Consider the following 230,686-nt stretch of genomic DNA (forward strand, 5'->3'; position numbering starts at 1 on the left):
GCGTTAATTGCCAATCAATGCTCAGGGCCGCGTCATTGGCAGCCCATAGAAATTGATTTGTTACAGCAGATGTCAGAACAGCTAGCGATCGCGATTCAACAAAGTCAGATATGCCAAAAGCTAGCAGAACTCAACACTAATTTAGAATACCAAGTCCAAGAACGGACAGCACAGTTGCAGCAGAAAATGCAAGAAGTTGAAAATTTACATCGTGTCAAAGATGTAGTTTTGCACACAGTTGCCCACGATTTACGAACTTCCGTGATGGGTAACTTGATGGTGTTAAAGAATTTGTTAAATCAAGGGCAGGGGAGCAGGGGGCAGGGAGACAAGGGGACAAAGGGACAAGGAGGACAAGGGGACAATGAAAATAACCTTGCCCAATGCCCAATGCCCAATTCCCAATCCCCAATCCCAATATCTCGCTCAATCATCGAGCGAATGATTCAGGGCAACGATCGCCAACTAACAATGATTAACTCATTGCTAGAAATTAATTCCTGTGAAAAACAGGGTATTGAGATCAAACTCGAACCAGTGCAATTTAGCACCTTACTGGGAAGTACATTTGCCCAGTTGGAACCCATGCTGACACAAAATCAAGCGACTCTGAAGAACTTGGTTCGGGCAGACTTACCGTTAGTCATGGCAGATGAGATTCGATTGCAGAAAGTTGTGGTAAATTTGATCGCACATAGCTTACAAAATAATCCGCCAGGATTAAATTTTACCCTGAGCGCCACCGTTGAAGGGGGAATGATTCGCACTCAGATTCAAGATGACGGTGTGGGAATGAGTAAAGTAGAATGCGATCGCCTCTTCGATCTCCATGTCCGCGATCCTCAAGACTGTTGCTCTACAAGCATTGGCTTAAAAATGTATCTTTGTCGGAAAGTTATTAAGGCGCATGGCGGCGAAATCGGGGTTATAAATAACCGCAAGCGTGGGTTAACTTTCTGGTTTACACTACCTTTGGCAACTTCATCCGCAACAAATCGCCCATAAATCACCAAAAAATGAGAGGGTGTTATTTATGGCAATGTTGAGTAAAGGAAACACCCTCAAGATATGGGCAAAGTTGCTCGGATGCTATTGGCTACTCCATTGACAACAGTGCAAAGGTGGTGGAGAAAAACCTTTTTTGCACCAACAACTGATGAAATCGTTACTCTTTACAGAGTTTGGCGTAACCGTTTTTTGTGGCAAAGATTACGTTTATGGTTATGGCTGGCGCTGATTTGTCTGTTGTCTTTTACTTTGCGAGATATTTACGGCCTGTTTTTTCCATTTGCAGAGTTGCAGCCGTTGCCAGAAGTACTTAGAACTCAACGCCTGGTAATTAATGTTGTAATGCTTGCAAGTATAATTATTTGCTTTGCTTTACATAAAACTAAATTAGGTCGTCATCGTCCAGATTTATTATTTTTGGGGTCTTCTTGGTCACTTAGTTTAGCGTCGCAGTTATTCGCAACCATCAGAGGTTTTGCACTACCCGATACCATCGGCTGGTCGCTGTTGTTCTTGAGCCAAGCTGTGTTGATGCCTGTTTGCTGGATTCTTCACTTGCTGACTCAAGTGAGTGTGCTGATTTACTATTTTGGTGTGAATACAGTACTTGGGCTAAAAACACCAATCCCCGACCACCCAGAAATATATAATGTAACGTTCATTTTATATATCTTCTGGTTTTGTACTATATGTGACTTCGGTGTTTATCTGTACGATCGCCTGCAACGTTCGGAATTTTTCGCCCGCCAAGAACTAGAATCTGCCTACCAAAAACTCAAGGTTGCCGAAGCTAAATATCGCAGTATTTTTGAAAACGCTGTTGAAGGGATTTTTCAAAGCAGTCCCGATGGACGTTACATTACGGCAAATCCGGCTTTAGCGAAGATTTATGGCTACTCTTTAGTAGACGACGTGACAGCAAATTTTACTGATATTGAACAATTGTACGTTGACCCAAACCGCCGAGCAGAATTTGTGCGCCTGATGGAAAAGTATGGCAGCGTTTCCGATTTTGAGTCCCAAATTTATCGTCAAGACGGGAGTATTGTCTGGATTTCCGAAAAAGCCTATACAGTCCGTGACGAACAAGGAAAACTGCTTTACTACGAAGGTTTGATTGAAGACATTACCCAGCGCAAGCAAACTGAAGAAGAACTACGAGTGTTTTTCCATGCAGTTTCCCACGACTTACGCAACCCAGTACTAGGTACTTTAATGGTACTGAAGAATTTGCTGGCCCGTTCAGAGGAAAATATTACGATTTCCCGCTCAATTTTAGAGCGGATGATTCAAAGTTGCGATCGCCAACTGAAATTAATTAATTCGTTGATGGAAACTCATATCAGTGAGGTGCAAGGTGTTGTTTTACAACGTCAAGCCGTACAATTACTGGCAGTTGTCGAAGCTGCGATCGCAGATTTAGAGCCATTGCTAGAGCAAAATCAAGCCCAGCTGACAAATCTGGTGTCCGCAGATTTGCCATTAGTGAATGCCGACCCTACGCAACTATGGCGAGTTTTTTCTAACTTAATTGTCAATGCTTTGAAACATAATCCCCCTGAATTGCTTTTGACAATCAATGCTACCCGTCAGGATGACATGATTTATTGTACTGTTAGTGATAATGGCGTGGGCATTAGTCAACAACAAAGCGATCGGCTTTTTGACCTTTACTTTCGGGGTACAAGTATCGGCAATTCTGTAAGTTTGGGATTAGGGTTGTATCTATGTAAGCAAATTATCCATGCTCACGGTGGCGAAATTGGTGTGAACAGTGCATTGAATGCAGGGGCAACATTTTGGTTTACCTTACCAATTAGTAGCTCACAGGATGAAGTTGCTAATTAAACCTTTTTGTTACCAAAAATATTTTTTTAAATTTGTTATTATTCAGGAAAAAAGAAACGAATAGAACAACAAAATCCGGGTAAAAGTGGCGATGTCATTTCATCATCGCCTAATAAAGTAGCAACTAAAACCAACTGTGCTTTTTCTCGTCGATAAACTTCGACTTGTTTAGTGAAGCGATCGACAATCCAATACTCACGCCCGCCTTGAACTGAATAAAGTTTCAGTTTTGCTTCCTTGTCTCGAAGTTCGTTTTGTTTACCTGGGGATAAAACCTCTATTACTAACTCTGGTGCGCCTGTCAAATGCCCTGCTTCATCTTCAATTTGCGCCAGTCGTTCTCGACTTACCCAAACTACATCCGGTATAATGCTATCTGCTTGCGAAAAAATCACGCCTGGAGCCACAATTGTTTCCCCTAAACCACTCAAATCTGACCAAACATCGAGTTGTCGAGCAATTTTTACACAAACTTGTTGATGACGGCGGTGAGGAGTACGAGTCACAAAGAGTTCTCCATTAATAATTTCATAGCGCGTCCACTCATTTTCTGGTAGAACCTCTAAATTGTGAATTGTCCAGCGTACTCTCTCAACGGCATGGTTCATGATTGTCCCCATTTGGCTCGTTACCTTTGTTTGTTTAATTTTATCTAATTAAAAGGTGTTTATGTCGATGGCTTACAACTGGGAACCAATTTGTTTTATGTAGTCGTGTTCAGAACTTAATTTATTCGCAATTACTGTGTAGGTGTGTCCTAACCAACTTTCCTAAAAGGCTACAGATTGCACATCATTGAGATTTTGCCCATATTGCGTAGAGCATAAAAATGTATTAATGAATTTTAAGTTTTAATGATAATATTACGCAAAATTTATAATTAATTTCAATGAATACTCGCTTTTTCTCACCAACAGGGCAATCAGGAGTAGGTTATTAATATAGTTAAACAACAGGCTTAATTCTTTAGCTGTGAATATAAAAAAAGTAACTTATATTTTTTTAATTAAAAAATAATCACAAAGTTTAGAATCTAGTTATAAGACAAAAACAAGTTGAGGTTTAAATATGAAAAAAATTATCTGGTTTTTGTCAGTGCTGGCAGTTTTAGCAACATGGACACTAAGTTCCGATGCTGTCTGGAAATATCTTTTCTTCCTGCGCCTGCCTATTTTGATGGGTTTATTCCTTCTGCTTCTTCCTAAACTTGCCAAGGATTGGCTACCAACCATGTTGAGGAACCTATTTGTACTTCGCACCAAGTGGCAACTAGCAGTCATAATTATGAGCGCAGTTGGAGCAGGAACGTCAGTAATTTCAGTTACAGCTATCATTTTGGATAACGCACCAGATCGCTTTGATGTACCACGAATAATAGAAATTTCTGAATTTTGGCAATATGCAATAGCTATTGCCTTAAGTTTATACATTTGCATTACTGTAAGAGACCTGTCCAAAGAGAAGCTGGAGGATGAAGACATACAGTGGGGAACATTTGTAGGTGCCGGATTCGGCATTGTCCAACTATTTTTTGTTAGTTTTATCAGCCAATGGTTAAGCTCAAATGTTTTTTTAAAAAAAATGCTTTTTGATATCTTTTCTTTCATAACCAAACATCATACATTTGGCTATATTAACCCTCAAACTGGTGAATTGAGTGCGGGGCATCTGATAGCGATCGCTTATTTGATAATTGCAGTAGTTATCTACATTACGGTTGGTTTGCTTTTTAAGCCAGAATCAAAAACAGAGCGACCTGAAGCACCTGCACTCCTGTATGTGCTACTGATTATATCGATAGTGACACTTTTCTATGGAGGTGCAACATTCTATTTTGATTACTTCCGTATTCCTGTACTAGTTATCTTTATTAGTTTCTCAGTAGTTAGTTATGTTGTATTTGATGTAAATCACTTTTATCAAGTCAAGAATTTTGAGGATAGTGAAGACAATAAAAAAGTTGATAGCGATTCAAATAACTTCCAAAAAATCTTAGAAAAGCGTCTCCAACATCAAGATGGAAAACGAACTTTAGTAATTATTTGTGCTAGTGGTGGCGGAATTCAAGCATCAGGATGGACAGTGCAAGTGTTAAGTGGTTTCCAGGAATTATTAGGAAACTCATTTACCAAAGCAATTGGCTTGATTAGTGCTGTCTCAGGCGGTTCAGTAGGGACAATGTACTATCTAGATCACTTTAATAAAGATGGTTTTTTAGAAGAGAGCAAAAAAGAAATATCAAAGAAAACCAAAACCAAAGTAACAGCTAGTTTTTATGCTGCTACTAAAGATAGTTTAGATGCCGTTGGTTGGGGTCTGGTTTATTTGGACTTATGGCGATTCATAGGATTTCCATTTCTTGTTCGTCGAAAGTTTGATCGTGGTACAGCAGTTGAGACAGACTGGCAGGGGGAAATGAAGAAAATGAAGGATACGAAGAAAATAAAAACCTTTGGAACCTGGCGAAAACAGATTTTTGATGGCGAAATTCCTATTCCTGTATTCAATGCCACTTTAGTCGAAAATGGCTGGCGGTTTCTGATGACTCCAATAACATTTGGGAACACTCCTGAGAAAAAGTATAAAGACTTTAATACTCTTTATGGAGCCTATGATGTGAATGTTGTGACGGCTGCAAGACTATCAGCAACTTTTCCCTATGTCTCTCCTATCTGTCGCAGCAGTGTAAACATCCCAAAGCATAATTATCACGTTGCTGATGGGGGCTATTTCGATAACTCTGGCTTTGTAACGGCAGCCGAATGGCTGGATGAACATCTTAATGAATGGTCAGATGAAAATAATTTAAATATAAAAAGAGTCCTGATATTGCAAATCAATCCTTTTCCAGAATCTGATTCAACGGAAAACGTGGAGGGGAATGGAGGCTGGTTTATGGCGACTTTAGGGCCATTACTGGCAATGTTCAAGGTACGCGATCCGGTTTTAGCATCTCGAAATGCAAAGGAAGCAGATTTGCTGGTCAAAAAATGGGAGAACAAGGTAGATATCCAATACTTTCCCATTTTCTTCCCCTCAGAATCTGAAAATGCAGTATCTAAATTTTATAAAGATGGTCGGTATCGTCCGCCTTTATCCTGGAGGTTAACTGATAGAGAGAAGGAAGCTATTAAAGAAGGTTGGGAGGCAATAAAAACAAAAGAGAACATTAAAAAAATTAAACAACTGTGGCATAAATGGAATACGTCAGATTCCACAGACCGTACACCAAAAAATTAACGACTTGCTTCTCCTGTAGATAGTTAAGAGTAGGAGTACGAGCATCACTCAAAGGGTTACAGGTGATAGGGAATAGGAAGGTACTAATTGGTGTTCACACTAGAATCATAATAGACATCTCCAAAAAGGAATGTAGAGACGTAGCATTGCTACGTCTCTATAAAGGTTCTGGATAATGCATATTTAATTAATTTCTGGAGATGTCTAATGAAAAGCGGAAGTTCAGGCGAAACTCTTATACTGACATTTACCCAACTTAAACCACCTAATCGCGATACCGCAGTCACTTTTACTCTGGCGCTGACAGCAGAAGAACGTACCCGCAGTCGTCATCGTTTTGAAACGGAAGATGGTAAGGTTGTGTTTTTACATTTACCCAGAGGAACTGTCTTACACGATGGCGACATTCTGCAAGAAGAAACCGATAGCAGTTTAATCAGAATTACTGCCAAACCAGAACTAGTGCTGACTGCTTTTGCCCAAACACCACTTTTATTACTACGGGCGGCATACCATCTGGGAAATCGCCATGTACCTGTAGAAATTACCTCAACTTATTTACGCTTGTCTTCAGATTCTGTTTTACACACGATGTTGGAACAACTGGGGTTAGAAGTTAAAGAGGAAATTTTACCGTTTCAGCCAGAATTAGGAGCTTATGGACAACACCATCATGCTCATTGATAGTCATCTTTTGAGTATTTTGCAGCTGGCTAGCCCCGCTTTACCTGTGGGAGCATATAGCTATTCTGAAGGCTTGGAAATCCTGGTGGAAAATGGTACGATCGCTAACCAGTTACATCTCAAAGATTGGCTAAAAGCAGAGTTACTCTACGGGGCAATTCGGCTAGAAGCGGCGGTGATGGTACGATCGCAGCAAGCTGCAAAAATGGGTGATATTGAATCGCTATACCGTTGGAATCTGTGGTTATCCGCAGCTAGGGAAACAGAAGAATTACGCGCCTCTAGTTGGCAAATGGGGCGATCGCTGATCCAATTACTTGGTAAACTAGAACCGCAGATTATACCTATTGCTAATGCTGTCGGGAATCCTTGCAATTATGCGATCGCTTTTGGCATTGCCATTGCCCATTGGCAAATCAGTATCAAAGCCGGATTACTTGGATATCTGCATAGTTGGGCAAGTAATTTGATTACTGCTGGCGTGAAACTTATCCCCCTTGGACAAACAGCAGGACAGCAGTTATTACTAGATTTGCAACCATTATTTAGCGTTGCGGCGTTAGAAATTCTCGCATTAGAGGACGATCAACTCGCCTGTTGTAGTTGGGGTTTGTCGCTAGCGAGTATGCAGCATGAAACGCAGTATACAAGGTTGTTTAGGAGTTAGGAGAGACGCGAAAAATCTTTGTCTGTACAGGAGTGAGGAGTTATGAATGCATTTAGAGTGGGGGTTGCTGGGCCAGTGGGTTCGGGGAAGACGGCATTAGTTGATGCTTTGTGCAAGGGCTTGCGTGAGCAGTATCAGATTGCGGTGGTGACGAATGATATTTATACTCAGGAGGATGCTCAGTTTTTAGTACGTTCTCAGGCGTTGGCAAGCGATCGCATTTTGGGTGTAGAAACTGGTGGTTGCCCTCACACTGCCATCCGCGAAGATGCTTCGATGAATTTGGCGGCAATTGAACAGTTAGAAGAACGTTTTATCAATTTGGATTTGGTCTTTTTGGAAAGTGGCGGTGATAATTTAGCTGCTACCTTTAGTCCCGAATTGGTGGATTTAACGATTTACGTCATCGATGTTGCGGCTGGTGATAAAATTCCTCGCAAGGGTGGCCCCGGTATTACTAAATCTGATTTGTTGGTGATTAACAAAACTGACCTTGCACCCTATGTTGGTGCAGATTTAAGTGTGATGGAACGAGATGCTAAAAAAATGCGCGGTGATAAACCTTTTATTTTTACTAATTTGAAAACTCAATCTGGACTTGCAGATGTAATTAACTTTGTTTGCACAAATATCTGTTGAAAAAAAATGAGCAGGAGTCATAATTGAGCAAAAATGCTTCGCTTCTCTATTTTTCTAGACCTGGTTTTGCTTGGTATCAACGTAAATACCGCCGTCTTATCGTCAGATGGAAACGTCAAAAACTTAGGACTTACACACTGTACAATTAGATGTATCTATTAGCCCTTTCAAGGTGAACTTTTGTACTATGAAATAAATGGTGTTTTAAGCCATTTTTGGTATTTTGGCATTGCGTAGGCGTAGCCCGCCGTAGGCATCGCTTAATTTCCAGTCCAAAAATTTTGAGTTGAATATATAATCTCTTTGTTCAATTCCAGATGATGCCTGAAATGCCGTAAAAACTTTGATAGTACAGATGCTCACCTTGAAAAGGCTAGATGTATCTATTGAGAGTATTGACTAAGAAGGGTAAATATGTATAATCGCCAACTTTCTTTTTTGCTGAGTCTGGGTGCTATTGCTGTACTTGGAGGTGATTTGTCTGCTCAAGCTCAAAAACCTACTACTTTTCCTAATAAAACAATGCCAATGGCAGAAAATAAAGAAGGTAGAGGAAGTCAAAGGATAAAGTTATATTACGTTCGTAATACAGACGCTTTAAGGCAACTTTTAAATGAAGTGAACAAAAAAGAAAATTGGGATCTCATAATAGATACATCTACTGACAGTACTGATAATGATATCATTCTCTATGGTTCAAAAGAAGCAAGAAACTCTGCGTACCGATTGATTGCTGGAATTGATCTTCCCCGTCCCGGTATCACGATGGAGATGTGGGGAATCCAGATTTCCAGCAATAATCCCAAGGAATTAGCTAAAGTAATGTCGGAAGTACGCCAGGAAATTAATCAAACTCAACAGTTAGTGCGAGAAACGTATGCTCGAGTTGAGGAATACGCAAGAGATCAGATATATGAAAAGGACTTTGATCCTGAGTTCAAAAAACTACTTATTGATAATCTAGGGTATAAATCAGCCTTGAGTAAAAATCGCCCTCTATCTCTGACGGATATAGTCCTACGCTTGGTGGCTGCACAAACTAGAAATAGCGATAATACCAAAACAATAGCTAATAAACTTACGAAGTCTGTTCAAGATGATCCCCGCTATAAATACTATTTAGATGCCTTAAAAGAGCAAGGAAGACAGCCACTCGAAAGGGTTTTTTCTCTTCGTGGTCTGAAGCCAATGTGCAGAGGTCAAAAGAGAGATCAAAAGAGCGATCAAAAGAGAGATCAAAAGGAGACAAAAAATCCCTATTCCTTCCCTAAAGGCTGTTGGGAGACAAATCATTATGACTATTGGAAGACAGATTTTGAAGACGAGTACGCCCAGGTAAGTCGCGCTACAATACTTGATTTTGCGCTACAGTATGCCCATTTTATTAATGAACCAGATCAGTTTAACCCTTACGATCTGCAACAATCAGCCGATGTCTTTAATAATCGCTTACAAGATACTGTTGATGCATTAAACCAAGATATAGAAGATTTTTTTGTTATCCCTACTTTGCACAAAATCCAAGATATTGTGAGTGAATATAAGGACGTGGAATATGCACAGGTGGGAAGAACCAGTGTATCTAGTCTGAGTGGGATAAAAACGGTGGTGAGTTCGGATTCGATTAGTGCCTTCGATGTGACTCCACCGTTGAAGCTTTCAGATTTGCTCACAAAGGCTCAAAATCTCACAGGGCAGGTTGACAATTTTGTTCCAGCAATACCGTCATCAATATCGGCAACTCCCATAAAGCCATCAGTTGGCTCTCTGCCTGTGGCGCAGGTTATTGGCCTAGTTGCTGCCCTCCAAGAGCAAAACGCTGTATTTCGTGAGCTGAAAACTGGGGTTTCATTGACGGTAACTCCTAATGTGTTACGAAATATGAATTCTGCTGAACTCAAAATCGATTTAACTATCGTTGATCCATTAGTTAGTGGTTCGGAACAAAACAGATCACAAGACCCACTATCACGTATCGGTAAACAGGACGTGAAAACCAGTGTTTACACCAAGTCCGTGGATTTTTTCGCTCTTTCAACATTCTCTAACCAAAGTACATTAAATGGGGGACGTGCTTACGTACCTATTATCGGCACGGTGTGGAAGGGGATTTTTGGTGATGTGCCGGTGTTGGGCGATTTGTTTAGTTGGAAAAAAGGTCCTAAAAAGGTTCTTCACGAGAGTCTGCTGTTGACTAACTCCTTCATTACACCGACAGCGATGGGAATGGCTTTGCTCTATCCATCAGACAGGGACAAACCTTTAAATGACAAAGACTTCCCTAATTTAAAGTGTCAGGTTGAATACTATCGAGATCATCCAGATAGAAATAATGGAGTGTTACCAAAAAGCTGTTTGTAACCACAACAATCGGCCAATAAACCTAACACAATAAGGTTCAGATAAGTTTGCAGAAACTAATAATATCAAATCCAGTTGAACAACCACACTAAAAATAAGTTACAACCCATTCTGTTACTTGATTGAAACTATGTGCAATCAGCCGGATTTGATATAATTTGCCTTTGCAAGCAATACAGTTCAGTTAAACTTTTTTCTCTCCCCCTGCTCCCGAAGCCTCCACCGCTCAATAACAGCCTACCGTTAATAGATAAATTGGCTTAGAGGATGTTTGAAAAGTCCTCTTTTCGGTATCAAAAGTTTTAGATCCCTCTAAATCTCCCTTATAAAGGGAGACTTTAATTCCGGTTCCCCCCTTTTTAAGGGGGGTTAGGGGGGATCTAAAAGTGTCCATAATTACAGCGAAACACTTTTCAAACAACCTCTTAACCCAAGCGTATTGCCTTTACAAGCTGGCTTTGTATCGTCGCACCTTTGGGAAACGAAATAGTATTTAAAATGTATTGTTCAAAAGGTCGCACCTTGCAAACCTTTTGAACTAGATGTGTCGTCGAATATTCTAGTCTCTGTTCCAATCACTGTTGGAACGGGGAAATCTCAATAGTAAAGTTTCTTGACAATTAATCGCTGCTATCGTTTCCGAAATACCAGTAGGATGTCCTTGAGCATCAAAAGTCAGGGAATCTACACAAGCCTGTAAAACGGAAGTAAGAGGAGGTAAACATTCCTGTTCTGCTCTGTTTGTTGACATCTGTTGGTTCAAAACTCGAAAACATTGATTTGTATCCTCTAGAGCAAAATTACAGAGCCGTGTTGCCTGTTCCGTTGATGTCACATTCCGCAAATCCTGGAAGCATTGACTGGTATAAGGTGTTGCTATACGGCATAGTTTTTCAGCGTGTTCCAAAGAGGTAGAATTTCTTAATTCCTGAAAGCACTGGCTTGTATAACGGGTTGAGTTACGGCACAATCGTGCAACTCTCTCCGCAGAGATATCTCTTTGTAAATCCTGAAAACATTGAGTTTTGACACTTAAGCTGTGTTTATAATCCTCTTTTTCTGGTAAGTTATACTGTTTTTGGGCGTGTACTGGTATGTTCAGTGCAAACATTACAAATGCCAGAATCAGGGGAGTCTGGACTAAACCAAAATCCACATTGAAAAATTTCATAGTTTTTATTCTATGAGTTGAAAAATAATATTTATATTAAGATGGGAAGGTGATTTATCAAAAAAAGTTCCGGGTAGTAACTCCCCAAGCTTTTGTGTCTAGGGTAGGGGTTTCAACAGCACATCTTGGAGTAGGTGCGATTCGTTATGCAGTGAATCACGGTAGCCAGTCTGTAAATAACTACACCAACCAGCTTTAGTAATATAAACTCTACAAAGCCCGTAGATGACGATTTCGCACCCGTTCAGCACTACCAGTAGGAATCGCAGCAATTAATTTTTGCGTGTATTCCTCTTTAGGTTCTTGGTAGATGCTTTCGGCTGTCCCTTCTTCAACAATTTGACCGCGATTCATGACTAAAATGCGATCGCTCATAAATTTCACTACACTTAAATCGTGAGAAATAAAAATATAGGTAAGCTGAAAGTCTGACTGTAATTCTTTGAGAAGATTTAATACCTGCGCCTGTACTGAAACATCCAGCGCTGAAACTGATTCATCGCAGATGATAAACTTAGGATTTAACGCCAAAGAACGAGCTATGCAAATCCGTTGGCGTTGACCGCCAGAAAACTGATGAGGATAGCGGTTAATCGCATCTGCACTCAACCCCACCCGTTCTAAAAGTTCGACTACTCGCTGGCGTCGTTGTTGTTTTGTCTTCCCAACAGCGTGAATTAACAAAGGTTCCATTACCGCGTCCCCAACCTTCATCCGGGGATCGAGGGAACTAAAAGGATTTTGGAAGACTATTTGCATTTCTCGCCGCAGTTTTTGCAACCGTTCTCCTTTGAGGCTAGTAATATCTTGTTTCTCAAAGATAATCTGACCACTCATCGGTTCAATTAATCGCAGCAAGGTTCTGCCAAGGGTCGTTTTACCGCAACCAGATTCTCCCACCAAACCTAGTGTTTCTCCTGGTTTAACATCAAAAGAAACGCCATTAACTGCCATATTATAACTTTTTATACTACCGAACACCCCACGCACTGGAAAACTAACTTTCAGGTTGCGGATTTGCAGCAGGGGTTCTTTCTCATTAAAGTTTGCCAATCTTGCAGCAATCTCTTCTTTGGTAACTTCTGTGGGTTGTGCGGGTTCTTTCGGCTGAATTACTACTTGTCCCGTTGGCGTCTCTTCTGCACTCATGTAGTCGGAAACAGTGAGTAATTTTTGGGGACGGCGGTTGAGTGTGGGGCGACAAGCTATCAAACCTTTAGTATATGGATGCTTGGGACTGCTGAAAATTTGCCCAGAAGTACCAGATTCGACAACTTTACCTCTATACATCACCGCTACCTGGTCAGCAATTTCTGAAATTAGCCCTAAATCGTGGGTGATGAAAATCATTGCCATGTCACGGCTTTGCTGTAATTCTCGCATTAACTCCAAAATAGTCGCTTGCACCGTCACATCCAAAGCTGTGGTTGGTTCATCGGCGATTAAGATTAATGGGTTGCAAGAAATTGCCATTGCAATCATTACCCGTTGCAACTGACCTCCAGAAAGTTCATGAGGATAGCGTTCCAGCATGGCTTCTTTGTGTTCTTTAACCAACTGTGCCAACTTTGGCCCATCTGGTTTAGATAATTTGGCGTTGGTTTGATGCCAAGTTTCGATATACTGCTGCTGGATCTCCTCATCGCTAGGTAGAAGTTTAACCTCTTGCAGACCTGCGATCGCAATTTGTCGTGCTTGGGCTGCTGACACATTTTGATGCCGCATAATCGCTTCTGTTAGCTGAAACCCAATGTTATAAACCGGATTAAGCGAACTCATCGGTTCTTGAAAAATCATGGCGATGTCGCCACCCCGGTGTAACTGCATTTGCTCAGGAGGCAATGTTACCAAATCGATGGGGTTGCCATTTTCCTGCGGACGAAACCAGATTTCACCGCCACTCACTATGCCAGGAGTTTGCAACAAACCCATCACAGCTAAGGCTGTCACCGATTTACCACTTCCCGATTCTCCTACTATTCCTAGAGTTTCACCTCGATGCAGCGCAAAGGAAATACCATCCAATGCTCTGACAGTGTTGCCATCACCGGGAAATTCAACTTGGAGATTGCGAACCTCTAGGACAGTTTCTCTCATAGGAGTTGGGTAGGAATTCTAACTTAAAATTATCTGGATTTTAGCAAGAGTTTTGATGTATATGTAAGTAAATTATGGTATTTACACTTTTTGGCAGTTTTATCACATACTTCCACAATATACAAGCATTTGTGATATAGAACTGCTTGTGACTTTGGCAAATTGCGATCGGGTCATGGTATCCTCTTTTTTCAGAGTTCCAGTCTTTACATAACAGCATTAACTACAGAAAGTTGCTACCACGAACAAAACAGCAAGGAGAGCAAATCCGTAAATTGGTTAAGGAGCGTTGCCAGTCTGCAATGTTAAGTTATGCTTTTGCAGTGCTTGTTCTCGTTTTCCTGATTTGACATCTCCAGTGAGCATTGCCATAGAACAGGAGTATTTTATAAATCGTCATTACTTTTATCTTGCACCACCATCTTCTTGCCAAAATCAAAGTCTAAAAACATGATTATTGTATAGGGTGGGCAATGCCCACTCTACCTTATCAACAATAGTGCAAAATGTTAGTTATTCGAGCTAATTTTCTGAGTCGGATTTGTTGGTCTTAGTGGAGTCTGAACGCCCACCTAACAAACCGAAAATAGCTCCAGTTCCCATCAGCCAAGTGTTTTGTGTAGTTTCAAACATTCCTTTTTGGGGTTTAGTAGGCGTGGGTTGGCTGGCAAGCCAGAGAGATGTACCACCTGACAGGAGAGTAATACCAACAACTGTTAGAAAGATAAGCTTGAAGCTAGTAGGTTTCATAATTACAATTACTTCGTTAAACTTTGACTATCTTCAGTTTCCTACTCAGATGTCCGTTACTCTGACTGAGGTTGTCCGCGCATCTGTCCGACTTTGCAACTGAGTTCGTATTTCGTGTCTGACTTGTGAAAGATATTTTAGAATGAGCAATGATGACAACAAGAAGCATATAAATATACGGGTAAGTCTAATGAATCGAGGAACACTCAGGGCTTCAGAAGCAGGAATCGACAGGGCAAAAGCAGCATTGAACCGGGAGTGTTTAACCCAGAAGGCACTGGCTGAAGATATTGGTATTGCTAGATCAACTGTTAGCAAATTCTTTAAGGGAGAAACTATTGATCGCTCCAAATTTATTGATGATATTTGCCGCAGACTAGACTTGGACTGGAATGAGATCGTTCAGCGACCAGAAAATATCGATCCCGATAAGACTAAACTACAGCCAGGTTACAACAATCGTGATAAAAATTCTGACATTGATGATTTAGTTACAAAAGTCAGAAGGAAAAGACGAAGTAGCGTCCAAAAGTTGTACGGCACTATGCGCGTGCTGGACATGGATCAACCTATTGGGTTAGAAGAGGTATATACAAATGTTAATATCCTTGAAAGAATTATTAGCCGTCGTCGTCTAGGTCTTTCGGACTTGCAACAGAATTGTAATCAAGTTAATTTTGATCGATTTGGTCTTGGAAGGATATCTTAAAAACGGGTAATTGGCACTAAAGCTGTAGAAAAATATTCAAAATTAGTAGTTTTAGGTAAGCCAGGAGCAGGCAAAACAACTTTTTTGAAATATTTAATAATTCGATGCAATTTAGGTGATTTTCAAGCTGATAAAGTTCCTATTTTTATTACTTTAAAAGATTTTGCTGAAACAGATCAACTATCAGGAAAAATTGGTACTAAAAATTCTAAAGAGTACCCAAGTTTATTGGATTATATTTTGTTACAATTTGCTAAACATAATGTTACCCCTGATCAAGTAGAAAACATATTAACCCAAGGTAGAGGATTGATATTACTTGATGGATTAGATGAAGTTAGAGAGGAAGATTCTAGTAGAATCATCAAACAGATTAAAGATTTTTCTGAGAAATTCAATACTAATTGGTTTGTTATAACTTGTCGTATTGGAGCAAAAGAGTATGTATTTGAACATTTTACAGAAGTAGAAGTTGCAGATTTTGACATCAATCAAATATGTACTTTTGCAAAAAAATGGTTCCAAATTAAAGATGTAATTAAAGTTGATAAGTTTATTCAAAAAGTGAAAGAAAATGAACCAATACAGGAATTAGCAACTAGTCCTCTATTGCTGACATTACTATGTTTAGTTTTTGGGGAAAAAGCAGATTTCCCTTCTAATCGTTCAGAACTTTATAAAGAGGGTTTAGATATTCTTTTGAAAAAATGGGATGCAAAACGTAATATTGAACGGGATAAAATATATGAACAATTATCCTTGCAGCGTAAAGAAGACCTACTCAGCCAAATTGCAAGGCTCACTTTTGAGAGAGGTGACTATTTCTTTAAACAAAAAGAACTAGAACAATATATTGCTGACTATATTCAGAATTTGCCCGAAGCAAAACTTGATCCAGAAGCTCTTAGACTAGATAGCGAAGCAATACTAAAATCCATTGAAGCTCAACATGGATTGTTAACTGAACGCGCACGCGGAATTTACTCGTTTTCCCATTTAACATTTCATGAGTATTTCACCGCACGAGAGATAGTTCTTGGGTTAGAACCTTTAGAAAAAGCTTTAAAGGATTTAAGTAGCCACTTCATCGAACCTCGTTGGCGTGAAGTTTTTTTGTTAACTGTAGGGATGCTTCGTAATGCAGATTATTTGTTGAGTTTAATGAAACGAAATATTGATAGTCTTATAGAGAATGATGAAGATTTACAAAACTTTTTAAACTGGATAAGCCAAAAGTCTCATAAAATAGGCTCTTTCTATAAACCATCAGCTGTTCGAGCCTTTTATCTCGCATTTGATCTTGCGCGTGCATTGTCTCTTGAACGAGTAACTAATCAAATTATAGATTTTGCTAAACAGCTTGCTACAGACTTAATTTTTGAAGAAACAATAACAATTAGCCTTGAAAACATTCGAGAACTTATTGTAGAACTAGATTTTGATTTTGGTTCTACTATTAATCCAGATCGAACACTTGCCTTTGCAATCGATAATGATCTCACTATTAACAGAAATGGGGAACTTGTTCTTCAAGAATTTAATGAAATTAATGATTTGGATACTTTGACTTCTATTGAGGCAGTTGAAGATGAATTGAGTTTACTTCAAGAGATTAATTTAAGTATTTCAGAAATCGAGGCTGAAAATACTGGATATATGGCTGATATAGAAGAACTTGAAGCAAAACGTGCAATCATAAAAAAACAAGTTAAAGACATTGAAAAAGAACAATTAAAAGCCGAAGAAAATGAAATTGATGAAATTAAAGATACATTAGAAGAAATTAATGATGAACTTGAAGAAATAAATGAGGAGATAGATTCTTACAAAGAAGGGATTGAGGAATTAATGGGGCAGTTACAATTTTCACTAGATGAAGCCAATATTGATATAGAACAAGTTGAAGATGAAATAATTTTTGAAAAGATACACTCAGAACTTGGATTGAAGATCCAAACTCTTGAGCAGCGGCTTAGTGAACTCAGAAAACAAGAATCTCAACAGGAGTTCGATTCTAACTTATCTCTTAATAGTTTACTGTCTAACTTATTATTAGAGGTTAAAGCACAATTGCCTGATCCAGGTATTTTTGGAATATCGTTTGAAAACTGGTGGTTGGAGAACGGGACAGATTGGGCTGAAAAATTAAGAAATCGGGTATGTAAATTAATAATTGATTTCCGTAACTTGGGATATGATTGGCAATTCAATAATCAACAAATGAAACTATTAAATCAATATTATGATGGTAATAAGTTATTAGTCGATTGTCTTAATAGCGATTGTTATATGAGTCGCCTAATTCGTGAGAAAATTGAGGGAACCTTACTATTGCCTATTGCTGAAATTGAGCAAAGCCCCTCTTATAAAAAAGTTTAGTTTATAAATGAGAAATGTAAACATAGGAGATTTTAAATGATTTATAATATAGTGATGTTTGATTTTCGACTGAAATCAAATGTACAATCAAAAATCAAAAATTCTCAGTTTAAGCTAACTTAAATAACCTGCTAATACTAAAAATTATTGGCAGTAAATCCTTAACTCAAGCCCCTCTCTTGATAGACATCTCCAAATCCAGCATCATAGTCAATGCCTTAGCTAATAGCGATCGCTAATCGTTGCTTCTGGCCTCCAAAAATATTTGCCGCCGCTGTGCCACATCATATTTTTGCCAAAATTGACAAAATGTAAGAAGCTGAGGCAATGGAAATAGAGATTAAAATAGAATTAGTAAAGGTAGGATTTACTTGATTAGAAGGTTCTATGATGACTTTACAAGAAATTATTAATTCTATTGAAAGTTTGCCCACAGAAGATCGAGAGTATTTATTTGAGTTTCTTCGCCAGCAACGAATTGAGAATCGGCGGGTTGAAATTTTGGCTAATGCTCAGGAAGTAATGCAGGCTTTTAAGGATGGGACAGCTCATAGAGGAAGCGTTGATGATTTGATCGCTGATTTACTCGGAGATGATGATGGAAGTTGTCTGGAGTAGTGGATTTAAGCGCTCTTTTAGGAAGATTACAAAGAAAAACCCGCAATTAAAGAATCAAATTGTTAATGTATTAAGGCTTTTGGCATATGATCCATTTACACCGTCTTTGAAGTCTCATAAATTAACAGGAAATTTAGCGGGTTTGTGGTCTTGTTCTGTTACTTATGATTGTAGAATTATCTTTAATTTCTCTGAGGATGATAAGTTGTTAGAAATGGTTATTTTATTGATTGATCTTGGCAGCCATGATGAAGTTTATTAAATTGTAAACTAGAGGCTGAAGCTTGGGATTTAGAAATTAAAATTCTCTATCCATAACTGCTCGATAACTAAACTAAGCGATGTCTCATAACTAGATGCAAAGCGTCAACGCAAACAAAAAAATAGCACACCCTAAAGGATGGCTATTTGTAGAAATTGTCTAATCGTAATCATTAGTTAGCAAATTGAATACACGCTCAACTACCAACTTTAGAAGGGAATATCATCTGGATCTGGTTCTTCCTCTTTCACTGCTGGATAAGTGGTTCGCTCATAATTTGTCGGTTGGGGTACGGGTTCGTAAGTTTTCGTTTGGGGAGCAACGCCAACAGGATTTGTCGCTGGAGTAGGTGCTGGACGTGGTGACTCGTAACTGGGAACCTCTTTCTGTGCTGGACGAGATGCTGATGGTTGTCGAGGAGCAGTTTCAGTAAATGATGGAGTTACGTTTGTTGAGGGTAATGGATCGGTATTAAAACTACCTCCAACAGATTGAATTTGTTGTACTGTCAATTCAGCGCGTTTTTCTTTAAAACCTTCTTGACGATCGACAGTATTCATAGTTAAACGTCCTACCAAGATGACGCGATCGCCTTGGTGGTAATTTTGCTGAATTTCTGTCGCTAAATTCCCCCAGCCGACAACTTTCAGGGTGGCTGGCGGATCTTCTGGTTTCTGGGAATTGGGAAACTGCACCAGCATTTCCGTGACTCCCAGATTATCTGCTGTATAACGGAGTTGCGGCTCGTTCATAATTTCCGCCATCAAAACGCAGCTGTTCATTAAAATTACTCCTGACTGCAAAAAGTACTGATTGAAAAAGAGGGATTTTTCTATGTAGTGCCAATTAATATCTAAATATGTTTAATTGTTTGCATTTTTTAATAATGCGTGAGTTTTTAGTCCTTTCTAGCATAAAAGCCAAGCGATCGCTTTGAACAGCATTGAGTATACTGTTCGCCACCCTCGCTTGACTAAATTGAGCATTCAATTCTGCATAGAGTAGTATAATTGTACCACTAAGTTAATTAAATAGAAAAATTTCTTGCCAAGAATTAAGCCTTGACGCGAACTGGAAAAACACCCAAGGCGATCAACCTGGCTGGAAGGTCGCGCAAGATGGGTAAGCGCAAAAATCCGGGTGGTACAAAGGTGCGATTTGAGGTGATAACCGGGGCCAATACCCGCTTTTGGATAAAAGTTTGAAACGCCTGAATAATGCGTGTGGACAATTCGCGTTGACGTTGTACTTTTGCTAGGTCGCTAAGTTGTACTTGTCGGTTCTTGAGCGGTTTGCTGAGTACATTCGCTGCAACGACAGCATCTTGAATCGCGTAGTTAATCCCAACTCCACCCACAGGGGACATTATATGAGCTGCATCACCAATGAGTAATAGTCCTGGACGATACCAGCGTTTGACGCGGCTGGACTCTACTGAAAGAAAAGCTACTTGTGACCAGTCATGTAAATTTTGAATGCGTTGCTGGAATTCTGGTACTACTTCCACAACCGATTTTTTTAATTCCTCCAAACCCGCAGCCCTTAGTTGTTGATAGCCTCCCTTGGGGATGACATCGGCAACTTGCCACTCATCACCACGGTCAAGCATGGCAATTAGCTTACCTTGACCAAAGCGCCCCATTCCCCCTTCAGGGTCTTCTGGCTGACGCGGTAGGCGAAACCAGAGGACATCCATTGGCGGCGAAGTTTCGATTGATTCAAACTCACCCAAGTGGCGTAAACGTGAGTGGCGACCGTCTGCACCCACTGTCAGTATTGCGCGAATTTCATGCCAACCACCGCCTCCTCGATAGCGGACACCTTGAATCACTTCATTTTCGGTGATTAATTCCTGTACATTCGCACCCATTACTAGATGGAAACTAGGATATTTTTGTGCTTCTTGGGTGATGAACTCCAAGAATTTTACCTGGGGAAGCATTGTAATGTAGGGATAATGGGTTTTCAGATGGCTAAAATCTGCGAATGTGAGAGTATCTTGAGGAGTTTGAATACTAATTTGGCGCATTTTGGTATGGGGAAGTTCTAACAAGCGATCGCTTAATCCCAATTCCTCCATAATTTCCATCACCGATGGATGAATTGTATCGCCGCGAAAATCGCGATCGAAGTCTTTGTGTGCTTCCAGCAGCATCACAGAAATGCCTTGACGCGCTAACAACAGCCCCAATACTGCTCCTGCTGGTCCCCCACCCACAATGCAACAATCTGTAGTTTGTACGTCTACAATGTCATGGACAGGATTAACGCTTGGGTCTTGAGAAAGATTTTTAGGTACATAGGTAGTCATAACAACACCTCTTAACAGCCCTAAAATTTAGGGTAGTTTGCTTTTGATAGTGTTAGCTGTTTTTTTAACTTTTCGTATTTACCCTGAAGGTGTATTATGATGAGCGCTAAACTGTCATTGGTCATTAGTCATTAGTCCAAATCCAATGCCCAATGCCCAATGCCCCATGCCCCATGCCCAATGCCCAATCCCCAATGACAATAATTAGTTGTGTCCCAAGTTATTTTAGAAAACGTTTATAAAAGTTTTTCCTCGCGTAAAGGGGAAAGTGTTACCTCACAAACCCAATCTCCTCTCACGCCTGGGGAAAAAATCGATGTAGCCCAAGAGCGGGCGGAAAGTTTCAATGTCTTGCGACGGATTAACCTGACGATCGCAGACGGTGAATTTATGGTGCTGGTAGGCCCTTCTGGTTGTGGTAAAAGTACCTTGCTGCGGTTAATCGCCGGGTTAGAAGTGATGACTGGCGGTAATATCTGGATAGGCGATCGCTTGATCAATGACTTACCACCCAAAGAACGCGACATCGCAATGGTGTTTCAAAATTACGCCCTTTATCCTCACATGACGGTGTATGACAACATCGCTTTTGGGTTACGCCGCAGGGAAAGCAGGGGAGCAGCACTTCGGCTACGCTCAGTGACCGAGGAGCAGGGGAGCAGAGGAGATACTTCCTCGTCTCCTTATTTTCGGACGTGGGCGGAAAATCTTTTTGTAGGAGCGACCAGAAAGTTACCTAAAGGATTGCGCTACACTTCTGACAAAGAACGGGCGGTGGATGAACAGGTGCGTAGTGTTGCTCAACTGTTGCAAATCGAAACATTGTTGAATCGCTTACCCAAACAACTATCTGGGGGACAAAGACAACGGGTTGCATTGGGAAGAGCGATCGCACGTGACCCCCAAGTATTCTTAATGGATGAACCGCTTTCTAACTTAGATGCCAAACTACGGGCAGAAACCCGCGCTCAAATTGTCAAATTGCAGCGCCAATTGGGGACAACAACAATTTACGTTACCCACGATCAAACAGAAGCTATGACAATGGGCGATCGTATTGCGATTATGTCTGAGGGTAAAATTCAGCAAGTTGCTTCTCCCTTAGAACTTTACAACCGCCCAGCCAATCTTTTTGTAGCAGAATTCATTGGTTCACCACCGATGAATTTTATTCCTGTAGAATTTCATGCCCCGCAGTTGATTACTCGTTCCCAGTTTCGTTTCACCCTCCCAGAAGTTTGGGGAAAAGCTTTACAAAAATATGATGGGAAAACTCTAATTTTAGGCATCCGTCCAGAACACTTTAACTTGAGTATGCCTGCAACCAAAAATCTACCAGTGCAAGTAGATTTGGTAGAGAATCTCGGCAATGATTCCTTTCTCGCTGTTAAGATTGCCGAACCAGGATCTAAACCTAGTACTACAGCGAATTACCTACAAGTGCGAATACCACCAGACCGATTTGTACAACCTGGTGAGCAACTTTGGTTATCGCTAACCCCAGAGAAAATTCACTTTTTTGATCCAGAAACCGAGTTAGCAATATTTCCCTAATACTATCCGCGCCTAATTGGTAGAATACGCACCCTAGATTGAGCTTGGTCAACAGTGACCAATGCGCCTATTTCTAGTGAAGACTCAAACTGATTCACGGCTGAAATAACTAGATTTTCAATACTATTCGGCAAAACATCCTAGGTACGAACCTGAATAACACTGGGAGTATCGGCACCTGTGGCAGCTAGTAAGGAACCGAAGTCTAAATCGTGAGTAAAGACGATATATTCATTAGTTCTTGCCCACTGCATAATTATTGAATCTTTCTCGCGGGGATCGCCAACTGTAGACCAGTGGACAGCGGAGATATTGTACCTCTCAAAAACCGCAACCCAATCAGGAGAAAGGTTCATATCAATCGAAATTTTCATGCACTTCTAAGAGGGACTTCAATCTCTTCAGCCCGCCATGCAGCGTAGGCAAGTGCCTCATAGATGTCGGCTTCTTCGAGGTAGGGATATGCCTTGAGGATGTCGCTATTACTGTGTCCAGATGCTATTAACCCGACGATGGTACCAACAGTAATACGCATTCCCCGAATACAGGGTTTGCCACCCATCACTTCAGGATTGCGAGTAATTCTAGTGAGATTTTGCATAATTTTTGTAGAGTATTATATTGAGCATTTTAACTTTCACAAGTGCGATCGAATTGGTAAAAAAGTGCTTTCAACTGTAAAGTAGCGATGCCTACGGCGGCAAGCTACGCACCCCATTACACCCCAAATTTCATCGGTGCGTAGCCGTAAGGCTGTCGTCAGACATCGCACCTCAAAGTTACTAATTTATAGAAGTGCTAAAAGATAGTGCAGATGCTTCTAGTAAATGCGGATGGTGACTTTGCCAAAAACTCAAAATTTGTTCGCCAACCTGTTGAGGATAAAAATAGTGAAAAAAATGATACCCTTCTGGGTATTCCCAGAGTTTATCTTCTGGCTTGAACCAATTTAACCAGTCATGCAATACAGTTGAGTTGACTACCGGATCGCTCTTGCTACCACATACCATCATTGGCATAGAAACTCCACTTTTGGGTAAATAAACCAACTTAAATAAAGAGTGTGACGTGGGAGATTGTTCTAAATCTTTATCTAAGGCAGCTACTAACTTTTTAGTGGTATGAGGTGGTTGATTGCCAAATAGACTGCGAACGCTGCTTGCTAGAATTAGTTCACGGCTGATGCTAAAAAGTTGTCGTTGAAAGTAATAGTGAGCCTGCCAATTGTTTGCAGGTTGAGCAGCTACAGCTAGCAGAGTGAGCGATCGCACTTTTTGCGGAAATCGCCGCGCAAAGGTTAAGGCGATCGCACCACCCATAGCATGACCTGCTAAATGCACGGGGCCGCGGCATTCTAAAAATTCATACAGTAAATCTACAGCTTGATCTATGGAACTGGCTTCGTCTTTAGTTTGCTGATATTCCCAATGGGCAACATTTATATAACTAGATAAATATTCAAGTAATGGTTTATCAAAACGCTGCAAAGCTGGACTGGCACTTAACCATAAAACATCAAATGAATCAGACATAAATACCTAGAACTTCTAAATTAAATTATCAGTTTCAACAAAGGCGTACAGTTAGCTGTACGCCCTAAATCTCTACAAACCAAATTCTGTCTTTAACTGAGCAACCCAAGTTTTAATTCGCTCGTCTGTTAAATCAGATTGACTACCTTCATCAAGCGCCAATCCGACAAATTTGCCATTTCTCAAAGCTCTAGAATTCTCAAAGTCATATCCCTCAGTTGGCCAGTAACCAACAGTTTTACCGCCCCGTTGGGAAATCTTTTCTTCCAGAATTCCTATTGCATCTTGGAAGTTATCGGCATAACCATATTGGTCTCCATCACCAAAATAGGCAACTAGCTTTCCACTAAAATCTATTTCATCTAGATCGGAGAAAAAGCCTTCCCAATCGCTCTGAAGTTGACCAATATCCCAAGTAGGAGAGCCAATAATCAGCAAGTCATACTCATCAAAAGTACTACTATCCGCCTCGTAAATGGGATGTAATGTTACAACATCACCACCAAACTCATCCCGAATTTTTTCAGCATCAGATTCAGTGTTACCAGTTTGAGTCCCGTAAAACAAACCAATTTTTTTTGACATATTGACACCTGAAAAATAAATAGTTGTGTGCTCTGCTGAAAAGTCGCCCTGAGAGGTTGGTTAATCTGCCCATCAAGGCATCTACTCCAGTGTTTGAACAGCCACGCAAGTCAAAAGCGTTATCTTTTCAGAAAGTTTGCAAATAGCTGAAATACATGACCCGCTTAATGAGTATTAGTCTCAATAACTCTGAAGATATACTACCAGAATAATTGAGAGTCTTTTTCATTTAGATGGGTAAACTTTTGTTAAGTATTTCAGGAAACAAACCGAAAACTAGACGAGGCAGCAAGAATTCTCATACCTTAATTGGTCAAAAACTTCGCACTGACTCGAATAGGAGTATTGAGATGAACGCCTGAACAAAAGAGTTTAGACTAAAAGCGATACAAGACTCGATCTTGCAGAAGTTATGCGATCTTGTCCTTTGGCTGCTTTAAATACGGTAACTCAATCAAGTTACCGTATTTTTATATTAAGAGTGAATAACGCACTCTGCAAGAAGATAGTTTAAATCAAACGGAAATTGCCCCTTATGCCAAAAGACTGGTTTGAATGGCACGATCTCTACAATAGTGAACACCAACATTGCAGCAGCGACTGCAAATTGTTCGGGAATATATTTCTCATAGCTTGGATGCATCTTTACCGGGAATCATTCGTGTAGTCAGTGTTTGCGCGGGTGATGGGAGGGATTTATTCGGGAACGCTATCAAAGCACTCCTGTGCAAAAGATGTGTACGCACGACTTGTTGAACTTGTCTAGATTACAATTACTGAAAAAAGTAACTGTTCGTTAAGCTATGACAAATTTGGAATTGATCATTTTTGATTGCGATGGTGTGTTGGTAAATAGTGAACCGATAGTGAATCGTATTTTTGCCGAAACATTAACTGAAGGTGGATTGACAATCACCTATGAAGAAGTCACCCAACAATTTATGGGGAAGTCATTGGCAACTTGTTTGGAGATTATTAAGAAAACCTACGGAAAACCAGTTCCTGCTAAATTGCTTGAACGCTGTAAGGAACGAGAAATCGCTGCATTGCAACAAGAACTCCAAGCAACTGAGGGAATTGCTGCCGTTTTAGAACAGATTACATTGCCAAGATGTGTAGCATCGAACAGCAGTCCTCGGCATATTCAATTCGTTTTACAATTAACGGGATTGTTGCATCAATTTGATGGCAAGCTATATAGCTCTCATCATGTTGAACGCCCTAAGCCCTTTCCTGATGTGTATCTGTATGCGGCTAGCCAAATGGGTAAGACTCCAGAAAATTGTTTGGTAATCGAGGACTCGGTAACGGGGGTGCAAGCAGCATCTGCCGCCCGAATGCAGGTATTTGGTTATACTCCACGAAGTAATCAAGGCAATTCTTCGCATCACGATGCTTTGATTGCCGCAGGAGCAAAGCTAGTTTTTGAGGATATGTATCAATTGCCGATTTTATTGAAATTGTGGAAGTGATTTTAAAGTTTTTGTGGGATATCACTTAAGGTTTACTGAACCCAGGACAATCACCTTATTCATTCTTATACTGTCCAATTTTCTGAAAATTTAGGATATATTGTTGACGACTTTTTTAGCTTAGGTAATCGCCTAGAGTCTGATGAGTCACATTTTAAAAATAAGTGTATTTTGTCAATACGCCCAAATGTAGAAATAAACGACCAATACCTGAAAGTATTCAGTTTACTCTAACTAAATTTCTCGAATTTGGATAGTGGACAGTTCAACTTTAGAGGCATTATTTTGTAACGGAAAAACAACGAGGCTCCGACCAATTTTTCTTCCGAACGCCTTCTCAAAATCTTTTGACAACTACCTTACAGCTTTAATTTGTGACGAATGGGCGGGTGGTCAAGATAATTCGTAGTTCGTAATTAAAGAATTCAATTACGAATTACGAACTTGTACTGAGCGTAGCCGAAGTATTACGAATTACACTTCGGCGGGTTGATATTCTTGTTGTCTTTCCACAAAAGTCTGAACACGGGTGCGGTAGTTTCTCACAGTCTCATCTACCCATTCGCGATCGTTGCTATTTGCATACAAATGCACCAGTGGTTCGCTGGCATCTGGTAAAACTAACAGCCAACTGTCATCGTAGGGTTGACAAATTTTCACTCCATCAATTAATTCTAGATTTTGGGCTGGGTGAGTTTCTACCAAGTAACGCATTAAAGCACCCTTAGCTGTCCACGGGCAACGGACTGTATAACTTTTGTGAATTACACGAGGCAATTCTGACCGCGCCGCAGCAAGCGATCGCTCCTGGATAGTCAACATCTCAATTATCTTGGCAATGCAGAACATGGAATCAAATCCCGGATGCAGTTGCGGGAAAATAAAACCAGTCTCTCCACTACCTCCCAATACCACATTTGGATTTTTCTGACAAGCCTCCATTAAAGCTGTAGGGTTGGCTTTAGTGCGAATCACTCTGCCATCATGGCGACGGGCGACTTGTTCAATAGCACTGGAAGCATGAACTGGTACAACTACCGTTCCTCTGGGGTTAGCAGTTAATATCATGTCTACCATCAGTGCTGTTAACATTTCCCCGCGAATTGGGTAGCCTGATTCATCAACTAAAATTAGCTGTTCTCCATTAGCGGATACTTGCACCCCAAAGTTAGCTTTTAATGCCTCCACTACATGACCTAACTGAGTCAGCAATCCTTCGCGATCGGTGATTGACATTGCCGTTTTATTGACACTGGCATTCAATACCACTGCATCAGCGCCAAATTTATCCAACATTTGGGGTAAAACTGCCCCTGATACTGCATAAACATAGTCAATCACCACTTTTGCCCGACTGTTGCGGAGTGTATGAACATGCAATAGTTTCTCAAAAGCAGTGCAGTAGCGCTCCATGACTTGGCTGGGGTAAGATACATCGCCAATTTCATGAATTAGCGCCCGCCGCATATCTTCCTTAAAGTAAGCCCCTTCAATTTTCTTTTCCAGGGCTTTGGTGATATTAATGCCCTTGGCATCCATGAATTCAATCAAAATGTAGTCAGGGCGATCGGGGTGTACCCGGACGTGGATACCACCAGCTACCGACATTGTGGGTATAACTGTACGGGCGATGGGGATAGCTGTAGCATCAAGGTTTTGAATGTCAACACCTACCGACATTAAACCTGCAATCAGCGATCGCGTCACCATCCGAGAGACATTACGCTGGTCGCGGGAAACTGTTACTTTAGAACCAGGTTTCAAAGTAGAACCGTAAGCAGCTCCCAATTTCACGGCAAATTCTGGAGTAATGTCGATATTAGCTAATCCTTGAACACCACGTTGACCGAATAAATTTCGTTGGGCAGTGTTCCCCCAAATTAAGTTAATGTTTAAAACTGCCCCTGACTCAATCTTTTTACTGGGCCAAACGCGCACACCAGGGCTAATTTGGGCTTCTTCTCCCACCGTAGAAAGCGAACCTACAACAGCAGCTTCTAATACATGGGCGCGGCGGTCTACACGAGTGCCACGGGAAATTACACAGGCAGAAAGATGTGCTTCATCGCCAATAAATGCCCCATTCCACACGATGGGACGTTTGAGATTAGCATCAGCGCCAATAGTGACATTATCCCCAATTACGGTTCCTGCCTCAATCTGTACTCTTGCCCCAATACGGCAATTGTCACCAATCACAGCCGGGGTTTCAATCACAGCCGTGCGATCGATGTAAGTATTTTGACCTACCCATAATTCATGAGAAACTTCTTTATAGGCAAAATCCAACTGGACTTTTCGATCTAACGCGTCATACTGAGCTTCACGATAGGCATCTAAGTGACCGACATCACACCAATAACCTTGAGCAATGTAACCATACATTGGCTCATCTTTTGCTAGCAGTAAGGGGAATAAGTCTTTAGAAAAGTCACATTCAACGTTTGCTGGCAAATATTCCAAAACTTCTGGTTCGAGAATATAAGTACCAGTGTTGACGGTATCAGAAAAAATTTCACTACTAGAGGGTTTTTCTAAAAATCGCCGAATCCGGGCTTCCTCATCAGTAATCACCACTCCAAATTCAATCGGGTTGGGAACCCTGGTTAAAATCAAAGTAGCTTTTGACTGTTTTTGTTTGTGATATGCGATCGCCCCCGTCAGGTCAAAATCTGTTATGCTATCCCCGCTAATCACTAAAAAGGTTTCATCAAGAAGTTCGGCAATGTTTTTTACACAGCCTGCTGTACCCAAAGGTTGGTCTTCTTCGACAGCATAAGTCATCTGAACGCCAAAATCGCTGCCATCTTGAAAATAGTCTCGCAAGACATCAGGTAAATAATGCAATGTTGCAATAACTTCTGTAATTTGATGTCGTTTGAGGAGATTGATAATATGTTCGGCAATTGGTCGATTTAGAATCGGCACCATCGGTTTTGGCAGATCGCAAGTCAACGGGCGAAGCCGCGTTCCCGAACCCCCCGCCATCAGTACTGCACGCATAAATCCTCCTTAACTAGTTACAGCTTTCGCTATTTGAAAAACGTGTCAGATATATTTTGTTTTTCTTTCTCTAGTCTCCTATGGATATTGAGATTTGAGGAACTTCCACAAGATGCATATAGATTGGGGATTGGGCATTGGGCATTGGGCATTGGGGAGAAACTTGTTCAATATTTCTCCCTGTTATCTTTCTCATCCCCCCAGTCCCCAGTCCCCAGTCCCCAGTCCCCAGTCCCCAGTCCCCAGTCCCCAGCTTATTGGCAATGATAAAGTTCATATTCGTAGCCGTCTACGGGTGGCAAAGATTGAGTATCAGATATAACACATGTTTTCACGGTTTCTGCTACGGGTGCGTGAAAGTTTACCAGCCACAAGTCAAAAGGTCGTGGTAATTTTTTTAAAGTATTTTCCAGAGCAATGGTGGAAGCATTCGGATCTCGATCTTGATGAGCAAGGAGAAACAGGGGATTTTGGAGTGAATTTGCACGTTTAATCTCCCTCGCGACTCCCATCATTTCCCCAGTGTGTACATAAGTTTTGTGGGTGGTGGCAATCAGTACTGGTGTTGGGGATGTTTGTTGAATTAGTTGCACAAACAGGTCAGGACGATAATATTTTTGATAGCCGAGATTGCAAACTACTGTAACTGCACTGAAAAATCCCATTAACCAAATTAACATTACGGCTTTTTTCCCGTTTATTCCCCATTTACCTATGCTTGTTATCCCATTTTTCCCTGGCTCTGTTTCCATCTGGGGAGGATGCCAACAAACTGCGAGACTTGCACCTAGTAAAACCACGATCGCAGGAAAGTAAACAAAGTTATATCTAGCACCCCTGGTGAGGTCAATACCCAAAAAGTACGTAAAGATAAAGAATATTGCGATCGCACTGATAACGACTCCAGCAAGTACCTGAATCATCATCCGGCTTTCTGGGTGCTGTAGTTGAATTTTAATCCCACGCAGCAAAATTGGGACTGCCCAAATAAAGAAAGTTAGCATCACTATTCCAGAAGGAATCACAACCAAAGCTTGAGAAGATTCAACTGGTAATAGGGAAATCATGGCAATCAATGTTCCTAAAGCTTGAAAAATTGGGCTTAACCAATCTAGTCCAACGCGCGAACCTCGAATCCACTCGGTCAAAGCACCACGATTTTCATTCTCTAACAAGGTTGGTATCCAAATTAAACCCGCTACACAAGTACCGATGACAACGGCATAGATGCGCCGCCAGCTAGGAGAGAAGAAAAGAGAAAATTTGCTGCTATTTTGCAATTGAAGCCAAGCCAGAAAAATCAAAACTACGACTTCTGTGCAAAGGGTAAGGCTGAAAAAATAATGAGTAGCAATACCTAAAGTATTAGTTACTATCCAGAAAAGTGCTACCCATATAGGTAAAGGTGTGCGGTTTTGAATATGACGTGTGGCAATTACTAAGCAGGTGAGGGAACCAATTACCCATAAGATTGCCAAAGTGTAATGACGCGCTTCTTGTGCTAAAAATACGCCATAAGGTGATACTGCCATCATCGCAGCAGTCAAATGCCCCACTAATGACGAACGAAACGCTACTCTACCTAATACGTAAACACACGGAATGGAGGCAGCACCGAATATAGCTGGTAGCAATCGCGCACCAAACAGCGATATTAATCCTCCATCGCTGTTAAATAACTTCATCCACAGGTAAGCCAGCACAAAATACAGTGGTGGATGATTATCTTGTGTGGCTAAGTTATGAATGACATCACCAATCGTTGCAGCTGGGTTTACTTGCAGTGGTTGTAATAGGATATCAGGTGCGATCGCTCGATCGAGGGGAACTGATATAAAAGTATTCCCCAAGCTAAACACCAAGGTGGCAAACTCATCAGTCCAAGGAGGCTTTGCAGTCAAGTTGATTAGGCGCAAGCTGATGCCGACAATCAACCATATTAAGATCGCCAAGAGATGAACCCAGAAAGGAGGAAGGCGATGCCAATTATGCCAATGCTTGCGTTGTGAGCCAGAGTTTTTATCTGCCAAAGGCAGGAAATGTATAGCAGATGCAGGTAGCAACGAGATAATTTGTTTGTAAAAATAAAATGCACCTTGGAAAAGAACTCTCATTGCTGGGCCTCACAGTCATGGATTTGTAGATTTGACGTTTGAGATTTAAGTTCGTTCTAAAATCTAAAAACAAAAATCTAAAGCTCAAATCCCTCGTTGTGATTATTTCACGTCTGTGACGCGCCAGCTAAGTTTCAAATTAACCCAGAAATTCCAAATGGTAGCAACTGCGATCGCGATCAACTTAGCTAAATACTGATTTATTTCCAAGATATTATAGAGAAAGTTAATTATTAAAGCTTGTAATATAACTCCTGCCAAACAGACCGCACTGAACTTCAAGAATCTCTTGAAACGTTGATGCGAAGCACGTTGCCTCTGAGAAATATCACTAAAAGTCCATATATCATTCCATAAGAAATTATTTACGATTGCCACTCCGGCCGAAAGAATCGTACTGCGGGTTAAACCTAAATGAATTACAGTACGCAGCAAGTGAAACACCGTTAAATCCACAAACACACCACTAAAGCCAACAAACCCAAAACGGACAAATCGACCGATGGGAAAATTGACTTTTCTTTGCAATCGTCCTACTTTACCTGTGGAAAGCCGCAATCGCACTAAATGGTGGATGTAATCTATATATTGCTTCCATGTCACCTTACTCTCGCCCTCTTTGCGTTCGCAAAATACATACCCAACTTCGGCAACTTGGTCTACTTTTCCCCGGCCAATTACTTCTAGGAGAATTTTATATCCAACTGGATTGAGTGTTACACCTGCGATCGCACTCCGACGCACCATAAAATAACCACTCATCGGATCAGTAACTCTGCCCAATACCCCCGGTAAAATTACCAAGCCTAACAACTGAGCGCCACGAGACAAGAAACGCCTAACAACACTCCAGCTACTAACACCGCCTCCTTCTACATGACGGCTAGCTACTGCCAAATCTGCTCCTTGCTCAATATTATGCAACAGTTGTATTAGTACCTCTGGTGGATGCTGCAAATCTCCATCAATCACCCCCAACACACTGCCTGTCGCTGCTTGCCATCCACGAATCACTGCTGAGGATAGCCCCCGTTCCTGTTGGCGTCGCATCACTCGCAACTGGGGGTATTCTGTCGTTAAAGATTGCGCTATCTCCCAGGTTCGGTCTGGGCTATCATCATCTACCACTATTAGTTCATACTTTCCTGCAATAGATTCATCCAGTAATTGACTCAATATGCTGACTACATTTTTGATGTTGTCACGCTCTTTATAAGTAGGAATTACTAGAGAAAGATAAATAGAATTATCATCTGTATCCACGGGGTTGGGGGGCAACTCTGAAATCTTTAGCGGGCCAGTTGATACTGTTAACAACGAGTTTGATGAGTTTGTTTTCATATTCCAAATTGCAAAACGAGGGTGTGTAAAGTCCGTGGAAAATAGAATCAAACATCTGGTGACTTTATTGATTGAACCTAGTTACTCAAAAGTTGAGGAATCCTTTTGTTACAGTTAGTTGCCCTGAAAATTTAGTAATTTCCGCACTTTGATTTCTAGTATTTTCCTAAATTCATCTAAATTTTACATCTTACCCCTTATTTTTATGATATTATACGAAGAATTACGTATTTTTAGCAAAGCCTAATGTACTTTTAAGTAAACTAAGTCAGCAAATATACAGTTTATTCAGCATATCTTTATAATTTTTTAATGAGACTACAGGGAATATTAATTTAGTATGGAGTATCGGAAATTTGGTTAATGTGCTTATACATTATTGTTTTTACATCAAGGTAAAAATAAAGTGCAAATGTTGATTACATAAGCTCGTTCCACCCATAAAAACTTATTTTTTGATGCAATAAGGAATTAATTAAACACTACAAAACCAAAAAATCAAAACATATTTTGGAGAAATAGTTAGAGCTATTTCTTAAATGTAAGAATAGCTATAAATTTCTGTTTGATTTTTGAAAAAACGAACTACTCCATAAGGTAAGAGGTAGTTAAATTTTATTTACGATCTCTTTTTCGGAGTAATTTGATCGACAAAATGAAATGAAATAAGTACAGTCCCATTTTGTCAACGTTTAGCAATATAAAAAATCAGTTTAACAAAAATTAATATGTTACTAAATAAGTATAGTATTTAGTAGAGACTCGATTGAAAATATGTCAAAAGTAACATTATAAAATCCCCCGGTAGGGCATTGCAAAAAAGAGAAAAATTTTGTTTGTTATTAAAATGATGGCGTAGTTTTATTGCTTGTTTTGAATAAATGAACCTCTAAAAATACAGGGTAGATCATGCATATTCCTGATGGATTTGTTTCTATTCCAGTGGCTGGGGCTACTGGTTTAGCGAGTGTGGCAGCGTTGTTTGTTGCCTTCGGGCGATCGCAAGAGGCTTTTGGTATTCGTCGTGCCCCGATATTGGGATTAACCACCGCCTTTATTTTTGCTGCCCAGATGATCAATTTTCCAGTAGCAGGAGGTACTAGTGGTCACTTGTTAGGGGGAACCTTAGCTGCGATCGTTTTGGGCAGTCCTTGGGCTGGAACGTTGTGTCTTGCCACAGTTTTAATTATTCAAGCCGTGTTATTTGCTGATGGTGGCATTACAGCCTTGGGAGCAAACATTTTTAACATGGCAGTAGTTGGGGTTTGGGTTGGCTGGGTTTTAACCGAAACCTTGCAACGGCTGTTTGGAGGGTCTAAAGGGCGCTTACCCTTGGCTGCTGGGATCGCCGCTGGTGTGAGTGTAGTGGTAGCTGCGATCGCTTGTGCCATTGAATTAGCCCTCTCTGGAACTGCACCGGTAGCGATAGTTTTACCAGCCATGACTGGCGTGCATATTTTGATTGGCATTGGCGAAGGAATGATTACCGGAGGTGTGTTGACTTATCTGGCCACCGCTCGACCAGATTTGTTACCAGGCGAACAGCACGAGTTTCGTGGCTGGTCAGTGCCCATTGTCACCATTTTTTTGATTGCGGGGGTGCTGTCACTCTTTGCTTCAGCATGGCCCGATGGTTTGGAGAAAGTTGCCGAAAATACAGGTTTCATTAACTTAGCCGAGAAAGTACGGATAATTGTGCCGACTCCCTTAGCTGACTATGGAATTGAGGGTTTAGGGCCAATTGGCACTAGTATCGCTGGGCTGGTGGGAGCTGCGGTTTGCTTTGCTGTTGCCTTTGGAATTGCCAAGGTAGTGAAACCGAATAATGCTTAAACTTTCCTTACCGCTACGCTTACAACTGTCTCTAGCGATCGTGGTGGGAGCAGCTTTATTAAAGCATCATGCCTGGTATGGACTAAGTGTATATGGCGCGATCGCACTTTTATGGGCTTGCTTCTTGCGCGTACCAATTCGCCAATTGGGAGGATTACTCGGCACAGAATTGATTTTTTTGTCATTGCTAGCATTGCCCTTGGGATGGGAACGAGCCAGTTTTTTGCTAGTTCGTTCCCTGGTTTGTCTGGTGACGATGAATAGTTTTTTGTTAACCTTACCGCCCCACAGTTTCGGCATTGCCCTGAAAAGCTTACCAGTACCAGCACCTTTAAAGGAAAACTTGTTATTAGCTGGGCAATATATGGAAATTTTGCTCTCAGAAGTAACGCGGATGCGGCGTAGCGCTCAACTACGCGGTTTGAATGGAACTACAGGATGGTTGCGCTATGCCAGTGCAGCCATGATTGGAGCTTTGTATCTCCGCAGTCTAGATCGAGCCGAGCGAGTCTATGCGGCAATGGTAGCTCGTGGTTACAACGGACAATTACCCATAGATTCTACCCTTAGACCAAAAGAACGTTTTGCCTTATTACTAGCTTGGGCGATCGCTGCTAGTGTAACTCTAACTTCTTACAAGATTTAACCCACTCGTTAGTACAGACGCGACTAATCGCGTCTCTCACTAAAACGCGATTAATCGCGTCTCTACTCCCTTACATATTGAGTTTGTAAATTTTGAAATCATTAACTTCTAATCCTCAATTATCAACCGATAATCCCCATGCAGCCGTAGTCGAGGTTAAGAACCTGGTGTATGCATATTCCCACCAGGAGCCAGTATTACAGGAAATATCTTTTACCTTGAACAAAGGCGATCGCGTTGCATTGATGGGAGCAACAGGTTCTGGAAAAAGTACCTTGTTGGAGAACTTAATCGGCTTAAAACAACCGCAATCTGGGAAAATAACGATTAATGGCATTCCTGTAGAACCACAAACTTTACCCCAAGTGCGTCGTCAAATTGGCTTTAGCTTCCAAGATGCCAACGACCAACTATTTATGCCGACTATCTTAGAAGATATTACCTTTGGGCCACGTAACTATGGAATCAAAGCAGCAGAGGCTAGCGATCGCGCTAGGCAGTTATTAGCTAATTTTGGTCTAGAAGCTTACGCCAATCGTTCCGCCCACGAACTTTCTGGTGGACAAAGACGCCTAGCCGCCCTAGCCTCAATTTTAGCCCTAGAACCAACAATTCTAATTTTGGATGAGCCAACTAACGGTCTCGATCCAGCATGGCGTCGTCATTTGGGGCAAGTATTATTAAAGTTACCTGTGCAAGCAATTTTAATTGCTTCCCACGATCTAAATTGGTTAGGCAGAGTCACTCAACGCGCTTTGGTACTGTCTGGTGGTCGTATTCAAATAGACAGCGATATTCAAGCACTGTTACAAGATGGTGCTACTTTAGACCAGTTGGGTTTGCCGATAGATTGGTGATTTGGGCATTGGGCATTGGGCATTGGGCAGGGGAGCAGGCGAGAAATTACAGTAAGTTTTTCCTCCTTGCCCCTCTGCCCAATCCTCTCATTTACCCGTAATATTGGATACTATATTGTGGGTTTTATTGCTGTTGGGGTGTTAATGTCTGTTTTACGTAAATATACTGTTCTTGCTCCTGTGAGCCTAAGTATTGCTTTGTTAGTTGCTAGTTGCAGTGACAATAAAGTTTCTCAGTGTCAGCGACTAATTCGAGTTGTGAATGCTGGAACTTCTCTAATTGATAAAAATAAAGGAACGCAAGTGATAACTAGCATACAGCTATCTAAAGATTTAGACTTTGTAACTAAATCCATTGGAGAACTGAAGCTAACAGATCCGAAGCTGAAAGAATTTCAAAGCAGTTTTGTGAAAATTTTTCAAAATCTTAGTCAAGCGATCGCTAAAGCAGGTAAAGCGCTTGGTGCAACCAAGACAGCACAAGCCTCAGAATCTGGCAGAGAAAAAATCCAAAAGGCTAGAGCCGAAATTGATTCAGCACTGACGACAGCTACAACTCTTGGCAAACAGTCAGATACATTAGTGAATCAGATGAATAAGTATTGTAGCGAGCCAGAATAATCTATCTGGGGCAGAGGTGCAGAGAGGCAGAGGGGAAAAACTTACTGCAACTTCTCCTCTGCTCTTTCATTCTCCCACTGACACGGTGATGCCTCTCAGATAGACAGTAACTTTTATCACTTTTTTTCAAAAAATTTCCTGATATACACCAACTTTATCTGTCAAAAGAAGTATTGGTGCAAGTCAAATGAAATACCAGGAGTGATATGAGTCTACTGATGGCGAGTGTGCTGACAACAGTGCCAATATCTGCGGTAAATTTACCAGAAAAGTCCGTAATTCTGCCAGAAAACCCGGTGCAGCAGTCAACACAGGATAATTTATCTCAAGTTGTCTCGCCTGCTGAAATTACACCACCTGAATTCGTGCAACCAGATATAACTACCTCGTCAACAATAAAAAATAAGTACGAGAATATACTTAGAAAAAGTAGAGACAAAATTCAATTTATCAGTTCACCTAACTTACCTGAATTAAAAAATACTCAATCTGTAGCAGAAGTTGTACAGAACCAGGAAAGTACAGAAGAATTTTCCCAATCTCTTCATCCTCCAGACTCAGACAACCCAATGTCTCAAGTCACCTCAGTATCGCAACTCCAAGACGTGCAACCCTCCGACTGGGCTTTTGGTGCTTTGCAGTCTTTAGTAGAACGCTATGGCTGCATTGCGGGATACCCTGATGGGACTTATCTGGGAAATCGCAGTATCAGCCGTTATGAATTTGCGGCTGGTTTAAATGCTTGTTTGGAGAAGATTAACGATGCGATGCCTGCGGTGGTCACTGAGCGCAGCCGAAGTGCGGGCTACGCCTACGCTAACAATAAAATTAATACTGTTAATAATGAAGATTTAATCTTGCTGCAAAGATTGCAAGGCGAGTTCAAAGCAGAGTTGCAGCAATTACAGCAGCGTATCGAGGTTGTGGAAAAGCAGACTAGTGAATTACAAGGAAATCGGTTTTCCACAACTACTAGGTTATTTGGTCAAGCTATTTTTAGCGTGCAGGGAACCAATAGCCCCGATGTCGATTTGTTTCCGAGAGATGGAGTACCTGAACGCCAGGGAAAAACCAATCTGACTTTCACAAGTAGCGCCCAACTAACCTTAGCAACTTCATTTACAGGGCGAGATTTGCTGTTAACAGGGTTGTCTGCGGGTAATTTGGGTTCTAATGCATCGTTGTTATCTACCAATATGGGGCGGTTGGGATTCGAGTCAAATACAGACAACAATCTAGTTGTTAGTGACTTATCTTATCGATTTCTCGCCTCGCATAACTTGGGAATTGTCGTCGGTACGGCGGGAGTCAATCCAATCAACACCTTTCGCGGTATTAGCCCTTTAGAAGGTTCTAGCGATGGTGCAATTTCTCTATTTGGTCAGCGGAACCCGATTTTAAGTATTGGTAACGGCAGTGGTGGTATAGGCTTTGACTGGCAGATTAGCGATCGCATTAGTTTGCAAGGCGTTTATAGTGCCGAAATACCCAATTTTCCTGGCGACACCAAGCAGGGCGAACTATTTGCTGGTAGATATACTGCTGGTGCTCAGTTAAGTTTAGCACCTACAAATAACATCGATGTCGGCGTACATTATCTTTATTCCCACTCCCCAGATGGCTTATTGGGAGGTGGTATTGGCGATTCGCAACTGATTTCACCTTTTGCAAATCCTACAGCTTTCGATACTCAAGCAATTGGTGCTACCGTTGCTTGGCGAATTAACCCTAACTTGCATTTGGGCGGTTGGGGCGGCTTTACTTCTTCCAAGCCATCTAACCTTTCTGGAAGTGTAGAAACTACTAACTGGATGGTGTTCGCGGCTTTTCCTAATTTGTTGCGTCCTGGGAATTTAGGGGGCGTTCTCGTTGGACAACCGCCCAAAATTACTTCCAGTACTTTACCCGACGGCTTCAATTTTCCCAACTTTTCTGATGGGGGGACAGCAGGTGGACGTAGTGACACATCAATTCACGTAGAAGTTTTTTACCGCGTCCAACTCAGCGACAATATCGCCTTGACTCCAGGCTTATTCGTTATTTTCAATCCCGATCACAATGCCGCTAACGATGCATTAATCGTTGGGACATTAAGAGCAAGTTTCCGGTTTTAATTTTGTACTGATGTAAATGTAATAAAATACGCTATTTTACTACTGATTAATTCAGTATTAGATGCTTTCATTACCTGATGAGAGCAAGGAAAGCTCGTGCGTGTTTTTTTTTTGATACGTGATTAAAGGAGCAAGTTTTTCATGAAATTAAATTCATCAGTTCATTTGGGTTGTTTTCTTGTTAGCAGCAGTTTAGCCGCAGTCTTCATCGGTTTAAGTGGAACAAATGCTTCGGCTCAAATCACAATTCAAAGCACTGGCACATTATCGGGTACTATCCAACTTCCCAGAAATAATCCCAATTTCAATCAAAGCATTACTCGCGTTGATACAGACGACACGGGGACTTACTCGCGGAACTTAGGTACTAAGAACAATCCTAATTATGTTCCTATATACAAGTCAGACTATGTGCAGGTACAAACACGCTCTGATGGTAGTCTGCATTATTTTGTTGACTTTAAAGGCATTCCGATTGTCTCCTTTAATGGCGTTCTCACTTCGCCGATTCTCTCTGGCGGTGAGTTGACACCCTATAAATACCAAGGACAATTGGCAGGAACCACATTTCAAGGAGTAGTTCAGGATGAATTTAATCTCACAAAAGCCTTATACACTGGTACTGTCACCGATCCAAACACTGGAAACCAGTATCAGGGCACTTTTGAAGTGAGTGGATATGGAGTGCGATATAGCGATCGCAATGGTAGCGCCACCCCCACAGTCTTTGATTTCAAATCCGATCTCCCAGGTTCGCCAAAGGTGACATCTTTGGAAATGACTAACGCACCCCTAGCAAGAATACAAATCAAAGTACCTGCAACTGCAACTCTCATAACTCCTACACCAACTACTGGTAACGGTAGTAGTACACCCACTCCCCCGCCAGTAAGTAGCGGTAGTAGTACACCCACTCCCCCGCCACTAATTAGTGGTGGTAGTACACCCATTCCCCCATCAGTAATCGATGGTAGTGCGATCGCTCCTACACCTGTAGTTAGTGGTGGTAGTGCGATCGCTCCTGCACCTGTAGTTAGTGGTGGAAACACATTCACTGTTACGCCAATGGTTGATGGCGGTAACACATTCACTGTTACACCAATAGTTGATAGTGGCGCTTCCTCGACACCTACAACGTACACATCTGGGTCGAATTCACCATCAATTTCTACTACACCTAATATGGAATTGAGTAACGGTAATTCCTTAGAGGTAAATCAAGTAGTTGTCAACCCTGCAACCCTTGTTCAAGCCGCTTGTTCGCAAGATTCTGCCAAGAGTTGTACAATGCCCACTTTACCAAAACAAGCGATCGGCCCTCGTAGTCGAGTGCTACTGCGTTAGTTAGGGACTTTTCAATCAAAAATATCCAACTACTTCTTGTGGGGTGGGCGTCTCGTCCGCCCCTAACCAAAGGCTAACTTGACAAAAATTCTGAATGCTTCTGGAACTCTAGCAGGGCAAAATGAAATCAATATAATAGTTAGCACAGAGGCATACATTGCAATTAAAAAAGCCCACCATCATATATTCGCGGCGTTTTTGTTGCTCAGACTACCTTTCGGTGGTATCTTTTACCCTGATGATTTTCTGGCTATACTAGTAGACTTAAGCCGATTGATTGATAAATTTCATCCTCCAGCATAAAATACACAAAAACTCTAAGTTTTGGACATATATCAGTATGCATTTACCTCTAACTAACACAAAAATATTGTCTGATGTTGGAGAAAATTAATTTTTTTGGAGGCTACAAAAACTTAATCGATAAGGTTAACACTAACACTACAAAGTAAATCTACATCAATCAAACATCTTCCGAGTAAGCACCTATGAAAGAAGAATTGATAGCCAGAGTTGTGCAGGTCTTGCGAATTAATATGAGTTGGATGACTTGGAATTTATTTCTGGCTTTTATACCTTTGGCTTTGAGTGTCTGGCTATTTCGCATGAGGCGCGGCGGCACTTGGCTTTGGTGGCTAGGATTCTTAGTTTTCTATGCTTTCTTACCAAATGCACCATATTTGTTGACCGATGTAATTCACTTGATAGATGATATTCGCACGATTCAATCGGTGTGGATGATTACTTTAGTACTTATTCCTCTGTATTTGCTAGTAATTTTAAGTGGATTTGAAGCTTATGTAATATCGTTAATTAATTGGGGTCACTATTTACATCGTATTGGTAAGAGCCAATGGATTTGGCGCGTTGAGACAATTACACATTTTCTCTGTGCTGTTGGTGTTTATTGGGGGCGATTTTTGCGTTTCAACAGTTGGGATTTTATTACTCAACCCGATGCTGTACTTACCAAAGGAGTAGAAGAAATTCTGGGAAAACAACCCCTGGTGATTATTGCTATCACCTTTGTGGTACTTGCAGGTTTGTACTGGATTATGAAACGAGTAACTTTAGGTCTTAGCCAATCAAATAGCAGAATAGGGATAAACTCAGGACGCACAAACTCTAATACGCCAAACATTTGATCTATGTGGGAATTTTGGCTTTTAATTTTGGGATTTTAATTAGTAATTCCCTTGATGAATATTGCCTATCAAAAGAAAGATGCAATAAAACCCTCCTTGAGGTGAAATAAACTCAGAAACAAATGGTTGAACTTCAACGCCATCACCTGAGAATAACGTCGTATCAGATCGTTAAATATTGATGGTCTGGTCTGATGTATCTAGTCATGTTGATAGGAGGGATATAATATGCAATTAATCTCGAAAGAGGAAATCAAGACATTAATAGAACAGCCAAAAGGAAATTGTGTTTCAATTTATATGCCAACGCACCCAGCCGGGCCAGAAGTGCGACAAGACCCAATTCGCTTTAAAAATTTGGTCAGGGAAGCAGAGGCTCGTTTAATTGATGCGGGTTTGGAACAGGAAGAAGCGATCGCATTGTTGGAAAAATCCCAGGAAATTGATACCCAAGAGTTCTGGGAGCAAATGGGAGAGCAAGGGCTGGCGATTTTTATTTCTGAAAATATTTTTCGTTATTATCCCCTACCAATTGATTTTCAAGAGTTGGTTGTGGTTACAGACCGCTTTCACATCAAGCCGTTGCTGCCAATTTTAAATGGCAATGGTCGCTTCTATATCCTGGCTTTGAGTCAACAAGATGTCAGGTTCTTTGAAGGAACACGCTACAGGGTCAAAGAGGTAGAAGTAGAAAATCTGCCTAAAAGTCTAGATGAAGCTCTGCAAAGAGACGATACTGCTAAAGAAGGTCAGTTTCGCATCGCCACATCAAAAGGGGGTACCTCCAATACTTTTTCGCAACCAGGTACGTTTCACGGACAGGGAAGCCCTGACAGGGATAGACGACAAGAAGACATCCTCCAATTCTTTCAAATTGTCGATCGCGCATTATACGAAAAACTGAAATTACAAAAAGCGCCTTTAGTGCTGGCTGGGGTAGAATATCTCTTGCCTGTGTATAGACAAGCAAATACTTACCAGCATTTGATGGATGAAGCTATCACTGGTAATCCAGAAATTCTCAGCGCCCAAGAGCTACATAACCAAGCTTGGCCGATTGTTGAGGCTGATTTCCAAAAGTCACAGCAAGCAGTTTTGGATCAATTTCACGAATTGTTTGGTGGTGATACTGGTAAAGCATCTAATAACCTCCAAGAAGTTATCTCAGCGGCTTATTACCAACGCGTGGATTCATTACTAGTTGCAGTTGGTCAGCAACAGTGGGGTTTATTCGATCCAACCTCAGAAACGGTTTATTTGCACCCAGAAAAAGAAGCTGGTGATGAGGATTTGTTGGATTTTGTTGCTGCTCATACCTTATTAAATGGCGGCACGGTTTACGCCGTTCCCTTTGAAGAGATTCCGTATAGCACAGCCGTTGCGGCAATTTACCGATATTGACATTTTGATGGTGTTGTATAAAGTTGAATGTGCTATATACAACACCAACGATGATTACTATTCGCTCCTCGATCGGTCAATCTCTAATCGGTTTAGCTGTTTTGAGTGCAACGGCTATATTTACCCAGACGGCAATAGCAGAAACAATAACTGGGCAATCAGGCAATGTGCGGGCAGAAATATCTTACGAAAAACCAGAGGAATATCAGTATAAAAATATCCGCTTGAAAATTATCCGGGCGGGTAAAACTGTTTTGGATCAAAAACTGCCGCAAGAAGATGAATATGACAGACCTGTGGGGAATATATCTGGACAAGAAAACAACTTACCAGTGCGAGACTTGGACGGTAACAAAGAACCAGAAATAATTGCCGATTTCTTTACAGGTGGAGCGCACTGTTGTACTTATTCATTGATTTATCGTTACGACAGCAAATCTCAAAAGTATATTAAGATTCGTCATGAATGGGGCAATGGTGGCTATCAACTCAAAGATTTAGACAAAGATGGATTACCAGAGTTTGACAGTCGAGACGATCGCTTTGCCTATGCTTTTACAGCTTATGCTGCTTCTGCCTACCCCCTGCAAATTTGGCGTTATCGCCAAGGTAAAATGGTCGATGTGACTCGTAGCTATCCCAAATTAATCTCCAATCATGCCTCAGAGCTATGGCAAACTTATATCCAGGCACAGCAACAAGGCGATGATGGCAAGGGCTTTTTAGCAGCTTATCTGGCAGATAAATATCTGTTGAATCAAGGACAGGATGGATGGGGGCGAGTGCAACAAGCTTATAAAAAAAGCGAATCTCCTTCGGAGACGCTTCGCGAACGCACCAAATTCTTTGCCGATTTACGAAAGTTTTTGCGCGAAACTGGCTACATCAAATAAATTAGCAGTGAGCAATTAATTCCTAACTCCTAACTCCTAATTAATTAAGTTTTCGGCGTGCTGCTGCTAAAATTAGACGTTGTTCAGCACGAGCGATCGCTTGATATGTTCGCTCGACTGCTTCCGGTTCAACGGAAATGGAAGTAATACCCCATTCCACTAACTTATCGATGATTTCTGGATAGAGGGCTGGTGCTTGACCGCAGATTGAACAAGGGATACCAGCACTTTGAGCCATTTGGATCAGTTGAGCGATCGCACTCATAACTGCTGGATGACGTTCATTAAATACTTTTGCTAGCTGTCCTTGTTCTCGATCCACTCCTAGCAATAATTGGGTCAAGTCATTTGTACCAATAGAAATTCCGGCCACACCTGCTTTTACATATTCTGGTAATAAAAACAAGACACTTGGCACTTCTGCCATCATCCACAATTGAAACTGCGCCACTTCGGTTAAAAAAGCTTGCTCAACTTTGCGACGGCAAAAAATAAATTCTTCTACAGTCCGCACAAAAGGCAACAGCAGGTTTACATTGGTGTAACCAGCTTGTTGTACGCTTGCCAAAGCTTTCAATTCTAGGTCAAAGACTGCGGGATTTCGTAAATAGCTAAAGGTGCCGCGTTCACCTAACATCGATTGTGGCGAAGATTCTAAACTATCACTCAATGATGGTAAATCTTGCGATCGCCAATCTAAAGAACGATAAAAAACTGGTCTTGGTGCAAAGGCACGAGCAAATTGCATAATCTGCTCAGACCATAGCTCTAACAATTCTGCCTGACGCCCGCTTAAAATCCAACTATTAGGATGTTGCCCGTTCAATATATTTAGTACCATCAATTCGGAACGTAACAATCCCACTCCATCCACAGGCAGGTTTTGCACTTGTTCTATTAAAGCGGACTGACTCAAGTTAACCAGCAATTGGGTAGCAATCATAGGTAGATGAGACGTAACAGCAGAATGAGGCGCTTTCGAGTTGGGGCGATCGGAGGTAAGAAGATTTTCTTCTCTTCCTTTGTCCATCTCTTCCTTTGAGTCTGCTTTGATGCGATAAACTTCTCCTCTGTCGCCATCAAGCAGCAATCGTTCGCCAGTTTGGATTAAAGTTGTGGCAGATGTTGCGTTTACTACTGCTGTGATACCTAATTCTCTAGCTAGAATTGCCGCGTGACTGGTTAATCCCCCTTGTTCAGTGATAATACCACCAACTTGTTGCAATAATGGCAACCAATCAGGTGTAATCGTTGGTACTACTAAAATTACTCCCTTCGGTAGTTGTTCGGGTTTCTGTTGCGGATTAGTAATTACTAGGGCAGTGGCTACAACCCGTCCTCCGGCTGCTCCTAGTCCCCGAATCAAGTGTGAGTGGGGAATCATAGATTGCGAAGGATTAACTTGTGTGATGTAGAGCTTACCAGATGTAGTTTGCCCAGCGAGAGTCCATTTAATGGTAAAAGTTTTACCTAGTTCACTTACCAGTTGAGTTCCCAGAGTAATTATTTGTTGTAAGTATTCTTCTTGTAAAGAGTACTGTTTTTGTTGGGCTTGTGGAATTAAATAAGTAATCAGACAGGTGCGATCTGGTGTTAACCCTGAGTTCGGCACGAGTCGCAAAAAAATTTTAGATGCTGCATCATCAACACCATAAGCCAGCATTTTATTGCCCAGTTGTTGCTCAAGTACAGCCCCAGTTTCTGGTTGAATGTAGTAAATATCTGGCTGTATTTCGCCAAGAGCGATCGCAATTCCTAATCCCAAAGTAGCTTCAATTTCCCACCCAGAGGCATTGGTTGTGAGCGAGCCAGAAGCGATCGCATTTTCAACAGGTTGCACCAAAACTGCGAGATTAATTTGTTGCAGATTAATTCCTGAGTGCTGCCAATATAATAGACTCCGGGCCCGAAATATTTGACTCCAGGTTCGTTTTAGAGCCAAAGCGATCGCTTCTGGTTCGCACTGGCAAAATACCGACTCTAGTAAACCCGATATATTGTTGATTCCTGGAGTAGCAGTTGATACTCCCAAAGAAGGTCGAAGAATTAAACAGCTAGTTTGCCATTCTCTAGCGGCTTGAAAAATTGTACTCACCCACTCCTGGGTTACAGTCGCAGTCAGAATTTCTTGGCGCAAGCGACTAGCAACCTGCTGAAGTTGCCGCCAATTAGTGACATCCAGGTGTAGCGAAGAATAGGGTAAGTCAGCTATTAATGATTCTGAACTATTGAGATTTTCGAGAAATTGCCGCAAAATTTCTGCCGAAACCACAAAACCAGGCATCACCGGATAGCCACGCTGGATAATTTTGCTCAAGTAAAAGGCTTTGTCACCTACTTTGGCACGGTCTTGTAGTTTAATTTGATCTAGCCAGTAGAGTTTATTCACTCAATTTGTTAGTTGTCTATTTGTAGCCACAGCCATTTCTTTTTGGTATGTTATCAGGTTAATCCACTGACTTCTGAATAAAAAGTACTCAGGATTTACAGCAGTTTTCTTTTGGATAAATTACAAAGTTACGGGTTTTGAAGCAGGATAGAGGAGAATTCAGAATTAAGGAGTCAGAAGTAAAACAGGCTTGATAGCTGGCTTTGAGACGAATCGTTGTGTACTTCAGTAATTTGAAATACGCTGTATAGCTGATTTGCTCTACTTATACATACCCTTATCATATTTAATTGTTCAGTGTATGGGTTAATCTAACAATTTAAGGTATAATTCTCTAGCTAAGTCATTTTAAATAGCCAAAAAACTATTTAATAAACTTAAAATTCATCTAGTTTGCCCAAATTACGATCGTTGCCACAATCTAATAATGCAAATCTCCATTCATTGACCAGAACAATATCTTATTGAAAAATAATCCTAATAATGGAAAATATTAATTCTCAGTTTCAAAACCATTACTGAATTGATAGAATCCAAATATGAGATAGGTTATTGCACTGTACCCATTGGATTAAACGCCATTAATAAAACATTAGAATAGTTTTGGACTTTTTTAGAAAAATATTACAATTTAACTTAGAATATAAAATTCTCCATATCAGACTAAACATTGTCAAACACTTACTACCTTGCAACTGATGATTGGCTGAATATCAGCTTCCGACTATGTATTGCATTGCTTATTGGAGCAATCATCGGCTTAGAACGTCAAATTAGACGCAAACCAGCTGGTTTAAGAACTCATATACTGGTGAGTTTAGGTTCAGCCTTATTTACTTTAATAATCATGCAAACAGGAGGAGTGCAATCTAGTCCTGATGCACTTAGCCGTGTGATTCAAGGGATTGCAGCTGGTGTAGGATTTCTCGGTGCTGGAGAAATTGTGCGTCAATCTTCCCAAGAGTCACAGCAACTTGAAATTCACGGACTCACCTCAGCAGCGGCTATTTGGGTTTCTTCTGCATTGGGAATTACTGCTGGCTGTGGTTTATGGCAGTTAGGATTAATCGGCGCTATGCTGACTTTTTTAGTTCTCAACGTTTTTAAAAGGTTTGAAAAACGAAATCAATAATTAGCTATCTATTATTTTTAATAAAAAATATGCTTAAGAAATATAGAGTTATTGAGCTTCCTAATTTACCTTTATCTGAAAATATGAATAAGGGAATACCAGATAATCATACGAATTACAAATTACTATAAATATGATTTTTATAATTATTGATGTTGCATTATTGCTCCTGCCTTCACAAGAAGGATTTGTGAAGATTTCAACCATTGGGAATCAAAGGAACCCAAATGAGTAGTAGTAATCAAGGTTTGAAAACGGTCTTGAATGGCATCAAGCAATTGATTTTGGCGGGATAAATCTAGTTCGGCAAGAACATCATCTAGTAATAGTAATGGTGGCTCTTTGACGACTTCTTCAATTAATTGTAATTCGGCTAATTTTAAAGCTAAAACCAGCGTTCGTTGCTGACCTTGGGAACCGTATTGACGAGCGGGTGTTTGGTTAATCGTTAATTCTATTTCATCTCGATGGGGGCCGACAAGAGTCGTACCTTGGTGCATTTCAGCAACGGCTCGCTGCTGAATTTTTGCTAAAAAAGCTTGCTGCACTTCTTCTGGTTGGTTATCCTCTAAAGGAATATTCGGCACGTACTTGATTTGGAGAACTTCTGTACTGCCGCTGATACTGCCGTGCCAGGTGGTAGCAATGGGGGCTAATCTTTGGATAGCGCGATCGCGTCGTCTAATTACCCTAGTTCCTGTAGTAGCTAACTGTGCATCCCACAGCGCTAGTTCTGATTGTAAAGACGTTGCATCCAACGTCTCTACATGGCGTTTTAAAAAGGCATTGCGCTGGCGTAACACATGGTTATACTGCTGCAAAATGTGAGCATAAACTGGTTCGAGTTGAATTAATAGTGTATCTAACCAGTTGCGGCGACCTTCCGGGCCGCCGCGTACTAAGTCTAAATCCAAGCTGGAAAATTGGACTGCATTGAGAACGCCAAGAAAATCCATTTGACGGCGGATAGATTCACCATTGAGAGCAACGCTACGGCGACCATTGCGGCGCAAGGTCAAGGTCAGGTCACTAACACCTGTTTGTCGCTCAAGGGTGGCATTAATTTGGGCTATGGCTTCTCCTTCTTGAACTAAATCGCGATCGCGGGTGATTCGGTGCGATCGCAATGTCGCTAGCAACTCCACCGCCTCCAACAAATTCGACTTTCCCTGAGCGTTATTACCTACCAAAATTGTTTTGGCAGCAGTAAACTCAACCTTTTGGTCTTGATAATTGCGAAATTGTCGGAGGTTTAGAGTTTTTAGGTACATAAGTTCAATTTTGGATTTTAAATTTTAGATTTTGGATTGAAGATAAATCTAAAATCTAAAATCTAAAATCTAAAATTTCTTTTTCAAACGGCCTTCTTGCCCATAATCCGCAAAAATATCTTCTCCGCTTCAATCCACACGAACATTAAGGCGCTGAAGCCAATACAAACCCCCAATTCCTGCATATTCAGGTAGTGAGTACCAAAGAAATCTCGCAGGGGTGGGACATAAACTAGCATCAACTGCAAAATCGTGGTGACGATAACAGCCGCTAGTACAAAGATATTTGAGAAGGGATTCATCTCAATGGTCAGTCGGTTGTTGGAGCGAATGGCGATCGCATGACCCATTTGGGCAATACACAAGCTGGTAAATACCATTGTTTTCCAAGTATCGCGATCGCCTTGATAGCCTGGGGCATGACTATGTTGATAAGCCCACCACATTAAGGCAATGCTGATAATGGCAAAGATGATGCCAATGCGAATCATATAAGAACCCAATCCCCTAGCGAAAATGCTTTCACGGGGACTAAAAGGCGGACGTTGCATCACATCCGGTTCTGGAGGTTCCACAGCTAATGCTAAGGCTGGCAAACCATCTGTCACCAAGTTCATCCACAAAATTTGTAAGGGAGTTAGGGGAACGCCTCCCAAGCCGATTAAGGGGGCGGCTGCAATTGTGAGAACTTCACCAATGTTACTGCCCAAGATGTATTTAATAAAGCGGCGGATGTTGGTATAAACTACTCTACCTTCCTTGGTGGCGCTGACAATGGTAGCGAAGTTGTCATCAAGTAATACCATGTCACTCGCTTCTTTACTGACATCAGTGCCAGTAATACCCATTGCAATACCGATGTCGGCTTGTTTGAGGGCTGGGGCATCGTTGACACCATCACCTGTCATCGCTACAAATCGACCCCGGCGTTGCAGTGCTTGGACAATTCGCAGTTTGTGTTCAGGGGAAACTCTGGCATAGATGCTTACCAAGTCAACGTTTTGCTCTAATTCCTGGTCAGTCATCCGTTGCAATTCTTGACCTGTAAGTACCCTATCGCCTTCTTGGGCAATTCCTAAATCGGTGGCGATCGCTCGTGCTGTTAATTGGTGGTCGCCAGTAATCATCACTGGGCGAATACCTGCTTCTCGACACTCTTGCACGGCTGCTCTGACTTCTGGGCGTGGCGCATCTAGCATTCCCACCAATCCCAGCCATACTAAGCCTTGCTCGGATGTTTCGTCTGAACCTTCTGGGGGAATCTCCACCAGGGGTTTGTAGGCAAAACCTAGCACCCGGAGACCTTTACTCGCCATCAGGTCATTTTCTGCCAAAATTTTCTGGCGTTGTGCTTCGGTTACAGTACCCGTGTCATTACCCAAATGAATCTGAGTGCAACGTGCCAAGATTAATTCTGGAGAACCTTTGGTAAACATTAAATAAGGTTCCGATTGGAGAAAACCGGCGATCGCTGGGTCAACACCTCTCGAAAATGCTTCACCTGTGGCGACTCTCTCCACCTGAGCGATCGCGCTCATCCGTTTTCGTTCTGAGGAAAAGGGAAACTCCGCTACGCGAGGTAACTTACTGTTCCACTGGTCTTTTTCAATTCCCGCTTTTCCCGCCAGGGTGAGTAATGCCCCCTCTGTCGGATCTCCCAAAATTGCCCATTCACCTTGTTCTTTTTGCAATACGGAGTCATTACAAATAGCACAGGCGACTGATAACGCGGAAATTTCTGGAGATTCCTCTAAGGAAATTTTTTGACCGTTTAACTGGAAGTCCCCTGTGGGAGCATAACCTTCGCCGGTGACGCGAAAAGTTTTGTTATTGGTGGAAATCGATTGCACCACCATTTTATTTTGAGTCAGGGTGCCAGTTTTATCAGAACAGATGGTAGTTACAGAACCCAACGTTTCCACTGCTGGCAATTTGCGAATCAAGGCATTTTGGCGCACCATTCGCTGGGTTCCCAGTGCCAAGGTGACGGTAATTACAGCTGGTAAACCTTCTGGCACTACAGCAACCGCCATACTCAAGGAAACTTCTAAGAGTTCTTGAATATTTTTAAAACCTCCGTCCCTGATCACACCGCCAACGACGACGATCGCTACCAGAATTAAAGAACCTGTAACTAGGACATTACCCAGTTGAGTCATCCGCTGCTGTAAAGGCGTAGGTTCACTTTCCACCGCCTGCAACATGGTGGCAATTTTGCCTAGTTCTGTAGTCATGCCGGTGTTAGTCACCAGAACCTTGGCACGTCCTTGGACTACTTCAGTTCCTTGATACACGACATTGAGGCGATCGCCTAATGATGTTTCCTCCGGCAATTTTAGTGATGCCTGTTTATTCACCGCCTCGGCTTCACCAGTCAATGCCGACTCACGCACTTGTAAATTAGACTGTTCGATCAAGCGTCCATCTGCGGCTATCTGCATCCCAGCTTCCAGCAGCATGACATCCCCTGGAACTAGTTCCTTGGCTGCTATCTCCACCAGTCTGGTGTCACGGATGACGCGCACTAAGGGAGAGGTCATTTTTTTCAAGGCTGCCAAGGCTTTTTCAGCGCGGCTTTCTTGGACGTAGCCAAGTATGCCATTGAGGATAACAATTGCTAAGATAGCGATCGTATCTTTAAATGGCACTTCACCAGGCTTCAAACTGCCCGATCGCAAAGCCATTAGGTCTAAAAACCCAGAAATCAAAGCCACGCCAATCAGCATCAACAACATAATGTTCTTGAACTGATCCAGCAGAATTTCCCAAGCACTACGGCCCGCAGTTTCTTCAAGTTCGTTGGGGCCGTATTTTTGCAATCTCTGTTGAGTTTCTTGGGGTGTTAAGCCGCTGTCTGCATTACTATCAAGCAGGTCTAGCGCTTTATCAACTTCTAAACTATGCCAAACGGCGGCACCTTCAGGCAGAGAATTAGCAGACATCGTGTAGGTCACAGCAAATGGTTACAAAATTCGATCATAATTTAGTGATGGCAGGAATTCCATCTTTTAAAGTTACATTAAGGCGATCGCCCAGTTGTATGAGTGTATCTGTAATTCTTAATATTTGTAAATTCCTCCTATTTTCAGATAGTATTATTTCTCACGAAAGAGTTTTTCGGAACACATTGTACCGATAATTATTAGTACCTCGCTGTAAACGTGGCGATCGAGAACCATTAATTGATGTACTTGGGTTCGAGCAACGCCCATTGTGGGTAGTCTTTTAACTCAGCACTCTTCATCCGCCCCAATCGGGGGAACCATTGCTCGACTGGGATTTTTCCATCTCAAGCAATTGGTGTTACCACGCTAAAACCGTTGAGTCATGTTTCCTCCCCTACCTAAAGGTGAGGGTTTTTTACACTTACCATAAGGTTTTATGAGTTTTGCACTCCCCACTTTGACCGTTAGCCAGATGTTTGGGCAAAGAACAATTCGGCCGCTTACTGCTGCTACCCTGTGTGGCATTACTTTCATTAAAGATAGACTGATTGCCATTGACAGTATTAAAGGGCATCTACTAGAAATCGATCCCACCTCTGACAACAGCAAAATTCTCAATCCCCATCAAGTTGAAGAATTTACCGATGTCACTGGTCTAGCGGTGTGGGACGATACGCTGTGGGTAAGCCGAGAAAATAGTGTTTATTTGTGCAAGCTGAATGCTTTGGATCTGGAACATTTTGTAACATTGCCTTATGCAGCTGATGGCGTTGCTGTTTGGGAAACAACAGTTTATGTAAGTTGCCAAAGGCTGGGCTACATTCTGGTTTTTGACCGCCAAACCCGAAAAGAGATTACTAAATTTTATGCCCCTGGAGTTGGGATAGAGAATTTGGCAGTCAACCAAGAAATGCTATGGATTTGCGATCGCACCGAACAATCAGTTTACGCGATGGACAGAGCCACAGGAGAGTTGCAATTCAGCGTTTTGACACCCTTTGAATGTCCTACAGGCATAGCGCTCCATAAAAATGACGAAACAGGCAAAGAAAGTATTTACGTCGCCTACGCCTCAGAGGAGCCTTATATCCGGGATAACCCCAATGCCGATCCGAGTCATGAGCTAACATTCCGCGATCGCACTTTTATTCACCCTTTGTATTATCATTACGATCCAGATAAGCGTTACGCCCTCTCTAATGGCTATCTGATTGAAATGTCCTACGCTGAGGAAATTGCACCCTTAGACGAGGTTTATTTACCTGATGTCGAATGGCGCATCGCCTTACCATCCGAAACTGAGCGTCAAAAGGTGAAACACGTTGAAGCCATTGGTATACCCTTCACCGAAGAAGTAGTACAGGGGCAACGCGTAGCAGTCTTTAAATTTGATTCTCTTGCCCCAGGAGAACGGCATATATTTGGCTGGAAAGCACTTTTGGAAGTTCGCGGCATTAAGTATCGCATCACACCCAGAGATGTAGAGAATATACCTAAATTATCTTCAGAATTAGAAACACGCTACCTAGTGGACGACGACGATTTAGCAATGGATACTACCATTGTTCGCCGTGCCGCCAGAGAAGCGATTGGTTCTGAAACCAATGTGCTGCGCAAAATGCACAGCATCCGCAACTACGTTTATGATGAGTTATCCTACGGTATTAAACCTTACATTGATACACCAGATACAGTTTTAGAGCGGGGCGTTGGTTCTTGTGGTGAATATGTCGGCGTTTTACTTGCTTTATCCCGTTTAAATGGCATCCCCTGCCGTACCGTAGGCAGGTACAAATGTCCTCCCCATAGTGACTTCGTAGGAGTACCGCTACAACCTGATTTTAATCATGTTTGGCTAGAATTCTACGTCCCCAATTTTGGTTGGTTGCCAATGGAATCAAATCCTGATGATATCGGTGAAGGTGGCCCTTATCCAACGCGATTTTTTATGGGCTTATGCTGGTATCACATTGAAATTGGCAAAGGCATCACCTTTGAAACTGTGACAAGCAAAGGTGAACGGCTAACCAAAGAAGATATCCCCATTGGCGATTTAGCGATTAATCATATCCGGTTCACAATTCTTAAAGAATTACCGGACTTTTGAATTCGAGAAAGACTACGAGAAAGTGAGTAGGGTGTGTTATGCCGTAGGCTAACGCACCTTAAAACTCTCTGTTTAACCGCAAATTTCGTCTACTTCTAAACTCTTATTCCTATTCAAGTATTCTTCAAACAATTCAAAAAATTTCTGTAGTGCCTCATGCTCGTCTACAGAATAGAAAAGAATTATTTTAGACCATGACTGACCTGAGTTAATTCCATATTTTTCTTCAACCCATGATTGAAAACCTTCAAATTCCCTTTCTGGCTCTGTTGGAGGTACGCCAACTTCTCTTCGAGCCAGACTGTATCCTCGCAGAAGCATATCAAGTCTAGTAATTGAACTTCTGCCTAAAAACATTCCTGGTCTTTTCTTTATATTAGTTAGAATCTCGTTGTAAATATCAAACCGAGGAAACCTCATATCCTCACTAAGCCTTGAAATGCCTTCACTATTTTGAGTTTTTGAATCATCTTTCTGCTTTAAGAACTGTTCAAATTCTTCAAAAAACCTATTAAAAGCAGCTCGTTCACTTCCAGAGTAAGAGAGAATTATCCCAGCCCAAGATTGAGTCACATTAGTTTTTGCTCTTTCTTGTATCCATTCTTGAAATCCTTCCATTGGGTAGCCTTCTGGAGTTAATCCTAAATCACTTAGTTGACCTAAATACCCACCTACAAAGAAATCAAGACAAGTAATTGATGGCTTATCTATGTACATAACTGGATTTTCTTTAATCTTTTGGAGAAGCGTATAAAGCTTATTCATGCCAGCAACCTCTAATTTGATGAAAATTTATTAATTGAACAGCCACATCGCGCTTTTATTGAAGTCAATCTTTCTTATCATGAGGGGATGAATTATCTGGCGGTATATCAGCACGAACCACATCGCTAATCCATTCTCCCTCAATATTATTGTTAGAATAATTTGCATAATCATCCCATGTCATGGTGTCGCCAGTTGAGTATTCATAAACGACTCCACGAGTTTGATTATTACCATCTCCATCATTTAAATGAATCCAGGTTACATAATCACCAGATGGAGGATAACCACCACCAAATTCAATACCTGGAGGTTGAGCTAAACTTCTAATTGCCCCTGGCGCAGGTCGCCAACTCCGAAAGTGATGAGTTACAAATTTGTCAGGAGAACCAGACTTTCTGTAATGTACTGTTTGATGAAATTTGTAATTATAAAGAACTGAAGATTGGCCTTGTGGGCCACAAACTAAATTAAGTGGATAAAAAGAACAATATCTCTCCTGAGCTTTATTTGGAACCTGCTCATTTTGAGTTTTTGTTGTGCTAATTGTAGCCTTAGCAGTAGGAGCTAATTCCGAGCCAGCAGCAGCACATTCAGGTTGAACAGCACAAGCGTCTAGAGACGACAGCAATGCATAAACAGGTTGAGATAAAATCCCTTTAAAAATGATAAGTAAAAGAAATGTTGAAATTCCTACTAATCTAAATACGGATTTATTTGTGGTTAATCGCACTAATCCTAACTCCTTACAACCAAAGATAAAAATCGATGTATCTCACATCTAGGTTGTCTGATAGGAGAAGAAAATCAGTCCAGTAAAAATACGAGTATTTATTAAAGTTTTTTGCAAATGGAATCAAGGTAAATAAACTAATTAGCTATTAACTCTTACACTTCTTAAACTAGGTAATGGATATGATTGATGCTGCTTAAAATCGGCAAACTCACAGATAGAGTTAAATGGGCAAAAGCGACAGTGAGAACCAGGATTAGGAGGGAATATTTTACTAAAATTAGTTGTTTCTTCCTGATATTTTTGCAAATCGTACTGGTGCTTGTGGGCAATATTCGCTAACTCAAATTTTAAGGATTCTAATTCACTACTATTAATACTAATTAACTCTGACTTTTTACATATTTCTAAATTATAAAATGATGCAACAGCTTCTTGCCCAGGGTAAAGATAACGAGCAGCTAATAAGTAAACTAATGCCTGTCGTTTGTCAAAAGCGGACTTACCAGTTTTGAAATCCAAAATATGTATAGTGCTATCAGATTCAATAAAAACGCAGTCCATAGCCGCGTATAAGCGAAAACAATAATCTTCTTGTTCAACTACTATCGGTTTCGGAAAGCCTTCATCACCCGGTGTTAATTGGATAATATCTTTATCCAAAAGCAACGGCGAATCGTGATATTTTTGCAAAATTTGCAGTACGCGTTGCTGGACTTGAACGCTTGAGTTGCCTAATTTAAGTAGCTGGGCAACTCTTTCTACACCATCTGCTTGCTTCAACAGATGCCTGTGATGATGAAACTCATAAACGCCTTTTTGAGCCAGTATGCCAATACGCTGGGGCGCAGTGGCTTGCATTAAAAGGGCTTTGACTTGTGGTTCGTGTTGCCGTGCTTTGATAAACCCCCGTCTCATCTGGCAATGCCAGCGTTCTTGCCCAGTCGCTGGGGCAACTAGAGACCAAAGGTGATAACTGGCAAAAGGTCGATCGGGGGTTGACATTGCTCAGAAACAGTGAGAAAAAATACGGTGGGGAGAAGTTTAAGCTAAGGCTTGCTTAGAAAAGAACTTCGGAGGATACTTGCTGCTACACACGCTTTGCGGGAAGCTTTTATAGTACTGATAATGTACCGGAGCAAGTGGCAAAAATGTCTAGCAAGATAAAATTTGGTACCGATGGATGGCGAGGGATTATTGCCGATGACTTTACTTTCCCCAATGTGAGAAAAGTAACAAGGGCAATCGCCACTTACTTAGAAACAGCCTACACAAAAGATAGACCAGTACTTATTGCCTACGATACTCGCTTTTTAGCTGACCAGTTTGCCCAAACAGCGGCCCAAGTATTAGCAGACTTGGGTTGGACTGTAAAAATTACCGATCGGGATTGTCCCACACCAGTAATTGCCTACAATGCCCGTCACCTAAATTCCGCTGGGGCGTTAATGTTTACTGCTAGCCATAATCCAGCACCTTACTGTGGAATTAAATATATACCCGATTATGCTGGGCCTGCCACTCCAGAGATTACTGATACTATTGTGGCAAATATAGAAGGTGCATCGGATGAGTTGCCTGGGAGCAACCCATCAGGTTCAATTTCAATTTTCGATCCGAAACCAGATTACCTGCAATTTATCTACACTCTACTTGATGTAGAAAAGATCAAAAGCGCTAATTTAAAGGTAAAGTACGATGCTTTGTATTCTACCTCTCGCGGTTATTTAGATGAAGTTTTGCAACATAGTGGCGTTCAATTAGAAAGTTTCCACGATTGGAGAGATGTTTTATTTGGCGGTGGAATGCCTGAACCCAAAGGAGAACAATTAGTTGAGTTAGTGGAAGCAGTAGTTCGAGATCGAGCTGATTTGGGCTTGGCAACGGATGGAGATAGCGATCGCTTTGGTATCGTTGATGAACAAGGAAACGTCCTCACTCCCAATACTGTGCTGCTACTTTTAGCACGTCATTTAATCAAAAACAAAGGTAAAACTGGCGCGATAGTCCGTACTGTGGCTACAACCCACCTGCTGGATAATTTTGCTGCTAAAAATGGGCTGCAAATTTATGAAACAGCAGTTGGTTTTAAATACATCGGCGAAAAAATGCGGGAAACTGCCGTTTTAATTGGTGGAGAAGAATCAGGTGGTTTGAGTATTATTGGGCATATTCCCGAAAAAGACGGGGTATTAGCAGATATGCTGGTGGCAGAAGCGATCGCCTATGAAGGCAAACCGCTAAGTCAACTTGTTAAAGAAGCGATCGCTGAAGCCGATGGCCCACTTTACAACAACCGCCTAGACTTGCACCTCACAGAGGCGCACAAAATCGCCGTCATCGACTCCTTTACCAAAAATCCACCTACAGAAGTAGCTGGCATTAAAGTCAAGGAAGTGGGGCGTAAAGACGGTATTAAGCTGTATTTAGAAGAAGGTAGCTGGGTTTTACTGCGTCCTTCCGGTACAGAACCACTGGTACGCGTCTACCTAGAAACCAACACTCCCGAAAAACTCACCCAAATCGCCCAAGAGTTAGAGAGTGCCATTGCTAAACTAGAGGCAGTAGCAGTTTAATTTGTCAGAGTTAGGAATTAAAAGTTAAGAGTTATGAATTAGGAGTTAAGAGTTGTAAATTAACAATTCTTAACTCCTCATTTTTAATTTCGAGCAAAATATAACTCCTAACTCCTCATTTAGATCAAAGTATGAAAATCGCGCCTTTTTTGACATCTCTAGTTGTAGCGGTTTGGGTAATTGCGATCGCAATTATTTCAGTCCAAAATGCTACACCCGTATCGTTAAAATTCTTAACATTCCAATCGATTCAGATACCAATGGGTTTAGTGCTAGCTTTTAGTGCCGTTATCGGGTTAATTGGCATGGCGCTGCTGCAACCTCTGTGGGGACTTGCTGGTATTAGGCAGAGTAATTCTCGATTGGAAGACGATGCGGAATTTTTTGTTGACGATGAAGATTTTTGAGGTTTGAAGCTTAGTGCAGTATCAAAACATTATTACAATCGAACCAGGAAAACGAGGTGGTAAGCCTTGTATTCGAGGAATGCGAATTACTGTATACGATGTTTTATCTTATCTTGCCTCTGGGATGACCTACGAGGAAGTGCTTGATGACTTTCCTTATTTGACACAAGAGGATATTTTGGCTTGCCTAAGCTATGCAACCGATCGATAACGGCTATGAGTGCAACTTATAAAGCAGATTTTAACTTGTGGATTGAACAGACAGCCCAACTATTGCGATCGCATCGCTGGCAGGAAGTTGATGTAGAACATCTGATTGAAGAGGTTGAAGGCTTGGGCAAAAGTGAACGACGGGGTATTGCTAGTCAACTAACTCGCTTACTTTTGCATTTGCTTAAATGGCAATATCAACCCCAGCGTCGCTCAGATAGTTGGCTCGATTCGATCACCGATTCTCGTACCCAAATTGAGTTAGCGATAGAAGATAGTCCTAGTCTTAAGAGCTATCCTACAGAGCAGCTTGAGGAAAGTTATCAAAGGGCACGTCGCCAAGCAGCCAAGCAAACGGGGATAGTTGTATCCGTGTTTCCAGAAGAGTGCCCATATTCTTTAGAGTTAGTGTTAGATGAAAACTGGCTACCGGAAGCAAGCGATAATATTTGATAACTTTATTTGTAACTGTGTAGGTAGTGGCGATCGCTATGTATGAAATAATAAGCCCTGTAAACCTCACACTATATGAAAAAAGCCTGCGTTGTCAGGCTTTTTTAGAAACTTGTGGCAGAGCGATCGCACTCAGCCAGACACTAGAATATTATTCGCAATCTTGTAGAGATGATTGGCGATGAAAATTAAAGCAATAGACAGGCTTGGATATCTTCGAGATCAAGATCGGGAAAATCCTCTAAAATGTCAGAAACACTGACATTCTCAGCCAGCATTTCTAAAATATCACTCACACGAATCCTCATGCCTCGAATACAAGGACGACCACCACACTGACCAGGAGTTTGAGTAATGCGAGTCAACAAATCAACCCTTGAGTTCATGCAAGTATTTTAATATCGGGTACTTTTATTTAACTCTAATTCTGCGATCGCAATTATCCCAGCCTAGCATCTCAGTGTAGCAACAGGGCGATCGGAATTATCCTAAGTTCACATAACAGCACCTAAGTTGGACAGTTTTGGGTTAGTTGTAGCTTCAGATAATCAATGAAATCCAGAATTTCTGTATCAGTGAGTTGTAAACGCGATCGTTTACCATATTTTTGCTGTAAATATTCCCTTCCCTGCTCTGGAGTCCAATTTAACTGGGCTAAATATGTGTCACTTTGAGCTATCAAAACTGCATGAATTTCTGATGACATTGTATTAGCAGATATTTGGATTTCATCTTGATGTAAATTTTGAATACAATTAATTTTTAAACTTACTTTTTGTCCTAAAGCTTGCCAGTCAATTTCCCTGTGTCCATTCCAGCTAACACCTATAGAACGATAAGTGACTGGATTATAAATTGCACAAAATACAATTGTTCTCTCTCCAGGACTAACTGCGATCGTCAATGGATGATGCAATTGTTCAGAAGTCAAGGCATCAAGTGAAAGCAACAAACTTTTAGAAAAGTAAGATTCACTTCCTGAGCGAATAACATAAGGTTTGTCTGCCAGAATATGCAAATCAGTTTTTTCTGCTTCTCCATGTGAAGTTTCGACTTTTTTATTAACTTCTATCCCTGTTATCACCCCAGTCAAGGCTCTCTCATAAATTGGGATTTGTTTTGTATCATCGGATAGCATATACCAGCAGTGATCCGATTCTTTGCTGACAAAGACATATTGAGGTTTTGGGACTGCTCCAAATCCTAATTTAACTTCCATATTTTTGATGAAGGTTTTGGTAAATATATTTATTGAGCAATCAGTTATGACGATTTGTACCGTCAAGCTATTAGTTGCTTTATATATATAATTCCCTAGCCAAGAAGCTAATTAACATTAAGGCAGCGAAAATTACAAAATCTGGTGAATCTATAACAAAGTTTCTGGATCGACACCTAGCGCATTCAATCTTTCAATTAACATTTTCACTTGTTGTTCTGCTTCCACTCGTCGCTGTTCTTCAAAAGCTGTACGTTCTTCCGCTTCCCGAATGCGTTCTTCTGGTGTCAGCAATCTTTGCCCTTCTTTGTCATACCAGTACAGCCATTCCCGCACTATACCTTGATAAATTCCTCGTTCTCGCCCAATTCCTAAACCAATTTCTGGTAGCCAAACGGGATTTCCTGACATTAAGATATATTCCCCATCGACTAAGCGATACACTTCCAAAGGCGACTTTTTCCGCCGCAGGGGACTATACACAACATAGTACAAAATTCCTAAATCTTTGGCATAAAATTCTTTCTTGATGCTATATTCTTCTCGATATATTTGAGAAACAACTTCTAGCGCTAAAATTGGCAGTTGCTTTTCTTCCCACAGCACATAACTTAGGCGTAAATCCTCATCAACGAAGCGTTTAACTCCTAAGCTGAGAAACCCATCAGGGACAATGGCTGGTTTATCTGGGTGATAATAAATACCCATATCAACACCAAAAAACCAATCCCAGCGATCGCACCAAACTAAAGCCAGGATCGTTTTCAGCAAGCCGGGAATTAAATTTTGGAGTTCATTATCCACAGCAGTATCATCTGAGTCGGGTAATTCTTCGGAAGATGGCAAACAATGGAGTGGATTGTAGTTTAACATGAGCCGTTTTGCCAAATCTGATTCTAGGTAGATTGTACGTAATCTATTGATGTGTAATGCGCGATCGCAGCACAAGAATGAAAAACCATTTTTAGCGTAGACATCACCTGATGTTGCTTTTCTCAGTAGCAAAATACTTATAAGTGTAAAATCTTTACATCAAACTCGTGGTTTTTCGGTACTGATTCTCAGAGTGTCTAACTGACAATAGCAAAAAAGGGCGGAACTTTGTTCAATTAGAACATTCCAGAAGTCGCAGAGTATGCAATTTCATGGTGAATTTGGTAGCTGGGCTGATTACCTATATCTACCAGGAGAAAAAGTCTTCTCTCAACCTTGACTCAGAAAACGTGGCGTAGTTGGAAATTAGCTAATTTTCAGCCCAATTTTTGAGTTGTACCTAAGTATCAAATATGTCACCACAGATCCATTCACGAGTTTTAATCAAAAACTTCCTAACGGTTTTTTTGCCATTATCAGCGTTAGTTGGGGTTGTTATTGGGACTATCTATTATCAACAGGTACAAATCGAGCAAGTTCTGCTCAAAACAAATGAACTCCGTAAGGTAGATTTACAAACTAAAGTAATCAGTGGAGACTTTCACTCGGTTGTTTCAGATTTGATGGTTATCTCTAAACAAAACGAGCTAGAAAGAATTTTAGACGGAGTGGATGGGCAACGACAGGCACTTTCTCAAGAATTCTTATTATTTTCTGGATATAAAAAACTCTACGACCAAATTCGCTTTTTGGATCGATCGGGTAAAGAAATTGTCAGAGTCAACTTTAACCAGGGTGAACCAGCGATTGTCCCCGAAGAAAAATTGCAAGTTCAAGCCAAACGTTACTGGTTTAATGACACTTTGCGGCTGAATCAAGGACAAGTATTTGTCTCTCCCCTTGACCTCAACATCGAACGAGGTCAGGTTGAACAACCCTTGAAGCCAATGATCCGCTTTGGTACTCCAGTTTTCGATCGCCGTGGGCAGAAACGAGGCATTGTGGTGTTAAATTATTTCGGCGCAAAACTGCTGGACAATTTTGATCGAGCTTTCGCTAGCGCCTCCAGCCAGGGAATGCTACTGAATGCTGATGGCTACTGGTTAAAAGGAGCGAAGCCTGAAGATGAATGGGGATTTATGTTTCCCGATTGCAAAAACTGCACTTTTGGCAGAGCTTTTCCCCAAGCATGGCAGCAGATTTCTCAACAAGAATCGGGACAATTCCAAACTGCTGAGGGAATGTTCACTTTTACCACAGTTTACCCACTTGTCGAAGGACAAAAATCTAGTACGGGAGCAGGACAGGCTTTTGCGCCAAGCCAAAATCAAATCGATCCTAAATCCTATCACTGGAAAATTGTCTCGCGGGTATCGCCAGAGACGTTGACAACCAAATCAAACCGATTTTTGAATCAATTGCTACTACTATATGCTGGGTTAGTAGGATTAATTGGCATTGGTTCTTGGCTACTAGCAAGAGCTAGTGTCAATCGTAATATTGTCCAGCTAGAGTTAAGGCAATCTGAAGTTGAATTGCGAAAGCTAGTTGAACGGGAGAAAATTCTTAAAACTCGTCTATCTAGTCAAATTCGCAACTCGCTGGATCTAAATACAATTTTGAGTACAGTAGTAGTTGAAGTTCGGGAACTGCTCCAAATCGATCGATGCCAATTTTTTTGGTGTCATCAAGAAGATGAATCTACTAGCTTGGAACTGAGTCAGCAAGCTTGCGCTCCCGATTTAACAGAACCTTTAGGCTGTTCTCCTATCCAGAATGTGGAAGCCCTAAGTGAAGCTGTTATGCAAGGGAATTTGCTTTGCTTTGATGACATTGCGACAGATTCATGGCTTGATTTCAAGAGTCGGAATTTACTGGTGACATTGGGCTTTAAGTCTCTACTAACAGTTTCAGTTCAAACTCAGTCGGGTCACTTGGGTGTGATTGTCTGCGAACATAGTAGAGAGCTTCGCCCCTGGAGTGATGATGAGGTGGAAATTATTCGAGGCGTGGCTGACCAGTTAGCGATCGCCATTGACCAAGCCCAATTGTATAATCAAAGCCGCGCTGCTACTGCTGCTGCTACTATTCAGGCAGAACAACTCAACCAAGTACTACACAATCTCAAACAGACTCAAGCTCAACTGATTCAGACCGAAAAAATGTCGAGTTTAGGTCAATTAGTGGCGGGTGTCGCTCATGAAATCAATAACCCTCTTAACTTTATCTACGGTAATTTGACCCATGTAAGTGAATATACACTGGGCTTATTGGAATTGGTAGAACTTTATCAACAGTCTAATGCTCATTCAACACCTGAAGTACAAGCTCATATAGAAGCGATCGACCTTGACTTTATGGTTGAGGATCTACCTAAAATATTAATTTCAATGAAAATGGGAGCTAATCGCATTCGTGAAATAGTTCTATCCTTGCGGAATTTTTCTCGACTTGACGAAGCAGATATGAAGCCTGTCAACATTCACGAAGGTATTGATAGCACACTACTGATTTTACAAAATCGCTTCAAACAAACGTCTGGAAATGCCGGAATTGAAATAGTCAAGGAATATGGTGATATTCCCTTAGTAGAATGCTATGCCGGACAATTAAATCAGGTATTTATGAATCTGATTGGTAATGCCATTGATGCCCTGGATAGTTATAACAGTAAGCGAACTCTGGAGGATATAGAAACTAAACCCAGCCAAATTGTAATTCGTACTCAGTTACGCAACTTAGATCGGATAGCTGTAAAAATTGCAGATAATGGCCCTGGTATGACCGAAGCAGTTAAGCAACGATTATTTGACCCTTTCTTTACTACAAAAGCCGCAGGTAAAGGCACCGGATTAGGATTAGCAATTAGCGCTCAGATAGTCACAGAAAAACACAACGGAGCTATTTGGTGTATTTCCGAACCTGGACAGGGAGCAGAATTTTGGGTTGAGATTCCGATTAAGCACAGTTCTAAACTAGCAACTGCAAGTACTCCTAGTCTATCCATAATTTGAAAAATGATATGACTAATATGAGCGATGTCTACGACGGGCTACCCCTACGCGCTGATTTTGATAGCCCTTGGAAAGAAATTATAGAAGCTTATTTTCCCCAAGCAATGCATTTCTTTTTTCCAGAAACTTCTGCATTAATTGATTGGGAACGTCCCTACGAATTTTTAGATAAAGAATTTCAACAAATAGCTCGTGAAGCTGAACAGGGTAAGAGATATGCCGATCAATTAGTCAAAGTTTGGCAAACCCAAGGGGAAGAACTATGGTTATTAATCCATGTGGAAATTCAGGGACAAAAAGAAGATAACTTTGCCAAGCGGATGTTTACCTACAACTTTCGCATATTTGACCGCTTCGATCGCCCAGCAATAAGCCTTGCTATTCTTTGCGATCCAAACCGCGAATGGCGACCAAGCAATTACAGCTACAATTATCCCAATACTAGCTTAATTTTTGAATTTGGCAGTATTAAACTTTTAGATTATGAAAATCGCTTTCACGAGTTAGAAAATAGCGATAATCCATTTGCAACTGTCGTCATGGCGCATTTGAAAACGCAGCAGACACGCTCATCACCCGAACAACGCAAAATATGGAAATTCAGCTTAATTCGCAGACTATATGATTTGGGGTTAGGAGAGCAGGATATTCGTAATCTGTATCGATTTATCGATTGGGTTATGATATTACCAAAGGCATTGGAAAATCAGTTTTGGGAAGAGTTTAAACAATTTGAGCAGGAGCGGACTATGAGATATGTAACTACAGGTGAGCGCATCGGCTACGAGCGCGGAAAACAAGAAGGCGAACAACGACTTATTTTCAGGTTACTACAAAGACGAGTAGGAGAACTATCACCAGAATTGCAAGAGCGCATCCAATCTCTTTCTTTAAATCAGTTAGAAAACCTTGGCGAAGCTTTGTTAGATTTTACTGATATAGAAGATTTGCTTGACTGGTTGCAAACAAATCAATCAGCTTAAAATCTATTTTTATGATAGTTGTAAAAAATACATTTCATTATTTACCAATACAAAATTTTTTAAACGCAGTTTGATGGGTTATTTTTTATAACCGTAGTCACATAAGTTAGGACATTTGGAAAGGGTGAATGCTAGAGCTAGCAATAGTTTTACCTCCTGCCTCCTGCCCCCTGCCTCCTGCTATACTTTACAGAATTGAAAAGAATTGAAAATTTTAAATGAATAACAAAAAGGGCAGGTACAAAACCCGCCCTCAAAGTAATCAATATTTAAACTAAACTAGCGATCGCAACTTAATTACCAATTTGAGGCGCACTCAAAGAAACCTTTAGTGCATCGTCTTTTTGCTGTGCTAATGTCGGCACGGAATCACGCAATCTTGCCGTCAGTTGTACAGTTGTAGCGTCATACATCTGAGTCAGCAATTTTGGATAGAAACCAATACCAATAATTGGAATTAACAAACAAGCAATGATAAAAACTTCGCGGGGTTCGGCATCTATCAAAGCTTGGTGAGAAACTAATTCCTCGTTCTCTTTACCGTAGAAAATTTCTCGTAACATCGACAGCAGATAAATCGGAGTTAAAATCACTCCCACTGCCATCAAGAATACCACGATAACTTTGAAGGTAGAGCTATAAGCATCGCTAGTAGCAAAGCCCACAAATACCATTAATTCTGCCACGAAACCGCTCATCCCTGGCAGTGCCAAAGAAGCCATTGAACAGGTGGTGAACATGGCGAAAATCTTCGGCATTCTCTTCGCAACACCGCCCATTTCATCCAACATCAGGGTGTGTGTGCGATCGTAAGTTGCGCCAACCAGGAAGAACAAACTCGCCCCAATTAACCCGTGAGAAACCATTTGCAATACTGCCCCACTCAATCCCAAATCGGTGAAGGAGGCGATACCAATCATCACAAAGCCCATGTGGGAAATTGAGGAGTAAGCAATTTTTCGCTTCAGGTTGCGCTGGGCAAAGGATGTTAAAGCAGCGTAGATGATATTAACTACCCCCAAAACCACGAACACTGGTGCAAAATAAGCGTGGGCATCGGGGAGCATTTGGGCATTCATCCGAATTAAGGCGTAGCCGCCCATTTTTAAAAGAATACCTGCCAATAACATGTGTACGGGCGCTGTTGCTTCACCGTGGGCATCAGGTAGCCAAGTGTGCAAGGGAATAATCGGCAACTTGACGGCGTAGGCAATCAGGAAGCCAGCATAGACGGCAAGTTGGAAATTGAGGGCGAAGTCTTTTAAGGCGAGCGATCGCATATCAAATGTCACCGTATCGCCGTAAAATCCCATTGTCAGGGCAGACAGCAAAATAAACAGCGAACCGCCGGCGGTGTATAAAATAAATTTGGTCGCTGCATATTGCCGCCTTTTGCCTCCCCAAATCGACAGCAGAAAGTATATCGGTACTAGTTCCAGTTCCCACACCAGGAAAAATAACAGCATATCCTGGACAGCGAACACGGCAATCTGACCGCCATACATCGCCAACATCAAGAAGTAAAATAGCTTCGGCTTGAAGGTGACAGGCCAAGCTGCTAAAATCGCCAGCGTGGTAATGAATCCAGTCAAAATAATTAGGGGCATGGATAAGCCATCTGCCCCTACTGACCAATTCAAATCTAGTTGGGGTACCCAGGCGTAACTCTCGACCAACTGCAAATCTGGATTGGAGAAATCATACCCAGTATAAAAAGCATAAACAATTAGTGCAAAATCTATCAGCCCTACGATGAGGGAGTACCAGCGCACTGTTTTGCCTTCTTTATCCGGGATGATGGGAATCAGTAGTGAAGCGGCTATCGGCAACAGAATAATCGTCGTCAGCCACGGAAAATTAGCTGTATTCATCACAATTCGTCTGCTATCAAAATCATGTTTGGCAAAAAGTCACTAGTTATTAAGTAACAGCTTTTTCAGGATTTCGTCTTCCTCGTTAGGTTGATTTAATTAAATTAGCAATCCCCGATTTTTACTCTTGGGAGTCTTTTTTGACATTTGCGGGTGCGGGATGTGCGTTGTGATACTCCCAGTCAAGTCACAAATTTACACTAAAAAAGTTGGTTAAATTATAGTTTAAGAGTGCGATGTCTACGACAAGCCGTTTTGCGTCTACGCGTAGCCCAACCCATCGCTAAAAATACACGATGCTGTATGCGTGGTTCTTGAAAAAAGCGATTTGGTGCAAAAATGCATCAAAGAGGAAATAACCATAATGATAATGGCACAAATTAAAAGTCAAATTTGTTATGTCACTAACGTAGATGGAGAAACAACAGATGTATTCGTCCCTATAGAACTTTGGCAACAGCTTATAAGTTCCATAAATTCTGATAACGTCAGTGGTTTAGCTTGGATTGATGAACAAGAGCCAAAAGCACAAATATTAGCCGATTTGCAAGAGTCTGTGCGACAAGCAGCAGTAGGACAAACTTTCCCAGTTTCTAAGCTTTGGGACGATATCGAAGCCTAAATTTATGGCAGAAATCCGGTTTACACCTTCCTTTAAATTAATTTAAGGTTTCTTCAAGAAGACGAAACCAAGCGAATCTCTACAAAAGGAGTTGATACCTGACCTATCCAGAAACTTTCTTCTGACTTAGTATCTGTATTGATGGAGCTATATCTTGTTACAACTTCCATTGTGTTTATGTACGTAAATCGAACATAATATGTCCCTAGCCTAAGAGGTTCAGAAATCCAGTGGAAGCCATTTGGAGCAAATATACTAAGTCCAAACTGGTTATCTTTCAGCCCAAAAATAGTAATGTCTTGAAAGAAAGTGAGAGATTCTCCTGGCATGGCTAAGGGAAAATCAGAGTCTAATGTGCCTTCAGGTCTAATGCAGTCGCCATTCCACAAAATTTGTCTATCCGCTTCTACAAGCTCTGGAATCAAGATGTCGCCGAAGTTAAAGCGAAGTGGAATTGACTTATTATTAACAATCCGAAGACCAATTTTGATGAACACATAAGGATAAGGATGTTGTGGATGTTGCCGTCCTATTATTAATGGAGATTTAAATATGTGTAGAAGCTTATACAGCAAGTTTTTTTTGGTGCGAGCAAAACCAATTCCGGGACTATAGTTTCAAAGCCGATACCATCGACAACTAAAGTACTACAATCAGGTTCATTATGTTGAACTAAATGAAAATTTACAACCTGTGTTGCTAATTGCCCTAATTTTATTTCTTCTTGACTCTTAGCTAACTTCAAGCCATCTGTAGTTTGATGCTCACTTTTATATATGAATCGAAGCTTATATCTTGCGGGCTGAAGTGAAGTAAAAGACCAAAATTTGCTAGGTAGATTAGGACTTTGGAAGACTTCTGGGACAGCAGAAATCTGAAAAATAAGCAAGTTATTTTGCCAATAAAGATTTCCAGTTAGCGAAAATGATTTTGAATCTCTAGGAGGGACTAATAAATAAGAAATTTCTCCAGGACTACTATGCTGAACTTGGCTAGTTAAGTTATTTCTTAATTCAGCTACTATATTCTTCCATCTTCGGAAAATAGATATGTTTGGTTGAATACTTGGAAGCGAAAGATCGGTTATTAATTGCCTTTGTATTTCCTGACCGTGCGATGTCACGAGAACTGGTGTAAATACTTCATATAAATTTAGGTGAAAATCCTGTAAACTTTTGTTAGTAATACAAATACCAAACTGCACAAAGGTGTTTGTATTCTTTTCGGGAATAGGCAAGACTATAAGGTTAGGATTGGAGATTTTTATATATACGTCACCGTTTTCAATGATATTACTATCATTCATTTGCTTCAAAAAACGGAATGTGGGTTATATAGCTTGTATTAAAAAATCTTGTCATCTTTTCAGACTCAACTCTCAATTCTTCTCTGCGACTCCGGGCCTCTGCGTGAGATAAAAAATAATGTAGGGGTGGATGAATGTCCACCCCTATGAAAATCAGGTGACACCAAAAACAATCACTAAGCCCAAAACCGCCCCAAACACAATCAAGGCATAGAATTGAGCGCGACCGTTTTCTAGGTACTTCAGACCTTCACCACTGACAAGGGTGAAAAAGCCTGTGAGGTTAACAGCACCATCTACAACGCGGAAGTCAACTTCCATAACTTGTCTAGCTACGCGACGCAAGCCGAGAACAAAAACCCGATGGTAAATGTCATCAAAATACCACTTGTTGAGCGATAACTCGTAAAGTGGTTGGATTTTAGCAGCGATCGCAGCCGGATCAATTTTACGGCTCAAATACATCAGCGAAGCCAGGGTAATCGCAATCAAAGAAATTCCGACTGAGGCACCCGCCATGATGTAGAATTCCGTCGGATTGAACTCAGAAGCCTTTTCTATAACTTCAGTGAGGGTTTCGCTAGGAGGAAAGATAAACTCTTCAAAATAATTGGCGTAGGGAGTTCCCACCAAACCAATCAAAATCGAAGGCACAGCCAACAGTGCCAACGGCAGCGTCATTGTCCACGGCGATTCGTGGGGGGAGTCGCTGTGATGCCCGTGGGAGTCATGGGAATCATGATGCTGACTAGTTGCCGCCAATTCTCCTTTCTTCATCGCCCCAGGCCCAAAATTTGGGACTGGTTCTTCTGACTCTAATTCCAGGACAATTGTCGCCGCAGCTTTCTTGAGTTTTTCCTTGATTTTCTCGTCAGTACCCCGGAATTTGCCTTCAAATGTCGAGAAATACATTCTAAACATATAGAAAGCTGTAATCCCGGCAGTTAGCCAGCCGATAAACCAGAGGAGTGGGTTAGCCTCAAAAGCCTTCCCTAAAATTTCATCTTTTGACCAGAAACCAGCAAAGGGTGGAATACCAGAAATTGCCAAGCAACCAATTAAGAAAGTAGTTGCTGTGACAGGCATATACTTCCGCAGTCCACCCATCAAGCGCATATCTTGCGCTAAGGCGGGGTCGTGTCCAACGACACCTTCCATACCGTGAATTACTGAACCTGAACCCAAGAACAGCATCGCCTTGAAATAGGCGTGGGTCATCAGGTGGAATAGTCCAGCACTGTAGGAACCTATTCCCATTGCCATTACCATGTAACCAAGTTGGGAAATGGTGGAATAAGCCAAGCCCTTTTTGATGTCGTTTTGGGTAATGGCAATGGTTGCTCCCAAAAACGCCGTAAACGCCCCAGTAAAGGCAATGACATTCATTGCGGCTGGAACGTCTTCAAATACTGGGTACATCCGGGCAATCAGGAAAACACCAGCCGCCACCATTGTTGCCGCGTGAATTAAGGCAGAAATGGGGGTGGGGCCTTCCATCGCATCTGGTAGCCAGACGTGGAGGGGAAATTGGGCTGATTTTGCAACTGGGCCTAAGAAAACTAAAATCGCAAACAGGACAGCGAGAAAATTGCTGATAGAACCTGATTCGACAAGTTGGGCGAGGCGATCGCCCATGATATTAAAATCAAAGCTTCCTGTTGCCCAGAACAGCCCCAAAATGCCGAGTAATAGACCAAAGTCGCCCACGCGGTTGGTTACAAACGCTTTTTGAGCGGCATCGGCTGCTGACTTGCGATCGTACCAAAAACCGACCAGCAAGTAGGAACACATCCCGACCAGTTCCCAGAATATATAAATCTGTACTAGGTTGGGGCTGACCACCAGACCTAACATTGAAGAGCCAAACAAACTGAGATAGGCGTAAAACCTCACGTAACCGGGATCGTGAGCCATGTAGCCATCGGTGTAAACCATGACCAAGCAGGCTACCGTTGTGACAATCACCAGCATTAGGGCTGTCAGGTGGTCAATAGTGTAGCCCATGCTCAGGTGGAAATTACCTGCTGCCGCCCACTCAAAGGTGCGAATATAAGACGCATGTCCTTGAATTTGACTCCATAGCAAGGCAAACGACATCCCCATAGCTGCTGCCATCATGGAGATAATCACCACAGCATTAAGCTGGCGGAGGCGGTTTGTCACCTGATTCAACGAGATTAACCCTAGACCGACCAGCATTGCCCCAAGAAGAGGGAACACCGGAATCAGCCAGGCATACTGATAGATTACTTCCATCACTGACGCCTACTTTTAAAATTCTTGATTAGCGTGTCGAAACTGTTAATAATTGTGACTACACCCTTTAGGATAAAATAACCCACCCAAGACTGATTGGGTGGGGTATTAAGCATGGTTTTAGATTTGGTCATTGGTCATTGGTCATTAGTCATTAGTCATTAGTCATTGGTCATTAGCCCTATGCCCTATGCCCTATGCCCTATGCCCTATGCCCCATACCCAATATCCATCAGGCCGATCGGCATTCTAAGTCCACTGTTTTTGAACTTTTGTAGATTTTGGGGTAATTGCTGTAGCTGGCTTTAATCTCTTCTAAAGCTAGACGTAAATCTTCTTTGCCGCGAAAGCATTCCAAGCGATGGCGAATAGTGCCATTTTCAATCAATAGTAAAGTGGGTAGTGATTTTAGCCTATAGGTAGTAGACAATTTAAAATTTTGATCGGCGTTAACCCCAACTAATTTAATTTCATCGCCGCACTGGGACTGAAATTGCAACAACAGCGGGTGGATAACTCGACACAAGCCACACCAAGGTGCTTCAAAGTTAACTAAAACAGGAATAGGAGATTCTAAAACTTCTTGAGTAAATGTCCGCTCACTAACCGACAACACCATGACGCCTCTTGGATTATAAGGTTTTTATATCAAACTAGCTATCAGTACTGAATTGAGTAATGCTGAGTTCCGAGTTCTGCTTGCTGAGTAGAAGTCCATAACAAAAAGTTAGGGGATTGAATGAGGAACTCGTTTCTTTTTTTTTAGAGTAAAGCGGGGATTGGGATTACTTGCCAAGCAATGAATACTAAGTTGCTTGCTTTTACTCAGAACTCAGGACTCAGCACTGCTTCAGTGGAGGATTGGCAAGTCACTAACTGCCGATCGATGCTTTCAGTACAGAAATTTCAGGACACAGAATCATTGGCAAAAATTGAGCGCGTTAATGTGTCTCTGACAGAAAAGCGACCTTAGAAGTCGCGTTGGCTTTTTTGGATGTTAAACTCCTGATTGCCGTGACCGCCTGGGGATTTGATTGAATCTGCCACTTTCTTTCAAAGAAAGGCAACTGACCAACGACTACCAATAATAAAATCTCAAGCTGACTGAACGCACCCCCACTGTTAGATATTTGAATTTATCCTACATTGATTTGGAGCAATTGATCAGCTTTATCAGGTGAAATTTCCATCTCTTTCTGATTTTATGCTGACACTGGGGATCGTCTAAAGTTACCATCCTATACTACTCGTTGCTTCCAATAACAGAGGGTGTGACCACCAAAGCAAAGCTATAAAAATGGCAACTCCCAAATATGCAGGGCGGAGAAATTCCTGCCATTTGAGAGATTGACGCCCGTCGATAATTGCTTTAAATGGAATAATTGAAGTCCGCTGTTTGGCAATTTCAAAAGCTTCTCCATAACGATCGCTCAGGCGGCGATCCCCGTGCCAAACCCCAAACAAGTGATGCAATATCAATCCAATGGAAGTCACAAGCGTAAAAGTAGTACCCAGCCAGAGAGTGTGGGCAACACACCAAATTATTTGTCCTACCATCTGGGGATGACGGGTAATCCGAATAATTCCTGTTTCGTAGAGATGAACTTGGGGCTTTTGAATAGCAGCAATTTCTAGTAGATTGAAGGTAGCAGGATATAAAAACAAAAACGAGATTGCTGATAGCAGCCAAACAAATTCTCGCACTCCTGGCACCGCTTGTACCTGCCAAATTTGCAAACCATCATAACGGTGCCCAAAAAAGTAAATAATTAATATCACAGCCAACGGTAGGCTGACTAATGCAAAGAGAATGCGATAAAACCTTGGGCCAATATATTTTTCTGCCCAAGGGCGTAAAGCAGCGCCTCCACTGTGAGCGATCGCAAAAACTATTTGTAACCCCAGTATGACAAAATGACTGGGTGTCAACCAAGAAATCAGCAGCATATACACAGGTGAAGTAATTTAAAGAAAACTGAATTCAGTACAACCAATACCACAAAGTATTCAAAAGGGGACTTTAGTCAAGATGTTGTGCTACTGTCTTTTTCGAGTCAATCCTTCAAGTTTAATATGCAACAAATCGTGTCCAACTGATTGCTGCCAAACCGGATTTATTACGTGCATCTGCTCCTTTAAAAGTTTGTGGGTTGAGCCTTATGTCTGACCTTCCTTTCACTTTAGATCAGTTACGTATCCTGAAAGCGATCGCCCAAGAAGGAAGCTTCAAGCGTGCCGCTGATAGTCTTTACGTCTCCCAGCCTGCCGTTAGTTTACAAGTCCAAAATCTCGAACGGCAACTCGATGTCCCCTTATTCGATCGTGGAGGACGACGTGCCCAATTAACCGAAGCTGGGCATCTACTCTTAAATTACGGTGAAAAAATCCTCAGTCTCTGTCAGGAAACCTGCCGCGCGATCGAGGATTTACAAAATCTCCAAGGTGGTACTTTAATTGTCGGTGCTTCTCAAACCACTGGCACTTATCTTTTGCCCAGAATGATCGGTATGTTTCGACAAAAATATCCAGATGTGGCAGTGCAATTACACGTCCACTCAACTAGGCGAACTGCTTGGAGTGTCGCTAACGGACAAGTCGATCTGGCAATTATCGGTGGTGAAATTCCTGGTGAACTGTCAGAATCTTTAGAAGTGATTCCTTACGCTGAGGATGAACTAGCGCTAATTTTACCTGTCTTTCATCCTTTTACCAAACTTGAAAAAATCCAGAAAGAAGACCTATATAAATTACAATTTATTGCTTTAGATTCCCAATCAACTATCCGCAAAGTAATTGACCAAGTGCTAGCACGCTGTGAAATCGATACCAGACGTTTTAAAGTTGAAATGGAATTAAATTCCATTGAAGCGATTAAAAATGCTGTGCAATCTGGTCTAGGGGCTGCCTTTGTTTCAACTAGTGCGATCGCTAAAGAGTTACAAATGGGCGTTTTGCATCGTACTCCCATTGAAGGCGTTGTCGTCAAACGGACGCTGTGGCTGATTTGTAATCCCAATCGCTATAGATCCAAGGCCGCAGAAGCCTTTAGTCAAGAAATTTTACCCCAGTTTGCTAACCCAGGATGGAATCAAGATGTGTTAAAATTAACACAAAAAAGTCTAGTGTTAACTACATTGGAGGTAGCAACACCCACCTCATTAGGTGAAGACTAAAATCTAGTAATTAGTCCTTTGTCATTTGTCCTTTGTCCTTTGTTCTTTGTAAATACGAATGACCTTTCGGGTGACGCTCGTGCCTCGCTAGCGCTGCGAAGACAGCCAGTAGCTCATGGGAAAACTCTCTATGTACCCGTCGCTGGCTCACCAATGACCAATGACCAATGACCAATGACCAATGACCAATGACCAATGACCAATGACTAATGACTAATGACTAATCACGAAAATGGAAGTTTACTGCACTCGTTTGCGTTGTCCACGCCCACAAAACTATTTTGCCGATTTAGATGATGTTACGACACTGAAAACAACCCAGCAAAAGTATTGCACTACCTGTGGTATGCCATTGATGCTAGATGGTCGATACGTGCCAACTAAACTGCTGGGAAGAGGCGGGTTTGGAGCAGCATTTTTGGCACGCGATCGCCGAATACCAGGAATGCGTCAATGCGTGGTTAAACAGTTTCAACCATCGGGAAATTTAACTTTAAATCAACTGCAACAAGCACAGTTGATGTTTGAGAGAGAGGCAGAAGTTTTAGCACAACTTGGTAACGATCACGAGCAAATTCCTGATTTATTTGCCTTCTTTCCAGTGATAGTTAATAGTTTGCAACCAGGACAGCAAGACCAATTTTTTTACTTGGTGCAAGAATACATTGATGGGCAAAACTTAGAGGAAGAATTAGTTCAACAAGGCAAATTTTCTGAACAGCAAGTGTTGGAGGTGCTGCAAGAAATTCTGAAGGTACTAAAGTTTGTCCATCATAGAGGCATTATCCACAGAGATATTAAACCCTCTAACATCATGCGCCGTCGCGATGGTAGACTTTTTTTACTAGATTTTGGCGCAGTTAAGCAAGTAACAAATGTTGCACTGGGTTCTGCCGCTTCTTCCACAGGAATTTATTCGATGGGATTTGCACCGCCTGAGCAGATGGCTGGGGGTCAAGTATTCCCATCTACAGATTTATACGCATTAGCTGTAACTCTTATTACCTTGTTGACAAATCAGGAAGCAGTTAAACTATTTGATGCCTATAGCAACCAGTGGAAATGGCGATCGCAAGTGACTGTTAACCCTCGCCTTGCTGACATATTAGACAAAATGCTGCTACCTGCTGCTAATCAGCGTTTCCAGTCAGCCCAGGAGGTTATAGATGCACTTAACTCACAGGTGGTTCAAGCCCCTACACAAATTAATTCGCCCTCTGTAACACTTCCGCCACAACCGTCAAAAGGTTCTAATCCCGTCGTTCCCCGCCGTCCGCCAACTCAACCAACATTTTCTACATTGGAATTATTGGGCGGGGCGGCATTTAGTGGATTTCAGGGTGCATTGATCGCGATCGCTCTCTTCAGTCTAGTAAAATCACCAATAGTTACTTTGACTACTTCTGCCCTGATTTTAGGTATACTAATTTTTGCCCAAACCAGGCGGTGGATTGAAAAGTTCGATTTATTAATTATTCCCACAATTACTTTTGCAATTATTTTTTTTGTCCCCTTTTTACGGGGAGGTCTTGACGTGCCGTCAGTGGTGATTTTAGCAGTTGGAGCAGGCTTAGTAGCTATTTCATTTACAGCCGTATTTCGACTTATTTATAAATTATTATCTCTCTTACTTTAAAAAACTTCTGGTGCTAACAGCTACATAAATGTCTCAGAAAAACGAAACGCTTAGTCTTTTTTTAGCCGTTATCATCACTATTGGTTTAATCTTTGGTGGTCTATGGTTTCTTATGGAACGGTGGGCGCAATTAACTGGAACTGTTCCTAAAACTTCCGGGAATGGTAACACAGGTAATCCCATAAACCAGTTTGCCAACAACAGATGTAACGTCCCAAACCTCCCAGAAGGGATATTCAACTATGGTGGTAGTACAAGCTGGGCACCCATCCGTAAAGACGTAGACTCCGTACTAGAAAGCCTTTGTCCTCAATTTACTTTACGCTATACTCAACCTGCTTCAGGTCAAGCAGGATCTGGAACTGGTATTAGGATGTTGATAGATAATCAACTAGCTTTTTCTCAATCTTCTCGCTCAGTTAAAGCTGAAGAAAATGCCGAAGCCAAACAAAAAGAATTTAGTTTGAAAGAAATTCCAGTGGCGATTGATGGTATTGCGATCGCAGTTAACCAAAATCTTAATATCCTTGGTTTAACTGTCGCCCAACTTAAAGACATCTACACTGGAAAAAGTACTAATTGGCAACAAGTAGGCGGGCCAAATTTACCAATTAAAGTCTACTCTCGCAGCAAAGAAGCTGGAGGTACAGTGGAATTCTTTATCGAAAATGTTTTAAATAAAGAGAATTTTGGTGCAAATGTTAGTTATGTTGGCACTACCACAGAAGCAGTACGAAAAGTAGCGGCAAATCCTGGCGCAATTTATTATGCTTCTGCCCCAGAGATTGTACCTCAATGTACGATTAAGTCCCTACCGTTAGGGCGAATTAGCGGTCAATTTGTGCCTCCTTACCAACAACCTGTTGTATCTCCATCTGAATGTCCCACTAAACGTAACCAGTTGAATAGTCAAGCATTTCGTAGTGGTGACTACGCAATTACTCGCAATTTATTTGTAATCGTTAAACAGAATGGTCAAACAGATCAGCAAGCTGGCGAAGCTTATGCAAATTGGCTGCTGACACCTCAAGGTCAAGAACTGATCGAAAAAGCTGGATTTGTTAGAATTAAATGATAGAAATGCTTAGATTTAGCCAAAACCAAATAATTAAATAATAAATATTTTTTCTTTATTCAAATTTGTTCATGTCACAAAAAAATGAAACCAAAATTTTAGCTTTGACTCTGCTGCTGACAGTTGGCATAGTTGGCGGTGGTTTTTGGTGGTTTACTAACAATGGGGTCAAAATTGGTAATACCAACATTCAAAATCAACAACCAGGCAACAATTCATCCTTGCAAGAGCGCATTAGTTTTGGGGAAAAATCTTTTACTCCGGGTGACATTTCTCCAGTGAAAAAAGAAGGAATACAGGCGATCACAGCTAAAAGTTATGATAAAGCGATCGCTAATTTCACAGATGCCCTAAAACTCAACCGTAACGATCCAGAAACACTAATTTTTCTGAACAATGCCCGAATTGGTTCTTCCAAGAGCTACACTATTATGGCTTCTGTACCATTTGGCACTGACCCTAATGCTGCTTTAGAAATTTTGCGTGGCATCGCCCAAGCCCAAAATGAAATTAATACCTCTGGAGGAGTCAAGAGAGTACCGTTAAGGGTAGGGATAGCTAACGACGATGACAATCCAGAAATAGCCAAGCAAATCGCTTCTAACCTAGTCAGTAATTCAGAAGTATTAGGTGTAGTTGGGCCGAATACTAGCGATTCTACCTTAGCCGCAGGTACTATTTATACTTCAGGACAACTTGTAGCAATTTCCCCTACCAGTACATCTGTAAAAATTTCTAACTTTAGTCGCTACGTTTTTCGCACGGTTCCTAGTGATTTTATGGCTGCTAGAACTTTAGCCAACTACATGGTGAGAACTTTGCAGAAAAAAAATGCAGTGGTTTTCTTTAATTCTCAGAGTAACTATAGCCAGTCTTTAAAGTCCGAGTTTGTCTCATCTGTTTCCCTAGAGGGTGGACAAGTATCCAGCGAATTTGATTTGTCTCAGGTGGGTTTTAGTGCGGTTAAAAGTCTAGAACAAGCAACTAAGCAAGGTGCAGAAGTCTTGATGTTAGCTGCTAACACTGAAACTCTGGATAAAGCGCTGCAAGTAATTCAGATTAACCAAAAAAAGTTAACTCTGCTGGCGGGAGATGATGTTTACACCGCTAAAACTTTAGAAATTGGCAGAGAACAAGCTGTGGGGATGGTATTGGCAGTTCCTTGGCATATTGATGGCGCTCCCAAATCAAATTTTCCTCAAAAATCCCGGCAGTTATGGGGCGGTGACGTAAGTTGGCGAAGTGCCCTTAGCTATGATGCCACTGTAGCTCTGATTGAGGCATTAAAACGCAATCCTACACGTTCTGGAGTCCAACAAGCGCTCTTATCCTCTGACTTTTCTGCCACTGGTGCTTCTGGTACAATTCGGTTTTTAGCATCAGGCGATCGCAATGCCTCAGTGCAACTTGTAAAAATTGTTCCTGGTTCTCGCTCTCGCACTGGTTATGATTTTGAACCAGTGCGTTAATCAGCAATTAAAAATTAAAAATTAACCAATAGTTAACCTGGAAAAACCCTCAAGATGAGAAATTAAGCTTTATGGGGAAAAATCTTAGTATTAACTAACAACTTATCCTCACCAACATTTAAGCCTTGAGAAAAAGACGAATAATCCAGGGGAAATTTATTATACCTTGATTTATAAAGTAGTCAGAAGTGAGGATTTATCTGCATTTTTAGTAAAACACCCGTCCTCCAAATACAATCTCAAGTAGCAAGCACTTGTCAAGTCAAGCACTTATATTGAATGGATGCGCGGGTAATTATACGATGTCCCAAAAAAATGAAACAACTATTCTTGTATTATCCATCCTAATCACCGTCGGGCTAATAGCTGGCGGTTTTTGGTGGTTTACTAGAAAATCTGGTGTCGATCTAAATACAATTAATTCTGGTAGCACCAAAACGCCCCAAACCGGATCGGAACAACCTAGTGGCAATACTTTCACTTCAGTAAAGGATGTTCCTACAGGATTATTCAATTACGGAGGTAGTACATCTTGGGCACCGATTCGACTAGTAGTCGATCCGGCAATTCAAGCCGCGCGGCCAGAGTTACGGCTGCGCTATGTAGAACCCAGCAATGCATCGCCTGGTTCTGGTACTGGCATTCAGTCCTTGATAGACGGTCAACTAGCCTTTGCTCAGTCCTCCCGACCAGTTCTAGATCCGGAATTAAGCCGTGCCCAGCAGCGTGGGTTCAGTTTGAAACAAATTCCTGTGGCAATTGATGGTTTAGCGGTTGCAGTTAACTCCAACCTGAATATTCCAGGACTAACAGTAGAACAGTTAAAGTCAATTTACACAGGCAAAACCAATAATTGGAGCCAGGTGGGCGGCCCCAATATCCCAATCAAGCCCTATTCCCGCCGCATTGCTGATGGCGGTACTGTCGAACTTTTTGCCCAAGACATCTTGGGTGGTCAAGCTTTCAGCTCCAATGTAGAATTTATCTCCACAACCACCCAAGCCTTGCAAAAATTGGCTGATAGTCCTGGTAGCATCTACTACGCTTCTGCCCCAGAGGTGATTCCTCAATGCTCAATCAAAGCCTTGCCGTTGGGGCGCACACAAGGACAATACATTGCTCCATACCAAGAACCTTCTGTCCTCCCGTCTGAATGTCCTGGTAAACGGAACAAGTTGAACATTGAGGCATTTCAATCAGGAAAATACCCGATTACCCGCAATCTGTTTGTGGTGGTCAAACAGAATGGTCAGACTGAGCAGCAAGCAGGTGTCGCTTACGCCAACTTACTGCTGACTGAGCAGGGACAGCAACTGATTACCCAAGCGGGATTTGTCAAAATTCGCTGACAAGAGCGAATTGCACTCAAGACAGAGTGGCGGAAATCGCCGCTCTGAACTGTACCTTAACCAGCTCTATTAATCGACTCTGCTGGCAAGCAAATGAGATTATCCCCTTGAGTCAAGATTAAACCACGTTGACGTAGCTTACCCATCAAGCGGGTGACGGTGACACGAGTCGAACCAATCGCGCTCCCAATTTGGGCATGAGTGAGGGGAAAGGGCAGACAATAACCGCGAATCACATCAGGATCGGTGTCACTCATTGCTGGCTCTCCATATTCCTCAATTAACAATGTGAGAAATCCTAAGAGTCGGTCAATTGTGCGGCGTTGTCCCAAGGCACTCAGCCACAGCAGCTTACGCTGGTGCTGATACCTAAAGGCATCCATAACTTCGCGACGGAAGTGAGGCCAATTGTCTAAATCATGCCAGTACATCCACAGCACCGCAGTTTGATCGACATGGGCGTAAGCCTGGAGTGTGAATGGTGACTGAGCAACAATTTCAAATGGCTGTCCCGCTCCCACAAAACCCAAGAACGCTTCTTCTGGAGTTCTGTTGATTCGTCGAGACGTTAGCTGACTAGCAGTCGCACTAACTTGGGCGGTTCCTACCATGCGGATCGCACCCCTTTGCACCAAATACAGCAATCCAGGCCGGGCTGGAATGCGCTCATCTTTGCTAAAGGTGCGGCAGCGATAGTGTTCTTGAGCCCAGTCAAGAATGCGTTGCCAAGTCAAAAAAGGCCGTGATGCCTCAGAAAAGGAGGATGGAGATTGCATAGGTAACAAAGAGCGTTCGGCTGAAGACAAAGACGTAAATAAAAGGGTGCAAGGAGTGTCTTTGTGTTGACGAGGCAGGCTTAACGCCTAACAGCGCCAGCCAATCCAAAGAATAGAAAGCAAATTACTCTCTACTCTTTTGTTATACTTCCTACTGTACAATGGTGGTAGTAAAGTTTACTTACTATTCATCGATTATTCATCAAATTTTATCCTCTTCTCATTTTTCTTCATCTAAATTAAATTTATACCGCAAGATAGATGGCAGAAATATAACAAATATATCTTACATGACTATTTAAATATTATTACGTGCATTATAAATTACCAGTTAGCAAATATACGTCAATCAAACAGCTATTATATAGTTATCTAATAAAATCGATAAGCATTGATACTTATAAAACAGAAAGTGAATGCATAAAAGACGAAAAAATTCCTCTATATAAAGGTAGAGATGACAATAGAGTTTTCTATACCTCAAGTGTGTCTCTGCGACTATCAAAATCTCAGAATCGAAAAGCGATGGAGCTTGCCAGTGCGATCGCTTCAGATTTATCAGGGATTTGTGAGGACGTTTTTAGCATCCAAATAGTTCCCCCTGGTTGGATAAATTTTGAATTAACTCACTCAGCCTTAGCGACTTGGTTACAAAGTCTCGTAGTTGGGAGTTGTTGGGGAGCAGGGGAGCAGGGAGAAATCAATTCAAAATTCAAAATTCAAAATTCAAAATTGTACCCTTACAGGGAAGCAAGCTACGCGCAGCGTCTCATAGAGAAGAAAAACATTGACAGAGATGAAGGAACAAGGATAATAACTCATGCCCAATGCCCAATGCCCAATGACGCCACTTGCTCCACTTGGGGAGACCCCAAGACCGCAGTGGCTCCCCAATGCCCAGTGCCCAATTCATTGTTTGCTGTTGAATACGCTCATGCACGCTGCTGTTCGTTAGTGCTGCTGGCTCATCGAGAGGGGTTGATTAAACTTAGAGAACCGATTCCAAATACTAGTCCAGCTTTTTGGGATGTTACTTTTCCTAACCCTCTACCTTGGCTTAATTGCGACGGAACACTACAACTCAATCACCCAGATGAGCGTCGTTTAATTGGCGAATTAATACAAGTGGTAGACAACATAGAGTGCCGTGATGTTAGCGATTCTGTGAAATGGGAAAAACTAGCGCTGAATTTGAGCCAAGCTTTTGAAAAGTTTTGGTCTAATTGCCGGATTTGGGGTGAGGTGAAAATTACTTCACCAGAGCTAGCCCAAGCTAGACTCGCATTGCTCATGGCTACTCAGTCAGTATTAAAATTTGTTCTAGAGGAAAATCTGGGGGTTTTTGCGCCTTTGGAGTTATAAATCGGTAATGTCGCTTAGGTAAAAATAAAAACTTTTTATATAGCTATTGACTCAATGCACCACCTCGGATACATTAGCAGGTGTGTGAGGAGCGAACCAGCAGGGGCACCGAGACGAAACACGGCCAGTCGTCGGTGTCCTTTCTGATTTGTATGGGTTAGATTTGAAAAAATGCTCTCACTACAGCAAAAACTTTTCAATTGCTACTGCTGCCCCATGTTCCTCTACGCTAGGAGCTACCCAATTAGCGATCGCTTGCACTCCTGCTGGTGCGTTGCCCATAGCTACACCAAGTCCGGCATACTCCAGCATTTCCACATCATTGAAGTTATCGCCAATCGCCATAACGTTGGCTAACTGTAATCCCAGCAATTCTTCGGCTAGGTAACGTACAGCAGTTCCCTTATTTACAGAAGCGTTAGTTGCTTCAAAAAAGGTAGCAACAGATGTTGTCATATAAAGTTCAGCGGGTGTGTATTGGCGGCGCAAATTTCCTAATAACTTATCGATTACGTCAGTATCATCAGATAAAGCAAGAATTTTTGTCGGTTCATTCGTTAAGGCTTGACGCAAATCACCCACAGGAATCGCAGTAATACCAGAACGTTCTGCATAAATTTTGGTTTCTCTGGTTAACTCACGGACGTATAGTTGATCGTTGATGTAAAAGTGAACAGATAGAAGCGATCGCAACTCAGGCTTTTCAAAATAGTCGAGTAACTGGTGGGCGATTTCTCTGGAAACAACCCAATGGCGATGAATTTTTTGAGCGATCGGGTCTTGAATCCAGGCTCCTTGATAGGCCATTAATGGTAGGGTAGAGCCGATATCTTGGTGAAAGCGCAAGGCTGAACGATACATTCGACCTGTGGCGATCGCTACTTGAATTCCTCGTGCTTGCGCTGCAAAGATTGCTTGCTTTACAGGTTCGCTGATAGTGTTAGAGTGTCCAGCGATCGTGCCATCTATATCCAAAACTAGTAGTTTAATGTCTTTTGCAGCAGCCTGACGATCGGTAGATGCTTTCTGCATAATTTCCTAAATTTTAAGTTCCAGTAAGAGGTTAACAGGCTCTGGCGATCAGTGGGGAGTCATATAAAAAATTGGGTTCTCTAATCAACCACTTCATATCAATAATTGTTTATAGCGATCGCCAAGAATAGAATTTTATAAATTTTATTAAAAAATCCGGCTAATAGGCACAATAAAAAACCCGATTTTTTCGAAAAAATCGGGTTTTTTAATTTAAATTAGAGAGTCTGCTTGATAGATAGGATAGAAGAAATCTACCTATTTAATAAAGTCTATTAATTAAACATCCCAATCCAGCTTTTTTTACGTTGTGACAACAAACAAAGCCCAGCAATTAAACCAATTCCTAGTGTGGCAGAAGACTCAGGTACTGCTTTCACCTCATCGTAGTCATAAGTTACTTTGATACCTGCTTTGGCATAAGTATCAATATAGGATCTCATGTTGCCCGAACCCGTAACTACTGAGTTGGCTAAAGCTGAGAACAAAAAGTCTATATCGCCATTACCAGTGAAAGACTGCAAGAATTGTGTATTGGTGAAAGACTGAGTAGCAGATTGTGTGGCAGTTAAGTTAGAAATAGTCTTTCCAGAGGTGCCACTATAATCAGTAATGCCGTCATACTTAGCAGCTTGATAACTCGATATATCTTGTGGATTGAGCGCAAACAGAGACTGATTATTTAGTTTTAAACTGAGTTCACTAGCGAGATTTACTGTCACCTGAGTCGGGGTTGGACTCCTGTTTTCAAAACCTGCATTTCCAAGTATGTCGCCAGTAAAGCTTATCGTTACACCCTTGAGTGTACCCAGGGATGAGTCAAATTTTTGGACGCTCAGAGGTGCATCAATAATATTTGTGAAATCGTAATTAGTGGAATTAGTGTAGGAGAGAGAAGCTGCATTAGCTGCTCCAGATGTTGCAACAATTCCTGCCAAAGTTGTAGCAGCAGCTAGAGTGTTGAATAGTTTTGTTGTCATGGATAAAAGATGCCTTTCTGAAACGAATCATTACGGGATTACTAACCTATTTCTAACTCTGAAACTTTGCTTGTAGTCTTGATAAATACACGTAACTTTATGTAAAGTTATTATGTTTAAATTTCTTCGACAAATAGACTTTTTCAACGGTATATATAAAGTTTTGTTAAGGTAAAGTGATTTAATAGTGGTAATTTGATGTCGAAATATTAAGCTAGTTTTTGTTGGTTCCTGAGATGTAAGCTAGGTCAACCTAATTAAACATAAAAGGCTCAGGAGATAGATCCTCGAATTCTGGTAATAAGTTAGGGATCTAGTTACTATCTGTTTACTATGCTTATACTCACGTACTTAATTGGGCTGGTATACCTGCCAAAAGTTGGTTCTACTTGGCTTCCGTACTAAAGGTGCAAATATGTAGACGTTAAGCTGTATAAAAAGCACAAAAAAGCTCATTAGTACCAGGGGTAAATGAGCAATGGAAACAGAGAACAGTTTTGTAGCCGAGTCAGGAGGATGTCTTCCTGGCTAAGGCATCTACTTATTAATGCCAATTGATGTTGTGCATCAATAAAACCTCTTCACATATTCGGACACCCTGGCATATTATCTCCAAGCAGCAACCGTGCCAGACTGGGTAAAGCTTCACCATAGGTGGGATGGATGTGAACCGATCGCTCTAACAATTGCCAGGTGGCTCCTGCTTCTATCAGGGATAAAAAAACATGCACCAGTTCAGCAGTTTCGTAGCCCACCAGGGTTGCTCCCAGAATTTTGTCTGTGTCGCTGTCGATCGCCATGCGATAAAATCCGAGGTCATGCCCCCACTCGATCGCACGCGCAATTTGGCTCATAGGTAACGTGACAGCACGCGCGTTGATGCCTTGTTTCTGAGCCTGTTCTAAGGTCATACCCACTCGCCCCACCTGGGGTTCTGTGTAGACCGCATAGCCAAGAACGCGATCGCTCCGTGTCCGGTTTTCTCCACACAAAATTGCTTTTAAGCGGCGATAGTCCTCCCACGACACATGCGTAAAGGCAGGCTGTTTGGCAGCATCCCCGATGGCATAGACTCCAGAACAGGTGGTGTGGAACTGGTCGTCAATTTTAATAAATCCTCGATCGTCTAGCTCAATTTTGCTGGCGGCTGTATTTAATGCACTTGTATTCGGTTTCCGTCCAATCGCAACCAGCAACGCTTCTCCTTGAAGTTGTTCGCCACTGCTCAGGGTCAGCCTAAACAGATTATTTTCATGGGCAACGTGATTTACATTAACTCCAAAGTGGAGCGCAATCCCATCCTGCTTGAATGCTTCTGCTAAGACCTCGCTGACATCAGACTCTTCCTGTCCGAGGACGCGATCGCCCCGGATAATTAAGTGGGTCTGACTGCCCAAACGCGCTAGTCCTTGTCCCAATTCCAAGCCAATATAGCCGCCTCCGATCGCCAATAAACGGGGTGGTAAGGTGTTCAAGTCAAAGAAGTTGCGGTTGGTCAGGTAAGGAGTTCCTGCAAGTCCGGGAATGTCAGGAATCAGCGATGACGTACCCGTGTTAATGATTACCAGAGGAGCCTGAAGGGTAACATCCCCACCTTTGACCGTCCGTTCACCCACAAAAGCAGCTTCGGCGCAAATGACTTTGACACCCGCAGTCTCCAATCGTTGGCGAATCCCCTGATTAAATCTGCTGCGGATTCCCCGAACTCGCTCCATGACAGCGGGAAAATCCACTTCTACTTCCGTGTGGATGCCTAACTTCTTAGCTTGGCGCGATCGCCCTGCTGCATGAGCCGCTGCTAAGAACGCTTTGGACGGAGTGCAGCCATAGTTGATGCAACTGCCACCTAAAGCATCCCGCTCAAACAAGACAACCTTACGTCCCTCATTGGCAAAATCAGCCGCCAGTGGAATGCCTCCTTGACCACTGCCGATGACAATGACATCTGCTGTTTCCATCAGCGCAAAACTCCTTGGAGATAGTTTGCTTTCATCAGATTCTTACACTCAAAGTTAAAAACTCTCTGGCTATTGAGGGAAGTGCAATGATTGTGGAAATCATCACTACAACGCTTGCACCTTCAGCTACCAGATGTTTAGCGATCGCGGCTCCGATGCCTTTAGATGCACCCATTGAGATTTTTAACAGTGATGTCTCACATCCCTTGCCCGCATCAGGATTTAATAAATTCCAGCAGGTCGGCATTGATCTGTTCCTTGTTCGTATCGCCCAGAGCGTGCGCTCCCCCAGGATATATCTTCAAAGTAGAATTCTTGACGAGCTTTGCAGACAAAAGGGCAGAAGCACCAATCGGCACGATCTGATCGTCATCACCATGAATAATCAACGTCGGCACATCAAACTTCTTCAAATCCTCGGTGAAATCTGTTTCTGAAAACGCCTTAATGCAGTCATAGGTGTTTTTATGTCCAGCCATCATCCCCTGCATCCACCACGAATAAATCAGCCCTTGGGAGACTTTGGCACCGGGCCGATTGAAGCCAAAGAACGGGCCACTGGGTACATCTAGGAAGAATTGCGATCGGTCAGCCAACAACGCCGCCCGAAAGCCATCAAAGACCTCAATGGGTAGCCCACCCGGATTCGCCTCCGTCTTGAGCATGAGTGGCGGTACTGCCCCCATCAGCACTGCCTTGGAAACGCGCTTGGTACCGTGCCGTCCAATGAAGCGCGCCACTTCACCACCGCCGGTAGAGTGTCCGATCGTCACCGCATCCTTAATATCCAGCGCCTCGAAAAGCTCCGCTAGATCGTCAGCGTAGGTATCCATGTCATTACCATGCCACGGTTGGCTCGACCGACCATGACCGCGACGATCGTGCGCGATGCAGCGGTAGCCGTGTGAGGCGAGAAAAAACATCTGCGATTCCCAAGCATCCGCGCTCAGTGGCCAGCCGTGGCTGAAGACAATAGGCTGTCCTGTGCCCCAGTCCTTGTAATAGATTTGCGTACCATCCTTAGTGGTGATTGTACTCATGTGGCTCCTATGTAAATTGTGAGCGTTTCCCAATCTGTATCTGGTTCCGATTGTAAAGATAATGGCATTCGCGATCGCCAACTTATCGATAAATTGCTACTCGATCGATTGATACATAACTGATTTCAGCACTCTTATTTTGACGATCTGATTGCTTGCAAAGATGGCTTATCTACCTATAAATTAGTTGTCTGACTCAAGTTCTTTAATTTAAGATACCAGTTAACTGAGGGCTTACCCGCTTCTTGACATCAAGGAATAACAATAAAGATAGCCAAAGCTTTGAAATTGCTAACTATGTGACAAAGCTTCTGGCTAAAATAGGGCTATGTCTGAAACTTTTACTTCTGCAACCGCAACACGCCCCACGTTCATCCTCGTAGATGGACACTCCTTGGCTTATCGTTCATACTTTGCTTTCGCCAAAGGGCGAGATGGAGGACTGCGTACCAAAACGGGGATTCCCACCAGTATATGTTTTGGTTTTGTGAAGTGCCTGTTGGAGGTAATGGCAACACAACAGCCTCAAGCAATGGCGATCGCTTTTGATTTGGCTGAGGCGACTTTTCGCCACGAAGCGGACGATACTTATAAAGCCGATCGCCCGGAAACGCCAGAAGATTTCATTCCCGACTTAGCAAACCTGCATGAGTTGCTGAATGGCTTCAATCTACCCTTTTTCACTGCCCCTGGTTTTGAGGCTGATGATGTTTTGGGAACCTTAGCACAGCGAGTCACTGCGGCTGGATATAAAGTGAAGATTCTGACTGGCGATCGCGATTTATTTCAACTAATCGACTCTGACAAAGAAATCACTGTTCTGAATTTTAGTCCAGATGCCCTAAAGCGCTCTACAAATAGCATCACGGAATTTAAAGCAGAACAAGTCAAAGAAAAAATGGGCGTTTTACCTTCACAAATTGTTGATTTTAAAGCTCTTTGTGGTGATAAATCAGATAATATTCCTGGTGTCAAGGGAATTGGCGAAAAAACAGCAGTGCAGCTGCTGAATACCTATGGTTCACTTGAGAATGTTTATGCTGCGTTAGATGAAATTAAAGGAGCAACTCAGAAAAAACTCGCAGTCGGTAAAGAAGATGCCGAGAAGTCTCGCTATTTGGCAACCATAGTTTTAGATGTTCCGATAGAATTTCATTTAGAAAATTGCAAATTAAAAGGCTTTGATACAAGCGTTTTATCACCAATTTTAGAAAAATTAGAATTTAAGTCTTTTTTAGGTAGAATCAACGACCTTCAGCAACGTTTTGGTGGTCAAATTGAAGAAAAGCAAGAAGCCAAAACAAATGTAAGTAATTCCAATTTTACTAATTCAGAATTCAGCGCTGATGAAGATAATGATTTGTGGTTTTTTAGTGCTAGCGATACAGCCGCAGTTCCACAACAATCTACTTCCCCAATTACACCACGTATCATCAACACCGAAGCCAAACTAACTGAGTTAGTGAAAGTTTTGCAAAAATTCACTAATCCAGAAACACCCGTTGCTTGGGATACTGAAACTACCGATTTAGAACCAAGAGATGCTGAATTAGTAGGAATTGGTTGCTGTTGGGGAATACAAGCAGATGAAGTAGCCTATATTCCTTTGGGGCACAAAACTGGGGAAAATTTAAATAAAGATTTGGTATTAGAAGCATTACGCCCAATTCTCGAAAGTGCCGATTATCCCAAAGCTTTACAAAATGCTAAATTTGACCGCTTAGTTCTTAGGAGCCAAGGAATTAACTTGGCGGGAGTAGTGTTTGATCCCATGCTAGCGAGTTATATTCTAAATCCAGATTCTAGCCATAACTTGATGGATTTGTCGCAGCGATATTTGGGATTGATGGCTAAAAGTTACTTAGATTTAGTTCCTAAAGGCAAAACTATCGCTGATATAGATATTTCCGCCGTCGCAGATTACTGTGGGATGGATGCTTATTCTACCTTTGGTTTAGTGTCGAAACTGCGTGAGGATCTGGATAAAATTCCAGCTTTATCTAAACTATTTTTGGAAGTGGAACAGCCACTAGAAGCAGTTTTAGCCGAAATGGAATACACAGGTGTTCGGATTAATTCAGCTTATTTACAAGAACTTTCACAGCATTTAGAAACTGAGTTAGCCAGATTAAAACAGGAAGCAACTGAAATAGCTGGAGAAAATTTTAACTTGGGTTCTCCTAAGCAATTGAGCCAAATTCTGTTTGAAAAATTGGGGTTAAGCACCAAACATTCTCGTAAAATTCAAACCGGCTACTCTACAGATGCAGCAACACTGGAAAGACTTCAAGAAGATGATACAACTGGATTTGTTGAAGCGATCGTTGAGTATCGCACCCTATCTAAATTAAAGTCTACTTATGTTGATGCATTACCTGCATTAGTGCGTCCAGATACCCAGCGAGTGCATACTGATTTTAACCAAGCAGCAACATCAACTGGTAGGTTATCTTCTTCTAATCCGAATTTACAAAATATCCCCATTCGTACAGCTTTTAGTCGCCAAATTCGGAAAGCATTTTTGCCTGAATCTGGCTGGTTAATGGTGGCTGCTGATTACTCACAAATTGAATTGCGGATTTTGGCTCATTTGAGTCAAGAGCCGATATTGGTGCAAGCATATCAGCAAAATGAAGATGTTCATACTGTAACGGCGCGGTTAGTTTTTGAAAAAGAAAATATCACATCAGAAGAACGAGGGATGGCAAAAACTATCAATTTTGGCGTGATTTATGGAATGGGTTCTCTCAGGTTTTCGCGCTCAACTGGGATAGATAAGACCATTGCCAACGAGTTCATTAAGCGGTTTAATGAACGATATCCGAAAGTATTTGCGTATTTGGAGCGAGTGAAAAAAGAAGCGATCGCTCTTGGTTATGTAGAAACTATTTTCGGTCGTCGTCGCTATTTTGACTTTACTAATAACAGTTTACGCAAATTAAAAGGCAGCAACCCAGAAGATATCGAGCTGAGTAAATTGAAGAATTTGGGTGCTTTTGATGCAGGTTTATTACGCTCTGCGGCTAATGCACCAATTCAAGGTTCTAACGCTGATATTATCAAAATTGCAATGGTGAGATTGCATGAGGTTTTGAAGAACTATCAGGCGCGTTTGTTGTTGCAAGTTCATGATGAATTAGTGTTTGAAATTCCCCCTAATGAGTGGGAAGAATTACAACTACAAATTAAATCAGTGATGGAAAATGCAGTACAGTTGAGTGTTCCTTTGCTTGTGGAGGCGCGTGTTGGTGAAAATTGGATGGAGACGAAATAAGTTCAACTGGGGATTGGAAAAATTACATTAATAATAGATGGCGAGATGACGGTCAAGCCTCAAAAACGACTCTATCTTCAACATGGTTTTCATGCTCTATACCTTATTCAGCAGGCGATATAGCTATGTTGTCACCCGTGAAATCATATAAGGAATTTTAATATGCATCGTCGTTGGCAGCTATCTGCTTTTGCAATTTTGTTGAGTATAGTTTTAGTTGCTTGCACCACTGTAACTACTCAGCAACCACAAACCAAAGTGGAAAATACTACTGAGACGACTAACACAAACTCTCAGCAATTACTAAAAGGTTCAGCAAAAAGAGTTGTTGCTCTTTCTTCACTTTCTGCTGACATTCTCTCTCGACTCGATCAAACAAAAGTTGTCGGAATCACTGGTAGTAAATTATTTAAGAATGACTCGATATTCAAGGATATTCCCCGCGTTAGCGAAGGTCAAAGTCCACCAAATTTAGAGAAAATAGTAGCGTTAAAACCAGATTTAGTTATCGGTGCTGAAGGTTTTTCTAACATCCCAATTCAAAAAATTCAGCAGCTTGGTATTCAAACTTTGCTCACTAAGGTGAATAGCTGGGAATCTCTAGAAGAACTTACTAAAAAGCTCGCCGAGTTAATTAATGCCAATCCTCAGCCTTTGTTAAATCGTTACAAAACGTTCTTACCAGATAAGCCAACTCAGAGTATTTCAACACTAGCACTGGTTAGTCGTCAACCAATTTTAGCACCAAATAAAAATAGTTGGGCAGGAGATTTGCTGGCGAAATTCCAGGCGAAAAATATAGCAGCAGATTTACAAGGTAAAAGTCCAATTGGTGGCTATGTGACGCTTTCGGCTGAGAAAGTTTTAGAAGCAAATCCAGAGGTGATAATTTTAGTTAATCCTCCACAAGGAAATTCGGAAGCGACGCTTTTAGATTCTTTGAAAAAGGAAAGTTTTTGGCAGCAACTACAAGCAACTAAAAATAACCGAGTCTATGTATTTGATTATTTTGGCTTAGTGAATCCGGGTAGTATAGATGCAATAGAAAAGGCTTGTCAGCAGCTTAAGCAAGCGTTATTTGCACCACAGCCCACTTAGTAGCTCAATACTGGGAGAAAAGTCAATCAAGGATGCATTTATCGGAGGTGATTTTAGATAAAACCCTGATAAAACAAGCTTTTCAGCGTCAGGCAGTTAAATCAGGGCGCTTCAGCTTTTGCATCTGTCAAACTAATTATTTACAGTGTTGTTGAAGAAGAGATATAGCTAATTCAAAACTGTTAGGTTGAGTTTGCACTGCATAGGCTTCTTTTTCTAAATCTTGTCGTTTGACATCGGTATAGCGTCTAAAAAATGGTCGAGCATAATTGCTTGGTTGAATGTCTAAACCTAAAGTTTTTATTTTTCCTTTTCCGGCACATACTTGGGCTGCATGAACAGTTTCATGGATTAGTGTTTGAATACCAATATGTAACTCAAACACTACAGGATTAATCCAGATTTTTTTGTCAGCTTCTCTTAGTAAACCATAAGCTCCTCGCTTTGGTGGTAGTGCAATGATTACCTGAAACCCTTTCTTTTCTAGTTTATTTTTTAAATCTAAAAATTTTGTTTCTTGATTGGGTATTTGAGAAAGTAACAGTAATAAATTTAATATAAAAATTTTGCTCATTTACTTTTTTGATATACCAATTCAATTAATGATTGCAACACATCCTTGGCTAAAGACGCGATTCATCGCGTCTCTACAAATAGTTGATTTGTTGCATTATTTTTTCAAATCGGTATTACTTGAAAACATTTGTATTCAATTACAGTGACTTTAACTAAGACAACTATTTCTGAATCGACATTAGCGTAGCGCGATCGCAAAGCCGATTCCCAGTCATAGACTGGGAATAAGGAAGACTGCAAACGAGGTAACTGACTGTGCTTTTAATCTTTTGCAGAACTAATTGGTTTTTGACCAAAAGGGACACTCTTTTTACCTTCAGGAGAAGCACCCCCAAGGCTGCGGAAATACAGTCCTCCAATGGTGAGTAAAAATGTCACATATCCGACTGCTTGCACAAGATAGAGATTGTCTCTATAGCCAAATAAAGATTTGAGAATAATCCCAGGAAACTGTTCGTCAGGCAAGATTGTGGAAGTATTGGAAACCATTGGCCCCAAAATACAGGAGTGGACTTTTGTAAAACGTTCGTAATAGAAACAAAGGCTTTCTGTGGCACGACTACTGAGGGCAAGGTTAGCTACAGCTTCGTCAAAATGTTTCAAGGCTGAAACTACCAATCCAGCAACAATTAACACTAATAAAATGCCCATTACCTGGAAAAACTGGCGGATGTTAATTTGGACACCCCATTTAAATAGCAGCACTCCAATGGCAGATGCCGCTATTAAACCAGCAATAGCGCCCAAGGCTGGCATTAATCCCTGTTGAAAATTAGCTGCAACGAAGAGAACAGTTTCAAAGCCTTCGCGGACAACGGCAATTAAAATTAAAGTAAAAACACCCCAGCCAGCATTTGAGTTTTGTGTCAGCACTTCTGTTACTGCTCCCTCAACTGTCGCTTTCATAAATCTGGCTTGTTTAGTCATCCAGATTAGCATCCAACTAAGCATTGCGATCGCCAATACACTAAAGACACCTTCTAGCGCTGGTTCAACAACGGTGGTGTATTGAGGATTCGCGGCTCCCAGTACTTGAATTATCCAACTGAATAACACGCCTATTAAGGCACTGACGACAATGCCAACGCCGACACCAGCATATACCCATGAATTGAGTCGGGATTGTTTAGCTTTTTTTAGCAAAGCTAGCACAATACCAACAACAAGGGCAGCTTCCACTCCTTCTCGAAGTGTTATTACAAAAGTAGGTAGAGCAGTACTAAAATTCATCTTTTGTCCTTTGTCTTTTGTCTTTTGTCATTAGTCCTTTGTCCTTTGTCATTAGTCCTTTGTCCTTTGAATTTCTTTTTGACTAATGACCAATACTTCGACTCCTTTCGACTTCGCTCAAGGCAAGTCGCTCAGTACAAGTGACTAATGACTAAGGACTAATGACTAATGACTAATGACTATGAACCAAAATCGCGTAGCATCTTTTTCAGTTCGAGATTATGCATCTCTTCTTGTCCAATCATACCGCGAGCGAATTCTTCAAGGTAAATGCTGGCATTGGTGACAGTTTCGAGCAATTTTTTATACAGATCCAATGCCTTTTTTTCATGGGATAAACTTTCTTCCAAGATATCCTTGACTTTATGCTGGTAGGTTTCTTCCATTGGGGCGATTTTCAGGGAGGGATGCCCATCTAAACCGGTAAGAATTTCTCCCACTTGTTCGGCATGAAGTAAAGATTCACTTGCCTGTGCTTTGAAAAATGCCACAATTGGAATACGGTTAGGGCCAGTTACCATCAAAGAATAATGTGTGTAGCGCACTACTCCTGCTAGTTCAAATTCCATGATGGCGTTCAGCAGGTCAATAGTCTTTTTCTGGTCAAGTTCTTGCATCAGTTGTTAGTTAAAGTAACGAAGGGAGTGTAATTAGTTAGGAGTTAGAAGTGAGGAGTTGGAAGTTAGGAGTTAGTAATTTGGGATTCATAACTCATAATTCATAATTCATAACTCTTAACTCCTAACTCCTAACTATTTTAAACTCCTTAACCTATACTTCCCATTAAATTAAAGTGTTATCGCTGTGCTTGGGTATTGGATTTGTCAACCACTTTTTGAGAGTTTTCCTCAATGGTTTTCACCAGTTTGGTAACATCATTAGGAATTTTTACTGCTTTTGCTGGTGGGATGGCGGCGGGCCAAACTTTTATTAGTTCAGCAAAACTAGTGTCGATCGCTTTGTGTGCTTCGGGATCTGCTTGAGCTACTTGACTAGAAATTCCTTTGTATAATTCATTGGCGTAAAAGACAAAACCACGGGAGTCTTGATACTCAATTGGCGCGGTTACTTTACCATTTGCGATCGCCGCACCATATTCGGAGTTAGCCGAATCTAGTAGTTCGTTAATTACTTGGAGCGCAAATCCTGGTTTTGAGCGTTGATCTGCTGGCAAAGCTGCGATCGCTCCATCAACTGCTTGCATTGAAGAAGTAAAATTAGTTTTAACTTTGCTATCCTTCGGACTAGATTTCACTAAATCTTGCAAACTCACCAAAGTTGTCTTAAATTCTTTGACTTTGCGTTCATTAAGTTGATCTTCCACATCAACGTAAATCTCCTCAACTGGATGCCCAATATGAGGTTCTGCCTGTTTCGGCTGATTCTGATCTAGCAGTTCTTTGGCTACCAAAAGATGCCCTTTCATTAAGCCTAATTTAGACATATAATCAACATCTTTTGCCTCACCTGTGAGTACTACTTCTTGAACGCCAACCTGGTCTTTAATTTGGTCGAACTGTTCTTGAGTAATTATTTTTTTAGTAACTAAATCTTCTGGTTTCCCATAAGGACGACCTGCCTGGATTTTGTTAGATAAAGCTGGAACACCTAGTTTGGCTTCAAACTTATCTAATTCTGACAATATAGCGCTATTAATGTTAATTTTTTCTTTGCTACCGTGACCACTATGACTGTTATTACTTACTGCCTCTGTAGCTGGAGTGCTAGCAACTGGTGGTGATGGATTTTCTGCGGTTGGGGTATTACTACAAGAACTCAAGGTAACTATTACCGCTGCTGCTGCTGCTAAACATATATAACGAAGTTTTATCATCTTTGCTCCTCGCACAACTAAAAAGGTATTAATTGAAACATTTCAAACTATTACTAGAAAGTAATTAGTTTGACAGATTGTCATAGATTTTACTGTTGCATATAATGAGATTTTTTATCAACTAGTTTGCTAAAATTTTAAGAAATTAATTACAAGTTACTAAGAATATTGTCAGGAATGTTTAACATTATTTTGAGAGTTACTATCAGCAAGTACTTCAAATTGACCCATGCAACCGTTTTCTGCGATCGCATCCTGATGGGGATGGAACATATACTTACCTGGATAACGAAAAGCAAATTCTAAGATGTGCCTTTCTGCGATACCCATCGTAATCACATCTGCTTTCTCACTAGCAGTCATAGTCATGCCGTAGCGATAGACATCAAAAAAGTTGGCGTGGAGATGAAACGTCACTGCTGGATCGTATTCAATGATGTTGAGGACATACAGCCGAATCAACTGATCTTTGTAAATGTGAATCGGGTTATGCATGTAATAGTGGGGCAGACCGTTGAAGGCGTAATAATCGTTATGGCTATCATCATTCACGTCATATCCACCCATCACTAGTACGATTTCATCAGCTGGGGGACGGGGAGTTGGTGGATCGATGATAAACATTCCGTATAGTCCCTTGGCAATGTGACGGGTCACTGGTTCAATATGGCAGTGGTATAAATGAACGCCATAAGGTTCAGCATCAAATTCGTAGATTGTGGCATTACCATTGCTGATTGGGCGAACACCATCCATTTCTGCTGGATGAACGCCATGAAAATGTAAAGAGTGAGAATGTCCAGCGTTGTTGAGAAATAGTACCCGGATGCGATCGCCCTGTTTTGCCCGTAGCGTTGGCCCTGGTATGCGACCGTTTAAATCCCAGATGTTGTAAGAGACAGCACTATTGAGTTTTATGATGGAAGAACCAGCAGTTAACTGAAATTCTCGGATAGTCCGCCCATTTTCTTGCTTCACTGTCCCATAATCAAAATCTCTCAACATCTTCATTGGGTTAGTAACGTCGTCTGGTGCTGACCTATCGAATGGTGGCACTTTAACGATTGACTTACTTGGTAGATTTAGCATTTGCCAAAGTCCAGCTGCACCAGTTATTCCAGCACCTGCTAGGCCCAGCTGCAATAATTGACGGCGGCTCCAAGGTTTTCCGTTACTTAGAGCGAAGTTGTTGGGCATGACATTTCGTTACGGTTAGCGCCAAAAAAGAATTGCAAAAGATTTGCAATTGCTTTTAGATATTAGAGGAATTAATAATTATTGTCAATAATTTTTCAGTGCTTCTAAATTGCCAGTTAAGTTGTTAAATCTAGATCAAACTCTAAAAACTATCGCAATATTTTTGTGGTTTTAACTGTATTTATACGCTTAGTTATGTATAAATAACATTTACACAAACCTAGCTATTTCATACATATTCCTGATATGCTTATTGCTTCAGCAATACTTACAGTATAAACAATGAGTATAATAGCACCTTGAATATAGACACAAGCAAGAAACTATTGCTAGTCTTTAGTGTATTGAATTGGTTTAGAGATAACATAAGTTACCTTTATTCAAGGATTTTTGAATGCTTGGCAATGTAAGAACTTTTAATTTTTAATTTTTATCTGTTACCTTCGTGTTAGCAACGCTGAAAATGCCGTCACTCAAAATCATGTGTCATTCTTTTGTTATTTGTATGGACTTTATGTGTAGATTTCTGCATCGCGATCTACCAATGTCAAAGGATAGTATAGTATTCACTAAAGTCGAATTACACAATACATTTGATACACACTTGTCAAATACAAAGTTGATGGTATATCTTTTTGCAATCAAGTGGCGTTATGCCCTTTGATTGATGAATTACCCAAATTTATTATTAGGAGGTCAAAAATGACTAGTTTTTCTCATATTTCACTATTGCAGAAGACCGCAGGTATTACCTTATCCAAACCTGTTCAGGTAACGCTTTATATGCTCTTATCTTCTTTAGTTATCTGGACTGTTTTATTCTCCACCTATCCTGCGGTTCATAACACAGCACACTCAGCGCGTCACCACACATTAGGCGTTGCATGTCACTAAATTATCATAATCACAAGATTTTTAGGTGCATGAAGCTTTGCTACATCACATAACAAAGTTACGACGCTAAAATAGTGCAAATTTCGCGCCAGTTTTTTGCTGGGAAATAACTTTTAGGTTTTGTAGAGATGCTTTATCATCTCTACATCACCTTAACTGATTTAAGATGATGTCTGATTTTTGACTAATTCTTTGACTGGGATTTTTTTACCTAGTAATAATCTGGAGTAACTTTCATCCACTCCTATCAAAGCTTAACTTGCAAAAATTACATAAGCTTCACATTTACCGTAAGTTTTTATGAAAAAATATCGACTTTTTGGAGTTATCAGCGCTGTTTGCATTGTTTTGTCAGTTCTTTATTCCTTTGTGGGAAATTCCCAAGTTCCTACGTCCAGAGTCCTACTTTCTACCAACCCACCTTTAGAACGTATTCTCCCCTTTGAAGCAGAAGCAGAAAAACTACAATCTCCTGTTACTTTGACTTTACAAGCTGTTGATGCTGCGGGTAAATCTTTAACAAATGCCAAAATTAATTTACAAATTCTGACACCACCGCGTAATCCTTGGTTAACAACAGATTTTCCCATTGTTGAGGGGACAAAATTGTTGGAAATGAATGCTAATGCACCTGATGGAAAGCTAGAAATTCAGCAGATGTTACCCATCCGTGGTAATTACCAACTGTTAGTTAAAGTGTCACCTTTAGTAGCAAACACTTTTGCTGCTTATGAACAAAGTTTAAATATTAATGTCCACGAAAATCCCATCAAATATAAATATTTTGCTGTAATTGCAGCTATTTTACTGTCACTTGGATTGTTGGGTGGTTGGATTATTGGCGGTCAAGAAGAACTACAACAAGGAGAAATTGCACCACAGTCAGTTCGCCTTTTATTAAGTGCATTAACTGTAGTGGCTATAGTAACCCTATTAGTTATCAATATTAGTGCAGAAGTTGCAGAAGCTCATGGCAGCGAACATCACTCAACTAGTACCGAAGCCATTGCACCATCATCTCAAAAATCTCAGGGATTAGAAATCAATCTAGAGGGAGATAAAAACGCAACTGTCGGAAAACTTGCGAATTTAGCGTTACAGGTGAAAGATAGCACAACCGGACAGCCTGTAACAGATGTAGCTTTGCAAATAAAAGCGATCGCCACAGAACACAATTTGACAGTCTTTGACTATAAAGGTATTCCCGACGAACAAGGTAAATTAACATGGCTAGAACAATTTTTTGATGGTTCACCCCACAAAATCGAGGTGGAAGCCACTCCTATACCAGGATCTAGCCGTCAATTTACACCAGTGAAGGTAGCGCAGGAAGTTGAAGTTGAAGCGATCGCACCACCAATTTACATCCGATTAATTGGTTTATTTTACTTTACAACCTTTGTCGGCATTGGTATGGCGATTGGATTGTTAATACAACATCGACGAAAACCACAAGCAAGGACAAATTAGTAATATCAGAATTGTACTAAAGATTCCTGCTAATCCAAAGATGTAGATTAATCTATTAAAATAGTTGTGGTTGAACCACAACTATTTTTTTATTAATGGGTTTTATCACCTATAAAAAGTAGTGTTATGGGATAAAATAAGCTCTTTTAACAGCTTTCAAGGTAAAACTTCTGTTCAAATTTTGGATTTTCAATAAATTGGTATATTTATTAAGTAGAATTTTATTATTTACAAGCTCATAAAATTAAGATTTACCGAGAAATTAAGAAAGTAATGCTGACAAAAATTGCGTTTGAAACAATTCTAGAACGTGCTTTGATGGGATACGACTTATCCCCGGAAGAGGGAGTCGTATTATTACAACAAACAGAGCCAGAGGCGATCGCAGCAATACGTACTACATCCGATACACTCCGCCACACACAAGCAGGCGATACTGTCACCTATATAATTAACCGTAATATTAACTTTACTAATATTTGTGAGCAGCACTGTAGTTTTTGTGCATTCCGTCGAGATGATGGTGATGCCGATGCATACTGGTTAGATTCGGCGCAAATTTTGGAAAAGGCGACAGATGCAGTAAAACGGGGTGCAACAGAAATCTGTATGCAGGGGGGATTAAATCCACAAGCACTGATAAATGGTAAATCTTTGCCCTACTACCTCAAAGTCGTAGAAACCATTAAACAGGAATTTCCCCACATACATTTACATGCTTTCTCTCCCCAAGAAGTGCAATTTATCGCCAGACTTGATGGACTGGAATATGCTGAGGTGATTACTGCTTTGCGCGATGCTGGTGTTGGCTCAATGCCGGGAACAGCAGCGGAAGTATTAGACGATGAAGTAAGGCGGATATTGTGTCCAGAGAAGATTGACACAGCCACTTGGCTAGAAATTGTCAGCACCGCTCACAAATTAGGCTTGCATACCACTAGTACCATGTTATCTGGGCATATTGAAACCCACGAACAGCAAATCGGACATTTAGAAAAATTGCGATCGCTCCAAAAAACCGCCATCAATCGGGGATATCCAGCCAGGATTACAGAATTTATTTTATTACCCTTCGTTGGTCAAGAAGCGCCTAAATCCTTACGTCGCCGTGTCGGACGCGATCAACCAGTTTTAAGTGATGCTCTGCTATTAGGGGCTGTAGCGCGGATTTATTTAGGTAATTGGATTCCTAACCATCAGCAGAGTTGGGTAAAACTAGGGCTTGCAGGCGCGACAGAAGCCTTAGCTTGGGGTTGCAACGATATCGGCGGCACATTGATGGAGGAACACATTACCACAATGGCAGGTGCTTTAGGCGGTACGTGTATGGAAGTGGAAACCTTGGAAAATGCGATCGCTTCTTTAGGAAGACCTTACCAACAACGGGATACTCTTTATCAAAAAGTTATTCGTTAGGCATTGGGCATTGGGCATTGGGCATTGGGCATTGGGCATTGGGCATTGGGCATTGGGCATGGGAAAGAGGCAGAGGGGCAGAGGGGCAGAGGGGAAAGATTTACTACAACTTCTCCTCTGCTCCCCTGCTCCCCTGCTCCCCTGCTCCCCTGCCTCCCCTGCCTCCCCTGCCTCCCCTGCCTCCCCTCCCTGCACTCCACACTCTTCACTCAATTGATCCCCAAGTTACCAATCCAAGATAGGATGGACGTTGATTTACGTATTGTTTTACTTATGCATATGAAGCGCTATTGGTCGCGTTTGCTTGCGCTGGTTTTGGTTGTAGCTATCGGCTTAATGGGTTGTTCTGGCAGTCCAGATAGTTTGACTGGGGATTATCGTCAAGACACCTTAGCTGTGGTCAATATTATGAGACAAGCTCTGGATCTTTCACAAGATTCACCAGACAAAGCAGCAATTCAAGCAGAAGCGCGTCAAAAAATTAATGACTTTTCAGCTCGCTACCAGCGGGTTAACTCTGTTTCTGGTCTTGGCTCGTTTACAACCATACGAACAGCCCTCAATTCTCTGGCTGGACATTACAGTTCTTACCCAAATCGTCCTGTACCCGAAAAACTCAAAAATCGTCTAGAAAAAGAGTTGCAGCAGGTAGAGACAGCGTTAAAGCGTGGCGGTTAACTATTTAATTACTAGTTCGTAATTCGTAATTCGTAATTAAAATGGCTACAGAGCTAACACTGATTATAAATATGAATTACGAATTAGTTTTACCACTTTGTTAAGTTGATCTGAGTCAAAGTTGAAAATTTTCAATTTTGTTTATGTAGCCACAGCTGCACACAGGCTCAAGCGACTCATAATTTTGATAGTGCAACCCGATCGATAACAAGCTCTGTGCTTGAATGACCTTGGTCGCGAATGAAAGTCAATGTTAAATTTGGAATTTTTGACGGTTTTACGCGCTTTTGCACCTGCTTAATTAACTCAGGTGTAATATCAAAATTAAACTTTTTTATACCTTGGTTTGGACTTGGTACATCAAAGAAATTAGCTGAACCGATATAGTAAGTATCGATATCAGCGATCGCTTTGAGGCTTGGTAAATTAAGATAAACGCTGTAGTTTCCTATTGGCTCACCCTGATAAGCGACTTGAATTTCCAACAGATAAACTTCCTCAGACCTAGCCGTACCAATTTCCAGAGGGGTAGATAAGGGAAAAGTTACTTGCGTTGGTGCCAATGGATTATCTGTCAACTTTGTTTTAACCTGTTGAGAGGAAATAAACTTTGCTTGCTGCTGCTCTTGAGTTGCAAGATTAAAGGATGATTGGGTATTCACTAAAACCTCATCTTTCCAATTAATTTGGCGAATATTATTTTGAGATACCTGTACGTGTGTATTATTTAAATTAAGTATATTCAAAATAGTAAATATGATTAAAAACAGAGTAAAAATCAGCTTGGTCATAATTTAACTATTCATAATGTAAGTTCTTTGTCAATAGTTACTTACTGTTTATTAAATTTTACTGCAAAGATAACAGAATGGTGTTGTTGGCAAATTCAGTAGCTTAGTGACAAATAGATGAAAGCGATCGCATACCTCATATAATTGAAGCGAGATAAACGCGATCGCCTTGAATTCACTCAAAGTCTTTCAAACTGCTTATATTAAGTCAGATTTTAGTTACGCTAATTTGCGTAGCGTAATATTCTCAATGTAAATTTCCTGCGAACGAGCAGTACTATCTGAGACAAACTTTACCTCTATATTTTCTGTCTGAGGCTCTTTCAATTCAGATAACTGTGCATTCACTTCTTTAGTGACATCAAAAACAAAGGTTTTACTGTTTGCATCTTCGCCATGCACATCAAAGAAGTTAACAGAACCAACATAGTAGCGATCTATATCGCTGATTATGCTAGAGATCGACTTGGTACGGGGCAAATTGACATAGACGTTATAGTTGCCGATTGGTTTTTCTGTGAAAGACAATTTAACTTCCAGCAAATATAGTTCCTGTCCCACGGATTCGTTTGCAGTCCGAGCGTCTAATAATACTGGAATTTTTTGCAGAGGAGTAGATAATGGCACAGTCACATCTGTCAATTTATTTAAGCTCTGATGAAGTTGTTGCCCATCAGCCAGAACAGAAACGGGTGAGGCTAGTCTAGCCCTCAATTCTGTTGGTTTTATGACAACGCTTTTAACAAGTGCTACTTTTGCATCTGGATCTAGCCGATCGTATTTATAGTCCACACTATAAACTGCATCAATGACTGATTGGGGAGTGTTGTGACTCACTAGATTACCATCTTCATCAGCAAAGGTATAGATTGGGGCTAAATTCGATGGTAGGGGCAAATCCTCCGGTTTCGCTTGTCTAGCTTCTTTTTGTTCTGGGTTTGTTGGTGCTTTTTGCCAAGACTCCCAATAGCGATCGATGCTAGAATGATGTATCCAAAAGATAGTATCGAATCCAGCAGTACCAACATCTCCCATTAGCCCGATTTGAGCGGGAGCAGGCTGATTATTCCAGATAGGATTGGCTGCATCACCAACATCACCACCTATATAACCATGCATTTCACCATGAGGTGAGTTCTCAATTTGATTACTAAAATTGAGAGGCGATTGATTAAAAATATTAGTCTTGTATGCTTTGTTTTTATCCTTCTTAATCTGTTGTTGTTCGATTTGTTCAACCGCTCCACCGACAAAATTGAGGACACTATTTCTCAAGTCTGTATATAGAGAGCTAGATGTGATAAATTCCAGTGGCATGGTTCTTTTATCTGCCCTAGTGTAGTCCCAGTATGGAATTGCAAATTGAGGATCTTTAGAAAGTTTACGAACAATTTTCTCAAAGTAAACTAGGTAAAGTCGATGCCAAGGTAAAAAGTTCTTGCCAGCAATTTGAGCGATGGGTAAGTTTAAATTTTGATCGCGTCTTCCATGAGTGCAATGTTGCCAAGCCTCTAACAGTTTTTGTACCTCTTGTTGCTGCTGTGGATCGTTGAATGCAGCTTCAGTATATTTGTTACAGAGTGAGTTACTCTGGGGAAAATTACTCAAACCTGGAGTCCAATGGATTGCACCTTGGTAATACCAACTTTTAGAATCTTGACAAGCCAAAGCTCGCATTTGTGCCAAGGCATTTGCCAATGAGTTTAAATCCTTTTTACCTTTTTCAGAGAAAACACTACTGCGAGTATATTTTATCTGCTTGATTTGCGCACCTTGGATATTTGGCTGTAAAGATTGGGCATACGCTTTACTTGGCCCTAGCAGAATGCTGACAGTAGTAAATATTGCTAAAATCAAAGCGATCAATAATTTCTTCATAATTTTATTGTGAGTTTGAGTAGCACAGCAATATACGGATATAATCTAAGATATTCCGCATTTTAAATATTTTTTGCTTGATTCAGCTAGAAAAAATAAGTATTTTATTCCAGCTGCTACTTAGGCAAAATGCTAATATTCCTCTCACAACAAAAAACTACTAATTTATCAGAGTTTTTAAATGGGGAATATACATTGATATTAAGTATGACACTATGTCATATTTCATTAAATCAGAAAAAAATAATTATGTATTTATTGTGTACAGAGTTTATTCTATTTAACAAAATACTTAAGACTTCTAAACATAGCGGTTCAAAACTGTGTAGGTTTTGAGAAAAAGTGAAAGGAAAAATAAAAAAGCTTTAACCTAAACTCAATTCCAAGTTAAAAATGCTTTAGCCTAAGCAGTATTGATAGTACAATATGCTTGGCTTAAGGGTTATTGGTGTAGATAATTGGTCTTTCAATACGCGATTTATTGCGTCTCTACATCTGGGTTTTCTTGCTCATTCTGAACTGTATTGATTGATGTGAGTGGAGATTGAATGTTAACTTTCGGCTGCATCTTATTTTTGAGAAATAACTTCTCCAAGGTACAGAGAAGTCTGAGTGGCAGCTTCCTTCACTCAGAACTTTGGTGGAGCTGGGGAATATAGAGTTTGAGAACTATTTTGCGTAAGCCTCCGAAAGACAAGGAAGGAAGAAGTAGCGTTGATTGCACAATTTGGAGTTCCCCAAGTGGCGAAACCCACGCTCCCTAGAGCCATTCATCCCGATAACAGACCGCTGTTTGTGGTAGGGTTAATCAACAGTGAGCTTAGTAGTGAATGCATTGGTGCTATACCAATCGCCACAGAGCCAACTGTTCTGCCTAGTCAATGGCAGTCGATTAAAGTTATAGCTGAAGCTGAAGGTGCATCCAAGTTAGTTACTGAGTCAGAGAGTTTATTATTTTACATATCTAAATTTTCTCAAACTTTTGTAGTGGGCTGGAAAGCCAGCTCAGTTAGCGACTTCCAGTTTAAAAAACATCCCATCCCTGCGGGATGCTTTGCGAACGTAGGAGTACAATGTCTAAAACCCCTAGAAATGTAAAAATAATTTTGGATAATTTATTTTTTGTCAGTTCCTTAATGTAATTTCAATGTGGAACAGCTTATAAAAAATATGGCAACAGAAATACGTGTTTAGGAGTCTTGAAAAAGTAGGTTTCAAAATCTTTGTTAGTGAACTATAAATTTTGATACACATTGCCCACAATTATCTAAGTTGGGGCCGATGATTCTTGTGTCCATCTACTGCTAGATATGTCTAACCCTCCCTTGAACTTTGCAAGATCAACATTATTTTGGCGTAGCCTATTCGCTGTCGTTTTTACCAGTGGTTCGTTGCTTCTCAACTTGGGAAGCGAACCAGCAAAGGCGCAAGTAACTGAGTATTGCCAGTTATCATCAGCGGCGGCGCAACAAAAAGAAAACTTACGTTTGTTAGCGCTTAAAGGTAAACAAGATGCTCAAACGCGTTACCAAAGCATAATACAAGAACAGGCGCAGAAATTAAAGCAATGTCGCTCTCAAACTTGGCCGCAAACCCAAGCCCTTTGGTTACGCTTGTATCCCTGTGACGTTCAGCCAGGAATAATCGATCAGATTATGGATCGCATTGTTAATCGTGGCTATAACCAAGTTTATATAGAAGTATTTTACGATGGGCAGGTACTTTTACCAGCAAGAGCTAACCCGACGGTTTGGCCTGCTGTAATTCGCACTCCAGGGGCAGAAAATATTGATATACTCGCTACGGCAATTAAAAAAGGTCGGCAACGTGGTTTGAAGGTCTATGCCTGGATGTTTACCACAAATTTCGGCTATACTTACGCCCAGCGCCCAGATAGAGAAAGTGCGATCGCTCGTAATGGCAAAGGTCAAACAAGTTTATATGTGGTAGATAATGGCTCTCAACTATTTATCGACCCCTACAACCTGCAAGCAAAACGAGACTACTACAAATTGGTACAAGAAGTTTTGCGCCGTCGTCCAGATGGCTTGCTATTGGATTACGTGCGTTATCCTCGCCAAGCTGGAAGTGATTCTATCGCCACTAAAGTTTCAGATTTATGGCTATTTAGTCCCGCAACCCAAGAAGCTTTATTTAAACGGGCACAGAATTACAAAGGGCTGGACTTGATTCGCCGCTTTTTGAGTAAGGGATTCGTCACTCGTGGAGATGTAGCTGAAGTTGATAAGCTTTATCCCCAGGAAGGAGAACCCCTTTGGCAAGGACGCATCCCACTAGCGCAAAAGTCAATCCTGCCTGCAACCGATAGACAACCAGTTTTACAATGGGAGTTGTGGCAGCTTGCCGTTGCCCACGCTATGCAAGGAATTCTAGATTTTGTCACCATCGCTAGTTACCCTGCAAAGCAGCAAGGTGTTTCTACAGGAGTGGTGTTTTTTCCTGATGGCAACCAAACTGTTGGACAAGGGTATGATTCCCGTTTACAACCTTGGGATCGGTTCCCCAATACATTAGAATGGCATCCTATGGCTTATGGAAATTGCGGTAATGCCAGTTGTATCGTGTCGCAAGTGCAAAGGGTTTTGAGTATGGCAAAACCGGGTACACAGATAATCCCAGCTTTAGCCGGTCAGTGGGGAAAATCTGTTAGTAATCGTCCATCCCTAGAGGTGCAAATGCAGGCACTCCGGCAATTTGCCCCCCAACTGAAGGGAGTTAGCCACTTTGCCTATTCTTGGCAATATCCTCAGAATGATAGCGATCGCAAATTCTGTCGAGTTAAGTAGACTTTTTGCAGAATTAGTAAAAAGGGATTGAATTTCCCTTTTAACTTTTAACTGATAGAATCACACACTTTACAAATTCATACTAAATATAGTTAACATCATAACTACAGCTTAAGTATAGTGTGTAGCGAGTCGTTGGAATGCCGAGGGTGCTGGACTATCTGCGAGGTACTGGCGTATTATCTCAGCACACGCACCTGGGCTTAACAAAGAGGTATCAACTTCAAGATCATAGATGCCAGGGATGTGGACTTCACGTTGCCATAACTGAACCGGATGTGGTATTGGGGAGTCAGCTGTACTTCCCACATTCCACCCGGTGTTTTGTCGTCGTTCCATAACGATCTCGATGGGGCAGTGAACGCCTACGAACAAAACCGGCAATCCCTTCAAACGTCGGGCACTATCAGCCAGAATACCCCGCTTTATTGCGTAGGCGTCATGGTGTCCGACATCAACCACGACATTCAGACCCAAACGGCTGTGGGCAGCGATAGACTCATACATAGCGCTGTAAAGAATGGGAACAAAGGGTTCGATGTCCTGGCGTTCTCCCCCTGGCCGCAAACCGATCCCAGGGAGGTATCGTGCGGGAGTCATTTGCATAAATCTATCAACACCCAAATTCATCCACAGACCATCAAATGTCTCCTGAATCACTGCGACAATGCTCGACTTCCCCGATCGCGGGACACCATTCAGGATGATAATCTGTCCTAACTCCTGTGTCTGCCCCATGATTCCTCCTAGCATCCTTAATACATATAGTTAGCAGTTCCACGTTAGGGCTAAAACGTTGAATAGGCAAGAATTCAGGAGTCAGAATTTAGAATTCAGAATCAAGACGCTGCGCATAGCGTCTCTGAAAGAGAAGCCTCTCGAACGCGAGTGCATTTCCTTTTGGGAAAAGAGAAGGCTTTACGCTGCGCTATCCGCCAGTTCTACAGAATTCAGAATGAATTTAGGACTCTTGAATTCTGTTCGATTGTCCGAAAAATGACTTTATTACCAAAGTTTCGGCAGGTTCAGTTCGCGATTAAGTCCCTACTTTTCAACTCAATTTAAAGCCAAGTCCTCTGGTGTATTACAGTTAAATAGCATTTCGGGTTCTGCTAAGGGCAAAACTTCTACCGGATATTGCCGAAGCCACTGCTGAAACGATCGCCCGCCTTGGTTGATAAACTCTAGGAGTTGTGGCAGACAGCGACGGCGATAGAAACCACACAGAGGCTCCCAACCTTTGGGATGATAAGCTAAAGCTGCGATCGCATTATCCCCTACGCGATCGAGTTGAGTTATCCAATCTTGCAACACCTCAACCCGCAACCTCGGTAAATCGCAAGCTAGCAGCAGCACCCATTCTGTCTCGACTTCGGCTAGCCCTTGAGCAAATCCAACTAGAGGCCCGTGGGCTAAAGATTCTCCAGACAAAGGCACTTCTCGGATAAACTGACAACCAGGCAAAAGCAAGTCTTGATAGCGTTCTGGCCAGGGAGTTACTACATAAACTGTATCAGCACAGCTTTGAGCAATCCCACAAACTCGCTGCAACAATGGTATCCCTTGAATGGGAATCAAGGCTTTATCTTGACCCATCCGAGAACTCTTACCCCCAGCTAACACAATCGCTGTTAATTCGCTTCTGGTCGTCATAGTTATACATCGAATTGGGGTCTGGGTACTAGTAACTGGGGATTAGGCAGTAGAGATAGAGAGGAGAATAATACATATTCAATGCCCAATGCCCAATGCCCTATGCCCTATTTTGACTTTTCTCCACTTGCTGCAATAAATGCTCTACACTTTCTGCTGGTGCAAGACACTTCAAGCCTTGGCAAACTAACCCAACGCTTCCCTCTGGTAAATCAGATGTTATCGCAAACACAGCTGCGGGTAAATACTTGGGAATCAAAGCGTTGATTTGCTCAGTGGTGCTGCGAATCAAGGTAGAATTACGATACCAATCCAAAGCTGTAAACAAGCTGGGACAAGCTTGGGGAGCGCGATGCATTATACTCCTAAAAGCTTTCAAACCAAGTTCCGCTAAATCCAAATAATCTAGATTATCGGTGAGTAGGGCAAGACGGACAAGGTTAGCGATCGCAATTCCATTAGCTGATGGTGTAGCATTATCTGCATAACTCCGCTCTCTGACAATTAAATCTTGACTAGAATCGCTTGATGTGTTATAGTAACCATCTAATTCTACACTCCAGAGAAATTCGTTGAATTCATCTTGGATAGCGATCGCATTTTCTAACCATTGCTTATGCTCAGGGTTGCAAGCTTGTAAATCCAAGAGAGCTTTAACAAACAAAGCATAATCTTCAGACTGCGCTAAAACGGTTGCTTCTCCTTGATAGTTGAGTCTCTGGAAACGTTCATTGACAAACTGATTTTCCAAAATAAAATTCGCCGCTCGTGCTGCTAATTCCAGATATAACGGTTCTTGAAAAACCCCAGCAGCCTTAGCCAGCCCAGAAATCATCAAGCTATTCCAGGCGACAATCATCTTTGTATCTGTCACCGAGGGAATGCGACCTGGCCAGTTAGTAGTTTTTGCTTCCTGGTTGTTACGAGCTGGGGGAAAAGTTTCTAGTGACTCAGAATTAACGCCATAACGGACGGTAAACAGCTTACTCAGTGCCATTTCCAGCGTTACACTCAGTTGACCTGAATTCCTTCTTTGTAAAACATTACGTCCTTCAAAGTTGCCGTTAGGCGTCACCGTAAACTGCTGTTGTAATGCCGTTAATTCTTCAGGCGTTAACAGTTGTTGTAATTCGCTGTAACTCCAGACGTAAAAGGCTCCTTCTTCTGGTTCTACTGCCGTGGATTGGGTGAAGCTGTCGGCATCTTGAGCAGCATAGAAGTAACCTTCAGGCGCAGTCATTTCCCGCTTCAGCCATTGTACAGTTCCAGCAACCGCCCTCTCAAAGGCTGGCTCTTGTACTCCTGCACTCCATAAAGAAACCAGATACTCGACAATTTGTCCATTGTCGTAAAGCATCTTTTCAAAGTGGGGTACTGTCCAAGTCGGGTCAACAGTATAGCGATGAAAACCACCGGCTACATGGTCATAAATGCCCCCTAGCGCTAAGTCTAGTCCTCGCTGGGTAGAAACTTGCTTGCCATCATAGCGAGATTCAAAATTAAATCGAGTTCCCCGCAGTGCTAATTCTGTGTAGGGAATCATCGGAAAGCTATTGCCAGATTGATTAGGAGTAATTACACCTGTGCTGGTTTCCCAACCTTGGCGGAGTAATTCCCGGTCTTCAAGCTCATCTGTTGTACCGTCTTGCAATACCGCAGACGTGAGCAGAGACTCAATAATTAAGGCTTTGCGTTGCTGTAATTCTGCTTTTTCGGTGTCGTAATAGCGGCGAAGGGCTTGCAACACCTGTAAAAATCCCGGACGACCATAGCGCGGGTCTACAGGAAAATAAGTACCAGCGTAAAAGGGCACTAAATCTTCTGGGGAAAGAAAAATATTTAAAGGCCAACCCCCTTGACCGCTCATCATCTGCAAAGCTTGCATATAGATGCTATCGAGGTCAGGTCTTTCTTCCCTGTCTACTTTGATGGGAAGATAATTGGTATTCATGTAGTCAGCGATCGCAATATCAGAAAAAGCCTCGCCTTCCATGACAGTACACCAGTGGCAACTAGAATAGCCAATGGAAAGAAAAATCGGTTTATTTTGCGCCCTTGCAGTTGCAAGTGCTTCATCACACCAAGGCCACCAATCAATTGGGTTTTCGGCGTGTTTGCAAAGATAGAGGCTCTTAGCTTCAGCAAGGCGATTAGTCATGATTAAATGCAATTAGTTGCCTTCTTTGCTCAGTCTATCCTGTTCTTAGGAGTGTGAGCCTAGACAGCTATATACATTAAGTAAGAAATTCAACGAGCGAATTATCCCTTTGTTTTTAATCTCGCCTAAGTAAGTTGGTGTAAAAAAATGCAGTTTTGTAGTCAACTAACTACAAGGCAATTAATTATCTTTATATAAGGGACTTTCAGCAAACGTAGGGGTACAAGGCTTTGTGCCCCTAAAAATCTACAATTAATTTGGGATAATTTATTTTTTGTCAGTCCCTAATAATTGGGTTTATGTCGCCCTATTACACCACTGCAACTTATGAAACATTTTTATTGAAAAGATCGCAATAGCAAGCTAACAATATTTGGTGGTGTTTCTCGCACAGGTGATGCTGTCTTTGTTTGTATTAAAGTATTTGGGCTAAGTCCTGCTATCAGATGGAGCAAGAAGGTGATGATGGCGGCTTGCATAAGTTTTTCCAGCATGGCACGTCTCTCTCTGAATGGATAGCATTTCAACTGTGACTGGTTATTCTAAATACACCTCGTACTCCCGATTTACCGAATCTAACAAAAATAACTTGATAAATGCCGAAGGAAATCCTAAAAAAATGTTTAAAATGTTACTGGTAGTTAACATAATTTCCTAAGCAAATCGGATTTCGGTTATCGGTTTAATCAATACATCGCCAAGGTTGTACAGCAAAGTCCGAGATATAAGATTGGCAACAATTGAAGTTTTTTGATTTATTCTTTCCTAAACCGGGATATTTTCTTAGATAGCTTTTGTCGCTAAAAAGTGCCCTTGGAGGTTGAATCTATTGCAAAAGCAGATTTTGCTCCTTTGGTGAATAAGACAGAATAGCCAAGATTTACTTATATCTACTTGGCAATAGTAGAGATCAGCCCCAGTTTCGTGCTGTCACCGATAAAATGTATTTAAAGTAGCCACAAACACGCTTCCATGATTCCTATCGTTATTGAACAATCGGGTCGAGGTGAACGCGCCTTTGACATCTACTCACGGCTGTTACGTGAGCGCATCATCTTTTTGGGACAACAAGTTGATAACAATATTGCCAACTTGATTGTTGCCCAACTGCTGTATTTGGATGCTGAAGACCCGGAGAAAGACATTTATATGTACATCAATTCTCCCGGTGGTTCGGTGACGGCTGGTATGGGCATTTTTGACACTATGAAGCATATTCGCCCTGATGTCTGTACAATTTGTACCGGATTAGCAGCGAGTATGGGCGCTTTTCTCCTCAGCGCGGGTACTAAGGGTAAGCGGATGAGTCTACCCCATTCTCGGATTATGATTCATCAACCTTTAGGCGGCGCTCAAGGACAGGCGACTGATATTGAAATTCAGGCGCGGGAAATTCTGTACCATAAGCGGCGGCTAAACGACTATTTAGCTGAACATACAGGTCAACCAATTGAGCGCATTGCTGAAGATACTGAACGTGACTTTTTCATGTCGCCAGAGGAAGCCAGAGACTACGGTTTGATTGACCAAGTGATTGACCGTCACGCCGCTGGTAGCCGCCCAGCAGTTGCTGTTCTTAATTAATAGTCACGATTGGTAAATGATGATTTACCACTTTTAATTTCCTTAAACCCTAAAAATAACCCCTTTTCATAACTGAAGAGGGGTTATTTGACTTACAGCAGTTTTTATGTATTTAGACCACAATTATGAGACCTAACCCCAGCCCCTTCCCTACTAGCGTTGGGGAGAAAATCAAAGCCTCTCTCCTCGTAGGAGAGAGGAATGGAAGTGAGGCCTATTTGTGGTTCATTTACCTGAAAATAGCTGTAAAAACTCGATTTTAAAGGGTCAAGATCCTATTTGTCGAGATGAAGGTAGTCTCAATCCGATAGCAGATATTGAATAAATTCCAACTTTTGATTGTCTGAAGATACACATTTCGATCCTGACATAGGATCGTCAAAAGTTGGGAATAACCATAATTTGTCGCTTTACACTAGCCTCAAAACTAGTTTGCTGGAGTAGAGCAATGTTATCAAAACAAACTTTTTGTGACTAAATAATACCAAGCAATTTGAATTTTATTTTCAACTTCATACTATTAAGGTCTTTTTCAGACTGCATTTTTTTTATTAAAAGCTTAATTTAGATTTAGATTACAAAGACACTAAGTCATTTTGTACAGTGTGTAATACCAAAAATCAATACATTTATGTTTAGGAAGAAACATCATGAATTGCTTCAAATCAAGTCTTAAGCTAACGTTACTAACTTTATTAACTTGTGGATTGGTTTCCCCAGCTTTTGCGACACCCGATAACGACAATAGCATTTTTGCAGCCGATTTTGAAGGGAATTTGAATAGTGGTCAAGGATTTCTTCAGATTAAAGGCGATGTCACCACCACCGATGACTTAGAAGACTTTAGAAAAGTCCTACTTACGGGGCGCTCTAATTTACGTTTAAGACTGGAAGGCGTTGCCCCGAACGGAGGACGGACAGATTTGTTATTAGTTAGGGATTCAAACAACAATGGTCAAATCGATCGCAATCAAGGCGAAGTGATTGGCCAAAGTCGTGACTCATTTTCCCACCAAATTACACGCCAGAATCTAGCCGCAGGAAATTACTTCGTCATTATCCGAAGCAGACAGTTTAGCTCAAACAAAGTTCAGTATCAAGTCAGTGTAGATGCACGGGTGTAGTCAGTTCTGTAAACTCGCCGATCAAAAGCGCGATCGCGCTTTTGATCTTTCTCAACTCAAGAGGGTATTTTTCCCTCGTTAACCCTAACCCACTAATTGTCTACTTTGTCAATGCATAAGTTCTAAACGAATCAATTCTGGATAGCCCAGGTGCGGTACAATTTCAATTCGCACACGAGGCATAGTTAATCACAGTTTTATTTCCGCCCAAATAATACTATCTTTGGCAAATTCGTATTAGTTATTACTAGGAGTTATGCAAAAATTGCTAAAAAGCTTAATTTATCGAACCACCTTCTCTGTGAGAGGCTGACGCCAAGGCGCAGCGTATCGAAAAGAAGAGCGCCGAGAATTCGTAGAGTGTGCGTAACTCCTAATTACAAATGAAGAATCACAAATGACTAATCAAAATCCCGCTATTGGGTCTGGCTGAGATTGTAAGTATTTGAGAAATCCATGTAATTCTTCTTCAGTCAGCAAAGTCCGCCCGCGCTTACCATAGACTTTAATCAGATGTTCTCGTCCCTGTTCTGGTGTCCAGCCTAAGCGCTGGATTTCGACATCTGTTTTAGCAATTACATCCGACAAATCTGCTGGTGTTGGTTGAGATGCAAGGGATGCAAGGTATTGCCGGAAGTCTAGTAATTCTGCTTCTGTCAGCAAAGTACGCGATCGCTTACCATAAGTTTTAATCAGATGCTCCCGTCCCCGTTCTGTTGTCCAGCCTAAACGCTGCATTTGGACATCGGTGTTAGCCAATATCTGAGATAAATCCTCAGAAGATATTCTAGTAATTACATTGTCTGATTCTTCTGAGTATGTAGAGAAATTTTGGAACTCTTCATATTCTGCATCAAGATTGCTGGGGTATTCTACTATAGGTTGAGCTTCAAAATATTTGAGTAATTCTAATAGTTCTTCTTGAGTAGGCGAATTCTGACTTTGCTTGCTAGAAGTTGTTGTAACATACTCCTGTTCCTCCTCTTTCATCCAACATAACCGTTCGATTTCAGAATTAATTTGTCCCTGCTGTTCCATCCAACATAACTGTTCGATGTCAACATTAATTTTGGCACTCACAACTCGATTTAATGGTTGAGATTCAAGGTATTGAAGGAAGTCTAGTAATTCTAATTGTGTCAGTAAAGTACGCGATCGCTTCCCATAATTTTTTATGAGATGTTCCCGTCCCTGGTCTATTGTCCACCCTAGTCGCTGCATTTCAACGTCTGTTTGAGCAATTACTTCAGAAAAATTCACAGGTCATAGCTTCCTTACTGTTTCAAGAGCCTATGTTATTAGTCATTAGCCTTTACAAATGACTAATGACCAATGACAAATGACAAATGACAAATGACTAATCAAAATCCCGCTATTGGGTCTGGCTGAGATTGTAAGTATTTGAGGAATCCGTGTAATTCTTCTTCAGTCAGCAAAGTCCGCCCGCGCTTACCGTAGGTTTCAATCAGATGCTCCCGTCCCTGTTCTGGTGTCCAGCCTAAACGCTGAAGTTCGACATCTGTTTTAGCAATTACATCTGATAAATCCACTGGTTCAGCTTTTTTCTTTCTCTTTCCTGTCACTGACGGGGTAGCGACATTTTCTTGAGGGCTGTAACTCCGGGGTGTAAATGGTGTGACATTGTTGGCAGAAATTGCCGGAAAGGTTTGATTTTCTGGCTGGTTATCAAAATTTATTTCCAAGTTCTCAACTGGCGGATCGAATTCTAGCTCCTGCTTGGCAGTCATCGGAAAGTTTTGACCTAAATCCTGACTATAGGTATCGTTTAGAGGCGCAGCATTGCTGTACCCGTATTGTTCATTACTGCTTGTTACTACTTCTGGTTTGATATTCCGTTGTTTGGAAGGCGGTATAGAGATTTCTTTGTCGCTGACTGCTGGCCACTGACTACTAACAAAATCCTTATCTTTGGCCGAGGAATAAGCAGCAGGCTCATTCAATCCACCTTTAGTATTCAAGTCAGGATTTAGCTGTGCTGGGGGAACTGGATTTGAGGTCAACGCTACTGATTCTGGTGGCGCGTTTGTAATACCCAAAACTACCAGTGCCCTGGTTCTAGCTTGGTCTTCTGCTGCTTCGACTGTTTCTGCTGCTGCCATACCCGTAGCACGGGTTACGCCTTCAATTTGCACGCTTGCCCGAACAATATATTTTCCTTGAAAAATTTGCACTAATTCAGAAATCAAACTGCCCTGGGGATACAAGCTCTGGAATTGAGCCAACATAATACTGCTACCAATCTAAATATTTTTAATAACGGCGTTGATACTGCTTGTATGTTTAAGCTCTATCAGCTGCCCTTACTTTAATTTACATCCACTCGATACCCAGGATGCCTGCCAATATTGCATTTATTCATTTTTAATTGCCTACTATGTATTATCAGCTTCTTGGCAGGCGATGAGTAGGTATAATTCTCTCCTCTAAGCCGTCAAGGTGATATTCTTGCTTTGCCTGGTGTCCCAATTGTAGCAGTAGCTCTTTTTTGACGAAATTTTTGGTCAGTGCTAACTTATCTGGGTAGTCTTGCTTGCAATGCTATACTGATTACCCAAGTCTATATCTAGAACTATTTTCTGGAAGTGCGCTCTAAATCTACAATAATGGAGATAAGGTTCGCCCTCGCTGCTTATTAAGCTGCTTACCTAATTGTTACCGATTCTACATGTGGGAAAATTGGGTTCACCAGCAGTTCCTCCTAGTTAAAAATCAGAGTCTAATGGCGTAAAATTACCTTCTCTCTAGACAATCAAACACCTGTAGTTTCCACGCCACTTGACGGCAGTTGCTCCACTTGGGGAGACCCCTTAGCGCTAGCATCTCCCTTTGGGAGAAGACCGCACTGCCTCCTCCACTTGGGGAGACCCCAGACGCTCGCAGACTCGCTAAGGCTTTTAGCGTCTCCCCTTGGAAAAGACCGCAGTGGCTCCCTTGCATAGCGCTTTTGGGCAGTATGGATTCTCTAAACCCAGCTTCTTAAAAACCCGTTGCGTAATTAACTAGCGGGGCTAAATTTTAATCAGGTGTGCAATCTTAAGTTTGGTTAGGTGAAGGGACTTGAACGCAGGCGAATTCTGAGAGCATCGTGCAGTGAGAAGTTTGTAAACGCCCAGAGTTGTCCGTGGGTCGGCTTCTTTGCAAAGGAACTGCGGGAGTAGTTTCCCCCTCTTACTGGGTCGGGCTTCCTTTCCTTAGAACTTAGGAAGCTTGCTTCAGAGCAATTAGTTTCCAGCTTGTTTCTGTAAGCCGTGAGGGTATACAGAAATGAACCAGATTAAACAACAAATGATGTTTTGACCAAAGGTCGGTTCACTGCATGGAATTTTCAATCGCTACACTCCTTGCCAATTTCACCGATGATAAATTGGTAGCTCGGAAGGTTTTAGAAAAGAAACTTGGCTGTGAAGATGAAAAAAGTTTACAAAAACTTCACATTGCCTTAGATGTTCTGGAAAAAATCGGTATTTTAGTGAAGGAACGGGGCAAGTACCGCCGTGTCTCAGAAGAGGGAATAATCGAGGCAAAACTCCGTTGTTCTAGTAAAGGCTTTTGCTTTGCTATTCAAGATGTGGAAGGAGCCGAGGATATTTACATCCGCGAAAGCCATTTGAGTAATGCTTGGAATGGCGATCGCGTTTTGGTAAGAGTTCTCAAAGAAGGCAGTCGCCGTCGCTCTCCCGAAGGTGAGGTGAAGCTGATTCTCGAACGCTCTAACCACACTTTACTGGCACGAATCAAGCAGGTAGAAACTGGTTTTCGGGCTGTGCCTTTAGACGATCGCTTACTGTTTGAACTCAAGATTCAACCTAACGGGGCGAAGTTAGAAGAAGCGATCGATCATCTGGTTCATGTGGAAGTTTTGCGTTACCCGTTGGCACAATATCCTCCCCTTGGTCGAGTGGTGCAAATCCTCGGTAGCGATGCCGAAGCCGCTGCTGATATAGATTTAGTTACGTGCAAACACGACCTTTCCCGGACTTTTCCAGATAATGTTCTAGAAGCAGCTGCGAGGTTGCCCAAAAAGCTCCTGAAAGCAGACCTGAAAAATCGGCTAGATTTACGTAATTTGTTTACTCTCACGATTGAAGGAGTAAATAGCGATACCAAAGTTATAGAAAACGCTTTTAGTTTAGAAAAAAACTTAGCTGGAAATTGGCTTTTGGGCGTTCATATCACCGATGTTTCTCACTATGTCCAACCTGATGAAGCCTTAGATAGAGAAGCACTCAAACGGGGCAAATCAGTATATCTAGGAGAATTGGTGTTACCAATATTGCCCCCAGCAGTAGCAGAACGCTGTTCTTTAGTACCTGGGAGCGATCGCTTAACCATCTCTTTTTTAATTACCATCGATCCCCAATCGGGAGAAGTGCTGGAATGGGAAATTCAACCCAGTGTAATTAACGTCGAGACTGCACTGACTACAGAACAAGCCCAAGCAATTCTCACAGGTGAAGTTGAAGATAAATCATCACAGGTTTTCCAAATCCTGCAAGACCTCCAAGCCTTGCAAACTGCCGTGAAACAGGTACGCTTGACTCGTGGTAGCCTCCAGTTGAATCTGCCGCCTAGCCAAAACGCCTATTATGATGAAGGGATTCTCGGCGCTGTGGTGGTGAATGATTTACCAGTGCGATCGCTACTCACGGAGTTGGTACTGTTAGTTAATCAACTGTTTGCAACTCACTTAAATGCTCTTGGTGTTCCGGCTATCTGGCGAGTCCAAGGTACTCCTGATGTTGAAGATGTCCAGGAAATGTTGAAATTGGCAGTCAATTTAGGCGTTGACCTCACATTAGATCCAGAAGTTGATATCCAACCCTTAGATTACCAACATTTGACCACAGCTTTTGCTGAATCTCCCTCCGAGCAAGTTCTTACTTACTTGTTACAAGATACACTGAAGCCGTCTGCATACAGTACCACCAAAGGATCTCACTTTGGTCTGGCACTACCGCAATATGTCCACTTTAGCGCTCCCTTGCGGCGGTTCCCAGATTTGCTCATGCAGAGAGTGTATTACACGCTACTGGAAAACGGACGCGATCGCCGCAATACCCGTGTCAGAGAGCGGGTTAACCTACGCCACTCCTCCAGCCACGAGGAAATTAACTGGAACGTTTTACCCCCAGAATTGCAACAAGAACTGCAAAGCGATTTGACCAGGGTAATTGTTCAAATCAACGACCGCGAAAAAGAAGTCCAAGAAGCCGAAGCCGATTTAGCCGGACTGCAAAAAGCCCAACTGATGAAGCAACGCATCGGTCAGGTATTTCAAGGCGTGATTACCGGGGTTCAATCCTACGGTTTCTTTGTGGAAATTGAAGTGCCTGCGGCTGAGGTGGAGTCCAGCACTAATCATGGTGTGCCTTTGCGGGTAGAGGGATTGGTACACGTCAGTTCTCTCAAAGATGATTGGTATGAATATCGCGCCAGACAACAGGCACTGTTTGGGCGCAAAAATCGCGCTTCTTATCGACTAGGCGATCGCGTCGCCGTGCAAGTTAAGAGTGTCGATTACTACCGTCAGCAAATTGATTTGGTGACAGTAGGCAGCGATGGTGTCGCCAAAGGTTTAACTGGCAATGATTCTCGTGATGACCTTTCAGACCTCTACTTACCAAATGATATGGAGCCTGATGACCTAGATCCTTACTCTGAGGACGAGTAAAATCCACTACAACTTACGTGTCAAATAACACCAAACCTTTAATTTTAGGCGTATCGGGCGCATCTGGTCTGATTTACGCTGTTCGCGCAATCAAATTTTTGCTAGAAGCCGAGTATAGCATTGAATTGGTTGCCTCTAAATCAACTTACATGGTTTGGCAGTCAGAACAGGAAATTCGGATGCCACCAGAACCAACCGGGCAAGAACAATTCTGGCGAGAGCAAGCTGGTGTTGCACTTGCCGGTAAACTCCGGTGTCATCCTTGGAGCGATGTCGGAGCCGGAATTGCCAGCGGTTCCTTTGCCACTCTGGGGATGATGATTATTCCATGCAGCATGAGTACAGTAGCAAAGCTAGCGGTTGGCTTGAGTTCCGATTTACTAGAACGGGCAGCGGATGTCCAACTCAAAGAAGGGCGAAAGCTGGTTATTGTCCCGCGTGAAACGCCTTTTAGCCTCATCCACCTGCGTAACTTAACTTCTTTAGCAGAAGTTGGAGTTAGAGTTGTCCCCGCTATTCCCGCCTGGTATCACAATCCCCAAACCATTGAGGATTTAGTTGATTTTGTAGTTGCCCGTGCTTTAGATCAACTAGATATTGACTGTATCCCAATTCAGCGGTGGCAAGGTCGTCGCTAATACCCTGAGTAGATTTATTAGACCTCTTGCAAAAATATATTTTTCCAAGACAGGGAAAAGGGTAAAGGTTAAAGGGGAAGGGTTTTGAGTTTCTTTACCCTTTTCCCCTTCACCTTTACCCCGACAAATGCCAAGAAGTCTATTGTAAATTTCACAATAGTCTTAAAAAGGTAATGATAGAGATGGCTGATAGTGTCAGTAGTCAGCGAACAGTAATTAGTGAAGAATAACTAGACCGATCGCTGACTATTGATAATTGACTGCTGATAATTGACAACTGACAAAATTGCTATGGCTGTAATTCGCTTAATTCTATTGGTGGCAGTACTGGGAGGACTAACGCTGTTATTAGTCCAAAATTTCTCACCTGCCCTATCGCTAGTATTTTTGGGCGTGCGAACTCAACCATTACCACTAGCGATATGGATTTTGTTCAGTACTGCCACTGGTGCTTTCACATCGATATTGATTGCTACCTTATTTAATTTATCCAATTATTTTGTAGCAGGACAACGCCAAACTCCTAACAGAAGAACCGCCCCTTCAAGTCGTGCGAAGGCAACCCAAAGAGAAGAACCGACATCTCGCCCTGCCAGTCCTCCACCACCAGCTAGTAAAAGAGAAGAGTCTAGCAGTGAGGGATTTGATGATTGGGAGACAAATAGCAGTAGAGATGATGATTGGAACTTTGATGAAAAGTCAGAAGAAGTGCCTATTCCTAATTCTCAAGCTCAACAACCTAAAGACTCAACAACTTACGAACGTCAATCAGAAGCCAAAAGCACTTCTCGGTCTGGTTCAGTTTACTCCTACAGCTACCGCGAGCCAAAAAATACGGCTGCGGGAAAAACTGAATCAATTTACGATGCTGATTACCGAGTAATTATCCCCCCTTACCAGCCGCCAACTACCAATCAAGCCGATGATGATGATTGGGAATTTTTTGAGGATGATGATGATTTTGAAGATGATGGTAAACGCCCCCGTCGGTGAGATGTAGCAGGCTACATCTCTATTTAATGCCACACCGTTCTCTAGATTCCTGCTTGACCCTACCAGTCATGGCAGCTTCTTGCAAAATCATGAAAGCATTAAAATCTTCCAAGTCATATCGGGTAGTCAACAGTTGTCGTAGTTGATCTTCAGCTTCAACTGTCAAATAACCAGTTACTAAAGCTCTTTCTACAACGTCACGAATTCGAGTCATGGTTGACACCTCATTCATACAATATTTATTCATTCAGGCTTATTGGGGTGGAATATGCAGTAGTCTTTGTGTCGAAATTTCAATTTTTTTGCAAGGTTTTTTTGGGCGATCGCGGTAAATCAGTCATTATTTACACCTTTATTAGAAACATTTAATTGAGCGGGTCTTGTTATAACTGAACTTTTAAAATAACGACCCTGTGCTGTTAGAAACACAGTATTATGTATACTTAAAATTAACAATCAGAGTAAAAACCCTGATTATTCAGATAGACAGATATTGTATGGATAAAGTTTCAAACAAGCTAAGTTAATTTTTTGGTTAAGCATAGGCATTATTATGCAGCAATTACCTAGTTACTTCCGAAAAATTACTACATTCATAAGAAATTCATCAGTAATAACTGATGATAATTTCAGAGAAGAATCGTTAATTTCTTGCCTAAGTTACTTTAAATACATTAATAACGGTAATTATGTCATTTCGTTCCTCTTAAAATAGAAGATGAATTTGCAGATTTTAAAAATAATTGGAAGTTAGAAAAGTTATAAGTAAATTTGAGAGAAACAAAGTGAAAAACTTTGATATCTGTTGAAAATAAATTTATTGAGGTTTATTTTGTTTTTGTATGCCTGCGGAAATTACTAATATCGGCATCAAGTTGTAGTAGTAAACTATTAGAGTTTGCGCGATTATGTATCAAACTCCGTATTTTTAAGTCCTAGATTGAATCGTTGAGTTTATAATTTAAAGCTGTGACTCAGCACTCAAAACTTATAATTGGAGCGAAGCAACTGGTGAGCAGCTTATTACAAGGAGTCAACCTGTACTTAATTGGTATTATGGGCGTTGGTAAGACGACAGTAGGGCGCTTACTAGCAAAAGAACTGGGTTATGGGTTTGTAGATACCGATGGTGTCATTGCCCAAGCAACAGGTAAATCTATCAATCAATTATTTGCAGAAGTTGGTGAAGCAGGGTTTCGTCAGTTAGAAAGCGATGTACTTTCACAAGTTTGTGCTTTTACAAAGTTAACTATCGCAACTGGTGGCGGAATTGTATTGCGGCGAGAAAATTGGGGTTACTTGCACCACGGTTTGATAGTGTGGCTAGATACGCCAGTGGAGATAATTTACAGTCGTTTAGCTGAGGATACCACAAGACCACTGCTGCAAGATATCGATCCTAAAGCTAAGTTGCGATCGCTCCTCGAACAACGAACACCACTTTACTCTCAAGCCGATTTGCACATCACCGAGCAAGAGGGAGATACACCTGAAGATGTTGCCAAGCGAATACTTGAGGCAATTCCTAGCGTTCTCAAAACACAAGTTTCTCATTAAGAAGACTCAAATTACCAAATTTTGCCCATCCGTAGGATAAATCCTGGTAATTCTGGATTACCATTAACTGCTTCGGGATTATCCAAAATTTCAACTTCTCGATTCGGACGATAAATGTAGACTTTTCGATTTTGCCGATCGATTAACCAGCCTAGTGATGCACCGTTATCGATGTACTCCTGCATTTTCTCTTGTAATTTGATCGGGCGATGTCTACGACGGGCTACGCCTACGCTAGATGAGCGTAACTCAATCACAAAGCTGGGACAAATTGGTGCAAATGAGGCTTTTTGTGCATCTGTTAAGGCGTTCCAGCGCTCCAGTTCAATCCAAGAAGCATCAGGGGAACGCATCGCTCCATTGGGTAGTGTAAAACCTGTACTGGAGTCAAAGCCTATGCCAGTGCCATCTTGTTCAGTCCAATACCCAAGCTGTGCAGCAATGTTAAAGTTACGGTTGCCCGTATCTGAAAAAGCTGGGGGCATGATGATGACTTCCCCATTGGCAGTACGCTCAATTCGCAAATCTCCATTGGCTTGGCAGAATTCATAGAACTGCTCATTTGTCATCTGCACAAGGGAGGGGAAATTTACCGTTAGGGGTGTGCTTTCAGTTTGAATTAGCAGCGTAGTCATTTTCATTCCCTAGCTTCAGCCGAATGGTTTCAATTCTAGAGGTTTGAAGCAAGAGCATTGGTTGTGATAGCAACAAGTCGAACAATTTCCAAATGTGGAATTAGCTTTTGCTTGGACAAGAGACAGAAATGCTCCCCTTGTTTTAGGACAGATGAATTTTTTCTTAGAATTAAATGTATGTTTTTATTGTGCTGATTTAGCATCTGAGATTAGCCCTAAATAAAATTATTTGTTTGTTTCCAATAATTCGGTTTGCGCTTACGATGCGCGATGTCTGATAGCAAGCCGCAAAGCGTCTACGCAACCCCAAAAACCTGCGCTTAAGTTGTGGGTGACGCTGCCTACTATCCTGGCATTTTAGTGTTAAATCTCCATAAAGGGATCGATAGAACCCAAAAAGCTTATTTTGCTCTTGGCAGCTATGAGATATTGTTACAAGGTACAAAGTCTTCTACACTGACTGCATAGGTTTTAACTCTCTCTGTTAGGCTCCTCATGACGGTCAACGATTCTGAATACATCAGGCAAGCTGAAGCCACTCGTGTACGTGTACTCAGCGAAGCACTACCTTATATTCAACAATTTGCCGGTCGCACTGTTGTTGTCAAATATGGTGGCGCAGCGATGAAAGATAGCACACTCAAAGACAAAGTTATCCGCGACATTGTATTCTTGTCCTGCGTGGGCTTGCGTCCGATTGTAGTCCACGGCGGTGGCCCAGAAATTAACAGTTGGTTAGATAAGCTGGGCATCGAACCACAATTTAAGAATGGTCTGCGAGTCACTGATGCCGCCACAATGGATGTGGTGGAAATGGTTTTAGTTGGTCGAGTTAATAAAGAAATTGTCTCCCTGATTAACCAAGCTGGTGGATTGGCTGTAGGACTTTGCGGTAAAGACGGTAATCTATTTACAGCCCGTTCTCAAGGTGAAGAAGGCATCGGCTTTGTGGGGGAAGTCAGCAATGTAAATATCAAGATTTTGGAAACCCTCGCTAGCAATGGCTATATTCCAGTAGTGTCTAGCGTCGCCGCAGATGAAACGGGACAAGCTTATAACATTAACGCCGATACTGTAGCCGGGGAAATCGCTGCTGCATTAGGTGCAGAAAAGTTAATTTTACTGACCGACACCAGTGGAATTTTAAAAGATTACAAAGACCAATCTACTTTGATTCCGAAAGTAGATATTCGTGAAGCCCGCGAGTTGATTGCTGATGGTATAGTTAGCGGTGGGATGATTCCCAAAGTGAATTGCTGTGTGCGATCGCTTGCTCAAGGAGTCCGTGCCGCACACATCATCGATGGTCGCATTCCCCACGCGCTGTTACTGGAAATCTTTACTGATGTTGGGATTGGGACGATGATTCTCGGTTCGCAGTTTACCTATTAGAGTGCCGAGTGCTGAGTGAGAAGTGAGGAGTGAGGAGTAAAGAGTTCTTATTATCCCCTCATCTCCCTACTCTACCGGGGATAGGTAATAATAACCCGCGATCGCCCACCACTAAATGGTGTACGAGGCCATGAATTATTGATAATTACTGGATTAACTAGAGTTGAGTCTCGAATTGTTGGATTAATCGGCGTGAAATTTCTCACGTTTTGCCTAAACTGGGGATAGGAATAATCGCGGTAATGATTACGTTGTGGCATTAGTCCTGTTGTTGGGTCTACAGGCATAGGCATGGGAATCGGACTACCATAAATAAAGGAACCCACAGAAGGCGACGATTGCCTGACTCCATAACCACCATCATTTACGAACACGCGCTGGGTAGAATGCGATCGCCTGACTCCATAACCACCATCAATCCCGAACGCGCGCTGGGCGGATGCTGGAGCAATGCTTACACCCATCACTGCTAAAGTCATACCTGCTAAGAGCCAATTCAGTTGCGAATGCTTGATTTTCAACATAATTTTGCTCACCTGCATTTGATACCAGAATTTTTAATCAGAAAATAGTTGCAGCTACTTACTTAAAATTTTAGAAGTTTATCTGCTTCAGATTGCCAGCTTTTGAAAAGATTCCAAAAAGATTGCTGGCATTGGCAAAATGAAAATAGTGCTAATTTTTGTATAAGACGTGAGTACAGAAAGTCTAGAAATTGCTAAAACCCGCTACCAGGCTGGGAAAGTTGCCTTTGAGAATGGGCAATACCGTGAAGCCGTAGAAAATTTAGAAAAGGCCAGCGCTTTATTAGCTCGTAATTCTCGTCTTGGGGGCGAAGTAGAAATTCATCTAGTGACAGCTTATGAAGCGGCTGGACGCACGGATGATGCGATCGCTCTTTGCGAAAGACTCAAACGCCATGCTCATTTTGAAATTGGCAAACAAGCGCGGCGGATGCTTTATATCTTAAAAGCACCAAAGCTGAAAAGACCCAGCGAATGGATGACCGAAATCCCCGATTTGGGCACACTAGCCGATAATGAACTCAAAATTTCTGTACCTGCTAAGTCTCCAAAATCTTCTGGGGAGCAAAAGCCAAAACCTGCCGAGCCAGAATTCGTTGACCTCAGTCAGGTCAATACCAGAGATAATCGCTTTATCTGGGTGGCGCTAATTGCCATTGGTTTAACCATCTCGTACTTGGTTTGGTTGAATTTTTCCGGAACTCCTGGCTGATAATAATTTTGGATTTTGGACTTTGGCTTCGCTCAGTCGAACGATTTTGGATTTTAGATTCTTGTGGTTTATGCTTCACCCAGAAGGGTTGAGGCATGAAGCAAAATCCAAAATTTAAAATTTTTGAGCTTTATCTGCTTATCGGTGGGGTCAATCCAAAATCCAAAATTTAAAATCCAAAATCTGTTGACTTTGGGGGAGATTTATAGTTATGAATTCTTCAATTTTCGGAAAGATTTTCTTGTGGTTAGTCAGATCGTTTAATTTTGTGTTGGCAAATATGAAATTGCCCTCACGAGTGAATGGCCGAAATCGAATGAACCGCGTCTTTCCCATCCGAAATCCTATTCTTTGGCTAGTGCTGTTAACATCTCTCCTACTGACGGGCTGTGTGAAGTACGATGTGGGGCTTAACTTTGACAACTCAAATAGTGGCGAACTAGTACAGCATATTAAGTTGGGAGAACGGCTAACCAGTTTTAGCGGCGATTCGGTGTATGAGTGGTTAAAGAGCATAGAACGCCGCGCCCGTCAACTTGAGGGTAAAGCACAGCGAGTTTCCCCAGAAGAAATCATCGTCACAATTCCTTTTAGCAGTGGTAGGGAATTGCAAGAGAAGTTCAACGAATTCTTTAACTCCCATGCGAATCAACCCTCTGAGTCTGTACAGAGCGAATCTGACTCAGGACTGCCGAAAATTGAATCAAACGTCCTCTTGGAGGAGAATAATTTTTTACTTTTAGTCCGAAATCGGTTGATTTATGATTTGGATTTGCGATCGCTCTCTCTAATCGCTAGCAAAGGTAACGTCCTAGCTAATGCTGGTTCAATTCTCGATTTGGAATTTAGCTTGAAGACTCCTTGGGGAGCCAAAAATATTCAACTAACTGAAACTGCAATTGAGCCAGAAAAAAATGGCAATCAATTAGTGTGGAAACTCCAGCCTGGTGAGCTAAACCACATAGAAGCTGTTTTCTGGCTTCCTAGCCCCCTTGGTATTGGTGGGTTGTTAATTATTCTGTTTGTCTCAGGAGGATTGTACTTGAGATATAATTTCATGCCAGATCCGAGAATTCAGTTTCCTCCCAAAGTAGCAGCAATCCAGGAACAGTAGACTATTTATCTGTTAAATATTGTTAGCGAAGCCGATGCATTTTCCATCGGCTTTTTTACCTTTTCCCCAGCTTTTTGTAAAAATGAGTCATAGCGAATTAGCCAAAGAAATTGTTCGTGTTTCCTATTTGAAAGGCGAGTTTCGGTTACGTTCTGGTCAGATATCTGACCATTACTTTGATAAATATCAGTTTGAATCTAATCCTTTGTTACTGAAGCAGTTAGCTAAAGAAATGGTAAAAAAGATTCCACCAGGAACAGAAATTTTAGCAGGACTAGAATTAGGGGGAGTTCCTTTAGCAACAGCAATTTCATTAGAAGTTGAATTACCAGTTGTCTTTGTTCGGAAGACAAAAAAAGAATATGGTACTGAGAAGCTAGCAGAAGGAATTGATATCCAAGGAAAAAAATTGTGTATCATTGAAGACGTGATTACAACAGGTGGTCAAGTTGTAAAAAGTACCGAAGCCCTGCGTCATGAGGGAGCGATCGTGGACTTTGTACTCTGCGTAATCTGGCGCGGAAGTACACAAGACAATAGTCTTGAAAAAGCTGGTATTCAAAAACTTCCTCTATTTGGTATGGAGGATCTTTCGGTGTGGATGGAACTGTCTTAAAGCCCACAATTAAAATATCTTAGACAATAGCCCTAAAAATACTTAGGTTTAAGATAAAACTTGTATAATTTAAGCTTAAACATTACTATTGCTATGTTCTCGTTGTTCGCTGCCATACCAACGTTCAGCAAGTCCATTGAGTTGATGAAGGATTTCAATGAGTTCCTGTCCGCGTTCTGTAAGACCGTAAGTGACTTGAGGTGGGATAGTTGGTTCATACTGGCGATAAATAATTTCTGCTGCCTCAAGCATCCTCAGTCTTTCTGTCAGCATTTTGGTTGATATGCCTTCTACTTGGCGCTTCAATGCACCAAAACGAGTAGGCCCGCGATTACACAACACCCATAGTATGTACATTGTCCAGGGGCCCGATAATAAGGACATCAAAATACTGATTGGGCAAGCATCAGGATTTGTAGAAGCAGACATCGATAAGTTAGCCAAAATTATCCAATAGTTACTATAAAGTAACTACTTTACTTTAGTAACTAGTTACTTTTAGTATCTGATGTAATGCTTTGAAATAAAGATTTAAAAAAGTAAAAGCAGAAATCCTAGTTAATCAGGAGATATTTGTGGTAAACATTCTACATATTGATTCCAGCCCCCGTGGTGAACGATCGCACTCCAGAGAATTATCTAAGGAATTCGTCAGTGCTTGGAAAGAAGCGCATCCTGAAGATGCGATCGCCTATCGAGATTTAGGGCATCACCCAGTTCCTCACGTTGATGAAGCTTGGATTGCGGCGGCATTTTCACCACCAGAAACCCATACTCCAGAATTAACTGAGGCAATTAGGATTTCTGACGAACTGGTTGATGAGTTTTTGGCAGCCGATCGCTACGTCTTTGGAGTGCCAATGTATAACTTCAATATACCTTCCACTTTTAAGGCTTACATCGACCAAATCGTTCGCATTAACCGGACTGTTGCCTTAGATGCTCAAGGTTTTAGAGGGTTAGTCGAAGGTAAAAAGGCAGTTATCATTACAGCTCGTGGCGGTGACTTTAGCGCCACCTCCCCAGCCGTTGCCTACGACTTCCAAGAACCCTACCTGCGGACGATTTTCGGCTTTATTGGGCTTACAGACATTCAATTTATTAACGCTAATAGCTTGAATGAAGGTGATGCCCGCACCCAATCTCTATCACAAGCACGGGCAGCAATTAAAGATTTGATTCCTCAGTGGTAATGTGATACGGGTCATTGGGCATTGGCCATTGGGAAGGAGGAGGCAGAAGGCAGAAGGCAGGAGGCAGAAGTTCTTTAATTTTGAATTTTGAATTTTGAATTTTGAATTGATTTCTCCCCCTGTCCCCTGCCTCCCCTTCACGGTGACAATCGCTCAATCTTCCAAGTGCCATTATCTAAACGGCTATAGAGCAAGCGATCGTGCAGACGGCTAGGGCGTCCTTGCCAAAACTCAATTTCTGTAGGGATAACTCGTAAGCCTCCCCAATGAGACGGTCGAAAAATCTCTTGATTTTCATATTTGCTTTGGAATTCCTGCAAGCGTCGCTCTAAGACTTCTCGACTTTCTATGACCTCGCTTTGATTAGATACCCATGCACCCAGGCGACTGTTAGCTGGGCGACTGTGAAAATATTGGTCAGACTCAGTTTCGGAAACTTTCTCCACATACCCCGAAATTCGGACTTGACGTTCCAGTTCTGCCCACCAAAAGACTAAAGCCGCTTGGGGGTTTTCTGCTAATTCTTGTCCTTTGTGACTGTTGTAGTTAGTAAAGAAGGTAAAGCCCCGTTCATCAAAATCCTTAAGCAGTACCATTCTGGCTGAAGGCTTACCGTCTGGTGTGGCTGTGGCAATGGTCATGGCATTAGGTTCAGGGAGTTGTGCTGTTAGTGCCTGATCGAACCATTTTTTAAATTGGATAAAAGGATTGAGTTCTACTTCGAGTTCGCTCAAGCCTTCCAAGGTGTAGTCTTTGCGAAGGCCAGCTACAGTTTTGTCCATTGTGATTTGTTTCCTTGCTATCAGATACGCTTATATATATCTTTGTTAAAAATATCTATGATGATAATCAGTGCCATCAAGAATTTTACAAATTCTCTCAAGGAATATTTAAAATAGGTTGCGTCAGATGCGCCGTTCAGCCTCCCTTCAACGCTTGTTAATTTATGGTCTGAGCGGTCCGATTATCGCTCTTAATATCTGGTTGCTGTCTGTGCTTTTTCGCTATTTCCAGCATCCCATTACTGTCTTGAGTATTGCGGCGATTCTGGCTTTTCTGCTCAATTACCCGGTTAAGTTCTTTGAACGTGCTCAGATCACCCGCACTCAGGCGGTGATCGTAGTTTTACTGGCAACATTAACCCTGCTTGGGATTTTGGGCGTTACCCTAGTACCGTTGATCGTCGATCAAACAATCCAACTGTTAAATAAGATCCCTGATTGGTTAACCGCCAGTCAAGCAAACCTAGAGCAATTTGAGATGTTGGCAAAGCAACGACGTTTGCCAATCGATCTGAGGGTTGTGAGTAGTCAAATCAATGCCAACATTCAAAATGTAGTGCAACAGCTAGCTTCTGGTGCAGTAGGATTTGCTGGAACACTACTTTCTGGATTAGTTGACTTAGTGTTAGTCATTGTGCTTGCATTTTATATGCTTTTATATGGCGATCGCGTCTGGTATGGTCTGATCAATCTTTTACCCTCTAACATTGGAGATCCCCTCACCACATCCTTGCGCTTAAACTTTCAGAACTTCTTCCTCGGCCAGCTGTTACTAGGATTGTTCATGGTGCTAACCTTGACACCAATTTTCTTAGTCATAAAGGTGCCTTTTGCCCTGTTGTTTGCCATTTTAATCGGTATTTCAGAACTCATTCCCTTTATTGGGGCGTCTCTCGGTATTGGTCTGGTAACAATTTTAGTACTACTGCAAAATTGGTGGTTAGCAGTTCAAGTTGCGATCGCGGCAATTCTCATGCAGCAGCTTAAAGATAACTTGTTAGCTCCCAGGATACTCGGTAATTTTATCGGACTCAATCCCATTTGGATTTTTGTAGCTATTTTGATGGGATTTGAGATTGCTGGCTTGTTAGGGACAATTGTTGCTGTTCCAATTGCTGGTACTATTAAGGGCACTTTCGATGCTATTAAAAGCGGCAAGCCGAGTGATTTTGTCTCAACTGTCACTATTGCCCATGATTCGCCTCCTGATTAAGGGGGCAGGGGGGCAGGGGGGACAAGGGGACAAGGGGACAAGGGGGAATTATTGAACAAGTCTTTTTCTTATCTCCCCCCTCTTCCTTGTCTACCTTGTCTCTTCTCAATGCCCCATGCCCAATGCCCCATGCCCAATGCCGAATGCCCAAGGTCAAAAGTTGCACAATCTAATCTCACAATTCACAATGGTGATCGATTACAAATTTTAGAGGATATTGCCAGCAGGCAATTTCTGAAAAAAGAAGCGCAAGCGAATGTATAGAGTATACGCTTTGCCAATAGTCAATTAATTTAGTCTTGAATTTACATTCTTTTGATTCTCATTAATTAACTTAGAACCTGTTGATGGAAGCTTCCGAGCTGTTAGAAACAATCACATTTTTGATTTACCAAGCCGAGCAGGGGGAAATTGATCCTTGGGATGTCCAAGTGATCGAGGTGATTGACCGCTATTTAGAACTGATGGCACCGGGGGCAATAACAAGAGGCTATGAAGCGGACTTGTCTCAATCTGGACAGGCATTTTTATCAGCATCAATGCTGGTATTATTCAAGGCAAATACCTTGATGCAATTGTCAACAGTAGGAGATGCGCAAGATGGTGTAGAAGATGATGCCTCACTGGAAGGTGAGGACGGTGTATTACATCAGGGTCATCGTCTACCCTTAGAACGGCAATTGCGTCGTCGTCCAGCGGCAATGCCACCACCAAAGCGTCGGGTAACTCTGCAAGAGTTAATCGAGCAATTGCAGATTATGGCTAACCAACTAAAACTGGTAGAAAAAGTCAGCAAACCTATCCGTCCCAGGCGTCAACCTAGCGTTCAAAGTATGCGAGAGGCGCTGGAGTTAGCTCACCAAGAAAATCTGACAGAAGTCGCTAAGGAACTGGAGCAGGTGTTGAATTTGTCTGCAAAAGAGCTAAGTTTAGAACAAACTTGGTTGAATTTAGAACAACTTGTAGAGTTGTGGACTAAGACAAAGCTTCTTAACCAAAATGGGTCTGGACACGAGTCTAAACACAGTAACCTAGTTAGCGTTTTCTGGGCACTACTATTACTCTCGGCTCAATCGAAGGTAGAGCTATTTCAAGAGGATTTTTATCATGAAATTAAAATTCGCTTAATTAGAGATTCAGCTAATATCAGCAAACCTTTTGAGAACCCGATGAACTAAGAAAGTCAAAAGTGGAGGCAGGAGGCAGAGATAGAAACTGTTTATATGTGATGCGTAAGTCCTGCATTTTGTACCTCATCTACTTGTAAACTGCTGTATTGTTGCTTTTTGGTGAAAAGTGACGCTCTTGTGTTGCTAACAGAGCGCCGGAACCGACGATCCGACTTTTCGCTTTGTCACGGATAACAGCGCCCTATATTTATGCATGAAGAGACAAAACAATTTAAATCAAAAGTGCGAGCATCAAGATTTAAGACTTCCTGGTTAGAGAAATAGGAATTTATTTATGGAGTTTTCCTCCTGCCTCCAGCATAGCTGCTTCCTTTGTCAGAGATTTTTGATTCAGCCGCAAAATCCGAGTAAATTGAAAAGATAAGCGATCGCTTGTCATCTAAGTATATCAATGGTTGTAATAACCACTAAATTCCTGTTATCCCTATTCTGGGGGATGACTTAGAGCAGAAATAAAAACTGATGATAAAGTATCACTCGATGAAAGTAAACTGGCTTGTGGTTGAGGAATAAATTTTTATGAAAGCGATGATTCTCGCGGCTGGCAAGGGTACTCGCGTGCGTCCGATTACGTACACTATGCCCAAGCCGATGATGCCCATCCTGCAAAAGCCAGTGATGGAGTTTTTACTAGAACTGTTACGCCATCATGGATTTGACCAGATTCTAGTCAATGTTAGTCATTTGGCTGAGGAAATAGAAAACTATTTCCGTGATGGTCAGCGGTTTGGAGTGCAAATTGCCTATTCCTTTGAAGGGAAAATTGATGACGACGGTAAATTGGTGGGCGAAGCAATAGGTTCAGCTGGAGGGATGCGACGCATCCAAGATTTCTCACCCTTTTTTGATGATACCTTTGTAGTTTTATGTGGTGATGCTTTAATTGACTTGGATTTAACTGCGGCGGTTAAATGGCATAGAGCTAAAGGGTCGATCGCTACCATTATCACTAAATCTGTCCCCAAAGAAGAAGTTTCTAGCTATGGTGTGGTTGTGACTGACGAAGAAGGTCGTGTCAAAGCTTTCCAAGAAAAACCTTCAACTGAAGAAGCCCTCAGCACCAACATCAACACAGGTATTTACATTTTTGAGCCAGAGGTTTTTAACTATATTCCCTCTGATGTTGAATATGACATTGGTAGCCAATTGTTTCCCAAATTGGTAGAAATCAAAGCCCCCTTTTACGCCATTCCTATGGACTTTGAATGGGTAGATATTGGTAAAGTTCCAGACTATTGGCGGGCGATTCGTGGTGTGCTGCTGGGTGAAATCAAAAATGTACAAATTCCTGGTCATGAAGTCGCCCCTGGTATTTACACTGGCTTAAATGTCGCCGTAAATTGGGACAAAGTGGATATCACAGGCCCAGTTTACATTGGTGGGATGACAAGAATCGAAGACGGAGCTAAAATTGTCGGCCCAGCCATGATTGGCCCCAATTGTTGGATATGTAGTGGCGCAACAGTGGAAAACAGCGTCATTTTTGAATGGTCGCGCTTGGGCCCTGGAGTCCGGTTAGTCGATAAGCTGGTATTTGGACGTTATTGCGTAGATAAAACTGGCGCTGCGATCGATGTTCAAGCTGCTGCTTTAGACTGGCTGATTACCGATGCCCGTCAGACACCGCCATCACATACCCCTGTTGAGCGACAAGCGATAGAGGAATTGTTGGGGACAAATACAAATTAGGGAATGGGGCATGGGGAATGGGGAATGGGGAATGGAGAATGGAGAAAAGTTTTTCAATGCCCAATGCCCAATGCCCAATGCCCATTCCTAACTATTTAAGTACGTATATCTTCTAAGACTCTGCTCGTAGGTTTGCAGTAGTCGTTGAGATTCTGCTAGGGTGATGCGCTTTTCTTCTAATGCTTTCTCGCAGCGCTGGCGAATGTTTTCTACCATATCTTCGGAGTCATACTGGACGTAGCTTACTACTTCGCTCATCGTGTCACCTTTGACAACGTGTTCAATTTGGTAGCCTTTGGGCGTTAATTGGATGTGAACGGCGTTGGTATCGCCAAACAAGTTGTGCAAATTGCCCATGATTTCCTGGTAAGCTCCATTCAAGAACATTCCCAAATAATAGGGTTCTCCGGGCTTGTAGGTGTGCAATTCTAAAACCGACTTGACATCGCGCAGGTCAATAAAGCGGTCGATTTTACCATCACTGTCGCAGGTGAGGTCTGCTAAAATTCCCCGCCGTGTTGGTTCTTCATCTAAGCGGTGGATTGGCATGATCGGGAATAGTTGGTCGATCGCCCAGCAATCTGGTGCCGATTGGAACACTGACATATTCACGTAGTAGATGGAAGCCATGATTTTCTCTAGGTCTTCTAGTTCATCGGGTACGTATTCTTCCTGTCTAGTGATGGTAAGAATTTTTTGACAACAAGCCCAGTAGAGACGTTCGGCTTTAGCTCGTTCTCTGAGGCGTAAAATTCCTAAGTTGAAGCGGCTGATGGCTTCTTCTTTGAATTGTGTAGCGTCGTGGTAGAACTCCTGATAATTCTCTTTGTTAATGGATTGGTAAGTTTCCCAAAGATAATTAATAATCGGGGATTCTCCCTCTTGTGGAGGTTCTGGGTTGTCGAGAGGGACATCACTAGTACTAAGAACATCAAAAATCAGCACCGACTGATGGGAAGCGATCGCTCGTCCACTTTCACTAATCAGTGTTGGTACGGGAATCTGCCGCTCTGCACAGGTATCTTTTAACTCTGCCACGATGTCATTGGCATAGTTCTGCATGTTGTAATTTTTCGATGCATAGAAGTTGGTTTGAGAGCCATCATAATCTACGCCCAAGCCGCCACCAACATCCAAATATTTCATATCCGCCCCCAGCATTGCCAATTCCACATAAATGCGGCTGGCTTCTTGGATAGCATCTTTAATTACATTAATGGCAGAGATTTGTGAGCCGATATGGAAGTGCATCAACTGCAAAGAATCGAGCAGGTTAGCTTCGCGTAACTTGTCAACAGCCTCGATGACTTCAGGCATTGTCAAACCAAATTTAGCGCGATCGCCACTAGAGGTTCCCCAACGTCCCATACCTTGGGTACTGAGTTTAGCACGAACACCTAATATCGGTTTAATACCTAACTGGCGATTGGCATCAATTACCAAATCAACTTCTTCAATCTGTTCTAAGACGATGATTGGTGTTTGCCCTAGTCTTTGGGCTAACATTGCCGTTTCGATGTATTCTCGGTCTTTGTAGCCGTTGCAAACTAACAATGCTCCTGGTGTATCCAACACAGCTAGAGCAATCATTAATTCTGGCTTGGAACCGGCTTCTAAACCAAATTGATGGGGTTTGCCAAATTTGACTAAATCCTCAATCAAATGCCGTTCTTGATTGCATTTAACGGGAAATACACCACGATAAACACCAGGGTAATTGTAGCGAGCGATCGCTTTGGCAAAACAAGCATTCAACCGCTCAATCCGGTCTTCCAAAATATCGGAAAAGCGAATCAACATGGGAAGTCCCAAATTGCGCTGTTTCATGGAGTTGACCAATTCAAACAAGTCAAGAGATCCCCCGCGATCGCCCTTGGGTGACACGGTAACGTGACCAGCAGCGCTAATGGAAAAATAAGGTTGTCCCCATCCTTCAATGCGGTACAAGGCTTCGCTATCCTCAATTTTCCAGGAGCGAGGTAAATCTCCTGTGGTAGTAGGACTCGGTGGTAACAGTTTTTTTTGTTTATGATTTTTCACTTCAGATTTTTGTCCATTGGACGGTACTTGTACCACCTCGTCAGATGTAGCAGTTGACTCAACACCCATTTCTTCCTAACCTCTGTTTTTCACCCATGAGTTAACAATTTAGCGCATTCATTTAGGAACGTATATGCACCCAAGGATAATTTCTGAGATAAACTCTGATTGGTCAAGAGTCGTATGTCATTAGTCATTAGTCATTAGTCATTGGTCATTGGTCATTAGTGCAAAACCCTTGTACTCAAGACAGAGGACGACAGAGGACGACAAAGGACGAAGGACAAAGGACGAAGGACAAAGGACAATTGACTAGATAAAAACTTTATTAAGCTTTGGGAGATAGTAATGGAGCGCACATTTTTAGCAATTAAGCCTGATGGCGTCCAGCGGGGACTAGTGGGGGAAATTATCCGTCGCTTTGAAACTAAAGGTTTTACCCTAGTTGGTTTAAAGTTACTAAAAGTCAGTCGGGAATTGGCTGAACAACACTATGATGTTCACCGGGAACGTCCCTTTTTTGCTGGTCTAGTCGAATTTATCACTTCTAGCCCAGTGGTAGCAATGGTATGGGAAGGTGATGGTGTCGTTGCATCTGCTAGAAAGATTATTGGTGCGACGAACCCTTTAACAGCAGAGCCGGGAACGATTCGGGGCGATTTTGGTCTGAATATTGGTCGCAACTTAATCCACGGTTCTGATGCTCAAGAAACCGCGCAACGGGAAATAGCCCTATGGTTTAAGGATGAAGAATTAGTCAGCTGGCAACCACACTTAACGCCTTGGTTGCACGAGTAAGACAGTAGGGAATGGGGCATGGGGCATGGGGCATTGAAAACAGGCAGAGGCGATGGGGGCAGAGGGGAAAAACTTACTGTAACTTCTCCTCTGCTCCCCTGCTCCCCTTGTCCCCTTGTCCCCTTGTCCCCTCTTTTTACTTAGAGACTTCGCTCTTTTCCGGTTCTACTTGGGGCAGTTCAGTGTCAACACGCTTGGAAAATCCCCAGCCTAAAATTAGGAAGATAGCAGCAATCATGATCCATTCTGGTGGAACTAAACTATCGTTCACCACTTTCAACAACAGGCGCAAGCCTACCAAGGCGACAGTTACATAGCCTGCGTCTTCTAGGTTTTCATATTCGTCTAGCCAACGGATAAACAATCCCGCCATGAATCGCAGCGTAATAATACCAATTGTTGCACCCGTTAGCACTAGCCATTTTTCTTGAGAAACTGCGATCGCAGTGGTCACGCTATCCAAAGAAAATGCTAAATCTGTAAATGCAATCACGGGTATGGCTTGCAACAATGAATTAAAACGCGGCCCGTGATGGCGGTCGTCGTTGGCTTCTTGTGAGGTAAAGTGTTGGAATACCAACCACAGCAGATAAGCAGCGCCCAATAATTCAAATTGCCAGAATTGTTGTACCCAAGTAGCAGTGAGAATCAGGGTGATTCGCAGCACATAAGCAACGACTAAACCAAAGTTGAGTCCTTTACGCTCAAGTTCTTCGTCTTCCAGCCCCCTAGCGATCGCAGCGAGGGCGATGGCATTGTCAGCAGATAACAGCGCCTCTAAAAGCACCAGGATCAGCAGAACTATAGGGGCTTCAATGGTGAAATGAAAGTCGAGGTAATCAAAAATTCGGTCTAGCATTCCGGGTTTCTCAAGCAGAAAAAAATTAAAATTTGACAAGAACAGAGATTTGCATATTAAAAGCGCAATAAATTGCCACTCTAATTCAGCTTAACGTGGTTGGGGTGCATTTTGAAGAGGGTTGAATGTGTGCGATCGCCCTATGAGTGGGGTAATTTGCGTATAAGTCAATACACCCAAAGTTTTAACATCTAGTTTAGTGCGATCGCAATGGACATCTGAAAAACCTCTCTCTAAATCTCTCTCCTAAAAGGAGAGAGACTTTGAATTTTCCCCCTTCCGGTGTCGGGAAGGGGGTTAGGGGGTTAGGTTTTCGTGGACTTTTCTAGATAACGTGAAAAGTCAGGCGCTATTTTCTGATTAAAATCACTGCTTTTTGGGTTTAGCAATGTGCTAAACCCCTACGACAGATGAAGTTCAAGTAGGGTGCGTTGCGCTGCACGACAACGCACCATCTTGATATATCCTATTGCATTAAAATCTGACGGATTAAAATACTCATTACCTCGCCTGGGTTGGCGGTTGGTAGTAGCGGACTCCAATCGCCGATGCTGGCGTAGCCAATCACTTGCAAATAGTGAATTGTGCTAGTAACTGCTTTTGGAGAACCTATTAATAGATGTTTAATCGGTTCTCTTTTCGGTAATTGATTTTCAGAAGATTGATTCAGAATGAGTGTATTTAAGTTTTCGCCATCTAAGTACTGTTGTAATTCTGATTCGGCGAACTTCTGATTTTTTACAAACTTTTGTACTTGTGTCATCATTGTAATTGTCTCCCAGAATGGGGGTTTACAGAAAGGCGATCGCAGATTCTTGGCAGAGGGCGATCGCCTTTCTTATTTGTATATTAAAGTATAACTTTATACTTGTAAAGCCTAAAATAAAAATAAATTAACAGTTAAAAGTATTTATTTGTAGCTACAATTATTTTTTTGCTGTCGTTATTTGGCATCTAGAACTAACTTATAAAAACAAAAATATCGTCATAATTTATGAATATTTTTTTATGAATAACACACTTTTACAACGCATTACTTACAGCAGATTTTAACTTTGTGACGTACAGAAATACCCCACCCGCGCGATCGCGCACCCTCCCCTTACCAAGGCTACGGTGTAGAGACAAGTCTTTCTGACCCCCTCTAACTCCCCCTTATAAAGGGGGAGAACCGGACATTTCCCCCCAATGCATCGGGGGGATTAAGGGGGGTAAATCGGGATTTGTGCTTGATTACCAAGATGTGTGTACACCGTAGCCTTACCAAAAGGAGGAGGTAAACTTGCTCAATTTCCCCCCTTTATAAGGGGGGATTAAGGGGGGTGTCGTTCATCGAATTCGAGGTGTCGTTCATCGAATTCGGGGTGTCGTTCATCGAATTCGGGAAGTCGTTTATTGAATTCGGGGAGTCATTTATCGAATTCGGGAAGTCGTTTATTGAATTCGGGGAGTCGTTCATCGAATTCAGGGTGTCGTTCATCGAATTTGGAGAGTCGTTTATTGAATTCGGGGAGTCGTTTATTGAATTCGAGGAGTCGTTTATTATTTTTGTTGAATTTTAATTTGAAACAGCCAAAATTGCCGCGTTGTCATTTTGCAGCAACTTTTTATGTAGTTCTACAAGTTTCTCATCCCGCCCGACAAAGTTGGCGACACCCCGATAAGGAATATTATTTGGAGGAGATGAGTGTAACTGCCCAGTAGGGGAATTGTAGATACGAATATCGCCTTGATAAACTGTTCCACCCTCAACCTGAGTTTGCCAGCCCTTGGCATTGTCTTGGTTGCTTTGGTTCATGATGGCTCAATTCAAGAATTGGGGCGTGCATGATGAATGTTAATATCGCCTTGATAAACTGTTCCACCCTCAACCTTAGTTTGCCATCCCCTGGCATTATCTTGATTGATTTGGGTCATAGTGCTTTTGTCTACTATCTTACCAGCCTCTATTTCACGAGCCAGTGTTTCTACTTCTTTAGCAAACTCCGGTTCTTCGTGTAAAATTATCTGCAAGTAAGCAGCAACTCTGTCTAAATCGGGTTTCGAGCCTTTTTCAGCAGCAACGAGGGCTGTTTCAGCCTTCAAATTTCCCCGTAACTTTCCCCAAATCTTTTTTCGCAGCTCATCCATTTTTACCAGGGCTGCTTCAGTGAATTTTTCGATAGTTTTCTCAAATGCTTTGGTAAAAGCGAGAGTTGCGATCGCACTAGCTGTAATTGGTTCCAAATTATCCTACCTTATCTGGCGACATCTTCACTGATGGATACAATAACAGATGTTTAGATTCCAGATAGATAGAGGCTAATCCAGTTTCTCTGGTGAAAGTTGAAGGTATGCTGTCAGGGAAAACTTTCAACATTAGTTACAATTGTTTCAACATTGATAAGCAACATTTGAATGTTCGTAATAAATGCTTAAATGTTAGTCACAATTGTTTCAACATTGATAAGCAATATTTGAATGTTTACCACAAATGCTTAAACGTTTTTTATCAATGTTTGAATGTTAGTCACAATTGCGTGAACATTGATAAGAAACATTTGAATATTTATCACAAATGCTTCGATATTTATAATTATGAGCCGCCCCAGCCTTTGCTTATCCTACCTCGCCTCTACGTAAGATTTTTATCCCAAATCTATATTGATGATTTAAATAGGACAGATGTAAATAGCATCTGGAAGCAATTTACTACAATTTAATTCCAAATTTCACAAAATCTCTGCCAACTTTACCAGCAGACTATTTGCTAAATCTGTATCAATACTATTTTCTTCACCAGCTAACAAGTTTATCACAGCAGATAGCCTGTCATCTACTTCAGAAATTCTCCAAGATTCATCTAAGTTTACGGCAAAATCAAACAGCGATCGCTCTCCTAAATGCTCTCTTACTTTCACAGCTACACTATCATTACTTACCAGAAATTCTTTGATAGTATCTAATTGAAAATTACCTAATATTTCATCATGTCCCCACGTTTCTAGCCAGTCTCCCTCCACATCTTCAACGTAAATATTCACAAAATCAACCCCATAAGTTAGCCAGTTTTGCTGCATTTGCCGCGCCGTCGCTAAAGCCTCAGCAAATGTATCTACTTGATTGTTGCAGTGAGTTTCTCTTTTATTAGGCATAAAAGCTGTAATTAGCACGTAAGTATATAGGCTAGACACAAATCTGAAATATGAAATTCCTGAAAAATCACGAAAATTTTAAATATTTGCCACCAGAAAGGTAATCACTGTTATACAGGGCCACGTTGACTAACTGGTTGACAAAATTAGCATCTTTGGGATTGTAACTTAAGAACAGCCCCCTCTCGATTTCCCACGATCGCAGTGTATTTTGCCAAGCTTCATACTTTTGGTGATTAAGTTCTTCACTAACACTGGTAACTTGAATGCACAGTGGTTGATTGTTACGACTAACAATTAAATCTGTTGCCATTGAAAGGTCGGCTATATAACGCTGCCAAAAACTACCTTCTCGCTGAACAATATCTTGGGCTATCGATCTAATGATATCATCATCAACCTGATTAAACTCGCCTGCCATTAATTTTTGTTTCCAAATATAAAACTTGGAGTCACTTGCATTGAACCATCTGGGAAATAAATAACCATACCAATATCTCTCAATCGGCGTCATCAGCTCGAACTTTGCTTTTTGTTCCTCTTCTGAAGGTAAGGATTTAATCATCAGCCAAATCGTGGAATCTGTAATCACCTCTAGCAGAAAGGCAATTACAAAGGGTTTTGCAGTCAGAGAACCTGGCTTGATGTCTTTTACCCAACGATTGATTTCTTCTAATCTTCTCGCTAAATTATGATCTATCGAGGAGGCTTGCTCGATAAGGGACTTTAACCGATCCTTAATTTCTGTTGCTTGCAAACGATGCCCTACTTTCAGAAGATTACACTTTTTTACACATTGATAACTAGATTTTAACTTGAAAATGTATTTAATTAATTTCCTCGTGTCATCATAATATTCTCTAGGTCGATGCCCTGTATACGTAAAGCCTCCCGCAGTCGAGCAATTTCTTGCTCTGCTTGTTTAGCGCGTTCTTCTGCCTCTTCGGCACGTAAACGTTCTTGTTCAAAATAACTTAGTTTTCTGAAATACCGTCAGTAATCGATTTTACAGTAGCAGGTTCAGACATTAGCGATCGCTCGTAAACCCGATAAATCTCCTATGTACCGAGTATAGGCATGAGCAACCAGTGCAATGAGAAACAAAATCCCTGGCTTTATAAAAATAAGTTGTCGGGAATCTTTAGATTTTATCTTAATTTCATTGGATTATTAGATCGTTAAAATTAGAAATATGTTAAGTAAGATTTATGCAACTGCTATTTTTAAGGAATGGCTTTTTAGCGTTAACTTTTGCTGCGATCGCTTCAACTGGTGGGTTAATTACAGGCTGTAACAATACTGCTTCCCAGAACCAAAGCCAAGCGCCAAAGGAAACCACCAGCAATGCTAATGACAAGCAGATGATGAATCACGGTGGTGGCATGATGAATCACAGTATGGGAATGGATTTAGGCCCAGCCGATGCTAATTTTGATTTACGATTTATCGACGCTATGATACCGCACCATCAAGGGGCTGTGGAAATGGCGAATGTTGCGCAACAGAAATCAAAACGTCCTGAAATCAAAAAGCTAGCAGACAATATCATCAAATCGCAAAACCAAGAAATCACTCAGATGAAGCAGTGGCGACAAACTTGGTATCCCAAAGCGGGAGATAAACCAATGGCTTACAACAGTCAAATGGGCCACATGATGGAAATGTCATCTGACCAAATGAAAACTATGATGATGAGTCAAGATTTAGGTGCAGCTGATGCGGAATTCGATCTGCGCTTTATCAATGCGATGATTCCTCACCACGAAGGGGCTGTAACAATGGCGCAAGATGCCTTAAGTAAGTCGAAACGCCCTGAAATCAAGAAATTAGCCCAAGAAATTGTTAAAGCCCAAGATATAGAAATTAAACAAATGCAACAGTGGCGAAAAGCTTGGTACAACAAGTAATATTATGTATTCTGTTCGATAAAATTTTCTCACCAAATTTTACTCATATTCAAAATAAACCCAGGCAATACCAACTCGCCGCTTACACTAGCAGGATTATCTAAACATTCTTCTGGCAATCCAGGACGATAAATATAAACTTGACACTGCTTACGGTCAATCAACCAGCCTAACTGTATTCCTGGCTCATTCATATATTCCTCCATTTTTTCCTTTAAAGTCTGGAGGTTGTCGCTAGGAGATTTGAGTTCGACTACAAAATCTGGACAAATGGGAGCAAACTTTCGCTGCTGTTCTGGAGACAGAGCATTCCAGCGTTCTAGTTTAATCCAGGAAGCATCTGGAGAGCGTTCTGCACCTGTTGATAGCTTAAACCCAGTACTAGAGCTAAAAGTTATACCTGTACCATCTTGTTCTGACCAAACCCACAATTGCCCAAATATGTTACCTTCTCGATTTCCTGTCTCTGAACCAGTAGGAGGCATAATTACCAATTCTCCAAATTTATTGCGCTCAATGCGTAAGTCACGATTCACCTGACAGAATTCAAAAAATTGTTCGTCTGTCATTTGCATTGATGACGGAATTTGCAAAACCAAAGGAGATGAGAACATAAGGATTTCCTCCAGCTTCAGATACCTAGCCCAATGACTATATTCTCACGCAAAAAAACAAAGGCGCAAAATTATATCTTTGCGCCCTTGCTTTTTATCAGAAATCATTTTCAGATTTACTTGTTAGGCTGAGGAGTCATCCGCAGATAGGGTTTGATTTCCTCATAACCTTTGGGGAATTTCTCTTTAAGTACTTCTGGATCTTTCAGTGAAGGGACAATTACAACATCCTCTCCATCTTTCCAGTCAGCTGGTGTCGCCACGCTGTAATTATCAGTCAATTGCAGAGAATCAATCACCCGCAAAAGTTCGTCAAAGTTACGTCCTGTGCTGGGAGGATAGGTAAAACTCAGGCGGAGTTTCTTATTGGGGTCAATCACGAAAACCGATCGCACTGTCACAGCCGCATTAGCATTGGGGTGGATCATGTCGTACAGATCGGCAACCTTGCGATCCGCATCCGCCAAAATCGGGTAGTTAAGAGTGGTGCTTTGAGTTTCTTCAATGTCTCCCACCCAGCCTTTATGGGATTCTACGTCATCAACGCTGAGTGCGATCGCTTTGACATTGCGCTTATCAAATTCTGGTTTTAGCTTGGCAACTGTGCCGAGTTCTGTTGTACAAACAGGTGTAAAATCAGCAGGGTGAGAGAACAGCACAACCCAGCTGTCACCTGCCCATTGGTAAAAATCGATGTCGCCGTGTGTTGAAGCTTGCGTAAAGTTGGGTACTGTATCACCTAAACGGAGAGCCATGAGAGATTCCCTGTAGTTAGAAAAGCATATATATTCTAGTATGCCATCATGACATAAAACCCCTATTTCCCAATCGGACTTTAGCAGTTTGAAACAAAATTTTAGGTTGTCAGCGCTCTCAGATAAGGGACAAGAGAGAGATAAAAACTATTGACTAAAGTACACATATATGATTTAGATTATTATGTTTTACCTACAGGTTTTTCTTTAGATAGAGAATTGCAAGTATCAGGGCGATAGCTGACTACAAGCCATTGCATGTCTCGGCTCATTTTGTTGCAACATTCCCAGATTGATTATTGCAGCATTACGAGAAACTTTCTTCGCATAAATGTAATATTATCAGCAGTTTATAACCTGTTATAAATTTAATTTTTATAAAGCAAATAGTGAGAATAAAGACTACAAATATTTTTATTATTTTTGGATTTTGAATTACTTATGATGATATTAATTTTTTTGGTTATTGGTGTTATCTTCAGCACAACTGCGAGTTTTGTTTTTGGAGTTCCCTGGTTGATGCCGATTTTAGGTGCTGCTGTTCCCTATCCTATTTTCTTTTTACAAGTGCGTCGTCAACAATATAAAAGTGCTTTTTGGTGGATGTTACTGTGGGGAGTTTTACAGAGTATTGCCGTAATTGTAGCAAATGCGATCGCGCCACAAACAGCAGCAAAAGTCATTCTCCGCGGACAGTCATACACTACAGAGATGTTCCACTGGATTCGCACGGGAGAAGGTATGGAAGGAACAATCCGTTTATTTTTACCAAACCATTTATTGCACTACGGAATTTTTTGTATTCTCTGCGTTATCACCTTAAGTAGTGCGGCATTGATATTCGGCACTTGGATGCTAAACTACATGAATTTTTATGTTGCAGAATTAGTAAAAATCAGTGCTAAACCCTGGCTAGCAGCTATTTTAGGATGGTATCCGTGGTCAATTTTGCGAATAATCGGGTTTATCGCTACTGGAGTAGCTTTAGCTGCATTAGGATTAAATCTATTAATTCGCATCAGAGGGGAAGTTCCAAAGTCTCCCTTTCCGAACACTTATATGTTAATTGGGATTGGTTTTGTGATTGCGGATATCGTTGTCAAAGCAGTTCTAGCACCTATTTGGCAAAAACTGCTATTGTCTGCATTGGGTTAAATTCATTTGTTTGTAAGAATTTTTTGGTAGGCTTGGATTGTTTGCTTGGCGATCGCATCCCAGCTAAAATTTTCCAATGCATATTTTTGGGCATTTAATCCCCGTCGTTGGCGTTCTGCGGGATTTTCCAAAGCCTCTTGTAGTAACCCTACCAGTGCTTGCACATCTGTTGCGCCTACCCAACCCGACTCGCTATCACGTATCTGTTGACAAATATGCACTTGGTCAGAAATGACTACGGGTACACCTGCAACCATCGCTTCAGCTACAGCAATCCCAAAATTTTCGTAGTAGGAAGGTAAGACAAATAAATCAGCAGCTTGTAGTAAACTAACTTTGAGTTCACCAGAGACAAAGCCTGTAATTGTAGTGTGCGATCGCAATGGTGAATTTTGAATTTGGGATATTATCTTTTGTTCGTAATCTGGATCTTGAGGATTTGTCCCAGCTAAGACAAAATGAAACTTATAACCAACCGCTAACAGCTTCTCTAGCGCCGGAATCAACAAATTTAACCCTTTTTTCGGGTCAATTCGTGACATAAACAGCACCAATGGTACATCCTTTGGTATTTCTAACTGACTATATACATTTTTAATAGAAGATTGACGGGGAATCACACCCAAGGGAATCACCAAATCTGGCGTAGATACTCCAAATCGTTCTGATATTTTAGCTTCTTGGTCGCTGGTAAAATGAATTGCTGCCGCACTAGCTAAATTTTGACGTTCTATAATTGCGGCATAAAACTGTTTTAATTGCTTTTTCTTCTGTAAATCAGCCGGATCGAGAGTACCCAAAGGACGGAAAATATAAGGTAGTTTTTGCTGACGACACACAAGAGCAGCAGCACTAATTATTGGCGAGAATAGAGCGTGAATATGTGCTATGTCAAACTCGTGAGCGTGACGTTTTAACCAGTTTAATAAATCGAGGGAAAATTTGTAGCGACGAAACGGCGCACAACGAAAGTAAATTATTTCATAGCCATCTTGTTTAATTGAGCGATTTAAAGGGACATCTAGAGGTGTTTGACCATTATCGCCATTACTATCAGTTGTGAGAATTGTAACTTCTACTCCCTCTTTTACTAACGCTGGAGCTAATCCAAGTACCATTTGACTAGGGCCACCGTAAATTAGAGAAATTGAGGGAACAATTTGTAACACTTTCATTTTTTTGTCATTTGTCATTTGTCCTTGGTCATTTGTCATTTGTCCTTTGTGATTTGTCATTTGACTTTTGCCCTTTATTATTCACTAATGACCAATGACTAATGACTAATGACCAACTTTTGATAAAACTCTAATTGCTGTTTAGCCAAAGCTTTGTTTGTATATTGAATCATTGCTTTTTTATAACCCATTTCACCGAGAGTATGAGCAAAATCTGGTTTATCCATTAATTGAACTAAGCAATTAGCAAGAGCTTGAATATCACCTTCAGGAAATACTAAGCCAGCATCGCCAATTACATAGGGAATTTCACCAGAATCAGAACCAATTACAGGAACTTGGCAAGCCATCGCTTCAATTAGCACATGACCAAATTGCTCTTTCCAACCAGCAGAAGTTAAGGTTTTAAACTTGTAAGTTGTTTCTGAAGGTAATACTAAAGTACTCATTAAATTGATATAACTTGCAACCTCATGATGAGGAACACTTTCTATCAAAATTAATCTATCTTTAATATTGTTTTCTACCGCAATTTTCATTAATTCACTTTGCAACTCTCCTCGTCCCAATAATAGTAATTTCCAAGGTTTATTTGTCAAAGTAGTTAAAGCTTGCAAAAGCGTTAATAAACCCTTTTCTTGCACAAAGCGACCTACAAAACCTACTATAAAATCTTCTTTTTCAATGCCCAACTTAGCTGCTAACTCTGGTTGAACTTTGGGAGTAAATAAACTTTCATCTACACCCAGTTGTGGCATGACTTTAATTGCACCTGTATATCCCCGTTGCCGCAAAATTTCTGCTCCATCCTGATTGCCAGAAATAATCCCGTGGCTGTGGTTAAGGTTATATTTTTCTAATAGAGAAATTGGTAGTTTCAGTTCATAAGGAAGATTCCACCAAGTAAAAAATATATTTTTAGACTTGAGTCCTAATAGCTGATTTAAGCCAATCATTTGAGTATAAGCCAAGGCTCTAGAACCTTGTTCTACTTGGATGATTTGCGGGCGGAATTGTTTTAATAAAGATATCAAATCAGCGCCAAAAGTAAGAAGTCCCTGATGATTTTGACTAAAATTAGAAACTGGAACTATTTTAAATCTGCCTTCATCACGGTATTCAGTTTCAATAATTCTGTTTTGTACACCGCCTGGTTTCCAGCGTTTTGGGACTACAACTGTCACTTCAATGTCAGATTCTAGTTGAGATAAAGCGCGTAATTTTTCACAGTTGAGGTCTACGATATAAGTATGACTAGCAACTAAAATTCTCATTTTTCATTTATTCTTTGTTATTCACTAATGACCAATGACAAATGACAAATGACTAATAACTAAACTTGTTTATCCAATCGACTGTAAATTTGACCATCGTTCCATAATGATTGGATGACAGTACCCAAGGCTTTGAAAAAACCCAAAATGTAGAAAATACCGCGAGTGGCAATTTTGATGGGGGAACCGCTTTTGTGACAAGGTGGGCGTCCGAGAACGTGACAGTCAAATAAACGACCATATAAACGCAAAGCTTGAGTCGCAGTCAGGTTTTTCAGCCCCAGTAAAAAATGATTGTGGTAAAAGGTGAGTTGATATTTTAGCGATCGCATACTAATATCGTGACAACCCCCTGTTTCTTCGCCTAAATGCACCAAATGGGCTTCTGGGTCGTACCAAATTTTATACCCCGTCTGTCTTACCCGCAAACAAAAATCTGACTCTTCGCGCACTGCACTACCGCGAAACCTTTCATCAAACCTCAATCCATACTTGGTAAAAATTTCGCGGCGAAATGACATATTACAACCCCTCGCTGTCAGCACTTGTTGGGGCTTGGTGGTATGTACTAAATCAATATGATACCAAGCAATTCCTGGGTCCATAGCTTCGGGAGGCAAATATTCAATCTCTAAATCTCCTCCAGAATCATCTAATTTCATTCTGTCAAAGACCCGACCGGCTACAGCCCCCACCTCTGAATTTTGCACATAATTTTTCGCATGGGCTGCTAACAATCCAGGGGTTAACTGAACATCATCATCAATAAACAATATTATTTCACCAGATGACCGCCGGACACCATAATTCCGCGCCCCTGGCAAACTTGCCCAATCTAAGCGCAACCATTTAATTTTACCTGCCTTTGCCATCTCTTCTAGGTAGGCTTGAATTTCTGGTTGGTGTTTTGGAGTTTGGTCTACAATTAAAACTTCAAAATTTGGATAATCCTGTTTTAAGACATCCACAATACTATCGCGTAGTGCTTCTTCTCGTCCGTAGGTTGCAATAACTACAGTAACTAATGGCCAATTATTCATAAATTTTATTAAGTAATTTTACTACCTATATAATAGCCTTGTAGAAATTAATTTTCATGAAATTCAGTAAGTGGCTATTGCTTTAATTTACATACTGTATTTTCACGGATTTTGGAAAACCTCACTTTCATTCCTCTCTCTGACTACGAAATTGCTTACCCATCAATAAGTATCATCGAAAAATAAGTGTATGGCGATAATTTCGAGGTAGGTTTGAAATACTGAGGTATTTTTGACCTACAATCATATCTTTGACCATTTTTATTTCATTTAAATTGTTTTTAGACGTTTTTTCTTCTTTTTTTGATCGGGGTTGGCTTCTTCCTTATCTTGTTTCTCCAGTTCTGGTAACTTAAAAAGAACTCCCGCAAAAAACCAATAATAGGCCGCGACAGGATCGACATCCAGAGGATAGTAGTAAGTGTTGGTGCTAATAAACAATATAAACACCCACAAAGCTGCTCCGGAACTACGGAAATTACGGTTCTTTATGGAGCGATAGGTTTTAAAGCCCAGAATTGTTAAACTTGTTACCAAACCCAGAAACGATAGTAATCCAAAAATTCCTACTTCATAAAGTACTTTGGGGTAGTAAGTTTCCACAAGCTTAGTTTGGCCCATCACACGGGCAGAGTTTGTTGCTCGTCCTAAGCCGCTTCCCAATGGCCCGTCTACGTTTTTCCAATTTTCTTCAAATTGCTGGATGATAAAATCTTGAGGTGGTGAAGCGTTCCAACGACTGATAAAACTCTCGGTTCTCTCTTGTACGACAGCAGGGTTACTCACCATCGCAATTCCCAGAATGAAGGCAAGTCCCACGCCTATGGGGATAAATCGTTTCAGGTTGCCAAGTTGTCCGGTAAGCAATAGCAAAATCCCGAAACAGATTGGTACTAAAGCTAAGGCGATTCTCTGCCCAGAGATTACAGCATCGATAAAGACTCCCACTATAGAAGCTAAACCGATAATCCGCCATATTGGCGAGGGGTCGGTGAAGCCGGTGGCAAAGGTAAAAAAGGTGCTAGAAATTAAAAACCATGCCCACTGCCAAGGAGCTACAAATGTCCCTGGTAGGCGAATAACCCCTTCTTCGGGACTATATACTAGCGCTCCACCAAAATAACATCGGGCTTCGAGTGTTGCTCTAAATAAGGCATCTCCTTCAAGACCTCTAGTACCCTGACATACACCAGTTAGTAGTAAAAAATATTGAATAAATCCCAGCGCGCAGCAAATCAGTGTAAGGACAATTTGGAGGCGCAATAAAAATAGAAAATCCCGCTTATCGCGAATTAGATAGTAGGCACAACCAATCAGAGGGACATAGCCTAAAAATACTTTTAGTCCCAGAATTCCCATACCTAATGGTATTTCTGGGGGTGCTTTTTCTAATAGTCCTGCACTAGGCGGGTTAAATTGCTGTCCACCATTAACAAACAACAGTGTTAGCAGACTGCAAGCCAAAACAATATAAAGTGGGATTTTAATGCCTTTGGGAATAATTATCGGTAGCCCCTGCCTACGACAAGTCTGCCAAAGTCCAATTAGCGCTGGAACGTAAAAGGCATCTTTAGCTAATTGGAGTATGGGACTATTGCCCAAGTAGTAGGTGACAGTACCTCCAATAGGTATGTAAATAATGAAGGCATATAGAGCTTGGCGCGGATATTTGTAGGAAAGGGACATGACTATTATCCCTAACACGCCAGGGACTGCTGCTTTAATTCCAGCTACGAAAAAAAGTAGAATGCCAACGAAGACACCGCCAAAAATGGCGGTGGTGAGTAAGCTAGTGAGTTCTTTACGTACTTGGGCAGATTTGCGCTTCTGGGCTAACTGTTCTTTGAGACTAAGGGTAGAAGTTTCCTTTTTAGCCTGCTTTTTTGATTTTTTAGATTGCTGAGATTTTGATTTAAATTTTGGCATAGTGGCACTGTAGCCTATCAGCCTCGCAAAAGACTCCATTATATAGGACTAATATTTGATTTTAAAATACACGTAGGGGCCAGTGCGTTGCGGAGGTTCCCGATGCTTGAGTACTTGCTCTAAGCGTTGGCGCAGCCTCTGGTAGAGAAGTCATGCCTTGGCGTACCCTTACAGGGAAGCAAGCTACTGACGTGGCAAGCTTAAAATAATGTGAGTTCGACAAGCCCTCTCCGTGTCGGAGAGGGGAGCCAAAACCTTAATTTCTCGTTGCTCCTCCCTTTCCCCGTGGGAGGGAGAGGTTCATCGAACTCACGTTAAAATAATGCATTAGACGTAGGTTGGGTGGAGCAGAGCGCAACCCAACATATATCAGGATGTTGGCTTTGGCAAAGCCTCTACCCAACCTACAATTTTTTGCAACATTTTAGCCTTGCCATGCCACTACGGCACAATTTCAAGCTTTTGGTGCGTTACACTTTGCTAACACACCATATAAGACTATTTATGAGATGAGATTTTTCCAAAAACAATTTAAAATTCCGATAGTTGAAAAATCTCTCTGGATTGCTGTAATTTGTATAATCCAAATTCATCTTTTAATAATTGATTTAACAATTTCCGATTAAAAATGCTAAATCTTAATCTTGTTGAATTGTTAAAAAGATTTTCTCCTGTTTCCAAAATATAAACTGCACCTGGAAATGGTAATGATTTAATGGCTTTTGCTTTGTTCTTTAAAATCTCTCTCACTTTAGCGTGGTCTATATAATATTTATAGTATCCGTAGCCACGATTATATTCTGCGGTTTCTGGTAAATCATTCAAATCATATCGAATAATATTACAAGTCCCACACATTTTATAAAAATTGCTTCTCTTGATATATATGTAATCACTGCCTTCTTGATATTTATAACCTTTATTTATAAACCATCCATTAGAATCAGGGTGTTGTTGAACAAATTTGGCTAAATTTCCACTAACACAATCGTCAGCATCAACTGTCATAGTGTGAGTGGGAGAAAATTGACGAGCATACATCAATCCTTTTAAGATTTTACGCCCTTTGTCTGTGTCTCCTTTGGCTACAGGGCTAGGCTCGTTTGGAAGTGAAAAATCAACTGTAATGTATGTTAGATGAGGATGAGTAAATTCTATTTTGGGCTTTTCGTTACAAACAACAATAACGTGAAAGTTAGGTGAGGTTTGATTGCAAACTGATTTAATACATCTTTCAAATAATTGTGTAACACGCTCCCAGGAATTGGAAACTTGTGCACTTTTGAGTGGGATAACAAAAACAAGCACTATATTTTATCAGAACAAACAGCTAGGAATCTCGAAGCAAATAATAACACGCTAAGACTGACGCTAAGACTAAATGTCAGTAGATCGAAAAGTTTTGTAAGTTGACGAAAGAATCAGGGTTTCAGACGAGGTTTTGATGTTGACGATCGCGAGCGATGTCTACGACGAGCTACGCCGATGTTTGTACTGCACCCTTAAACCACCAACAACGCTCGTTTATTGAAAAGCAGACTTTAGGCAAATTGTGTTCCTAAACTCTAATTAACGCCTGGTAAGGGTTCTGGAAAACTTTTCGGTCTACTGACAGTAACAGAGGCCAATTACCCGATTTCAAGCAATTCGAGTTACTTGCTGATTCACACGAGGACGGCCAAAGCGTTCCCAAGCACTCCCTCCTCGCAAAAATAGCTCTAAAAAGCGCAATGGTTCCCCTGAATCGCCTCTTGACCAACCGGAACTACCAGGAGCAAAGGCTAAAGTTCCTTCAGATACCTTGAAACTGCCATCAGAATACACCGCATCACTAACCACATCTCCAATTCGGATGACGATCTTGCTTTGAGGCTCCAAGTTAAGCGTATGCGCCCCAATAGTTGTTTTAATGTTGCCGTAGCCATCAATCCAGGCAATGCGATCTGATGGAACATCTGGAATTTGCTCACTCTTGAGGCTATCTCCCAGAATGCTAAAATCTTCATTCATAATCGCAGCCGCAGCCGGAGGAAATACATCTCGTGAGCGAAACTGCGAACCACCACGGGAAACGTTGACCACTCGCAACTCCTTTGTATGGTTTTTGATAAAGGAGAGGGTGTAGCCTGCATTCACACCCACTACTTTTACACCATTGGATAGAAGGGCATAAGTTAGACCTTCACCTTCATTATCTCGACGAGCTTCAGGATCGTCCTGACGAGGCGCACAGTTGTGATAAATTAGGCGATCGCTAGGCCCAGGGTTAAGTCCTAGTTGGGCAATCCAGAATCCCGTTGCCAAGGTACTGAATGCTGGAACCGAAAGCAAATGAATTTGGGCATCGGGAAAAGCCATCAGCAGACGTTGTGTGACTTCTGTAAATGCCGGATCTCCTGTACCGTAGTCTGCAATGACGCAGATAAACATTCTGCTCCTCCTTTTGATGGGGTAATTTGCAATCAACCTAATTCATAATTAGTAATTATGAATTATTTCGTCATTATCTGATTACAAGGTGAAATGAAAAAACGAGTGTTCATTTCACTCCTAATTAATAACGTTAAAGTCTTAGTCAACGCAATGAAAACAATTACTTCACTTTTTAGCAAAGAACGCAACCAACTCCAGATAGATATTGATAACACAATCGGCATTGAGCAAATAGTTAAACTGGTTCAAAACCGACTCGATAATCTCGAAAGAATTTACATTGAAAAGCTTAATTTGGCTCAAGTTCGTCTGGCTTCCTTTTTCTTGGATACGCTACGGCAGTCTATCGCCACTCTGGCAGCAGCTAACTATCTTCAAGTTGCTCCAACAGAACAAAGGCAAATTACTAATACAGGGACAAAGTTGTTTAGCAGCAGATTCATCCTGAAACTGCTAAAGGGACTAATTTATATAGGCATCTTAGGTTCGTTGTTTTCTTTAACTAAAACTACCCCAGGTGCTTGGATGGCTATCTTATTAACCTCTCTACTTATCGGACTAGAAATTGTACTTCAACTCGAATTAAACAACCAGCAAAATGATTCTATATCCGAAGGAGTATTGGAATTACCTCAACCGATTCTCCGGGTTGATAGCAAAGTATTTCTAGATCATCTTGGCGATGCTCTCAACACTATCGACTTAGCAGTAGCTAGATTAGAAGAATCAAATAAACATGAAGGCGACTTAGCAATAGAAGAACTGCCAGAGCTATTGAATTTTCTCCAAAGACTAATGGGCGCATCCAAACTTGATAAACCTCAAATGGCTTATGAACTGGCGAAACTTCTGCCACAGATTTTAATGTCTCAGGGAATTAACGCTCAAATTTACCGATCGAATAGCGATCGCGAATATTTTGACTTTGAGCCAAGTATCGACCCCGATACCAAAGAACACGTGACTCTAACGCCGGCTTTGTTAAAAGGCGATCGCTTGATTAGACGCGGTAGGGTAATTGAACCAGCATATTCCTCTGCTAGAGAATAATAGACAATAAGGGTATGGAAATTTTAGAAACAATCGGTTTTGATTTGGGACACGGTGAAACGGCTGTAGCGAAAGCGATCGTGGAAAGCATCGAACCTCCCCAAATGCTGGAGATAAATAACAAGAAGAACCAAATTACAGCCCTTGGCTGGCATCCCAAACTCGGTTATCTTGTCGGGGAACAAGCATTAATTCAAGCTGGCGTTACTCAACTGACAATCTCTTTCAAGCAAAAACCCAACAACGATCCCAAATATCGAGAAACAATTAGCACTTTTGTGGCAACCTACTACCGCCTTTTGAAAGAAAGCAAACAACTTGCAGGTGGGGAAAGTAGCTATTTTTACATTGGTTGCCCTTCAGGATGGACAATTAGCGATCGCACCGAATACCAAAAGCTGCTTCAAGAAGCTGGCATTCCCCAACTAAATGTTGTACCCGAATCGCGGGCTGCTTTCATGCAAGCCAAGGAAGCCGGGAAACTGGAGTATGACAAACTTGTTGCATCGGTGCTAATTGTCGATATTGGTTCTTCAACCACAGATTTTACTCTGGTTAAAAGTTTAGAAGAAATCCCGATAGATTTCGGGAGTAATACATTGGGAGCATCCCTAATTGACAAAGCTATTTTTGCCCGGACTCTCGCCAACCACGAACAAAAAGCATTACTGGAAAAAGTATTTCAGGAATATCCCCATCACCAAGCTCGTTGTGAACTTGCTTGCCGCAAAGCTAAAGAAGATTACTTTTCTAATGAACAGCTATACAGCGATCCTGCATCCTTTGCGCGTGGGTTCGAGTCAATCAACGAACAGATTTATTTTATTCCTCAAGTGAATAAATTGATGATCGAGGAAATTTTAAATCAACCCTTACCTGAACTGGAAAATCATAGTTGGATTAAATCATTTCGCGACTCTTTAAAGGAGGCGAAAGAAAAGCTAGAAAAACTTGGAATCGTGCCGAAACTTGTGCTGATGACTGGCGGTGCATCTCGCATGAAGTTCACGCACGTTCTTTGTCAGGAAATGTTTCCCGAACCAGAAACGCTGCTTCGCCCCGATCCAGAACCGGAACGTTGCATTGCTATGGGTTTAGCACGAGTAGGAAGATGGGATCTGCGTGCTGCTGCTTTTAAAGAAGAAGTGAACAAACTATTTACCTCGAACCAGCTTAAAGGTTTGATTGAAAGGCATATTCCAGAGTTAATCGAATCACTAACTAAGCCTTTGGCGGATGGCTTGATTGTCAACGCAGTTAAACCGAGTTTAAAAGATTGGCAAAAAAACAAAATACGGACTTTAGCCGATTTGGAAACAGCTTTGATCGGTCGGGCAGAACAGTGGCTCAAAAGCGATCGCGCCGTGCAGATAATTAATCATCAATGCGCTTTTTGGTTTAACAATAAAATCCAACCCGATTTAGCTGCACAAACCGATCCAATCTGTCGAAAGTTCCAGATACCTAGAAGCAGCTTAAGGTTCCAGGATAGTATTGACCCAACTTTTGTTAACCCAGAATTACAGATTGGAGATGCTATTCTGGCTGAGACAGTAGCATTTATCGTCAATGTAGTAATTGGTGGAGGCGCTGTGGCAAGCATCATCACTCTCATCCTAACTGGGCATTTAACCTGGCCGATTGCACTAGTATATGGGGCTTCGTTGATGGCAGCAGGAATGGAGCTAAATCGTAAGGGTGTTCAAGAAGTAATTAAGACAAATGTAGATGTACCTAGTTGGATTCGTTCTAATTTTTTGAGCGACAAAAAAATTGAGGATATATGCGATCAAATAAAGCCGGAGTTAGAGAAAGTTCTTCAAGAACAACTGACAGCAAATCAAGAAGCTTTTGACAAACTGATTGTCAAAGTTGAGCAAGGACTTCAAACAAGCCTTTCCACTAAGGTTCAATCTTGCATAATTCTGATTCAATAGTGGTGATGAGTGGCAGGAAATATAGCTTTTTAAAATTATTATGACATCGCCTATGTATTTTAAAAAAGTGGCAAGAGATAGTTAGAGTACTGGCAACGGCAAATAAATAGGAACACAACAGGAACAACTATAGCATTTCCTAATCGATGTACATCATAGCCCCCTCCTTGCTTGCGGGGAGGGGGTTGGGGGTGGGGTTCTCATACCTCACAAAAGCAGATAAACGCTATATTTTATCTAATTTTTCTACTTAACGGTGATTTCAATATGTAACCTGTTCAAAAGTCAATGATCCAAACAATAGTTGTCTTTCTCATCATTGGATTAATTATTACTGGGATTTTAGTCAATCCGATTTTAGTCAAAAGACGAAGAAACCGTCTCAAACATCGTCCTTTTCCTCCACTGTGGAATGCCATTATTGAGAATAATCTTCCCATTTATCTGTGTCTTTCTCCCGATGAACTCAGACGACTTCAGGGACATATTCAAGTATTCTTAGCAGAAAAGCAATTTATTGGCTGTAGAGGATTACAAGTGACAGAGGAAATGAAATTAACTCTTGCTGCTGTTGCTTGTTTACTTCTATTAAATGAACGAGGGCAGTACTTCCCTAGACTTCGTTCAATTTTGGTGTATCCCAACGCTTATTTTGTTCAGGAAACGAATTCCGTCGGAAAATATGTTGTTGAGGAAAAGCGTGTGGCCAGACTGGGTGAATCGTGGACAAATGACCAAGTAGTAGTGTCTTGGGAACAGGTGAAACAAGACATTAATAACTGGAAAGATGGACGTAATGTTGTGCTTCATGAATTCGCCCATCAATTAGATCAAGAAGATGGTAAAGCTGAAGGAGTTCCGATACTGCAAAATAACTCAGATTATGCTATTTGGGCAAAGGTAATGACAGAAGCATATCAGCAACTTTGCAATGATGTTCTACAAGGTGCAAAGACAGTAATGGATAGCTATGGCGCAACAAATCCCGCAGAATTTTTTGCCGTAGCGACTGAAACATTCTTTGAGAAACCGCACCAATTGCTGTCTAGGCATCCGGCACTTTATGAGCAACTGCAACGTTACTATCAATTAGATCCCGTGCAATGGGTGTGAAGTAAGTCGGCAAGAAAAAATCACATTATGTTCAGTTAATCAACCTTCCTTCAAAATATTTTACGAATTATGAATTACGTTTGCGCAGCGTTAGCGACGCAGGAGCGTCATTACGAATTACGAATTATTTTAACTAGGAGTTTTTCATCGCCAGAATCTTCAAAGCGACTGCTTCAGGGACGGGCATCACTGATAATCGATTTCCTTGTCTCACCAACATTAACTCTTCGGCGCTAAACTTCTCTTTGAGTATTGATAGCAAGATGGGGTTAGAAAAAGTCTCAACAAATTCCACTACAACTGTTTGCCAGCGAGGTGATTCGGAACTTGATTTCGGGTCGTAATATTTACTTTCTGGTTCAAACTGGGTCGGGTCAGCGATATCTTTTTTCACTACACGCATTAACCCAGCAATACCGGGAGGATTCGTGCTGGAGTGATAGAAAAAAGCTAAGTCTCCTTCATCCATTTGGCGCAAGAAGTTGCGAGCTTGATAATTGCGAACGCCGTCCCAGATAGTCTCTTTCTGCTGTTGGAGGTCAGCAATGCTATAGGCTTCTGGTTCTGATTTCATTAGCCAATAATTCATCTACACAAATTATCTATATATAAAACTATTTTAATTTTGAGCAGGTAAATAAGTTCGTAGTAAGGACTTTAATCCTTATTTTCTAAGCACCAAAGTGCTTACTACAAACCCTCTTATACTAGTGAATATTTAACTTAACTTCGGTAAGCTATAACGGCATAAAACGGATCTCCTCCAGCTGCACCCAACCACTGTAAGATATTCGGTAATGTTGATTTATGAGCTATAACTTCTGCGGTTGTAAATCCTGGAACTGATGCGAAGTAAGCTTTGACTAATTCTACTCGCTGTCCTTCTGAAGCCTCCCGCCAAGCTTGAATCGCTTTTTCAAAAAACATCCGGTTAGAAAAGCTGATGATTGCCACACCACCGGGTTTCAAGATGCGGTAAATCTCGGAAAATACTGCTTCTGGATATTGCATATATTGCACAGATACGCAATTGAGAACAGCATCAAAATCTTCATCTGGTAAAGGTAACTGGGGATTTTCGTTAAGATTTTGCACAAAGTAATGATTTAAGCGGGGATTTCGTGCTAATTCCTCAGCGTTGAGTCCGTGTCCCTCCACATGGTCAAACTGCATTTCTTCTGGTAAATGAGACACCCAACTGCTCATCATATCAAAAATGCGGGTGTTGGGTTTGAGGCGATCGCGATATAAATCCGTTAGCTGTTGAATAAATCCTTCATCGACATGGGTGACGAAGCGAGGATAGGTGTAGAACAGTTTATCGTCTGTGTCATCTAATTTCAGGCGCTGATTCGGTCTTAACTGCATAAATCTCTGTTTTGGAGTACTGTTTCCGAAATTTGCGGCAATTTCAGATACTTTTTCACAAACACTATGTAACATATTTTAATAACAGCAAAATACCTAAATAGCAGCATTCAATTTTTATCAATTTAATGTTATATAAACTACACTTCTTACAGCATATTTGGCGACAAATCCGCCTAATCGCATCATTACCCTATTTTAGTTTGTTAGTTTGGATACTGCCCTTATTACTATTTACTTCTGGACATAATAGCCTGATGGCGCATGATGAAGCACTTTACGCATCACGTGCCCGTCTGATGTTTGATTCTGGTAATTGGATAGCTCCTTGGGAAACAGCACATCATAAAACTCCTGGGCCTTATTGGTTAATTGCCAGTTTCTACAAGCTGTTTGGTATCAGTGATACTAGTGCGCGTCTTCCTAGTATGATTGCTGGCATTTTTAGCTTGTGGCTGGTGTATGAAATTGGCAAAATTATGCTAGGCAAAAAATTAGGTTGGCTAGCTGCTGCAATTTTAAGTGTGGAATTTCTCTGGCTACAATACTCTCGCTTAAGTACACCTGATGTACCGATGGTTCTCTTGGTGCTTTTAGCTATTTTGTCTTTAATCAAAACGGAATTACATCCCAAATCTCGCTACTGGTGGAGTTTTCTAGCTGGTTTAAGTTTAGGTTTAGGCTTCTTAGTTAGAAGCTTTATGATTTTTTTGCCAATTATAGCTTTATTACCTTATTTAATTTGGGAACATCGCCGTCATCGTCATCTTACTAACCCAATTTTATATTTAGGTTTTTTTGTAGGTTTAATACCTACCTGTGTTTGGTTGTGGTTAAGCTGGCTGCAATATGGAAATAATAGTTTTGAGGAGTTACTCAAGTTTGTTGTACAACTAAGTTCTGAAGAGCGGGAGTCTAATGGGCTACTATTCTATGTCTGGAATATTCCTGTAAAAGCATTCCCTTGGGCTTTTTTCGGACTTTTAGGTTTATTTTTAACTCTCCGTCGTCCTATTCCTTGTTACCAGTTAATATTAGTTGGTTTTCCACTTGTTTTATTTGTAGAAATTAGTATTTTTAGCACTCGTTTATCTCACTATAGTCTTTGCCTTTATCCGTTCATCGCTTTGTTTGCATCTGTAGGTTTAAGTTGGTTAGGCAATATTTACCAGACAGGAATTCCCCCACACTTCCCTCTTCAAAAAAGTAAAAAAAAGATATTGAACCTTTTTGCAAGAAATAATCTTCCCCGAAACCTCAGTTATGGCTTGGGTGGATTAGGTGTTTTACTTGTTATAGCGAGTATTGGCATTTTTAGCTGGGGTAGTTCTGATATCCGCAAGTATGCAAGTATTGGCTTGGCTATGGGCTTGGGTTGGTTAATTTTACCTATGGTGTGGATTGCTCGTTACCACTTTGACAAAAAGTTTCTCACAGCGCGTTATTGGATTGCAGGTTGGTTAATTCCCTGTTGGCTGGCTTTGGCGGCGATAGGTAGCATCGGTCTGTTAAGTGATTATAACTCTGGTTTAAAAACTTTTTTACAACAAAGTGCGATCGCTCCAATTCTCCAATCTCATCCTACGTACTATGTGGAGATGGACGCTAAAACGAAAGTACTGCTTAATTTCTATCTTCCTACTCGCCCGCAACCAGTAGTCTCTATTTCCCAAGTACCTGCTTTGAGCTATGCTTGGATCTATGCTAACCAGTCTTCTCAATTATCTCGACCTCACCGGATTATCGGCGCTGTCAAAGAGTATCAGTTGATTCAAGTTCTTCCCTAAGACATTATATTCAAGTTTTCGCTACTGCTTTGATACATTCTGTTTTCAGAAGAACTAAATTATCAGTCTCAAGAACTGTACAAGAGTTAATTAATGTTGCTAAAACAGGTAAAGCCTTTTGTAAATTTGCGTTTGCTTGTTGTGCCGCCGGCTGATATTGTTGTAGCCAAGTGTTTTTAGTTATATATTCTGAAAGGAACGCAGAACGTTCTAATAACCAAAAAGTTACATGGTATTTTTGAATAAAGTCTTTAACCTGATTAATATCATCAGTATATTGAGCATTAATCAGGTCAATCATCCGCTGGCGAAATTGAGCGTAATATTTTGTATGAATCGGTAATGCATATTCTTTACCCACCAAAATTGTTCTTTGAGCAAAGATGGGTATGTTATCTGCTTCTTGGGAAGTAGAGGCTATGACAATATTTTGCGGTTGCTTTTGCAAAAAATTATATAATGTTGGGGCTTGACCTTCTAAATAAGGGGTTTTAGGAAAAACTTTTAAGCTATTAGGGTACAAAATGAGTCCTGCACCAAGAATCGTAATAGTCCCCAAGATTAAAATTTGTCTGCCATTTTGTCTTGACCATCGCAATGTAGCATCTAAAATTAAGGTAATAGAGATTGCTGCTGCAAGAGCAAGTACTATCTTAAAAGTATGATGGGTGTAGCGGCTAGGCCAGTGCAATTTAAAAGCTAAGGCATGGGCAGTAAAAAACATGATTAAACTAGCTATTACTACCTGTAGTAATAGTTTGACTTCATCCTTTACTTGTTTGGTTAGCAGAAAGTGAGATTGGAATTTCAGGATAATTGGTAAAAATAAACCAAATAATAGTTGAGGAGGTGCAATTAAAGCAAAAAAACCGCTATCTCTACCATCAAACCAATAACTAATAATATTATGAGTAAAATACCTAAATCTTCCTCCATCCCAGTACTCTGGCATAGTTCTCGCAACAGCAGCAGTAATTGTCGGGCCAAATTGTGATGATTGAATAGTATAAGGTAAAATTAGGATGCCAGCAGTTATAGTGGCTGCTACAAATAAAATAAAATCTTTTCGGTTACGAGAAATAGTTATTTGCCCATTCTGCCAGCGAAATAATCTCAAAACTAAAATTAATAAATTGATAAAACCTATGATAGGGTATATTAAACATTGGAGCGCAAATACAATTAATATACCAAATACTGAAGAGCGTATTAAATAATATATAAAAGCTAAAACCAGGGAATAAATAAAATCTCTAGGTGTAGCAGAAAATAGGTCATCATGAAGGCAAAGGCTTTGATTTAAAAGTAAAGAGGCGAGAAATCCCACCATTGGTACTGGTAATATCTCCATAGCAACTATAAAGCAATAGCTAGTTGTAATTACTCCCAGTACTAATGGAAAAATTTTGCCAAATAAAATTGGAGCTATATTTAAAGCTGCAATTATTTTATAAACAATACTATACCCAATTGGTGTCACAGACTGAAAATAATCAGCAATTAAATCCCCAGGAAATAAATCTGGGTTAAAGTAACGATACACCCAAGAAATATATTCCCGTGCATCGTCGCTCACTATATATTTGCTGGTGAAAGCTTGTCGCAGCCCCATAAAAATATAACCAACAGCAAAAGTTAGACTGAGACTGTACCAAAAAATAACAGTCAATCTAGATTGATGTCTGCTTTTTTGAGTAATAGGTGTTGTTAAAAATTTTTGTAATAGTGAAATTAGCATTGCACGCGTCTATGTCTGAATAAATTATGTTAATTAGAAAAATTAAAAGCTTTTTTCAATTTTTCTGATTGTACAATCTTCAAGTACTGAGCGGTCATTTATCAAGCCAATAATTCTAGTAACACTCTGTTTTTTACCCAGAACGAAAGGTCATGAAAGCCGAACTGTCTGGATTAAGCCGGGGACTAGGGACTGGGAAGAAGGAATAAAGGTGTACTGAGTTTTTTTTACGCAATCAAATATGAGTCCTATATTTTCCCATTCATATCTAACAAGTAGGCTCTATTTCGCAAATACCAGTTTTGAGCTATGCTTGGATCAATGCTGACCAGTCCCCTAAATTACCTTGGTCTTACCGCATTCTTGGTACAGTAAAAGAGTACCAGTTGATTCAAGTTCTTCCCTAAGATAGATGTAAAGTAACATTGCTAAAAAAGATTAGTTTAGTTATGATAATAGTACGCACACTAAGTATTTTGCTAAATGGTTTCTACATCTAATCACTCCCCAACCTTAGAGTCGTGGCAGCAAAATCTGGCACCATACAATTTGGGCTACAGAATCAAATTAGTCTCACAACTGCTGAGTCGCAAGTTTACTGAGAGGCTAGAACCCTTTGGACTGACCCCATTTCACTGGTTGGTGTTGTGCTGTCTTTGGCAAGAAGATGGTTTACCTACTTCTAGTATTGGGGATAAACTCAAACAAGTGGGAGGGACTTTAACAGGCGTACTAGATCGGATGGAAGAACGCGGTTTGGTGCGTCGCGAACGCGACACTCAAGACCGGCGCATCTGGCGGATCTGGCTCACGGATGCAGGAAAGGAATTAGAAGCTGTTTTACCGCCAATCGCCGCAGCCGTGCGTGATGAAGCAATGGATGGTATTTCCTTTGCCGATCGCGAACTGTTTTCCCAAATCTTGAATCGAGCGATCGCTAACCTGTCTTAAAGATGATTTTATAATCACCCGACCGGGGGAGGCAGTGTAAAGATATGTTTTGAGATAATATTACGCATACTAAGGAATAAGGATTTTTTTCCGGGAAAACTACGCATTCTAAATAAACGACTATTAATCAAGTTATTGAACGGGCAAACGAGGTAAGAATCATGGGTGCTAATACTTTAAACGGACGCAACGGACACAAAACCCCAACTTTAGAAAAAGAAGTGATTCCCGATTTAGAGACTTTAGAAACTGTTACTACAGAGACATCCACAACAGCAGAAGCACCTGTTGTAACTCCTGAGACGGAGAAAGAAGTTCCAGCAAAACCGAAGCGGAAAAGACCGACTGGTTTAATTTTGGCAGGATTAGGCGTAGGTGCGATCGCCGCAGGCGCTTTTGGTTTTCACTACTGGCAATACGCCTCCACCCACCAGGAAACAGACAACGCCACCGTTGCGGGAAATATTCACCAAGTTAGTAGCCGCATTCCTGGAACTATAAGTGAAGTGCTGGTGAATGACAACCAACTGGTACAACCAGGACAATTGTTAGTGAAGTTAGATCCACGAGACTATGAAAGTAAGGTACAACAAGCACAAGCCGCCCTCGAAAATGCTGGTGGTCAAGCGCAAGCTGCTCAAGCAAATATTGCTTTGAGTTCACAAACCACCACTGGTAAGACAACTCAAGCACAAGGAGATGTCAGTAGTGCAGTAGCAGCAATTTCTACAGCCCAAGCAGCAGTCCAGGAAGCCCAAGCTGGGATACCAGCAGCGCAAGCTGAAGTCAGACTAGCCGAAGCAGGGATTCCTGCCGCCCAAGCGCAGGTAGCGCAAACAAACGCGAATTTGGAAAATGCCCAAGCAGATTACAATCGTTACAACCAGTTGTATCAATCAGGTGCGATCGCTCGCCAGCAGCTAGACGCATCCAAGGCCGCTTTTAACGTAGCTACAGCACAAAGGAATGCTGCTCTTCAGGGAGTACAACAAGCTCAAGCCAGGTTAGCCTCTGCGAGAGTTGGTGTTGCCAAAGCCCAGTCTCAATTAGCACAAGCGCAAGAAAATGTCACCAACGCCCAAGCTAAATTGGCAGCATCTAAGGGAGGATTGCAACAAGCTACCGCAGGCGGACAAGATACCACAGTTAAGCGTAGTCAATACGAAGCGGCAAAAGCAGCGATCGCGCAATCAGAAGCATCACTCAAAGACGCACAATTGCAACTATCTTATGTAAATGTTACCGCTCCCAGTGCTGGACGGGTAGGTAGGAAAAATGTGGAAGTTGGCAACCGCGTCGCAGCAGGAACACCATTAATGGCGATCGTCGATAACAGCTATTGGGTAGTTGCGAACTTCAAAGAAACTCAATTAGAAAAGATGCGGCCAGGAGAGCCAGTAGAGATCAAGTTAGATAGTTTCCCTCATCACACCTTTACCGGTCGTGTTGACAGTATTTCGCCAGCTTCCGGCGCTCAGTTTGCTTTATTGCCACCCGATAATGCTACAGGTAACTTTACTAAAGTCGTCCAACGCATTCCAGTAAAAGTAGTTTTCGACCAAAAGAGCATTCAAGGATATGAATCGCGGATTACTCCTGGGATGTCTGCGGAAGTTGCGGTGGAAGTCAAGTAATATCATGTTTCCCAAATTACCCATAATAAAAGAACCCCACCCCCAGCCCCTCCCCGCTTGCGGGGAGGGGAGACAAAGTGTAGCTTTGGCGGGGTGGGGTTCTTGGGGTTTAGTAAGTAATCAACCAGACATCATTAAATACGAAATTACCTGTAAACAAAATGAAAAACCTCTTTCTGCCTATGACATTCTCCTACATCTAAAGAGAGGCGTATAGAGATCGGGTGAAATGATATCTATGAAAGCAGATTGGTATAAAACAAGCCTGAGATGAAAAAACCGCTACTACCTGCATTAAGGTCAAGAAACTACCAACTGTTTTTTGCTGGGCAAGGTATTTCCCTAATTGGGACGTGGATGACGCAACTTGCCACAATTTGGCTAGTTTATGACTTGACAAAATCCCCATTCATGCTGGGAGTTGTGGGATTTTCTAGTCAAATTCCTAACTTTTTTTTAGCTCCCTTTGGTGGAGTATTTGTAGATCGCTTTTCTCGGTATCGTACCTTAATTGGTACGCAAGTCTTGGCGATGATTCAATCGTTAACATTAGCAGTGCTGGCGCTAACTGGAGTGATTGAGGTATGGCACATCATCGCCTTGAGCTTGTTTCAAGGATTTATTAACGCCTTAGATGCGCCAGCTCGTCAAGCTTTTGTGCCAGAATTAGTTGAACGCAGAGAAGATTTAGCCAATGCGATCGCGATTAATTCCACGATGTTCAACGGAGCTAGATTAATTGGCCCTGCGATCGGGGGTTTATTAATTGCTGGCGTTGGAACTGGCTATTGTTTTTTAATTGATGGTTTGAGCTACGTTGCTGTAATCGCCGGTTTATTGGCGATGAAAGTTAAACCTTGGAAAAATTCGGTAACTGATGGTAATCCCTTACAAAAAGTCAAAGAAGGATTTGTATATGCCTTTAGCTTCTCACCTATTCGATCCATTTTATTATTATCAGCTTTAGTCAGCCTGATGGGACTGCAAAACACTATTCTCGTCCCCGTTATTGCCGAACAAGTTCTCAAAGGTGGTGCAGAAAGTTTGGGTTTTTTGATGGCTGCATCTGGAGTTGGAGCTTTAATCGGTGGTATTTATCTAGCTACGCGCCAAACAATCTTAGGAATTGGGAAATTGATTGCTCTAGCTCCAGCAATTTTAGGAAATGGTCTAATTGCCTTTTCTTTATCTAGATTTTTACCACTCTCTTTATTTACAATGTTATTTGTTGGCTTAGGAACAATTCTTCAGATTGCTGCTAGCAACACATTTTTACAAACCATTGTTGAAGACGATAAACGCGGGCGATTGATGAGCTTATACACAATGTCATTTTTGGGAATGATTCCCGTAGGTAATTTATTAGGAGGTTTCCTAGCAAGTCGTATTGGCGCTCCTAACACTTTAATGATTGATGGGATAGCTTGTATTTTAGGGTCAATTCTTTTTAGCAGACAGTTACCTGCTTTAAGAAAAATAATGCGTCCAATTTATGAGCAAAAGGGGATTATTACGACTCAAGAAGTTTAAGATAAATAACCTCAGTTAAATTTAGATTTATGTTAACGAGACTTTCTATAGCAATTCTTTTTTAATTTTTAGCGTTGCTGATTCCAGCTCGCGCAGAGGCAAAGAACATATTGCTATAAGATTCAATAATAAAGTTTTTTGCTACTTAACCTTGAAACTGGAACAAACTTATGGCTAATACAGGTGTAATTCGTCAGCAAGGGCAAAATCCTGCTTTACCACCAGAGCGTGTACCGTTAAGAATCTGGATTGGTGTATTAGCCAGTATGCTTGGTGCATTTATGGCGGTATTGGATATTCAAATAACTAATGCTTCACTGCAAGATATTCAAGCAAGTTTAGGAGCAACTCTCGAAGAAGGTTCTTGGATTTCTACCGCATATCTTGTAGCAGAAATTGTGGTAATTCCTCTAACAGGATGGTTATCACGAGTATTTTCTCTGCAACGTTATTTATTAGTCAATACTGCACTCTTTATCTTCTTTTCTATATGCTGTGCTTGGTCGTGGGATCTTAATTCCATGATTTTCTTTCGCGCCTTGCAAGGTTTTAGCGGAGGAGTACTAATTCCCACTGCTATGACAGTTGTATTAACAACTTTACCCCAATCAAAACAATCAGTCGGACTGGCTGCATTTGGGTTTAGTGCAGTTTTTGCGCCTTCAATTGGCCCGACATTAGGAGGTTGGTTAACCGAAAATTTTGGTTGGGAATACAACTTTTATATCAATGTAATTCCAGGAGCATTAATGCTGGCTGGTGTTTGGTACGGAATTAAGCAAGAAAAACCCCAAATTAATTTACTGAAACAAGGTGACTGGTGGGGAATTATTGCAATGGCTATTGGCTTAGGTTCCCTGCAAGTTGTTTTAGAAGAAGGTAGCCGTAAAGATTGGTTTGGTTCAGGGTTGATTGTGCGCTTAAGTGTAATTGCAGTAATTTTTTTGGCGATATTTTTCTTTATAGAATTAACTCGTAAACAACCATTTATTGATTTACGGCTTGTACTTAGGCGGAACTTTGGTTTAGCCAGTATTGTTAATGTGTCGTTGGGAGTAGGATTGTATGGTTCAATTTATATTTTACCATTGTATCTCGCTCAAATTCAACAATACAATGCTCTGCAAATTGGTGAAGTATTAATTTGGGCCGGTATTCCTCAACTGTTTATTATTCCCTTCATACCAAAATTGATGCAACGCCTTGACGTGCGTTTCATGGTAGCTTTTGGTGTGACTTTGTTTTCCATCAGTGCATTTATGAACTCTGGAATGACTAATGAAACAGGGTTAGATCAATTACGCTGGTCGCAATTTGTGCGTGCAATGGGACAACCCCTAATTATGGTGCCGCTTAGTTCTATTGCTACTGCTGGTTTGAGTCCGAAAGAAGCAGGTTCGGCAAGTGGTTTATTTAATATGATGCGGAATCTAGGCGGTTCTATTGGAATTGCTTCTTTAGCGACTTTATTAGCAAACAGAGAGCAATTTCACTCGAATAGATTGGGTGATGGAGTATCTTTATATAATCCAGAAATTCAACAACGAATTGACCAAATGACGCAGTATTTTGTCAGTAAAGGAGCAGATTTAAGTACAGCCCAAAATCAGGCGATCGCATCTATATCCAATATAGTCCGCCGGGAAGCATTTGTAATGGCTTTTAACGATTGTTTCTACTTTATTGGTATTGCATTATTACTCAGTGGGATTGCCATTTTATTCCTCAAAAAGGTGAAGCCAAGTGGCGGCGCTGTTGCTCATTAGATTTGTGTCCTATGGGTTAAAATGTTTGATAAAACTACTAAGGTACTAAAATGGTCATTAGCCAAAGTGAGTACTATATCTCCCCAGAAGAATATTTAGAAGGCGAGAAAGTAAGTGAAATCAAACACGAGTATATTGATGGGCAAGTCTACGCAATGGCAGGGGCAAGTGATGCTCATGTAACTGTAGTAGGAAACTTGTTTGTACTACTGCGAAACCATCTCCGGGGTAGTGCTTGCCGTGTCTATATGTTAGATATGAAAGCACAAATTGAGGTCATAAATCGCTATTTTTATCCCGATGTGATGGTGACTTGCGATATACGAGATAAAGAATTTGAATATTTTAAGTGCTATCCTTCCTTAATTATCGAAGTGCTTTCTGAATCAACCGAAGGCTATGACAGAGGGAAGAAATTTGCCAGCTACCGACACTTAGAATCACTGCAAGAATATGTGCTAATTTCACCAGATAGAATGAGTGTAGAATGCTTCCGCCGCAACGAACAAGGACAGTGGGTACTTTACCCTTATGAACAAGAGGGAGAAGTGCATTTAGCTAGCGTTGATTTTCGTTGTGCGATCGCAGAAATATATGAAGATGTAATATTAGTAGATGAGAATATTTCCTAATCTAACATTTCTGGATCAATTCCTAAAGCATTGAGTTGTTCAGCAGATAGCGATCGCAACTTCTCTGTAATTAAGAGCCGCTTTTGTCGTTCAGTTTCAGCGTTTTGTCGCTCAACCACAGCACGTTCCTCACCCGTTAGCAGTAAATTTCCTTGTGTATCCCACCACCGCAACCAAGGTAAATCTGCATTTTGATAAAATCCTTGCCAGATTCCTAACTCTACACCCATAGGAGCAATTGGGTAATGTCCTCGTTCATTGGGTTGCATCAGTTGATAAGTATTATCGAGTAGGTGGTAAACTTCTACTTGAGCTTTTGCTACTTCATAAATTCCATAATAAGGCACTCGAATTGCCTGCTCATAAACCCAAAACTTACCAACATTTCCACCTTCACCTTGAGATGGCGGTGTGTTATCTCGTTCTTCTGAACCATCTCCAGAGACAAATTCAATCACAATTAAGGGCGCAACATACTCCTTCCACAACACATAAGAACGGCGCATTTTACCGTTAAGTGTCGGTGGTACATTGGGTACATAAAACCAGTCTGGTGCTTCAGCCCCTTTCTCAGGAGGATCTGTTAATCGCCAGTAGATACCAGAATCTTGTCCAATACAATATTGACTGTCGGGATGAAGTTTCTCTAAAACAGGTTTAATTGAATCTGTAATTAAAATGCTTTGCGGATGCTCTTGAAGATTTTTCACGAATGTACCATCTGAGTCTGGTAACTGAGTGTGATCGGGTAAAGTTAATGCCGATAAGGAAGTCATAGGCTTTAACGAAGGTTTGTCTGATTTTTATTGTAGATTGCTATTTTGCTATTTTTGAATAGACATATGACTAAGTTAGATGCCATTTATATAACAAAAGTCAATCTTTCTATATGAAAAAAGCTATTACGATTACTGCGGATATTCTTTATATCCTCACAATCATTCGCATTCGGCTTAACTATAGACAATAGAAAATGAGAACCTATTGCTCGTAAATCGTATGGTATTACATGAGTTGGTATATCAAAAATCCATCCTATGCCTGCCCATGCAGTATTTTCTGAACGTTCCCAGATTACCCTTGTGTATCTCCCATCCATGTGAAAAATCACTCTTACAGTTTCTCTGGCTAACAGAAATATTTCATTCATGACAATACAATTATTCTGTTTTGATGCTTTTGAGAGGGTGGGATAGCCCACCCCACAATCATTACAAACCAAATGCAAAATTCCGCAGTAATAGATGCATAATACCCGATCGCATTTCTAGCAAAGCATCTTTAAAGCCGATCGCAGCAACTCTTTTTAACTTTTATCCACTGAATAATATGGTTCTCAGGAAACACTAGGCTCATCAGCAGTTTTGATCTCTTTTAAAATTCGTTCTACTTGGTTAACTTTTTCACCTCTATTCTGTTCTTTGAAAATATTTAAAGCTTTTTCTAAAGAAGATAGCGCCTCGTCTTTTTTATTTGTTTGCCACAATGCTATTGCAAAATTAGTCAGCCCTTCGCCATAATTAGGATTAATTTCCAGAGCTTTTTTATATTCAGTAATGGCTTCTTGCCAGCGACCTTGGCTTGCGTAAACAACACCGATCGCATTGTAAGCTAGAGCGTATTTTGGCTTAAGGCGAATGGCTTCTCGATAAGAACTAATTGCATCTTCTGGTTTCTTTTGCCGAAAAAGTACATTTCCCAGTTGAAAGTGTCCGAAAGCATCTTCTGGGAATTTTTTAATTAATTTGCGTAAATTTTCCTCTGCACCTGTTAAGTCTCCCTGACTAAATAAACCATTGGCTTGTTGCAGGAGTTGCGATCGCTCTGGTGTATCTGTACCTGAAGATTGGGCGATTTTTTGTGGTTGTCTCTGTGCAAGCTGTTCTGGCGAATGCAAAGAAACTTTTCCAGGAACCGCTAACACTAATGGTGATATCCCCATTACACTGATAATACTCAGCATCATGCAGCCAACAGGTTGAACAAATGCTGATTTGGATTTGCACTTCACCTTCATCGCCCTGAATGCCTCAATAATGTTCTAATCTTTATGATAAATTGGCCTGCGTTAGCGCGTAATGCATCACAAGAGAGACGATAAGGGCGCATATATATGCGCCCTTATTAAGCTAATTTGGAATTATTTACACACCTTCTCGTAACTTATCCAACACACTCCGATCTTCCAATGTCGAAGTATCTCCAGATACCTCTTGTCCGGCAGCTAGATTCCGCAGCAAGCGCCGCATAATCTTACCCGATCGCGTTTTGGGCAAAGCGTCTGTAAAGCGAATTTCTCCGGGACGTGCGATCGCACCGATTTCTTTGACAACGTGCTGCTTGAGTTCTTTACTCAGTTCTTCACTTCCCTGATAAGTGCCTTCTAAAGTCACAAAAGCAACTACTTCTTCACCCTTAAGTTCATCGGGTTTACCTACTACCGCCGCTTCTGCAACCGCTGGATGCGAAACTAAGGCTGATTCTACTTCCATTGTACCGAGTCGATGCCCTGAGACATTCAACACGTCATCCACACGACCCATTACCCAAAAGTAACCATCTTCATCAAGTCTAGCGCCATCACCAGCAAAGTAAGTATAGTTCCCATCTTTGGGTGGAATGTGTTCCCAATAGGTGCGGCGGAAGCGTTCTGGATCGCCGTAAACTGTCCGCATCATTCCTGGCCAGGGATGGCGCACCGCCAAATAACCACCTTCCTTATTGGGTACGGTGTTTCCTTCTAAATCCACGATATCTGCAATAATTCCAGGGAAGGGGAGGGTTGCTGAACCGGGTTTAGTGGGAATTGCTCCTGGTAGCGGTGTAATCATGATACCGCCGGTTTCTGTTTGCCACCAAGTATCAACTATTGGACAACGTTCTCCACCAATAACTTTGTGATACCACATCCAAGCTTCGGGGTTAATCGGTTCGCCGACGGTTCCCAGCAAACGCAACGAAGACAAGTTTCGCGCATTCGGATGTTGTTCGCCCATCTTAATAAATGCCCGAATTGCTGTAGGTGCTGTATAAAAAATATTCACGCCGTATTTTTCAATTACATCCCAGAAACAGCCAGGATTAGAAGTCCGGGGCGCACCTTCATACATTATCGTGGTTGCACCGTTGGAAAGCGGGCCGTAAACAATGTAGCTATGTCCCGTAATCCAACCGACATCTGCGGTACACCAGTATACATCTGTGTCTTGCAGGTCAAAGATCCACTTGGTGGTGATATGGGTATACAGATTATAACCAGCAGTTGTATGCACTACACCCTTCGGTTTGCCGGTGCTGCCAGAAGTGTAGAGGACAAACAGCATATCTTCACTGTCCATCGGTTCGGCGGGACAATCTGCTGATACACCTTTTTGCAAATCATGCCACCAATGGTCGCGTCCACCCAACTGCATATAAGTTTCTTGTCCGGTGCGCTTGACAACTAGGACATTTTCAACGCTGGGAACAGCACCATCAGCCAAGGCTTTATCTACTTGTGCCTTGAGAGGAACGATCGCATCTTTGCGCCAACCACCATCAGCCGTGATTACCAGTTTAGCTTGAGCATCAATTAAGCGATCGCGCAAAGCTTCGGCACTAAAACCACCAAATACTACGCTGTGGGGTGCGCCGATTCTGGCACAAGCTAACATGGCGATCGCAGCTTCGGGAATCATTGGCATATAAATACCAACGCGATCGCCTTTTTGTACGCCCAGTTGCTTCAACACATTGGCGAACTGGCAAACTTCCCGGTGCAGTTGGGCGTAGGTAAGGGTACGGGAATCACCTGGTTCTCCTTCCCAAATCAATGCGGCTTTATTTTTGCGCCAGGTAGTGAGATGTCTGTCAAGGCAGTTGTAAGAAATATTCATCTTACCGCCAACGAACCACTTAGCAAAAGGTGGTTGCCAATCTAATACTGTGTCCCATTTTTGGAACCATTCTAATTCTTTTCCAGCTAAATCTGCCCAAAATTGCTGCGGATCGGCTTTGGCTTGGTCGTAGAGACGCTGATAGTCATCCAGACTTTTGATATGGGCGTTATGCGAGAATTCTGAACTAGGATGAAAAAGGCGGTTTTCCTGTAGGATTGATTCTATAGTTGGTTGAGCCATGATTACATTTACGAGCGGTATTGTTACTGAAAACTATTTTTAGCTTAGTTGTGCGAGACGCTGTTTAGATTTTCGTTAAGCTAGATAAAAATTGCTGAGTTATTTAGTTTACATTCATTTTCATCTAGAACTTATCAGTTAATACCATTATTAAGTCTGAATGAATCTCCAGATGCAATAGAGTTATTAAGGAATGCATCCCAGCTTTTATTTTGCACTGAGAGAATAACTATCATTGCGTACTCCTACAGAGAAGCAAGCTACGCGCCGCGTCTTGTAGAGAGGAGGAACTACGAACGCAAGTACGTGTCGCAGACAAGCAATCGCATGGACTAGTTCTTAGTTGGAGATTTTGCGGCGGATTGTGCTGGCAATACTAATGTTAAAAAATGATAAGTTCAGATTGAACTAAATAAAATTAATTAATACGTATCTATCTTAGGTTATAGTTTATTTGGCTTATAAAGATTGATAGTTGATGGTTTTAAACAGCATGATAACTACACTCATACTGGCCATGTTTTACAAAAAAACAAATCTATATGCATAGACGAGCGCCCTTATATTATTTGTTTTTAGGAGTATTAACGAGTTCTAGCTGTTTTATCTTCAGTGTAGCAGCCCAAGTCCCATCTAATTCGCAGCAATCCTCGACTCGGAGTGAAGCTCAAGCTGCTAGTTGGTTTGAAGCCCATCGCGCCCAGTCAGGCGCTTTACGAGCATTTGTACAGCGAATGCCGAAGGGAGGAGATATCCACAGTCATTTAAGCGGGGCTGTGTACGCAGAACACTATCTGGAGTGGGCTGCTACCGATGGATATTGTGTGAATCCAAAGGTGGGGGCTTTAGTTGAACCTAAAGCTTGCGGTCAGGACAGTAGCTATTTTCCAGCTTCAGAATTGTTAAACCGAACATCTATTTATGATTCCCTAATAAATCGTTGGTCTACTCGCAACCTCCAATTTGCTGGTAAATCAGGACACGACCAATTTTTTGAAGCTTTTAGTGGTTTTGGGACAATATCAGACTCTATGAGCCGTCGGGATGATATGGTCGCGTCAGTAGCAAATCGAGCAGCTTCGCAGCATATTAATTATCTAGAGTTAATGCTTACCGTTCAGGGCAGTGAGGTTCGACAGCTAGGGCGTGAAGTTGGTTGGAATAAAGATTTGCAAGAGATGCACCGTCAATTGCTCAAACGAGGATTAACCAAGCTAGTGACACTGGGTAGCCAGGAATTTGCACAGTTGGAGGGCGAAGTCTCGAAAACACTCGGTTGCGGCACTCCATCAGCACAGCCTGGATGTGCAGTGACGGTGCGCTATTTGCAGCAAACGACAAGAACAAAGTCGCCTGTTGAAGTGTTTGCTCAGTTAGCTTATGCCTTTGCACTAGCTTCATCAGATTCGCGGGTAGTTGGCATCAATCTTGTCGCCCCAGAAGACAACCCGATTGCACTGCGCGACTACACCCTGCAAATGCAAATGCTGCAATTTTTCAAACGTCAATATCCCGATGTTAAGGTCGCACTCCATGCAGGAGAGTTAACTTTCGGTTTGGTTCCGACTGAGGATTTACGTTTTCATATTCGGCAAGCTGTAGAAGTGGCACAGGCATCTCGCATCGGACATGGCGTGGATATTCTTTTTGAGGAGCGTCCCTTCGAGTTGATGGAGCAAATGCGGCGACTCGGCGTGTTGGTCGAAATCTGCCTGACCAGTAATGAAGTCATTTTGAATGTCCAGGGAGATGAACATCCTTTTAGGGAGTATTGGAAGGCTGGAGTACCACTGACCCTTGCTTCAGATGATGAAGGCATTTCCCGCATTGATTTGAGTCATGAATATTTGTTAGCGGCAACGAGATATGGACTGGGATATAAAGACCTCAAGCGACTGGCTCGCAATAGCTTAGAATATAGTTTCGCTCCGGGAAATAGTCTCTGGAAGTCGCCTGAGTTTAAGGCAATGGTTCCAGCTTGTGCAAGCGATACCCCTGGTGAAACCTCTGTTTCTCAAGGGTGCAGTGCTTTTTTGCAGAAGAACGATCGCGCGCGGATTCAATGGCAGCTAGAGTCGGAATTTGCTCGGTTTGAGCCATTGCAGAACTGGCTTTGAGTGATTTTCACGAAAAATGTAAAGCGACAAATTAGAAGTCAAGTTTTTCATACCTGCAAGCTTTACTGGAAACAATACCTTTGCCAAAATTTTTCTTGGTACAAATGAAGCTGAGTTTGCAATGTTAGTTAGCGATCGCTACCAATGTCAAGATTTAGAAACTGAAGTACTTAGAAGGTTGCTGCAAGTAGAGCGCGATGAACATTTAAGGCTAATTAGTGCCGAAATTCTGACTGAAAATTCTGCAATGCAAGTTCTCTCGTAACATTCAACATTTATTCTTCTGTAATTTGCACTCCAAAATGCAAATCTACCAAGGGCGATAATGCCTAATGGTACAATAACAGAAGCATGAAAGCGTGAATAAAAAACTCCTCATTTCTCCTCAAGAAGTCACGTCACTGTTAGCAGAAAAATCATCACAGACTGTGATTATCGATACGCGAAGTCAAGAAGATTATGATATTTCTCATATTTATCAAGCCATAAATATTAGAGATTTTTTCACCTATCTTTTAGAGAATTCCTCCCCAGCAGGATTAAAGGAATTGCAAGAGTATTTTGCAGAAATCATGAGCCGGGTAGGAATATCTGGTGCAGAACATTTAATTGTGTATGAAGATGCTTTAAATAAAGGTTATGGTCAATCTTGTCGAGCAGCTTTCTTACTGAAATATTTGGGTTGCGCTCAAGTATCTATTTTACATGGAGGATATAAAGCATGGCTCAAGGCAGGATTACCTACTACCGATGAAGTACCGAAGCGTGAAAGCAGCATATTTAGATTGCATCCCAATGCTGACATCATGGTGACTACCACAGAAATGTTGCAAGCAATTGAGAATCCAGCAATTATTAAATTAGATGTGCGCGATCGCAATGAATGGCTTGGGTTGAGTTCTTCTCCTTACCATCCTGATTTTTGTCCCCGCAAAGGTAGAATCCCTAACTCTGTATGGTTAGAATGGCATCATCTGATGAATTCTGAATCAGAAATCCCTACGTTCCGATCGCCAGATGAAATCCGAGAAATTTGTCAGTCAGTAGGTATTACTTCAAAGTCAATTGTGTACATTTACTGCTTTAAGGGTTCAAGGGCTGCGAATATATTAATAGCCCTTGAAGAGGCAGGAATTTCTGCTAGAAATTATTTTGGCTCTTGGAATGAATGGTCTCGTGATTTTTCGCTCCCAATTGATAGCAGAGTCATGCAATGAGGGTATAAACCTGACTTCTGAATTTTGAATTATTCTTCAATCAGACATCAACATTTATCTGTTCTATTTGTCTCGCGGCTTTATCCCAAAGCTTTGCTGATGTCTCATCTTGCCAATGAGTTCTCAGATTTTCCGCTTTTTTATGACATATTCGTTCTAACATTTCTAATATTGCGGATAATGTCAGTTGATTAATTAATGATTCTAAAATCTCCATATATTCTTTTTGCATGATATTTACCTCCTTAATGTCATTCAATATATGCCAACAAAACCCACTTGCTCTTAACCTTTGCATTAAGATTTGTTGCAAAATGGTATTAATATTCTGTTAGCTTATATATGCAGTTTAACCTATTCTGAATACTCAATTTTGAAAATTTATTTTTAATAGATGAAAAAACTGTTTAATTGAAATATTTGCTCACAACTTTCTCAAATTGTGTATCTAACTTACAGCGATTTTCAGGTAAATGAACCATAAATAGACCTCTCTCCTAAAAGGAGAGAGGCTTTGATTTTCTCCCCTTCCCTTGTAGGGAAGGGGCTGGGGGTTAGGTCTGATAATTGTGGTCTAAATACATGAAAACTGCTGTAAAAATAGGGTTGGATAAATAAAAAGTATTCGGTACTATGGATGCAAAGTGAAGCAGATGTGGCTATGTTTTGCGCAGTACAACACAAAAGTCTGATGTCTACTTCCAAACTAGAGAAACTGTCAATCTTTACTATCTAGCTTGTGCAGACATCATCTAGAAAGTTATGGATAAGTTTGCTATTTTAAAGTGAAAATCTTTTCTAAATATCTGAAAACTTGGCAAAACTTTGCGAAATGATGAAATGGACATTGGAAAAGGCAGAGGTAGAGAGGGGAAAGACCTACTGCAATTTCTCCCCTGCTCACCTCATCTCCACTATTTCCCAGTGCCTATTTACTAGAATGCGACTTTTCCGGCATGACTATATTAGTATGGCTTGCCTTGCCATTTTTGCCGTTAGTATTCCCGTTACCATTGCGGGGATGGATGACACCATAACCGCCGTGGTTACGTTCGTAAATTACATTAATCTCTCCAGTTTCAGAATTATGGAACATATAAAAGTCGTGTCCCACGAGTTGCAGTTGTTCTAGAGCTTCTGCAACAGTCATCGGCGGCATAGAAAAATATTTGGTGCGGACGACTTCGTTGGGCAATTCGGCGGTGCGATCGCCAATTAAATCTGTTACTATCGACTCTGGAATAATTACTTCTGTTGGTTGAGCATGAGTTTTGTGGTCTTGACGCCGTTCTTTATATTTCCGCAGTTGACGCGCAATTTTATCTGCAACTAAGTCAATGCTGGCATATAGGCTCTCGCTGCTTTCCTCGGCACGAATAACGCTACCATTAGCATAAATAGTTACTTCAGCCGCTTGTCTTGGATTAATTCGGGGATTCCGGGCGACGCTAAGATGCACATCTACTTCATTTGTAATGCTTTGAAAGTGACTAACTGCTTTTTCAATTTTTTGATGTACATACTCACGAATCGCATCGGTGATTTCAATATTTTTGCCGTGGATGACAAGCTTCATGTAATACTCTCCCGCTGAATATTTTAGATGTGTGAATTTGCTTTGTATGAAAAGAAATTGCGGTAAGGTTTATTACTCCCGCCAAAACAAATTGTGAACTATATTGTATCTACTGCTGTTAAGCTATCTCTCAGGTTGCTGCATCTAAGGAATTGTCAAGTATACCCTTGATTTACCTCCTCATCTCTGCGCTGATGTCTTATTGTATATCCAATTAGCACTCAAGAGTTGAGAAAATCTAATTGTAGCTCCTATGACTACCTTTTCCTTTAAAGGAATGCTTACAGAACTGTTGATATTTGCTCCTTCTGTGTTGGATTGAGGTTTGCTTGCTGTTGTTCAAGAGTACAAGGTTCTGTGGAAGTTTGATTCTGTTTGAAATGCAAACAATGATATTAAAGTCATCAGCCAGTACATTCTTCCTTATTGTCTTGGCATAATGCTTATTGCAGAGAATTCCTCCTAAAACCTATTGAGGTTAATATTCAAGCTAGCACTTTGTTTTTTCTAATGCATCTTCCCTTGACTTTCCTTTAAAATCCTTTGCAAAGCTTGACAATTTTTGATTCTCATTAGGTAACTTGAAATATATTTAGTTCTTTATACGGTTGAATTTTGGGATGATCCATAGTAACAGATCGCAAAAAAACATTTGTTTGCTGTATAATCAAGGATTAATGTCTTACTTGGAAGCTCATGGATGGCAGCGATCGCTTCTAAGCGATCGCATTCATGACCCAAGTCTAGATGACGTGTTAATTTTGCTAGAACATCCACCTGTCTACACTTTGGGACAAGGAAGCAACTCAGACTTTCTCAAATTTGATATTGACAAAGGTGAATACGATGTGCATCGAGTTGAACGAGGCGGTGAGGTTACTTACCATTGTCCCGGTCAACTCGTGGGCTATGCAATTTTAAATCTGCAACGTTATCGGAAAGACCTCCATTGGTACTTACGCCAACTCGAAGAAGTAATAATTCGCGTATTGGCAATTTATGGATTGCAAGGAGAAAGAATTCCGGCTTTTACTGGCGTTTGGTTGCAAGGGCGAAAAGTTGCGGCTATTGGTATTAAAGTCAGCCGTTGGATTACTATGCACGGCTTTGCGTTAAATGTTTGTCCAGACATGACAGGCTTTGAGCGCATTGTACCCTGTGGTATTTCTGACAAACCTGTAGGCAGTTTAGCCGAATGGATTCCAGGTATCACCTGCCAAGAAGTGCGTTTTTACATAGCACAATCTTTTGCAGAAGTTTTTGGCGTGGAATTAGTAGAATCTCAGCCTCAAGGGTTTTTCCTATCTGAGTAAATTCCGCTTGTAATATGTAATAAATACTATAGCAGTCCTATTTAAATTATGAGACACTTATGACAGTATAGTAGTCCTAAATCATTTGTGAAATATTTTTGGAGTTGGCTGTCATTGGTCATTGGTCATTGGTGATTAAAAAAAGGACAAATGACAAATGATTTAAAATTTTAAATTGGTATAACTGCGATTGTCAAAGCTATAATCCGATTATTTATAAACTTTTATACTAACTTTTTACGGCACTCAAGCACAACTTTGCGCGTGAATTACTCAAATAATCTCCAGCTATATGCCCCATCCATAACATCTCTCAGAGAACGTGATTGGACAGCTTTGATAGAACTATTTGATAGAGACGACGGTGATGAAATTGAAGCCGACATCAGCAGTAGTTTATTTTGGTTAATACCTGAACCTTGTTGGGAAGATGATCCCTTTGATTTTTTGCGCGAGTACCTTTAAAGAGTAGACCTCTTGCAAAAATATATTTTTTCAAAATAGGGAAAAGGGTAAAGGTTAAAGGGAAAGGATTTTGAGTTTCTTTACCCTTTTCCCCTTCGCCTTTACCCCGACAAATGCCAAGAAGTCTAGTGATGAGTGAGGAGTTTAAAAGAAGTTTTTAATTACGAATTACGAATTACGAATTACGAATTATTTGAAGGCGACTTAGGAAAATACGTAGGCGATCGCTTTGGGGATTGGTCAGCACTTCATAGGCTGGGCCTTGTTCTGTGACAATACCTTTGTCTAAAAATATCACTTGATGGGCTACTTCTTTTGCAAATTGCATTTCATGGGTGACAACCACCATTGTCATGCCTTCTGTGGCTAATTGTTGCATCACTTGCAGAACTTCACCGACGAGTTCGGGATCTAGGGCGCTGGTGGGTTCGTCAAATAGCATGATTTGAGGATTCATACATAAACTACGAGCGATCGCTACTCGTTGCTTTTGTCCGCCAGAAAGTTGTTCGGGATAAGCAGAGGCTTTGTCAGATAAACCAACTTTTTCTAAATATAATCTCGCTAGTTGGGCGCTTTCTTTTGGTGTTTTACCCAAGACTTTACGCGGTGCGAGTGTCATATTTTCTAAGACGCTGAGATGGGGAAACAAGTTGAACTGTTGAAAAACCATGCCTACTTGTGTTCGTAGTTGCCGCAGTTGGCTATAGTTGACAGTGGGCCGGGATAAGTTAATTCCGTTGATGATTAAACGCCCGTTGTCTATGGTTTCTAGGCGGTTGAAACAGCGTAGTAGGGTACTTTTACCACAGCCGGAGGAACCGATAACTGCAACGACTTCTCCCCGGTTGATTTCGCCGGTGATTCCTTTGAGGACTTTTAGGGAACCAAAGTTTTTTTCGATATTCTCAAAAATAATCGCAGGGATGGTATTATCCATTACTTGTGTCAAGCTGTTCTACAGTTGATTGTAATATTTTAATAAACCGCAAAGGCACAGAAGGAGAAGAAAATAATATGGCTAAAGTTGGTTTTATGCGTTGGCTGTATTTATGTGTCTTCGTAGGTTTTAGTTGTTTATTACTGATTAGCTGTGCTGTGAACTCTAGCGCGGGGAAAACTTTGCGGGTTGCTACAGAACCGGCGTTTCCACCTTTTGAGTTTCAAGGAAAAGGTGGCGAGTTGCAGGGGTTTTCCATTGATTTGATGAATGCGATTGCTTCTTCTGCTAACTTGAAAGTGAATTTTCAAAGTCTGCCTTTTGATGGCATTATCCCCGCTTTACAAGCTAAAACGGTAGATGCGGCTATTAGTTCGATTACGATTACTGAGGAGAGGGCAAAAACGGTTTCTTTTTCCCGTCCTTATTTTAAGGCTGGGTTAGCGATCGCAATTCGCGCAGATAATCAAAATATTACTGGTTTTGACAGTCTCAAAAATAAAAAAATTGCAGTACAAATTGGCACAACTGGGGCTGCAAAGGCTAAGAATATTCCTGGGGTGCAAATTCGCAGTTTTGATTCTGCACCCTTAGCTTTGCAAGAATTGCTCAACAGTAATGTAGATGCGGTAATTAATGATGCACCTGTGACTTTATATGCAATTAATACAGGCAATCTTCAGGGAATTAAAGTAGTACAGAAATTGCTGACGGAGGAGTTTTATGGAATTGCTACAGCTAAAAACTCGCCAAATTTGACATTGATAAATGATGGCTTGGATAGAGTGCTGAAAAATGGCACTTATTCGCAAATATACCAGAAATGGTTTAAAGTTGAACCACCATCACTACCAGCTAAATCACCATTTGAGAATCAAACTAACGCTGGCGCATCTAAAATATTAACTTCAATTAGGGTGATATTGCAGGCTTTTCCAAGTCTATTGCAGGGTGCATTGGTAACGTTGCAATTGACGATACTTTCGGTAGTATTTGGTTTAATTGGCGGTTGCTTAATTGGTATTGTTCGCCTTTCTCATATTGCACCTGTGCGTTGGTTGGCGAGGGCGTATGTAGATTTTTTTCGAGGAACGCCTTTGCTGGTGCAAATTTTTATGATTTACTTTGGTTTACCAGCAATTTTACAAGAACTTGGTTGGACATTTTCTTTCGATCGTCTAACTGCTGGGGTAATTGCTTTAAGTTTGAATAGCGCTGCATACATTGCCGAAGTTGTTCGTGCTGGAATTCAATCAATTGAACCAGGACAAGCAGAAGCAGCAAAATCATTAGGTTTGAGTTCTGTGCAAACTATGAGTTATGTAATTTTTCCCCAAGCTTTCCGGCGGATGATTCCACCTTTGGGCAATGAGTTTATCAGTTTATTGAAAGATACTAGCTTAGTTTCTGTGATTGGGTTTGAAGAATTACTACGTAAAGGACAGCTAATTGTTGCTGATAACTATCGCGCTTTTGAAATTTACGCAGGTGTAGCAGTGGTTTATTTGTGTTTGACGCTACTTTCTTCCCAAGCATTTAGCCGATTAGAAGCTTGGATGAATCCCATCAAGCGCTAAGAGACTTTCAAAAATAATTTCTCAAAATCCAGACAATGATAATCAATATGCTTGGAAAGCTAATTTTTTGGGATAGGTAGCAGTTGGGGGTTAAAATCCTTAAGAGAAAATCAAACTTAATAAAATGTGTTCTAATATACCTTTTTTTCAGGTAATTCTAATCCATTGTTTAATTTAACTTAATACTTTGCTACAAATCCAATAAAAAAGTTATGTAACATCAATCAGATAACAGTATTGTTATCATGGACTTGTAATCATTAAGAAATGTAAATAGTAACTATAACCGTAAGTCAATTTAACTTAATGATTTTGTGCTTGCTATTTCAGGGCTGAGTATGTCAGTACAATTTTGTTACAATTAAAACTCAGTAAATAGGTTTGAACTATTCAATGCAAGTCTAGTTTCGGCTGCATTGTAACAGTTCACCTTGGCAGCCAAAAATTAAAAACTTTTCATTAGAGGAGAAGCAAATGAGAAATTTGAAAGCAATCATAGACAAATCCTCATTGACTAGTGAAGTACCGGCATCATTTGTGGTGTTTCTTGTCGCCCTTCCTCTTTGCATGGGTATTGCGATCGCTTCGGGACTTCCGCCATCTCGCGGCATAGTTACAGGAATAGTAGGCGGAATTATTGTTGGTGCGGTTTCCGGTTCTCCACTGCTAGTTAGTGGCCCGGCTGCTGGACTGGCGGTGGTTGTTGCAGAAGTAGTTCAACAATATGGCATTGAAATGGTTGGGCCAATTCTGCTGCTAGCGGGTTTAATCCAATTACTCGCTGGTATATTTAAACTTGGTCAGTTGTTTCGCGCCATGTCACCGGCTGTCATCTATGGAATGCTTGCAGGTATTGGGATATTAATCTTCGCTTCCCAATTTCATGTGATGTTAGACGACCAACCGCGTATACACGGCATTGAGAATTTAATTTCGATTCCCAACACGATTTACAAAGCTTTCTTTTCTATTGATGGTAGCGTTCATCACCTTGCAGCACTCATAGGTGTAACAACTATTATCAGTCTTCTGCTGTGGGAAAAATTTAAACCCAATAGTTTAAAGTTGATACCTGGCGCGCTTGTCGGCGTTGTCATTGCCACTTTCATAGCTACAGTGTATAGATTCCCGATTCAGTATGTTGATGTACCTGGAAATCTGGCACAAGCAATTCAATTACCAACATTTGCCAGCTTACCACGCTTAATTCAGGCACCAGTTTTGCTAGATGCGATCGCGATCGCATTTATTGCTAGTACAGAAAGTTTGCTTTCAGCCGTAGCAGTAGATCGATTGCATACCGGGACAAGAACCGATTTCGATCGCGAATTAACAGCCCAGGGAATTGGCAACGTTATATGTGGGTTCTTGGGTGCTTTGCCGATGACAGGAGTGATAGCCCGCAGTTCTGTAAACGTAGAAGCTGGTGCTAAAACTAGATTATCAACAATGCTTCACGGTTTATGGCTGTTAATTTTAGTAATTGCAGCCCCAACCTTGCTCAAAATAATTCCCATTTCTAGTTTGGCAGCAATTCTAGTTGTTACTGGTTACAAACTAATCGAAGTAGAACATATTCGCCAGTTAAAAAAGTATGGACGTTTTCCCCTGGTGATATTTTTTGCCACTTTAATAGGGATTGTTGTTACTGACCTAATCACAGGTGTTTTAATTGGTATTCTGTTGACAGGGATGTTATTAATTCACAAAATGTCGGTGCTGAATATCCAAGTTGTTAAACACGAAGATAATCAGCGAATAGACATTTATTTACAAGGTGCAGCAACATTTGTGAGGCTACCAAAATTAGCGAACATTTTAGAACTTGTGCCTCCAGGAAGTGAATTGCATGTTTATATGCAAGACTTGGCTTATATAGATCACTCTTGTCTAGACTTACTATCGGTGTGGGGAAAACAACAGGAAAAAATGGGAAGCACTTTAACTATGCAATGGGATCGTCTGATAGATCGTAATCGCAAACCATTTACTCTGTAGTAGTCAAGCTAGATTGAATTTGCTTCACGGTAGGGTATCACACCTGTGCTACCCTACCAATTGTTTGTATTCTATGTAATCAGCCAGGGGTTAAAATAGGTTTTATATAGGGAATTTGGATTGAGTTGCACCTGAATTAACCAAAAATATATGACAATTCTCAACGCTCGTAATTTATCTTTAGAAGAAGTTCAGCGTCTGTTTGGCTTTCAAGAACAGTACAGTGACTCATTTTCTAACTACTTATCTTTGGAACCTCTCCTCGAAGTTGAACAACAAGAACTTCTGCAAATTAGAAATGACTTTCGACGCTACCTGACAGCCGGTAAAGTTTCTGAAGGTCAGGTAAAGTTTCTTGCAGTTGCGCCTTTACTAAGATTAGCTGGTTTTTATCGCTATCCGATCGAGATTGTTTTGGAAGAGAATATTGCTGATATTGAAGTTGAAGATGAAGATATAAAAATTAAAGGAAGGTTTGATATCTTAGCTGTTAATAAAGCTAAAACTACAAAACCTCAAACATATTTTTGGGTACTGTTGATTGAATCTAAAAATTGTCAAGTTGATATATCAACAGGTTTGTCTCAGCTACTTAGTTATGCTTATAAAAATTTAGATAATCAAAAATCAGTTTGGGGATTAACGACTAATGGTAGAAGTTATCAGTTTGTCTATCTCGAACAAGGAAATCCCCCTATTTATTATCTGTTGCCAGAATTAAATTTAATGGAAAGAGAGCGTTCAAGTCAGTTGCTACAAGTTTTAAAAGCAATTTGTCAACTTTAAAAGCATTGATGATTAAAACAACATATAAGCCAAGGTAAAAATTAAGGTAAAATTTATGATTCAAGCCATACCCAAACTAGTAAGCTTTGAAGATTTTGCAGCTTGGCGTCCTGAAGGCGGAAGATACGAATTACATAATGGTGCGATTGTTGAAATGCCTCAACCAACTGGCGAACATGAAGATGTTGTTGGTTTTATCGCTAGAAAACTAACGGTAGAATTTGACAGATTAAATTTACCTTATATAATTCCCAAAACTGTGCTGATAAAACCTGTGAATTCGGTTTCTGCTTATTCCCCAGATGTGTTGATATTAAATCGTCTTAATTTAGTAAATGAGCCGCTATGGAAAAAAGAATCAACTGTATCATATCCGGTATCAATTCCTTTGGTAGTTGAGGTAGTTAGTACTAATTGGGATGATGACTACTACACAAAACAAGGTAAGTATGAAGGTATTGGAATTCCTGAATACTGGGTTGTAGATTATCTCGGTTTAGGCGCTAAAAAGTTCACTGGCAACCCCAAACAGCCTACTATGTCTATTTATCAATTAATCGATGGTGAATACCAAGTTACTCAATTTAGAGGTACAGATCGCATCGTCTCGCCTACTTTCCCAGAATTGAATTTAACCGCCGAACAGATTTTTCAAGCTGGAACTTTCCCAAGTAGTTAAAATTACCGAGAGAGCTTTTTATAAGTTATCTAATTACGAATTACGAATTACGAATTACGAATTAGTATGAGACTAGCTTGGGATGAATGGCAAGCAAGGGATAAATCACGCTTTAAGCAAAGTATAGTGTTTTTAGCTGATTTGCTTGAGAACTAACGCCCTAAGTGCGATCGCAATACACTTGACCAAAGCTACGATCGGGATTAATCTCAATCACCATATCAACCACTGTCGCATCTCTTAACAACGGCGTGATGAATAATTCCGGGTGCAGCGATCGCCAAAAATAATTGACAAATTGCTCTATCTGTGCATCGCTCATACCCGATTTACCCGCAGCAATCATTTGTTGTTCTGCCTGTTTGCGCCACTCCAAAGAACACCGATAATCGATGGGATACAGCACAATTAAACTGTCCAATCGCTCCCATAGTGGTAAATAATCGTGGAGGCGAAGATTCATCTCACGGGCAAATGCTTTATCTTCATCTGTGACAATTGGCGGCGGCGCAGTATCAAATAAATCAGGATTGATTGGTTGCACACCCACAAACCAACCTTCAAATAGTACAATATCTACATCCGCCACCATTTCTGGATTAGTGCGATCGCCAGCACCTCCAAAAGCAGATTTATCAAAGCGGGGAAGCATCACCGGGCTTTGCAACTCACGGATTTGATCTAGTACATTTAAGCCTAAGTCTATATCGTGAGTTCCTGGTGGGCCGCGCCAAATTAAGCGGGGATCTTGCTGTGTCAAAAGCAAGCGATCGCTGTAAGTTTTATACAAGTCATCCAAAGATAAACTCACAGTCCTGTATCCCAAATGATCGAGAATCAAAATGAGAATTTTGGACATTGTGGTTTTACCAGTGCCTTGTCCTCCCAATATTCCTTGAATCAGGGAGTGTCCCAACTGTTGGCGCTGCGATGCTAGTTTTATCCCCAAAGGTAGCCACAAGTCCCACAATATCTGTAACATTTCCTGGGGTTGTACTTGGAGAGTCGCTTGACAGAATTCGCTAAAAGCTGGAAAGACAGATTTTAGTAAATGCGATCGCCTTTCGATCATTTCATCAACATTTTCCGGCGCGATCCCAAAAGCTTTAGCCCTTAACCGATCTGCCAGTGCTGCTTCTCTTGCTTCCTGCTTCCAAGTTTCCCCCAGCCCATTGGTTGCCAAAACACTCAGCCACAAATTCATAAATTCTCCATCTGACTACGATCCCAGCTTAAAAGCTTCGAGAAACAGGCTGTAGATGAAACCAACTTTCAGGAGATTTAGTGAGTCTATCAAGAGCGATCGCCGATCCAAAAAGCTGCGACTATAAAATATTCTGCTGGTAATTTCCGTTAACAGTACTAAAAAACCAGCTGCTACAATGTCTAACTCTGCCCGTTGTCCAGCTGTAGTGGAAACTGCGTTTCCCAGAAAAAAACCGAACAAAAAACTGATTATCAGCAACGATAGTCGTCGCCAAGGATTTAAAAACCATTGCCCAAAACGTGTAGCAATGCCATCGAACAAGTTATTGAGACGAGTGTTTTGCATCAAAGGGACTTTTGGGAAAAGTCAAGATATCTTTAAATATATCTATATTAATGTAAGAAGGATATTGGTTTTAGCATCAGCTTGTTTGTTACTATTGTAGATATCTACTGGAATTGCAGTGTTTATTCAAATTTGACTATTCTATCATCTTCTTCAGAAGTACAGTTTCTTAGAGGATGTTTGGAAACAATAAATATTTAGTTTGCTCCTCACGAGCAAGCCTGAAAAAATGGGAAAATGATTCAAAATTCCCCTTTTTTAAGGAAGCTAGTTCGTTAAGCGCATTTGCTGAGTTTTATTCATGTATGAAAGTAAGCTCCTCGTAGGGTCTCCCAACAGGAGAATAAACTTGCGTAGATTTAGAAAGGAGGATCTTTAAGCACTGACGTTTAGCAAAGGACGCCTTGTTGAGGCTGCTAACGGTTTCAGGAAACTTTTATTTTTTTTATAGAAATGAATTGGCTTAATAGGTATAAAATTATCTTGTTTTTATCCATACTTACGGTCAAAAACCAAAGTAATGGATGTCTGGATCTCTTGTTTTTCAAACATCAAAGAGATTATATCCTTCAAATATTTTCTAATCAAAATGATATTTATCATACATTCCTCTTCCTAATTTGAGGAAAGTCTATATTCGGCTATTTTGTGTGATTGCCTTTTGGGATAATAGGCTACTATTTGGTCAAGCCTAGACAAAATATTTATTTCTAAATAACTATCAATATGAAATCTTCAGTGTATCGTAACGTCGGTATTACAGCTTTGTGCTTGGGACTGCTTGTTGCTCTGGTGGGATGCTTTGGACTAAGCGTATCCTTTGAGTCCACCAACCCAGATACAAACCCAGATACATCTTCACAACTGCCAACAGAAACTCAAGAGTGGCATACAACTTCGGTTGTACCTGAAAAAAGTCTTTCCACTAGCTTATCTACTCCAGTACCTACCCCAACCAATCGAGTAGAACATAGCAATAAAGAGAATACTTACCCTGTCTTGGCAAAGCGTGATAAATCAACAAGCATTGTCAAGGATCGAGGTACTTTGCGAATGAGCAATCGAACAAATCAGCCTGTGCGGCTGGTTCTACTGGCACGAGAGTCAGTAGCAAAAGGAGCTAGTAAAAAACAAACTCACTACGATGTACCGGCACATTGGGATTTTGCTCCCGAAGAAGGTAGTGAGAAGGGACTGGTTCTATCCCTACCTCAGAATAATTTAAAGCTGGAAAAGGGAGATGTTTTAGTTGCTTTTGCACAAGATGGTTCCCGTCGTTACTGGGGCCCTTATATTATTGGCGAAACTCAATTACCTAAGTGGAATTCCCAAAATAGAGAATGGCAACTTGTGCTGAGTCAATAGACTTATTGCAGAAGTGCTTTTTGCACTCTTGGGGGAAAAGGTTTTGGTTAAAGGGGAAGGGGATAATACAGAACCTTTTCCCCTTACCCTTTTCCCACAATGCCAAGAAGTCTAATAAATATGCTCAAACCTTTATTTTTACATCCTTACCCTACAGTTGGTAAAGTGTTAAGTAATGGATAGAGGAAAATTGTTGAATTAAAAACTCCGAAGAACAAAAGATAGATAACCAACGACTATTGATTAGTGATTGTTGACTATTGACTAAATGAGAATGAAATTGAGTGTTAAGCACACTGTTGATCGGTGGTTCAACAAAATAGCAAAAAATCCAGCCTTGAGTCTAACTGTGTCGATTTTGTGGTTGATAGTGGTTGGTTGGGTGGCTTTTGGGTGGAATTTGGGCAATACTGGCTTAATTGATGAGACAGAGCCGCTCTTTGCCGAAGCTTCCCGCCAGATGTACGTTACAGGTGATTGGATTACGCCATTTTTCAATGGTGACACTCGTTTCGATAAACCTGCTTTAATTTACTGGTGTCAGGCGATCGCATATCATCTGATTGGCGTGAATGAATGGGCAGTACGCCTTCCTTCTGCGATCGCCGCATTCGGCTTAGTTTGTTTAGCTTTTTACACCATCCAGTGGTATCTGGCTAAACAAGACGAATTAGAGCAAGTTTCACGTCCTACTCGTCGCTACTTAACATCTTTTATAGCAGCAGCGTTGATGGCACTCAATCCCGAAACTATTATTTGGGCGAGAACGGGTGTCTCTGATATGCTGCTCACCGGATGTATGGCATCGGCTTTGTTATGTTTTTTTCTAGGGTACGCAGGGAAGGAAGGGACTGGGGACTGGGGACTGGGGACTAGGAAACTGGGAACAGAGGGCAGTGGACTGAGGAGTGAAGAGAAATTTTCCCAATCCCCAATCCCTAATCCCCAATCCCTATTCCCTAATAAGTGGTACTTAGCTTTTTATGTGCTGATTGCAGGCGCAATTTTGACCAAAGGGCCAGTAGGAATTGTTTTGCCGGGGCTAATTGTTGCTGCCTTTTTACTTTACGTGGGTAAAATGCGAGAGGTGTTGCGGGAAATGCACCTTTTTGTAGGTATACTGATAATTCTCGGTTTGTCAGTGCCCTGGTATGCTTTAGTAATTTGGCGCAATGGTTGGAATTACATTAACTCCTTTTTTGGTTATCACAACCTGGAACGCTTTACAGAAGTAGTTAATGGTCACTCAGCACCTTGGTATTTTTACTTTTTAGTCGTGCTGTTGGGTTTTGCACCCTACTCAGTGTATTTACCAGCTTCTATAATCAAACTAAAATTTTGGCAGCGATCGCATTGGCGATCCCTTGAACGTTTTCAGCAATTTGGTTTATTTGCCTGGTTCTGGTTTGCTAGCATCTTTGCCTTTTTTTGCATTGCCGTCACTAAACTCCCTAGCTACGTATTACCTTTAATGCCAGCAGCAGCAATCCTGGTAGCCCTGCTGTGGAGCGACCTTTTTTCAGATACAGAGACACGGCAAACAATTCCTTCCCCCTCTCCCACTTTGCCCATCTCCGCGTCTTTGCTGCGAATAAGTGGTTGGGTGAATGTAGTATTTTTATCAATTCTGGCAACAGCACTGCTCAACATCACCCAGATATTAGGTACCGATCCAGCTATAAGTAACTTCCACGAACTAATTCAAAAATCTGGTTTACCAGTAATCGCGGGTATAATTTGGCTAGTTTCTGCTGTTTTGGTCGCGGGTTTATTATTGAGTCGCCGCTGGAACTACATTATCAGTATTAATTTAATCGCGTTTGTGGCGTTTGTAATTTTTGTCTTAACGCCTGCTTCGTTTTTTATCGATCGAGAACGTCAATTACCCTTAAGGGAATTGTCTGCGGTAATTTTAGAAGCAAAACAACCAAACGAAGAATTGATCATGCTTGGCTTCAAAAAGCCTAGTGTGGTATTTTACAGCCACATCCACGTAAATTATTTAAAATTTCCCCAAGAGGCTGTAGAGCATATTAAAAACCAGGCTGCTAAAGGACTAAAACCTTCTTCAGTGCTACTGTTAGCCGAACAGAAAAAGTTTTTACAAATGGACTTACAGCCAGATGATTACAAGAATTTATCAACCAAGGGTGCTTATAACTTGGTTCGAGTTCCTTTTAAGAAAATGAAGAATCAAAAAATAGATATATCATAATTAGTCATTAGTCATTAGTCCTTAGTTATTGGTTATTCACAAAGGACGAAGGACAAATGACTAATGACAAAAAACCAACGATCAATAACCCCATTAACATTTGCTATTGTAACCATTGACAGCTAAAGCTTGATTGATTTGGCTTAATAGGTCTTCCATTGATATCGATCGCGGTAATATTTGGGTAGCGATCGCACCAACAACAGTTTCTATCGATTCCACACTATTTTTCTTCTGCTTGTCAATTTGCTTATAAGCTACCCCATCCTGGAAACTGGTTTGTGAGCGATTTAATCGCTGATTTAGTACCAAAATTGGTGGCAACTTTAAAGGCGAATCTCCTAATGTTTTCAGTGCTTTGAGCACATCTTTGTGGATAGAGGTTTCTCCTAAACAAATTAGCAATAAGTCAACGCTTTCGTGGCGAATCTGTTGCAATACTTCTGCCCAACAAGGACTCATTGCGGCTTTGAAGCCTGCTGTTTGCAGGTATTGAATTAAAGCTTGGAACCATTCAGATCCCCGTTCAGCAGTTTCACTACTAATTGAGCAATTTTTTTCTGTCCGATAACCCTTAGCTGGCTTACGTCTTATCTGGGGGAAATCCCGCAGCATTGTTAAATCCACTACTAAGATGTTGGGAGGGCAGCAAATACCAGAAGCAATTTCTAGTACTGATAGTAAAGCATCTGTTTTCTCGGTGCGACTGCTGTTGTCTTTCGCAAATGGTGTTAAGTAAGGAAATACAGATAGCCCTGGTATTTTAGAAGCGATTAAAGTAGTTGCGACATCGCAAGTAACCAGTGGTATCGCTGCTAAACGTGGATGTCCAATTAGTTGTTGCAAATAAATTTGCGCAGTGGTACTTTCGACATCTAACAAAATCACATCAAACTGCCATACCCGCGCCAAAAGTTCTGCCTGATCTAGATCATCTACTTCAATCACTCGGTGTTCTCGAAGTGAGGGGTGGGGATTGACCGATTCTAACTGGGGATTCACCAACCTGAGAATTCGCAGTGGGGTTTTAGTTGGGATAATTGCACTATTATTTGACCCTATCTGCGGCATTACTTGTGCAGTACATAATTTTTCGAGAACCGGTGCTAAGACCTGATGCTCTACTGGCAAACTTAAGAAACCATCGGCTCGGTTAGCAAATGCTTGCTCTTTTTCGGCTCCCGTCGCGGTCACAATTACAGATATATGACGGGTTGCAGCGTCAGATTTTAGTAAAGTCAGTACATCCCAACCTGATAGCAGGGGTAGCAACGGATTTAAAAATATCGCTATTGGTTGCAAGCGCCGCGCTTTTTCGACTGCTTCTGTCCCCGATCGCGCAATCACTACGCGATATCCTAAACCTTTGAGTTGTTCGGTCAAGTCTTCAATATATCGAGCTACTGCTTCGACTACCAAGACCAACCGTTGCGAACTCGCAAGATGATGCTGTATGGGCGTACTAACTTGTTGACGAGCGGTTGCGGAGTTTTCCCGTGTCGGTTGATATCGTGTCTCCTCGTCTTCTCTGATTCCCATATCTGGTTCCGAAAAGCCTGTTTTCGGGGGACTGGGCGGCAGAAGTAGGGTAAACTGGCTACCTTTACCTTCACGCGATAAGAAACTGACATCTCCTCCGTGGAGGCGAGCCAAGGCGCGAGTTAATACTAGCCCCAAACCAGTGCCTTCAAATTGGCGGGTGAGGGGATTTTCTAGTTGTTGGAATTTTTGAAAGATTAAGTGTTGCTGGTGTTCGGGAATACCAATCCCTGTATCCCAAACTGTAAAGGCAATCCATCCTTCCCAACGACTTACCCGCAGCCCAATTTCGCCAGATATTTCGGTGAATTTAAAAGCGTTGGAAAGTAGGTGTACTAGCATCTGGCGCAAGCGCAATTCGTCTGCCACCATCTGATCCAAACCTAGTTCAATGGAAAGACAGAATTGAGGAGCAGATGAACGGGCATTTACAGGTGGCGGGGCAGATGTCGCTTTGGTGGTTTGAGTGTGGATAGCTTTGGCTTCCGATAGGGCGCGATCGCACACAGCCTGAATTTTCACCGGAGTCAGCGTCAAATCCATTTGTCCCGTCTCCATCCGGGTCAAATCTAAAATGTCATTCACCACACTCATCAGGTGGCGTCCGCTTTGATGAATCAGTCCGGCATAACGGGCTTGACGCTCGTTAAGTTCTCCTAACTGCTGATCCACTAGCAAGCGCGATAATCCCAAAACGGCAGTTAGGGGAGTTTTGAGTTCATGACTAATACAAGCTAAAAACTCGTCTTTTAACCGATTTAGTTGAATTAAATCGGCATTCTTCGCTGCTAGTTCTTTACAAAGTTGCTGCTGTTCAGTGACATCAGTAGCTAAAACCAACCACAAATCAGTGCTGAGTGCAATTTCCTTTTCAGCACTCATAACTTTAAATTCAGGATTATCTAAGGGAATTTTGGCAAACTGCCAGATTCGCTCTTGACCATTTTGCATTTCGACAACGCAGGTACAAGTACCCACTTGACTATCTAAATAGCATCGGCTGTATGCAGCATCACCTGATGCTTCTTGCTGAATTAGTTCTTCTTCATCAGTATGCTCATTCTCCCTACCATTGGGATGAACCTTGATTGCTGGTTGGGTGGCATATTCTGCTATTTCGGAGCGTTTAGGGGCAAGTATTGCCTCCACCTGTTGCCTAACCCCTTCTGGATCTTTTAAGGTTCCTAATTGCTGCCACCAGGCGGGATTTCGCGCTACCACCTCGCCAGTACCGGTTTGCAACATCAAAGGCCAAGGCAGTCTTTCTAGCAAGTGTACTAATGGCTGATGTCCTAATGACTTGGGTTCGTTTGGCCGACCATCATATTCATGGCGATGTTCGCTAGACTTTTGTAAGCCAGCCATACGTTCCTGAGCTAGCGATCGCAACAGGCGCGAACTATCCAATAGCCCCAAATATCGACCCTCGGAGTCAATCAGCGCCCAATCTAAGTTTTGGGCTTTTTCGACTTGTGAATCGCACCAGCGCAAGCTTAATCGCTCTACACGCTCCGAAGCTGATATTGTCTGTATTGGCTCAATTAGACCTTGACCCCAGGTAGAGAGCGATTGGTGTAAATTTAAATTTTTATCGTCACTTTGTGCTAATAATTTTGGGATTAAACGGGCAGAATACAGCAATCCGATGGGGCATTGCTGTTGATTCACTACTACCAAGCGATCGCACTGCTCTTGCTCAAAAATCTCCAACACCACTGCCAGAGAACTTGTTTGGGGGCAGCTAGGTACGGTTGCCTGAAAGTTATAAAGCGGGTAATCTAGCATTAACATAGGGATTTGGGGGTCATTCTTCCTGTGGAACCCTCCGGCATTTCCATCTGCCAGTTGATGGTCTTTTCGCCTGAAGTCATATCCTCTAAGAAGACTCATATAAGCAACTCTGGTTATTTCAACGCCATTAAAACAACGGGATTTCCCCTAACGGACACGGGAATTGCAAACGAGTGCATTTTTCTAAGAGGCGACGTTTCTAATTTTTAGCAACTAGCCAGCCTCCCCAGTGTCTTACTGGTATTTAAACTCCTCATCGATAGCGACGGCTAAGACAATTATGGCCCCAAAGATTCGCTTTAGAACCTTGAGGAATTATAATGATTTGGAATGCGACAATCCTTTAAGTTCGTTTAAGTATCTTATCAAGGAGCAAAATAAAAAAATCTATCTATTTATATACATAAGTATGTAAATCATGAGTTAATTACTGTGTCTTGCAATGCCGACGGATACCTCATCATCAAAGACCTACTAAGTTCTATCAGTTAGTTGCTCCACTAGAATGTTGAGTGCCTAGCACTATCTGCTCGCCTAGAGCGTTATTTTGGGGTTAAATCAGCACTTTACTGCACACGCAGTATTCCCCTACAAGCGTTAGCCAAACTTATCAGCCCGCGTTTCTTGGTCAGGGCGATCGAGGAGATATATTCAAGAATAGATGTTATTACCGATCTTGATTCTGCTATCTAATATTAACAAATGTTTAAATAATCCAGTTGACTTAGCCAACCAAAAAGGTTTGAGTAAGTGGCTGTGGCAATTGATAGACGCAATTATTGCTCAATTTTGCTACTTATCTGTTGCTGTAACAAGCTCTGGAACAATCAACTATTTACCAAATTGGCTGCTACTAAATCCAAGTAAGGCATACACTCTTGAGTACGTTTATGTATTTGCCAGTCAGATGCAAAAAAGCCAGCAGTATTTTCAGGAGATGACTCCGGCAGAAAGAGAAGGATTATTAAGACAGCTTAAAATAGATTATAGCCTAATTCTTATAGATTATTTTACTACAGACAAAACCCTCAAAGATAAAATTGATAAATTTATCAATACTATATTTTATGCTAATATTCCTGTGCCCCAAATAATCGAAATTCACATGGAGATAATTGAAGAATTTTCTAACCAGCTAAAATTAGAAGGTAGGAGCAATGAAACTTTACTTGATTACCGCCTAACGTTAATAGATATCTTGGCTCACCTGTGCGAAGTCTATAGGAGTTCGATTTCTAGATAAAATAAATGAAATTTATTGCTCTGTGTTCAACTGGGAACAAGCTACAACTGTGAGTAACGATGCATAGAAAAATATTGTATTTCTCTGATAATGATTAGTTATTAAGTATATGAATAAAGCCAGAAAAACCTACGTTCTCAAGCTTTACGTAGCAGGTAATACTCCTAATTCAGTCCGGGCATTAAAAACACTTAAAGAGATTTTAGAACAGGAGTTTGAAGGGGTTTATGCTTTAAAAGTGATCGATGTACTGAAAAGCCCGCAACTGGCGGAAGAAGATAAAATATTGGACACACCAACATTATCTAAAATTTTGCCTCCACCCGTTCGCAAAATTATTGGGGATCTTTCAGATAGAGAAAGAGTGTTGATTGGATTGGATTTGCTCTATGAAGAACTGAGTGAAGAAGACTTTGAAGAGTAAATTTTTCATCATAAAAAATTAATTCAAAATTTTAGTAATAAAAAAACAGGTTTTAATCCCCTTTTGTGATTGAGCAATGAGTGAAAAAGAGCAAGTAGAACCAAAACAACCACCGATAATTAGGGGTGTAGAAAAAATTCGGACGATGATCGAAGGGTTTGACGATATTAGTCATGGTGGTTTACCAATTGCTAGAACTACCTTGATTAGTGGTACATCCGGCACAGGTAAAACCTTATTCTCTCTTCAGTTTCTCTATAACGGTATCACCTACTTTGATGAAGCAGGAGTATTTGTAACCTTTGAGGAATCACCGAGTGATATTATTAAAAATGCTAATATTTTTGGTTGGAACTTGCCCCGCTTAATTGAAGAAGGCAAGTTGTTTATTCTTGATGCATCTCCCGATCCAGAAGGTCAAGATATCGTGGGAAATTTTGACCTTTCTGCACTCATTGAGCGCTTGCAATATGCCATCCGCAAATACAAAGCTAAACGAGTTTCAATCGACTCAATAACAGCAGTATTTCAGCAGTATGAAGCGATGGGAGTAGTGCGACGCGAAATTTTTCGTTTGGTAGCACGTCTCAAACTACTGAGTGTCACCACTCTAATTACCACTGAACGTAGTGAAGAATACGGGCCTGTTGCCTCTTTTGGAGTGGAAGAATTTGTTTCCGATAATGTAGTAATTGTTCGCAACGCTTTAGAAGGAGAACGCCGCCGCCGCACAATTGAAATTCTCAAATTGCGCGGCACAACTCACATGAAAGGCGAATATCCCTTCACAATTACTAATGAAGGAGTTAACATCTTCCCACTCGGAGCAATGCGCTTGACTCAACGTTCTTCTAATGTCAGGGTATCTTCTGGCGTCAAAACTTTAGATGAAATGTGCGGTGGGGGTTTCTTTAAAGATTCAATTATTTTGGCGACAGGAGCTACAGGTACTGGTAAAACCCTGTTAGTAAGCAAATTTATTCAAGATGGCTGTCTCAATGGAGAACAGGCGATATTATTTGCTTATGAAGAGTCACGCGCCCAACTATCTCGTAATGCTTCCTCTTGGGGAATTGATTTTGAAGAATTAGAAGATCAAGGTTTACTCAAAATAATTTGTACCTATCCTGAATCAACTGGTTTAGAAGACCACTTACAAATTATTAAATCAGAAATTGCTATTTTCAAACCTGCTCGGATTGCCATTGATTCTTTATCAGCACTAGCTAGAGGAGTTACGAATAATGCATTTCGGCAGTTTGTAATTGGTGTGACAGGTTATGCTAAACAAGAAGAAATTACTGGTTTTTTTACCAACACAACCGACCAATTTCTAGGAGCGCATTCGATTACTGACTCTCACATTTCCACGATTACCGATACAATTCTGATGTTACAGTACGTAGAAATTCGTGGAGAAATGTCGCGGGCAATTAACGTATTCAAAATGCGCGGGTCTTGGCATGATAAAGGCATTCGTGAGTATAATATTACTGCTGATGGGCCCGAAATTAAAGATTCTTTCCGAAACTACGAACGGATTATCAGCGGTGCTCCTACTCGCGTTAATATCGATGAAAAGGCGGAACTTTCTCGCATTGTTAGACGTTTTGAAGACAAACAGAGTTCCGAACCCTAAATTTAGTATCGTAGTATATTCTTTCCTAAGTTTAGTATCGTGCTATATTCTGTGGTGAAGAAAGGTTTTCTGCCGCTAGATTGATTTTCGTGTGAGGGATGCGGTGAAAGGACAGCAATTATTTTATAGCTTCTTACCTGGTGTAACGGCAGCAGTTTTAACAACTCAGCCTGCTTGGGCTGGTACTGCGAAACTAACTGGGATACAACTGGCATCTTCTCCTAGTGTTTTGACTTCTACTTATGGTCAAGGCTTGGTTGTGGATACCATAAAAAATAGGCAACTGCCTAACAGTGCAAATGTTAGTGTTCCAACCCTAGTACCTGCTTTGGGTTTTACTAAACTTAGTGTGAAACCTTTAAGTAATAACAGTATTCCAGTATTTACGGCTGAAAATACTGTTGTGCCAATAAAACAACTACTTAAGAAAGATAAAGGTAGATTTTTTAGTTTGACACCTACCTCTAATTCTTCCCAAGCTCAAAAGAACCAAAAACAGAGTAATTCGAGTGCTTCTGGGCAGAAATTAAAGAAGATACTAGTTCCCAACTATACTTCAAAAACCCCATCTGTCCAAAAAGAAATTTTGTCCCTGTCTTCTGCACAGCAGCCAGTGGTTCAAAAGATAAATACTGTTACTCAGTTGCAAACATTTTTACAAACTTCAGCGACAGGTGCAGGAGCAGCAAAACTGTTGTCAGCGCAGAGGTGTCCACAGGAGTTGAGCAAAAGCAAAACTGACTCCTTGACTTTGCTGCTAACCTCAAGCACCTGCTTACAACAAAATGCTATTGGTCGCTTGGCTCAGAGTAATACCACGATTCCGACAGATTCGACGCCAATCACTGTGCCAGGAACTGTAACTCCTGCACCAGGAGGTTCGACGCCAATCACTGCGCCAGGAACTGTAACTCCTGCACCAGGAGGTTCAGTGCAACCTTCTACTGTGCCAGGAACCGTAACTCCTGTGCCGTCAGGGTCGGTGCAACCTTCTACTGTGCCAGGAACCGTAACTCCTGTGCCGTCAGGGTCGGTGCAAGTTCCAGAGAACCTAATTCCTAACTCAAATCCCCTGCAATTTCCCACCAAACCGGAGGAGGTGCAACTTCAAGGAAATCAGCCGATTACTTTGGCACAGGCTCTGGAGTTGGCACGGCGTAACAATCGCGATCTACAGGTGTCCTTATTGGAGCTAGAACGCAATCGAGCGGTTCTACGCGAGGCACAAGCTGCTTTATTGCCCACTCTGGGACTTAGCACGGATCTGACTCGTGGTCAATCTTCTAGCGGTCAACTTCAGAACGAATTAAGCGGACCGTTTGCCGCTAACCAAGATCGACCCAGTACATCTTTTTCTGGTCAAGCACAACTTTCATATAACCTTTATAGTTCTGGGAGAGTGCAAGCTAGCATCAGAGCGGCTGAAGAACAGGTACGTTACTATGAGCTTGCTGTAGAAACTCAGTCTGAGACAATCCGTTTGAATGTTGCTACTGACTACTACAATTTGCAACAAGCGGATGAACAAGTACGCATTAGTCAGTCGGCTGTGGTGAACTCTGAAGCTAGTTTGCGTGATGCAGAAGCTTTAGAGCGAGCTGGGGTTGGTACGCGGTTTGATGTGTTGCGATCGCAGGTGAATTTAGCAAATGCCCAACAAAATTTAACTAATGCTAGATCCCAGCAGTTGATTTCCCGTCGTCAATTAGCAACTCGGATAAGTTTGCCGCAAGGAATAAATATCAGTGCCGCTGACCCTGTACAATTAGCTGGTCTTTGGAACCCAACCCTAGAACAAAGTATTGTGTTGGCTTATCAAAATCGTCCGGAACTGCAACAGTTTTTGGCACAACGCAATACTAGTGAGCAACAGCGTAGACAGGCTCTTGCAGAACTGGGCCCCCAAGTTAGTTTGGTCGCCAGCTACGACCTGCTCGATCAGTTCAATGATAATGTCAGCGTTACTGATGGTTATTCATTCGGAGTTAGGGCAACCCTAAGTTTGTTTGATGGCGGAGCAGCAAGAGCAAGAGCATCTCAACAGAGAGCTAATATTGCGATCGCAGAAACTCAATTTGCTGAACAGCGCAACCAAATTCGGTTTCAGGTAGAACAAGCTTATTCTACCCAGCAATCTAGTTTGGAGAATGTTCAAACCGCTAATACCGCTTTAGAACAAGCCAGGGAAGCTCTACGTTTAGCGCGTTTGCGATTCCAAGCTGGTGTAGGTACTCAAACTGATGTGATTAACTCTGAAAACGACCTCACACAAGCTGAAGGTAATCGAGTTACAGCAATTTTGGATTACAACCGCGCTTTAGCTCAGTTACAACGGTCTGTTACCCTCAGAGCATTCCGCTAATTAGCTGAAACTCAACTGAATCAGTATTTTTGATTGCTGTTGTGTTTTGTAATCCACTTTGCACCTTCTATCAGAGGATCGCAGATTCCAGTAATGTTTTTGATAAAAAGCTAGCTAAAAGCCTCATTTATTCAGTGTATTAACTGGAAAGATGAGGCTTTTTAGTCCAAAAAGCAATATTGTAAATTGTAATTTTTGAGAAATTCTTTAGCGATCGCTAAAGAATTACGCCAACAAAATCTGAAGGGAAAGAGTTGTTTCAATACTTGTCGGGTTTTGGGGAAAAGGGGAAAGAAAAAACCTTTAACCTAAACCCAGTAACCTTTTCCCCAAATCCAATTCCGAGTTAAAAATCCAAAACCCCAGCAGTATTGAGAGTTGTTTTTGTGAGATATGTATTGGACTTAACAGATAAGCGCTATAGTCAAATTTGGACTAACATAACTGAGTGTTCGCTCGCTTGCCTTGTCAAAGACTCATGACTAAAGTAACATCTCAAGAAATTGCACAGTTTCGCTCTCAATTGGCAGACGATCCTAGCGATATGGAAGCGCTGGATTTAATTGAAGACTGTGATGGAGATTTGGAAGATGCAGCGATGACGCTAGCTATCCGAGCAGGACAACAACCAGAAAGAGCAAATTCCGAGTGGTTAGATGCCTTGGCTAGAAAATGGCGTGTGGTCGTTTGCGAACCAGAATATCGAGAAGATTTGCTTAATACTTCTCTTGTGAAGATGATGGAACATCTAAAAACAACGCCAACATTTCCTAAGATTTTGGCAACGCCAGTTTTGCTATATGTCCTCAAGCAAGGCGTAAACAATTTTTGTGAGCCACTAGATTTGCTAAAATGATCGGCCCGCGTTTTAATCGTGAGATTAAAATCGCGGCTACGCAAACATAGACGCAAAGGGGCTTCAAAGCTCTTAATCTGACCCTAGTCCGTGCAGACAGACTAGCCTGTGGGAAGACTTTCACTGCGTTTGTGTAGTCCTTCTAGTGCTTTGGTGCAAGATGTGAGCCTCGTAACTTCTGATGTAAGTCTTGGAGTAATTCAGGTGTATGACTTCTAGTCATGCGAGGTTCAATCCACCAGGACTGATACGCTGTTAATTAAGGCAAAACTTCTATTAAACAAATTTAGACAAATTGTAAAATCAATGAATTACCTTGTTGCCGTATTACCAGACCGCATTCAAGCCGAAGCTGCTTACTTAGCTTTAGAAAAAGAAGGCATTAACAGCACTATTTTGGGAAGAGGGTATAAAACGGCTGACGAGTTTGGCTTAATTGACCCCAAAGAACAGGCTAAAAAGCAAGCAAAACAAATGGCAACTTGGCTGATACCATTTGGCTTTTTTGCAGGTTTTACATTCAGCCTGATTACTGGTTTAGATACTTTTGCTTGGGCGGGTGAAGTTGGCAATCACATTGTTGGCGGACTGCTGGGTGCTGCTAGTGGTGCAATGGGTGGTGTCTTTGTCGGTGGCGGAGTCGGTTTACTTGTAGGTGGTGGTGATGCTTTACCTTATCGCAACCGCTTAGATGCAGGTAAATATTTAGTCGCCGTTCAAGGTTCTGAAACTCTGACTCGCCAAGCAACCAAAATATTACGTCAGTTCGATCCAGAAAATATCCAAGGTTATGCCGATACAAATACTGTGTATTGAATAAATCATAGTTTACAGATCGCGACACAGCGGCTTGAGTTACTTTCCTGTTCTTTGAAGATAGCGTCAGCCGCTGCGATCGCCAACAAATCTCAAGTAGAAAGGCTAACCCAATCTGGACAAGAACTATAGAAATGGGAATTAAAGCTAGAATCAAGATAGTTATAGCAAATTAATTCTCAATTAATAACTGATAATTTTTAAGAATGTTGCCACGAGAAGAACTTTTAAAAGGTGTTGAAAATCGAGATAGTGTAGCTCGTGCAATCGATCAAGCAGAGCAAGCGATCAAAACTTGGGAAGTGGTTTTGACAGATTTTCTATCTCCCCCAGAATTGGCAGAAATTCAACGAGTGTTTAACCGATTAACAGAAGTGCAATTAGTTGCGTGGGGTGGATATCCGCAAGCTGAACGCCAAAGAATAGCGATCGCTCGTTCGGAACTTCCGTTAGATCGATCTCAAGTCAGCCTTGTAGCTGTAGAAATTGCAGGTAATTTCCTATTTGATACCGCCTCTCACCGCGACTTTTTAGGCGCAATGTTAGGGACGGGAATTGTTCGCGAAAAGACGGGAGATGTGATTGTCTTAGGAGAACGGGGGGCGCAGGCGATTGTTGCACCAGAATTGGTGGAATTTTTGTCCATGAGCCTCAAACAGGTGCGATCGGTTCCTGTGAAAACTCAGCAGATTGAGCTAACAGAATTAAAGGTTCGGGAACCCAAGAAAAAAGAATTAACTACTGTGGAGGCTTCTTTAAGATTAGATGCGATCGCATCTGCTGGTTTTGGTATGTCCCGCAGCAAAATGGTTGATTTCATCGATGCTGGTGATGTCCGCGTCAATTGGAAGGAAGTTACTCAAGCTAGTTCTCAAGTCAAATCAGGCGACTTAATCGCCATTCGCTCTAAAGGGCGTTTAGAGGTTGGAGAAATAGCCGTTACCAAAAAAGAGCGTTACCGAGTTCAATTAACAAGATATATGTAATAAGTGAGGAGTGAAAAGTTAGGAGTGAGTAGTTTTAAATACATCAGTTTATTTAACTTCAAATTCCAAACTCTTGTACAGACGCGATTCATCGCGTCTCTTAACTCCAAACTCTTGTACAGACGCGATGAATCATGTCTCTATTCCTAAATAGATACTTAATACTTAGGCTTTAAAACGTTTCGCTAACATATTCAGTAGAAGTTTGCGCGGTACAAGCCGAGATAATTTGCTTCTAATTTGAGTAGTACTATCAGAGCTAATAACAGTTGGATAGCCTTTTTCTAAAGCCTCTAAAGATTCCCAAACCACTTTTTCGCAAGAATAAACTTTATCTGTACTACCTGCCAGCGCTGGAGGAAAATTAGCTTCTGCAAAAAAGTTTGTTTCTATTGGCCCTGGACAAGTCACTAAAATACGGACACCATACTGATAATTTTCTGCCCATAATGCTTCACTAAAGCTGAGAATAAAAGCTTTACTAGCAGCATAAACAGAAAGGTATGGTATTGGTTGAAATGCGGTAATCGAGGATACGTTAATAATACTTCCAGAACGACGTTGCCGCATCAATGGTAAAAATTTGTGGGTTAAATCTACCAATGCCAAAATGTTTAATTGTACGATTTTGACTTGTTTTTCTCCATCTCCTTCAGCAAAATCGCCATAGGAACCAAAACCAGCATTGTTGATTAATAAGTCAATGGTTAATCCCTTTGATTTTGTGGCATCAAATACACTAGCTGCTGCATTAGGTTCTGTGAGGTCTTTTACTATAACATCTATTTGAATGTTGTATTGTTCTTGTAGTTGTTTAGCTAATTGGTTTAGTTTCTCTTCAGAACGAGCAACGAGTACAAGATTTGTCTTGCGTGCAGCTAGTTCTTGAGCAAAGGCTTTACCAATACCACTAGAGGCACCAGTAATTAAAGCAGTTGACATTCTACATATTCAGATAATTTTTAAGCACTTATAAATCTTAGCTATGTTGACTATAAATTTTAACTACCCAAAGTGATATATCCAAAAGGGTAAAAGCAAGATTTAGTGACTTTTGGAAACTATATTAATTCTCCAAATATACCGATATGGGAGATTCTTAAATCTTCTTCATCTGTATATTGAATAGACGAGTCGATTTTTTCTGGTCATTCTGCGTCTTGGCGCAACCACTTAAATACAAATTTAGAGTCCAAATGCTTAAGATTAGAAAATATCTGCTTCCATTGGCTTCGTCTAATTCGGTCACAAATAATGATTTTTATAATAGCCATTCAAATTCATTTTGAATTGCCAATTACCATTTTTCAGACCAATAGATAATTTCTGAAGTGGAACTATTAATAGCAACGCCGTAGCTGTCTCCATGATTCCACTTAAAGCCAGGTCTACCTTTGTCATCTGTATTTAATACCAATATTTCATAAGTAGCTGGAAAAGATTCTGTAGGAGAATCACTAGTATAGAAGAAAGTTGTCGGCACACCGTTAGGTTGGTTTATGTGGTCGTTTGTGTCACCACCTATATATTTATGCTTGGCACTATTTCTATATTGTGAAAGTAATTTTTCTATCTTCTTTGGTGGCTCTTTTAACCTAATTTGAAAAAAACTACTTCCTTGCAAAACTTTGGGAGAGTAAGCGATGCGAACGTCTTTAGCATCAGGGGGAATCTCATTAGGAAAATGTTTTATTTGGTCATTTTCAGACCATAGTTGATTACGAATTTCTTTGTAGCGTGATGTATCAGTTATAATTTTAGGCTCGCTAGTACTGTTAAAAGTTGTTCTCAGAAAAAAGCTTCCCCCGACAATACTAAGACTAGCAAGGGCTAATAGAAATTGCGATCGCTTCATCAAGTTGGGTCTATCTAACTTTCATAGTCATATACCCAACTAATAAACTAAATTCGTACTATTGCGGATATCGAATCAGAGATATTAACAGAAACTTTGTATATTCAGAGGAAAATTGAAATAATTGTAAAATTAATGTGAAGTTAGTCAATGATTACCTAGTCAAATACCGTAGGTAATCCTGATTGAGTCCAGTACTACCGTTTTAGCTAACGAAATCAATTCCACAGCCATCCATTTTTTTCAATTCTTCCTGATGCAGCAATAACTAAAGCGGATATATAAATAGTAGATGCACCTTAATTAAATTACAGCCTTCAGCTTTTAGTTGAGGGCTTTTTTTATGGCTGATATTTTTTATTCTGAAAAAATAAATTTACTCAAAAGTCTAATTTTCCCGGATATGGCAATAAATAAAGCGGATTAATAAATGGTAGATGCACCCTAAGAATTTACAGCCCTCAGCCAAAAGCTGGAGGCTTTTTTATTGCTCATACTTTTTTCGCGAAAAAAATAAATTTTATTAAAAGTCTAATTTTCCCGGATATGGCAATAAATAAAGCGGATTAATAAATAGTAGATGCACCCTAAAAATTTCCAGCCTTCAGCTTTTAGTTGAAGGTTTTTATTATTTTAATATCGATGGCAGTAAACTGGGAGCTAACCACAAAGCATAACCAATAAATCCAAACAGCAAAGTAATCACGGCAGTAATACCGTAACTGATGCAAATTAATAAACCATCAGATTCGATAGTGGCAACAGTTAAAAGTAAAATACCGATAGTCGGGATAGGATTTGTAAACGGAATTGGTAATATTAGTAATACTGTTAATAAAGAGATACAAAACCCATTAATTCGCCAAACCAAAGGATTATGAGCTATTTTTGCTAATCGAGGACGGGCGATTTTCTGGAAAACTTTGGTAAGCCGTCCCAAATTTTGCAAAAGTAACTGGGCGAAGGAACGAGGAAATTTGTAGTTGGCGATTCTTTTCGGTAGCCAAGGCGATCGCCTTCCTAAAACCATTTGCACTGACAACAGTAAACAAGCACCACCAAATGGGCCAGTTAATCCCGGTGGCATAGGAAGCAAAAAAGGCAAAACTAATAATGTAATTACCAGACTGAAGCCCCGTTCTGAGGTTTCTGTCAGAATATCGCCTAGAGTCAGTGGTTGTTCGGCTAGGCGTTGCAACAGGGATTTTATATCTTGAGAAAATCTCAGATGCATTTGGCGTGAGTTGATGCGAGTTCCCTCTTTGTAGTAGAGGAAGATGAGAGAGAATAACTTCTAAACTTTGCCAATTTTAGATTTTGAATTTCAGGAAAATCTAAAATCTAAAATTGAATGACTCCTAACTCTTGCTTTCTGGGGGTACAAAAACAGCTATAGCTTTAGGTATAACCCGAAAATGAGCAGGTGTGTAGGTAGTAATTTCACCATCTGTATTGATAGGGCGAGGTTTGCGAGTATGTATCTCTATTTCTTGACCTTGATGGGAGCGTACACTCTGCCAATGTATATGTCGCCCTCGTCGCATTGCGGGTAATAATAATATAACCTGCCACCAGTGTTCAATCTCCAAGCTATAAAGGTCTAGCCTTTGATCGTCTATTGTGGCATCGTCAGCCACTGCCATACCACCACCGTAATAGCGGCCGTTACCGACTGCAATTTGAACTGTTTTGACGCGAACCAATTCACCGTTGATTGTAATTTCTGCTGTAAAAGGTCTGGCTTCCAAAAGCACTTGCAATGCAGTGGCAGCATAGGCAAATACTCCCCAGCGGCGCTTAACTTCTTTGGTAAGTCGTTGGGTAATTTTTACACTCAATCCCATACTGGCAACGTTAAAAAAGTGCTTGCCATTCACACAACCCAAGTCGATACGCTGTAAATGTCCATCTCCAATAATTTTGCAAGCTTCGTTGAGGGTATTTGGGATTCCCAAAGTTCTCGCTAGATCGTTGGCAGTTCCCAGAGGCAAGATTCCCAAAGGTAACTGAGTCTCAATTAAAGCATCTACGGCAGCATTTAGAGTACCATCTCCTCCGCCAATAATTACCAAGTCAACTCGATCCTTATGGCGAAGTATAACTTCAGCAAGATGTTTGGGATCTTCTGTAGACTCCTCAATTAAATCAAAGCCTAATGTTTTCAGACTTTGAATCGCTTCCGATAGACCCTTTTGCCCTTGACGAGCATGACGATTTACTAACAGCAGTGCGCGGGAACTCATGGGTAGTACCTTTTGTTGTTGATATGTCCAATTATCCGCATGTATGTATTCGTTTGATGTTGACTTTAAAAAAGTGTTTAGGCTGTGATGAAAGTTATTACAAATTCATTTTCATAACATTTATTATATTGTGACTATTAATTTTTAATTTTTCTTTTTCTTTAGTTTAGCTCTACTAGACCTCAGTGTGTTTATCTTCAACAAATATAATTATTACTCCTCAGTTAAATGAATTTTAGGTGTTTTTATTTATCAAATAGCGAGTTGTTCAAATATTATTATGCCAAACGCAAGAGATATTTTTCATTAAAATAGATACATTTACAGTAGATTGCAACTTTGTGAGGTACAGATTATTTTAGGACTTACGCAAGTGTCACAAAAAAATCGGATTTGTAGTTTGTAGTAAGGGTTTTAGCCCTTATTTTGAGGACTAAAGTCCTCTCTGTGAGACGCTACGCGTAGCTTGCTTCCCCGGAGGGGTACACTACGAACTGAAAATAATGTGCCAGTTGCGTAAGTTCTGTATTTGTAAGGGCACAACAATGTTCATAGGTGTCAACTTAAGCTAAAAGCTTTGTCAAACTCTTGTTTCTAGCCTCTTGGCTGGAAATGCACTTCAATTGGGCTGCTGCCGCGAGTTCGGGAGGCGGAGCCTCTAGAACAGCATTCCCAGTCTGAGACTGGGAACGAGACGAACGCTGTTTATAGCGCTTCTGTGTTGAATCCAATACGGCGCTAGTTGGTTGCTTAACGGCGAGAAATCCCTATCTTGATTTGGAATTTTGGTTTTATGACTTTTTCGGGTCGGTGTTGCGACCAATAATTGCTTGAAACACGTCCCCTAGTAAAAAGAAAAATGCCGCAACTAACACTACAAGCATTAAACCTGTAAGGGCCGCAAAGGGAGAGATGATAAACAAGATTAAAAGCGCAAACATCAAAATCTTTAGTAATGTCTTATTCATCTTTTTTCATATTGAATAATATGTGTGTTCTCTACAAATAATCAATGAATTAACAATCTGTCACCTGTCTTCTGTTAGATTTAATCTGTGCGCGCTTACTTTTGTGGTCAAGGCGTTTTCTTTGAGAACTGCGAGTTGGTTTAGTGGGTTTGCGTTTGATTGTTACGACAACTGCGCTTTGAATGAGTTCTTGAAGTCGTTTCAAGGCTGACTCGCGATTGTTCTCTTGGCTTCGATGTTCCTGGGCTTTAATTACAACTACTCCTTCTTGGTTAATGCGGCGATCGTTGAGCTTTAAAAGCTGTTGTTTATAATAATCTGGTAATGATGAAGCCGCAATATCGAAGCGCAAGTGGATAGCGGTAGAAACTTTATTTACATTTTGTCCTCCTGCTCCTTGAGAGCGAATCGCAGTAATTTCAATCTCAGTCTGTGGGATAATAACATTATTGGAAATTTGCAGCATTACTCACAAGGCAAAAAAGAAACTTGTAACTTTGGGATAAACTTTTTTTACTCGGTTTGCTCGGCTAAATCTATCATTACATCTGGGTCTTCATTGTTGTTCAAATTCACTTCTAAAGTCTGTCCTTGGATTGTCACTTTATCGCCCGGTACTAGTCGCCGTCCTCGTCGAGTTTCCAGCATCCCGTTTACTTGGACATCACCACCTTGAATCATCAGCTTGGCTTGCCCTCCAGTTGGCACTATACCCATCAACTTTAAAAATTGATTTAACTTAATTGTGTTGTCTCTAATTTTCTTCATAGTAAATAAATGTACACAATCTTAATTGTATCGTGGTCTTCTCAGAGGATGTTTGAAAAGTCATGATTGATGTATCAAATATTTTTTTACCCCTCCCTAACCCTCCCCTTGTAAAGGGGAGGGAACCGGATTTTTCTTGTTTCCCCCTTTTATAAGGGGGGATTAAGGGGGGTAAAAACGCAATTAAAAGCACAGTCAACCACTTTTCAAACAACCTCTCAAGCCAAAGCGTAAATCTGTTACACCATATAATCAGCTAAGTACAGTATTTGATTAATTCGTAGCAAATTTAGTTTGGCAATACCCTGCAATGCGATTGCATCGGCAAACAATGCCATTGCGTTAGCCTGCATTTAATAACGTTTCGCTTTTACGCAAAACTTTGCTGAGAAATGTGAATTTACAGCAGTTTTCATTTAATTGAACTGTATATGTTGTAGAAGCACAACAATGCTGTACCTCTACTGTGTGGTGTATTTACCTGAAAATTGCTAATTTTATTAATTGGTTGTGATGGAGCGACGCCGAGTAGCCCGTCGTAGATATCGCTCTAACAAAAACTGTAATACCAGTTATTATCTATAATGTTGATCGACAAAACTGCCAGATATGGGCTAAAAACTAGTCTGGAAGGTTCTTTTAGTGTGTTCAGGGGACTGGATCTATGATTAAGCTTGGTTTATTGGTACAGTCCCAGAATAACTCTTTGGGTATCGGAAAAGTTACGGAAATATCTGATACCAATGCAAACGTTGAGTATTTCTGCTCTATAGGCCAACGTCTCCAAAAAACTTTACCTTTAAGTTCGCTCTCTCAAGTCAAGCTGGAACCCCAGGCTCGATGCTATATTAAGTCCCAAACTCAGGATAAATGGATAGTGGGCAGAGTTTTTATCTGGGATGATGATACAGAAATGTATCAAATTGATTTACCAGATAAGAAAACTGCGATCGCATCTGTTGAAGATATTTACGTTCGTTGTAATCTACCAAATACAGACCCCATCCAAACTCTGGCGATGAAGGGTCACGAAACGCCCTATTTCCACGACAAAAGATTGGCTTTCGTGAAATCCTTAATTCAGCAACGCGCTGTGAGTCGCGGGATGACGGGGCTGATTTCGGCAAATATTAATCTTTATCCTCACCAAGTTGAAGTAGTGCGGCGGGTACTAGAAGACCCAATTCAACGCTACTTGTTAGCAGATGAGGTGGGACTGGGAAAAACCATTGAAGCGGGTGCGATTCTGCGTCAATTTCTTCTCGATGAACCGAAAAAAAATGCGGTGGTATTAGTTCCGCAATATTTGCTCAAACAATGGCGGACTGAGTTAGAAAACAAGTTTTACATCTCCCATTTTGGCAAACGGGTAGCGGTGCTGGCGGTTGAAGATATTCATAAAATCAATCTGAAAGCAAGGATAGGCTGCTTAATTTTAGATGAAGCCCATCATATTGCAGCAATGGCAACCTCTAAGGATGCAACAGTGCGCCAGCGTTTTCAGACTTGCAAAGAACTTGCTCATAAAAGCGATCGCTTACTTTTATTATCTGCCACTCCAGTTCTCAATCACGAGCAGGATTTTCTGGCCATGTTGCACTTGCTCGACCCGACAACCTATAAAATTGGCGATCTAGAAGGTTTTCGCGCCAAAGTTGAAAGCCGTCAGCAAATTGGTAAACTTCTGCTTTCTTTTAAAGAAGGTGCAGCACCAGAGGTTCTCAAAAGCAACTTGCAGCAATTGCGAAACCTCTTGGCTGAGGATAAGTATTTACTGAAGCTGGCGGATGATTTAGAAAATTTACCAGCAAATTCTCCTGAACAAGAGCAAATCGTTCAAGCAATTCGCGTCCACGTTAGTGATATTTATCGACTACATCGGCGAATGCTTCGCAACCGTCGCGCGGCGGTGGAAGATGTGATATTTGACCGCAACTTTACGCCGAAAGAAGAGTATGATTTAGACGAGCGATCGCTTGATATCCACGAACTGCTCAATCAATGGCAAAGTGTTGCTCCTAATGAAAAGCAATATCAGCGAATTTTTCTGCTGTTATTTCTCGCTGCTGGTACTTGGTTAGGGATTTTAGAGCAAGTAATTACGGCGCGGTTAACTGCGAAACCTCATGCTAAACTCACGCAGGAGTTTAAAGAAGATGATGTTCGCCTGTTAACTACAACCCCCAAATTCTCAGGGGAAGAAGAGATTCTCCAATCTTTACTAAAAATTGTTCGTCAACCTCAAGAGGACGGACAACGGACGGAAAATTTAAAAACAGTGCTGCTGAATCAGCTAGGTACTTATTTCAAAATTCCCGCAAACGTTCGGAAGAATCAAAAGGAATTTATCACCAGGATACAGCAGAGAATTAAAAGACCAATTACTGGCGATATTCTGCCCAAATTTGTTGTATTTACCAGTTTTGTGCAAACTTGTGGCGAAATTGTCCGGTATTTATCTGATACCTTTGGTGCAGAGACAATAGCCAGCCATCAATTTGGAGAATCACCAGACAAAGTTGAGGAAGGGTTAAATCGGTTCAAGAATAACCCCAACTGCTTTATTTTAGTATGCGATCGCTCTGGAGAAGAAGGGCGTAACCTTCAGTTTGCCGATTGGTTAATTCATTTTGACCTGCCTTGGTCGCCTAATCAATTAGAGCAGAGAATTGGCAGACTTGACCGCATCGGCAGCAAAATTGGCATTCAATCTAGTGCCTTGATTGGCCCATACTTGGAAGATAGCCCTCATAATGCTTGGTATAAAGTATTAAAAGATGGGTTTGGTATTTTCCAACAATCAATTGCCAGTCTCCAGTTTTATGTTGATGAGAAACTTGCAGAATTAGAAACAGTTTTGTTTCAATCAGGTGCGGCTGGATTGTTAGAGATGGTTTCACCAATCCAAGAGCAAATTGAAACAGAAATAGCCAAAATTAGCGAACAAAATGCTCTAGATGAAATTGATGCCAACGATGAAATTGCTACCGAGTATTTTCAAGAACTAGATAATTACGATGCTCGTCATCTAGAAATGAAACGAGCAATTGAAGGCTGGATTTGCGACGCGCTGGGATTTAGAGGACTGAATAACCCCGATTCATCAGAACTGCGACGTTATCAGCCAACAACGCGGACATTGGTGCCGATAAATGATTTACAAAACCGTTTTGCTGAGAGTTCTTTAGACCAATTTGGTACTTATAATCGCAGAGTAGCAAACCAAAATGCTGGTATTAAACTCTTTCGAGTTGGCGAAGGATTTATCGAAGCACTCTTGAACTATATCAATTGGGATGACCGAGGTGAAGCCTTTGCTTTGTGGCGCACTGATGCATCTTGGGACGCGAAAGAAGGGAAAGAGTGGTTTGGTTTCCAGTGCAATTATGTAGTCGAGGCAAATTTAAGAACTGCCAAACAAGTTTTACTAGATAACAAACTAGATAATTCTCAATTTAAAAACTTGCAGCGCCGCGTTGATGCTCTATTTCCACCAATTATAGAAACTATCTATGTTGATGGTCGCAAGCAGCCAATCCGGGTTGTTGAAGATAAAGCACTCTTAAGTATTCTGCAACGTCCATATAAAGATAAAAACAATAATCAAGGACGAGATTACAACTTAGCAAAAGAGCGCTTAGGAATTATTGACGATTTTGTTGACCCTAGTAAATGGCAAAATTTTTGCTATGAAATGCGTAACGCTTCTTCAGAATTACTTGCCAATCGTCCCGATTTTATTGACTTATGTCAAAGTTGTGCTAAAGTCGCCGAAAAGAAATTAGCCAATAGAGTAGAACAATTACGCCTACGTTTAAACCAGCAGAGTTGGGATAATGCATTAGCTGAAGAATTGAAGGTAGAAACTGCTTTAAATGCAGCTATTCTAGAGGGAATTCGTCAGCCGCTTCTGAGGCTTGATTCTGTGGGTTTTATTGTGGTATCGGGGCGATCGCTTGTGCAATTTGAGTGATATGGTGTGTGATTAAATAGCTTTGTAATCCTAATTGAGAGCTTGATATCCCCGACTTCTTTAAAGAAGTCGGGGATATTTTTGTTCTGGTGTTACTGATGGTATTGCTATAAAAACATATACAGCAGCTCTCAAGTAGATGAGGTACAAAGTATAGGACTGCTAAAATTATGTTTTTATTGAGAATGAATAATGAACGAATAACGAATAAGATTTAGAAAAAACGCGATCGCTGTTATTAAGCAGGGTGTAATCCATCGCAGTATCAAAAAATTCACAAACAAAAGGAGAACCGATGACTGATAAAAAGGTCGTGTTAGTAACAGGAGCATCATCTGGATTTGGGCAATTAACTGCTCAAAAGCTTGCTCAAGAAGGTTACTGGGTCTTCGGTACTAGTCGCAAGGAACATCCAACTGTACAAGATGTGGAAATGTTGACACTCGATGTTACCTCTGAGTCTTCAGTCCAATCATGTATCAAACAGTTGCTTGCACGGACTAATCGCATTGATTTAGTGATTAACAATGCTGGACAAATTCATGCCAGCATGATTGAAGAAACTTCTTTAGAACAAGCCAAGGAGGTTTTTGATACTAACTTTTGGGGTGTTGTCCGAGTTAGCAATGCTGTTTTACCAGTTATGAGACAGCAGCGTAGTGGGCATATTATTAATATCAGTTCAGTGGCGGGATTGATTGGCGCACCAGGCCAAGGTTTTTACAGTGCAAGTAAGTTTGCACTCGAAGGTTATAGTGAAGCATTGAGCGTGGAACTAGACCCTTTCAATATTAAAATATCTTTAATTGAGCCTGGTTACTTTAAGACCAACTTCAACCACGCCATGTTGTCATCCACATTAAATTACGCTGATTACGACAATGTACGCGATGTGATTCGCTCAACTGTTAGTCAAGCAATTGCACAAGGCGACGATCCGGAAAAAGTCGCACAGACGATTCTATTTGCTGCTCGTAGTCGGTCGCCACGATTACGCTATCGTGTTGGCAATGAGGCACAATGGTTGCCTCGCTTAAAAGCAATATTGCCAGATAACTTATTTCGATTTGGTGCGCGCAAGCGGTTGAATTTACCATAAATCACAACCAAATCGACAACGCCCGATATCACACGCTCAAAGAAGGTGCTAGGGCTAAAGTTTTTGTCAGATCGGTAAGGAGAACGCGATCGCACAAGTTAAACAGTTCTGCCTCAGTAGAAGTATGTCGCATCAAGCGTAAAAAATGACCTTCAGTGTCAACACTCAGAGCAATGTAGTTGAGGAACATTTTCAGATAGCCGACGCGCGATCGCTCTGGCATATTTGCTGCTGTGGGGGTTTGCCATAAACGATCGATATAGTTGCGTACCTCCGCCAAAGGAACGGGCGCGATCGGTTCTTTTCGCAAAGCTTGCCGAATTTGATTAAAAATCCAAGGATTCCCGATCGCCCAGCGTCCCACCATCACACCCGCCGCGCCCGTTTGAGAAAGCACTTCAACAGCAGTCGTCGCTGAGTTGATATTGCCATTAGCCAGCACTGGACAATCGACTCGTCTAACTGCTTCAGCGATTAAATCATATTTCACTGCCCCGTGGTACATATCTTTGACGGTGCGACCATGTAAAGAGAGCAAATCAATGCTGTGGCGATTGATTATATCTAGAATTTTGTAAAAATTATCTGTATTTTCAAAGCCTACGCGCATCTTGACAGTCAAAGGGCGATCGCTAACTGCTTGCCGTAGTTCTCCCAAAATCCGATCCACTTTTTCCGGTAAGAGCAGCAATCCACCTCCAACATTTTTGCGATAAATTCTAGGTGCTGGACAGCCCATGTTCAAGTCAACTCCAGCGATATTATAGTTGCAAAGTTCCTTCGCTGTTCTGACTAAATCTGGAATGCTTTCGCCAATCATTTGCGCAAAAACGGGACGACCTGTGTCGTTTTCGGTGATGGCTGCTAAAATGCCACGATTGAGCCGTGAAGTATCATTGACGCGGAAATATTCGGTGAAAAAGTAGTCAGGACTGCCATAGTGAGCAATCACCTTCATAAACCAGAGGTTTGTCACATCCTGCATGGGCGCAAGAGCGGTGAGAGGTAGGTGTGGATAGAACGATTGAGGGAGCGATACCTGGGGCATAAAGATGAAGAGCGATCGACAAAGCTCACTGTTAAGTTATAAATAGCTAGACGTAAATCAATTAAAGTTTGTAGAGAGGACTTTAGTCCTAATTATCGTTGCTTTGAGCGATGAATCGCTCACTACAAACTAGGAGTTTATTAGTAATCTTATTCAACAATTTTTTTATCAAAACTAACTAATACCACAAGCTGCTAATTTTACAGTTAAAGCATTGGGGTAGCGCCACAGTTGAGAACCACCAATCCAAAGACGTGAGGGTAAATGACCGATTGGTGCTTTGAGACTAAAATTGAATTCCGAATTGGCAGAACTATAATTGTATATATGCCAACCAACTTGATTGCAAAAAATTCCATAGTCGCCATTGACGTTTTTGTAAATAAGTGTCTGTATGCTAAAACCAAAGCGTTTATGACTATAATTCACCCATAAAAGGTCAATGGTTTGCAAATCTTCACAGGGAAGTTTTTCAAGATCGCTACTAAATATATAGCTACCTTTAGGCTTTGCTAGCGCTTGACATATTAGTTCCCAAGCTTCTTTATCTGCTGATTCCCATTTTCCCTTTGCTAATAAATCACGCAAATGCGTACAATCAATAGTATTTACTGTACGATAATTAGAAAAATTTAGCAATTTCTTTGGTTGTTGCTCCAGTATCTGTAAAACTTCTGTTGCCGATTGGAAGCGTTGCGAAACGGCATTTTGTAAAAGTTTATCTAAGATTTCACAGAGGTAAACGCTAACAGTATTGAATGCTGGTAAATGTTCTTGCCATACCCAGCGATCGCTAGCAATATCGAACAAATCAAAGGGAGAAACATTGGTAAGTAAGTAAATACATGTTACACCCAAACTGTAAAGATCGCTGGCTGGCAATGTTTTTCCTCGCATTTGTTCGGGAGCGATATATTCTGGGCTACCTACTATGGTGCCTGTACGAAGTTGCTTCATGTTATTGGCGAATTTAGCAACTCCGAAATCGATTAATACCAGGTCTCCTCGACTTGAACGGCGCATAATATTTTCCGGTTTAATATCTCGGTGGATTACTTGTCGGGAATGGATAAATTGCAATGTAAGCAATAAACTTTTTAATATCTCCCAAATTTGCGGTTCTTGAAAAACGCCCTGTTTTTGTAATTCCTGGGCGAGTGTTTGTCCATCTACTAATTCTTCAACGATATAAAACTTTTGATTTTGTTCAAAGTGCGCTAGTAATTTGGGTATTTGACAGTGTTCTAGTTCATTGAGACGAAGGGCTTCTTGATGAAATAAATTGACAGCCTTGTGCCAAATCTCAGTATTTTCCTTTTGAAAACATAGTTGTTTGATTGCACATTTGGGTCGATCTGGAAGATGTTCATCAATAGCTAAAAACGTTCTCCCAAAGCCACCGCTTCCAATAACCGCGAGTAGACGATATCGCTGTTTAAGTAATAATTCCTGACCACAACTATTGCAAAAACGAGAACTGTCAGAATTTTGTGGACGTAGGCAATCAATATTGGTACAGTAGCTCATACTACAGAAGTTCTATTTGTTGGAATTACTATATATAAAGTATTCCCATTACAAAAGCACTCTTACTAGTAGAAAAGACAGCGATGCTTAGGTTAGGCTACGCCTACGCACTTTGCACTTTAGAAGTTTTGGTTGGCATAGTAGCAGTGTACTGCTTGTTTCATGCGATCGCTACTTTGGTGCAACTTTAACTCTTTGAATTTTTGTCAGATACAAGAGTGCTACAAACAAATAAAAGTATCAAAAGCTACTTCACCTAACGTTTAGTTGCCTCTGCAATGCGTTCCCCAAAGCGTTATTCTCTGTTATTCTTCTAAAAGAAAATTCTTTTGCTCCAAGTCTTTCTCCTATTTATATTAACCAGGTATGTGTCTCAATGATGTAGCGATCGACCGTGCCACCCCCAGTGATGTTAGTGGAATCGTCAAGTTGGCCCAAGCCAATGACGCAGAACATGGTGGTATGTTGTTAGGTCATCTTGAACCAGAGGCTGTGATGATGACTATCTCTCAAATGCCAAGCGTTGTAGCCCGAAAAAATGGTCAAGTTGTAGGATTCTTACTCAGTTGGTCAAAGACAACTGTTAATCTACCAATTATAAAGGTGATGTTACAAACCTATCCTGGTACAAAAGATGCTTACTTGTATGGCCCTATTTGTGTTGATGAAACTATGCGTGGGCAAGGTATTGCTGCAAAAATGTTTGCTAAGTTGAAAGATTTGCAACCAAAGCGGGAAGGAATACTGTTCATCAAGGCAAACAACAAAGCATCACTTCAAGCACATCAAAAGATGGGTATGTGCAAGATGGCAGAGTTCATCTATGAAGGCACTGAGTTTTTGATATTCGCGTATAATAGCTAATACCATTTTAGATTTTGGATTTTAGATTTTGGATTGGGAATTGCCTTGGTGCGTCTGGCTTGGTGTGAATCCATGTGTCGCAATCATTTTTCAAAATGGTACAACTAATTGATAGGTTCTCTTTGAAATTAAATTGAGTAGCTAATCTGGATCGTTTAGTTATTTACTACTTGCTTAATCTGGAACGTGACAAAAGTTAGTAATGGGAGAGCGACAAGGCTCTAAGCTTTAGCTGACTAACATGAGTCGGCTCAATTTGAGTGGCGTTCAATAACTAAACATTCATTTTGGACTCTGGTAAGCATATTGTTAAAAGCAGGAGTATAAGAACCATCTTTATCAACAACCCTACGAAGAGTATACTCACCAGCCCGAGAAAGTCCGCCAAACCAAATATTCTTTCTGTGCCAAATATCTCCATTGAGATAATTTTTGTCTTGGGACATTGTGAAACTGACAATTGATTTTGGAACTGATATTCCTAGAAAAATAGGTGTGACTTGAGCTTGTTGCAAAGTTTCATCTTCAAACTGAATTTTGTAACTTACTTTAAACCATTGAATTGAACGTAGTAATATCCAGCCAGCAATCGAGTCATGAAAAGTCCATTGTAACGGGGCAAATATCGGTAAAAGCAAAGTCCTATTCTGTATATCCCATTCTAAATTGTACATAGTAATGCAAGTATCTGGCAGTGGATTGCCATCCATAAAAAACACACCTTTAAGGACAGATGGTAAGTTTGTTTCTCTAATTGGAATCATCCAGGTTGCAATATTATTAAGTTGCTTCTTTTCAATTAATTCAGCCATATAATTTGTAATTACTTCCTTTCGGCTAAAAGAATACCTAAATTTTTAACAAACCGAGTCAGAGAAAAGATGAGTAATCTGGCGCTAGAAAAAGAGTAAAATCAACTCAAAAATCCAGAACAATTACCAAATTATAATTCCGCATGAGAAGTAGAGGTTCACAGATGTGCATTGGTGTCAACTTAACGTGAAAGCCAGCCTAGAACAAGCTTCTAGATTGTCTCATTGTCTCGTTCCCCTGCTCCGACTGGGAATGCCGTCCTAGAGGCTCCGCCTCCCTTGCTGGCGGCAGAGTCGCAATTGAAGTGCATTTCTAGCCTCTGGCTAGAAACGAGGTTTTAAAGGAGTTTCAGCTTAAGTTGACACTAATGACATCTGTGCGTTCCTACTGGAAATCCCTTACTCACAGTCGTTGAGCAAAACCTTGTAGTACTAAATTATTAGGAGTAACGGCAGTCACTTTTTCAAAATCCCATTTGACTTCTGTAATTGAGTCCCATTGATAGTTGTGGAACAGATGTAAACAGAAAATTTTGATAAAGCCAATTGATAAAGATTTACCAGGACAGGCTCGTTCATGCTCTTCGCCATTCCAAGATAAAATATCTGAAAAATTTCGTGTTAGGTCAAAATCATCTGGATTTTGATATCTATTGGCATCCCGATTAGCTGTAAGAATAGAGCCAAGCAAGCGAGTACCTTTTTGGAATGGACATTTTTGTTTTCCAATCTCAACTTCACCTGCTTCAGTGGTGAGTTGGCTAACAAATCGCACAGGTGGATAGAGACGAGCCGTTTCTAAAATCACTTGATTGAGAAGTGTTAACTTTTCTAGAGCGTCTGAGTCTAAAGTTTTCTTGCCATTCCAGACTGCATTAACCTCTGACACTACATTATTTCTGAGAGTATTATCTAAGCAAAGAACACCAATCACAGATCCTAAAAGCGCACTTGTGCCGGCAGTTCCGGCGATATGAATCATATCGAAAAGGGTATTAGCAATTTGGTGTTCGTTCAACTGATACTGAGCGCCTGTTTCAAAGTAAGATGCCCATTTAGATGATTGTTTATATCGCTTAGTTAAATATTGACGATGCCGAATTTTTGGCGCTGTTAATATTGCTAGCAGATACTTGCTGATAAAATTAGGCAAGGATGCAAGAGCCAAACCTTTAATATAACTATCGGATGCTGTGATTTCTTCCTCAGATAAAGATATCTGAAAAACTAGTTGATGTAAACTCGACAGCATGATTTTTGGTAAATCATTGCCGATGTGTAATTTGCCTTGTTTAGCAGCTTCTAACAAGCTTTGCTCAACTAAATCACTTAAAAAGTCTATCTGCCCTGACGGTTCCGGTAAGGCTTGTAAGATTACAGTACGTAGTCCTGTGTGTTCGTTACCGTTCGTTCCCAAGCTCAGAGGATTATCCAGCAGGTAGCTAGGAGCTAATATTCTGATGATGCCTAAATCATTTCCCCGCAGTTGTGGTTGGGTTTGCATTAGTTCTCTTACCTGCGAATGAGAGGAATGCATAATTGCTTGGTCTACTGCAAAATATTTGTCTCCAATATTATCCTTACGGATGTAAAGAAAGTCTCGCCATGCATTGAGCATGATTGACGCATCCATGTAATAAAAAATCAAGCGGAGAAATTTGCCGATCGCAGTATCGTAACCTACTTTAGCTAGTATAGGTGCAAGCCAAAGCTGGCGATCGTGATTTTTGAGGACTTTATCTTTAAGTGTCATGGTATTTATTTTGAGTCATTTGTCATTTGTCATTGGTCATTGGTCATTTGTTATTGGTCATTTGTCCCTGATTCAGATTCAGATGTTGATGCTCTGAGGGATTTTAGAAGGAAGTAGATACTCATAGGGTGGACGGTGTAAATTACGTTGCTTGATAGTGTCTTCTACCTGCTGAAGATTACTCTGGAATGCTTGTAGCAATGGTTTTACTTTTTGGTCTGTAAAGTATCCTTGCTGATACTCACCTAGCTTGTTGTAGTACACAGACCCCAATAAGCTGAGTAGGTTGTATTGCCGTTGCGCCTGATCTAAGGGTGGGAGCAAATTAAGGTAGTCTTGCTCAGTAACTTCTCTTTTGAGAGTTGAGGCTGGTAAATAACCTGCCAATGGTATGGCTGCGGCGTAGCCCATAAAATCTTTTTGCGGAAAGTTAACCGCAGCGTGTTGGGCGCTGGCAGTGAAAATAATCAACGTAGTGGCATCAATCAGGTAATTGAGCGTTTTGATGCCTCCATCTTCGCCAAAATCGGGGATGCGACCACCATCGTAAGCTGGGATTTCGGCTGCCCACGCTTGCAAGGCTGTATCTTTCTGAATGTCTTCATCGGTAGGGTAGTAAAGGTTCAGGTAGTCTGAAACCCATTGATGAATTGCATTCCAGACTAATAGCGCGTCATCTCGATAAGGATAAATAGGCAAGAGGTTGGGATCGTCTACACCGCGCTGTTGGAATTGCTTAGGTAAGATGGCGCTGTTAAAACCATAGCTTTGCAAGGCTAGCACTGCTAAAACGCGAGAGTTATCGATTGATGATGAGAGTAATCTATCGACACCACCGCCTGGAGCTATGAGAATCCGTTGAGCGGCATCGTTAATTGCTAAAGTACTGTCAAAATGCGGGTGTAGCAGAATTCTTAGGGGATGGGTAAGTGGTAGTTGTCTTGCGGTGGCGATCGCAAAAGCACCAATCAACAAGTGAGTTCTTGCTAGATGAGTAACAGCTTCGTGGTAGTTGGCATCTGCTATTTGGACTATTGTTTTGGCAAAAAGCCAAGCGTATTTACCGGAGTTAGGGGTAACAATTGGATAATCTGGGCCTGGGGTTTGACCGCATTGAATGGCTATCGGACGCAATAAACGGGTGAGGTCTGAGCCTTTGGGTAAGGCAAACAGTGCTAGGGGAGCATAGAGATATTTTTGCTCGTGTGGGAATGTACCGTTGACCGCACCATCTAAAATTTTATAGTCAGCTAAGTAAAGTCTGCCTTCAAGTCCGGCTGCTGCTAATGAATCGTCAGTTCCCATCACGCCTTGGTAATGTTCCTCTGTGACTGGGAAGCGATCGCCTAAAGTAGTTACTCGCGCGATCGTGACGGGATTGTAGCCAGCCACTCGCATATAGGCAAATACTTCATCTTCTTGGTAAGTTTTAGCGATCGCTGGCACACCAATCACTTGAAACAAATTTTCGTAGTCTTTGAGACTGGTTGCATGTCCTGTCGGCTGTCCTTCGTATAGAAGGTTAATTATCCTATTTAAGGCATCTCTGAGGATCACAAGTCCGTTTTCTTTCAAAATAGAATAAAAAAGATCGTCGAGTTCTCTAACATCCTTAGAGATGCCTTTGAGTAAAAACTGAGGGATAATTTGCAAGATTCTTGCCAGAATACTGATTTTTACTGGTATTGCTCCCTTGAGCAAGGCTTCTAAAATAAACTTTTCGACATCATCACGAATCGATTTAGAACCTTGATTGCCTCTGTTGACAATCAAGGTATTAATAAACACAATTCGTAACTGCTGGGCTAATAAAAAATACCAGTTCGTGGTGAACTCTTCGGCAATAGAAAGCCGATCTAGCATTGCAATTGATGGAATATGGATGTAGTTATATTGATACTCTTGTCTAGCTATATCTAAAGTATGAGTACTTGATGAACTGATTAAATTTTCTGGTGATGAAGCAGTCATTGACTCTACTTATGTTTAGTACGGGGAACTTTAATAGTTTAAGATAAATAGGTTTGATTTACCTAAACGTATTATCGCAATCAATTTTAAAATTCCAATTTTTCTAAATAAATTTTCTCGATTTTATCAACTCTTGAACCACGCACTAAATGTTTTAGGACTTACGCAAACTCTACGAACTATTGGCGTTCTTCTCTACGAGACGCTTCTCTTTCACAGACGCTAAAGCGAACGCGAAGGCGTTTTAGTGGCTCGATAAATTAAGCTTTTTGGCTATTTTTGCGCAAGTCCTGTGTTTAAAAAACTTGCAAGCCCTATTTAGCAATACAAATAATATTTGCCAAAATTTAAAAACAATTCTCCAAGAAAACTTTCGGACTAAAGTATTGTGTTGCAGTTGACATTTTAACTACTGAAACGAGAGCGGGAATACAACTATCAGATTTTTTCTCTGCTGCCGATGTCTCCAATGCTTCCTCTACTTACACAACGATAAAATATTTTTCTATTACCTTCCCTCTATCAAAAATCTATCTCTACTTCACTGCTTTTATCCTTCAAGAGTTAGAAGCAACGAATTTTGCTCCATGCAAAGCTATGAAAGAAAGTTCTCATATTGCGGTCAAAGGATAAATTTGTGGATATTAGCAGACGAAATTTATTGAAGGTAGTTTCTGCTTCTGGTTTAGGTGGAGCCGGGGTATTTGCTTTACAAGGTTTAACCAAACAGGTTTTAGCACAAAATCAGTCTACCCCACTCCAGAGTAAAAAAGGGGAAATGCTCTACAGGCAACTAGGACGCACCAAAGAACAAATATCTGTAATTGGTCTAGGTGGTCATCATATTGGTAGACCAAAAGATGAACAAGAGGGTATTAATCTGATCCGTACTGCTCTCGATCGCGGGATTAATTTTATGGACAATTGCTGGGATTACCATAATGGAGGTAGCGAAATTCGCATGGGTAAAGCTCTGCAAAATGGTTATCGTCAAAAAGCTTTTCTGATGACTAAAATCGACGGTCGCACAAAGGCGGCTGCTGCCAAACAAATTGATGAATCTTTAAAACGTTTGCAAACAGACCACATTGATTTGTTGCAGCATCATGAAGTTATTCGCATGGAAGACCCAGACCGGATTTTTGCCCCTGGTGGTGCGATGGAAGCAGTTGTGGAAGCACAAAAAGCTGGCAAGATTCGCTACATAGGCTTTACTGGACACAAAGACCCTTTAGTACACCTGAGAATGTTGGAAGTTGCCAATCAAAACAATTTCCGTTTTGATGCAGTGCAGATGCCGTTAAATGTTATGGATGCCCATTTCCGCAGTTTTGAGAAGCAAGTTTTACCCAGACTGGTTGAAGACGGAATTGCTGTACTGGGGATGAAATCAATGGGCGACCAAAATATCCTCAAAAGCAATGTGGTCAAACCTATCGAATGTCTGCATTACGCGATGAATCTGCCAACTTCAACGGTGATTACAGGCATTGAAAGTATGCCTATCTTAAACCAGGCTTTCGAGGCAGTACGTACTTTTACACCCATGAGCCAGGAACAAGTTAAAGCCTTACTGAATCGGACTCGCCAAGCTGCTCTCAAAGGTCAGTATGAACTGTTTAAAACCACTAACCAATTTGATGGTACAGCCAAAAATCCTGAGTGGTTAGGATAAGTTTTTGCTAGGGCGTGTTTGAAAACTAAGGATGAAAGCAATTTGGAACATTGCAGGGGCACGCATTAACATTGCAAGGGGATGCATTGGCATTGTAAGGTATTGCGAAATTTAATTTGCTACAAATTAATGAAATGCTGTACTAAGCGATCGCGAGTTAGAAGTGTTGTGCCTGATGGAAGTACTCAAAAAATGTCATCATAGTTAGAGTGAAAACATTCTGGAGACAAGACAACGGTTTACGCACGCCCTTTAGCACGGTTAATTGAACAATTGCAACGCCTACCGGGAGTTGGCCCCAAAAGTGCCCAACGACTGGCTTTGCATATTTTGAAGCGACCAGAAGCAGAAGTAGAAGCTTTGGCACAAGCTTTAGTTGAGGCAAAAAAACAGATAGGCTTGTGTTCTGTTTGCTTTCACTTATCTGCTGAACCTGTTTGTGAAATTTGCCGCAATGCCAACCGTGACAATAACACTATCTGTGTTGTTGCAGATCCTCGTGATGTGATTGCATTAGAAAAAACCCGCGAATACAAAGGCAAGTATCACGTTTTGGGCGGGGTGATTTCGCCAATTGATGGAATTGGCCCAGATCAGCTAAATATACTACCTTTACAGCGTCGGGTGAGTCAGCAAAAACCTCAAGAGGTAATTCTGGCAATTAGTCCGAGTGTAGAAGGGGAGACAACAACCTTGTATATCGGTCAGCTATTAAAACCATTTACCAAAGTGACGCGGATTGCTTTTGGTTTACCTGTAGGCGGCGATTTGGAGTACGCAGATGAAGTTACTTTGGCGAGGGCGTTGGAAGGCCGTCGGGAGTTAGATTAAGTTTTGTTGATTTTGCTGGTTAATCACTTTCTCGACTATTGACTGTACATAACATCCGATCGCAAGACGTACTTTCGCCCCTGGATAATAGTAGCGCCCTCATGTACTAGTTCGTGGACAAAACACAAAGCCATACCTCTTACTGGAAGCACAGCTAGATTAGATAAATCTTGGTAATATTGAGGAAGATAAAAGCGGGTTTCGCCGCCTTCAAAGCCTTCATTCAGATAAATCATGAAAGTCAATAAACTTTCCTCACCATTAGTTCGTCGATAAGCACCATCATGGTGAGGTGCAAACCTCTGACCTGGATCGTAGCGATAGAAACGAAAACGCTCATTCAGCCCAACTGGATGCCATCTACCAATGGTGTTGGGGATATAATTTGACACACGCTGCCATAAATCAAAAGCACGCTCTTGGTCATCCAAAATAACGCGCTGATTATTGCGGATGTCGGGACGCATTTCAAAACCTCGGTGGGTAGTAATAGGAGCATCTACATAGCCAATGTTTTCTGTTAAAGTAATATATTCAGCGCATTCTGCTGGCGAAAGAATATTTTCCAGCGTGAAAATTTGGTTGCGAAGCAAATCTTTCTTGGTCATGGTTAAGTCGATTGAGATTTAAGCTTGATGAATAGTGTATTATTTATAACCCAATACAGTTCAGTTGAGCCTAAAATCCAATGGACAGAAATAGAGTTTTAGCGATGATTTTGCCCTAGCAAATCTGCAATTGAGGTTAGTAATTCAATTGGTTGTACTGGTTTGGCAATGTGTTTCTGAAAACCAGCCGCTAAAACTCGATCGCGATCGCTTTCTTTAGCATAGGCGGTAAGAGCGATCGCCGGAATTTCCCCGCCCTCCTCTTTGGGCATGGCTCTAAGCATCTTAATCAAGCTGTAGCCATCCATTTCTGGCATTCCTAAATCACTGATTAATAAATTAGGTACAGCCTGTGCTATAATTGTAAGCGCCTCTTTTACCGATGCTGCGGCAGTTATCAACGCCCCATTCTGTTGTAGCAAGAAGTGCAAAAACTCCCGTGTGTCAAGATCGTCATCAACAATTAAGACCCGTAGTCCACGCAGAACTGACGAGTTAAATTTCTCCCCCGCTCCTCCTGCTTTCTCTGAACCGTCACTTTCCTTCATCACGGGCAGTCTGACAGTAAAAACTGCTCCCTGTCCAATTCCTGGACTGGCTGCTTTTACAGTACCACCATGCAACTCTACTAAGTGACGAACTATTGCTAATCCCAGTCCCAGTCCGCCGAATGTCCTGGTTGTGCTGCTATCAGCTTGACGAAAATATTCAAATACTTGGGGTAGAAACTCTGGGGAAATACCTTGGCCTGTATCTTTAACTTGAATTAATGCTGAGGGAGAAGTTAATTCATTACTCAATGATAAGCTGACTTCGACTGAACCACGAGAGGGAGTAAACTTGACTGCGTTCGAGAGTAAATTCCCGACAACTTGCTGTAAGCGATTATAATCGCCTAACACTTTACCAACATTGGGGTCAACCTGTACTTTAATCTGGATAGATTTAGTTTCGGCAATTAGCCGGACTGTTTCTAATGCAGCATCAATTACAGCTACTAAGTTAACAGTGGCAAAAGTCAGGTTTAACTTACCGCGAATAATTCGAGAGACATCGAGCAACTCATCAATTAATTGAATCTGCAATTGAGCATTTCTTTCGATGGTTTCCAAAGCACGATTTGTAGTCACTTCATCAAATTTGCGGCTTTTGAGTAGCGATGACCACCCTAAAATCGGGTTGAGGGGCGATCGCAATTCGTGGGAGAGAATTGCGAGAAACTCATCTTTATTTCGGTTTGCCTGTTTGAGTTCCTCTGCTTGTTGCCTAAGTGCTTTTTCTAATTGTTTCCTGGGGGTTAAGTCAAGAATAAAACAGATCCAAGATACGGGGTCTCGTTCCACCAAGGCACCACCAATTAGTATCGGAATGCGGGAACCATCCTTGCGGATGTATTCTTTTTCAAAAGGAGTACATATCCCAATTGTTAAAAGTTGTTCTAGCCCCTGCCGATCGAGATCGTGATATTCAGGTGGGGTGATGTGTTTTCTGTATATTTTACCCGCTAAAAGTTCCTCTCGCGTATAACCCACCATTTCTAAAAAAGCCTCGTTCGCCTCAGTAATGTAATCAGGAGTGGCGAACATAATGCCAATAATGTTGGAATCAACTAACCGCCTTAATTGAGTTTCGCGCTGGCGCAAATCATTTTCTACCTGTTTGCGTTGGGTAATATCCTGGGTAGTACCCATCATTCGTACTGGCTTACCCTCGGCATCATAAAAGACGCGACCTTTAGCAGCAATCCAATGAATACTACCATCAGGCCAAAGGGTGCGGTATTCGATGTCACACTCAACATTTTCCTCCAGAGAGCGGGCGATCGCTTCATGAATGCATTGGCGGTCTTCTGGATATACACAGTTGAGGAAAATCTCAAAGCTGATTTCGGCTTCTAGGGACACTCCAAACAGTTGATAACATTTCTCTGTCCAAATTACCTCGTTAGTAGTGATATTCCAAAACCACATACCCAGTTCAGCAGCATTAGTGGCCAACCGAATCCGTTCTTCACTCTCGCGCAGATTTGTTTCAATTTTTTGACGTTCCCAATTAGCAGCTTGCTGTTCGGTAATATCAGTACTCGCACCAACTACCCTAACCACCTGAGCATTTTCATCCCGGACTGCAAACCCCTGATCTACCACCCACAAATAGCGGCCATCCTGGTGACGCACGCGATACTCAATCCGATAACGGTTTCCATTGGCCATACTAGCCATGAATTGGTCGTTAACTCTTTGTTGGTCATCGGGATGAATGCGTTCTTGCCACCACTGGAAAGTAGGTTCTGTTTCTTGTTGGGTGTAGCCAAAAACCTCGGTTAGACCTTGAGTTCTTTCCACAGTATTTCTGCCAATCTCCCAGTCATAGATTAGGCAATTAACCGCCGCCGCTGCTAGCTCAAACCTTTCGTTACTTTGCCGCAAAGAAATTTCTATGTGTCGTCGCTCTGTAATATCAAAAGCGATCCCCAAAAGATATTGCGGCAATCCATCAGCAGTTCTGCTGTGCACAGTGTCATAGCTACAAAACCAGCGCCACTCTCCATTAGCGTGTCGAATTCGGTATTCAAAGCTGAGGACTTCACCCTGATAAGCAGAATTAAATTGTTCCAAATAGCTAGGGAGTCGAGCCAAATCTTCAGGGTGTAGAAGTTGAGTAAATAACTCCTTTCCCATCGCCTGGATTTCTGCTGGTGTATAGCCCCAACCTTGAGCAATTTCGTAATTAACGTAAGAATTTCGCTGCTCAATTAGGTCATAAATGTAGATTATCCCCGGAAGAGTGCCAGCAATTTGTTGAAACAGACGATGACTATCCCACAGTATTTGAAATTCATCTGCATTAAATCGTTGAGTATCTTGTTCGCAATTACAATCTTCCTCTGATTGAGCGTGCTTAGATTCCGTAATATCCGAAAAAGTTGTCACGATCGCATACAGATTGCTTCCTTCAGTTTTAAACAGAGGTTGCGAGGAAAACAATAGCCAGACTAGCTCACCATTTGGCTTATAAAAGCCACACACCACATTTAAGCAAGGTTTACCTGTATTTTGAGTAACCCTCGCAGGGTGAGTTTCACTGAGTAAAGGAGAACCATCTTCATGAATAAATTTCCACTTGGGATCGAGCAAATTTTGCCCCACAAGCTGTTGGGCGGTCAGTCCCAAAATGCGATCGCTAGCGGCATTGCAAGCCTGGATAGTGCCATCAGGAAAGTGAAGCACCATTCCTTCTTCTTGACTGGCTACTAGCGAAGATTTTGCCTTTTTACTAACTTGCCGATGCAGCAGCTTGTGATTAGCCAGCTGGTTGTAAAACTTTTCCGCGTCTGGCATTCTAAAAAGTGAAATAATTTTAAAGTTAATCTTAGATTGAGCGACTGATATTTACATAAATTTTAAGGCAATTTCTTCCAATTTGAGGTAAAAGCTGCGATCGCTACTTCTATCACCGAAACAGTGCTGAGTGCTGAGTAACGAGTACTGAGTAAAAAAGTAATAATCGCACTCAGCACGGGCTAAACCTTAGCTTTCCGCTAACAGCACTCAGCACTCCTCAATCAACCCCCAACATGAATACCAGGTCGCATCTGGGGATTCTTTTCAGCCCGACGCAGTACTTCACGGGTAACTACAGCAATGTCACCTTCGCCAAACAAGATAAAACGCAATAGGTATTGTATGGGATTTCCCTCAACCCAGCCGAAGTAAGCATGGGGAATCTTACCAGTTTGGTCGCGAATGTAAAGTAGTAAAGCTGCGATCGCATTCGGTACTGCTGCACTTTCAGCCCGGAGGATGCGATAATCGCCAACTTGCACCCCTTTTACTACGATTACATCCGCAAATTCCGAAGCATCGGATACATGGATTTCTAGAAACAGAATTGGATCGTTGGCTGGAATATGATTGTCTTCGCGTACCTCTTTTTCTTTCATAAAATACTCTAGGACATCGCCTGTATTCAAGCGATTTGCAATCAGTCGTATTGTTCCCTCGCTATCTTCGGCAAAGAATTGCCTAGCAAGTTCGTCAATTTCAATTCGCTCTGCCCGCAGTTCCGTTGAACGCCAAACACGAGAAACCAGCGAGGTAAAAATGATCGCACCGATGAAAAACCCAGCAATCCTAATCCCTTCTGGTCTTTCGATGATATTAACAATGGTGGTATATAAAAATAGCAGTGTAATGATGGCAAAAACGAGTCTGGCCCGCTTCTGTCGGTGACGGTGGGCTGATAAGGTGACGGCAAAGGCGGCTGAGGTGATCAACACCAGTACACCAGTTGCATAAGCCCCACCTTGGGCTTCTACACTTGCTTTAAAGATAATTGTGACAACAAAAGCGATCGCTGTGTAGACTAACACCAAAGGTCGGGTTACTCGTGCCCAATTGGGCGCCATGCCATAGCGTGGTAGGTAGCGAGGCACGATATTTAATAGCCCTGCCATTGCAGATGCACCTGCAAACCACAAAATAGAAATAGTACTTAAATCGTAAATTGTGCCAAAGCCATTGCCCAAATACAAATGTGCCAAATAAGCAAGGGCCCGTCCGTTAGCTTTGCCCCCCGATGCAAATTCTGCGGCTGGAATCAATAGAGTGGTTATAAAACTGGTGGTAAGCAAAAAAAAGCTCATAATTAGAGCAGCAGTGGTGAGCAACTTGCGTGTATTCCGAATCCGCCCTTTGGGATGCTGCGAAGTGCTGTTACTGCTACCTTTAACCAGGGGCATAACGGTAACACCAGTCTCAAAACCTGACAATCCCAGTGCGAGTTTGGGGAAGATGAGGAGAGAGATGCCGATTAGAATCAAAGGGTTAGAATGGCGTGCAAAAAGTGCAGTTTGCCAATTCGGAATCGTTTCTGTGTGATTTAATATCTGATACACACCGACGCCAACGACAATCAAGTTTAACAGCAGATAAGCTCCCACCAAAACTACTGCAATCCCAATGGCTTCTCGGAAACCTCTCAAGAAAACTGCACCTAGTAATGCAACTAATATCAAGGTAATTGCGATCGGCTGATTGTGAAGCCAATGTGGTGTCAGCGGATTTTCGACGATATGGGCTGTGGCATCAGCAGCTGACAAAGTAATAGTAATAATAAAGTCAGTTGCCACAAACCCAAGTAAGCACAGTACAAGTAATTTGCCTTGCCACCAGGAAAGTAAATGCTCTAACATTGCGATCGACCCTTCACCATGAGGGCTTTCGGCAGCAATGCGTCGATAGATTGGCAACGCTCCAAACAGCGTCAGCAAAACCAGAATCAAGGTAGCTATAGGAGAAAGAGCGCCAGCTGCCAGTGCTGCAATCCCAGGTTGATAACCAAGGGTAGAGAAATAATCTACACCAGTCAAGCACATCACCTGCCACCAAGAATGCTGGCGATGTGCTTCTTCCTTGCGGTAAGGCCCTTTTTTCTCTTGTCGGTTTTCTTCAAGCAACCAGTGGATTAACTGACTGCCGAGCCGTTTTGTTGAAACAATTGATTTAGCCATCAAATACGGTTGTGTTGCAAAAGTCGGCTTTGTGATTTTTTAAAGCCTTCGTGGTTTATTAAAATTTTTAACTACAAAGGCATAGCACTATTATCGTATGTTAAGCATCCTGTCCCATTTACAAAATATATAGCAGTAGTTCGTAGTCGTCTACCAGATCGAGATCGGTTGCAGGTTTTGGTATAGGAATAATCAATACTGCAACTGTATATTTTGGGATTAACGCTTTTGCGCTCTTAGCACCTTTAAGCCGTATAAATTATAAAAAACGACGCTGCGAAACTTGGTATGTACGCAATCAACAAATCAACCCTAAAATAAAAGTCACTTTTAGTTATATGATGTTTGTGTAAATGACCACAAGATAATTAGCCTGCTAATCTATAACTCTGTTTGTGTAGCCGCAGACTTTAGTTTGATAGAATTATGGGCATATAGTCGAACACAATATACAAACAATGTATTAGATAGGTTTCTAGCATCATGCGAACCCATCTGCACCAACTACACTAATTCAGATGTTTGACAATATCTGCAAGTTTTTGGTTGAGAACTTCTCCAGTGACTTCGCTACATGGTTATTAGGCGAATCTATTAATTTAACAGAACTAAGTCCAAAAGAATTATCTCTCGAACCGATTCGGGCTGATGCTCTAATTCTGTTGCAGTCGGAGCAAAGCATATTGCATTTGGAATTTCAAACCCAAGTCGATGCAGAAATTCCTTTTCGGATGATTGACTATCGATTACGAGCATATCGCCGCTTTCCAGACAAAGCAATGCATCAAGTTGTAATTTACCTCAAGCAAACAAATTCAAATTTGGTGCAACAAAATACATTTACAATTCCTGGGACACGACATGAATTTGCAGTTATCAGACTTTGGGAACAACCTACAGAAGTATTTTTGAGAACACCTGGACTCTTACCTTTAGCGGTCTTAAGCAATACAATCGATCCAGAAGTTATACTTACCGAAGTTGCACGGGAAATTAACGGGATTACAGAATTAAGAACTCAAAGTAATATTGCTGCTTCTACAGCGATTTTAGCTGGTTTAGTATTAGATAAAGAGGTTATTAAACAAGTTTTGAGGTCAGATATTATGCGCGAGTCAGCGATTTATCAAGACATTCTACAAGAAGGTAAAGCTGAAGGCAAGGCTGAAGGTAAGGCCGAAGGTAAGGCCGAAGGTAAGGCCGAAGGTAAGGCTGAAGGTAAGGCTGAAGCATTACTCGAAGTGGCAAGAAATCTATTTAGTACTGGTATGCCATTAGAGGCGATCGGCAAGGTGACAGGGTTATCAATTGAGCAGTTACAGTATTTACAGGTAAATGAGTCTCGTGAGTCCAATCAATAAATAATCGGTGCAGGTTAACTGCACCGATTAGCAAGTGTCACTCGAATTGAACAAACATCCCATTGTTTCACGCCAATGCTGAAGCTTGGGGTTTGGCAAAAATCATTCTTCCTGCTGTAGTTTGTAAAGCACTGGTAACTACTACTCGCAGTTCACCACCCACATAACTGCTACCTTCTTCAACAACTACCATTGTGCCGTCATCTAAGTAGCCAATGCCTTGACTGGGTTCTTTGCCTTCCTTGAGGATTTTTAAATCCAGGTTGTCGCCAGGTAAATAACTGGGACGGACAGCATTCACTAAATCATTCACATTCAAAACAGGTACTTTCTGAACACTGGCGACTTTAGACAAGTTGTAGTCGTTGGTTAGCAGTGTGCCGCTAATTTCTTGGGCGAAGCGTACTAACTTGGCATCCACTGTGGGAATATCTTCGTAGTCAATTGTATTAATCAAGATGCGATCGGGATAATCTTCCTTAATACGATTGAGAATTTCTAGTCCTCTCCTTCCCCGCACCCGCTTTTGGTCTTTGCTAGCATCCGCTACTTGTTGGAGTTCTTGCAAGACAAACTGCGGTACGAGAATTTGCCCTTCTAAAAACCCTGTTTCTAGTAAGGCTTCAATACGACCATCAATAATACAGCTAGTATCTAGAACTTTGGTATTGGCTGGTTTTAATGTTCCTTCCACTACCATCGATTCAACGGTGTTGGGATTAATGAACCGCAATAAGCCTCGCCCGTGGGTGTCTGCCAAATTCATGCCAGTGACGGAGAGGATGATACTACCGACAACTGCCACCAATGGCTTAATAAATCCAAAATCCGCCGGGATCGGGAGCAAAAATAGTGGGGCTAGCATCAGGTTGGCTAGTAATAGCCCAATCACTAAGCCAATGGCACGAGTTAAAATCGCTTCCAGAGGCATTTCTTTGACTTGTGATTCTAGGCGACGATATGTCGTCTGGAAACTCAGCCCGATCGCACCACCAATAATAGCGGCAAAGACGGCAACAACTAAGCGTAAAGCTTCTAGATTCGTTACCTGATCTAGGGTGCCATTGGGTAGTAGTTCAATGCTGTAGAACCCTATTCCCGACGCTGCTAGGATAAATGAGAAAATAATAATGGCGTCAAGCATGGTTGTCTTGTTTTCCTGTAACTGTGTTAACCGATAAAGTTAAGTATTTTTTATTTTATCGGTAAGATAAACCTATCAACATTGACTTACACTAAGGTTTTAGGCTGACAATATCTGCAATTATTATAACTAAAGGTTTTTATCTTAATATTTTTCATTGTTTTGTTGTAAAAAGACAAAAACTTGTAAATAAACTACTTATTTTGTAAGAATTCAGAATCCAGAATCTAAAAGTCAGAATTAAGAAGACTTTGATACCTAAACTTAATAAGTTTAATAAAATCAAGAAGTCATTACACGCTTGATTTGACAATTATTCTGGCTTTTGACTCCTGACTCCTGAATTCTTATCTCATTTTCATTGTCTCTAATTCGCAGTTGGATTAACTTAAAACTTTTCTCAAAATGAGTAAAACATGTAGTATTTCTGGAATTGCGAGTTCTGCTTATGTGCATATTCCCTTTTGCAGACGGCGCTGTTTTTATTGTGATTTCCCGGTATCTGTTGTGGGCGATCGCTTGCGGGGCGAAACATCTGGTACTATCTCCCAATATGTTGAGGTGCTATGTCAAGAAATTGCCATTACACCAGCATTTGGTCAACCTCTGAAGACAATTTTCTTCGGTGGTGGTACTCCTTCGCTGCTCTCAGTAGAGCAGCTACAACGAATACTGACAGAGCTACAGAAGCATTTTGGGAT

The 230,686-nt window shown here is 41.3% G+C and carries 196 protein-coding genes (2 of these 196 only partly in view); 100 read left to right on the plus strand and 96 right to left on the minus strand.

Going from position 1 to position 230,686, the window contains the following annotated elements; translation table 11 throughout:
• Both RMZ95_RS01500 and RMZ95_RS01505 read left to right on the plus strand, forming a co-directional pair.
• Nucleotides 1-1,005, plus strand: partial view of a PAS domain S-box protein gene (locus tag RMZ95_RS01500; RefSeq protein WP_409882127.1) — the end only. Its footprint begins 1,617 nt before the window's first position; 1,005 of the gene's 2,622 nt are visible here — the last part of the coding sequence; its start codon lies off the left edge, out of view; its stop codon occupies nt 1,003-1,005.
• A gap of 63 nt (nt 1,006-1,068) precedes the next feature.
• A complete protein-coding gene (locus tag RMZ95_RS01505) occupies nt 1,069-2,856 on the plus strand; it encodes an ATP-binding protein (protein WP_322682131.1) in 1,788 nt (595 codons plus the stop codon).
• 38 nt (nt 2,857-2,894) lie between these two features.
• On the opposite strand, the gene RMZ95_RS01510 is transcribed toward RMZ95_RS01505, so the two are convergent.
• On the minus strand, nt 2,895-3,464 hold the full coding sequence (locus RMZ95_RS01510) for a Uma2 family endonuclease (RefSeq protein ID WP_322682130.1): 570 nt from the start codon (nt 3,462-3,464) through the stop codon (nt 2,895-2,897).
• A gap of 460 nt (nt 3,465-3,924) precedes the next feature.
• Between RMZ95_RS01510 and RMZ95_RS01515 the strand changes: the two genes are divergently transcribed.
• From RMZ95_RS01515 to RMZ95_RS01535, 5 genes are all read left to right on the plus strand, one after another.
• Complete coding sequence (locus tag RMZ95_RS01515) at nt 3,925-6,096, plus strand: hypothetical protein (protein WP_322682129.1); 2,172 nt, start codon at nt 3,925-3,927, stop codon at nt 6,094-6,096.
• 237 nt (nt 6,097-6,333) lie between these two features.
• Complete coding sequence (gene ureE, locus RMZ95_RS01520; protein WP_322682157.1) at nt 6,334-6,780, plus strand: urease accessory protein UreE; 447 nt, start codon at nt 6,334-6,336, stop codon at nt 6,778-6,780.
• Nucleotides 6,755-7,447, plus strand: coding sequence for an urease accessory protein UreF (locus tag RMZ95_RS01525; RefSeq protein WP_322682128.1), 693 nt, complete (start codon nt 6,755-6,757; stop codon nt 7,445-7,447). Before ureE ends, RMZ95_RS01525 begins: the two co-directional genes overlap by 26 nt.
• Before the next feature lie 42 nt (nt 7,448-7,489).
• Nucleotides 7,490-8,086 (plus strand): urease accessory protein UreG, encoded by a 597-nt coding sequence (gene ureG / locus RMZ95_RS01530; RefSeq protein ID WP_322675163.1) that lies wholly within the window; start codon nt 7,490-7,492, stop codon nt 8,084-8,086.
• Between the two features lie 414 nt (nt 8,087-8,500).
• A complete protein-coding gene (locus tag RMZ95_RS01535; RefSeq protein WP_322682126.1) occupies nt 8,501-10,447 on the plus strand; it encodes a hypothetical protein in 1,947 nt (648 codons plus the stop codon).
• 559 nt (nt 10,448-11,006) lie between these two features.
• Here the strand turns inward: RMZ95_RS01535 and RMZ95_RS01540 are convergent.
• Entirely contained in the window at nt 11,007-11,618 is a 612-nt protein-coding gene (locus tag RMZ95_RS01540) for a hypothetical protein (protein ID WP_322682125.1), read from the minus strand.
• A gap of 49 nt (nt 11,619-11,667) precedes the next feature.
• On the opposite strand from RMZ95_RS01540, the gene RMZ95_RS01545 reads away from it, so the two are divergent.
• On the plus strand, nt 11,668-11,817 hold the full coding sequence (locus RMZ95_RS01545) for a hypothetical protein (RefSeq protein WP_322675166.1): 150 nt from the start codon (nt 11,668-11,670) through the stop codon (nt 11,815-11,817).
• Nucleotides 11,818-11,828: 11 nt separating this feature from the next.
• On the opposite strand, the gene RMZ95_RS01550 is transcribed toward RMZ95_RS01545, so the two are convergent.
• Together RMZ95_RS01550 and RMZ95_RS01555 are read right to left on the minus strand one after the other, a co-directional pair.
• A complete protein-coding gene (locus tag RMZ95_RS01550) occupies nt 11,829-13,715 on the minus strand; it encodes an ABC transporter ATP-binding protein (protein ID WP_322682124.1) in 1,887 nt (628 codons plus the stop codon).
• A gap of 522 nt (nt 13,716-14,237) precedes the next feature.
• A complete protein-coding gene (locus tag RMZ95_RS01555; protein ID WP_322682123.1) occupies nt 14,238-14,465 on the minus strand; it encodes a hypothetical protein in 228 nt (75 codons plus the stop codon).
• A 190-nt stretch (nt 14,466-14,655) separates the two neighbouring features.
• Here RMZ95_RS01555 and RMZ95_RS01560 point away from each other — a divergent pair, with 190 nt between their 5' ends.
• From RMZ95_RS01560 to RMZ95_RS01575, 4 genes are all read left to right on the plus strand, one after another.
• The gene (locus tag RMZ95_RS01560) at nt 14,656-15,174 is read left to right on the plus strand and encodes a helix-turn-helix domain-containing protein (RefSeq protein WP_322682122.1); all 519 of its coding nucleotides are present in this window, start codon (nt 14,656-14,658) and stop codon (nt 15,172-15,174) included.
• Between the two features lie 9 nt (nt 15,175-15,183).
• Nucleotides 15,184-17,553, plus strand: coding sequence for an NACHT domain-containing protein (locus RMZ95_RS01565; RefSeq protein ID WP_322682156.1), 2,370 nt, complete (start codon nt 15,184-15,186; stop codon nt 17,551-17,553).
• Nucleotides 17,554-17,940: 387 nt separating this feature from the next.
• Nucleotides 17,941-18,171 carry a hypothetical protein gene (locus RMZ95_RS01570; RefSeq protein WP_099100473.1) on the plus strand — a complete coding sequence of 77 codons (231 nt, stop codon included), beginning with the start codon at nt 17,941-17,943 and terminating at the stop codon, nt 18,169-18,171.
• Entirely contained in the window at nt 18,152-18,433 is a 282-nt protein-coding gene (locus RMZ95_RS01575; protein WP_322685349.1) for a type II toxin-antitoxin system YafQ family toxin, read from the plus strand. Before RMZ95_RS01570 ends, RMZ95_RS01575 begins: the two co-directional genes overlap by 20 nt.
• Before the next feature lie 209 nt (nt 18,434-18,642).
• Here RMZ95_RS01575 and RMZ95_RS01580 read toward each other — a convergent pair whose 3' ends face one another.
• Nucleotides 18,643-19,215, minus strand: a complete 573-nt coding sequence (locus RMZ95_RS01580; RefSeq protein WP_322685345.1) for a single-stranded DNA-binding protein — start codon at nt 19,213-19,215, stop codon at nt 18,643-18,645.
• A 272-nt stretch (nt 19,216-19,487) separates the two neighbouring features.
• Entirely contained in the window at nt 19,488-20,744 is a 1,257-nt protein-coding gene (locus RMZ95_RS01585; protein WP_322685344.1) for an FAD-dependent oxidoreductase, read from the minus strand.
• A gap of 210 nt (nt 20,745-20,954) precedes the next feature.
• Between RMZ95_RS01585 and RMZ95_RS01590 the strand changes: the two genes are divergently transcribed.
• The gene (locus RMZ95_RS01590; protein ID WP_322675171.1) at nt 20,955-22,298 is read left to right on the plus strand and encodes an ABC transporter ATP-binding protein; all 1,344 of its coding nucleotides are present in this window, start codon (nt 20,955-20,957) and stop codon (nt 22,296-22,298) included.
• 140 nt (nt 22,299-22,438) lie between these two features.
• On the opposite strand, the gene RMZ95_RS01595 is transcribed toward RMZ95_RS01590, so the two are convergent.
• The 4 genes from RMZ95_RS01595 to fldA all read right to left on the minus strand — a co-directional run bounded on the left by RMZ95_RS01595 (nt 22,439) and on the right by fldA (nt 24,415).
• The gene (locus RMZ95_RS01595) at nt 22,439-22,672 is read right to left on the minus strand and encodes a DUF5615 family PIN-like protein (protein WP_322675172.1); all 234 of its coding nucleotides are present in this window, start codon (nt 22,670-22,672) and stop codon (nt 22,439-22,441) included.
• The gene (locus tag RMZ95_RS01600) at nt 22,669-22,899 is read right to left on the minus strand and encodes a DUF433 domain-containing protein (RefSeq protein ID WP_322685343.1); all 231 of its coding nucleotides are present in this window, start codon (nt 22,897-22,899) and stop codon (nt 22,669-22,671) included. Before RMZ95_RS01600 ends, RMZ95_RS01595 begins: the two co-directional genes overlap by 4 nt.
• A 181-nt stretch (nt 22,900-23,080) precedes the next feature.
• Nucleotides 23,081-23,830 (minus strand): alpha/beta fold hydrolase, encoded by a 750-nt coding sequence (locus RMZ95_RS01605; protein WP_322685342.1) that lies wholly within the window; start codon nt 23,828-23,830, stop codon nt 23,081-23,083.
• Between the two features lie 72 nt (nt 23,831-23,902).
• Entirely contained in the window at nt 23,903-24,415 is a 513-nt protein-coding gene (gene fldA, locus RMZ95_RS01610; protein ID WP_322685341.1) for a flavodoxin FldA, read from the minus strand.
• Nucleotides 24,416-25,218: 803 nt separating this feature from the next.
• On the opposite strand from fldA, the gene RMZ95_RS01615 reads away from it, so the two are divergent.
• Entirely contained in the window at nt 25,219-25,887 is a 669-nt protein-coding gene (locus tag RMZ95_RS01615) for an HAD family hydrolase (protein ID WP_322675177.1), read from the plus strand.
• A gap of 474 nt (nt 25,888-26,361) precedes the next feature.
• Here RMZ95_RS01615 and RMZ95_RS01620 read toward each other — a convergent pair whose 3' ends face one another.
• The 3 genes from RMZ95_RS01620 to RMZ95_RS01630 form a co-directional block, all read right to left on the minus strand.
• Nucleotides 26,362-28,890, minus strand: a complete 2,529-nt coding sequence (locus RMZ95_RS01620; RefSeq protein ID WP_322685340.1) for a mannose-1-phosphate guanyltransferase — start codon at nt 28,888-28,890, stop codon at nt 26,362-26,364.
• Between the two features lie 254 nt (nt 28,891-29,144).
• Nucleotides 29,145-31,004: a glycosyltransferase gene (locus RMZ95_RS01625; RefSeq protein ID WP_322685339.1), complete on the minus strand. Its 1,860-nt coding sequence runs from the start codon at nt 31,002-31,004 to the stop codon at nt 29,145-29,147.
• Nucleotides 31,005-31,106: 102 nt separating this feature from the next.
• Nucleotides 31,107-32,345 (minus strand): glycosyltransferase, encoded by a 1,239-nt coding sequence (locus RMZ95_RS01630; RefSeq protein ID WP_322685338.1) that lies wholly within the window; start codon nt 32,343-32,345, stop codon nt 31,107-31,109.
• A gap of 909 nt (nt 32,346-33,254) precedes the next feature.
• On the opposite strand from RMZ95_RS01630, the gene RMZ95_RS01635 reads away from it, so the two are divergent.
• From RMZ95_RS01635 to RMZ95_RS01680, 10 genes are all read left to right on the plus strand, one after another.
• Entirely contained in the window at nt 33,255-34,178 is a 924-nt protein-coding gene (locus RMZ95_RS01635) for an energy-coupling factor ABC transporter permease (protein ID WP_322685337.1), read from the plus strand.
• Entirely contained in the window at nt 34,171-34,824 is a 654-nt protein-coding gene (locus RMZ95_RS01640; protein ID WP_322670687.1) for an energy-coupling factor transporter transmembrane protein EcfT, read from the plus strand. The genes RMZ95_RS01635 and RMZ95_RS01640 overlap by 8 nt, the downstream gene beginning before the upstream one ends.
• Nucleotides 34,825-34,916: 92 nt before the next feature.
• Entirely contained in the window at nt 34,917-35,681 is a 765-nt protein-coding gene (locus tag RMZ95_RS01645) for an ABC transporter ATP-binding protein (protein WP_322685336.1), read from the plus strand.
• 144 nt (nt 35,682-35,825) lie between these two features.
• The gene (locus RMZ95_RS01650; protein ID WP_322670689.1) at nt 35,826-36,302 is read left to right on the plus strand and encodes a hypothetical protein; all 477 of its coding nucleotides are present in this window, start codon (nt 35,826-35,828) and stop codon (nt 36,300-36,302) included.
• 206 nt (nt 36,303-36,508) lie between these two features.
• The gene (locus RMZ95_RS01655) at nt 36,509-38,416 is read left to right on the plus strand and encodes an iron uptake porin (RefSeq protein ID WP_322685335.1); all 1,908 of its coding nucleotides are present in this window, start codon (nt 36,509-36,511) and stop codon (nt 38,414-38,416) included.
• 141 nt (nt 38,417-38,557) lie between these two features.
• A complete protein-coding gene (locus RMZ95_RS01660) occupies nt 38,558-39,760 on the plus strand; it encodes a hypothetical protein (protein ID WP_322685334.1) in 1,203 nt (400 codons plus the stop codon).
• A gap of 78 nt (nt 39,761-39,838) precedes the next feature.
• Entirely contained in the window at nt 39,839-40,063 is a 225-nt protein-coding gene (locus RMZ95_RS01665) for a hypothetical protein (protein ID WP_322670692.1), read from the plus strand.
• 185 nt (nt 40,064-40,248) lie between these two features.
• Complete coding sequence (locus RMZ95_RS01670) at nt 40,249-40,905, plus strand: DUF1361 domain-containing protein (protein WP_322670693.1); 657 nt, start codon at nt 40,249-40,251, stop codon at nt 40,903-40,905.
• A 228-nt stretch (nt 40,906-41,133) separates the two neighbouring features.
• Nucleotides 41,134-42,306 carry a hypothetical protein gene (locus RMZ95_RS01675; RefSeq protein ID WP_322685333.1) on the plus strand — a complete coding sequence of 391 codons (1,173 nt, stop codon included), beginning with the start codon at nt 41,134-41,136 and terminating at the stop codon, nt 42,304-42,306.
• Nucleotides 42,307-42,335: 29 nt separating this feature from the next.
• Complete coding sequence (locus RMZ95_RS01680; RefSeq protein ID WP_322685332.1) at nt 42,336-43,199, plus strand: hypothetical protein; 864 nt, start codon at nt 42,336-42,338, stop codon at nt 43,197-43,199.
• A gap of 40 nt (nt 43,200-43,239) precedes the next feature.
• Here RMZ95_RS01680 and RMZ95_RS01685 read toward each other — a convergent pair whose 3' ends face one another.
• Complete coding sequence (locus tag RMZ95_RS01685; protein ID WP_322685331.1) at nt 43,240-45,588, minus strand: putative PEP-binding protein; 2,349 nt, start codon at nt 45,586-45,588, stop codon at nt 43,240-43,242.
• 670 nt (nt 45,589-46,258) lie between these two features.
• On the opposite strand from RMZ95_RS01685, the gene RMZ95_RS01690 reads away from it, so the two are divergent.
• Nucleotides 46,259-46,720 (plus strand): MgtC/SapB family protein, encoded by a 462-nt coding sequence (locus tag RMZ95_RS01690; protein ID WP_322685330.1) that lies wholly within the window; start codon nt 46,259-46,261, stop codon nt 46,718-46,720.
• A gap of 146 nt (nt 46,721-46,866) precedes the next feature.
• Here the strand turns inward: RMZ95_RS01690 and recF are convergent, their stop codons facing one another.
• A complete protein-coding gene (gene recF / locus RMZ95_RS01695) occupies nt 46,867-47,991 on the minus strand; it encodes a DNA replication/repair protein RecF (RefSeq protein WP_322685329.1) in 1,125 nt (374 codons plus the stop codon).
• Nucleotides 47,992-48,074: 83 nt separating this feature from the next.
• Complete coding sequence (locus RMZ95_RS01700) at nt 48,075-50,933, minus strand: cation-translocating P-type ATPase (RefSeq protein ID WP_322670699.1); 2,859 nt, start codon at nt 50,931-50,933, stop codon at nt 48,075-48,077.
• A 439-nt stretch (nt 50,934-51,372) separates the two neighbouring features.
• On the opposite strand from RMZ95_RS01700, the gene RMZ95_RS01705 reads away from it, so the two are divergent.
• Nucleotides 51,373-53,043 (plus strand): transglutaminase family protein, encoded by a 1,671-nt coding sequence (locus RMZ95_RS01705; RefSeq protein ID WP_322670700.1) that lies wholly within the window; start codon nt 51,373-51,375, stop codon nt 53,041-53,043.
• 72 nt (nt 53,044-53,115) lie between these two features.
• Here RMZ95_RS01705 and RMZ95_RS01710 read toward each other — a convergent pair whose 3' ends face one another.
• The 3 genes from RMZ95_RS01710 to RMZ95_RS01720 form a co-directional block, all read right to left on the minus strand.
• A complete protein-coding gene (locus RMZ95_RS01710; RefSeq protein WP_322685328.1) occupies nt 53,116-53,808 on the minus strand; it encodes a hypothetical protein in 693 nt (230 codons plus the stop codon).
• Between the two features lie 64 nt (nt 53,809-53,872).
• On the minus strand, nt 53,873-54,541 hold the full coding sequence (locus RMZ95_RS01715; RefSeq protein WP_322685327.1) for a hypothetical protein: 669 nt from the start codon (nt 54,539-54,541) through the stop codon (nt 53,873-53,875).
• Nucleotides 54,542-54,682: 141 nt separating this feature from the next.
• Entirely contained in the window at nt 54,683-55,546 is an 864-nt protein-coding gene (locus tag RMZ95_RS01720; protein ID WP_322685326.1) for a PD-(D/E)XK nuclease family protein, read from the minus strand.
• A 146-nt stretch (nt 55,547-55,692) separates the two neighbouring features.
• On the opposite strand from RMZ95_RS01720, the gene RMZ95_RS01725 reads away from it, so the two are divergent.
• From RMZ95_RS01725 to RMZ95_RS01745, 5 genes are all read left to right on the plus strand, one after another.
• A complete protein-coding gene (locus RMZ95_RS01725; RefSeq protein WP_322685325.1) occupies nt 55,693-57,117 on the plus strand; it encodes a phosphoglucomutase/phosphomannomutase family protein in 1,425 nt (474 codons plus the stop codon).
• Between the two features lie 131 nt (nt 57,118-57,248).
• Complete coding sequence (locus RMZ95_RS01730; protein ID WP_322685324.1) at nt 57,249-57,524, plus strand: LapA family protein; 276 nt, start codon at nt 57,249-57,251, stop codon at nt 57,522-57,524.
• Nucleotides 57,525-57,537: 13 nt separating this feature from the next.
• Nucleotides 57,538-57,735: a DUF433 domain-containing protein gene (locus tag RMZ95_RS01735; protein ID WP_322670706.1), complete on the plus strand. Its 198-nt coding sequence runs from the start codon at nt 57,538-57,540 to the stop codon at nt 57,733-57,735.
• Between the two features lie 5 nt (nt 57,736-57,740).
• Entirely contained in the window at nt 57,741-58,187 is a 447-nt protein-coding gene (locus RMZ95_RS01740) for a DUF29 domain-containing protein (protein ID WP_322685323.1), read from the plus strand.
• A 38-nt stretch (nt 58,188-58,225) separates the two neighbouring features.
• The gene (locus RMZ95_RS01745) at nt 58,226-58,372 is read left to right on the plus strand and encodes a hypothetical protein (protein ID WP_322685322.1); all 147 of its coding nucleotides are present in this window, start codon (nt 58,226-58,228) and stop codon (nt 58,370-58,372) included.
• 3 nt (nt 58,373-58,375) lie between these two features.
• Here the strand turns inward: RMZ95_RS01745 and RMZ95_RS01750 are convergent, their stop codons facing one another.
• From RMZ95_RS01750 to RMZ95_RS01760, 3 genes are all read right to left on the minus strand, one after another.
• Nucleotides 58,376-58,573, minus strand: coding sequence for a DUF433 domain-containing protein (locus RMZ95_RS01750; protein WP_322685321.1), 198 nt, complete (start codon nt 58,571-58,573; stop codon nt 58,376-58,378).
• A 122-nt stretch (nt 58,574-58,695) separates the two neighbouring features.
• Nucleotides 58,696-59,406 carry a hypothetical protein gene (locus RMZ95_RS01755; RefSeq protein ID WP_322685320.1) on the minus strand — a complete coding sequence of 237 codons (711 nt, stop codon included), beginning with the start codon at nt 59,404-59,406 and terminating at the stop codon, nt 58,696-58,698.
• 150 nt (nt 59,407-59,556) lie between these two features.
• Nucleotides 59,557-60,279: a Uma2 family endonuclease gene (locus tag RMZ95_RS01760; protein ID WP_322685348.1), complete on the minus strand. Its 723-nt coding sequence runs from the start codon at nt 60,277-60,279 to the stop codon at nt 59,557-59,559.
• Nucleotides 60,280-60,692: 413 nt separating this feature from the next.
• Here RMZ95_RS01760 and RMZ95_RS01765 point away from each other — a divergent pair, with 413 nt between their 5' ends.
• Both RMZ95_RS01765 and RMZ95_RS01770 read left to right on the plus strand, forming a co-directional pair.
• Nucleotides 60,693-63,293 (plus strand): ATP-binding protein, encoded by a 2,601-nt coding sequence (locus RMZ95_RS01765; protein ID WP_322685319.1) that lies wholly within the window; start codon nt 60,693-60,695, stop codon nt 63,291-63,293.
• An 8-nt stretch (nt 63,294-63,301) separates the two neighbouring features.
• Nucleotides 63,302-64,276, plus strand: coding sequence for a DUF4351 domain-containing protein (locus RMZ95_RS01770; protein ID WP_409882128.1), 975 nt, complete (start codon nt 63,302-63,304; stop codon nt 64,274-64,276).
• A 293-nt stretch (nt 64,277-64,569) separates the two neighbouring features.
• On the opposite strand, the gene RMZ95_RS01775 is transcribed toward RMZ95_RS01770, so the two are convergent.
• A complete protein-coding gene (locus RMZ95_RS01775; RefSeq protein WP_322685318.1) occupies nt 64,570-66,147 on the minus strand; it encodes an NAD(P)H-quinone oxidoreductase subunit 4 in 1,578 nt (525 codons plus the stop codon).
• Between the two features lie 364 nt (nt 66,148-66,511).
• On the opposite strand from RMZ95_RS01775, the gene RMZ95_RS01780 reads away from it, so the two are divergent.
• Nucleotides 66,512-66,769, plus strand: coding sequence for a hypothetical protein (locus RMZ95_RS01780; RefSeq protein ID WP_409882129.1), 258 nt, complete (start codon nt 66,512-66,514; stop codon nt 66,767-66,769).
• A 53-nt stretch (nt 66,770-66,822) separates the two neighbouring features.
• Here the strand turns inward: RMZ95_RS01780 and RMZ95_RS01785 are convergent, their stop codons facing one another.
• The 4 genes from RMZ95_RS01785 to RMZ95_RS01800 form a co-directional block, all read right to left on the minus strand.
• Nucleotides 66,823-67,266 (minus strand): hypothetical protein, encoded by a 444-nt coding sequence (locus tag RMZ95_RS01785; RefSeq protein WP_322685316.1) that lies wholly within the window; start codon nt 67,264-67,266, stop codon nt 66,823-66,825.
• 38 nt (nt 67,267-67,304) lie between these two features.
• Nucleotides 67,305-68,075 (minus strand): hypothetical protein, encoded by a 771-nt coding sequence (locus tag RMZ95_RS01790; protein WP_322685315.1) that lies wholly within the window; start codon nt 68,073-68,075, stop codon nt 67,305-67,307.
• A 153-nt stretch (nt 68,076-68,228) separates the two neighbouring features.
• Nucleotides 68,229-70,331, minus strand: a complete 2,103-nt coding sequence (locus RMZ95_RS01795; RefSeq protein WP_322685346.1) for an NAD(P)H-quinone oxidoreductase subunit 5 — start codon at nt 70,329-70,331, stop codon at nt 68,229-68,231.
• Between the two features lie 232 nt (nt 70,332-70,563).
• Nucleotides 70,564-70,950 carry a thioredoxin family protein gene (locus RMZ95_RS01800; RefSeq protein WP_322670715.1) on the minus strand — a complete coding sequence of 129 codons (387 nt, stop codon included), beginning with the start codon at nt 70,948-70,950 and terminating at the stop codon, nt 70,564-70,566.
• A 180-nt stretch (nt 70,951-71,130) separates the two neighbouring features.
• On the opposite strand from RMZ95_RS01800, the gene RMZ95_RS01805 reads away from it, so the two are divergent.
• Nucleotides 71,131-71,304 (plus strand): hypothetical protein, encoded by a 174-nt coding sequence (locus RMZ95_RS01805; RefSeq protein WP_322685314.1) that lies wholly within the window; start codon nt 71,131-71,133, stop codon nt 71,302-71,304.
• Between the two features lie 257 nt (nt 71,305-71,561).
• Here the strand turns inward: RMZ95_RS01805 and RMZ95_RS01810 are convergent, their stop codons facing one another.
• Nucleotides 71,562-72,278 (minus strand): NnrU family protein, encoded by a 717-nt coding sequence (locus tag RMZ95_RS01810; RefSeq protein WP_322685313.1) that lies wholly within the window; start codon nt 72,276-72,278, stop codon nt 71,562-71,564.
• 212 nt (nt 72,279-72,490) lie between these two features.
• On the opposite strand from RMZ95_RS01810, the gene RMZ95_RS01815 reads away from it, so the two are divergent.
• The 5 genes from RMZ95_RS01815 (at nt 72,491) to RMZ95_RS01835 (ending at nt 79,033) form a co-directional block, all read left to right on the plus strand.
• A complete protein-coding gene (locus RMZ95_RS01815; RefSeq protein ID WP_322670717.1) occupies nt 72,491-73,504 on the plus strand; it encodes a LysR family transcriptional regulator in 1,014 nt (337 codons plus the stop codon).
• 232 nt (nt 73,505-73,736) lie between these two features.
• The gene (locus RMZ95_RS01820; protein WP_322685312.1) at nt 73,737-75,140 is read left to right on the plus strand and encodes a serine/threonine-protein kinase; all 1,404 of its coding nucleotides are present in this window, start codon (nt 73,737-73,739) and stop codon (nt 75,138-75,140) included.
• A 28-nt stretch (nt 75,141-75,168) separates the two neighbouring features.
• Nucleotides 75,169-76,215: a PstS family phosphate ABC transporter substrate-binding protein gene (locus RMZ95_RS01825; RefSeq protein ID WP_322685311.1), complete on the plus strand. Its 1,047-nt coding sequence runs from the start codon at nt 75,169-75,171 to the stop codon at nt 76,213-76,215.
• 71 nt (nt 76,216-76,286) lie between these two features.
• On the plus strand, nt 76,287-77,684 hold the full coding sequence (locus RMZ95_RS01830) for an ABC transporter substrate-binding protein (RefSeq protein WP_322685310.1): 1,398 nt from the start codon (nt 76,287-76,289) through the stop codon (nt 77,682-77,684).
• A 302-nt stretch (nt 77,685-77,986) separates the two neighbouring features.
• Nucleotides 77,987-79,033 carry a PstS family phosphate ABC transporter substrate-binding protein gene (locus tag RMZ95_RS01835; RefSeq protein WP_322685309.1) on the plus strand — a complete coding sequence of 349 codons (1,047 nt, stop codon included), beginning with the start codon at nt 77,987-77,989 and terminating at the stop codon, nt 79,031-79,033.
• Nucleotides 79,034-79,089: 56 nt separating this feature from the next.
• Here the strand turns inward: RMZ95_RS01835 and RMZ95_RS01840 are convergent, their stop codons facing one another.
• Nucleotides 79,090-79,809 (minus strand): Crp/Fnr family transcriptional regulator, encoded by a 720-nt coding sequence (locus tag RMZ95_RS01840; RefSeq protein WP_012412419.1) that lies wholly within the window; start codon nt 79,807-79,809, stop codon nt 79,090-79,092.
• Between the two features lie 525 nt (nt 79,810-80,334).
• On the opposite strand from RMZ95_RS01840, the gene RMZ95_RS01845 reads away from it, so the two are divergent.
• Nucleotides 80,335-81,171 (plus strand): DALR anticodon-binding domain-containing protein, encoded by an 837-nt coding sequence (locus RMZ95_RS01845; RefSeq protein ID WP_409882130.1) that lies wholly within the window; start codon nt 80,335-80,337, stop codon nt 81,169-81,171.
• A 180-nt stretch (nt 81,172-81,351) separates the two neighbouring features.
• Here the strand turns inward: RMZ95_RS01845 and RMZ95_RS01850 are convergent, their stop codons facing one another.
• The 5 genes from RMZ95_RS01850 to RMZ95_RS01870 all read right to left on the minus strand — a co-directional run bounded on the left by RMZ95_RS01850 (nt 81,352) and on the right by RMZ95_RS01870 (nt 86,181).
• Nucleotides 81,352-82,203, minus strand: coding sequence for a Cof-type HAD-IIB family hydrolase (locus RMZ95_RS01850; protein WP_322685307.1), 852 nt, complete (start codon nt 82,201-82,203; stop codon nt 81,352-81,354).
• A 275-nt stretch (nt 82,204-82,478) separates the two neighbouring features.
• On the minus strand, nt 82,479-83,183 hold the full coding sequence (locus tag RMZ95_RS01855; RefSeq protein ID WP_322685306.1) for a choice-of-anchor E domain-containing protein: 705 nt from the start codon (nt 83,181-83,183) through the stop codon (nt 82,479-82,481).
• A gap of 581 nt (nt 83,184-83,764) precedes the next feature.
• On the minus strand, nt 83,765-85,141 hold the full coding sequence (locus tag RMZ95_RS01860; protein WP_322685305.1) for a dihydrolipoyl dehydrogenase family protein: 1,377 nt from the start codon (nt 85,139-85,141) through the stop codon (nt 83,765-83,767).
• 34 nt (nt 85,142-85,175) lie between these two features.
• Nucleotides 85,176-85,388 carry a hypothetical protein gene (locus RMZ95_RS01865; RefSeq protein WP_322685304.1) on the minus strand — a complete coding sequence of 71 codons (213 nt, stop codon included), beginning with the start codon at nt 85,386-85,388 and terminating at the stop codon, nt 85,176-85,178.
• On the minus strand, nt 85,357-86,181 hold the full coding sequence (locus RMZ95_RS01870; protein ID WP_322685303.1) for an alpha/beta hydrolase: 825 nt from the start codon (nt 86,179-86,181) through the stop codon (nt 85,357-85,359). Before RMZ95_RS01870 ends, RMZ95_RS01865 begins: the two co-directional genes overlap by 32 nt.
• Before the next feature lie 328 nt (nt 86,182-86,509).
• Here RMZ95_RS01870 and polA point away from each other — a divergent pair, with 328 nt between their 5' ends.
• Both polA and RMZ95_RS01880 read left to right on the plus strand, forming a co-directional pair.
• Entirely contained in the window at nt 86,510-89,455 is a 2,946-nt protein-coding gene (gene polA / locus RMZ95_RS01875; RefSeq protein ID WP_322685302.1) for a DNA polymerase I, read from the plus strand.
• A gap of 162 nt (nt 89,456-89,617) precedes the next feature.
• Nucleotides 89,618-90,553: an ABC transporter substrate-binding protein gene (locus RMZ95_RS01880; RefSeq protein ID WP_322685301.1), complete on the plus strand. Its 936-nt coding sequence runs from the start codon at nt 89,618-89,620 to the stop codon at nt 90,551-90,553.
• Nucleotides 90,554-90,689: 136 nt separating this feature from the next.
• Here RMZ95_RS01880 and RMZ95_RS01885 read toward each other — a convergent pair whose 3' ends face one another.
• The 6 genes from RMZ95_RS01885 to RMZ95_RS01910 form a co-directional block, all read right to left on the minus strand.
• The gene (locus tag RMZ95_RS01885; protein ID WP_322685300.1) at nt 90,690-91,127 is read right to left on the minus strand and encodes a hypothetical protein; all 438 of its coding nucleotides are present in this window, start codon (nt 91,125-91,127) and stop codon (nt 90,690-90,692) included.
• A 104-nt stretch (nt 91,128-91,231) separates the two neighbouring features.
• The gene (locus RMZ95_RS01890) at nt 91,232-91,369 is read right to left on the minus strand and encodes a hypothetical protein (protein WP_322685299.1); all 138 of its coding nucleotides are present in this window, start codon (nt 91,367-91,369) and stop codon (nt 91,232-91,234) included.
• Nucleotides 91,370-91,390: 21 nt separating this feature from the next.
• Nucleotides 91,391-92,359 carry an FTR1 family protein gene (locus RMZ95_RS01895; RefSeq protein WP_322685298.1) on the minus strand — a complete coding sequence of 323 codons (969 nt, stop codon included), beginning with the start codon at nt 92,357-92,359 and terminating at the stop codon, nt 91,391-91,393.
• A gap of 179 nt (nt 92,360-92,538) precedes the next feature.
• Complete coding sequence (locus RMZ95_RS01900) at nt 92,539-92,976, minus strand: bacterioferritin (protein ID WP_322670732.1); 438 nt, start codon at nt 92,974-92,976, stop codon at nt 92,539-92,541.
• A 179-nt stretch (nt 92,977-93,155) separates the two neighbouring features.
• A complete protein-coding gene (locus tag RMZ95_RS01905; RefSeq protein WP_322685297.1) occupies nt 93,156-94,193 on the minus strand; it encodes a helix-hairpin-helix domain-containing protein in 1,038 nt (345 codons plus the stop codon).
• Nucleotides 94,194-94,364: 171 nt separating this feature from the next.
• The gene (locus tag RMZ95_RS01910) at nt 94,365-95,390 is read right to left on the minus strand and encodes a multicopper oxidase domain-containing protein (RefSeq protein ID WP_322685296.1); all 1,026 of its coding nucleotides are present in this window, start codon (nt 95,388-95,390) and stop codon (nt 94,365-94,367) included.
• Nucleotides 95,391-96,092: 702 nt separating this feature from the next.
• On the opposite strand from RMZ95_RS01910, the gene RMZ95_RS01915 reads away from it, so the two are divergent.
• From RMZ95_RS01915 to psb27, 4 genes are all read left to right on the plus strand, one after another.
• Complete coding sequence (locus tag RMZ95_RS01915; protein WP_322670735.1) at nt 96,093-96,284, plus strand: CbtB domain-containing protein; 192 nt, start codon at nt 96,093-96,095, stop codon at nt 96,282-96,284.
• Between the two features lie 300 nt (nt 96,285-96,584).
• Complete coding sequence (locus tag RMZ95_RS01920) at nt 96,585-97,754, plus strand: hypothetical protein (RefSeq protein ID WP_322685295.1); 1,170 nt, start codon at nt 96,585-96,587, stop codon at nt 97,752-97,754.
• Between the two features lie 273 nt (nt 97,755-98,027).
• A complete protein-coding gene (gene cofH, locus RMZ95_RS01925; protein ID WP_322685294.1) occupies nt 98,028-99,170 on the plus strand; it encodes a 7,8-didemethyl-8-hydroxy-5-deazariboflavin synthase subunit CofH in 1,143 nt (380 codons plus the stop codon).
• Between the two features lie 273 nt (nt 99,171-99,443).
• Nucleotides 99,444-99,848 (plus strand): photosystem II protein Psb27, encoded by a 405-nt coding sequence (gene psb27, locus RMZ95_RS01930; RefSeq protein WP_190240755.1) that lies wholly within the window; start codon nt 99,444-99,446, stop codon nt 99,846-99,848.
• 176 nt (nt 99,849-100,024) lie between these two features.
• Here psb27 and RMZ95_RS01935 read toward each other — a convergent pair whose 3' ends face one another.
• Together RMZ95_RS01935 and RMZ95_RS01940 are read right to left on the minus strand one after the other, a co-directional pair.
• Nucleotides 100,025-100,639 (minus strand): hypothetical protein, encoded by a 615-nt coding sequence (locus RMZ95_RS01935; RefSeq protein WP_322683356.1) that lies wholly within the window; start codon nt 100,637-100,639, stop codon nt 100,025-100,027.
• A gap of 219 nt (nt 100,640-100,858) precedes the next feature.
• Nucleotides 100,859-102,517, minus strand: coding sequence for a tyrosinase family protein (locus tag RMZ95_RS01940; protein ID WP_322683357.1), 1,659 nt, complete (start codon nt 102,515-102,517; stop codon nt 100,859-100,861).
• 741 nt (nt 102,518-103,258) lie between these two features.
• Between RMZ95_RS01940 and RMZ95_RS01945 the strand changes: the two genes are divergently transcribed.
• Nucleotides 103,259-103,615 carry a hypothetical protein gene (locus RMZ95_RS01945; RefSeq protein WP_322683358.1) on the plus strand — a complete coding sequence of 119 codons (357 nt, stop codon included), beginning with the start codon at nt 103,259-103,261 and terminating at the stop codon, nt 103,613-103,615.
• A 212-nt stretch (nt 103,616-103,827) separates the two neighbouring features.
• Nucleotides 103,828-105,324, plus strand: coding sequence for a family 10 glycosylhydrolase (locus RMZ95_RS01950; RefSeq protein WP_322683359.1), 1,497 nt, complete (start codon nt 103,828-103,830; stop codon nt 105,322-105,324).
• Between the two features lie 111 nt (nt 105,325-105,435).
• On the opposite strand, the gene RMZ95_RS01955 is transcribed toward RMZ95_RS01950, so the two are convergent.
• The 4 genes from RMZ95_RS01955 to RMZ95_RS01970 form a co-directional block, all read right to left on the minus strand.
• The gene (locus RMZ95_RS01955; protein ID WP_322670742.1) at nt 105,436-106,062 is read right to left on the minus strand and encodes a phosphotransferase-like protein; all 627 of its coding nucleotides are present in this window, start codon (nt 106,060-106,062) and stop codon (nt 105,436-105,438) included.
• Between the two features lie 318 nt (nt 106,063-106,380).
• Nucleotides 106,381-106,977, minus strand: coding sequence for a molybdenum cofactor guanylyltransferase (locus RMZ95_RS01960; RefSeq protein ID WP_322683360.1), 597 nt, complete (start codon nt 106,975-106,977; stop codon nt 106,381-106,383).
• A 100-nt stretch (nt 106,978-107,077) separates the two neighbouring features.
• A complete protein-coding gene (locus RMZ95_RS01965; protein ID WP_322683361.1) occupies nt 107,078-109,135 on the minus strand; it encodes a thioredoxin domain-containing protein in 2,058 nt (685 codons plus the stop codon).
• Between the two features lie 338 nt (nt 109,136-109,473).
• Nucleotides 109,474-109,629, minus strand: coding sequence for a hypothetical protein (locus RMZ95_RS01970; protein WP_322670745.1), 156 nt, complete (start codon nt 109,627-109,629; stop codon nt 109,474-109,476).
• 478 nt (nt 109,630-110,107) lie between these two features.
• On the opposite strand from RMZ95_RS01970, the gene clpP reads away from it, so the two are divergent.
• Nucleotides 110,108-110,719 carry an ATP-dependent Clp endopeptidase proteolytic subunit ClpP gene (gene clpP, locus RMZ95_RS01975; RefSeq protein ID WP_322670746.1) on the plus strand — a complete coding sequence of 204 codons (612 nt, stop codon included), beginning with the start codon at nt 110,108-110,110 and terminating at the stop codon, nt 110,717-110,719.
• A gap of 650 nt (nt 110,720-111,369) precedes the next feature.
• Nucleotides 111,370-111,843, plus strand: coding sequence for a hypothetical protein (locus RMZ95_RS01980; protein WP_322670747.1), 474 nt, complete (start codon nt 111,370-111,372; stop codon nt 111,841-111,843).
• Nucleotides 111,844-112,248: 405 nt separating this feature from the next.
• Here RMZ95_RS01980 and RMZ95_RS01985 read toward each other — a convergent pair whose 3' ends face one another.
• The gene (locus tag RMZ95_RS01985; RefSeq protein ID WP_322683362.1) at nt 112,249-113,103 is read right to left on the minus strand and encodes a hypothetical protein; all 855 of its coding nucleotides are present in this window, start codon (nt 113,101-113,103) and stop codon (nt 112,249-112,251) included.
• Between the two features lie 101 nt (nt 113,104-113,204).
• On the minus strand, nt 113,205-114,089 hold the full coding sequence (locus RMZ95_RS01990; protein ID WP_322683363.1) for a hypothetical protein: 885 nt from the start codon (nt 114,087-114,089) through the stop codon (nt 113,205-113,207).
• A gap of 1,091 nt (nt 114,090-115,180) precedes the next feature.
• Between RMZ95_RS01990 and RMZ95_RS01995 the strand changes: the two genes are divergently transcribed.
• The 3 genes from RMZ95_RS01995 to RMZ95_RS02005 all read left to right on the plus strand — a co-directional run bounded on the left by RMZ95_RS01995 (nt 115,181) and on the right by RMZ95_RS02005 (nt 119,166).
• A complete protein-coding gene (locus RMZ95_RS01995; RefSeq protein WP_322670750.1) occupies nt 115,181-117,535 on the plus strand; it encodes a ribonuclease R family protein in 2,355 nt (784 codons plus the stop codon).
• Between the two features lie 17 nt (nt 117,536-117,552).
• Nucleotides 117,553-118,173 carry a flavin prenyltransferase UbiX gene (locus tag RMZ95_RS02000; protein ID WP_179065018.1) on the plus strand — a complete coding sequence of 207 codons (621 nt, stop codon included), beginning with the start codon at nt 117,553-117,555 and terminating at the stop codon, nt 118,171-118,173.
• A gap of 291 nt (nt 118,174-118,464) precedes the next feature.
• Nucleotides 118,465-119,166 (plus strand): LapA family protein, encoded by a 702-nt coding sequence (locus RMZ95_RS02005; protein WP_322683450.1) that lies wholly within the window; start codon nt 118,465-118,467, stop codon nt 119,164-119,166.
• A 19-nt stretch (nt 119,167-119,185) separates the two neighbouring features.
• Here the strand turns inward: RMZ95_RS02005 and RMZ95_RS02010 are convergent, their stop codons facing one another.
• Nucleotides 119,186-119,380, minus strand: coding sequence for a hypothetical protein (locus RMZ95_RS02010; RefSeq protein WP_322683364.1), 195 nt, complete (start codon nt 119,378-119,380; stop codon nt 119,186-119,188).
• A 797-nt stretch (nt 119,381-120,177) separates the two neighbouring features.
• Between RMZ95_RS02010 and RMZ95_RS02015 the strand changes: the two genes are divergently transcribed.
• Entirely contained in the window at nt 120,178-120,723 is a 546-nt protein-coding gene (locus RMZ95_RS02015; protein WP_322683365.1) for a shikimate kinase, read from the plus strand.
• A gap of 11 nt (nt 120,724-120,734) precedes the next feature.
• Here the strand turns inward: RMZ95_RS02015 and RMZ95_RS02020 are convergent, their stop codons facing one another.
• Nucleotides 120,735-121,358 (minus strand): Uma2 family endonuclease, encoded by a 624-nt coding sequence (locus RMZ95_RS02020; RefSeq protein ID WP_322670755.1) that lies wholly within the window; start codon nt 121,356-121,358, stop codon nt 120,735-120,737.
• 495 nt (nt 121,359-121,853) lie between these two features.
• Between RMZ95_RS02020 and argB the strand changes: the two genes are divergently transcribed.
• Nucleotides 121,854-122,750 (plus strand): acetylglutamate kinase, encoded by an 897-nt coding sequence (argB, locus tag RMZ95_RS02025; protein ID WP_322670756.1) that lies wholly within the window; start codon nt 121,854-121,856, stop codon nt 122,748-122,750.
• 71 nt (nt 122,751-122,821) lie between these two features.
• Here the strand turns inward: argB and RMZ95_RS02030 are convergent, their stop codons facing one another.
• Entirely contained in the window at nt 122,822-123,274 is a 453-nt protein-coding gene (locus RMZ95_RS02030) for a hypothetical protein (protein WP_322683366.1), read from the minus strand.
• A gap of 169 nt (nt 123,275-123,443) precedes the next feature.
• Here RMZ95_RS02030 and RMZ95_RS02035 point away from each other — a divergent pair, with 169 nt between their 5' ends.
• From RMZ95_RS02035 to pyrE, 3 genes are all read left to right on the plus strand, one after another.
• A complete protein-coding gene (locus tag RMZ95_RS02035) occupies nt 123,444-123,986 on the plus strand; it encodes a tetratricopeptide repeat protein (protein ID WP_322683367.1) in 543 nt (180 codons plus the stop codon).
• A 316-nt stretch (nt 123,987-124,302) separates the two neighbouring features.
• Nucleotides 124,303-125,100: a DUF3153 domain-containing protein gene (locus tag RMZ95_RS02040; RefSeq protein ID WP_409882135.1), complete on the plus strand. Its 798-nt coding sequence runs from the start codon at nt 124,303-124,305 to the stop codon at nt 125,098-125,100.
• Nucleotides 125,101-125,182: 82 nt separating this feature from the next.
• Entirely contained in the window at nt 125,183-125,716 is a 534-nt protein-coding gene (pyrE, locus tag RMZ95_RS02045) for an orotate phosphoribosyltransferase (RefSeq protein ID WP_322683369.1), read from the plus strand.
• A 75-nt stretch (nt 125,717-125,791) separates the two neighbouring features.
• On the opposite strand, the gene RMZ95_RS02050 is transcribed toward pyrE, so the two are convergent.
• Nucleotides 125,792-126,145, minus strand: a complete 354-nt coding sequence (locus RMZ95_RS02050; protein WP_322670761.1) for a helix-turn-helix domain-containing protein — start codon at nt 126,143-126,145, stop codon at nt 125,792-125,794.
• Nucleotides 126,146-126,291: 146 nt separating this feature from the next.
• Between RMZ95_RS02050 and RMZ95_RS02055 the strand changes: the two genes are divergently transcribed.
• Nucleotides 126,292-126,909 carry an FMN-dependent NADH-azoreductase gene (locus RMZ95_RS02055; RefSeq protein ID WP_322683370.1) on the plus strand — a complete coding sequence of 206 codons (618 nt, stop codon included), beginning with the start codon at nt 126,292-126,294 and terminating at the stop codon, nt 126,907-126,909.
• A gap of 137 nt (nt 126,910-127,046) precedes the next feature.
• Here the strand turns inward: RMZ95_RS02055 and pdxH are convergent, their stop codons facing one another.
• Nucleotides 127,047-127,691, minus strand: coding sequence for a pyridoxamine 5'-phosphate oxidase (pdxH, locus tag RMZ95_RS02060; RefSeq protein ID WP_322683371.1), 645 nt, complete (start codon nt 127,689-127,691; stop codon nt 127,047-127,049).
• A gap of 127 nt (nt 127,692-127,818) precedes the next feature.
• Between pdxH and RMZ95_RS02065 the strand changes: the two genes are divergently transcribed.
• The 3 genes from RMZ95_RS02065 to RMZ95_RS02075 all read left to right on the plus strand — a co-directional run bounded on the left by RMZ95_RS02065 (nt 127,819) and on the right by RMZ95_RS02075 (nt 131,783).
• On the plus strand, nt 127,819-128,904 hold the full coding sequence (locus tag RMZ95_RS02065; RefSeq protein WP_322683372.1) for an AI-2E family transporter: 1,086 nt from the start codon (nt 127,819-127,821) through the stop codon (nt 128,902-128,904).
• 347 nt (nt 128,905-129,251) lie between these two features.
• A complete protein-coding gene (locus tag RMZ95_RS02070; RefSeq protein ID WP_322683373.1) occupies nt 129,252-130,082 on the plus strand; it encodes a ScpA family protein in 831 nt (276 codons plus the stop codon).
• A 531-nt stretch (nt 130,083-130,613) separates the two neighbouring features.
• Entirely contained in the window at nt 130,614-131,783 is a 1,170-nt protein-coding gene (locus RMZ95_RS02075; RefSeq protein ID WP_322670766.1) for an NDP-sugar synthase, read from the plus strand.
• A gap of 87 nt (nt 131,784-131,870) precedes the next feature.
• Here the strand turns inward: RMZ95_RS02075 and speA are convergent, their stop codons facing one another.
• Complete coding sequence (speA, locus tag RMZ95_RS02080) at nt 131,871-133,892, minus strand: biosynthetic arginine decarboxylase (protein WP_322670767.1); 2,022 nt, start codon at nt 133,890-133,892, stop codon at nt 131,871-131,873.
• Nucleotides 133,893-134,171: 279 nt separating this feature from the next.
• Here speA and ndk point away from each other — a divergent pair, with 279 nt between their 5' ends.
• A complete protein-coding gene (gene ndk / locus RMZ95_RS02085; protein ID WP_322670768.1) occupies nt 134,172-134,621 on the plus strand; it encodes a nucleoside-diphosphate kinase in 450 nt (149 codons plus the stop codon).
• A 136-nt stretch (nt 134,622-134,757) separates the two neighbouring features.
• Here ndk and RMZ95_RS02090 read toward each other — a convergent pair whose 3' ends face one another.
• From RMZ95_RS02090 to RMZ95_RS02115, 6 genes are all read right to left on the minus strand, one after another.
• Complete coding sequence (locus RMZ95_RS02090) at nt 134,758-135,480, minus strand: TerC family protein (protein ID WP_322670769.1); 723 nt, start codon at nt 135,478-135,480, stop codon at nt 134,758-134,760.
• Nucleotides 135,481-135,946: 466 nt separating this feature from the next.
• Nucleotides 135,947-136,246: a hypothetical protein gene (locus RMZ95_RS02095; protein WP_322683374.1), complete on the minus strand. Its 300-nt coding sequence runs from the start codon at nt 136,244-136,246 to the stop codon at nt 135,947-135,949.
• Between the two features lie 792 nt (nt 136,247-137,038).
• The gene (locus RMZ95_RS02100; protein WP_322683375.1) at nt 137,039-137,278 is read right to left on the minus strand and encodes a hypothetical protein; all 240 of its coding nucleotides are present in this window, start codon (nt 137,276-137,278) and stop codon (nt 137,039-137,041) included.
• An 11-nt stretch (nt 137,279-137,289) separates the two neighbouring features.
• A complete protein-coding gene (locus tag RMZ95_RS02105) occupies nt 137,290-137,706 on the minus strand; it encodes a hypothetical protein (protein ID WP_322683376.1) in 417 nt (138 codons plus the stop codon).
• Between the two features lie 485 nt (nt 137,707-138,191).
• Complete coding sequence (locus RMZ95_RS02110; RefSeq protein WP_322683377.1) at nt 138,192-138,614, minus strand: hypothetical protein; 423 nt, start codon at nt 138,612-138,614, stop codon at nt 138,192-138,194.
• A gap of 67 nt (nt 138,615-138,681) precedes the next feature.
• Nucleotides 138,682-139,371 carry a hypothetical protein gene (locus tag RMZ95_RS02115; RefSeq protein ID WP_322683378.1) on the minus strand — a complete coding sequence of 230 codons (690 nt, stop codon included), beginning with the start codon at nt 139,369-139,371 and terminating at the stop codon, nt 138,682-138,684.
• Nucleotides 139,372-139,822: 451 nt separating this feature from the next.
• On the opposite strand from RMZ95_RS02115, the gene RMZ95_RS02120 reads away from it, so the two are divergent.
• Nucleotides 139,823-140,521: a DUF305 domain-containing protein gene (locus RMZ95_RS02120; protein WP_322683379.1), complete on the plus strand. Its 699-nt coding sequence runs from the start codon at nt 139,823-139,825 to the stop codon at nt 140,519-140,521.
• A gap of 29 nt (nt 140,522-140,550) precedes the next feature.
• Here the strand turns inward: RMZ95_RS02120 and RMZ95_RS02125 are convergent, their stop codons facing one another.
• Nucleotides 140,551-141,135, minus strand: a complete 585-nt coding sequence (locus RMZ95_RS02125) for a Uma2 family endonuclease (RefSeq protein WP_322683380.1) — start codon at nt 141,133-141,135, stop codon at nt 140,551-140,553.
• 116 nt (nt 141,136-141,251) lie between these two features.
• Nucleotides 141,252-141,890 (minus strand): peroxiredoxin, encoded by a 639-nt coding sequence (locus RMZ95_RS02130; RefSeq protein WP_012412697.1) that lies wholly within the window; start codon nt 141,888-141,890, stop codon nt 141,252-141,254.
• A gap of 441 nt (nt 141,891-142,331) precedes the next feature.
• Here RMZ95_RS02130 and RMZ95_RS02135 point away from each other — a divergent pair, with 441 nt between their 5' ends.
• The gene (locus RMZ95_RS02135; protein ID WP_322683381.1) at nt 142,332-143,045 is read left to right on the plus strand and encodes a hypothetical protein; all 714 of its coding nucleotides are present in this window, start codon (nt 142,332-142,334) and stop codon (nt 143,043-143,045) included.
• 2 nt (nt 143,046-143,047) lie between these two features.
• Here RMZ95_RS02135 and hpsP read toward each other — a convergent pair whose 3' ends face one another.
• The 6 genes from hpsP to RMZ95_RS02165 form a co-directional block, all read right to left on the minus strand.
• Complete coding sequence (hpsP, locus tag RMZ95_RS02140) at nt 143,048-144,220, minus strand: hormogonium polysaccharide biosynthesis glycosyltransferase HpsP (protein WP_322683451.1); 1,173 nt, start codon at nt 144,218-144,220, stop codon at nt 143,048-143,050.
• Nucleotides 144,221-144,318: 98 nt separating this feature from the next.
• Nucleotides 144,319-145,494: a hormogonium polysaccharide biosynthesis glycosyltransferase HpsO gene (gene hpsO, locus RMZ95_RS02145; protein WP_322683382.1), complete on the minus strand. Its 1,176-nt coding sequence runs from the start codon at nt 145,492-145,494 to the stop codon at nt 144,319-144,321.
• A 59-nt stretch (nt 145,495-145,553) separates the two neighbouring features.
• Nucleotides 145,554-146,534: a hormogonium polysaccharide biosynthesis glycosyltransferase HpsN gene (gene hpsN / locus RMZ95_RS02150; RefSeq protein ID WP_322683383.1), complete on the minus strand. Its 981-nt coding sequence runs from the start codon at nt 146,532-146,534 to the stop codon at nt 145,554-145,556.
• A 270-nt stretch (nt 146,535-146,804) separates the two neighbouring features.
• Nucleotides 146,805-148,460, minus strand: a complete 1,656-nt coding sequence (hpsL, locus tag RMZ95_RS02155; RefSeq protein ID WP_322683384.1) for a hormogonium polysaccharide biosynthesis protein HpsL — start codon at nt 148,458-148,460, stop codon at nt 146,805-146,807.
• Between the two features lie 531 nt (nt 148,461-148,991).
• Nucleotides 148,992-149,768 carry a glycosyltransferase family A protein gene (locus RMZ95_RS02160; protein WP_322683385.1) on the minus strand — a complete coding sequence of 259 codons (777 nt, stop codon included), beginning with the start codon at nt 149,766-149,768 and terminating at the stop codon, nt 148,992-148,994.
• A gap of 330 nt (nt 149,769-150,098) precedes the next feature.
• Nucleotides 150,099-150,890 (minus strand): hypothetical protein, encoded by a 792-nt coding sequence (locus RMZ95_RS02165; protein WP_322683386.1) that lies wholly within the window; start codon nt 150,888-150,890, stop codon nt 150,099-150,101.
• Nucleotides 150,891-151,043: 153 nt separating this feature from the next.
• Between RMZ95_RS02165 and RMZ95_RS02170 the strand changes: the two genes are divergently transcribed.
• From RMZ95_RS02170 to RMZ95_RS02180, 3 genes are all read left to right on the plus strand, one after another.
• Entirely contained in the window at nt 151,044-151,943 is a 900-nt protein-coding gene (locus tag RMZ95_RS02170; RefSeq protein WP_322683387.1) for a hypothetical protein, read from the plus strand.
• A gap of 14 nt (nt 151,944-151,957) precedes the next feature.
• Nucleotides 151,958-153,880: an Hsp70 family protein gene (locus RMZ95_RS02175; RefSeq protein WP_322683388.1), complete on the plus strand. Its 1,923-nt coding sequence runs from the start codon at nt 151,958-151,960 to the stop codon at nt 153,878-153,880.
• A 288-nt stretch (nt 153,881-154,168) separates the two neighbouring features.
• Nucleotides 154,169-154,993: a M90 family metallopeptidase gene (locus tag RMZ95_RS02180; protein ID WP_322683389.1), complete on the plus strand. Its 825-nt coding sequence runs from the start codon at nt 154,169-154,171 to the stop codon at nt 154,991-154,993.
• A gap of 133 nt (nt 154,994-155,126) precedes the next feature.
• Here RMZ95_RS02180 and RMZ95_RS02185 read toward each other — a convergent pair whose 3' ends face one another.
• Nucleotides 155,127-155,582: an EVE domain-containing protein gene (locus RMZ95_RS02185; RefSeq protein ID WP_322683390.1), complete on the minus strand. Its 456-nt coding sequence runs from the start codon at nt 155,580-155,582 to the stop codon at nt 155,127-155,129.
• A gap of 134 nt (nt 155,583-155,716) precedes the next feature.
• Nucleotides 155,717-156,361, minus strand: a complete 645-nt coding sequence (locus RMZ95_RS02190; protein WP_322683391.1) for a class I SAM-dependent methyltransferase — start codon at nt 156,359-156,361, stop codon at nt 155,717-155,719.
• Between the two features lie 128 nt (nt 156,362-156,489).
• Here RMZ95_RS02190 and RMZ95_RS02195 point away from each other — a divergent pair, with 128 nt between their 5' ends.
• Entirely contained in the window at nt 156,490-158,148 is a 1,659-nt protein-coding gene (locus RMZ95_RS02195; protein WP_322683392.1) for an ArnT family glycosyltransferase, read from the plus strand.
• 10 nt (nt 158,149-158,158) lie between these two features.
• Here RMZ95_RS02195 and RMZ95_RS02200 read toward each other — a convergent pair whose 3' ends face one another.
• Nucleotides 158,159-159,817 (minus strand): hypothetical protein, encoded by a 1,659-nt coding sequence (locus RMZ95_RS02200; RefSeq protein ID WP_322683393.1) that lies wholly within the window; start codon nt 159,815-159,817, stop codon nt 158,159-158,161.
• A gap of 552 nt (nt 159,818-160,369) precedes the next feature.
• Between RMZ95_RS02200 and RMZ95_RS02205 the strand changes: the two genes are divergently transcribed.
• The 5 genes from RMZ95_RS02205 to RMZ95_RS02225 all read left to right on the plus strand — a co-directional run bounded on the left by RMZ95_RS02205 (nt 160,370) and on the right by RMZ95_RS02225 (nt 166,399).
• Nucleotides 160,370-160,837, plus strand: coding sequence for a MarR family winged helix-turn-helix transcriptional regulator (locus RMZ95_RS02205; RefSeq protein ID WP_094348154.1), 468 nt, complete (start codon nt 160,370-160,372; stop codon nt 160,835-160,837).
• A 161-nt stretch (nt 160,838-160,998) separates the two neighbouring features.
• Nucleotides 160,999-162,471: an HlyD family efflux transporter periplasmic adaptor subunit gene (locus RMZ95_RS02210; protein WP_322683394.1), complete on the plus strand. Its 1,473-nt coding sequence runs from the start codon at nt 160,999-161,001 to the stop codon at nt 162,469-162,471.
• Nucleotides 162,472-162,741: 270 nt separating this feature from the next.
• Nucleotides 162,742-164,001: an MFS transporter gene (locus RMZ95_RS02215; RefSeq protein ID WP_322683395.1), complete on the plus strand. Its 1,260-nt coding sequence runs from the start codon at nt 162,742-162,744 to the stop codon at nt 163,999-164,001.
• Between the two features lie 170 nt (nt 164,002-164,171).
• Nucleotides 164,172-165,767: a DHA2 family efflux MFS transporter permease subunit gene (locus RMZ95_RS02220; RefSeq protein WP_322670795.1), complete on the plus strand. Its 1,596-nt coding sequence runs from the start codon at nt 164,172-164,174 to the stop codon at nt 165,765-165,767.
• A gap of 50 nt (nt 165,768-165,817) precedes the next feature.
• Nucleotides 165,818-166,399 (plus strand): Uma2 family endonuclease, encoded by a 582-nt coding sequence (locus tag RMZ95_RS02225; protein WP_322683396.1) that lies wholly within the window; start codon nt 165,818-165,820, stop codon nt 166,397-166,399.
• On the opposite strand, the gene RMZ95_RS02230 is transcribed toward RMZ95_RS02225, so the two are convergent.
• The 3 genes from RMZ95_RS02230 to acs form a co-directional block, all read right to left on the minus strand.
• Complete coding sequence (locus tag RMZ95_RS02230; RefSeq protein ID WP_322683397.1) at nt 166,396-167,175, minus strand: Uma2 family endonuclease; 780 nt, start codon at nt 167,173-167,175, stop codon at nt 166,396-166,398. The genes RMZ95_RS02225 and RMZ95_RS02230 overlap by 4 nt on opposite strands.
• 560 nt (nt 167,176-167,735) lie before the next feature.
• A complete protein-coding gene (locus RMZ95_RS02235; RefSeq protein ID WP_322683398.1) occupies nt 167,736-168,416 on the minus strand; it encodes a tetratricopeptide repeat protein in 681 nt (226 codons plus the stop codon).
• Between the two features lie 127 nt (nt 168,417-168,543).
• The gene (acs, locus tag RMZ95_RS02240; RefSeq protein WP_322683399.1) at nt 168,544-170,517 is read right to left on the minus strand and encodes an acetate--CoA ligase; all 1,974 of its coding nucleotides are present in this window, start codon (nt 170,515-170,517) and stop codon (nt 168,544-168,546) included.
• Nucleotides 170,518-171,059: 542 nt separating this feature from the next.
• Here acs and RMZ95_RS02245 point away from each other — a divergent pair.
• From RMZ95_RS02245 to RMZ95_RS02255, 3 genes are all read left to right on the plus strand, one after another.
• Nucleotides 171,060-172,634 (plus strand): adenosine deaminase, encoded by a 1,575-nt coding sequence (locus RMZ95_RS02245; RefSeq protein WP_322683400.1) that lies wholly within the window; start codon nt 171,060-171,062, stop codon nt 172,632-172,634.
• A 121-nt stretch (nt 172,635-172,755) separates the two neighbouring features.
• Nucleotides 172,756-172,899 (plus strand): hypothetical protein, encoded by a 144-nt coding sequence (locus RMZ95_RS02250; protein WP_322683401.1) that lies wholly within the window; start codon nt 172,756-172,758, stop codon nt 172,897-172,899.
• Nucleotides 172,900-172,993: 94 nt separating this feature from the next.
• Entirely contained in the window at nt 172,994-173,851 is an 858-nt protein-coding gene (locus RMZ95_RS02255; RefSeq protein ID WP_322683402.1) for a sulfurtransferase, read from the plus strand.
• Nucleotides 173,852-173,891: 40 nt separating this feature from the next.
• Here the strand turns inward: RMZ95_RS02255 and RMZ95_RS02260 are convergent, their stop codons facing one another.
• Together RMZ95_RS02260 and hpf are read right to left on the minus strand one after the other, a co-directional pair.
• Entirely contained in the window at nt 173,892-174,083 is a 192-nt protein-coding gene (locus RMZ95_RS02260) for a hypothetical protein (protein ID WP_292860261.1), read from the minus strand.
• A 696-nt stretch (nt 174,084-174,779) separates the two neighbouring features.
• On the minus strand, nt 174,780-175,427 hold the full coding sequence (gene hpf / locus RMZ95_RS02265) for a ribosome hibernation-promoting factor, HPF/YfiA family (RefSeq protein WP_322683403.1): 648 nt from the start codon (nt 175,425-175,427) through the stop codon (nt 174,780-174,782).
• Nucleotides 175,428-176,047: 620 nt separating this feature from the next.
• Between hpf and lipB the strand changes: the two genes are divergently transcribed.
• Entirely contained in the window at nt 176,048-176,740 is a 693-nt protein-coding gene (gene lipB, locus RMZ95_RS02270; protein WP_322683404.1) for a lipoyl(octanoyl) transferase LipB, read from the plus strand.
• Nucleotides 176,741-177,004: 264 nt separating this feature from the next.
• Nucleotides 177,005-177,205, plus strand: coding sequence for a hypothetical protein (locus RMZ95_RS02275; RefSeq protein ID WP_322683405.1), 201 nt, complete (start codon nt 177,005-177,007; stop codon nt 177,203-177,205).
• Between the two features lie 175 nt (nt 177,206-177,380).
• On the opposite strand, the gene RMZ95_RS02280 is transcribed toward RMZ95_RS02275, so the two are convergent.
• The gene (locus RMZ95_RS02280) at nt 177,381-178,145 is read right to left on the minus strand and encodes an amino acid ABC transporter ATP-binding protein (protein ID WP_322670806.1); all 765 of its coding nucleotides are present in this window, start codon (nt 178,143-178,145) and stop codon (nt 177,381-177,383) included.
• A gap of 77 nt (nt 178,146-178,222) precedes the next feature.
• On the opposite strand from RMZ95_RS02280, the gene RMZ95_RS02285 reads away from it, so the two are divergent.
• The 4 genes from RMZ95_RS02285 to RMZ95_RS02300 all read left to right on the plus strand — a co-directional run bounded on the left by RMZ95_RS02285 (nt 178,223) and on the right by RMZ95_RS02300 (nt 183,185).
• Nucleotides 178,223-179,722 (plus strand): ABC transporter permease subunit, encoded by a 1,500-nt coding sequence (locus RMZ95_RS02285; RefSeq protein WP_322683406.1) that lies wholly within the window; start codon nt 178,223-178,225, stop codon nt 179,720-179,722.
• A gap of 474 nt (nt 179,723-180,196) precedes the next feature.
• Nucleotides 180,197-181,720 carry a SulP family inorganic anion transporter gene (locus RMZ95_RS02290; protein ID WP_322683407.1) on the plus strand — a complete coding sequence of 508 codons (1,524 nt, stop codon included), beginning with the start codon at nt 180,197-180,199 and terminating at the stop codon, nt 181,718-181,720.
• A gap of 150 nt (nt 181,721-181,870) precedes the next feature.
• Complete coding sequence (locus RMZ95_RS02295; RefSeq protein ID WP_322683408.1) at nt 181,871-182,506, plus strand: restriction endonuclease subunit R; 636 nt, start codon at nt 181,871-181,873, stop codon at nt 182,504-182,506.
• A 55-nt stretch (nt 182,507-182,561) separates the two neighbouring features.
• Nucleotides 182,562-183,185 (plus strand): Uma2 family endonuclease, encoded by a 624-nt coding sequence (locus RMZ95_RS02300; protein ID WP_322683409.1) that lies wholly within the window; start codon nt 182,562-182,564, stop codon nt 183,183-183,185.
• Nucleotides 183,186-183,345: 160 nt separating this feature from the next.
• Here RMZ95_RS02300 and RMZ95_RS02305 read toward each other — a convergent pair whose 3' ends face one another.
• Nucleotides 183,346-184,389, minus strand: coding sequence for a glycerate kinase (locus RMZ95_RS02305; RefSeq protein WP_322683410.1), 1,044 nt, complete (start codon nt 184,387-184,389; stop codon nt 183,346-183,348).
• 15 nt (nt 184,390-184,404) lie between these two features.
• Entirely contained in the window at nt 184,405-184,737 is a 333-nt protein-coding gene (locus RMZ95_RS02310) for a DUF565 domain-containing protein (RefSeq protein ID WP_322670812.1), read from the minus strand.
• 726 nt (nt 184,738-185,463) lie between these two features.
• Between RMZ95_RS02310 and RMZ95_RS02315 the strand changes: the two genes are divergently transcribed.
• The gene (locus RMZ95_RS02315; protein ID WP_322683411.1) at nt 185,464-186,102 is read left to right on the plus strand and encodes a hypothetical protein; all 639 of its coding nucleotides are present in this window, start codon (nt 185,464-185,466) and stop codon (nt 186,100-186,102) included.
• 268 nt (nt 186,103-186,370) lie between these two features.
• Nucleotides 186,371-188,317, plus strand: coding sequence for a glycosyltransferase family 39 protein (locus RMZ95_RS02320; protein WP_322683412.1), 1,947 nt, complete (start codon nt 186,371-186,373; stop codon nt 188,315-188,317).
• 93 nt (nt 188,318-188,410) lie between these two features.
• Here RMZ95_RS02320 and RMZ95_RS02325 read toward each other — a convergent pair whose 3' ends face one another.
• The gene (locus tag RMZ95_RS02325) at nt 188,411-191,746 is read right to left on the minus strand and encodes an ATP-binding protein (RefSeq protein WP_409882131.1); all 3,336 of its coding nucleotides are present in this window, start codon (nt 191,744-191,746) and stop codon (nt 188,411-188,413) included.
• A gap of 562 nt (nt 191,747-192,308) precedes the next feature.
• On the opposite strand from RMZ95_RS02325, the gene RMZ95_RS02330 reads away from it, so the two are divergent.
• The 7 genes from RMZ95_RS02330 to RMZ95_RS02360 all read left to right on the plus strand — a co-directional run bounded on the left by RMZ95_RS02330 (nt 192,309) and on the right by RMZ95_RS02360 (nt 199,973).
• Nucleotides 192,309-192,890, plus strand: a complete 582-nt coding sequence (locus tag RMZ95_RS02330) for a KaiA family protein (RefSeq protein ID WP_322683413.1) — start codon at nt 192,309-192,311, stop codon at nt 192,888-192,890.
• Between the two features lie 109 nt (nt 192,891-192,999).
• Nucleotides 193,000-193,314, plus strand: a complete 315-nt coding sequence (gene kaiB / locus RMZ95_RS02335; protein WP_409882132.1) for a circadian clock protein KaiB — start codon at nt 193,000-193,002, stop codon at nt 193,312-193,314.
• Nucleotides 193,315-193,390: 76 nt separating this feature from the next.
• The gene (gene kaiC / locus RMZ95_RS02340; protein WP_322683414.1) at nt 193,391-194,953 is read left to right on the plus strand and encodes a circadian clock protein KaiC; all 1,563 of its coding nucleotides are present in this window, start codon (nt 193,391-193,393) and stop codon (nt 194,951-194,953) included.
• A gap of 103 nt (nt 194,954-195,056) precedes the next feature.
• Nucleotides 195,057-197,315: a TolC family protein gene (locus RMZ95_RS02345; protein WP_322687903.1), complete on the plus strand. Its 2,259-nt coding sequence runs from the start codon at nt 195,057-195,059 to the stop codon at nt 197,313-197,315.
• A 478-nt stretch (nt 197,316-197,793) separates the two neighbouring features.
• Nucleotides 197,794-198,171, plus strand: a complete 378-nt coding sequence (locus tag RMZ95_RS02350) for a hypothetical protein (RefSeq protein WP_322670819.1) — start codon at nt 197,794-197,796, stop codon at nt 198,169-198,171.
• Nucleotides 198,172-198,477: 306 nt separating this feature from the next.
• Nucleotides 198,478-198,987: a hypothetical protein gene (locus RMZ95_RS02355; RefSeq protein ID WP_322663882.1), complete on the plus strand. Its 510-nt coding sequence runs from the start codon at nt 198,478-198,480 to the stop codon at nt 198,985-198,987.
• Between the two features lie 206 nt (nt 198,988-199,193).
• On the plus strand, nt 199,194-199,973 hold the full coding sequence (locus RMZ95_RS02360) for a photosystem II S4 domain protein (RefSeq protein ID WP_322683416.1): 780 nt from the start codon (nt 199,194-199,196) through the stop codon (nt 199,971-199,973).
• Nucleotides 199,974-200,138: 165 nt separating this feature from the next.
• Here RMZ95_RS02360 and RMZ95_RS02365 read toward each other — a convergent pair whose 3' ends face one another.
• From RMZ95_RS02365 to RMZ95_RS02395, 7 genes are all read right to left on the minus strand, one after another.
• The gene (locus tag RMZ95_RS02365) at nt 200,139-200,915 is read right to left on the minus strand and encodes an SDR family oxidoreductase (protein WP_322683417.1); all 777 of its coding nucleotides are present in this window, start codon (nt 200,913-200,915) and stop codon (nt 200,139-200,141) included.
• A 355-nt stretch (nt 200,916-201,270) separates the two neighbouring features.
• Nucleotides 201,271-201,828, minus strand: a complete 558-nt coding sequence (locus RMZ95_RS02370; RefSeq protein ID WP_322683418.1) for a hypothetical protein — start codon at nt 201,826-201,828, stop codon at nt 201,271-201,273.
• A gap of 628 nt (nt 201,829-202,456) precedes the next feature.
• A complete protein-coding gene (locus RMZ95_RS02375; RefSeq protein WP_322670823.1) occupies nt 202,457-203,062 on the minus strand; it encodes an exopolysaccharide biosynthesis protein in 606 nt (201 codons plus the stop codon).
• Between the two features lie 124 nt (nt 203,063-203,186).
• Nucleotides 203,187-204,071, minus strand: a complete 885-nt coding sequence (locus RMZ95_RS02380) for a lipid kinase (RefSeq protein WP_322683419.1) — start codon at nt 204,069-204,071, stop codon at nt 203,187-203,189.
• A gap of 791 nt (nt 204,072-204,862) precedes the next feature.
• Nucleotides 204,863-205,039: a hypothetical protein gene (locus RMZ95_RS02385; protein WP_322683420.1), complete on the minus strand. Its 177-nt coding sequence runs from the start codon at nt 205,037-205,039 to the stop codon at nt 204,863-204,865.
• Nucleotides 205,040-205,088: 49 nt separating this feature from the next.
• Entirely contained in the window at nt 205,089-205,505 is a 417-nt protein-coding gene (gene arfB / locus RMZ95_RS02390; protein WP_289797303.1) for an alternative ribosome rescue aminoacyl-tRNA hydrolase ArfB, read from the minus strand.
• A gap of 47 nt (nt 205,506-205,552) precedes the next feature.
• Entirely contained in the window at nt 205,553-205,807 is a 255-nt protein-coding gene (locus RMZ95_RS02395) for an RNA-binding S4 domain-containing protein (RefSeq protein ID WP_289797304.1), read from the minus strand.
• Between the two features lie 664 nt (nt 205,808-206,471).
• On the opposite strand from RMZ95_RS02395, the gene dpdE reads away from it, so the two are divergent.
• Nucleotides 206,472-209,780: a protein DpdE gene (dpdE, locus tag RMZ95_RS02400; protein WP_322683421.1), complete on the plus strand. Its 3,309-nt coding sequence runs from the start codon at nt 206,472-206,474 to the stop codon at nt 209,778-209,780.
• A 295-nt stretch (nt 209,781-210,075) separates the two neighbouring features.
• On the plus strand, nt 210,076-210,879 hold the full coding sequence (locus RMZ95_RS02405; protein WP_322683422.1) for an oxidoreductase: 804 nt from the start codon (nt 210,076-210,078) through the stop codon (nt 210,877-210,879).
• A gap of 28 nt (nt 210,880-210,907) precedes the next feature.
• Here RMZ95_RS02405 and RMZ95_RS02410 read toward each other — a convergent pair whose 3' ends face one another.
• Complete coding sequence (locus RMZ95_RS02410) at nt 210,908-211,927, minus strand: tRNA-dihydrouridine synthase family protein (protein ID WP_322683423.1); 1,020 nt, start codon at nt 211,925-211,927, stop codon at nt 210,908-210,910.
• Nucleotides 211,928-212,101: 174 nt separating this feature from the next.
• A complete protein-coding gene (locus RMZ95_RS02415; protein WP_322683424.1) occupies nt 212,102-213,454 on the minus strand; it encodes a serine/threonine-protein kinase in 1,353 nt (450 codons plus the stop codon).
• Between the two features lie 366 nt (nt 213,455-213,820).
• Between RMZ95_RS02415 and RMZ95_RS02420 the strand changes: the two genes are divergently transcribed.
• Nucleotides 213,821-214,318, plus strand: a complete 498-nt coding sequence (locus tag RMZ95_RS02420; protein ID WP_322683425.1) for a GNAT family N-acetyltransferase — start codon at nt 213,821-213,823, stop codon at nt 214,316-214,318.
• Nucleotides 214,319-214,569: 251 nt separating this feature from the next.
• Here RMZ95_RS02420 and RMZ95_RS02425 read toward each other — a convergent pair whose 3' ends face one another.
• The 3 genes from RMZ95_RS02425 to RMZ95_RS02435 all read right to left on the minus strand — a co-directional run bounded on the left by RMZ95_RS02425 (nt 214,570) and on the right by RMZ95_RS02435 (nt 218,854).
• Complete coding sequence (locus tag RMZ95_RS02425; RefSeq protein WP_322683426.1) at nt 214,570-215,130, minus strand: hypothetical protein; 561 nt, start codon at nt 215,128-215,130, stop codon at nt 214,570-214,572.
• A 403-nt stretch (nt 215,131-215,533) separates the two neighbouring features.
• Nucleotides 215,534-216,883, minus strand: coding sequence for a cytochrome P450 (locus RMZ95_RS02430; RefSeq protein ID WP_322683427.1), 1,350 nt, complete (start codon nt 216,881-216,883; stop codon nt 215,534-215,536).
• 78 nt (nt 216,884-216,961) lie between these two features.
• Nucleotides 216,962-218,854: a lipoxygenase family protein gene (locus tag RMZ95_RS02435; RefSeq protein WP_322683428.1), complete on the minus strand. Its 1,893-nt coding sequence runs from the start codon at nt 218,852-218,854 to the stop codon at nt 216,962-216,964.
• A 637-nt stretch (nt 218,855-219,491) separates the two neighbouring features.
• On the opposite strand from RMZ95_RS02435, the gene RMZ95_RS02440 reads away from it, so the two are divergent.
• Together RMZ95_RS02440 and recR are read left to right on the plus strand one after the other, a co-directional pair.
• Nucleotides 219,492-220,529, plus strand: coding sequence for an aldo/keto reductase (locus RMZ95_RS02440; protein WP_322683429.1), 1,038 nt, complete (start codon nt 219,492-219,494; stop codon nt 220,527-220,529).
• Between the two features lie 273 nt (nt 220,530-220,802).
• On the plus strand, nt 220,803-221,360 hold the full coding sequence (gene recR / locus RMZ95_RS02445) for a recombination mediator RecR (RefSeq protein WP_322683430.1): 558 nt from the start codon (nt 220,803-220,805) through the stop codon (nt 221,358-221,360).
• Between the two features lie 35 nt (nt 221,361-221,395).
• Here recR and RMZ95_RS02450 read toward each other — a convergent pair whose 3' ends face one another.
• The 3 genes from RMZ95_RS02450 to RMZ95_RS02460 form a co-directional block, all read right to left on the minus strand.
• On the minus strand, nt 221,396-221,968 hold the full coding sequence (locus tag RMZ95_RS02450; protein ID WP_322683431.1) for a 2OG-Fe(II) oxygenase: 573 nt from the start codon (nt 221,966-221,968) through the stop codon (nt 221,396-221,398).
• A gap of 98 nt (nt 221,969-222,066) precedes the next feature.
• Nucleotides 222,067-225,309, minus strand: a complete 3,243-nt coding sequence (locus RMZ95_RS02455; RefSeq protein WP_322683432.1) for a PAS domain-containing protein — start codon at nt 225,307-225,309, stop codon at nt 222,067-222,069.
• A 224-nt stretch (nt 225,310-225,533) separates the two neighbouring features.
• Nucleotides 225,534-227,480 carry an amino acid transporter gene (locus tag RMZ95_RS02460; protein WP_322683433.1) on the minus strand — a complete coding sequence of 649 codons (1,947 nt, stop codon included), beginning with the start codon at nt 227,478-227,480 and terminating at the stop codon, nt 225,534-225,536.
• A gap of 518 nt (nt 227,481-227,998) precedes the next feature.
• Between RMZ95_RS02460 and RMZ95_RS02465 the strand changes: the two genes are divergently transcribed.
• The gene (locus RMZ95_RS02465; protein ID WP_409882133.1) at nt 227,999-228,841 is read left to right on the plus strand and encodes an Rpn family recombination-promoting nuclease/putative transposase; all 843 of its coding nucleotides are present in this window, start codon (nt 227,999-228,001) and stop codon (nt 228,839-228,841) included.
• A gap of 67 nt (nt 228,842-228,908) precedes the next feature.
• Here RMZ95_RS02465 and RMZ95_RS02470 read toward each other — a convergent pair whose 3' ends face one another.
• Nucleotides 228,909-229,985, minus strand: a complete 1,077-nt coding sequence (locus RMZ95_RS02470; RefSeq protein WP_322683435.1) for a PIN/TRAM domain-containing protein — start codon at nt 229,983-229,985, stop codon at nt 228,909-228,911.
• Nucleotides 229,986-230,390: 405 nt separating this feature from the next.
• On the opposite strand from RMZ95_RS02470, the gene hemW reads away from it, so the two are divergent.
• Nucleotides 230,391-230,686, plus strand: partial view of a radical SAM family heme chaperone HemW gene (hemW, locus tag RMZ95_RS02475; RefSeq protein WP_322683436.1) — the 5' end (the start) only. The gene runs 886 nt beyond the window's last position; the window shows 296 of its 1,182 coding nt (coding positions 1-296); its start codon is at nt 230,391-230,393; its stop codon lies off the right edge, out of view.

The sequence above is a fragment of the Nostoc sp. DedQUE07 genome (assembly GCF_034530975.2).
Classification (GTDB): Bacteria; Cyanobacteriota; Cyanobacteriia; order Cyanobacteriales; family Nostocaceae; genus Nostoc.

Coding starts and splice junctions, on each gene's coding strand:
- arfB (WP_289797303.1), bottom strand. CDS start 205,505: ATGCTGCAAATTTCCAATAATGTTATTATCCCACAGACTGAGATTGAA.
- RMZ95_RS02040 (WP_409882135.1), top strand. CDS start 124,303: ATGAACCGCGTCTTTCCCATCCGAAATCCTATTCTTTGGCTAGTGCTG.
- RMZ95_RS02030 (WP_322683366.1), bottom strand. CDS start 123,274: ATGTTGAAAATCAAGCATTCGCAACTGAATTGGCTCTTAGCAGGTATG.
- RMZ95_RS02095 (WP_322683374.1), bottom strand. CDS start 136,246: ATGATGACACAAGTACAAAAGTTTGTAAAAAATCAGAAGTTCGCCGAA.
- RMZ95_RS01540 (WP_322682125.1), bottom strand. CDS start 11,618: ATGAAATTTTTCAATGTGGATTTTGGTTTAGTCCAGACTCCCCTGATT.
- RMZ95_RS02050 (WP_322670761.1), bottom strand. CDS start 126,145: ATGTCTGCTTCTACAAATCCTGATGCTTGCCCAATCAGTATTTTGATG.
- ndk (WP_322670768.1), top strand. CDS start 134,172: ATGGAGCGCACATTTTTAGCAATTAAGCCTGATGGCGTCCAGCGGGGA.
- RMZ95_RS01860 (WP_322685305.1), bottom strand. CDS start 85,141: ATGGAAACAGCAGATGTCATTGTCATCGGCAGTGGTCAAGGAGGCATT.
- RMZ95_RS01845 (WP_409882130.1), top strand. CDS start 80,335: ATGGAGCTTGCCAGTGCGATCGCTTCAGATTTATCAGGGATTTGTGAG.
- RMZ95_RS01950 (WP_322683359.1), top strand. CDS start 103,828: ATGTCTAACCCTCCCTTGAACTTTGCAAGATCAACATTATTTTGGCGT.
- RMZ95_RS01995 (WP_322670750.1), top strand. CDS start 115,181: ATGGAATTTTCAATCGCTACACTCCTTGCCAATTTCACCGATGATAAA.
- RMZ95_RS02120 (WP_322683379.1), top strand. CDS start 139,823: ATGCAACTGCTATTTTTAAGGAATGGCTTTTTAGCGTTAACTTTTGCT.
- RMZ95_RS01980 (WP_322670747.1), top strand. CDS start 111,370: ATGAATTGCTTCAAATCAAGTCTTAAGCTAACGTTACTAACTTTATTA.
- RMZ95_RS01730 (WP_322685324.1), top strand. CDS start 57,249: ATGAAAATCGCGCCTTTTTTGACATCTCTAGTTGTAGCGGTTTGGGTA.
- speA (WP_322670767.1), bottom strand. CDS start 133,892: ATGGGTGTTGAGTCAACTGCTACATCTGACGAGGTGGTACAAGTACCG.
- RMZ95_RS02370 (WP_322683418.1), bottom strand. CDS start 201,828: ATGAAGCGATCGCAATTTCTATTAGCCCTTGCTAGTCTTAGTATTGTC.
- RMZ95_RS02300 (WP_322683409.1), top strand. CDS start 182,562: ATGATTCAAGCCATACCCAAACTAGTAAGCTTTGAAGATTTTGCAGCT.
- RMZ95_RS02430 (WP_322683427.1), bottom strand. CDS start 216,883: ATGACACTTAAAGATAAAGTCCTCAAAAATCACGATCGCCAGCTTTGG.
- RMZ95_RS02325 (WP_409882131.1), bottom strand. CDS start 191,746: ATGAGTCTTCTTAGAGGATATGACTTCAGGCGAAAAGACCATCAACTG.
- RMZ95_RS02190 (WP_322683391.1), bottom strand. CDS start 156,361: ATGCAGTTAAGACCGAATCAGCGCCTGAAATTAGATGACACAGACGAT.
- RMZ95_RS01900 (WP_322670732.1), bottom strand. CDS start 92,976: ATGCAAGAACTTGACCAGAAAAAGACTATTGACCTGCTGAACGCCATC.
- RMZ95_RS01705 (WP_322670700.1), top strand. CDS start 51,373: ATGAGTTTTGCACTCCCCACTTTGACCGTTAGCCAGATGTTTGGGCAA.
- hpsL (WP_322683384.1), bottom strand. CDS start 148,460: ATGCCAAAATTTAAATCAAAATCTCAGCAATCTAAAAAATCAAAAAAG.
- RMZ95_RS01560 (WP_322682122.1), top strand. CDS start 14,656: ATGAATCGAGGAACACTCAGGGCTTCAGAAGCAGGAATCGACAGGGCA.
- RMZ95_RS02375 (WP_322670823.1), bottom strand. CDS start 203,062: ATGCATCTGAGATTTTCTCAAGATATAAAATCCCTGTTGCAACGCCTA.
- RMZ95_RS01970 (WP_322670745.1), bottom strand. CDS start 109,629: ATGCTGGAAAAACTTATGCAAGCCGCCATCATCACCTTCTTGCTCCAT.
- RMZ95_RS01750 (WP_322685321.1), bottom strand. CDS start 58,573: ATGAACTCAAGGGTTGATTTGTTGACTCGCATTACTCAAACTCCTGGT.
- hpsP (WP_322683451.1), bottom strand. CDS start 144,220: ATGAAAGTGTTACAAATTGTTCCCTCAATTTCTCTAATTTACGGTGGC.
- RMZ95_RS01840 (WP_012412419.1), bottom strand. CDS start 79,809: ATGCAATCTCCATCCTCCTTTTCTGAGGCATCACGGCCTTTTTTGACT.
- fldA (WP_322685341.1), bottom strand. CDS start 24,415: ATGTCAAAAAAAATTGGTTTGTTTTACGGGACTCAAACTGGTAACACT.
- RMZ95_RS02295 (WP_322683408.1), top strand. CDS start 181,871: ATGACAATTCTCAACGCTCGTAATTTATCTTTAGAAGAAGTTCAGCGT.
- RMZ95_RS02090 (WP_322670769.1), bottom strand. CDS start 135,480: ATGCTAGACCGAATTTTTGATTACCTCGACTTTCATTTCACCATTGAA.
- RMZ95_RS01895 (WP_322685298.1), bottom strand. CDS start 92,359: ATGAATTTTAGTACTGCTCTACCTACTTTTGTAATAACACTTCGAGAA.
- RMZ95_RS02285 (WP_322683406.1), top strand. CDS start 178,223: ATGGCTAAAGTTGGTTTTATGCGTTGGCTGTATTTATGTGTCTTCGTA.
- RMZ95_RS02235 (WP_322683398.1), bottom strand. CDS start 168,416: ATGAAGGTGAAGTGCAAATCCAAATCAGCATTTGTTCAACCTGTTGGC.
- RMZ95_RS02170 (WP_322683387.1), top strand. CDS start 151,044: ATGAAAACAATTACTTCACTTTTTAGCAAAGAACGCAACCAACTCCAG.
- RMZ95_RS01870 (WP_322685303.1), bottom strand. CDS start 86,181: ATGAGTACAATCACCACTAAGGATGGTACGCAAATCTATTACAAGGAC.
- RMZ95_RS02135 (WP_322683381.1), top strand. CDS start 142,332: ATGATGATATTAATTTTTTTGGTTATTGGTGTTATCTTCAGCACAACT.
- RMZ95_RS02010 (WP_322683364.1), bottom strand. CDS start 119,380: ATGACTCGAATTCGTGACGTTGTAGAAAGAGCTTTAGTAACTGGTTAT.
- RMZ95_RS02470 (WP_322683435.1), bottom strand. CDS start 229,985: ATGCTTGACGCCATTATTATTTTCTCATTTATCCTAGCAGCGTCGGGA.
- RMZ95_RS02305 (WP_322683410.1), bottom strand. CDS start 184,389: ATGAATTTGTGGCTGAGTGTTTTGGCAACCAATGGGCTGGGGGAAACT.
- kaiB (WP_409882132.1), top strand. CDS start 193,000: ATGAATAAAGCCAGAAAAACCTACGTTCTCAAGCTTTACGTAGCAGGT.
- acs (WP_322683399.1), bottom strand. CDS start 170,517: ATGGCTCAACCAACTATAGAATCAATCCTACAGGAAAACCGCCTTTTT.
- RMZ95_RS02165 (WP_322683386.1), bottom strand. CDS start 150,890: ATGTTTATCTGCGTCATTGCAGACTACGGTACAGGAGATCCGGCATTT.
- RMZ95_RS02410 (WP_322683423.1), bottom strand. CDS start 211,927: ATGCCCCAGGTATCGCTCCCTCAATCGTTCTATCCACACCTACCTCTC.
- RMZ95_RS01660 (WP_322685334.1), top strand. CDS start 38,558: ATGAAATTAAATTCATCAGTTCATTTGGGTTGTTTTCTTGTTAGCAGC.
- RMZ95_RS01585 (WP_322685344.1), bottom strand. CDS start 20,744: ATGACTACCTATGTACCTAAAAATCTTTCTCAAGACCCAAGCGTTAAT.
- hpf (WP_322683403.1), bottom strand. CDS start 175,427: ATGAAGCTTGTCATCCACGGCAAAAATATTGAAATCACCGATGCGATT.
- RMZ95_RS01755 (WP_322685320.1), bottom strand. CDS start 59,406: ATGGAAGTTAAATTAGGATTTGGAGCAGTCCCAAAACCTCAATATGTC.
- RMZ95_RS01555 (WP_322682123.1), bottom strand. CDS start 14,465: ATGAAACCTACTAGCTTCAAGCTTATCTTTCTAACAGTTGTTGGTATT.
- RMZ95_RS02455 (WP_322683432.1), bottom strand. CDS start 225,309: ATGCCAGACGCGGAAAAGTTTTACAACCAGCTGGCTAATCACAAGCTG.
- RMZ95_RS01835 (WP_322685309.1), top strand. CDS start 77,987: ATGTCCCAAAAAAATGAAACAACTATTCTTGTATTATCCATCCTAATC.
- RMZ95_RS01805 (WP_322685314.1), top strand. CDS start 71,131: ATGAATACTAAGTTGCTTGCTTTTACTCAGAACTCAGGACTCAGCACT.
- RMZ95_RS01910 (WP_322685296.1), bottom strand. CDS start 95,390: ATGCCCAACAACTTCGCTCTAAGTAACGGAAAACCTTGGAGCCGCCGT.
- RMZ95_RS01635 (WP_322685337.1), top strand. CDS start 33,255: ATGCATATTCCTGATGGATTTGTTTCTATTCCAGTGGCTGGGGCTACT.
- RMZ95_RS01940 (WP_322683357.1), bottom strand. CDS start 102,517: ATGAAGAAATTATTGATCGCTTTGATTTTAGCAATATTTACTACTGTC.
- RMZ95_RS02405 (WP_322683422.1), top strand. CDS start 210,076: ATGACTGATAAAAAGGTCGTGTTAGTAACAGGAGCATCATCTGGATTT.
- RMZ95_RS01965 (WP_322683361.1), bottom strand. CDS start 109,135: ATGACTAATCGCCTTGCTGAAGCTAAGAGCCTCTATCTTTGCAAACAC.
- RMZ95_RS02210 (WP_322683394.1), top strand. CDS start 160,999: ATGGGTGCTAATACTTTAAACGGACGCAACGGACACAAAACCCCAACT.
- RMZ95_RS01655 (WP_322685335.1), top strand. CDS start 36,509: ATGAGTCTACTGATGGCGAGTGTGCTGACAACAGTGCCAATATCTGCG.
- RMZ95_RS01915 (WP_322670735.1), top strand. CDS start 96,093: ATGACTAGTTTTTCTCATATTTCACTATTGCAGAAGACCGCAGGTATT.
- RMZ95_RS02005 (WP_322683450.1), top strand. CDS start 118,465: ATGGCTGTAATTCGCTTAATTCTATTGGTGGCAGTACTGGGAGGACTA.
- RMZ95_RS01620 (WP_322685340.1), bottom strand. CDS start 28,890: ATGCGTGCAGTACTGATGGCGGGGGGTTCGGGAACGCGGCTTCGCCCG.
- RMZ95_RS02250 (WP_322683401.1), top strand. CDS start 172,756: ATGTTAGTTAGCGATCGCTACCAATGTCAAGATTTAGAAACTGAAGTA.
- RMZ95_RS01770 (WP_409882128.1), top strand. CDS start 63,302: ATGACTAATATGAGCGATGTCTACGACGGGCTACCCCTACGCGCTGAT.
- RMZ95_RS01775 (WP_322685318.1), bottom strand. CDS start 66,147: ATGAATACAGCTAATTTTCCGTGGCTGACGACGATTATTCTGTTGCCG.
- RMZ95_RS01640 (WP_322670687.1), top strand. CDS start 34,171: ATGCTTAAACTTTCCTTACCGCTACGCTTACAACTGTCTCTAGCGATC.
- RMZ95_RS01955 (WP_322670742.1), bottom strand. CDS start 106,062: ATGGGGCAGACACAGGAGTTAGGACAGATTATCATCCTGAATGGTGTC.
- RMZ95_RS01630 (WP_322685338.1), bottom strand. CDS start 32,345: ATGAAAACAAACTCATCAAACTCGTTGTTAACAGTATCAACTGGCCCG.
- RMZ95_RS02435 (WP_322683428.1), bottom strand. CDS start 218,854: ATGACTGCTTCATCACCAGAAAATTTAATCAGTTCATCAAGTACTCAT.
- RMZ95_RS01710 (WP_322685328.1), bottom strand. CDS start 53,808: ATGAATAAGCTTTATACGCTTCTCCAAAAGATTAAAGAAAATCCAGTT.
- RMZ95_RS02355 (WP_322663882.1), top strand. CDS start 198,478: ATGAATTACCTTGTTGCCGTATTACCAGACCGCATTCAAGCCGAAGCT.
- dpdE (WP_322683421.1), top strand. CDS start 206,472: ATGATTAAGCTTGGTTTATTGGTACAGTCCCAGAATAACTCTTTGGGT.
- RMZ95_RS01960 (WP_322683360.1), bottom strand. CDS start 106,977: ATGACGACCAGAAGCGAATTAACAGCGATTGTGTTAGCTGGGGGTAAG.
- kaiC (WP_322683414.1), top strand. CDS start 193,391: ATGAGTGAAAAAGAGCAAGTAGAACCAAAACAACCACCGATAATTAGG.
- RMZ95_RS02185 (WP_322683390.1), bottom strand. CDS start 155,582: ATGAATTATTGGCTAATGAAATCAGAACCAGAAGCCTATAGCATTGCT.
- RMZ95_RS01830 (WP_322685310.1), top strand. CDS start 76,287: ATGTCACAAAAAAATGAAACCAAAATTTTAGCTTTGACTCTGCTGCTG.
- RMZ95_RS02420 (WP_322683425.1), top strand. CDS start 213,821: ATGTGTCTCAATGATGTAGCGATCGACCGTGCCACCCCCAGTGATGTT.
- RMZ95_RS01740 (WP_322685323.1), top strand. CDS start 57,741: ATGAGTGCAACTTATAAAGCAGATTTTAACTTGTGGATTGAACAGACA.
- RMZ95_RS01990 (WP_322683363.1), bottom strand. CDS start 114,089: ATGTTGGCTCAATTCCAGAGCTTGTATCCCCAGGGCAGTTTGATTTCT.
- RMZ95_RS01765 (WP_322685319.1), top strand. CDS start 60,693: ATGTCACCACAGATCCATTCACGAGTTTTAATCAAAAACTTCCTAACG.
- RMZ95_RS01550 (WP_322682124.1), bottom strand. CDS start 13,715: ATGAGAGAAACTGTCCTAGAGGTTCGCAATCTCCAAGTTGAATTTCCC.
- RMZ95_RS01650 (WP_322670689.1), top strand. CDS start 35,826: ATGTCTGTTTTACGTAAATATACTGTTCTTGCTCCTGTGAGCCTAAGT.
- RMZ95_RS01625 (WP_322685339.1), bottom strand. CDS start 31,004: ATGAGAGTTCTTTTCCAAGGTGCATTTTATTTTTACAAACAAATTATC.
- RMZ95_RS02110 (WP_322683377.1), bottom strand. CDS start 138,614: ATGCCTAATAAAAGAGAAACTCACTGCAACAATCAAGTAGATACATTT.
- RMZ95_RS02450 (WP_322683431.1), bottom strand. CDS start 221,968: ATGACCAAGAAAGATTTGCTTCGCAACCAAATTTTCACGCTGGAAAAT.
- RMZ95_RS01935 (WP_322683356.1), bottom strand. CDS start 100,639: ATGACCAAGCTGATTTTTACTCTGTTTTTAATCATATTTACTATTTTG.
- RMZ95_RS01580 (WP_322685345.1), bottom strand. CDS start 19,215: ATGAACAGCTGCGTTTTGATGGCGGAAATTATGAACGAGCCGCAACTC.
- RMZ95_RS01920 (WP_322685295.1), top strand. CDS start 96,585: ATGAAAAAATATCGACTTTTTGGAGTTATCAGCGCTGTTTGCATTGTT.
- RMZ95_RS01800 (WP_322670715.1), bottom strand. CDS start 70,950: ATGGTGTTGTCGGTTAGTGAGCGGACATTTACTCAAGAAGTTTTAGAA.
- recF (WP_322685329.1), bottom strand. CDS start 47,991: ATGTACCTAAAAACTCTAAACCTCCGACAATTTCGCAATTATCAAGAC.
- RMZ95_RS01600 (WP_322685343.1), bottom strand. CDS start 22,899: ATGCAAAATCTCACTAGAATTACTCGCAATCCTGAAGTGATGGGTGGC.
- RMZ95_RS02020 (WP_322670755.1), bottom strand. CDS start 121,358: ATGACTACGCTGCTAATTCAAACTGAAAGCACACCCCTAACGGTAAAT.
- RMZ95_RS02125 (WP_322683380.1), bottom strand. CDS start 141,135: ATGTTCTCATCTCCTTTGGTTTTGCAAATTCCGTCATCAATGCAAATG.
- pyrE (WP_322683369.1), top strand. CDS start 125,183: ATGAGTCATAGCGAATTAGCCAAAGAAATTGTTCGTGTTTCCTATTTG.
- RMZ95_RS01880 (WP_322685301.1), top strand. CDS start 89,618: ATGCATCGTCGTTGGCAGCTATCTGCTTTTGCAATTTTGTTGAGTATA.
- RMZ95_RS02180 (WP_322683389.1), top strand. CDS start 154,169: ATGATCCAAACAATAGTTGTCTTTCTCATCATTGGATTAATTATTACT.
- RMZ95_RS01885 (WP_322685300.1), bottom strand. CDS start 91,127: ATGAGCAAAATTTTTATATTAAATTTATTACTGTTACTTTCTCAAATA.
- RMZ95_RS01855 (WP_322685306.1), bottom strand. CDS start 83,183: ATGACAACAAAACTATTCAACACTCTAGCTGCTGCTACAACTTTGGCA.
- RMZ95_RS02350 (WP_322670819.1), top strand. CDS start 197,794: ATGACTAAAGTAACATCTCAAGAAATTGCACAGTTTCGCTCTCAATTG.
- RMZ95_RS01780 (WP_409882129.1), top strand. CDS start 66,512: ATGATAATGGCACAAATTAAAAGTCAAATTTGTTATGTCACTAACGTA.
- polA (WP_322685302.1), top strand. CDS start 86,510: ATGTCTGAAACTTTTACTTCTGCAACCGCAACACGCCCCACGTTCATC.
- RMZ95_RS02380 (WP_322683419.1), bottom strand. CDS start 204,071: ATGAGTTCCCGCGCACTGCTGTTAGTAAATCGTCATGCTCGTCAAGGG.
- RMZ95_RS02460 (WP_322683433.1), bottom strand. CDS start 227,480: ATGGCTAAATCAATTGTTTCAACAAAACGGCTCGGCAGTCAGTTAATC.
- pdxH (WP_322683371.1), bottom strand. CDS start 127,691: ATGGACAAAACTGTAGCTGGCCTTCGCAAAGACTACACCTTGGAAGGC.
- RMZ95_RS02290 (WP_322683407.1), top strand. CDS start 180,197: ATGAGAAATTTGAAAGCAATCATAGACAAATCCTCATTGACTAGTGAA.
- RMZ95_RS01825 (WP_322685311.1), top strand. CDS start 75,169: ATGTCTCAGAAAAACGAAACGCTTAGTCTTTTTTTAGCCGTTATCATC.
- RMZ95_RS02100 (WP_322683375.1), bottom strand. CDS start 137,278: ATGAACCAAAGCAACCAAGACAATGCCAAGGGCTGGCAAACTCAGGTT.
- RMZ95_RS01595 (WP_322675172.1), bottom strand. CDS start 22,672: ATGAAAATTTCGATTGATATGAACCTTTCTCCTGATTGGGTTGCGGTT.
- RMZ95_RS01820 (WP_322685312.1), top strand. CDS start 73,737: ATGGAAGTTTACTGCACTCGTTTGCGTTGTCCACGCCCACAAAACTAT.
- RMZ95_RS01615 (WP_322675177.1), top strand. CDS start 25,219: ATGACAAATTTGGAATTGATCATTTTTGATTGCGATGGTGTGTTGGTA.
- RMZ95_RS01670 (WP_322670693.1), top strand. CDS start 40,249: ATGAAAGAAGAATTGATAGCCAGAGTTGTGCAGGTCTTGCGAATTAAT.
- RMZ95_RS02245 (WP_322683400.1), top strand. CDS start 171,060: ATGCATAGACGAGCGCCCTTATATTATTTGTTTTTAGGAGTATTAACG.
- cofH (WP_322685294.1), top strand. CDS start 98,028: ATGCTGACAAAAATTGCGTTTGAAACAATTCTAGAACGTGCTTTGATG.
- RMZ95_RS02130 (WP_012412697.1), bottom strand. CDS start 141,890: ATGGCTCTCCGTTTAGGTGATACAGTACCCAACTTTACGCAAGCTTCA.
- RMZ95_RS02415 (WP_322683424.1), bottom strand. CDS start 213,454: ATGAGCTACTGTACCAATATTGATTGCCTACGTCCACAAAATTCTGAC.
- RMZ95_RS02260 (WP_292860261.1), bottom strand. CDS start 174,083: ATGCAAAAAGAATATATGGAGATTTTAGAATCATTAATTAATCAACTG.
- hpsN (WP_322683383.1), bottom strand. CDS start 146,534: ATGAATAATTGGCCATTAGTTACTGTAGTTATTGCAACCTACGGACGA.
- RMZ95_RS01535 (WP_322682126.1), top strand. CDS start 8,501: ATGTATAATCGCCAACTTTCTTTTTTGCTGAGTCTGGGTGCTATTGCT.
- RMZ95_RS01510 (WP_322682130.1), bottom strand. CDS start 3,464: ATGAACCATGCCGTTGAGAGAGTACGCTGGACAATTCACAATTTAGAG.
- RMZ95_RS01745 (WP_322685322.1), top strand. CDS start 58,226: ATGTATGAAATAATAAGCCCTGTAAACCTCACACTATATGAAAAAAGC.
- RMZ95_RS01505 (WP_322682131.1), top strand. CDS start 1,069: ATGGGCAAAGTTGCTCGGATGCTATTGGCTACTCCATTGACAACAGTG.
- RMZ95_RS01515 (WP_322682129.1), top strand. CDS start 3,925: ATGAAAAAAATTATCTGGTTTTTGTCAGTGCTGGCAGTTTTAGCAACA.
- RMZ95_RS01760 (WP_322685348.1), bottom strand. CDS start 60,279: ATGTTAAACTACAATCCACTCCATTGTTTGCCATCTTCCGAAGAATTA.
- RMZ95_RS02395 (WP_289797304.1), bottom strand. CDS start 205,807: ATGAAGAAAATTAGAGACAACACAATTAAGTTAAATCAATTTTTAAAG.
- RMZ95_RS02215 (WP_322683395.1), top strand. CDS start 162,742: ATGAAAAAACCGCTACTACCTGCATTAAGGTCAAGAAACTACCAACTG.
- RMZ95_RS01815 (WP_322670717.1), top strand. CDS start 72,491: ATGTCTGACCTTCCTTTCACTTTAGATCAGTTACGTATCCTGAAAGCG.
- RMZ95_RS01850 (WP_322685307.1), bottom strand. CDS start 82,203: ATGCAGAAAGCATCTACCGATCGTCAGGCTGCTGCAAAAGACATTAAA.
- RMZ95_RS02360 (WP_322683416.1), top strand. CDS start 199,194: ATGTTGCCACGAGAAGAACTTTTAAAAGGTGTTGAAAATCGAGATAGT.
- RMZ95_RS02320 (WP_322683412.1), top strand. CDS start 186,371: ATGAGAATGAAATTGAGTGTTAAGCACACTGTTGATCGGTGGTTCAAC.
- RMZ95_RS02280 (WP_322670806.1), bottom strand. CDS start 178,145: ATGGATAATACCATCCCTGCGATTATTTTTGAGAATATCGAAAAAAAC.
- lipB (WP_322683404.1), top strand. CDS start 176,048: ATGATCCATAGTAACAGATCGCAAAAAAACATTTGTTTGCTGTATAAT.
- RMZ95_RS01700 (WP_322670699.1), bottom strand. CDS start 50,933: ATGTCTGCTAATTCTCTGCCTGAAGGTGCCGCCGTTTGGCATAGTTTA.
- RMZ95_RS02195 (WP_322683392.1), top strand. CDS start 156,490: ATGTTATATAAACTACACTTCTTACAGCATATTTGGCGACAAATCCGC.
- RMZ95_RS01790 (WP_322685315.1), bottom strand. CDS start 68,075: ATGAATGATAGTAATATCATTGAAAACGGTGACGTATATATAAAAATC.
- hpsO (WP_322683382.1), bottom strand. CDS start 145,494: ATGAGAATTTTAGTTGCTAGTCATACTTATATCGTAGACCTCAACTGT.
- argB (WP_322670756.1), top strand. CDS start 121,854: ATGACGGTCAACGATTCTGAATACATCAGGCAAGCTGAAGCCACTCGT.
- clpP (WP_322670746.1), top strand. CDS start 110,108: ATGATTCCTATCGTTATTGAACAATCGGGTCGAGGTGAACGCGCCTTT.
- RMZ95_RS02465 (WP_409882133.1), top strand. CDS start 227,999: ATGTTTGACAATATCTGCAAGTTTTTGGTTGAGAACTTCTCCAGTGAC.
- RMZ95_RS02365 (WP_322683417.1), bottom strand. CDS start 200,915: ATGTCAACTGCTTTAATTACTGGTGCCTCTAGTGGTATTGGTAAAGCC.
- RMZ95_RS01905 (WP_322685297.1), bottom strand. CDS start 94,193: ATGATAAAACTTCGTTATATATGTTTAGCAGCAGCAGCAGCGGTAATA.
- RMZ95_RS02205 (WP_094348154.1), top strand. CDS start 160,370: ATGGTTTCTACATCTAATCACTCCCCAACCTTAGAGTCGTGGCAGCAA.
- RMZ95_RS02315 (WP_322683411.1), top strand. CDS start 185,464: ATGAAATCTTCAGTGTATCGTAACGTCGGTATTACAGCTTTGTGCTTG.
- ureG (WP_322675163.1), top strand. CDS start 7,490: ATGAATGCATTTAGAGTGGGGGTTGCTGGGCCAGTGGGTTCGGGGAAG.
- RMZ95_RS02070 (WP_322683373.1), top strand. CDS start 129,252: ATGGAAGCTTCCGAGCTGTTAGAAACAATCACATTTTTGATTTACCAA.
- RMZ95_RS02330 (WP_322683413.1), top strand. CDS start 192,309: ATGTTATTACCGATCTTGATTCTGCTATCTAATATTAACAAATGTTTA.
- RMZ95_RS02310 (WP_322670812.1), bottom strand. CDS start 184,737: ATGCAAAACACTCGTCTCAATAACTTGTTCGATGGCATTGCTACACGT.
- RMZ95_RS02175 (WP_322683388.1), top strand. CDS start 151,958: ATGGAAATTTTAGAAACAATCGGTTTTGATTTGGGACACGGTGAAACG.
- RMZ95_RS01675 (WP_322685333.1), top strand. CDS start 41,134: ATGCAATTAATCTCGAAAGAGGAAATCAAGACATTAATAGAACAGCCA.
- RMZ95_RS02425 (WP_322683426.1), bottom strand. CDS start 215,130: ATGGCTGAATTAATTGAAAAGAAGCAACTTAATAATATTGCAACCTGG.
- RMZ95_RS01575 (WP_322685349.1), top strand. CDS start 18,152: ATGGAAGTTGTCTGGAGTAGTGGATTTAAGCGCTCTTTTAGGAAGATT.
- RMZ95_RS02220 (WP_322670795.1), top strand. CDS start 164,172: ATGGCTAATACAGGTGTAATTCGTCAGCAAGGGCAAAATCCTGCTTTA.
- RMZ95_RS01525 (WP_322682128.1), top strand. CDS start 6,755: ATGGACAACACCATCATGCTCATTGATAGTCATCTTTTGAGTATTTTG.
- RMZ95_RS01605 (WP_322685342.1), bottom strand. CDS start 23,830: ATGTCTGATTCATTTGATGTTTTATGGTTAAGTGCCAGTCCAGCTTTG.
- RMZ95_RS02065 (WP_322683372.1), top strand. CDS start 127,819: ATGCGCCGTTCAGCCTCCCTTCAACGCTTGTTAATTTATGGTCTGAGC.
- RMZ95_RS01810 (WP_322685313.1), bottom strand. CDS start 72,278: ATGCTGCTGATTTCTTGGTTGACACCCAGTCATTTTGTCATACTGGGG.
- RMZ95_RS01865 (WP_322685304.1), bottom strand. CDS start 85,388: ATGCCGACCTGCTGGAATTTATTAAATCCTGATGCGGGCAAGGGATGT.
- RMZ95_RS01720 (WP_322685326.1), bottom strand. CDS start 55,546: ATGTCAACCCCCGATCGACCTTTTGCCAGTTATCACCTTTGGTCTCTA.
- RMZ95_RS02385 (WP_322683420.1), bottom strand. CDS start 205,039: ATGAATAAGACATTACTAAAGATTTTGATGTTTGCGCTTTTAATCTTG.
- RMZ95_RS02230 (WP_322683397.1), bottom strand. CDS start 167,175: ATGACTTCCTTATCGGCATTAACTTTACCCGATCACACTCAGTTACCA.
- RMZ95_RS02225 (WP_322683396.1), top strand. CDS start 165,818: ATGGTCATTAGCCAAAGTGAGTACTATATCTCCCCAGAAGAATATTTA.
- psb27 (WP_190240755.1), top strand. CDS start 99,444: ATGCATATGAAGCGCTATTGGTCGCGTTTGCTTGCGCTGGTTTTGGTT.
- RMZ95_RS02075 (WP_322670766.1), top strand. CDS start 130,614: ATGAAAGCGATGATTCTCGCGGCTGGCAAGGGTACTCGCGTGCGTCCG.
- RMZ95_RS01795 (WP_322685346.1), bottom strand. CDS start 70,331: ATGGAAGTAATCTATCAGTATGCCTGGCTGATTCCGGTGTTCCCTCTT.
- RMZ95_RS01725 (WP_322685325.1), top strand. CDS start 55,693: ATGTCTAGCAAGATAAAATTTGGTACCGATGGATGGCGAGGGATTATT.
- RMZ95_RS01570 (WP_099100473.1), top strand. CDS start 17,941: ATGATGACTTTACAAGAAATTATTAATTCTATTGAAAGTTTGCCCACA.